At 50.0% G+C, this 230686-nt stretch carries 184 protein-coding genes (1 of these 184 cut by a window edge); 105 read left to right on the top strand and 79 right to left on the bottom strand.

Annotation, left to right across the window (positions count from 1 at the left end; all coding sequences use genetic code 11):
- Window positions 1-118: 118 nt before the first annotated feature.
- The 11 genes from F5I99_RS10350 to hrpB form a co-directional block, all read right to left on the bottom strand.
- On the bottom strand, window positions 119-2110 hold the full coding sequence (locus F5I99_RS10350) for a DUF3732 domain-containing protein (RefSeq protein ID WP_225307653.1): 1992 nt from the start codon (window positions 2108-2110) through the stop codon (window positions 119-121).
- A gap of 5 nt (window positions 2111-2115) precedes the next feature.
- Window positions 2116-2619, bottom strand: a complete 504-nt coding sequence (locus F5I99_RS10345) for a three component ABC system middle component (protein ID WP_151055738.1) — start codon at window positions 2617-2619, stop codon at window positions 2116-2118.
- A 10-nt stretch (window positions 2620-2629) separates the two neighbouring features.
- Complete coding sequence (locus F5I99_RS10340) at window positions 2630-3775, bottom strand: ABC-three component system protein (RefSeq protein ID WP_151055736.1); 1146 nt, start codon at window positions 3773-3775, stop codon at window positions 2630-2632.
- A gap of 216 nt (window positions 3776-3991) precedes the next feature.
- Entirely contained in the window at window positions 3992-4357 is a 366-nt protein-coding gene (locus F5I99_RS10335; protein ID WP_151055734.1) for a hypothetical protein, read from the bottom strand.
- Between the two features lie 80 nt (window positions 4358-4437).
- Window positions 4438-4755: a DNA binding protein gene (locus tag F5I99_RS10330; RefSeq protein WP_151055732.1), complete on the bottom strand. Its 318-nt coding sequence runs from the start codon at window positions 4753-4755 to the stop codon at window positions 4438-4440.
- Window positions 4756-4862: 107 nt separating this feature from the next.
- Entirely contained in the window at window positions 4863-5129 is a 267-nt protein-coding gene (locus F5I99_RS10325) for a hypothetical protein (RefSeq protein WP_191905833.1), read from the bottom strand.
- Between the two features lie 87 nt (window positions 5130-5216).
- The gene (locus F5I99_RS10320) at window positions 5217-5501 is read right to left on the bottom strand and encodes a type II toxin-antitoxin system RelE family toxin (RefSeq protein ID WP_151055728.1); all 285 of its coding nucleotides are present in this window, start codon (window positions 5499-5501) and stop codon (window positions 5217-5219) included.
- Window positions 5491-5742: a type II toxin-antitoxin system Phd/YefM family antitoxin gene (locus F5I99_RS10315; protein WP_151055726.1), complete on the bottom strand. Its 252-nt coding sequence runs from the start codon at window positions 5740-5742 to the stop codon at window positions 5491-5493. Before F5I99_RS10315 ends, F5I99_RS10320 begins: the two co-directional genes overlap by 11 nt.
- 173 nt (window positions 5743-5915) lie before the next feature.
- The gene (locus tag F5I99_RS10310) at window positions 5916-6479 is read right to left on the bottom strand and encodes a hypothetical protein (RefSeq protein WP_151055724.1); all 564 of its coding nucleotides are present in this window, start codon (window positions 6477-6479) and stop codon (window positions 5916-5918) included.
- 85 nt (window positions 6480-6564) lie between these two features.
- A complete protein-coding gene (locus F5I99_RS10305; protein ID WP_151055722.1) occupies window positions 6565-7065 on the bottom strand; it encodes a GNAT family N-acetyltransferase in 501 nt (166 codons plus the stop codon).
- A 331-nt stretch (window positions 7066-7396) separates the two neighbouring features.
- Complete coding sequence (hrpB, locus tag F5I99_RS10300) at window positions 7397-9895, bottom strand: ATP-dependent helicase HrpB (protein ID WP_225307371.1); 2499 nt, start codon at window positions 9893-9895, stop codon at window positions 7397-7399.
- A 156-nt stretch (window positions 9896-10051) separates the two neighbouring features.
- Between hrpB and F5I99_RS10295 the strand changes: the two genes are divergently transcribed.
- The 4 genes from F5I99_RS10295 to F5I99_RS10280 all read left to right on the top strand — a co-directional run bounded on the left by F5I99_RS10295 (window position 10052) and on the right by F5I99_RS10280 (window position 14366).
- Window positions 10052-10957 carry an NAD synthetase gene (locus F5I99_RS10295; RefSeq protein WP_151055720.1) on the top strand — a complete coding sequence of 302 codons (906 nt, stop codon included), beginning with the start codon at window positions 10052-10054 and terminating at the stop codon, window positions 10955-10957.
- Window positions 10957-11439, top strand: coding sequence for a hypothetical protein (locus F5I99_RS10290; protein WP_151055719.1), 483 nt, complete (start codon window positions 10957-10959; stop codon window positions 11437-11439). Before F5I99_RS10295 ends, F5I99_RS10290 begins: the two co-directional genes overlap by 1 nt.
- Window positions 11440-11512: 73 nt before the next feature.
- Window positions 11513-11995 carry a hypothetical protein gene (locus tag F5I99_RS10285; RefSeq protein ID WP_151055717.1) on the top strand — a complete coding sequence of 161 codons (483 nt, stop codon included), beginning with the start codon at window positions 11513-11515 and terminating at the stop codon, window positions 11993-11995.
- A 190-nt stretch (window positions 11996-12185) separates the two neighbouring features.
- The gene (locus tag F5I99_RS10280) at window positions 12186-14366 is read left to right on the top strand and encodes an OsmC domain/YcaO domain-containing protein (RefSeq protein ID WP_151055715.1); all 2181 of its coding nucleotides are present in this window, start codon (window positions 12186-12188) and stop codon (window positions 14364-14366) included.
- 45 nt (window positions 14367-14411) lie between these two features.
- On the opposite strand, the gene F5I99_RS10275 is transcribed toward F5I99_RS10280, so the two are convergent.
- Window positions 14412-15539 carry a DUF418 domain-containing protein gene (locus F5I99_RS10275; RefSeq protein WP_191905832.1) on the bottom strand — a complete coding sequence of 376 codons (1128 nt, stop codon included), beginning with the start codon at window positions 15537-15539 and terminating at the stop codon, window positions 14412-14414.
- Between the two features lie 112 nt (window positions 15540-15651).
- On the opposite strand from F5I99_RS10275, the gene F5I99_RS10270 reads away from it, so the two are divergent.
- Both F5I99_RS10270 and F5I99_RS10265 read left to right on the top strand, forming a co-directional pair.
- The gene (locus F5I99_RS10270; RefSeq protein ID WP_151055711.1) at window positions 15652-16818 is read left to right on the top strand and encodes a sensor histidine kinase; all 1167 of its coding nucleotides are present in this window, start codon (window positions 15652-15654) and stop codon (window positions 16816-16818) included.
- Window positions 16815-17456 (top strand): response regulator, encoded by a 642-nt coding sequence (locus tag F5I99_RS10265; RefSeq protein WP_151055709.1) that lies wholly within the window; start codon window positions 16815-16817, stop codon window positions 17454-17456. The genes F5I99_RS10270 and F5I99_RS10265 overlap by 4 nt, the downstream gene beginning before the upstream one ends.
- Before the next feature lie 51 nt (window positions 17457-17507).
- On the opposite strand, the gene F5I99_RS10260 is transcribed toward F5I99_RS10265, so the two are convergent.
- From F5I99_RS10260 to F5I99_RS10250, 3 genes are all read right to left on the bottom strand, one after another.
- Window positions 17508-17654 (bottom strand): DUF2256 domain-containing protein, encoded by a 147-nt coding sequence (locus F5I99_RS10260; protein WP_151055707.1) that lies wholly within the window; start codon window positions 17652-17654, stop codon window positions 17508-17510.
- Window positions 17647-18150, bottom strand: a complete 504-nt coding sequence (locus tag F5I99_RS10255) for an FAD-binding domain-containing protein (RefSeq protein ID WP_267902998.1) — start codon at window positions 18148-18150, stop codon at window positions 17647-17649. Before F5I99_RS10255 ends, F5I99_RS10260 begins: the two co-directional genes overlap by 8 nt.
- Window positions 18151-18232: 82 nt before the next feature.
- Window positions 18233-18640 carry a DUF3429 domain-containing protein gene (locus tag F5I99_RS10250; RefSeq protein WP_151055702.1) on the bottom strand — a complete coding sequence of 136 codons (408 nt, stop codon included), beginning with the start codon at window positions 18638-18640 and terminating at the stop codon, window positions 18233-18235.
- A gap of 265 nt (window positions 18641-18905) precedes the next feature.
- On the opposite strand from F5I99_RS10250, the gene F5I99_RS10245 reads away from it, so the two are divergent.
- Entirely contained in the window at window positions 18906-21314 is a 2409-nt protein-coding gene (locus tag F5I99_RS10245; RefSeq protein WP_151055700.1) for a sensor domain-containing protein, read from the top strand.
- 48 nt (window positions 21315-21362) lie between these two features.
- Here F5I99_RS10245 and F5I99_RS10240 read toward each other — a convergent pair whose 3' ends face one another.
- The 4 genes from F5I99_RS10240 to F5I99_RS10225 form a co-directional block, all read right to left on the bottom strand.
- Window positions 21363-22175, bottom strand: a complete 813-nt coding sequence (locus F5I99_RS10240; RefSeq protein WP_151055698.1) for an ABC transporter permease — start codon at window positions 22173-22175, stop codon at window positions 21363-21365.
- Window positions 22172-23005: an ABC transporter permease gene (locus tag F5I99_RS10235; RefSeq protein WP_151055696.1), complete on the bottom strand. Its 834-nt coding sequence runs from the start codon at window positions 23003-23005 to the stop codon at window positions 22172-22174. Before F5I99_RS10235 ends, F5I99_RS10240 begins: the two co-directional genes overlap by 4 nt.
- A 70-nt stretch (window positions 23006-23075) precedes the next feature.
- On the bottom strand, window positions 23076-24224 hold the full coding sequence (locus F5I99_RS10230; protein ID WP_151055694.1) for an ABC transporter substrate-binding protein: 1149 nt from the start codon (window positions 24222-24224) through the stop codon (window positions 23076-23078).
- 3 nt (window positions 24225-24227) lie between these two features.
- A complete protein-coding gene (locus F5I99_RS10225; RefSeq protein WP_151055692.1) occupies window positions 24228-25298 on the bottom strand; it encodes an ABC transporter ATP-binding protein in 1071 nt (356 codons plus the stop codon).
- Between the two features lie 167 nt (window positions 25299-25465).
- Between F5I99_RS10225 and F5I99_RS10220 the strand changes: the two genes are divergently transcribed.
- The 3 genes from F5I99_RS10220 to F5I99_RS10210 are packed head-to-tail and all read left to right on the top strand — an operon-like array spanning window position 25466 to window position 28051.
- Entirely contained in the window at window positions 25466-26230 is a 765-nt protein-coding gene (locus F5I99_RS10220; protein WP_151055690.1) for an MBL fold metallo-hydrolase, read from the top strand.
- Between the two features lie 10 nt (window positions 26231-26240).
- The gene (locus F5I99_RS10215) at window positions 26241-27266 is read left to right on the top strand and encodes a LacI family DNA-binding transcriptional regulator (RefSeq protein ID WP_151055688.1); all 1026 of its coding nucleotides are present in this window, start codon (window positions 26241-26243) and stop codon (window positions 27264-27266) included.
- Window positions 27267-27271: 5 nt separating this feature from the next.
- Window positions 27272-28051, top strand: a complete 780-nt coding sequence (locus F5I99_RS10210; RefSeq protein WP_151055686.1) for an inositol monophosphatase family protein — start codon at window positions 27272-27274, stop codon at window positions 28049-28051.
- 51 nt (window positions 28052-28102) lie between these two features.
- On the opposite strand, the gene F5I99_RS10205 is transcribed toward F5I99_RS10210, so the two are convergent.
- The 10 genes from F5I99_RS10205 to F5I99_RS10160 all read right to left on the bottom strand — a co-directional run bounded on the left by F5I99_RS10205 (window position 28103) and on the right by F5I99_RS10160 (window position 36768).
- Complete coding sequence (locus F5I99_RS10205; RefSeq protein ID WP_151055683.1) at window positions 28103-28906, bottom strand: HAD-IIB family hydrolase; 804 nt, start codon at window positions 28904-28906, stop codon at window positions 28103-28105.
- On the bottom strand, window positions 28893-29756 hold the full coding sequence (locus F5I99_RS10200; RefSeq protein WP_151055681.1) for an endonuclease/exonuclease/phosphatase family protein: 864 nt from the start codon (window positions 29754-29756) through the stop codon (window positions 28893-28895). The genes F5I99_RS10205 and F5I99_RS10200 overlap by 14 nt, the downstream gene beginning before the upstream one ends.
- On the bottom strand, window positions 29756-30565 hold the full coding sequence (locus tag F5I99_RS10195; RefSeq protein ID WP_151055679.1) for a carbohydrate ABC transporter permease: 810 nt from the start codon (window positions 30563-30565) through the stop codon (window positions 29756-29758). Before F5I99_RS10195 ends, F5I99_RS10200 begins: the two co-directional genes overlap by 1 nt.
- A gap of 9 nt (window positions 30566-30574) precedes the next feature.
- On the bottom strand, window positions 30575-31447 hold the full coding sequence (locus F5I99_RS10190; RefSeq protein ID WP_151055677.1) for a carbohydrate ABC transporter permease: 873 nt from the start codon (window positions 31445-31447) through the stop codon (window positions 30575-30577).
- 75 nt (window positions 31448-31522) lie between these two features.
- Window positions 31523-32803: an ABC transporter substrate-binding protein gene (locus tag F5I99_RS10185; RefSeq protein WP_151055675.1), complete on the bottom strand. Its 1281-nt coding sequence runs from the start codon at window positions 32801-32803 to the stop codon at window positions 31523-31525.
- Window positions 32787-33863, bottom strand: coding sequence for an ABC transporter ATP-binding protein (locus F5I99_RS10180; protein WP_151055673.1), 1077 nt, complete (start codon window positions 33861-33863; stop codon window positions 32787-32789). The genes F5I99_RS10185 and F5I99_RS10180 overlap by 17 nt, the downstream gene beginning before the upstream one ends.
- 10 nt (window positions 33864-33873) lie before the next feature.
- Window positions 33874-34629: a DeoR/GlpR family DNA-binding transcription regulator gene (locus tag F5I99_RS10175; RefSeq protein ID WP_151055671.1), complete on the bottom strand. Its 756-nt coding sequence runs from the start codon at window positions 34627-34629 to the stop codon at window positions 33874-33876.
- Window positions 34630-34867: 238 nt separating this feature from the next.
- Window positions 34868-35146 carry a helix-turn-helix domain-containing protein gene (locus F5I99_RS10170; protein WP_151055669.1) on the bottom strand — a complete coding sequence of 93 codons (279 nt, stop codon included), beginning with the start codon at window positions 35144-35146 and terminating at the stop codon, window positions 34868-34870.
- Entirely contained in the window at window positions 35143-35463 is a 321-nt protein-coding gene (locus F5I99_RS10165) for a type II toxin-antitoxin system RelE/ParE family toxin (RefSeq protein ID WP_151055667.1), read from the bottom strand. Before F5I99_RS10165 ends, F5I99_RS10170 begins: the two co-directional genes overlap by 4 nt.
- A 225-nt stretch (window positions 35464-35688) precedes the next feature.
- Window positions 35689-36768, bottom strand: coding sequence for a PA0069 family radical SAM protein (locus F5I99_RS10160; protein WP_151055665.1), 1080 nt, complete (start codon window positions 36766-36768; stop codon window positions 35689-35691).
- A gap of 392 nt (window positions 36769-37160) precedes the next feature.
- On the opposite strand from F5I99_RS10160, the gene F5I99_RS10155 reads away from it, so the two are divergent.
- From F5I99_RS10155 to F5I99_RS10080, 16 genes are all read left to right on the top strand, one after another.
- Complete coding sequence (locus F5I99_RS10155; RefSeq protein WP_151055663.1) at window positions 37161-37466, top strand: phenol hydroxylase subunit; 306 nt, start codon at window positions 37161-37163, stop codon at window positions 37464-37466.
- 33 nt (window positions 37467-37499) lie between these two features.
- Complete coding sequence (locus tag F5I99_RS10150) at window positions 37500-38486, top strand: aromatic/alkene monooxygenase hydroxylase subunit beta (protein WP_151055661.1); 987 nt, start codon at window positions 37500-37502, stop codon at window positions 38484-38486.
- A gap of 10 nt (window positions 38487-38496) precedes the next feature.
- Window positions 38497-38766 (top strand): MmoB/DmpM family protein, encoded by a 270-nt coding sequence (locus F5I99_RS10145; RefSeq protein WP_151055659.1) that lies wholly within the window; start codon window positions 38497-38499, stop codon window positions 38764-38766.
- A gap of 57 nt (window positions 38767-38823) precedes the next feature.
- A complete protein-coding gene (locus F5I99_RS10140; protein ID WP_151055657.1) occupies window positions 38824-40326 on the top strand; it encodes an aromatic/alkene/methane monooxygenase hydroxylase/oxygenase subunit alpha in 1503 nt (500 codons plus the stop codon).
- 62 nt (window positions 40327-40388) lie between these two features.
- Window positions 40389-40751, top strand: coding sequence for a phenol hydroxylase subunit P4 (locus tag F5I99_RS10135; protein ID WP_151055655.1), 363 nt, complete (start codon window positions 40389-40391; stop codon window positions 40749-40751).
- A gap of 10 nt (window positions 40752-40761) precedes the next feature.
- Window positions 40762-41823, top strand: a complete 1062-nt coding sequence (locus F5I99_RS10130) for an NADH:ubiquinone reductase (Na(+)-transporting) subunit F (RefSeq protein ID WP_151055653.1) — start codon at window positions 40762-40764, stop codon at window positions 41821-41823.
- Window positions 41824-41838: 15 nt separating this feature from the next.
- The gene (locus tag F5I99_RS10125; protein WP_151055651.1) at window positions 41839-42162 is read left to right on the top strand and encodes a 2Fe-2S iron-sulfur cluster-binding protein; all 324 of its coding nucleotides are present in this window, start codon (window positions 41839-41841) and stop codon (window positions 42160-42162) included.
- Between the two features lie 21 nt (window positions 42163-42183).
- On the top strand, window positions 42184-43107 hold the full coding sequence (locus F5I99_RS10120) for a catechol 2,3-dioxygenase (RefSeq protein ID WP_151055649.1): 924 nt from the start codon (window positions 42184-42186) through the stop codon (window positions 43105-43107).
- A 66-nt stretch (window positions 43108-43173) separates the two neighbouring features.
- Window positions 43174-44634 (top strand): 2-hydroxymuconic semialdehyde dehydrogenase, encoded by a 1461-nt coding sequence (locus F5I99_RS10115; RefSeq protein ID WP_151055647.1) that lies wholly within the window; start codon window positions 43174-43176, stop codon window positions 44632-44634.
- Between the two features lie 43 nt (window positions 44635-44677).
- Window positions 44678-45505, top strand: a complete 828-nt coding sequence (locus tag F5I99_RS10110; protein WP_325062988.1) for an alpha/beta fold hydrolase — start codon at window positions 44678-44680, stop codon at window positions 45503-45505.
- Window positions 45506-45532: 27 nt separating this feature from the next.
- Window positions 45533-46318: a 2-oxopent-4-enoate hydratase gene (gene dmpE, locus F5I99_RS10105; protein ID WP_151055645.1), complete on the top strand. Its 786-nt coding sequence runs from the start codon at window positions 45533-45535 to the stop codon at window positions 46316-46318.
- Window positions 46319-46356: 38 nt separating this feature from the next.
- Entirely contained in the window at window positions 46357-47268 is a 912-nt protein-coding gene (locus F5I99_RS10100; protein WP_151055643.1) for an acetaldehyde dehydrogenase (acetylating), read from the top strand.
- A gap of 13 nt (window positions 47269-47281) precedes the next feature.
- The gene (dmpG, locus tag F5I99_RS10095) at window positions 47282-48310 is read left to right on the top strand and encodes a 4-hydroxy-2-oxovalerate aldolase (protein WP_151055641.1); all 1029 of its coding nucleotides are present in this window, start codon (window positions 47282-47284) and stop codon (window positions 48308-48310) included.
- Window positions 48310-49101, top strand: coding sequence for a 2-oxo-3-hexenedioate decarboxylase (dmpH, locus tag F5I99_RS10090; RefSeq protein WP_151055639.1), 792 nt, complete (start codon window positions 48310-48312; stop codon window positions 49099-49101). Before dmpG ends, dmpH begins: the two co-directional genes overlap by 1 nt.
- Before the next feature lie 84 nt (window positions 49102-49185).
- Window positions 49186-50001 carry a SphA family protein gene (locus F5I99_RS10085; RefSeq protein ID WP_151055637.1) on the top strand — a complete coding sequence of 272 codons (816 nt, stop codon included), beginning with the start codon at window positions 49186-49188 and terminating at the stop codon, window positions 49999-50001.
- A gap of 27 nt (window positions 50002-50028) precedes the next feature.
- Window positions 50029-50220, top strand: coding sequence for a 2-hydroxymuconate tautomerase (locus F5I99_RS10080; RefSeq protein ID WP_151055635.1), 192 nt, complete (start codon window positions 50029-50031; stop codon window positions 50218-50220).
- A 69-nt stretch (window positions 50221-50289) separates the two neighbouring features.
- Here the strand turns inward: F5I99_RS10080 and F5I99_RS10075 are convergent, their stop codons facing one another.
- Complete coding sequence (locus F5I99_RS10075; RefSeq protein WP_151055633.1) at window positions 50290-52014, bottom strand: sigma-54-dependent Fis family transcriptional regulator; 1725 nt, start codon at window positions 52012-52014, stop codon at window positions 50290-50292.
- 144 nt (window positions 52015-52158) lie between these two features.
- Between F5I99_RS10075 and F5I99_RS10070 the strand changes: the two genes are divergently transcribed.
- Window positions 52159-52335, top strand: a complete 177-nt coding sequence (locus F5I99_RS10070; RefSeq protein ID WP_151055631.1) for a DUF6435 family protein — start codon at window positions 52159-52161, stop codon at window positions 52333-52335.
- On the opposite strand, the gene F5I99_RS10065 is transcribed toward F5I99_RS10070, so the two are convergent.
- On the bottom strand, window positions 52332-52763 hold the full coding sequence (locus F5I99_RS10065) for a DUF3617 domain-containing protein (RefSeq protein ID WP_151055629.1): 432 nt from the start codon (window positions 52761-52763) through the stop codon (window positions 52332-52334). The genes F5I99_RS10070 and F5I99_RS10065 overlap by 4 nt on opposite strands.
- 68 nt (window positions 52764-52831) lie before the next feature.
- Here F5I99_RS10065 and F5I99_RS10060 point away from each other — a divergent pair, with 68 nt between their 5' ends.
- A complete protein-coding gene (locus tag F5I99_RS10060; protein ID WP_151055627.1) occupies window positions 52832-56227 on the top strand; it encodes a mechanosensitive ion channel domain-containing protein in 3396 nt (1131 codons plus the stop codon).
- Window positions 56227-57552 carry a DNA recombination protein RmuC gene (gene rmuC, locus F5I99_RS10055; protein ID WP_151055625.1) on the top strand — a complete coding sequence of 442 codons (1326 nt, stop codon included), beginning with the start codon at window positions 56227-56229 and terminating at the stop codon, window positions 57550-57552. Before F5I99_RS10060 ends, rmuC begins: the two co-directional genes overlap by 1 nt.
- Before the next feature lie 103 nt (window positions 57553-57655).
- On the opposite strand, the gene F5I99_RS10050 is transcribed toward rmuC, so the two are convergent.
- Window positions 57656-59887, bottom strand: a complete 2232-nt coding sequence (locus tag F5I99_RS10050; RefSeq protein ID WP_151055623.1) for an NADP-dependent isocitrate dehydrogenase — start codon at window positions 59885-59887, stop codon at window positions 57656-57658.
- Between the two features lie 255 nt (window positions 59888-60142).
- Here F5I99_RS10050 and F5I99_RS10045 point away from each other — a divergent pair, with 255 nt between their 5' ends.
- Window positions 60143-61789: an HD family phosphohydrolase gene (locus F5I99_RS10045; RefSeq protein ID WP_151055621.1), complete on the top strand. Its 1647-nt coding sequence runs from the start codon at window positions 60143-60145 to the stop codon at window positions 61787-61789.
- Window positions 61764-62534 carry a 3',5'-cyclic-nucleotide phosphodiesterase gene (locus tag F5I99_RS10040; protein ID WP_151055619.1) on the top strand — a complete coding sequence of 257 codons (771 nt, stop codon included), beginning with the start codon at window positions 61764-61766 and terminating at the stop codon, window positions 62532-62534. The genes F5I99_RS10045 and F5I99_RS10040 overlap by 26 nt, the downstream gene beginning before the upstream one ends.
- Here the strand turns inward: F5I99_RS10040 and F5I99_RS10035 are convergent.
- Window positions 62496-63740: a DUF3095 family protein gene (locus tag F5I99_RS10035; protein WP_151055617.1), complete on the bottom strand. Its 1245-nt coding sequence runs from the start codon at window positions 63738-63740 to the stop codon at window positions 62496-62498. The two genes, F5I99_RS10040 and F5I99_RS10035, sit on opposite strands and share 39 nt — an antisense overlap.
- 153 nt (window positions 63741-63893) lie before the next feature.
- Between F5I99_RS10035 and F5I99_RS10030 the strand changes: the two genes are divergently transcribed.
- The 3 genes from F5I99_RS10030 to F5I99_RS10020 all read left to right on the top strand — a co-directional run bounded on the left by F5I99_RS10030 (window position 63894) and on the right by F5I99_RS10020 (window position 67694).
- Window positions 63894-64892 carry an iron ABC transporter substrate-binding protein gene (locus F5I99_RS10030; RefSeq protein ID WP_151055615.1) on the top strand — a complete coding sequence of 333 codons (999 nt, stop codon included), beginning with the start codon at window positions 63894-63896 and terminating at the stop codon, window positions 64890-64892.
- A 106-nt stretch (window positions 64893-64998) separates the two neighbouring features.
- Window positions 64999-66615 (top strand): ABC transporter permease, encoded by a 1617-nt coding sequence (locus tag F5I99_RS10025; protein WP_225307370.1) that lies wholly within the window; start codon window positions 64999-65001, stop codon window positions 66613-66615.
- On the top strand, window positions 66612-67694 hold the full coding sequence (locus F5I99_RS10020) for an ABC transporter ATP-binding protein (RefSeq protein ID WP_151055613.1): 1083 nt from the start codon (window positions 66612-66614) through the stop codon (window positions 67692-67694). The genes F5I99_RS10025 and F5I99_RS10020 overlap by 4 nt, the downstream gene beginning before the upstream one ends.
- Window positions 67695-67725: 31 nt before the next feature.
- Here the strand turns inward: F5I99_RS10020 and F5I99_RS10015 are convergent, their stop codons facing one another.
- From F5I99_RS10015 to pilB, 3 genes are read right to left on the bottom strand one after another with little or no spacing between them, the layout of a single operon-like run.
- Window positions 67726-68580: a prepilin peptidase gene (locus F5I99_RS10015; protein ID WP_151055611.1), complete on the bottom strand. Its 855-nt coding sequence runs from the start codon at window positions 68578-68580 to the stop codon at window positions 67726-67728.
- Between the two features lie 15 nt (window positions 68581-68595).
- Window positions 68596-69828 carry a type II secretion system F family protein gene (locus F5I99_RS10010; RefSeq protein ID WP_151055610.1) on the bottom strand — a complete coding sequence of 411 codons (1233 nt, stop codon included), beginning with the start codon at window positions 69826-69828 and terminating at the stop codon, window positions 68596-68598.
- Window positions 69829-69845: 17 nt separating this feature from the next.
- Window positions 69846-71564, bottom strand: coding sequence for a type IV-A pilus assembly ATPase PilB (gene pilB / locus F5I99_RS10005; RefSeq protein ID WP_225307369.1), 1719 nt, complete (start codon window positions 71562-71564; stop codon window positions 69846-69848).
- 163 nt (window positions 71565-71727) lie between these two features.
- Here pilB and F5I99_RS10000 point away from each other — a divergent pair, with 163 nt between their 5' ends.
- Window positions 71728-73329, top strand: a complete 1602-nt coding sequence (locus F5I99_RS10000) for a two-component system sensor histidine kinase NtrB (protein WP_151055608.1) — start codon at window positions 71728-71730, stop codon at window positions 73327-73329.
- The gene (locus F5I99_RS09995; RefSeq protein ID WP_151055606.1) at window positions 73329-74732 is read left to right on the top strand and encodes a sigma-54-dependent transcriptional regulator; all 1404 of its coding nucleotides are present in this window, start codon (window positions 73329-73331) and stop codon (window positions 74730-74732) included. Before F5I99_RS10000 ends, F5I99_RS09995 begins: the two co-directional genes overlap by 1 nt.
- A gap of 9 nt (window positions 74733-74741) precedes the next feature.
- Here the strand turns inward: F5I99_RS09995 and ppsR are convergent, their stop codons facing one another.
- A complete protein-coding gene (gene ppsR, locus F5I99_RS09990) occupies window positions 74742-75560 on the bottom strand; it encodes a posphoenolpyruvate synthetase regulatory kinase/phosphorylase PpsR (RefSeq protein WP_151059086.1) in 819 nt (272 codons plus the stop codon).
- A 209-nt stretch (window positions 75561-75769) separates the two neighbouring features.
- Here ppsR and ppsA point away from each other — a divergent pair, with 209 nt between their 5' ends.
- Genes ppsA through F5I99_RS09970 form a run of 4 tightly spaced genes read left to right on the top strand, consistent with a single transcriptional unit; the run spans window position 75770 to window position 81653 of the window.
- Entirely contained in the window at window positions 75770-78103 is a 2334-nt protein-coding gene (gene ppsA / locus F5I99_RS09985) for a phosphoenolpyruvate synthase (protein WP_407670354.1), read from the top strand.
- A 55-nt stretch (window positions 78104-78158) separates the two neighbouring features.
- Window positions 78159-79493 carry an AmpG family muropeptide MFS transporter gene (locus tag F5I99_RS09980; protein ID WP_225307368.1) on the top strand — a complete coding sequence of 445 codons (1335 nt, stop codon included), beginning with the start codon at window positions 78159-78161 and terminating at the stop codon, window positions 79491-79493.
- 51 nt (window positions 79494-79544) lie between these two features.
- Window positions 79545-81386 carry a Na/Pi cotransporter family protein gene (locus F5I99_RS09975; protein WP_151055602.1) on the top strand — a complete coding sequence of 614 codons (1842 nt, stop codon included), beginning with the start codon at window positions 79545-79547 and terminating at the stop codon, window positions 81384-81386.
- A 6-nt stretch (window positions 81387-81392) separates the two neighbouring features.
- Complete coding sequence (locus F5I99_RS09970) at window positions 81393-81653, top strand: hypothetical protein (RefSeq protein WP_151055600.1); 261 nt, start codon at window positions 81393-81395, stop codon at window positions 81651-81653.
- Between the two features lie 15 nt (window positions 81654-81668).
- On the opposite strand, the gene F5I99_RS09965 is transcribed toward F5I99_RS09970, so the two are convergent.
- The 4 genes from F5I99_RS09965 to F5I99_RS09950 all read right to left on the bottom strand — a co-directional run bounded on the left by F5I99_RS09965 (window position 81669) and on the right by F5I99_RS09950 (window position 84848).
- A complete protein-coding gene (locus tag F5I99_RS09965) occupies window positions 81669-82481 on the bottom strand; it encodes an ABC transporter permease (RefSeq protein WP_151055598.1) in 813 nt (270 codons plus the stop codon).
- On the bottom strand, window positions 82481-83155 hold the full coding sequence (locus F5I99_RS09960) for an ABC transporter permease (protein ID WP_151055596.1): 675 nt from the start codon (window positions 83153-83155) through the stop codon (window positions 82481-82483). The genes F5I99_RS09965 and F5I99_RS09960 overlap by 1 nt, the downstream gene beginning before the upstream one ends.
- An 88-nt stretch (window positions 83156-83243) precedes the next feature.
- A complete protein-coding gene (locus tag F5I99_RS09955; RefSeq protein WP_151055594.1) occupies window positions 83244-84005 on the bottom strand; it encodes an ABC transporter substrate-binding protein in 762 nt (253 codons plus the stop codon).
- A gap of 39 nt (window positions 84006-84044) precedes the next feature.
- On the bottom strand, window positions 84045-84848 hold the full coding sequence (locus F5I99_RS09950; RefSeq protein WP_151055592.1) for an ABC transporter ATP-binding protein: 804 nt from the start codon (window positions 84846-84848) through the stop codon (window positions 84045-84047).
- 158 nt (window positions 84849-85006) lie between these two features.
- On the opposite strand from F5I99_RS09950, the gene F5I99_RS09945 reads away from it, so the two are divergent.
- From F5I99_RS09945 to F5I99_RS09870, 16 genes are all read left to right on the top strand, one after another.
- Window positions 85007-85834, top strand: a complete 828-nt coding sequence (locus tag F5I99_RS09945; protein ID WP_151055590.1) for a CvfB family protein — start codon at window positions 85007-85009, stop codon at window positions 85832-85834.
- A gap of 27 nt (window positions 85835-85861) precedes the next feature.
- On the top strand, window positions 85862-86569 hold the full coding sequence (locus tag F5I99_RS09940; protein ID WP_191905831.1) for a response regulator transcription factor: 708 nt from the start codon (window positions 85862-85864) through the stop codon (window positions 86567-86569).
- Window positions 86570-86581: 12 nt separating this feature from the next.
- Window positions 86582-88678: an ATP-binding protein gene (locus tag F5I99_RS09935; protein WP_151055586.1), complete on the top strand. Its 2097-nt coding sequence runs from the start codon at window positions 86582-86584 to the stop codon at window positions 88676-88678.
- A gap of 162 nt (window positions 88679-88840) precedes the next feature.
- Window positions 88841-91471 (top strand): TolC family outer membrane protein, encoded by a 2631-nt coding sequence (locus F5I99_RS09930; RefSeq protein WP_151055584.1) that lies wholly within the window; start codon window positions 88841-88843, stop codon window positions 91469-91471.
- A gap of 55 nt (window positions 91472-91526) precedes the next feature.
- On the top strand, window positions 91527-110099 hold the full coding sequence (locus F5I99_RS09925) for a VCBS domain-containing protein (RefSeq protein WP_151055582.1): 18573 nt from the start codon (window positions 91527-91529) through the stop codon (window positions 110097-110099).
- Window positions 110096-112207: a ShlB/FhaC/HecB family hemolysin secretion/activation protein gene (locus F5I99_RS09920; protein ID WP_151055580.1), complete on the top strand. Its 2112-nt coding sequence runs from the start codon at window positions 110096-110098 to the stop codon at window positions 112205-112207. Before F5I99_RS09925 ends, F5I99_RS09920 begins: the two co-directional genes overlap by 4 nt.
- Window positions 112208-112221: 14 nt before the next feature.
- Entirely contained in the window at window positions 112222-119637 is a 7416-nt protein-coding gene (locus F5I99_RS09915; protein WP_151055578.1) for a filamentous hemagglutinin N-terminal domain-containing protein, read from the top strand.
- Window positions 119638-119659: 22 nt separating this feature from the next.
- The gene (locus F5I99_RS09910; RefSeq protein WP_151055576.1) at window positions 119660-119962 is read left to right on the top strand and encodes a DUF3467 domain-containing protein; all 303 of its coding nucleotides are present in this window, start codon (window positions 119660-119662) and stop codon (window positions 119960-119962) included.
- Complete coding sequence (locus tag F5I99_RS09905; RefSeq protein ID WP_151055575.1) at window positions 119931-121754, top strand: HlyD family efflux transporter periplasmic adaptor subunit; 1824 nt, start codon at window positions 119931-119933, stop codon at window positions 121752-121754. Before F5I99_RS09910 ends, F5I99_RS09905 begins: the two co-directional genes overlap by 32 nt.
- On the top strand, window positions 121754-123910 hold the full coding sequence (locus F5I99_RS09900; protein ID WP_225307367.1) for a PqqD family peptide modification chaperone: 2157 nt from the start codon (window positions 121754-121756) through the stop codon (window positions 123908-123910). Before F5I99_RS09905 ends, F5I99_RS09900 begins: the two co-directional genes overlap by 1 nt.
- Before the next feature lie 4 nt (window positions 123911-123914).
- Entirely contained in the window at window positions 123915-125894 is a 1980-nt protein-coding gene (locus tag F5I99_RS09895) for a preprotein translocase subunit SecA (RefSeq protein WP_151055574.1), read from the top strand.
- 3 nt (window positions 125895-125897) lie between these two features.
- Window positions 125898-126623 carry an efflux RND transporter periplasmic adaptor subunit gene (locus tag F5I99_RS09890; RefSeq protein ID WP_151055573.1) on the top strand — a complete coding sequence of 242 codons (726 nt, stop codon included), beginning with the start codon at window positions 125898-125900 and terminating at the stop codon, window positions 126621-126623.
- 58 nt (window positions 126624-126681) lie between these two features.
- Window positions 126682-127425, top strand: coding sequence for a SapC family protein (locus tag F5I99_RS09885; protein WP_151055572.1), 744 nt, complete (start codon window positions 126682-126684; stop codon window positions 127423-127425).
- 215 nt (window positions 127426-127640) lie between these two features.
- Entirely contained in the window at window positions 127641-128135 is a 495-nt protein-coding gene (locus F5I99_RS09880; RefSeq protein WP_151055569.1) for an invasion associated locus B family protein, read from the top strand.
- Window positions 128136-128256: 121 nt separating this feature from the next.
- The gene (locus F5I99_RS09875) at window positions 128257-129027 is read left to right on the top strand and encodes an EAL domain-containing protein (RefSeq protein WP_151055567.1); all 771 of its coding nucleotides are present in this window, start codon (window positions 128257-128259) and stop codon (window positions 129025-129027) included.
- 70 nt (window positions 129028-129097) lie between these two features.
- Window positions 129098-129571, top strand: coding sequence for a DUF4442 domain-containing protein (locus F5I99_RS09870; protein ID WP_151055565.1), 474 nt, complete (start codon window positions 129098-129100; stop codon window positions 129569-129571).
- A 2-nt stretch (window positions 129572-129573) separates the two neighbouring features.
- On the opposite strand, the gene F5I99_RS09865 is transcribed toward F5I99_RS09870, so the two are convergent.
- The 5 genes from F5I99_RS09865 to gloB all read right to left on the bottom strand — a co-directional run bounded on the left by F5I99_RS09865 (window position 129574) and on the right by gloB (window position 135544).
- On the bottom strand, window positions 129574-130593 hold the full coding sequence (locus F5I99_RS09865) for an ABC transporter permease (RefSeq protein WP_151055563.1): 1020 nt from the start codon (window positions 130591-130593) through the stop codon (window positions 129574-129576).
- Window positions 130594-130596: 3 nt separating this feature from the next.
- Window positions 130597-131688, bottom strand: coding sequence for a microcin C ABC transporter permease YejB (locus tag F5I99_RS09860; protein WP_151055561.1), 1092 nt, complete (start codon window positions 131686-131688; stop codon window positions 130597-130599).
- Window positions 131688-133487, bottom strand: coding sequence for an extracellular solute-binding protein (locus F5I99_RS09855; protein ID WP_151055559.1), 1800 nt, complete (start codon window positions 133485-133487; stop codon window positions 131688-131690). Before F5I99_RS09855 ends, F5I99_RS09860 begins: the two co-directional genes overlap by 1 nt.
- A gap of 6 nt (window positions 133488-133493) precedes the next feature.
- A complete protein-coding gene (locus F5I99_RS09850; protein WP_151055557.1) occupies window positions 133494-134702 on the bottom strand; it encodes a transglycosylase SLT domain-containing protein in 1209 nt (402 codons plus the stop codon).
- Window positions 134703-134764: 62 nt separating this feature from the next.
- Window positions 134765-135544, bottom strand: a complete 780-nt coding sequence (gene gloB / locus F5I99_RS09845; RefSeq protein WP_151055554.1) for a hydroxyacylglutathione hydrolase — start codon at window positions 135542-135544, stop codon at window positions 134765-134767.
- A 121-nt stretch (window positions 135545-135665) separates the two neighbouring features.
- On the opposite strand from gloB, the gene F5I99_RS09840 reads away from it, so the two are divergent.
- Genes F5I99_RS09840 through nudC form a run of 4 tightly spaced genes read left to right on the top strand, consistent with a single transcriptional unit; the run spans window position 135666 to window position 138212 of the window.
- Window positions 135666-136442: a class I SAM-dependent methyltransferase gene (locus F5I99_RS09840; RefSeq protein ID WP_151055552.1), complete on the top strand. Its 777-nt coding sequence runs from the start codon at window positions 135666-135668 to the stop codon at window positions 136440-136442.
- The gene (rnhA, locus tag F5I99_RS09835) at window positions 136439-136885 is read left to right on the top strand and encodes a ribonuclease HI (RefSeq protein ID WP_151055550.1); all 447 of its coding nucleotides are present in this window, start codon (window positions 136439-136441) and stop codon (window positions 136883-136885) included. Before F5I99_RS09840 ends, rnhA begins: the two co-directional genes overlap by 4 nt.
- Window positions 136885-137601 (top strand): DNA polymerase III subunit epsilon, encoded by a 717-nt coding sequence (dnaQ, locus tag F5I99_RS09830; RefSeq protein WP_151055548.1) that lies wholly within the window; start codon window positions 136885-136887, stop codon window positions 137599-137601. Before rnhA ends, dnaQ begins: the two co-directional genes overlap by 1 nt.
- Window positions 137602-137627: 26 nt before the next feature.
- On the top strand, window positions 137628-138212 hold the full coding sequence (gene nudC, locus F5I99_RS09825; protein WP_151055545.1) for an NAD(+) diphosphatase: 585 nt from the start codon (window positions 137628-137630) through the stop codon (window positions 138210-138212).
- Here nudC and F5I99_RS09820 read toward each other — a convergent pair.
- Entirely contained in the window at window positions 138202-138525 is a 324-nt protein-coding gene (locus tag F5I99_RS09820; RefSeq protein ID WP_191905829.1) for an SCP2 sterol-binding domain-containing protein, read from the bottom strand. The genes nudC and F5I99_RS09820 overlap by 11 nt on opposite strands.
- Window positions 138526-138615: 90 nt before the next feature.
- Here F5I99_RS09820 and sohB point away from each other — a divergent pair, with 90 nt between their 5' ends.
- The 8 genes from sohB (at window position 138616) to F5I99_RS09780 (ending at window position 147875) form a co-directional block, all read left to right on the top strand.
- Window positions 138616-139683, top strand: coding sequence for a protease SohB (gene sohB / locus F5I99_RS09815; RefSeq protein WP_325062987.1), 1068 nt, complete (start codon window positions 138616-138618; stop codon window positions 139681-139683).
- A gap of 95 nt (window positions 139684-139778) precedes the next feature.
- Complete coding sequence (locus F5I99_RS09810) at window positions 139779-140435, top strand: TetR/AcrR family transcriptional regulator (RefSeq protein WP_151055543.1); 657 nt, start codon at window positions 139779-139781, stop codon at window positions 140433-140435.
- Window positions 140435-140923 (top strand): L,D-transpeptidase, encoded by a 489-nt coding sequence (locus tag F5I99_RS09805; RefSeq protein ID WP_151055541.1) that lies wholly within the window; start codon window positions 140435-140437, stop codon window positions 140921-140923. Before F5I99_RS09810 ends, F5I99_RS09805 begins: the two co-directional genes overlap by 1 nt.
- 8 nt (window positions 140924-140931) lie before the next feature.
- The gene (nagZ, locus tag F5I99_RS09800) at window positions 140932-141948 is read left to right on the top strand and encodes a beta-N-acetylhexosaminidase (RefSeq protein WP_225307366.1); all 1017 of its coding nucleotides are present in this window, start codon (window positions 140932-140934) and stop codon (window positions 141946-141948) included.
- Between the two features lie 39 nt (window positions 141949-141987).
- A complete protein-coding gene (cydD, locus tag F5I99_RS09795; protein WP_151055539.1) occupies window positions 141988-143733 on the top strand; it encodes a thiol reductant ABC exporter subunit CydD in 1746 nt (581 codons plus the stop codon).
- Complete coding sequence (cydC, locus tag F5I99_RS09790) at window positions 143733-145391, top strand: heme ABC transporter ATP-binding protein/permease CydC (RefSeq protein WP_151055537.1); 1659 nt, start codon at window positions 143733-143735, stop codon at window positions 145389-145391. Before cydD ends, cydC begins: the two co-directional genes overlap by 1 nt.
- Window positions 145392-145481: 90 nt before the next feature.
- Window positions 145482-147053 carry an HDOD domain-containing protein gene (locus F5I99_RS09785; RefSeq protein ID WP_191905828.1) on the top strand — a complete coding sequence of 524 codons (1572 nt, stop codon included), beginning with the start codon at window positions 145482-145484 and terminating at the stop codon, window positions 147051-147053.
- A gap of 9 nt (window positions 147054-147062) precedes the next feature.
- Window positions 147063-147875: an amidohydrolase gene (locus F5I99_RS09780; protein WP_151055533.1), complete on the top strand. Its 813-nt coding sequence runs from the start codon at window positions 147063-147065 to the stop codon at window positions 147873-147875.
- A 6-nt stretch (window positions 147876-147881) separates the two neighbouring features.
- On the opposite strand, the gene F5I99_RS09775 is transcribed toward F5I99_RS09780, so the two are convergent.
- Complete coding sequence (locus F5I99_RS09775) at window positions 147882-149105, bottom strand: EAL and HDOD domain-containing protein (protein ID WP_151055531.1); 1224 nt, start codon at window positions 149103-149105, stop codon at window positions 147882-147884.
- 119 nt (window positions 149106-149224) lie between these two features.
- Here F5I99_RS09775 and ylqF point away from each other — a divergent pair, with 119 nt between their 5' ends.
- From ylqF to F5I99_RS09760, 3 genes are read left to right on the top strand one after another with little or no spacing between them, the layout of a single operon-like run.
- Window positions 149225-150145, top strand: a complete 921-nt coding sequence (gene ylqF, locus F5I99_RS09770) for a ribosome biogenesis GTPase YlqF (protein WP_151055529.1) — start codon at window positions 149225-149227, stop codon at window positions 150143-150145.
- On the top strand, window positions 150132-150482 hold the full coding sequence (locus tag F5I99_RS09765; protein WP_151055527.1) for a hypothetical protein: 351 nt from the start codon (window positions 150132-150134) through the stop codon (window positions 150480-150482). Before ylqF ends, F5I99_RS09765 begins: the two co-directional genes overlap by 14 nt.
- A gap of 26 nt (window positions 150483-150508) precedes the next feature.
- The gene (locus F5I99_RS09760) at window positions 150509-151567 is read left to right on the top strand and encodes a threonine aldolase family protein (protein WP_151055525.1); all 1059 of its coding nucleotides are present in this window, start codon (window positions 150509-150511) and stop codon (window positions 151565-151567) included.
- Here the strand turns inward: F5I99_RS09760 and F5I99_RS09755 are convergent.
- A complete protein-coding gene (locus F5I99_RS09755) occupies window positions 151553-152533 on the bottom strand; it encodes a DMT family transporter (RefSeq protein ID WP_151055523.1) in 981 nt (326 codons plus the stop codon). The genes F5I99_RS09760 and F5I99_RS09755 overlap by 15 nt on opposite strands.
- Before the next feature lie 137 nt (window positions 152534-152670).
- Between F5I99_RS09755 and F5I99_RS09750 the strand changes: the two genes are divergently transcribed.
- Window positions 152671-153135 (top strand): Lrp/AsnC family transcriptional regulator, encoded by a 465-nt coding sequence (locus F5I99_RS09750; protein ID WP_151055521.1) that lies wholly within the window; start codon window positions 152671-152673, stop codon window positions 153133-153135.
- Between the two features lie 773 nt (window positions 153136-153908).
- Here the strand turns inward: F5I99_RS09750 and F5I99_RS09745 are convergent.
- The 8 genes from F5I99_RS09745 to cspD all read right to left on the bottom strand — a co-directional run bounded on the left by F5I99_RS09745 (window position 153909) and on the right by cspD (window position 162178).
- Window positions 153909-155504 (bottom strand): isocitrate lyase, encoded by a 1596-nt coding sequence (locus F5I99_RS09745; RefSeq protein ID WP_151055519.1) that lies wholly within the window; start codon window positions 155502-155504, stop codon window positions 153909-153911.
- 528 nt (window positions 155505-156032) lie between these two features.
- Window positions 156033-157229 (bottom strand): cupin domain-containing protein, encoded by a 1197-nt coding sequence (locus tag F5I99_RS09740; RefSeq protein WP_225307365.1) that lies wholly within the window; start codon window positions 157227-157229, stop codon window positions 156033-156035.
- Between the two features lie 7 nt (window positions 157230-157236).
- Window positions 157237-157995: an RNA methyltransferase gene (locus tag F5I99_RS09735; RefSeq protein ID WP_151055517.1), complete on the bottom strand. Its 759-nt coding sequence runs from the start codon at window positions 157993-157995 to the stop codon at window positions 157237-157239.
- Between the two features lie 11 nt (window positions 157996-158006).
- Complete coding sequence (gene purB, locus F5I99_RS09730; protein ID WP_151055515.1) at window positions 158007-159371, bottom strand: adenylosuccinate lyase; 1365 nt, start codon at window positions 159369-159371, stop codon at window positions 158007-158009.
- 58 nt (window positions 159372-159429) lie between these two features.
- Complete coding sequence (hflD, locus tag F5I99_RS09725) at window positions 159430-160113, bottom strand: high frequency lysogenization protein HflD (RefSeq protein WP_151055513.1); 684 nt, start codon at window positions 160111-160113, stop codon at window positions 159430-159432.
- A 1-nt stretch (window position 160114) separates the two neighbouring features.
- Window positions 160115-161236, bottom strand: a complete 1122-nt coding sequence (gene mnmA, locus F5I99_RS09720) for a tRNA 2-thiouridine(34) synthase MnmA (RefSeq protein ID WP_151055511.1) — start codon at window positions 161234-161236, stop codon at window positions 160115-160117.
- 44 nt (window positions 161237-161280) lie between these two features.
- Complete coding sequence (locus F5I99_RS09715; RefSeq protein WP_151055509.1) at window positions 161281-161913, bottom strand: pseudouridine synthase; 633 nt, start codon at window positions 161911-161913, stop codon at window positions 161281-161283.
- A 43-nt stretch (window positions 161914-161956) separates the two neighbouring features.
- Entirely contained in the window at window positions 161957-162178 is a 222-nt protein-coding gene (gene cspD, locus F5I99_RS09710; RefSeq protein ID WP_151055507.1) for a cold shock domain-containing protein CspD, read from the bottom strand.
- A gap of 250 nt (window positions 162179-162428) precedes the next feature.
- Between cspD and clpS the strand changes: the two genes are divergently transcribed.
- Window positions 162429-162764 (top strand): ATP-dependent Clp protease adapter ClpS, encoded by a 336-nt coding sequence (clpS, locus tag F5I99_RS09705; protein WP_151059072.1) that lies wholly within the window; start codon window positions 162429-162431, stop codon window positions 162762-162764.
- An 11-nt stretch (window positions 162765-162775) separates the two neighbouring features.
- Entirely contained in the window at window positions 162776-165034 is a 2259-nt protein-coding gene (gene clpA, locus F5I99_RS09700) for an ATP-dependent Clp protease ATP-binding subunit ClpA (protein ID WP_151055505.1), read from the top strand.
- Between the two features lie 58 nt (window positions 165035-165092).
- Here clpA and infA read toward each other — a convergent pair whose 3' ends face one another.
- The 4 genes from infA to trxB form a co-directional block, all read right to left on the bottom strand.
- Window positions 165093-165311 carry a translation initiation factor IF-1 gene (gene infA / locus F5I99_RS09695; RefSeq protein WP_036522914.1) on the bottom strand — a complete coding sequence of 73 codons (219 nt, stop codon included), beginning with the start codon at window positions 165309-165311 and terminating at the stop codon, window positions 165093-165095.
- 95 nt (window positions 165312-165406) lie between these two features.
- Window positions 165407-166129 (bottom strand): arginyltransferase, encoded by a 723-nt coding sequence (locus F5I99_RS09690; RefSeq protein ID WP_151055502.1) that lies wholly within the window; start codon window positions 166127-166129, stop codon window positions 165407-165409.
- Window positions 166126-166842, bottom strand: a complete 717-nt coding sequence (aat, locus tag F5I99_RS09685; protein ID WP_151055500.1) for a leucyl/phenylalanyl-tRNA--protein transferase — start codon at window positions 166840-166842, stop codon at window positions 166126-166128. Before aat ends, F5I99_RS09690 begins: the two co-directional genes overlap by 4 nt.
- An 18-nt stretch (window positions 166843-166860) precedes the next feature.
- Window positions 166861-167817, bottom strand: a complete 957-nt coding sequence (trxB, locus tag F5I99_RS09680; protein WP_151055498.1) for a thioredoxin-disulfide reductase — start codon at window positions 167815-167817, stop codon at window positions 166861-166863.
- Window positions 167818-167969: 152 nt separating this feature from the next.
- On the opposite strand from trxB, the gene F5I99_RS19885 reads away from it, so the two are divergent.
- From F5I99_RS19885 to rluF, 9 genes are all read left to right on the top strand, one after another.
- Window positions 167970-170474, top strand: coding sequence for a DNA translocase FtsK (locus F5I99_RS19885; protein WP_151055496.1), 2505 nt, complete (start codon window positions 167970-167972; stop codon window positions 170472-170474).
- Window positions 170475-170487: 13 nt separating this feature from the next.
- Window positions 170488-171111, top strand: coding sequence for an outer membrane lipoprotein chaperone LolA (lolA, locus tag F5I99_RS09670; protein WP_191905827.1), 624 nt, complete (start codon window positions 170488-170490; stop codon window positions 171109-171111).
- Window positions 171111-172451 carry a replication-associated recombination protein A gene (locus F5I99_RS09665; RefSeq protein ID WP_151055492.1) on the top strand — a complete coding sequence of 447 codons (1341 nt, stop codon included), beginning with the start codon at window positions 171111-171113 and terminating at the stop codon, window positions 172449-172451. Before lolA ends, F5I99_RS09665 begins: the two co-directional genes overlap by 1 nt.
- 13 nt (window positions 172452-172464) lie before the next feature.
- Complete coding sequence (crcB, locus tag F5I99_RS09660) at window positions 172465-172839, top strand: fluoride efflux transporter CrcB (RefSeq protein ID WP_191905826.1); 375 nt, start codon at window positions 172465-172467, stop codon at window positions 172837-172839.
- A gap of 36 nt (window positions 172840-172875) precedes the next feature.
- A complete protein-coding gene (serS, locus tag F5I99_RS09655; RefSeq protein WP_151055490.1) occupies window positions 172876-174150 on the top strand; it encodes a serine--tRNA ligase in 1275 nt (424 codons plus the stop codon).
- A 13-nt stretch (window positions 174151-174163) separates the two neighbouring features.
- Window positions 174164-175381, top strand: coding sequence for a UbiH/UbiF/VisC/COQ6 family ubiquinone biosynthesis hydroxylase (locus tag F5I99_RS09650; protein WP_151055488.1), 1218 nt, complete (start codon window positions 174164-174166; stop codon window positions 175379-175381).
- 40 nt (window positions 175382-175421) lie between these two features.
- The gene (gene msrB, locus F5I99_RS09645) at window positions 175422-175862 is read left to right on the top strand and encodes a peptide-methionine (R)-S-oxide reductase MsrB (protein ID WP_151055486.1); all 441 of its coding nucleotides are present in this window, start codon (window positions 175422-175424) and stop codon (window positions 175860-175862) included.
- Between the two features lie 678 nt (window positions 175863-176540).
- Window positions 176541-176750 carry a cold-shock protein gene (locus F5I99_RS09640; RefSeq protein WP_036520797.1) on the top strand — a complete coding sequence of 70 codons (210 nt, stop codon included), beginning with the start codon at window positions 176541-176543 and terminating at the stop codon, window positions 176748-176750.
- A 208-nt stretch (window positions 176751-176958) separates the two neighbouring features.
- Window positions 176959-177957: a 23S rRNA pseudouridine(2604) synthase RluF gene (gene rluF, locus F5I99_RS09635; protein ID WP_151055484.1), complete on the top strand. Its 999-nt coding sequence runs from the start codon at window positions 176959-176961 to the stop codon at window positions 177955-177957.
- A 66-nt stretch (window positions 177958-178023) separates the two neighbouring features.
- Here the strand turns inward: rluF and F5I99_RS09630 are convergent, their stop codons facing one another.
- From F5I99_RS09630 to F5I99_RS09600, 7 genes are all read right to left on the bottom strand, one after another.
- Window positions 178024-178740 (bottom strand): glycerophosphoryl diester phosphodiesterase, encoded by a 717-nt coding sequence (locus F5I99_RS09630; protein WP_151055481.1) that lies wholly within the window; start codon window positions 178738-178740, stop codon window positions 178024-178026.
- Between the two features lie 38 nt (window positions 178741-178778).
- Entirely contained in the window at window positions 178779-179606 is an 828-nt protein-coding gene (locus tag F5I99_RS09625) for an ABC transporter permease (RefSeq protein WP_151055479.1), read from the bottom strand.
- Window positions 179603-180490, bottom strand: a complete 888-nt coding sequence (locus F5I99_RS09620) for an ABC transporter permease (protein WP_151055477.1) — start codon at window positions 180488-180490, stop codon at window positions 179603-179605. Before F5I99_RS09620 ends, F5I99_RS09625 begins: the two co-directional genes overlap by 4 nt.
- A complete protein-coding gene (locus tag F5I99_RS09615; RefSeq protein ID WP_151055475.1) occupies window positions 180483-181568 on the bottom strand; it encodes an ABC transporter ATP-binding protein in 1086 nt (361 codons plus the stop codon). Before F5I99_RS09615 ends, F5I99_RS09620 begins: the two co-directional genes overlap by 8 nt.
- A 67-nt stretch (window positions 181569-181635) precedes the next feature.
- On the bottom strand, window positions 181636-182751 hold the full coding sequence (locus F5I99_RS09610; RefSeq protein WP_151055473.1) for an extracellular solute-binding protein: 1116 nt from the start codon (window positions 182749-182751) through the stop codon (window positions 181636-181638).
- Between the two features lie 244 nt (window positions 182752-182995).
- The gene (locus tag F5I99_RS09605; RefSeq protein WP_225307624.1) at window positions 182996-183712 is read right to left on the bottom strand and encodes a phasin family protein; all 717 of its coding nucleotides are present in this window, start codon (window positions 183710-183712) and stop codon (window positions 182996-182998) included.
- A gap of 111 nt (window positions 183713-183823) precedes the next feature.
- On the bottom strand, window positions 183824-184186 hold the full coding sequence (locus tag F5I99_RS09600; protein ID WP_151055471.1) for a phasin family protein: 363 nt from the start codon (window positions 184184-184186) through the stop codon (window positions 183824-183826).
- A 227-nt stretch (window positions 184187-184413) separates the two neighbouring features.
- Between F5I99_RS09600 and F5I99_RS09595 the strand changes: the two genes are divergently transcribed.
- Complete coding sequence (locus tag F5I99_RS09595) at window positions 184414-187326, top strand: insulinase family protein (RefSeq protein ID WP_151055469.1); 2913 nt, start codon at window positions 184414-184416, stop codon at window positions 187324-187326.
- A gap of 9 nt (window positions 187327-187335) precedes the next feature.
- Window positions 187336-188184, top strand: coding sequence for a DMT family transporter (locus F5I99_RS09590; RefSeq protein ID WP_225307623.1), 849 nt, complete (start codon window positions 187336-187338; stop codon window positions 188182-188184).
- Window positions 188185-188250: 66 nt separating this feature from the next.
- Here F5I99_RS09590 and F5I99_RS09585 read toward each other — a convergent pair whose 3' ends face one another.
- Together F5I99_RS09585 and metH are read right to left on the bottom strand one after the other, a co-directional pair.
- Window positions 188251-188937, bottom strand: coding sequence for a thiopurine S-methyltransferase (locus F5I99_RS09585; protein WP_151055467.1), 687 nt, complete (start codon window positions 188935-188937; stop codon window positions 188251-188253).
- A gap of 74 nt (window positions 188938-189011) precedes the next feature.
- Complete coding sequence (metH, locus tag F5I99_RS09580) at window positions 189012-192722, bottom strand: methionine synthase (RefSeq protein ID WP_151055465.1); 3711 nt, start codon at window positions 192720-192722, stop codon at window positions 189012-189014.
- Between the two features lie 392 nt (window positions 192723-193114).
- Here metH and F5I99_RS09575 point away from each other — a divergent pair, with 392 nt between their 5' ends.
- From F5I99_RS09575 to F5I99_RS09555, 5 genes are all read left to right on the top strand, one after another.
- Window positions 193115-195010, top strand: a complete 1896-nt coding sequence (locus tag F5I99_RS09575) for a propionyl-CoA synthetase (RefSeq protein ID WP_151055463.1) — start codon at window positions 193115-193117, stop codon at window positions 195008-195010.
- A 144-nt stretch (window positions 195011-195154) separates the two neighbouring features.
- A complete protein-coding gene (locus F5I99_RS09570; RefSeq protein WP_151055461.1) occupies window positions 195155-196915 on the top strand; it encodes an autotransporter assembly complex protein TamA in 1761 nt (586 codons plus the stop codon).
- The gene (locus tag F5I99_RS09565; RefSeq protein ID WP_151055459.1) at window positions 196912-200505 is read left to right on the top strand and encodes a translocation/assembly module TamB domain-containing protein; all 3594 of its coding nucleotides are present in this window, start codon (window positions 196912-196914) and stop codon (window positions 200503-200505) included. Before F5I99_RS09570 ends, F5I99_RS09565 begins: the two co-directional genes overlap by 4 nt.
- Window positions 200444-200827 carry a hypothetical protein gene (locus F5I99_RS09560; RefSeq protein ID WP_151055457.1) on the top strand — a complete coding sequence of 128 codons (384 nt, stop codon included), beginning with the start codon at window positions 200444-200446 and terminating at the stop codon, window positions 200825-200827. The genes F5I99_RS09565 and F5I99_RS09560 overlap by 62 nt, the downstream gene beginning before the upstream one ends.
- Before the next feature lie 18 nt (window positions 200828-200845).
- Window positions 200846-201757, top strand: coding sequence for a serine hydrolase (locus tag F5I99_RS09555; protein WP_151055455.1), 912 nt, complete (start codon window positions 200846-200848; stop codon window positions 201755-201757).
- A 14-nt stretch (window positions 201758-201771) separates the two neighbouring features.
- Here F5I99_RS09555 and F5I99_RS09550 read toward each other — a convergent pair whose 3' ends face one another.
- Window positions 201772-202413, bottom strand: a complete 642-nt coding sequence (locus tag F5I99_RS09550; protein ID WP_151055453.1) for a response regulator — start codon at window positions 202411-202413, stop codon at window positions 201772-201774.
- Between the two features lie 96 nt (window positions 202414-202509).
- Window positions 202510-204051: a L,D-transpeptidase family protein gene (locus F5I99_RS09545; RefSeq protein ID WP_151055451.1), complete on the bottom strand. Its 1542-nt coding sequence runs from the start codon at window positions 204049-204051 to the stop codon at window positions 202510-202512.
- A 121-nt stretch (window positions 204052-204172) separates the two neighbouring features.
- Here F5I99_RS09545 and F5I99_RS09540 point away from each other — a divergent pair, with 121 nt between their 5' ends.
- From F5I99_RS09540 to F5I99_RS09530, 3 genes are all read left to right on the top strand, one after another.
- Window positions 204173-204898, top strand: a complete 726-nt coding sequence (locus tag F5I99_RS09540; RefSeq protein ID WP_151055449.1) for a murein L,D-transpeptidase catalytic domain family protein — start codon at window positions 204173-204175, stop codon at window positions 204896-204898.
- A 142-nt stretch (window positions 204899-205040) separates the two neighbouring features.
- Window positions 205041-205238, top strand: a complete 198-nt coding sequence (locus F5I99_RS09535; RefSeq protein WP_151055447.1) for a hypothetical protein — start codon at window positions 205041-205043, stop codon at window positions 205236-205238.
- Window positions 205225-205974 (top strand): M48 family metallopeptidase, encoded by a 750-nt coding sequence (locus F5I99_RS09530; RefSeq protein WP_151055445.1) that lies wholly within the window; start codon window positions 205225-205227, stop codon window positions 205972-205974. Before F5I99_RS09535 ends, F5I99_RS09530 begins: the two co-directional genes overlap by 14 nt.
- Before the next feature lie 36 nt (window positions 205975-206010).
- Here F5I99_RS09530 and F5I99_RS09525 read toward each other — a convergent pair whose 3' ends face one another.
- The 3 genes from F5I99_RS09525 to F5I99_RS09515 all read right to left on the bottom strand — a co-directional run bounded on the left by F5I99_RS09525 (window position 206011) and on the right by F5I99_RS09515 (window position 210089).
- Complete coding sequence (locus F5I99_RS09525) at window positions 206011-207597, bottom strand: ABC-F family ATPase (protein WP_151055443.1); 1587 nt, start codon at window positions 207595-207597, stop codon at window positions 206011-206013.
- 111 nt (window positions 207598-207708) lie between these two features.
- Complete coding sequence (locus F5I99_RS09520) at window positions 207709-209052, bottom strand: DEAD/DEAH box helicase (RefSeq protein WP_151055441.1); 1344 nt, start codon at window positions 209050-209052, stop codon at window positions 207709-207711.
- Window positions 209053-209153: 101 nt separating this feature from the next.
- The gene (locus tag F5I99_RS09515; protein WP_151055439.1) at window positions 209154-210089 is read right to left on the bottom strand and encodes a GGDEF domain-containing protein; all 936 of its coding nucleotides are present in this window, start codon (window positions 210087-210089) and stop codon (window positions 209154-209156) included.
- A 309-nt stretch (window positions 210090-210398) separates the two neighbouring features.
- Here F5I99_RS09515 and F5I99_RS09510 point away from each other — a divergent pair, with 309 nt between their 5' ends.
- Together F5I99_RS09510 and F5I99_RS09505 are read left to right on the top strand one after the other, a co-directional pair.
- Entirely contained in the window at window positions 210399-210707 is a 309-nt protein-coding gene (locus F5I99_RS09510) for an ArsR/SmtB family transcription factor (RefSeq protein ID WP_151055437.1), read from the top strand.
- 24 nt (window positions 210708-210731) lie between these two features.
- Entirely contained in the window at window positions 210732-211787 is a 1056-nt protein-coding gene (locus F5I99_RS09505) for an alkene reductase (RefSeq protein ID WP_151055435.1), read from the top strand.
- Window positions 211788-211836: 49 nt separating this feature from the next.
- On the opposite strand, the gene F5I99_RS09500 is transcribed toward F5I99_RS09505, so the two are convergent.
- Both F5I99_RS09500 and F5I99_RS09495 read right to left on the bottom strand, forming a co-directional pair.
- Window positions 211837-212457, bottom strand: a complete 621-nt coding sequence (locus tag F5I99_RS09500) for a LysE family translocator (protein WP_151055433.1) — start codon at window positions 212455-212457, stop codon at window positions 211837-211839.
- Between the two features lie 37 nt (window positions 212458-212494).
- Window positions 212495-214249 carry a chloride channel protein gene (locus tag F5I99_RS09495; protein ID WP_225307622.1) on the bottom strand — a complete coding sequence of 585 codons (1755 nt, stop codon included), beginning with the start codon at window positions 214247-214249 and terminating at the stop codon, window positions 212495-212497.
- Window positions 214250-214460: 211 nt separating this feature from the next.
- On the opposite strand from F5I99_RS09495, the gene wrbA (F5I99_RS09485) reads away from it, so the two are divergent.
- The 10 genes from wrbA (F5I99_RS09485) (at window position 214461) to F5I99_RS09440 (ending at window position 227689) form a co-directional block, all read left to right on the top strand.
- Entirely contained in the window at window positions 214461-215063 is a 603-nt protein-coding gene (gene wrbA, locus F5I99_RS09485) for an NAD(P)H:quinone oxidoreductase (RefSeq protein WP_151055429.1), read from the top strand.
- Window positions 215064-215148: 85 nt separating this feature from the next.
- Window positions 215149-215481, top strand: coding sequence for a hypothetical protein (locus tag F5I99_RS09480; protein ID WP_151055427.1), 333 nt, complete (start codon window positions 215149-215151; stop codon window positions 215479-215481).
- 84 nt (window positions 215482-215565) lie between these two features.
- Window positions 215566-216798, top strand: coding sequence for a winged helix-turn-helix domain-containing protein (locus F5I99_RS09475; protein ID WP_151055425.1), 1233 nt, complete (start codon window positions 215566-215568; stop codon window positions 216796-216798).
- Window positions 216783-217802 (top strand): sodium:calcium antiporter, encoded by a 1020-nt coding sequence (locus F5I99_RS09470; RefSeq protein WP_151055423.1) that lies wholly within the window; start codon window positions 216783-216785, stop codon window positions 217800-217802. The genes F5I99_RS09475 and F5I99_RS09470 overlap by 16 nt, the downstream gene beginning before the upstream one ends.
- Before the next feature lie 66 nt (window positions 217803-217868).
- On the top strand, window positions 217869-218471 hold the full coding sequence (wrbA, locus tag F5I99_RS09465) for an NAD(P)H:quinone oxidoreductase (RefSeq protein ID WP_151055421.1): 603 nt from the start codon (window positions 217869-217871) through the stop codon (window positions 218469-218471).
- A 182-nt stretch (window positions 218472-218653) separates the two neighbouring features.
- Window positions 218654-219211: a DUF92 domain-containing protein gene (locus tag F5I99_RS09460; protein WP_151055419.1), complete on the top strand. Its 558-nt coding sequence runs from the start codon at window positions 218654-218656 to the stop codon at window positions 219209-219211.
- 352 nt (window positions 219212-219563) lie between these two features.
- Complete coding sequence (hsdR, locus tag F5I99_RS09455; protein ID WP_151055417.1) at window positions 219564-222005, top strand: EcoAI/FtnUII family type I restriction enzme subunit R; 2442 nt, start codon at window positions 219564-219566, stop codon at window positions 222003-222005.
- Between the two features lie 74 nt (window positions 222006-222079).
- Window positions 222080-223561 carry an N-6 DNA methylase gene (locus tag F5I99_RS09450; protein WP_151055415.1) on the top strand — a complete coding sequence of 494 codons (1482 nt, stop codon included), beginning with the start codon at window positions 222080-222082 and terminating at the stop codon, window positions 223559-223561.
- Window positions 223561-225354: a restriction endonuclease subunit S gene (locus F5I99_RS09445; RefSeq protein ID WP_151055413.1), complete on the top strand. Its 1794-nt coding sequence runs from the start codon at window positions 223561-223563 to the stop codon at window positions 225352-225354. Before F5I99_RS09450 ends, F5I99_RS09445 begins: the two co-directional genes overlap by 1 nt.
- Before the next feature lie 529 nt (window positions 225355-225883).
- Window positions 225884-227689, top strand: a complete 1806-nt coding sequence (locus F5I99_RS09440; protein ID WP_191905997.1) for a sensor domain-containing diguanylate cyclase — start codon at window positions 225884-225886, stop codon at window positions 227687-227689.
- Window positions 227690-228008: 319 nt separating this feature from the next.
- Here the strand turns inward: F5I99_RS09440 and pyk are convergent, their stop codons facing one another.
- Both pyk and tkt read right to left on the bottom strand, forming a co-directional pair.
- Entirely contained in the window at window positions 228009-229442 is a 1434-nt protein-coding gene (gene pyk / locus F5I99_RS09435) for a pyruvate kinase (RefSeq protein WP_225307621.1), read from the bottom strand.
- Window positions 229443-229522: 80 nt separating this feature from the next.
- Window positions 229523-230686: the 3' portion of a transketolase gene (gene tkt / locus F5I99_RS09430; RefSeq protein WP_151055408.1), read on the bottom strand. The gene runs 837 nt beyond the window's last position; the window shows 1164 of its 2001 coding nt (coding positions 838-2001); its start codon lies beyond the right edge, outside the window — the gene reads right to left on this strand; the stop codon is at window positions 229523-229525.

The following is a 230686-nucleotide window of genomic DNA, read 5'->3' as shown; positions in this document are numbered from 1 at the left end:
TCCGTTAGGTACCCTACTATAGCTCTAATTATGAATTTAACATGGCTTCTCTGATAGCATTTAACGATTTATCACAGCTCACTACAAGCCTTATGAGAACAAAAGAACCCAGCATGTTCTATACCTCGGTATACCATTCTGTCGGTATGAGTTTTCTCCCCTCCCGCCATTCATCGACTTCGTGAACATTTTCAATATCTCCGTATATAGCCTTATCCGCATGATCAAGAACTATAAACTGCCAGGAAGCATCTGGTTTTGAGAAGGTTTCTGACAAGGTTTTAAATATCTTCTTAACTGCGTGAAAGTCTTCATCCTCGTAATTCTTGAAGTCTTCTTCCTTCTCACCGCCTTCAACCAGTGTAACTTTGGGAAAGTAAACCTGACTTGGCTGATCGAAGATGACAAAACTAGGGACACTTGAGCCGGGCAAGCTGGCAAAAAACTCCTGAAATGCGCACATAGCTGCTATATGAAAGGAAACCCAATTCGAAGCGCTACCGACTTCAGCAAGGAAGTGCCACTCACCTTCATTCCCCCGTACTTTGATGGCCAGCTCCTTGATGTCAACTTTTGGTCTGGATTGCCTGTATTTTTCTTCGACGTCAAGGTGCTGAAGGTAGGAGAGCATAAGCTCTGCTATTTTATCGGTCGCGGTATCTGCCCTTCTTAAAATAGCTGCTTCATTTACCAGCGGTTTCAATTGATCATACTCGTCCTGTAGCTCCTGAACTTGGTTTTCTAGGTGGCCGCCTTCAATGAGCTTTTCGAACCGCTCCAGCGAGGAACGGAAATGGCCGAGAAAGATATACATCTCTTTGTTTCTATAAAAGCTGTGCCGGGCCTGCTCGTCTTTCTGTATAAGCCAGTCATATCGTTCTTGAAGCGAGTTCCTTTGCTCTAATACGTCCTCCAAGTCTTGCTTAAGCCGCTGTTCTTCCCTGTCAAAAGTGGTGGGAATGACCTGGAATTTACTCGCTTCATTTTCATATTCTTCAAGAACGGCTGAAATTTTGTTGATTTCGTTAAGCGCGTTGGGATGACTGGACTCACCACATACGGGGCAAGTTTCAGTCTGTTGCGCTACATCTGTCAGCCATCTAGAAAGGTGAAGTCGGTCAGCTTTCTTCCTGGCAACGGAACCGTAATCTGTAAAACCGACCTTTAATCTTTTTACCTCCTCAAGACGGTTCTTTATCTGCGCAATATGGGAAGCTAAATCATCGTCATGAGCATCAAGCTTTATGAGTTCTTCATTTGATGCCTGAATCTGACCTTCGCCGATACGTGGTCTGTCCGGGCTCCTCTCAATCAGTTCCTTACCGAGCCCAAGAAGTCTCTCAGGATCGTCAGATTGAGAAAATTGAGCGTTGACCAGCCCGTAATCGACCGCCGTCATGAGATGTCCAAATATATTTGACTTCCACTCTTTTGAAATCGCGCGCTCTTTCTCAAGCTCCCGCCGCAATCTATTTAGCTTCCGCTCAAGCACCTGCATTCGCTGTCGAGCCTTCAAAACCTCCAAGTTCTCCGCGCCAAGAATAAAAGGAAACCAAGTCCGTAATTTTTCGCGATGTTCATGAGCGTGAGTTTTGTAGAACAGAATATTCTGGTTAGCGACAATATCCTGTGTTTGAAATACAAAGCCCATCAGATCACGAATGCTCAGACGAGCTTTAAAACTGTTTTGTGGTGCTTCGTCTGGATCGAGACTGAAATACGGCAGCAGGGCAAGTTCATTCAATGAGTGTTTAACATCCTCAGTCGAAGCATTTTTATCTTCCAGCACCGGCGGAATCGTAACGCTCGTTCCTTTATAGTAGTAAAAGTCATCAGATGGCTTGCTGCCAGTTGGAACTTTCCTCGCGATAAGTATCTGATCCTGACCAAGTTGGAGTATGACACCATACCAGGATACATAGTCTCTAATTGTGTCAATAGGAATACTGCATGAACTGGAACCAAGGCAGTAATCAATGATCGGTATTATTGCCGATTTTCCTGTGCGTGACGCTCCAGTGATAACATTAACCTTGTCAAGCTCAAACTTCACTTCTCTTGGCGGAAAAACAGAATTTTTCGGCCAGATAATCAACTTCCTTATCTTCATATTCACTATAAGACCACCTTTAATAATGTAGATACCTGGCTCACCGAGTAGGCTGAAAACCACTTACCTAATGTTTCTGCTTTATCGCCCAAAGATTTGACACTTGGCTTGGGAGCCATACCCCTACTCGGCTTCTGCAAAAGGTTTTTAGGATAAAGGCAGCCATCCTCAAGATTGAGAAACAGCAGACCATGCTGAATCGCCAGGTCGATCGAACTTAAGGTATAGAATTTCGTATTGTTCACGCGATGATGAATCGAAAGGAAAAGATCGACATCCTTTTTGTCGGTGAAGCTTCGCGCATAGGACGCAAGGTCCTTTCTGCGGTTAGTGACGGGATCGCTGAGACGCTTGTTTGTTAAAATTGCAGATGCAAGAAAATGTAGCAAAAGGACGGGGGAGTGACCTTTGGGGTGATGATCTGTATAGCCTTGTGTAAATCGCCAAAGAACGTAGGATCCGACAACCGGGGTATTCCAGACTCTAATTTCTTCAACGAGATTGCTCATAACTCACCTGCTACCTGTCTTTCAATAAATCGTTCCATGATTCATGCCACCCTATTTCATTTTCATTTGTAAGATTATGATAAGTTCCACGAACAAAATGAGAAAGAACCGGCTGATTTCCTATTGTTGCCTGCCTTACCTTGCAATCGTGGTAAAGAAGCTGCCCGCGTTCTTCAGGCTTTAGTGATTTTTCGGTAATAGAGAGCTTTTTAATCGTGCTGTGCCAATAGCTTTTCAGGCTTTCTTCGAACTCCTGAGCGGAAGCTTCGTCTATCAACTCGCTCTCTATCCATTTATCCGCATTTATTTTCCTACGAAGGAAATCGGATACTGCCGAAACTTGTTCATGGTCTTCAATATCAATTATCTGTAGTTGCTTCAAATATTTTGGATATTCTTTAAACTGTTCCTGAACCTCCTTGTGGTCGGCTGCATACTCCTTCGTGAAGTCGATTAACTCCCTTACCCTAACTCTTTCAAACAGCACCACAAACTTTTTCTGATATTCCTCCCACGATATAATAGCGGGTTTATTGGCGGCAATCCTGTCCATCAAAGAATTTGTTACCCAGCCAAGTAATTCATCATGTAAATAGTCGACATGATGCTGTGATACTAAAATTATTTCTGATAGAACCTGATGAATCTCCTCACTACCCGTTTTACTGCCGACGATAAATTCAAAAGAGCCGACTATCGCTCTAAAAGCATCTTTATGGCCCAGAATATGTGAAAGATACGAATGGATGGGGTGGATCGATTCTAGAGATTCGAATAGGCTTTCTACTTCTCCAATACATTTAGTTATTTCCTCAGGACGTTGAGCATCTGATAATGCATCGACAATTCCTTTGTTACCCTTGTGGTTAGCATATAAAATGAATTTTGTTCTCTCGAAATGTATCGAACCATCATTCAGCGCATTAATCCAGTTATAGAAAGTTTTCCAGAGGTCGGTTGATTTATTAGTAACTGGGTTACTACTCAAGGACGACTTGTCTTCTTCTTCGAGTTTACCCCCGTTGCTGAGCATTACCGCGACGTCACCGGTAACTTCAACGCTTACAGACGATCCTCGCCCAGATTGCAGCAAGTGAACCAGTGCCCGCTGGAGCTGGAGCTGATAACCTAGCAATTGTCCTGCTGCGGTAGGCATATGAAACATCCTTTAGTCTTTTTCACATATTTGTCGACATCTTAAAGCCTATACTTTCGGCTCAAACGCTGGTCAGTCTACTTAATTAACGTGTGCTTTGGGTAGAAAGTAGACTTACTCCGCATCGTATAACGCCGTGGTTTGGGGCCGGAACGAAGCGCTAGCGTAGCGGAGGTCCCAGCCGCGATAGCGGTGAACAACACCACTTTGTTAGGCTTACGCTTTTTTATGCCCATCAATATAGCAAACCACAAGATCGTATAGCTCTTCAGCTGCGAGCTTGGCTTTTTCAATTTCTAAATCCTTGAACCATACTAGATGATCATTACCCCTGTATTCAGAACGCTTATCGGCGTACTTCCTGAATATTTCTAAAGCATCATCCCTAAGCTTTCCTTTGAGGTCATTAAGAATGCCATCTTCATTCGTTGGATAAGTTATATAGTCCCAATGCACGTCGGCCAACTTGGTTCTGCTTTTCAATGTAATGAAAGGGAACTGTTTTTTCTGACATATTGCATACCATTCATTTTCCACCTTGGCTCCAACATCCTTTTTTGGTAACTCGATATACTTCTGCATAGTACGTCTCCATTATGTTGCCTAACGCGGAAATAAACCGCGTGTGCTGCGCAGCAGTGCACGTCGGTTTAATTGATTGGTTAAAGGTTTCTGCGGGGATACAAATGGTATTCATGGTGACCAACCCGCTCAAATATCACCTCATCGCCAGGCTTCAGCTCATGAGCTTCGAAAAAGCGTCGAGTTAAAGGGCCTCGCACTCTAAAAAATTTTTTTGCTCCATCAATGTCAGCTTTAACGGGCTCACAAACACCAATGTAAAGAGTGGCCTCCTCTGCTGACTCTACTTTGTTCGAACCACCGATAAGCTCCGGTGGAAAAAAATCCATAATTTCCGTAAGAAGAATATAGTTGTTCTTAAAACTGTTTTCGTTGAGCTTTACCGACCTGTACTTCAACTTCTTTTTCTCCCTGACCTTTAACGCCGCTCAGCACGCGCGGCTACGGAATGGAGGCGAAGCCGCAATCGAGTAGCCGTCGCCGTGACTGGCCTGGTTATGAGTGTTCACTTCCCGCCACCAAAATTGTAGTGCTGGAACTGTGGAACAACGACCTTCTTACCGCTTGCAAGCTTTTGGCCGCAGTAAGGGCAGAATGCCACCTGAATCTGAACAGTCTCAATGGCCTGCCCCTCGTACTCAAGGCAATGGTTGCTTTCAAGATCTTCCTCTGTCGCCACCCTATTCAGGTTTAGATAAACATCGGATCCATCTTCTTCAAACCATATCTCAGCAAGCGAACAGGAAGAGCAGTTATGAATCAATGCTGGCACCTCGTTGAGCACTCATAACGCCCGTGTTCAACAGCGCAGTAAAACTGCGCCTGTTGCAACCGTTTGTTATGCCTGCTCTGCTTCATGTCAGGTTCGCTTTTTGAGAGACGAGTAAACCTTGCCCTTTTCCCGCTTGCCTACGGCAAGCACATACACGAACAGCTCATCGTCAACAACCTCATAGGCTAACCGGTATCCAGCAGAGCGAAGTTTAATTTTGTACACGGATTCATAGCCACTTAACTTATCAGCAGGCACTCTGGGATTTTCCAATCGCTCCGCCAGCTTTTTCTTGAATTGGCTCCTGATCGGGGCAGCAAGCTTTTCCCATTCCTTAAGCGCAGCTGGAAGAAATCGCAGCTTATAAGTCATCCAGCGACACCGTTATAGCTTGATCTTTGTCGCCACGACGCTCCTCAACAAGCTGCGCCAATTCATAGTCTTCGAGCATATCCATCAGAGCCTCGTAGGTTTCCGCTGGAATCAGGTAGGCTGCAGGTTTGTTGTGATTTAGCACCGCTATAGGTGAACCACTTGCCTGAGTAAGCAAGGCTGAAGGGTTTTTCTTTAATTCTGAAATACTTACAGAAAAGTCCGCTAATACCTGACGCATAAAAAACCTCAATTTAGATCTAAATTATGGTCATATTTTAGCTCATTTTACTGCTAGGCGCTACGAGCTTGTAGGCATAACGCTCCTGTTCTGGCGCGAAAGTATGTTGGCGTGGCTTTTGCGTTCTTTGCAAAAGGCATGACGACATACTTTTGTCGCTCAGGAACGGTTTGTTAGGCGTTGTTTTTCTCATCATCGTCCGAAACCGCATAAAAGAGACTTAGAGCGACCGCATAGGTGACAAAAGGAATCGCCACATACCGATAAAACCAATGTAAATCAGAAGGAACGTAGTAACTCGCAAATCCGAAAAGAAAAGCAAGGAACAAACAGCCAACTAGTCCGTACGCCCAATCCGGATCGCCCTTGAACTTCTCGATAATTCCAACGAAGGACAGGATTATCCAAGGAACACTCATCAAAATTACTAACGCTATCCTATGCTGGTCGGAAGTGAGGCCAAAGCTCTCTCCAGGCTCGTTGAGCAAAATGCTCTTCACGTTTGCCGCCATTTCTTGGGCGGAGGATCTTACGGTCTCATTTCTGGACTCGAGAAGTGGCTCCAATGAGGAAAGCAAATCTGCGGCTTTTTGATACTTATCCAGTCGGAATGTAGAAGTCGTCAATTCGTAGGAAACGATGCCAATAATTCCTACCGCAAGCGCGGCACAAATGACCGCCACTCGTTTTGCAGAGAGCTCGGAAATTGTCTTTTCTAGGAACTCAAGGATTTGCATGTGCTACGTGACCGCCTAACGCGGAGCGCACCGGTGACCTTTACAGAGCGAAGCGGCGTAAAGGCCATCCGAGTGACGCGAATTGTTATATTTCGAACTCAAGTATTACGCTATTTTGTGACCCTACTGTTCTTTTTTCAGGATCGTGAAAAGTATCGATAATGTTAAAGCCTGCCTTTCTCATCATTCCAGCTGAAGCGAGATTTTCTTCATGCCTTTCTATTAAAACAGTATTGACGTTTTTTCTTTGTGCTTCTGCTAAACATTCTTTTAATAGTTGCGTGGCAATACCTTTTCCTGAATGTAGTGATGAAACGACTACATCTCCTATAAACAACATATTATTCAAAGAGCAGTACTTGCTAAGGTATTGGGGGCTTAATGAACCTTCGATTAGAACAGAAAACCCGACAACCTCTGATCCCTCAGTTGCAACAATCGCTTGAGCATACCCTTGTTCTACAAGGGCAAACTCTTCGTTGACGCCTTCTCGGGTCAAATAATTCCACTCATTAGGCCCATATTTCCAAAGAATTTTCTTAAGTTCATCAATTTCTTCGACAATAGCTTTTCTATACTCTAACAATGGTTAGTACTCCAAAAAGTATAACAGTCTGTTAATGAGGTCTTCGACCTCATAATATTTATTAGAGGGTATACCTTTATAACTTGGCCTTAGTCAATGAATTTTCTAGTAACTTGATATAAATAGACTTTTTTATGTAAGCCATTCAGCACATTTCCCTAAAAGGTATCCAGCTCAACACGGGGCACCAGAAAAAGGTAATAATCCCGTGAAGCACTTCAACAGCCTCCTGCCAGCATAAAAAAGAAGAAAATGCATACCCTCAGACACGCTACCGCCCAGCCCGTGCACCATCACAGCAGTAAGTGTTCCCTGATTGTCTGTGTGTGATTTAAACAGGACCGCTGCGGCGTTGCAAGGCTGCTTTGGTCAAACGGGTGGCTTCAGCGCTGAGTGCGTCTTCAGGCCAGGGATGCTTTGGGTAGCGGCCTCGCATTTCTTTGCGGACTTCGGTATAGGCGTTTCGCCAGAAGTGGGGCAGGTCGGCGGTGACTTGCAGCGGGCGGCGTGCGGGGGAGAGCAGGTGGATGAGTAGCGGGACTTTGCCGTTTAGAACGCTGGGTTGGTCCTGGTAGCCGAACATTTCCTGGAGTTTGACTGCCAGTACCGGCGGTTGTTGGGTGTAGTCGATGGCGATGCGTGAGCCGCTGGGTACGCTCAGGTGGGTCGGTAGCTGTTTATCCAGTTGTTGCTGGTGTTCCCAACTGAGCAGGTTACGCAGGGCGCTGTGGGTATCGACTTTGTCCAGGTCGCGTTGGTGTCGGGCGTTGTGCAGGTAGGGCAGTAGCCAGTCGAGTCCATTGTGCAACAGCGCCGTATCGCTGACATCTGGCCAGGGTGCGCCGGTATGCTGGTGCATCAGCGCCATGCGTGCGCGCAGGTTGAGTGCATCGTCTGACCAGGGCAGGCAGTTGAGGCCTTGTTGCTGGATGGTGTCTTGCCAGGCGGCTTGCCATTGTTCGGCAGTTAGCTTTGGCAGGCGTTGGCTGCGCAGGCGTATCTGGCCGAGTTGTTGATGGCGTTGGGCGATGAACTGTCCTGAGTCCTGCCAGCCGATTTCGGTGCGTTCGCTGAAGAGTTGTGGCGCGATCTGCTCCAGTGAGGCTAGGGCGCTGGCGGAGAGTTCGGCGGCCAGGCGTATCACCGTGCGTTGCGGGTGGACGCTCAGGTCGGTGCAGGCGAGCCAGTCGGCCTGGGGGAGATCCGATTCCAGGCTGCATTCGGCGCCTCGGCCATTGCTGAGCAGAAAGCCGTCGCGCTGATCCCGGCGTTTGGCGATGCGATCCGGAAAGGCCAGTGCCAGCAGCAGGGCGGGCAGGTCGTCTGCATTAATTGCCGTGCGGCTGGCTTCTGGCGTAAGGCCTTGCAGGGTGCGCCAGAGGTTCTGTGCCAGGGGTTGAATGCGTTGCTGCCAGATCGCGCGCTGCTGTTTGGCCTGGGACAGCAGTCTGAGCAGATCATCGCTGCCGCGTCGGGTGGCGGGCCATTCCTGTATCAGCGCCACCAGGGTGCAGGCGTGCTGGCCATGTCCCAGTGCATGCGCCGATAACAGCGCGTGTGCCCAGCGCGGCTCGATCCCCAGTCGGGCGCAGGCGTTGCCATGGTCGCTAAGGCCGCTGCCTTCGGCGTTCAGCATGCCCAGTTGCCCGAGCAGATCACCGGCTTGTTGCAGGGCGGCGCTGGGGGGCGGTGTCAGCCAGAAGAGTTCATCGGCCTCGGCGCCCCACTGCAGTAAGGTCAGCCGTAGCGGGGCGAGGTCAGTGTCGAGGATCTCGGCGCGGATATGGGCATCCAGGCGTTCATGCTGTTGCTGCGGCCACAGACGGTAACAGACGCCGGGTGCCTGACGTCCGGCACGGCCACAGCGCTGGGTGGCCGACGCACGGGAGATCTGGCGGGTGGTCAGGGTATTCAGTCCGCTGGACAGATGAAACACACTGCGCCGCTCCAGACCGGAATCTACCACGATCCGCACCCCGTCGACCGTCAGCGAGCTCTCGGCAATATTGGTTGTCAGAATCACTTTACGCTGACCGCTTGGCGCGGGGGTGAGGGCGGCTTTCTGCTCGGCATCATTCAGCTGGCCGTGCAGCGGTAAGATATGAGTCGTTGGCGGCAGATCGCTCAGTGCCTGCTGCACCTGCTTAATCTCGCGGACACCCGGCAGAAACACCAGCATATCACCGTCATGCTGCAGCGCCTGGCGTATCACCCGGGCGGTGTGTTCGATTATGGATTGATTGGCATTCAGCAGCGGCTGATAGTGAATATCGACCGGAAAACTGCGCCCCTCGCTCACCAGTAAGGGAGCATCCAGCGCCTCGGTGAGGGTCTGTTCATCCAGCGTGGCTGACATGATCAGCAGACGCAGATCGGGGCGTAACAGTTGCTGGCATTGATGCGTCAGCGCCAGGGCCAGGTCAGCATGCAGATTGCGCTCGTGGAATTCATCAAAGATCACCAGCCCGATACCGCTAAGCTCCGGATCATCCTGCAACAGCCGCGTCAGCACCCCTTCGGTTACCACTTCAATACGGGTCTGCGCACTCACGCGGGTATCCAGACGAATGCGATAGCCCACGCGCTGTCCGACCGACTCACCCAGTTGCTGCGCCATAAACTGTGCCGCATGACGTGCCGCGATGCGCCGAGGCTCCAACATCACAATCCGCTGCCCATTCAGCCAAGGCTCGTCCAATAGCGCCAGCGGCACCCGCGTGGTTTTACCTGCGCCCGGTGCCGCACTGAGCAACACCGCACCCGGTTGCGCTAGCGACTGGCGCAGGGCAGGTAATACATCGTCGATTGGCAGCGGGTTCAAAGTATTCACTCACAAAACAAATTCATATAAAAGCAGAATCCTAGCATGATAGAGGTTCTGCGCGTGCTTTTACATTTTCAAATAGATGTTCTAATATATTGTCCGGCTAAGCTTTACCCATCAGCCAGTGCGATATTTATAAATTCCAAGGATAAGGAGTCGATCGTGACAACATCTCTGTTTCCAATTCAAACATCATTTGATCAACGCGCATTGCGCAACCGCTTGTCCGTTACTTTAGATGAACAGAAACTTTTCAAAGTTATCGATGAAGATCCAGACCTTATTGGTGCGGGTGTTATCTTTATCGATAATCGTGGAACAGTAGTCATCTTACGAGAGTTCGAACCCATTTGTTCATTTAAGCCCGTCAATGTAGTTCTTCGTGAACCACCAAGACATTACACTGCTGACGCTTATGTTGCTGAAGTAAGAGATAACAATCGAGAAAATCGTTTAGTTTATGAAGCCACTGGTACGACGCTTGCTTGTGGTGCGGCTGTGCTTGGGTGGTTGGTATTAGTTTCATCTGGAGTTGCAGTAACCTTCACCGGTGGTGCGTCTGGCATTTTAACTGCAATGGCCTATGGGGCTGCTTCTGCTAGTACCGCACAATGTCTGATTGGTGCAAGACGTACTTACAATGAACAGATAGAACCTCAGCGAAATGATGATATGGACAGTGAGGAGTGGTATCAAAATACCATGATGGCTCTGGATGTGATTTCATTAGCGGGCGCAACTGCGGCGGGTTTAGTGACTATCAAAGGAATAAAATTGCTTAAAGCTAACGGTATTCCGATTCGAAAAACCTTAGAAGGGCTTAGTCGTCAAGAGCGGAGACGGCTTTCACGAGAAATCGCACGAGCTAATGCGCCAGGTATTTCTAATCGAACGTTGAAAGTAATGGAGCGATCAGGTCAAATTGAGCGCCGATACTCCAATGCTGCACTGCGTAATACAACTCTCTTACAGATCAAAGATGCACTGGGTGCTGGCCTTAGTTTCACCGGTAGTGCAATTGGAGGCAATATCAAATTGTTGGCCATAGCCATTGTTAGGGAGGAGTAATGTTTAAACGTCAGCTTAAACGTCCCTCTAAACCGATGCCAGAGTATAAAATACTCCCAATAGGGACTTGGCATTTTATCGCGGCAGTGATGTTAATGATTTTTTGCGTATTCTGTACAGGCGAAATAATAATATATTTTTTAAAACTGGATGCTCAAACTGAAAATGTGGCATTTATTGAGTTGGGGGTTATCGTAGCTTTGGGGTTTGTTTTGTCTCATCTAAGCTTTATGGTGACAAGGGGGTCAGTCTTTTGCTACGGCCTTCTACTTAAATATAATCGCATATGTATGTCGGTGTTAGTCGTTGGAAATATTGTGGCCTTGATTTTAGGCGATGTTTCTACAGCGGTATTTGCTGCTGTTGGGCTTGCGCTAGGCCTTCTGGCACACCAGATATATTTATCAGAAAAATACCTTGAATTTCTTGATTTTCAAGAGGTTGCTTGGGGGCACTATCGCTGGAATAGAAGAAAAAAGTAAAATTTATAGAGGTGTTTTGTGCGTTCGGGGGAGGCTGCAAACTGTTAACCATAGCCGTTGTCAGGGAGGAATAATGTTTAAACGTGAAATCAAACGTCCTCAGAAACCGATGCCTGAATATCAAGTGTTTCCTCCCGGTTTTTGGCATGCCATAGCTGCGGTTATGCTAATGATTTTTTGCGTATCATTCACAGGCGTATTAATATTTTATTTTATCGATTTAGGCCCTCACACTAAAAATATAGCGTTTATTGAATTAGGCATAACAGTGGCTTTAGTACTTGTTTTGTCCCATTTAACGTTTATGACTTCTAGAGGGTCAATATATAGCAATGCTCTTTTGCTTAAATTCAATCGTTTATGCATATTTATTCTTGTTATAGGTAATATAGTGGCCCTGATTTCTGGTGATTATGAAAATGCTGTCTTGGCTGCAGTTGGGCTTGCCTTGGGGCTTCTGGCACATCATATTTACTTATCTGAACAATACCTTAAGCTTATTGAGTATTATGAGACAATTTGGGCGCATTATCGATGGAATAGAAGAAAAAAATAGCTCTCGTAAAATCTGTAGTAGTGTTCTCGCAATCGATGTTCAGTAGTCTGTTATCGCAAAGCCACAGGTATTCCTGCCACCGACACCTTTCCACCCAATCGCACCCCAATACAAGCCAACTCTGCAAAAAAATGCGATAATGTCGGGCTTCGCCACAAGCCCAGTCTAATCCAAATCCGGTACCCCGTTCATGGAAATCAAAGTTAACTTTCTCGACAATCTCAGACTTGAAGCCAAGTTTGACGACTTCACCGTCATCACCGACCAGCCGATTCGCTACAAGGGTGATGGTTCGGCGCCCAGTCCCTTCGATTATTTTCTGGCATCGTCTGCCTTGTGTGCGGCCTACTTTGTGCGGGTTTACTGTTTAGCGCGCAATATTCCGACGGAAAATATCCGTCTGTCGCAGAACAATATTGTCGATCCGGAAAACCGCTATAACCAGATTTTCAAGATTCAGGTGGAGTTGCCGGAAAGTATCTCGGATAAGGATCGTGAAGGGATTTTGCGTTCGATTGATCGTTGTACCGTGAAAAAAGTGGTGCAGATGGGCCCGGGGTTTGAGATCGAAACGGTTGAGAGTCTGGATGAAGATGCGCAGGCGCTGCTGATGGTGAAGCCGGAAGGCGAGTCCAGCACCTATATAGAGGGTAAGGATCTGCCGCTGGAACAGACCATTGCCAATATGACGGCGATTCTGGCCGACCTGGGCATGAAGATAGAGATCGCGTCCTGGCGCAATCTGGTGCCGCATGTCTGGTCGCTGCATATCCGTGATGCGGCCTCGCCGATGTGTTTCACCAACGGCAAAGGCTCGACCAAGGAAAGTGCACTCTGTTCGGCGCTGGGTGAGTTTATTGAGCGTCTGAGTTGTAACTTCTTCTATAACGATCAGTTCTTTGGTGAAGAGATCGCCAACAGTGAGTTTGTGCATTATCCGAATGAGAAATGGTTTCTGCCGGGACCGGGGGATACGCTGCCAGAGGGGTTGCTGGATGACTATTGCCTGTCGATCTACAACCCGGACGATGAGCTGCGTGGCTCCAATCTGATCGATACCAATTCCGGCAATAAAGCGCGGGGTATCTGTGCCTTGCCGTTTGTGCGCCAGTCGGATGAGGCTGTGGTGTATTTCCCCTCCAATCTGATCGAAAACCTCTACCTTAGCAACGGCATGAGTGCCGGGAACACCCTGTATGAAGCCCAGGTGCAGTGTCTGTCGGAGATTTTTGAGCGCGCGGTGAAGCGTCAGATTATTGAAGAAGAGTTGGCCTTGCCAGATGTGCCACCAGCCGTACTGGCGCAGTATCCAGGTATTCTGGAAGGTATCGAAGCGCTGGAGGCACAGGGCTTTCCGGTGCTGGTGAAAGATGCGTCGCTCGGCGGCCAGTTCCCGGTGGCCTGTGTCACCCTGATGAATCCGCGTACCGGCGGGGTGTTTGCGTCCTTTGGTGCCCATCCGAGTCTGGAAGTGGCGCTGGAGCGCAGTCTGACTGAGCTATTGCAAGGGCGTAGCTTTGAAGGACTCAATGATTTCCAGCCACCGACCTTTAACAGTCTGGCGGTGACCGAGCCGAATAACTTTGTTGAGCATTTTATCGATTCGTCCGGGGTGATCTCCTGGCGCTTTTTCAGTGACAAGGCTGACTATGATTTCTGCGAGTGGGATTTTACCGGCAGCAATCAGCAGGAAGCTGAAACCCTGTTTGGTATTCTCGAAGAAATGGGGCAGGAGGTGTACATGGCCGTGCATGACGACCTTGGCGCACCGGTCTGTCGTATTCTGGTGCCGGGTTATTCCGAGGTGTATCCGGTGGATGATCTGGTCTGGGATAACACCAACAAGGCGCTGGAATTCCGTGAAGACATTCTCAACCTGCATCGCCTGAGCGATCCGCAACTGGCCGATCTGCTGGAGCGCTTAGAAGAAAGCCAGCAGGATGAGTACATGGACATCATCACCCTGATCGGTATTGAGTTTGATGAAAATACCGAGTGGGGTCAGTTAACGATTCTGGAACTGAAGCTGCTGATCCACCTGGCACTGCAACAGCATGAAGAAGCGCTGGAGCGGGTGGAGCATTTCCTGCAATACAACACCAACACGGTCGAACGCGGGCTGTTTTACCGTGCCGTGAATGCGGTGCTGGAAATCATCCTGGATGACAGCTTGTCCCTGGAAGATTTCCTGCCCAACCTGTCGCGTATGTTCGGCGAGCAGACAATGCAAGCCGTGGTGGGCTCGGTCAAAGGCGAAGTACGTTTCCACGGCCTGACACCGACCAATATGCAACTGGAAGGGCTGGACAAGCATTTGCGCCTGATCGACAGCTACAAAAAGCTGCATGCCGCCCGAGCACAGAGGGCGTAAGAAAGGTCAGCAGAAAAGGTACTGACTCATTTTCTGCTGACCTCATTACATCTTTCCGCTGATCCTGCGTAATACAGGCTCCAGGGGGCCTCGACCAAACATTCTGGCATAGCCGCCTACTAGCAGCATGGACAAAACACCGATCACAATCGAAACAGGTATCAGCAGTAGAAGCCCAAACTGGTTGAATAGTTGAAGACCGTACCCGCCGAATACAAAGCCGCATAAGACCCCTTGCAAAATGTAGGTCGACAGGGAGTTCCGACCGGCCAGCACAAAGTATAAAGGCATGCGGAAATGTCGGGCCCCCAGAATGGTTAAGTACAGATACACCGCCGATAGAGCTGGGGCTCCAATACCGATTGCGATGAATCCGAGAAAACTCAACCCATCTAATGAGGCTGGAATTATTCCACTCATAGTGGCGGCATAAAGCAGGTTACAAGGCAGTGCGATTAACAGCAAAAGTGGAAGTGATTGTTGCAGCGCCTTAACACCGCCATTGCCCAGAACGAAAAAATCAGTTCTGGCTGCTGCCAAACCACAGGCAAATGCACCAAGCGCCAGTGGTCCCTGCAGAAATAACAGAAAGGCAAAAGTTAGCGGCCATTCATGCAACCGCCCCTGAGTAGCCTGTAGAAAAGTTCCACCGAGATGATGCCCATCGTTAGCTATAGTGAGCATGTCAGCCTTGAGCACTTCATCAATAACGATGGCCAGCAACGATAAACAGGCAAGGCTAATCGGAATCATACCAAGGGCAAAGTATATAAGATAACGTGGAGTCATCTTCCTTATTAGCCAGAGCAACCCACCCAACAAGGCATACAGCAGCAAAATATCGCCACTGAACACCAGCACGGCATGGCCAATCCCCATGACAGCAAGGCCGGCGAGTCTGCGGAAGTAGCGCTTGAAAAATGCCTGACCTGCTCGCCTAGCGGCTTGTGCCTGAATCTCCATCCCCCAGCCAAAGATAAATGAGAACAGCAGGAAAAATTTAAGCTGAAACAGTCCCTCAACAATAAACGCACCCAATCGGTCCGGTAGACTTTCGGGTGCAATGAACACTGCTTCCACGGGTAGCGCTATGAAAGGTACATTGACAATGCAAATCCCCATCAACGCCACCATGCGTATCACATCTACTTCAACATTTCGTTGACCCGCCATTGATTTATCCTTTACAAATTGATGCAGGGACAGACTAGCTTCTTCACCCAGGCAGCGCCTGTACCAAATGTCACGATAGCAGAGAGAAAAGATAAATGATGACATTTGTCCTATGCGAACAGATCCGGATCTATGGAATACTATCCCGATGACTCGAAACCTGACAGCCAGACACCAAATCATCGATCTGATCCTGGAGCTCATCGCCTGGACATTTGTAGTCTTGCTCACCTTGTATCTTTGGAAGCTGGATTATCCGGAGGTACACAACAGACTCAATTTCACGCCAGTCAACCTGACCTTCGCCATCACTTGTTTCCTGCTGTACATCGCTGGCGCTATCTGGCGTATTTTCGCCAAATCAACTCGTTATAAAGGGCTGATACTTCAATGTATTTGTCTATTTATCCTGATTTATTTGTTTCCGAATGGCATTCTGGTGATTCTTGCAATCAGGCTGGTGGCAAATCTGAATGAGTATCTCCCTACTTATATAGTTCTGCTGATCGCGTTGGGCATACCGCTGATTTACTTTTTACAAATCCCTGGCGAGTTTGCTTGGTTCAATATCATTCTGTTCAGCCTGTTTAACCTCTTCGCCTTGTATGCTTCTAATCGAATGCTGGATGAACGCAAAGCGAAGCAGTTAAACACAGATCTTCTTCGAGAGCTGCGTGCCACCCAAAGCATGCTCTCCACTACAGCACGGCAAGATGAGCGCCTGCGCATTGCGCGGGATCTTCACGATGGGCTTGGCCACCATATTGCGGCCCTCAGTATCCAACTGGAGGTGGCTAAACAGCTGAGTTCTGACAAGGCTCACCCTCATATTTGTAAGGCGCAGAGAGTAGCCCATCAGTTACTTAACGATATACAGACGGCGGTTTCGGATATTCGCCAAAGTCATCCTCTCGAACTGCATGCGGCATTGGTGGCGTTAACACAGAACCTGGACAGGCTGGATGTTCAATTGAACATAGCCGCGGATCTGAGGATTACAAATGCCAGAACGGCCGAGGTTATTTTTCGTGCCGCGCAGGAAGCCATCACTAACGTTTTGAAACACAGTGCTGCAGATACCTGTTTGCTGAGTCTGGAGCAGAAAGAGGGTCAACTTCTGCTGAGCTGCGAGGATAATGGTCCAGTCCTGACACCTATAAAATTCGGCAATGGTTTAATGGGTATGACCGAAAGAGTCCAGGAGTTAAACGGGAACCTGACGTGGGTTGCTGATAATAGAGGTTTCAAACTTCGCATCGAAATACCGGAGTCTATATGATCCCTATCAAAATACTGCTGGTTGATGATCAGAATCTGATTCGTGAAGGGATTAAAAGCCTTATCCATTTAAGGCCAGATATGCTGGTTGTTGCAGAAGCTGATGATGGAACAGAGGTTCTGAATCTGATTACCCGCTGCCAGCCTGATATTCTGTTACTGGATATTCGTATGCCACAAGTTAGTGGTCAAGAGGTACTTAAGCAGCTTCAAACAGCCGGATTAAACATACCCGTACTCATCCTGACCACCTTTGATGATCATGAACTGGTTCTGGATTGCATCAAACTCGGAGCCAAAGGCTATCTGCGAAAAGATGTGAGTTTCGACACACTCACTCAAGCAATTCAGAACCTGACACAGGGTAAAACCTGGATACACCCAGCCACCTCTTACCGAGTGGATAAAGCTAGACATCAACTCCAGCCCACAGAGACACCAATATTTGATGAGTTAACCGATAGTGAGATCCAGGTACTCCGGCTGGTAGCTGCCGGATATTCCAATCATGAGATCGCAGCGGCCCTGTTCAAATCACCGGGCACCATCCGCAACCAGGTTTCTTCTATTTTGAACAAACTCAATGTTCGTGATCGAACCCGTGCCGTGCTTAAGGCCCTGGACCTTGAGCTGATCTGAAATACACGAGAGAAAAGGGGGGAGGTTCATACTGAGCCCTTTTCTGACCCCTTAGAGCCGTTTTCTATTGTTTTTGCTACGACAGGCGTGGCTGCAATACTTGACCTCTTCCCAGTTGGCTTGCCACTTCTTGCGCCAACTGAAGGGGCGCTGGCAAGTGGCGCATATTTTTTCTGGCAAGTAGGGCTTTTTATGCATGCTTTACTACCTGTGTATTTAGTAACCTGGAAACGTTCGCTTTGACGCCTTCACTGTTTCGCCAGCGCCACAAGCGCTCGCGGGCAGCTCGACCGGTTTCCTTTATATCAATGATGGGGTTGGCATAGCCTGGCGTTAGTTCGGCAAACATCAGTGCTTCCATCGGAGTGATAAGCCAGGGTTGGTGTTGTAGAGGCACTGGATAACCACTCAGCTCAGGTACAAACTCGCGAATATAACTGGCATCGGCATCCTGCTTGAGTGATTGCTGGACTGGATTATAAATACGCAGAGTATTGAAGCCGGTGAGCCCGGCTTGCATCTGAATCTGGGGGTAATGAATACCCGGATCAAAATCGAGAAAATGCCGTGCCAGATGCAGGGCAACCGCTTTCCAGTCCAACTGCAGGTGATGACAGGCCATACTGACCAACATGGCACGCATGCGAAAGTTGACAAAACCACTGTTGAGCAGGGCGCGCATACAGGCATCCACTAATGCGTCTAATAGCTTGATCCCGTTTTAGCCAAACTATATCGATAACATCCACTAAGCACCCCTTTTCTAGATCCTTTGACTAGATCAACACAAGGATATGCGCCAGACAAACGATAGCTGTCAGTTGCCAGCGTAAACTGGAATAGCCTGGCGGGTAGCGTTGGTCTATGCCATAGAGTGACTCGGCCAACCGAAGGGTGAGAAACAAGCCGGTTTGGATTATCACGGCCAGATGTGGCAGGAGTGCCAGGCTGATGATGCTGAGAACGGGAAAGCTAACGGCTATAAGCGCGAAATGAGAAGGTTTATCTGTCTGGAACAACACTGGCCAGAGTACACCGGCCATAAAACCAAGAATCAGACAGCTGTAAAGCATAAACAGGCTGCGGCTTACATCGTAAGCTATTAGATCCGGAAAATGTGTGGCGATGGCAAGACCCACGAACGGAAGTACACCCGCATAACCCAATGTTCTAATCAGTGGCATAACGAGCCCTCGGTCAACTCGATGTGTTGTCTATGTTAGTAATTCAGTTTTTTTGATACGTGCAGAGTATTCAGGTGGATCCTGAAAAGGTACCGACCCCATTTTTAGATCCCGCCTCAAGAAATCAATCAATCGTTTTAATTTTGTGAGCAGTGTGTGGTGCTGGATTCTGTGTGGTAGATATAAAACCTTTTTTTGTCTTAGGTTATTGGATAGACTTGGGCGTCCATGCAGACGCAGTATCAGTCACCACTGGAGCTTCTCGTTGTTATTTAAACAGTTATTGCGCGTAACCCTGATTCTTATCTATTCCCTGTTATTGGTGCTGAGCAGTGTGACTTTGGTTATGGCTGATGGACCGAAGTTTGAGCAGGTGTTTAGTGAGTCTGGGGTGGTCATGCTGTTGATCGAACCGGGGAGTGGGCGGATCGTTGAGGCGAACCCAGCGGCCGTCGAGTTTTATGGTTATCCGCTGGATGAGTTACAGCAGATGACCATCCAGCAAATTAATACGTTTACCCCTGAACAAGTGGCTCAAGAGCGTGCAGCAGTAGAAGCAGCACAGCGTAACTACCTGATTTTCAGACACCGGCTGGCAAATGGTGAACTTCGTACTGTTGAAGTCTACTCCCGGCCCTACCACTTCAATGATCAGAATCTGCTGTTCTCAATCGTCAATGACATAACGCCTGGCCGGCATGCGGCTGAGGATCTGTGGCATTATCAGGAACAGCTGGAAGCGATGGTGGATGCTCAGGTTCAGGAAATTGAACGCAACCGCTCATATTTGAACTGGATATTGGTAGGTGCACTGCTGACTCAGGCGTTGGTGATTGTGCTGCTGATTATCAATATTCAGCGTAAACGTCAGCTGCAACGACAGCAGACGCAGACCAACTTGGCATTGACTGCTTTGGCCACCACCTTTGCTCCTCTGTCTGGCGAAGATTTTTATCAGGCCGTTTGTCAATATTTAGCCAATGCTTTGGATGTCGATTATTTTTTTGTAGCAGCGTTGACGTCTGATGGCCAGCGAGCCGAGGTGTTGGCAGGCTGGGCTGATGGTGCACCGATTGTGCCGTTTTCTTATGCTCTTGAGGGAACACCCTGTGAGGATGTGTGTGACAAGAATCGACTGATTCGCGTTGAGGGAATTCAGCAAGCCTATCCGAATGACTTGCTACTTGTTGACCTGCAGGCTCAAGCCTATATTGGCTGTGTGCTGATGGATAAATGTCAGCAACCCTTGGGGTTGTTGGTGGCATTAAGCCGTAAACCCATGAAAAACGCCAAGTCAGTCGATACCCTGATGCAACTTTATGTTGATCGTATCAGTGCCGAAATGCAACGCAGTCGGGTGGAAAAGCAATTGACACAGATGGCACATTTCGATCCGCTGACCAGTCTGTCTAACCGTACACTCTTGGCTGATTATCTGAAGCATGCCATGGCTCAGGCTGTCCGGCATGAACAGATGCTGGCGATTCTGTTCATCGATCTGGATGGCTTTAAAACGGTCAATGACACTTATAGTCATGCCATCGGTGACCAGGTGCTGGTTAGCCTTGCCGTACGCATGAAGAAAATGATCCGTGATGAAGATGCTTTGGCACGACTTGGGGGCGATGAGTTTGTTGCTGTAATGCAACACCTGCACCAATCCAATGACTGTATTCCGTTCCTGAATCGATTGCTGCAGGTGATTTCGGAGCCGGTGATAGTCGAGGGTATTGAGTTCAGTATTACCGCGAGTATCGGGGTGGTGTTCTATCCACAGCATGAATCTATAGAGGCTGATCAGTTATTGCGTCAGGCAGATCAGGCGATGTATCAGGCCAAGCAGGCAGGTAAAAATCGTTACCATCTATTCGACATAGAGCGTGACCGCGCCCAGCGTGATCAGCACGAAGGTCTTCTGCGGGTGCGTCAGGCACTGGAAGCGGGTGAACTGGAGTTGTATTACCAGCCCAAGGTCAATATGCGCAGCCGTGAAGTGGTGGGTGCCGAAGCGCTGATCCGCTGGAACCATCCGGATCGCGGGGTTTTACCACCGGCTGAGTTCCTGTCACTGATCGAAAATCATCCACTGGCAATCGATGTCGGGCACTGGGTACTAGTGACAGCTTTGGATCAGGTTTTGCTGTGGCGTGAACAGGGCATCCATCTGCCGGTCAGCGTTAACATCGATGCTATTCATTTGCAGTGTCCCAGTTTTGTGCCGCAGTTGGAGTTAGCTTTAAACCAACGCCCTGGAATTGAGCCCTATGATCTGCAATTGGAAATTCTTGAAACCACGGCGCTGGATGATGTGACACAGGTCTCCAACATTATGCAGGCCTGTCGGAAGTTGGGTGTTGGCTTTGCGCTGGATGATTTTGGTACGGGTTACTCATCACTCACCTATCTGAAACGCCTGCCTGCTGAATTGCTTAAAATCGACCGCAGTTTTGTACTCGATATGCTAGAAGACCCAGAGGACTTGGCCATTCTGGATGGCGTGATTCGCCTGGCTGGCGCGTTCCAGCGACAGGTGATTGCCGAAGGGGTAGAAACCCAGGCTCATTGCGATGCACTACTGAAGCTTGGTTGTGAACTAGGGCAGGGCTATGCCATCGCACGCCCCATGCCTGCAAGCGAAATACCTGAGTGGATACGCCACTGGCAACAACCCTAAAGGGGTCTAAAAAAGGTACTGATCCCTTTTTCGCCCTTTTTTCTATCGCTACTTGCCGAGTTTTGACAGCATTTCTGGGCGCATGAATTTATTGATTATCAACATAAATCCAATCGATGGGATCAGCAGAATCAGCGCTGTAATCGAGGAAATCTGGTAGTTGCCTTCCATGCTGGCGGTGTAGAGCAATAGTGGTAAGGTTGTTATCTCTGGTGAGCCGACAAAGAAGGTGCCGGTAAACTCATCCAATGATTCCAGGAATACAAAGATGCTGGCTGCAATTAGGCCTGGAGCGGCTTGTGGCATTACCACGTGGATAAAGGTGTAAATCGGTCCAGCCCCCAAATTGCGCGAAGCGCGTGACAGCATCGGATCAATAGACGAAAACGCAGCCACACTGATCCATACGGAAAACATCAGTCCATGTACGCTGTGTACCAGTACAACACCCAGCAGGGTGCCGTTGAGACCCCAGTCATAGAAAATACGGGCAATATTGATATAGACCGTCAAGTTCGGGAAGGCTTGAGGAATCAAAAACAGCAGCATAAACCCTACCCGCCAGGGCATGCTGTGTTTGGATAATGCATAACCCGCCGGTATCGACACCAGCAAACAAACAACAACAGCACACAAGGCGATGAAAATGCTGGTCATCAGTGAGCCAGACACATCACTGTAGGGATTAAACACTTGCTGCCAGTACTTCAGCCCCCACTGATTGGGTAGGGTATGCGGGAAGTACCAGGTTTCCGCCAGGGTCCAAATCAGCAAATTCATGATCGGACCGAAGATCGCTAGCGCCAACAGGGTGATAAAGGCCGTTTGTAGCCAGAAGCCCCAACGTAAAAACCTATTCATGCCGTGGCCCCCTTATCCTTTAAGCTTTGGCGTAAGTAGAACCATGCCAGGCTCGCACAGATCAGGTAAGACACCACGCCCAGTGCATTGGCGACAGGGTAATCACCGTAAGCATTCACGCGAAACGCCATGTCGGCGGTAATCATGGTGGGAGAGCCAGTTCCTATCATCAGGGGAACCGATAGCACCGACATAATTGTCACCGTGGAGAGTACCAATGCTACCCCCATGCTTGGCATCACTTGCGGCAAAATTACATCCACTAAAATACGTAGACGAGAGGCGCCTAAATTTTGCGCGGCTTGAATCTGGTCTCGGTCCAGGGCCGCCATGGCACCACTAATCAGCAGGGTTGAAAAAGCTAACTGTTTCCAAACAAAGGTAATGATGATGCCGCTCCAGCCAAGTAACGACACAGTTTCAAGGGGTGTCATCACACCCATTGCCACCAGGGTATTGTTCATCAAGCCATTTTTCGCCAGAAAGGTGCGCATCATCTGCGCAGCAACGATAAAGGGAATGAACAACGGCAGGCGATAGAGCATGGCCAATACCGCTACCAGTTTGGGAAAAGGTGACAGTGTCAGGGTGGCGGCAATCGCAATAGACAGTATTGCCAGTAGTGCCACTGAACTCAGCACAATAATCACGGTGAACTTTATATCGTTGGAATACAGCTCAAACACCTTTACAAAATGTTCGAGGGTGAAAGACAGATCATCCTGAGTAAACGCCGACACGAGCGAGAAGAACAGCGGATATAAGAACAAAGCCAGCACCATGAATGCTGCTGGCGCAATTAACAGGAGGTTAGACGTCGATGCTCGCATAGTAACCTTGAGACAAAACCCTGAGATAAAAAGAAGCCCCAAGCAAGCTTATCTTGCCTGGGGCTTGTGATTAGTTGGAGACTTTACGCTCGTAACCTTCTTGAATCGCATCAAAGTAAGGGGTGATCGGGAAGCTCTTGCCGAAGTTAGCAAGATCTTCCGGGGTGATCTCAACGAACAGCTTGTCCCAACTTTCAGCGTCCAGTTCTGGTTGAACGAACTCAGCGTCAATACCAGGATACCAATTAAACTGCTTTACTATGCCTTCAGCTTGGACAGCCGGGCTGGTTGCCAGCTCAATAAAGGCTCGTGCCAGTTCAGGATTTTTGGCTTTATCAGGTGTGACATAGTACATCGGCTGACCTGGCATACCTGGAGCAATCAGAGCAAGCTTTAACGAAGGTGGAATCTTTTCATCGGCCTGCCAGCTGTAGAACATATCCACCCATACTGGTCCCATAAAAATTTCACCACGACTGAGCATATCCAGGGTGCCAGCATTACCTGGTGTAAAGGTGACGTTGTTGTTGAACTCCTTTAGCTTGGCAAAGGCATCATCCCACGTCGCTTCCAGGCTCTGGTCATAGGGTGCACTGGACAGGCGTTCGGCGTCAGTGCCATAGGCATAGATCCAGCCTGTTACAAAACTAACACCAGACATGCCATTCTTGATGCCGTTGTAGCCAAAGGCTTTAGGATTTTGTTGCGTCCATTCCACCAGTTCGTCGTAGGAGCTTGGCGGGTTAGTAATAAGATCACTGTTGTAGGCCAGGGCGGTTTGGCTGTGGAACATCGGCATGACATAACCGCCCACATCCGTGCCTAGTGCATTTGTTGCAGTATCCCGAGTGACCAATTCACCTGTGCTGATATCTTCACGGAATGCGGCTAATAAACCCTGTTGAACCATCTCGCCACCAATTTTCTGGTGCACCACAGCGACATCCATATCCCATGCCTCTACACCACTCGCTTGCTGAGCACTCAGCTTCTCCATGATTTTATGTGAGCCGGCATCGCCTGGACCTGTGCCTACCACGTTCACTCTGACATCTGGATACATGGCTTCAAATTTTGGGGCTAAGTAGGTTTTTACATAGTCGACCATATTCTGGCTTCCTGCCGTTGCCACATTAAGCACAGTTTCAGCGTAAGCGGGCGCGCCAAACTGAGTGAAGCAAACCACAGCCAGTAGAGAGATCTTGGTTTTCTTAAACATGATTTATCCTCGTGGGTTTGATTGAAAAGCGGATGGAGTTTCGTGCGTTGCAAGATCAAACACATGCAGCGCATGGGGTGGAACATGTAACGACACGTTTGATTCGATGGGCCAGCAGTGACGGGAATCGGCTTGTAGAGTTTGTTCCCCGCAACGTACACTATGACGATACTGCTGACCTAAAAAAGCGCTTTGCTCAAGCACGCCGGTCAGGGTCAACCCGGCTTCATGTTCGTCTGACAGCGGATGCAACTTGGCTGCTGAACTACGAAAATACAGCGCCAGATCCTGGGTGACAGGCGTATTCGGCAAGTTCAGCTGTAATCCTGGTGGCGGTATCGACGCTTGATACACCACACAGTTATCGGCCCCCATAAAGTCAGCAACGAAAGGGGTTTGCGGTTGCTGATAGATTTGTTCCGGTGTACCCAGTTGTTCGATGCGACCTTGGTTAAGCACCGCAACACGGTCGGCCATGACCAAGGCTTCCTCCTGATCGTGAGTCACGATCAGCGAGGTGAATCCTAGTTTCTTTTGCAAGGCTTTGATTTCGTGACGAACGCTGAGGCGAACTTTGGCGTCCAGGTTTGATAAGGGTTCATCCAGCACCAGCACATCTGGTTCAACAGCCAAGGCGCGGGCCAGGGCAACACGTTGACGCTGGCCGCCAGATAAGTTGGTGACTTTGTCGTTTTCATAGCCTTCCAGGTTAACAATGCCAAGCAACTCCAGGACACGTTGGCGTGCCTGAGCTTTGGGAACTTTGCGCACCTTCAAACCATAACTGATGTTTTGTGCAACGCTCATGTGTGGCCACAAGGCATAACTTTGAAACACCATGGTGATATTGCGACGCTCGGCGGGTAGATGCGTAATCGCTTGTCCGGCAATATGCACTTCGCCCGATTGCGTGGGTACAAAGCCGCATATCGCGTTTAACAGGGTGGTTTTTCCACATCCAGACGGCCCCAACAAGGCAATCATTTCACCTTTTTGCACTTGTAAATCGATGCTGTGCAAAATGGTTTTATCGCCATAACCCGCTTGTAGCTGTGTTATTTCCAGGTGTGTCATTGCATAAATCCACTATCAAATTGCAAAAAATGCGCTAATTTGTAAAAATGAACACGTGTTCACCGAGTTGTAAAAAAAATGCAACTTAGTGTCGACATTATAGGTGTCTACTTTGTCGCGTAGGTGTGACAGTTTCATTAAGCAAAAAAGAAATTTTCTGGGGTGTTATGAAAATCGACGTAATTGGCAGTGGCAGCGCATTATCGATAATACGCAATACCTCTTCTATCCTGGTGACGGATAACCATGAGCAACGCTGGCTAATCGATTGCGGCCCCACGGTGCCACGCGCCTTGTGGCAACGCTGCCTGGATGTGAATGACATCGATGTGCTGTACTTTACCCATATTCACCCAGACCATTGTGCTGGGCTTCCGGTGTTACTCAATCGCTGGAAAAGCTTTGGACGGCATAAGCCACTGATTATTTATTGCCAGCCACAACAGCGTGAAATTCTTCAGCAGTTGGTCTCTATGGCAACCTGGCCGGTGCCTGAAATCTGTTTTGATATTGATTGGCGGGATAGCCAGGCGCAATGGCAATGGCAGCAGTGGCACTTATACACCGCCGCTACCCAGCATGAAATGCCCAACTTATCGCTGCGGATTGAAGTGGATGGACAAGCGCTCTTTTATAGTGGTGATGGCCGCCCAACCGAAGCCAGTAGCGCGTTAATGCAAGGCTGTGATCTGGCGTTTCAGGAATGTGCGGTTTCACAGCCGCTGCCGAAAGAGTCTTCTCATGGCGATGTTGTCAGTTGCTTGGCACTGCAGCAGTCGCTTTCATTGCCTGTATTAGGGCTTTATCACTGTTTCGATGAAGAAATTGCCAATATCGAAGCAATCATCGCCGGGCATCCTCAGGTGTTCTTGTCTTACGATGGTCTGATGCTCGATTTAGACCTGGGCGTTGCCGTAGCAAAGCTGACCTAAGGGGATTGCCATGAGTAAGCCCCACAAAAGCATTACTGCACAAGACGTTGCTGACTATGCCGGAGTGTCGCGAGCCGTGGTATCTCGCGCCTTGAGTGACAATGGCAGTATTGCACCCGAAACCAAAGCAAAAGTGATTGCGGCGGCCAGGGCGCTTGGCTATCAAGTTAACTTCCTCGCACAAGGATTAAATCGTAAGCGAAGCCAGCTCATTGGTGTGGTCGTCGCGCGGATTAAAGACCCGTTTCGCAGCAGTTTGTTGGAAGGACTGATTCACACGATTCAACGACGCGGTTATCAAGCGCTGGTTACAGAAGTTGGCTCAGAAAAAGACTTGGAGTCCACGCTACGTCAGTTTACGCAGTTCCGCGTATCTGGGGTGATAGTTACATCTGGACAACCACCGGCTGCGCTCGTTGATGAATGCGTTCAGTTCAAAATTCCGGTGGTGGGTATTAATCGTCATCTGGATATTCCAGCGGTTGATTTTGTTTGCTCGGATAATCAGCAGGGTGCCGCGTTGGCTACGGCGCAGCTGCTTGAATCGGGTTGCCATAGCTTTGCCTGGTTAAACTGCCAGAGTTCTACCTGGGCCGGAATTCAACGTGGCGTGGCCTTTGAACAAACACTCGCGCGCGCCAGACATGCACCCAAGTCGCTTAAGCGGATCATCGCGGACCAGGATGGTTATGACGGTGGTGAAGCCGCGGCCCTGGCGTTTGATCTAAGCCAAGGCTTACCTGACGGCATCTTCTGCGCTAATGCCCAACTGGCTTGCGGTTTTTTAGATGGGATGCGTCAGCGAGGTTTCGATGCACCCAAGGATTTTCACTTAATTGGTTTTGACAACACACCGCAGACAGCCCAGTACAGCTACCGTTTGACTACGCTCAACCAGGATATTCCAGCCCTATGTTCTGAGGTGCTGAATTGCCTTGAGAGTCGCAATAAATCACCTAATCAAGCGGCACGTTTGATTACTGTTCCCGTTTCTCTGGTATTACGTCATACCAGTCCGGATATTCACCTAGGATAATTGCTATGCATATAGACGCCTCATCATTACAGAAACTCAGTGACACCATCGTTGAAATCGGTCAACAAGCCCAAGTGATGCGTGATAATGGTCTTAGCGTTACCACCAAGGCTGATCAGGATTTTGTCTCCCAGGCGGATGTTTGGGTTGAAAAGGCCTTGCAAGCCTATCTGGCTATGGAGTTCCCAGATTCAGGTTTTTTAGGTGAAGAAGGGGGGTTAAAAGAAGGTAAGGATAGCATTTGGGTTATAGACCCTATTGATGGCACCACCAATTACACCTTGGGCATGGACTACTGGTGCCTCTCTGTCGCCTACGTTGTCAATGATGTTATCCAACTGGGAATTGTTTATGCACCTGATCGAGATGAATTATTTATTGCCCAGAAGGGCCAGGGCGCTACCCTGAATGGCAAGGCCCTAAAGGTCGTGGATCCACTACCTGAGCGCGTGGTATTGGGGCTGGGGCGCTCAAATCGCTACCCACTTAATGATTACTTAACCCTGCTTGAGCACCTGATTGTCGAAGAAAACATTGAATATCGCCGCTTTGGCGCGGGTGCATTAATGCTTTGTCACGTGGCCTCAGGACAAATACATGGCTACTTTGAAGCCCATTTAAACAGCTGGGATGCTTTGGCCGGGCTATTGATTTGCCATGAAGCCGGTGCGTTAAGCAACGACTTTATGGCAAACAATGGACTGTACCAGGGTAATAGCATTTGGGTCGCCACCCGCAGCGTGTGGCACCGACTCGCCCCTTACCTAAGTAAAAAAGGGATCTAAAAAGGGGTCAGTACCCTTTTATTTGTGAATTAAAGGGTACTGACCCCTTTTTTACTTTAGTAGGCGCTGGGCGACTTCGTTGAAGCCGAATCCGCCTTCCTGTTGGGTGATGTATTTCGGCTGGGTAGCTAGTGTGGCCAGGCAATGACGGATATTGGCGACGCCGAAGGTGAGGGTGAACTGATCAAACATGGCGGCGTCATTGGCTGAGTCACCGATGAAGGCGGTTTTGCTTAACCAGTGTTCAGTTGGCTCTCCCTGAGCTTCAAGCCAGGCGAGGGCGGTGGAGGCTTTGTCATAGTCACCGCGCCAGGCGTTGATATGAATTGAACTGATGCGCGCATGCAGACCTGCGGCTTCCAGAGCCTGTCTGAGTTGTTCAACTTCATCGGGGGTGTTGTGATGCTGCTGGCGAATGTCTAGCGCTATATCGGTTTCACGATAGGCCTGATCAGCAGTGGCTCTGGCAAACGGGAAACGCTGGAGTAGCTGTTGCTGGATCTCGCGCAGTTGCTGGTATTGCCGGGTACGCTGGGGTTCTGCCAGGCGATAGTGTGTCTCGATCTGTCCCTGCGCATTTTTCTGCATCCAGAAGGCACCGTTTTCACCAATCACCGCGGTGACCGGCCAGGTGCGCACCATACAATCACACCAACCGGCACAGGCACCCGTCACCGGAACCACCTGAATGCCGGCTGCGGCGAGTTGCTCCAATGCCAGTAATGTCTGGCTGGGTAACTTGCCTTGCCAGGTCAGAGTGTCGTCTACATCGGTAAACAGGTAGCGAACCTCATGCTGCAGTGTATCGGGCAAAGGCAGTATGGATAGAGATTCAGCAAGGTTAAGGTGTGTCATGAACAGGTGGCTCCAAAGTCACTATCAGGGGTTGATGGTCAGAGAGTTGGGTGACGGTATCGACTTCCAGCGAACTGGGTGTCAGCTGCTTTAGCCAGACAAAATCGCGGCAGTGTGGACCTTCTGGCCACTGCACTAAATCATGGACGCCGCAGGTGGGTGTGTGTGGCTGATGCGGATGACACAGTTGAAAGGCATCCTGCCAGCCTTGTTGCACCAGCAAGGCATGCTGGTCACTGCGACTGTCCAGGTTGAGATCACCACAGAGCAGAGTGGCCTGAGTGCCGAACGGTTGACTGTAGATGCCAGGGCCTTGTTTGGGCGGCGCGTTTACCTGCTGCTGCCAGGCGTCACAGCAGGCATTGAGATAGTGCAGCTGCGCCAGGCGTTCGTCAGCATCATGGTAGGCCAGGTGGGTGTTCAGAATACGCATCGGGCCCTGCCAGTCGATCAGGGTTTCAACCGCGCAACGTGGTGTTTGCCAGGCGTCGACTGAATAGCGACTGCCGCGCATCGGCAGGCAATGCACGCGATGATCCAACACCGGCCCTTTGACCAGCGTCAGGTTACCAAACTCGCGCCGTTGACTGGCTGTTGCGCCAGGCCAACTCAGTGCCGCACCCCAGATCGGTGTGTAGTCACTGAAGGCCTCACAGAGTGCTTCTAGTTGGTCCGGCTGAGAGGCACTGACATACTCATCAAAATGACGCGCCACTTCCTGCAGGCAGATCACCTCAAGCGGTCCCATGCTTTTAATCTGCCGAATAATCCGCTCCAGTGCGACCAGGCCATCGCAGCCGCGACCACTTTGAATATTCCAGGTGAGTAAACGTAATGTTGAAGCAGTCATTATTTCAGTCCTGCATGCATAAAGGATTGCAGAAAGCGCCGTTGGAAAATCAGAAAGACGATCAGTAACGGGCCAACCGCAATCAGCGTACCGGCACAAACCACCGGCCAGTCCACTCCGGATTCCGGGGCGCCGAAGATCGCCATGCCGACAGTTAGGGGGCGGCTGTTTTCAGTGTTGGTGACCACCAGTGGCCAGAGGAAGTTGTTCCAGTGGTGGCTGACCGAGACCAGACCATAAGCCAGGTAGGTGGGTTTTGCCAGGGGGACATAGACCTTCCACAATACTCCCAGCCAGGAGCAGCCTTCCAGTCGGGCGGCATCTTCCAGTTCCTGGGGAACTGTTCGGAAGGTCTGGCGTAGCAGGAAAATCCCGAAGGCGCTGGCCATGTAGGGCAAACCGACCCCAATCCAGGTATCAATCAACTCCAGTTTGGCCAGGGTGCGGTAGTTTTCCACGATCAGAATTTCCGGCACGATCATCAGTTGCAGCAGCACCAGCGCAAACACCACGCCACGCCCTTTAAATGCCATCCGTGCCAGGGCATAGCCTGCAAGGGTGCAGAGGATCAACTGAAAGGTCAGAATCAGACCGGTGATGATCAGGGTGTTGAACATATAGCGCATAAACGGCGCCTGCTGCCAGGCGGTGGCAAAGTGCTCCAGTGTCAGCGGTGCGAACAGCTCAAACCGGGTGGCATATTCGGCTGGATGAAACGCCGCCCAGAAGGCATAGAGCAGGGGAAAAATCCATAAGATGCCCAGTGTCCAGGCCAGGGTGAATGACAGGGTTCGAGTCAGCTTTGGCATATATAACTCTCAGCGGTAGTGAACACGACGTTCGATCAATAAAAACTGTATCAGTGCCAACAGAATTAGCAGCATTAACAGCACCAATGTCAGTGCGGCGGCGTAGTTGCTGTCGAAGAAACTGAAAGCGTTTTCATAGATGTAATAGAGCATCAGGTTGGTGGCATTATTCGGTCCACCCTTGGTGAGGATGAACAGATGATCGACCAGTTTGAACGCATTCAGTATCGCATTGACCAGTACGAATAGCGTGGTTGGCATCAGCAGCGGCAGGGTGATACGCCGGAATACATACAAGTGCCCAGCACCCTCAAGCGCTGCCGCTGAGTAAATATCCTTGTTCAGACTTTGCAGGGCTGCCAGGTAAAAAATCATGAAAAATCCGGCTTCCTTCCAGATAGTCATCAGCATCAGACTTGCTAGCGCCCAGTTAGGATCGCCCAGCCAGTTAATGCCAGACATGCCCAGTCCATTAAGCAGTTTATTGAACAGGCCAATTTCAGGGGTGTAAAAGAACAGCCAGATATTGGCAACAGCGATCATCGGTAACATGGTTGGGGTGAAATACGCCAGACGCAGTGCACTACGCCCGCTGATTTTACTGTTCACCCAGAGCGCCATGCCCAGTGCCAGGGCAATCGATGTAGGCACGGTGCCGACGGCATACCAGAGGTTGTTGGATAAGGTTTTCCAGAAGATCGCATCATCCATCAGCATGCGGTAGTTTTCCAGACCGGCAAACTCGGATGAACGCTGCCCCCGAGCTGGAAAAAACAGCGAATGCCACAGGGTTGTCAATGCTGGAATATGGGTGAATGCCAACAGCATCAGCAGAGCAGGCAGTAGCATCAGCCAGGCATAGAGTTGGTTGAGACGATTCATCACATAACCTTGAAAAGACTGCGCAGAAAAAACGGCAGCGTCCTCAAAGAACGCTGCCAGGTTCAGTGGCGTGGATCAGTAGCGACTCAGAATGCGCTGAGCCTGATTCTGGGCTGAATCCAGTGCTTCCTGTGCATCTTGCTGTCCACTCAAGACGGATTGAATCGCATCATCCAACAGTTTGCGCACACGTCCGGATTCATGCGTAGACAGTTCAGCCGTGGCAAAGTCCAGTTGATCACGTGCCACAGCCGCTGGTGGGAAATCCAGCACATACTGTTGCAGCGCGTCGGTTTCATAGGACGCTGGGCTGACACCCATATACCCCGTGGCGATACTCCAGTGAGCGGCCTGTTCAGGCGCTGTCATGAAGCGAACCAGTTCCAGTGCGGCCCGACGCTCTTCGTCCGAAGCCTCTTTGAACAGGTAAAAGTTACCGCCGCCGGTGGGAGAGCCGAAACGTTTGTTGGCTGGCAGCATGGCGACACCGAAATCAAATTCAGCGCTGTCTTTAACGGCTGTCAGATTACCGGTTGAGTGCCACATAATGGCGGTTTTCTGTTCCAGAAAGTTCTGGCGCAGAGTGCCCCACTCAATCATGCCTTGTGGCATCACTGCGTATTTACCACTGAGATCCTGCCAGTAGGTCAGTGCTTCAACGACACCTGGGTTGTTAAAGTAGGTTTCATTACCTTCACTGTTCATCAATACTTCATCGTTTTGCATCGCCAGCGCACCGAACATCCAGTAAGGGTAACCGGTGGATGGAATCATCGCTCCCCAACGTTCGACTTCACCGTTGCTGTCTTTTTTAACCAGTTGCTGGCCCATTTCCACCAGCTCATCCCAGCTTTGGGGTGGCTGTTCCGGATCAAGGCCTGCATCGCGAAAGGCATCTTTGTTGTAGTACATCACAATGGTGGAGCGCTGGAAGGGAATTCCCCAAACCTGATTATCTACCACGCCGTTTTCCATCAATGTGGGGTAGAAGCTCTGCAGCCATTCGCGCTCTTCATCTGTTTCCACAACGGCATCAAAGGGGACGATGGCATCCATTCCCATCAGTTCATGCACATCGATGGAAAAAAGCACCGACAGTTGCGCCGGTTGACCGCTGTTCAAGGCCGCCAGTGCTTTCACGCGGGTATCATTGTAATTACCGGCATAAATCGCATTCACCTTGATATCAGGATGTTGCTGTTCAAAATCACTGATCATGCCATCGACCACATCAGTCAGAGGTCCACCGACTGAAACAGGGTAATACATGGTTAATTCAGTTTGTGCCTGAGCGGCTGTCGCAATAGCCAGCGAGGTTAACCCCATGGCTAGCATACGTTTAGTGCTGCGTAACATGCTGTAACTCCTTATGGTTGGGCGTGGTTGATTGCTGTGTGGGTTGGTGCGTGGAGGGTGTATCCAGACCAGCGTCTTGCCGGCGCTGACCCGTTTTAGAGCAAAAGTTATGTTGGTGTTCCAGGGACCACTGCAGGTGCAAATGTTGCTGAGCAGGCAGTAGTTGATGGCCCGGCAGGCGCAGTTTGATCACTTGCATGGCCATCGAGGGTAAGGCGGCATCGATGATGGTGTCGGCACCGTGATAGTCGCAGCGGATCACCTCAGCGGTGATACCATCGTTAGACAATTGAATATGTTCTGGGCGCACGCCTATCAGTTGGGAACCCTGGTCCAGGAGGTTCATGGGCGGGTTGCCGATAAAGCGAGCGGAAAAGGTGGTTTCCGGGATGTGGTAGAGTTGATTCGGTGTGCCGCACTGAGCGATTTCACCCTGATTCAACAGAATAATACGATCCGCCATGCTCATGGCTTCAACCTGATCATGGGTGACATACAGCACTGTCATACCCAGGCGCTGTTGCAGTGCTCTTAGCTCGGCGCGCATCTCATTACGCAGCTTGGCATCCAGGTTGGAGAGAGGTTCATCCATCAGGCATAAAGGCGCTTCGGCAATGATCGCTCGCGCCAGTGCCACACGCTGACACTGGCCTCCGGATAGCTGTGAGGGTTTCTTGGCCAGTTGATCACCCAGATTCACCAGTTCGGCCACTTTCTTTAAGCGTTGATCACGTTCGTGCGCGCCGACACCTCGCGCTTTCAGGCCAAAGACAATATTTTCAGCCACATTCAGATGAGGAAAAAGCGCATAGGACTGAAACACCATCGCCAGCTTGCGTTTTCCAGGTGGCAGGTGGGTGATATCGACACCATTCAACTTGATGCTACCGGATGAGGGATCCTCAAGACCGGCAATCATTTTTAACATAGTCGATTTTCCGCAACCCGAAGGGCCTAACAGGGCAACAAACTCACCCTGGGCAATTTCAAAACTGATGTCTTTGACCGCAAGGGTTTCTTCCCACTGCTTGCGAAGTTGACAGACTTGCAACTGACTCATCTTTGGCTCCTTAATAAAGTAACTCGACACCCGCCGCTTCACACAGCTCGGCCATCGGGGTGGTGAGTTGATCAGTAACCAGCCTGTCCACATCAGACAGGGTACCGGTTCGTACAGGGGCTTTACGCAGATGCTTGCTGGAGTCAGCCACCAGAATGCGTTGGTCGCTGTTCTCAATAATGGCGCGTGACAGGTAAGACTCCTCGGGTGAAAAATCCATCAGATCGCCTTGTGGGCCCAGGCCACCAATACCAAAAATGCCAAAATTGACTTGAAAACGTCGCAGAAAACGGGTGGCATCTTCGCCCATCAAGTCCTGATCCGATGGACGGATGCGCCCACCGGTTAACAGGGTTTCAATATTCGGGTTGTGGCACAGCGTCATGGCGGCATTGAGGTTATTGGTGATGACCTGCAACCCAGGATGATCAAGTAAAGCCAGGGCCACCTGTTGTGGCGTGGTGCCGATACCAATAAAAATTGTTGCACCTTCCGGCAGCAAATCCGCGACCTTACTGCCGATGGCACGTTTGGCTTCTAGATTGATTACCTGACGACTTTGGAAGGACAGGTTGCGGTTATGAAACGGTAGCCTGATACCACCATGTACCCGCTGCACCAGCCCCTGATCGCTCAGTTCATTCAGATCCTTACGGATCGTCTGTACCGAGACATTGAAGGAATCCGTCAGCTCCTGGCTGGAAAGATGCCCACCCGCCTGCTTCAACCAGGCCAGAATTTTTGTTTGACGCTCAGATAACAGCATTGAATACCTTCGAACGAACTTTAATTAATCTTCGCTTCTATTGAAAAAGTGAATTTAAGTTTCGAACGAGAGTGTATGCCGGAAATGTGTCGTGAAAATGACGGTTATATGATGAGTTTATGAAACGGTGAGAAAGGGTCGAGAAAAGGCAGCGGTAAAGGGGGCAGTAAAAGGCCCAAGCGTTGCGTCGTCACCATTCATAGTGGACGGAGCAGGTCCTATTTTCGAACTGAGTGCATTAAGCTGCATGAAAACTCATGGAGAGCTCAAAGCCGCAGGCATGAGCGTACTTTTTCAAGGTTCCCCAGCTTGGGTTGGTGCCCCCTTTTTCTAAACGACTGATGTTACTTTTTTTGGTACCCATCCGCTCGGCCAACTGCTCTTGAGTTAAGCCTGCAGCTGCACGCATCTTCAGCAGAGAATCAATAAACTCGAACTCTTCAGCAAGTGCCTCGTATTCCTGACATACCTCCGGATTTTGGAGTGCACGCACTTTTAATTGTTGCAATTTGCTCATGGGCTCACCTTTTTCATTCGTGTTTTTGCTAAATTTAGGTCTTTCTTTGGTGTTTTCTGGGACTTCTTTATAAATGCGTGCAGGATATAGACATGCTCGCCATGCATGTAGCAGTATATAGCCCTGCCAATTCCTTCCTTTGCCTTGGCTCGGATCTCAAACAGGCCATCTCCCATGGGTGTAGAATGTGGGGCACCAAGGTTAGCGCCGTGTTTTTCCATTAATTCTAAAAGCCGAAGCATTCTGGCCTGAATATTTGGCGGCATCTCAGTAATTGCTTCCTCAACACCATCATAGAAATCAATTGTCCACGGCATATTTCACCTTTATTAAGTAATCTTATATGATAACTTATGGTTCTTCAAGCTTGTACAGTTATAACCCTCCGACACCTTAAGTCCAACGGAGCAAAGCGTGCACTAACGCCTGATCAATCTGTCGTTTTGATACCGTATTCCAGCATGGATCAGTATAAAAAGCCGCTTTGAATCAATGCAAAAGCTACTTAAATTAGTGACATTCGGTACTGCGGCTTTTCCGCTTTAGAAGAACAAATCACCCTGGAGGGAAGGTGGGCGAAAGTCGCGGGTATTCAGGCCTTGTTCGGTGTTGCCTTGCAGACCCAGGCGGCGGCTGGCTTTGGTGAAGCGTTGCGCTATCAGTTCGGCGAAAACGCCTTCACCACTAAAGCGTTTACCAAATTCGGCATGGTTGGTTTTTCCGCCACGACATTGGCGCATCAGGCTCATGACCTTATTGGCACGATCCGGGTAATGGGCTTCCAGCCAGGACTCAAACAGTGGGGCGACCTCAAGTGGCAGGCGCAAGAGCATCCAGTTGGCGGTTCTTGCACCTGCCTCGCTGACGGCTGCTAAGATCTGCTCGATTTCATGATCGGTTAATCCCGGAATAATCGGTGATACCAGGGTGCCCACGGGAATGCCCGCGGCACTGAGTTCGCGGATCGCTCTCAGGCGTGCCTGCGGTGAGGCCGCGCGCGGTTCCAGGGTGCGCTTTAACTGCATATCCAGGCTGGTAATACTGATAAACACCCTGACCAGTCGATGCTTCGCCATCGCTGTTAACAGATCCAGATCCCTTAAAACCAGCATACTTTTGGTCACCAGTGTCACCGGGTGGCGGGCTTCGAGTAACAGCTCCAGCAACCGGCGCGTGGTTTTGTATTTAGCTTCAATCGGCTGGTAGCAGTCGGTGTTACCGGACAGGTTGATCGGGCGGCATACATAGCCTGGTTTACACAGCTCTTCGCGCAGGGTTTCGACCAGGCCGGTACGCGCAATCAATTTGGTTTCAAAATCCAGTCCCGGTGACATATCCCAATAGGCATGCGAGGGGCGGGCGTAACAATAGACGCAGCCATGTTCGCAACCCCGATAGGGGTTGATGGAGCGGTCAAATGGCAGGTCGGGGGATGTGTTCCACGACAGTGCTGTTTTGCAGGGTTCATCGCGTATTTCGGTCGCCAGGCTTTGCTGCGTACCCTCCTGCCACCAGCCATCATCCACCGTTTCACTGATTCTGGGTGAAAAGCGGTTGTCGGGATTGTAGGTCGCGCCCCGTCCTCTACGCGCAGCAGCAGATGATTTGTCGGAAGAGGCCATGTGTTCGCTCCAGTATAAAGACTGTATGTATATACAGTATAGTTTGCCTGCTGAAGTTTGAACAGAAAAAAGTAAAAAAGGGGTCAGTACCCTTTTATTCAAAATAAAAGGGTACTGACCCCTTTTTTGTCTTTTTTGATGAAATGATGAAGTGAGGGGTTTTGTATGATGATTTGATTAATCTGATCGGCACAACTTTTTGTGCTTGATGTGATTGAGTCTGTTTTGTCTTCTAGCGTTACGAATAAATTGAATGTAATTACTATAATAAAAACAATAATTTAAGTTAATTATCTGGTTTTATGATCTGAATTTTTCTTTCCTGGCACAGCCCTTGCTTTTACCTGACTGACAATGACGCCATAACAACATAAAAAGTCAGAGGTTGTGCAATGCCCGATTTGCAACTCCATACCAATACCACGCCCAAAGCGCGTTCAAGCTTTGAGCGTCTGACCAAGTATATCCGCGTGCGCAGTGATGCCGGAGCACGTTTCGTCGAATTTGACTTTGCGATTGGAGATCCCTCTTTGTTCGTCGAGTTGATTATGCCGCCGGGTGCTTTCGAGGCCTTCTGTAACAATAACCAGGTCATTCATATGACCGATGAACAGATGGCTGACGTCGATGCTGAACTGCAGAAATGGCGCTATGGCGAAGACACCCTGATGTCCAGGAACCATAACAGATCCGCTTAATAACAATAACGTTTAACCTATGGGTACTGTCTGATGACAATAGAAATCAAAACCTCCACCCTGGAGCCAATCCGCAATACCTTTGCGAATATTGAACGCCGCTTTGGTGATAAGCCTGCTTCACGCTATCAGGAAGCGACCTATGACCTGCAGGCTGAAACCAACTTTCATTACCGCCCGCTGTGGCAGCCGGAGTACGAGCTGAATGATAAAAGCCGTACCCGGATCGTCATGGAAGACTGGTACGCCTTGAAAGATCCTCGCCAGTTTTACTATGGCGCTTATGTACAGCAACGCGCCAAATTGCAGGAAGCCGCTGAGAGCAGTTATGCCTTTTTTGAAAAGCGTAATCTGGCCGAGCACCTGCCCGACGCGGTTAAAGATCTCCTGATTACCTACCTGATTCCACTGCGGCATATCGAACACACCGCCAACCTGAACAATATGTATGGCTGCGCGTTTGGGTATGGCACCGCTATCACTCAGGCACTGCTGTACAACGCCATGGATCGCCTGGGGATTGCCCAGTATCTGTCGCGTATCGGTTTGATTCTGGATAGCAATACCGGTGATTCGCTGATCGAGTCCAAGCAACACTGGATGCAGAATCCGCTGTGGCAGGGGATGCGTGCCCTGTGTGAAGAGATGACCACCGTTGAAGACTGGTTTGAGGTAGTGATCGCGCAAAACCTGGTGGTCGATACGCTGGTATTCAATCTCTTTTATGAGCAGTTGGACGAGAAGCTGAGCAGCATCGGTGGGCGTGATGTCGCAATGCTGACTGAGTTCATGCTGGCCTGGAATAAAGATGTTTCCCGCTGGCTCGACAGTGTGCTGAAAACCGTGGTGTCTGAATCAGAGGAAAACCGCGCCTTGTTAGAGACCTGGTGCCGCGACTGGCGTCAGAAAACCCTGGATGCAATGAGCCCCCTGGTCACCACACTTCTGGATGACGCGGCGCTGAGTCGGGCCGATGCATTACTGGAATCTCGTTTGCAAAAAATCGGCATCTGCCACTGAGGAGCTTCGCATGTCAAAAGTATATATCGCCCTGCAGGACAATGATGAGTCCCGCTATATCGTTGAAGCGATTGAGGAAGATAACCCGGACGCCACAGTCAATCACATGCCGGCGATGATCCGCATCGAAAACGAAAACAGCCTGGTGATCAAGCGCGCCACGGTTGAAGAGAAGATGGGACGTGACTGGGATGTGCAGGAACTGCATCTGAATCTGATAACCCTCGGCGGCAATGTTTACGAAGACGATGAGCAACTTGAGCTGAGCTGGAACTCCTGATCTGGAATGAATAGTCCGGGACAAACAGTCCGGAATTAAAATAATAAGGTATTCAAAATGGCTGCTAAAAAACTCAATCTAAAAGATAAGTACCGTTTGCTAACCCGTGATCTGGACTGGGAATACTCCTATGCCGATCGCAAAAAAGCCTTTCCTTACGAAGAGTTTGAAGGGATTAAAATTACTGACTGGTCAAAATGGGAAGATCCGTTTCGTCTGACAATGGATTCTTACTGGAAGTACCAGGCTGAAAAAGAGAAAAAACTCTACGCTATTTTTGATGCATTCTCGCAGAACAATGGCCACCTGAATGTGACCGATGCGCGTTACATCAATGCGATCAAAATCTTCCTGACCGGCGTGTCACCACTGGAATACCAGGCGTTTCAGGGCTATGCCCATGTAGGTCGTCAGTTTGGTGGAGCCGGTGCGCGCGTGGCCTGTCAGATGCAGTCTATCGATGAGCTGCGCCATGTGCAGACCCAGATTCATGCCATGAGTCATTACAACAAGTACTTTGATGGCTTCCAGGACTGGTCACATATGCATGACCGTGTCTGGTACTTGTCTGTGCCTAAATCCTTCTTTGATGATGCGCGTTCAGCCGGGCCGTTTGAGTTCCTGATTGCGATCAGTTTCAGCTTTGAATATGTGCTGACCAATCTGTTGTTTGTGCCCTTTATGTCGGGTGCAGCGCACAACGGTGATATGGCCACTTGTACCTTTGGTTTTTCAGCCCAGTCTGATGAAGCACGGCACATGACACTCGGGTTGGAGATTATCAAATTCCTGCTGGAGCAGCATGAAGACAATGTGCCGATCGTGCAGAAATGGATCGATAAGTGGTTCTGGCGGGGTACGCGTCTGCTGACCATTGTGGCAATGATGATGGATTACATGCTGCCGAATAAAGTCATGTCCTGGAAAGAAGCCTGGGAAGTTTACTTTGAAGAAGCGGGCGGTGCGCTGTTCAAAGACCTGGAGCGCTACGGCATCCGCATCCCCAAGTTTGTCGAAACTACTGAAAAAGAGAAAGAGCATATTTCGCATCAAGCCTGGTGGATCTTCTATACCCACGGCCATGCGGCAGGCTTCCACACCTGGATTCCCAGTGATGAAGAGCTGGACTGGTTGAGCGAAAAATACCCGGATACCTTCGACAAATACTACCGCCCACGCTGGGAGCTGGCGAAGAAAATGGAAGCCGAAGGCAAGCGCTTCTATACCAAGGCTCTGCCTCAGTTGTGCACCACCTGTCAGATCCCGATGGGCTTTACTGAGATGGACGATCCGACGCAGATTGCCTATCGCTCCAGTGATTTTGAAGGTGAGAAATATCACTTCTGCTCGGATGGCTGCAAGCACATATTCGATGATGAACCGGAAAAATATGTGCAGTCCTGGTTGCCTGTGCATCAGATTTATCAGGGCAACTGTGGCGGTGCCAGTGTTGAAGAGGTGCTGCGCGATTACTACCAGCTGAATATGGGTGCCGACAATATGGATATCAAAGGCTCACCGGATGAAAAACGCTGGAAAGAATGGAAAGGCGTTGCCTGAACCTATCTCTGAATAATAACAACAGGAGCCATCCCGCATGGCTCCAGAAGCAGGATACCACTATGTCAGTTACAGCGATTACGCCTGATTACAAAGTTCAGGCACTGGATAGATTTGAAAATTTTCACGGTAATCAGATCGTGTATGTGGGTTGGGACCATCACCTGATGTTCTGTTCCGCCTTTGCTTACGCACTGCCACCGACCACCACTTTTGCAGAACTTCGCGACCAGATTATGCCTGAGGCGTTTGGCGAGCATGCCGAGTTTACCCAGGTGAACTGGAACACCGCGACCTGGCTGCTGGATAACCAGCCGTTTACCCCGGCTCTGGATAAAAGCTTTCAGGAGCAGGGCATCGGTCATAAGTCCTTATTAAGGTTCCAGACCCCGGAACTGACTGGGTTTCAGGGCAAAGGCGTTTGAGGAGGTTGTTATGACATATGCAGTGACCGTAGAACCCACCGGTGATGTGATTGAAGTGGAAGAGGGGCAAACCATTCTGGATGCCGCCCTGCGCCAGGGTGTCTGGTTACCCTTTGCCTGCGGTCACGGCACCTGTGCCACCTGCAAGGTGCAGGTTGTGGAAGGCGATGTCGAGATAGGTAATGCATCCCCCTTTGCGCTGATGGATGTGGAACGGGATGAAGGCAAGGTACTGGCCTGTTGCGCCATCCCTGAATCGGATCTGGTGATTGAAGCCGATGTGGATGTGGACCCGGACTTCGCCGGCCATCCGGTTGAGGATTTCACCGCGACCGTTGTCAGCATAGAAGATCTGTCGCCCAGCATTAAGGAGATACGCCTGGCGCTGGATCGCCCCATGACCTTTCAGGCGGGCCAATATGTGAACCTGAACCTGCCGGGTGTGGAAGGGAGCCGAGCTTTCTCCATCGCCAACCCGCCATCGGATGACCGTCATATTGAGTTGCATGTGCGTCTGGTACCAGGTGGTGCAGGAACCACCTGGTTACACCAATCACTGAAGCCAGGTGATGAGCTGGAGCTGTCCGGTCCTTATGGTCAGTTTTTTGTGCGCAAGTCCGATGCCAAGGATGTGATCTTTATTGCCGGTGGCTCTGGGCTGTCCAGTCCTCAATCGATGATCGTGGATCTGCTCGAACAGGGCGACACCCGACAGATCTATCTGTTCCAGGGCGCGCGCAATCTCAGTGAGCTGTATAACCGGGAACGGCTTGAAGCGCTGACGCAACAACATGCCAATTTTCACTACATCCCGGCGCTCAATGAGCCGACAGCTGTGGATGCCTGGACAGGTTTTATCGGCTTTGTTCACGAAGCAGCTAAAGACTATTTCGACGGGCGATTTAATGGCCATAAAGCATACCTGTGTGGGCCACCGCCCATGATTGATGCGGCCATCAGCGCATTAATGCAAGGGCGGGTATTTGAAGCGGATATCCATATGGAGAAATTCCTGACCGCCGCGGATGGAGCCGCTTCAGAAACACGCTCGGCACTGTTTAAACGCATCTGAAGCGGAGTTGCAAAGATGAACTTTCAAATCCTTGTAACCAATCGGCAGCAGACATTCACAGTGTCAGAAGGCGAGTTGCTGCTGCACGCCATGGAAAAGGCCTGTCAGCAGGCGATTAAGGTGGGCTGTCGCGGCGGTGGCTGCGGCCTGTGCAAAGTTAAAATACTGCAGGGACGTTATCAGAGCAAACGCATGAGTAAAGCTCATATCAGTACAGAGGAACAGGCATCGGGTTTTGCCCTGGCCTGTCGGGTTTTTCCGGAAGGTGATCTGGTAATTGAATCAGATCATTTCGATGAACATGCAAACCAACCTACACAAGTAAGCGTTGTTAAATAAAAAATATAAGAGGAAACCATCATGAAAAAAGGTGTAATGCGTCCAGGTCATGTGCAGATTCGTGTACTGGATCTTGAAGAAGCCCGTAAACACTATGTGGATCTGCTGGGTCTGATCGAAATGGATGCAGATGATCAGGGTCGTATCTATCTTAAAGCCTGGACAGAGGTGGATAAGTACTCGGTTATACTGAAGGAATCCGATGAAGCCGGTATGGATTTTATGGGCTTCAAATGCCTGGATGAATCTGTGCTGGATCGTCTAGCCGAAGAGATTCGTGCCTTTGGTCTGACGGTGACGGAACTGCCCGCGGGTGATTTAAAAGACTGTGGCCGCCGTATGCAGTTTGTCGCCCCGACGGGTCATACCTTTGAACTCTATGCGACCAAAGAGCAAACCGGTAAGTGGGGTGTCTCTAACGTTAATCCCGAAGCCTGGCCGCGTGATCTCAAGGGTATGAAAGCGACCCGTTTTGATCATTGCCTGCTGTACGGCGATGATCTGGAAGGCAATCTCACCCTGTTCAGAGACATTCTTGGCTTTGATCTGGCTGAGCAGGTGGTCGACCCGGACAATAACCGTGTCGCCCTGTTTCTGACCGCATCGATGAAAGCCCATGATGTCGCCTTCATCAAGCATCCGGAAAAGAACAAGTTTCACCATGCCTCTTTTTACCTGGATACCTGGCAGGATGTGCTCAATGCAGCTGACCTGATCTCCATGACCGATACCTCTATTGATATCGGCCCCACTCGTCATGGCCTGACTCACGGTCAGACCATCTATTTCTTTGATCCTTCGGGTAACCGTAATGAAGTCTTTGCCGGTGGTGATTACCACTATCCCGATCATGAACCTGTGACCTGGAAAGCTGAAAATCTTGGCAAAGCCATCTTCTATCATGATCGTCAACTGAATGAACGTTTCCTGAGTGTGCTGACCTGATGTAAACCGGTGCCGGTCATCGGGTTGACCGGCACTTTTTAACCTGCCCGTGAATGAGAGCAAGCTATGAACGAATTTAAACACTTTATCAATGGCGAATTTATCGCTTCCGCCAGTGGTAAAACTTTTGAAAATCGCTGCCCGGTTGATAACAGCCTGATCGGTGCCGTTTATGAAGCGGGTCGGGATGAGGTGGATGCGGCGGTTAAAGCAGCTAAAGCTGCGTTGCAAGGGCCCTGGGGGAAAATGACCCAGGCCGAGCGTATCACGCTGCTGAACCGGGTGGCTGATCGCATAAATGAACGCTCCGATGAGTTTCTGGCGGCTGAGTGCCGCGATACTGGCAAGCCGTATAGCATCGCCAGACATATCGATATACCCCGCGGTGCAGCCAACTTCAAAGCCTTTTCAGAAACCCTGGCAAACCACCCGACTGAAGCCTTCCGCATGGATACACCTGATGGTGAAGGGGCGATCAATCTGGGGCATCGCTCTCCCAAGGGGGTAGTGGCTGTGATCAGCCCCTGGAACCTGCCGCTGTTGCTGATGACCTTTAAGGTTGGGCCAGCGCTGGCGTGCGGTAATACCGTTGTGGTGAAACCCTCTGAAGAAACCCCGGCGACAGCCACATTGCTGGGCGAGGTGATGAATGAGTGTGGTGTACCTGCTGGTGTCTATAACGTCATACATGGACTGGGTCCAAATTCAGCCGGTGAGTTTCTGACCACGCACCCGCTGGTGAATGCCATCACTTTTACCGGTGAAACCCGCACCGGCGAGGCGATCATGAAAGCGGCCGCAGTAGGTCTGCGTAATATTTCCATGGAGTTGGGCGGTAAAAACCCGGCGCTGGTGTTTGCTGATTGTGATCTGGATAAAGCCGTGGAAGGCACCATGCGCTCGGCGTTCGTTAACTGTGGCCAGGTGTGCCTGGGTACCGAGCGTGTGTATGTAGAGCGGCCTATCTATGAGGCGTTTCTGGCGCGTATGAAAGACGCCGTTGCCCAGCTCAAATTAGGCCGCCCCGAAGATCCGGCAGCCAATTTCGGCCCGCTGGTCAGCCTGGCACACCGGGACAAGGTGAAATACTACTACGATTTGGCCGTACAGGAAGGTGCCAGGGTCGAGATTGGCGGTGGCATTCCGGATATGGGCGCGGAGTTGAATGACGGTGCCTGGATTGAACCGACTATCTGGACCGGGCTGGCTGATGATGCGCGAGTGATTCGCGAAGAGATCTTTGGCCCGTGTTGCCATATTCGTCCTTTCGATACCGAAGCAGAAGTCATCGCCCTGGCCAATGACACCGAATATGGTCTCGCAGCCGCCATCTGGACAGAAAATTCCTCCCGCGCCGTGCGTGTCGCCGAACAGGTTGAAGCCGGACTGGTGTGGGTGAATAGCTGGTTCCTGCGTGATTTGCGTACCGCCTTTGGCGGCGCCAAACAATCCGGTATCGGTCGTGAAGGCGGTGTGCATGGCCTGGAGTTTTACACCGAGCTGAAAAACATCTGTATCAAGCTGTGATCTGTACCGGGCCGGTCGGCCTTGGTGTGAAGGGGGGAGTGACGTGAGTAATCCAGAAATAGGTCAGATGGTAAATGTTAAGGGTGTGCAAACCAATCTGCATGACCAGGGTAGTGGTTTTCCTGTCGTGCTGATCCATGGCTCTGGCCCTGGGGTGACCGCTTGGGCTAACTGGCGTTTAGTCCTGCCGGAATTGGCCAAAAGCCGCCGTGTCATAGCCCCGGATATGTTGGGCTTTGGCTATACCGAGCGCCCGGCAGATCAGCAATACAACCTGGACCGTTGGGTGACGCATGTTATCGATCTGCTGGACACCCTGGGCATAGATCAGGTTGATCTAGTGGGTAACTCCTTTGGCGGTGCACTGACTCTGGCTCTGGCGATACGTCATCCGCAACGCTTCCGTCGTTTAGTGTTGATGGGCAGTGTCGGGGTGCCCTTTGATATGACACCGGGGTTAGAGGCTGCCTGGGGTTATGAGCCCTCACTCGCAGCAATGCGGCGTTTGCTGGATATCTTTGCCTATGACCGAACACTGGTCAGCGATGAACTGGCACAAATGCGCTATGAGGCCAGTATTCGACCCGGCTTTCAGGAGTCCTTTGCCGCCATGTTTCCAGCCCCACGTCAGCGCTGGGTGGATGCCATGGCTAGCCCTGAGTCCGAAATTCGTGCCTTACCCCATGAAACACTGATCATTCACGGACGTGAAGATCAGGTGATTCCACTTCAGACCAGCCTGGTGCTGTCACAGTGGATAGATAAAGCCCAGCTTCATGTGTTCGGACATTGTGGGCACTGGACCCAGATTGAGCATACTCAACGTTTCACAAAATTGGTATCTGATTTTCTCGCAGAAGCAGATGTTTGAAGCCTAGTTAAATAAAAAGAGAAGTCTATGAATAAGCAACAGATTCAGGCCTGCGGTGATGCGCTGTTCAAGGCGATGACCAGCCGGACGACACTGCGCCCGTTAACCGAAACCTATACGGACATCAGCATTGATGATGCCTACCACATCTCCTTGCGCATGTTGGAGCAGCGCTTAGCGGCCGGTGAGCGGGTGATCGGTAAAAAGATCGGCGTGACCTCGAAAGCGGTGCAAAACATGCTCAATGTGCATCAGCCGGATTTTGGCTACCTGACGGACAAAATGGCCTATAGCCAGGGCGAAGAAATGCCCATCAGTCAGCTACTGATGCAGCCCAAAGCCGAAGGCGAAATTGCCTTTATCCTCAAAAAAAACCTGATGGGTCCCGGCATTACCAATGCCGATGTACTGGCTGCTACCGAATGCGTGATGCCCTGTTTTGAGGTGGTGGATTCACGCATCGAAAACTGGCAGATCAAAATTCAGGACACCGTGGCAGACAATGCCTCCTGTGGCTTGTTTGTACTGGGAGACAGTGCGGTGGATCCGCGCAAGGTCGATCTGGCTACCTGCGGCATGGTGGTGGAAAAGAACGGATCAATCATTTCGACCGGGGCGGGAGCCGCCGCGTTGGGTAGTCCGGTTAATTGTGTCGCCTGGCTGGCAAACACCCTGGGTGCGTTTGGCATAGGGCTGAAAGCTGGTGAAGTGATTCTGTCCGGATCACTGGTGCCACTTGAGCCGGTGGTGGCGGGCGATTATATGCGCGTCAGTATTGGCGGGATGGGCAGTGCTTCGGTGCGCTTTGTTTAGTCAGCCAGAATAATAAACTCAGGATTGGAACAGTTCTTATGTCAAAAAAATTGAAAGCGGTCATTATCGGCCCCGGCAATATCGGCACCGACTTGCTGATGAAAATGCAGCGCTCTGAATGGATAGAGCCGGTATGGATGGTGGGTATAGACCCGCAATCCGAAGGCCTGATACGGGCCAAAGCGATGGGGATTAAAACCTGTGCTACGGGTGTCGATGGCCTGTTACCTCATGTGCTTGAAGACGATATTCGTGTCGCTTTTGATGCAACTTCAGCCTACGCACATGCCGAAAACAGCCGCAAGCTGAATGAGTTGGGTGTGATCATGATCGACCTGACGCCTGCGGCGATAGGCCCTTACTGCGTGCCGCCGGTTAACCTGGCTGATCATGCCAAGAACTTGGAAATGAACGTCAATATGGTCACCTGTGGTGGTCAAGCCACTATTCCCATGGTAGCTGCGGTTTCCCGTGTACAGCCAGTGGCCTATGGCGAAATTGTGGCCACAGTGTCGTCGCGTTCAGTGGGTCCAGGCACACGTCAGAATATTGATGAATTTACCCGCACAACAGCCGCCGCTGTAGAGAAGGTGGGGGGAGCTAAGCAGGGTAAGGCGATCATCATTATCAATCCGGCCGAACCACCGCTGATGATGCGCGACACCATCCACTGCCTGACTGAAGACACCCCGGATCAAGCAGCTATTACCGAATCCGTTCACGCCATGGTCAAGGAGGTTCAGAAATATGTGCCTGGTTACCGGCTGGTCAACGGTCCGGTGTTTGATGGCAATCGTGTGTCGGTATTTATGGAAGTGGAGGGGCTGGGTGACTTCCTGCCTAAATATGCAGGCAACCTCGACATCATGACAGCTGCTGGTCTGCGCACCGCCGAGATGTTTGCAGAAGAAGCCGCCAACGGCAGCATCACCTTGCCAGCGCGCAGCTAACAGGAGCAAAATCATGAATTTACATAATAAAGCTGTCACGTTACACGATATGAGCCTGCGCGATGGCATGCACGCCAAACGTCATCAAATCAGCCTGGAACAGATGGTAACGATTGCATCGGCGATGGATGTTGCTGGCATGCCGCTGATCGAAGTGACCCATGGTGATGGCCTGGGCGGCTCCTCATTAAACTACGGATTTCCCGCCCACAGTGATGAGGAATACCTCAACGCTGTAGTTCCGAAAATGAAAAACGCCAAAATTTCTGCGCTGCTGCTGCCGGGGATCGGTACCGTTGATCATCTGAAAATGGCCAAAGACTGTGGCGTTAGCACCATTCGTGTCGCCACGCATTGTACGGAAGCGGATGTCTCTGAACAGCATATCGGTATGGCCGCCAAAATGGGTATGGATACCGTCGGCTTCTTGATGATGGCGCATATGATCAGTGCCGAAAAGGTGTTGGAACAGGCGCGGTTAATGGTTGGTTACGGTGCCAACTGTATCTACTGCACCGACTCTGCCGGCTACATGCTACCGGATGAAGTCAGTGAGAAGATCGCTCTGCTGCGGGCTGAGTTGCCCAAGAGCATCGAGATAGGCTTTCACGGCCACCATAACATGGGCATGGCCATCGCCAACTCCCTGGCGGCTATTGAAGCGGGTGCTACACGCATCGATGGTTCGGTCGCCGGGCTGGGTGCTGGCGCCGGAAATACACCCCTGGAAGTGCTGGTTGCGGTATTGAAGCGCATGGGGGCTACAACCGGTATCGATCTTTACCAGATTATGGATGTGGCTGAAGACCTGGTGGTTCCGATGATGGATCAGCCGATCCGGGTCGATCGTGATTCGCTGACACTCGGTTATGCCGGTGTGTACAGCTCATTTCTGCTGTTTGCACAGCGTGCCGAGAAAAAATACGGCATTCAGGCGCGAGATATCCTGGTAGAGCTGGGTCGTCGTGGCACGGTGGGCGGACAGGAAGACATGATTGAAGATCTGGCACTGACCATGGCAAAACAGAAGGGGTTAATTTGATGGGTAATTTAACACGTACAGAAATCGAGCAACTGGCAACCTATTGTGAAGACGCTGAGCTACAGGCTTATGAAATCACCAAGGTCACTGATCAGTACCCGCAGATGACCTACGAAGACGCGTTTGATGTGCAGTGGGAGGTGCGCAAGCGCAAAGAGGCGCGTGGTCACAAGATTGTGGGTATGAAAATGGGCCTGACCTCCTGGGCAAAAATGGCGCAGATGGGGGTAGAGCAACCCTGTTATGGCTATCTGGCCGATTATTTCAGTGTGCCTGAGGGTGGCGAGATCAAAATGGATGAATTGATTCATCCGAAAATTGAAGCCGAAATTGCCTTTGTCACCAAAGCCCCATTGAAAGGCCCAGGCGTGCATATTGGTGATGTGATGCGCGCGACCGACTTCATCATCCCGGCGGTGGAAGTGATTGACTCCCGCTACAAGGATTTCAAGTTCGACCTTAAAAGCGTGATCGCCGATAACTCCAGTTCAACACGTTTTATTACCGGTGGGCGCATGGCGCGTCTGGAAGATGTAGACGTGACAACACTGGGTGTGGTGATGGAGATCAATGGTGAGGTAGTCGCCACGGGAGCCGGTGCCGCGGTGCTGGGTCATCCGGCCGCCTCGGTAGCGATGCTGGCAAATATGCTCGGTGAGCGGGGTGAAGAGATACCGGCTGGTACCTTCATTATGACCGGTGGAATCACTGCGGCCGTCACCGTGAACCGGGGTGATTCCATTACCGTTCGTTATCAGAATCTTGGATCTATATCGGCTAAGTTTATTTAATTATTACAATGTAATTAAGCTTAACTATTAAAGTTAATGATTAATTAGTTTTTAACCAAAATAACTCTAAAAAAGGTAGTACCTATGTCTATGAAAAAAATAGTATCACTGGCTGCGCTGATGTCCCTGACACCACTTTCGCTGCAGGCCGGTCAGTATGTTCCCGGGATTGAAGGGGTTAAATCGGCGGTCGTGCCACCGCCGGGTGTCTATTACCGTGGCTATGCGGTGCATTACGATGCCAATAATTCCGAGGGTCTGCCACCCGATAGCAGCGTCACAGTGGATGCGCTGGCGCATCGTTTGATCTGGGTGACTGAAACTGAAGTGCTGGGGGGTAACCTGGGATTTGAGGCTATATTGCCAATGGTTAGAACCGACCTGGATATCGGTAACGGTATAGTGCGCGACAAACAAACCGGGCTGGGTGATCTGTTTGTCGGCTCACTGATCGGCTGGCATGGAGATCGCTGGGATGCCGTTGCTGCGGCAGGCATCTGGAATGCCACTGCAAACAGCGGTCAACCCGCCGATCCGGGTTTTGGTTACACTGAAGTAATGCTGACATTAGGAGGCAATGTCTACCTTAATGAAGCCAAGGATGTGTCTTTATCCTTGCTGTCCCGTTATGAAATTGCCGATAAAAGCTCAGTGAACGACGAGCTGGTAGTGGAATGGGGCCTGGGTAAGAGCTACGGCCTGATGGACCTGGGGTTGGTAGGATACAGCCGCTGGGATGTGGATGGCGGCGATGCTGAAACTCATGCCGCCGGGGTATCTGCTGGTTATTTCTGGCCACAGATAATGATGGGTGTGGATGCAGGCATCTATAAAGAACATAGTGTTAGAGAAGGTTTTGAAGGCACTAAGTTTCGTATAGCGCTTACCAAAGTCTTTTGATCTGGAGTTCTCACCTGGAGGGCATTTATGCCGATTGCTCAGCTTTATATAATGGAAGGTCGCAGTGATGCGCAAAAAGAGCGCTTAATCGAAGAGGTCACTGCCGCCATGGTGCGTTCACTGGATGCACCACAACAGGCGGTTAGAGTGATGATTACCGAAATGCCAAAGCAGCATTTTGGTATTGCGGGTCAGTCTGCTAAAAAGCTTGGACGCTAACGCTCACTCTCAGGTAAACCTGCTGGCCGTTTGTTCCCCTTACGGTCAGCAGTTTTTACCGCTCTTTTTCTACTTCTTTTCTGCTTCAGTGTTGGTATCTTCGTCCTGGCGTTTTAACCGGTAGGCCAGTGCCGGACGGCTTAAGCCTAATAAGCGTGCCGCCGCTGAAATATTGCCTTCTGCTTTTTCTGTCGCCTTGTTAATCAAGGCCGCTTCCAGATCACTGATACTGATTTCATTGTATAGAATCTGATCCGTCAGAGAGGCCAGCAACAGCTCATTAGGCTTGTGGCTTTCCAACTGACCTGAGCTCTGGTTTAACTTACGTGTTTTGGGATCAACTGAGGGTGTTTGACTCCAGCCGACATTAAACAGATTTTGCTCGGTGATTGAGCAGCTTTCGTCGGTCAAAATAATGCCGCGCTCAATCGCATTTTCCAGTTCGCGGATATTCCCTGGCCAGTCATAGCCATGTAATGCTGCCAGTGCCCGGTCTGTAAACCCTAAGGTGACCTTGCGGTATTGTTTCTCATAGCGTTTGCGAAAATGCTCAGCCAGCAAGCCAATATCATTTTGACGTTCGCGCAACGCCGGAATCACCACCATATAGGCATTGATGCGATAGAAGAGATCGGCACGAAAACGTCCGGTTTTTACCGCCGCTGCAAGATCTTCATTGGTTGCCGCGACAATGCGTACATTGATAGAGCGGGTGTGATCGTCACCTACACGCTCCAGTTCACCTTCCTGAATCACACGCAGCAGAGCCGCCTGGGCTCTGGGTGAGAGTTCAATCACTTCATCAAGAAAAATGGTGCCGCCATCGGCGCGCTCAAAACGGCCTTTACGTGACTGTGTGGCACCGGTATAAGCGCCTTTTTCAACACCGAAGAGTTCTGACTCGATCAGCTCAGGGGGGATGGCTGCACAGTTTACCGCCACGAAGGGGCCGTCTTTGCGCGTACTCATGCTATGGACGCGGCGTGCCAACACTTCCTTGCCGGTGCCGGTTTCACCGATTAACAGCATGGTGACATCGGCATTGGCGCCACGGTCAATCATCTCCAATGCACTGGTAAAGGGCGGTGCTTCACCCAGGGCTTTGGGAATATCATCCGGGTAGCCAAGTGTTTGTTCAAGGTCTGCAATGCGTGATTGCAGCTCATAAAGCTCATCGATTAATGGCGCTTCACGGAAAAAATGGCTAAAGGCTTCATGGTCAGGCCACTCGGTAGCGACTTTGCCCACGATACGACATTGATGGTCTCCTTGGCCGCGACATTCAACTTCCCTGAACTGAATATCCAGTCCGGTAAAATGGCTGGAATAGGCACAGGCATAGCCCAACAACATCCAGCAAGCCGGCTCATTTAACTGGCCCAGACTCATTCTGCAGATTTCCACTTCAAACGAATCGACCCATTCAAATTCGGCATAAAAGTGCTTTTTGTCAGGATCGTATTCGAGTACCAGTGGAATAACTTTGACCATGCCACGCAGGCAGTGCAGCTGCGGGCCAGTGAGAAAAGCCTGATCGGGGGTGGCATCGGGGTTGAGTTTGCGTGCCAGTTCAGCATCACGCATGCCAGAGTAGTAGCCAAGGCGCATAAAAAAGCCCTTGCCACGCTCCATACCCATGGAGGTAATAATCTCTTTCCTGAAGCTGGAAAGTGCACCCAGCCCCATCAACACCGTACGCTGTTCAGCCAGCCAGATTTTGCCTTCCTCAGGCTTAAATTGCAGCTTGTCCAGCAGGTACTTCAGATCCGGAAATTGCAGATGAGCGTCAGACACATTACACCTAAAATTTTGTATTTATTATAACTGTATAGCTTAACCGAACTGACCCCTTTTCTAGAACCCTTTTTCTTTTTGAGGTGACCTTCTTTTTGGTGACCGCCGTACAAGCAAGCATCAGTAATTTCAAAAGGGCGTAATATGTTTGGTTTTTTGAGTGGTGCGAATAAGCAGAAAAAATTGCAAAAGGCTTACGAAGCGAAGCTGGGCGAGGCGATGCAAGCCCAGCGTAATGGCGATATCAGGAGCTACTCCGCTTTGTCAGAACAGGCGGATACGCTACTGAAAGAGATCGAGTTGCTAAAAAAAGGGGCTTAACACTCACCCGTGCGTTCAGCCTTGGTATCAACCTTCATGTTCATGGTTCCCATCGGGCTGTTCATTTCACCGGTCATCTTGCCTTCCATCCGGTCACCCATAAATGTCATCTGACCTTCCATTGTGTAGGTCATGCCTTGCTCTTCACAGGTCATGGCATAGTGCATGTTATCACGGGAAATATCCATGCGGGTGACGCTGCAGCTTTGCGGTGCCTCCAATAAGTCTGCACCTTGGTCAATATCGCCTTGAGTGATACATTCCTGTTGTGTTTCTGTTTGTCCGGGGATCTGGATGGGGCCATCTATAGACATGATGTTGGTATGAGTCCAGAGACCAGGGGTCAGGTTGGGTGTCTCAGCGGATGCTGAAGCTGAAATAATGCATAAGCCTGCCAGAATGGCCGGTATTAGTGGGCGAAACCGCATGATACTGTCTCCATGTGTTAGGGGTGTTTGCTATACTCTGCCCACACTCTATTACCAGGCTCTAAACTATGCAAGACACTCAAAATTTTCATTTTCATACCGTCCTGGTTACGGTTGTTTTGGGGATATGTTTGTTTCTATCGCCAGCATCGTTTGCCAATACCTCTGATGGCAATGCCGCGTTAGGTGTCTCAGAATTTCTGCGAGGCTTGAGTAGCGAGATTGAGCAGATAGAAGCTGAGTTGCAGCGTGTTGATGATGAGGCGGTAACCGCCTGGTTTGATAATTCCCTCAAGGAGGAGGCTGAAGCGGCTGTGGAGGCCGGACCAGCTGTTGCTGACGCGGCTCATGAACGTTGGCTACAGGTGGTTGAAAATGAACGTTTGGCTGCTGAGCGTCTATCGGGGGCACAATTACGTCTGCAAGAGGTTCAAGACTATGCCGAGCGCATAGATAGTATGATCGAGCGCCTGGAGGCCGCCAGGCAGAGCCTGGAGAGCCAGGACACAGAAGAGCTCAGTTTGTCCCAAATAGAAGCTGATATTAGCACTTTGAACAGTCGTCAGCAGCAGTTGCAGCTGGAGTTGGAGCAACAGCGTAGTGCATTGCAGCGTATTCAGGAACAGTCGATTAGTCAGACAGAAACATTGGAAGAGTTGATGCAGCAAACGCCACCTGAGCCGGTTGCGCCACCTGTTGATGCAGAAAATCACCGTTTGAAGCAGGCTATTGATGCCTTGCAAGCGTCCGCTACGCGACGTCATGAAGCCCGGTTGATTGCTGCCCGTTTGGACCAGGCTATTTTGCAGCCGCGTATACGCCTGTTGCGCCTGGAAACTCAGGCCGGAGAACTTGAATTGGCGTTAATAGCAGAAAACCTGCTGTGGCTGGAAGGAGAGTTTAATAATCGATCAACACAAGAGCTCAGGCAACTTAACTCTGATTTATTGCACCTGGTGGAGCGGGAACCTGAGCTGGCTCAGCACTACCAGGAGGAGGTGCAGGAGCTTCGGTCACGCATAGACAGTGTTGCTCAGCACTATGAGGACCTGAAAACTCTGCAACAGCAGCGAGATAAGTATGAGCAGCAGCTTAATGATCTGACGCATTCACTCGGTGCTGTTAAAGAACGTCTGGAAGTCAGTGGGCTGACAGAGGTGGTGGGTACGCAGTTTTTGGATGAGAAAAAGCGCCTGGCTGATTATGGAAATACCCGCATTACGTTACAGTCCCTGGAACATGAGTTGGCTCAATCACGCTTGCGCAGTATCAGTTTACGTGATGATCTACGAAGCCTCCAGCAACTTCCCGAGCTTGCGGCTGTCGGAAACCGCGGCGTTCAAGAACTGGTGCGTATTGGCACCGAGTTGCTGAATCTGCAGGTTCAATCGGAAGAGCAACTGACCGAGCAGTTACGCCAAAACGAATACCGGGTGCGTCAGATTGCAGAGCTGAAAGATTCGCTGGACCAGATTCTGAGTGAGACCCTGCTTTGGTGGCCCAGCCACAGTCCCGCCAGTCTAGCCTGGTTGAAGCGTTCTGATAATGCGTTTGCTGCACTTGTTGATCCCTCGGCCTGGCGCGGTGTTACCCAGGGTGTCTGGCAGGCGACATTTGGGTCACCGCTTACCAGTCTTCTGGTGTTGGTGCTGGTCGGCGGTGTGTACCTAACCGGCCGTAAAACCAACTACCACCTTAAACAGATTGCTGATCAAACGGCGCATAAATATACCGATAATATTGCCTTGACCTACAAAGCTATGGGCTGGAGTCTGATTAGGGTGCTGCCTGTTCCGGTGTTGCTTTATGCCTTCGCATTGCAATTGACGCAGGAGGAGCTCACGCCAGGTACTGAAATCCTTTCCAGTGTGATCTCAACTGCGGCAGGTTGGTGGCTGGCCGGACATCTGTTTGTGATCTTCACTCGCGACTCGGGTGTCGGACCGGTCCATTTCGATTGGAATGCTGTGTTGTTATCACGTGTTCGACGTAATCTGGTCTGGTTTTTGCCAGTGCAACTGATACTGATTATTCTGCTGGCTCTGGCTTATGGGCATCCGGATGAGCGGGTATATGATGTTTTCGGTCGGCTGGGACTGATGTTGGTAACCGCACTGAATGGCTTGATTGCCTGGCGCATACTGGCACCAGCACCTGGAGATCAGGGCGCATTTTTTAAGAGTATCAAACGCCGAATTCTCAGACTGGTTTTTGTGTTTTTATCCCTGGCAACTCTGGTGCTGACTGTTGCTGGTTATCTGCTGACAGTCGGGGAGCTATTGCCACGTTTTGTGGATACGCTGGTGGTATCCAGTCTGGTGTTGATACTTTATTCCCTGGCCGTGCGTGCACTGGTATTGAGCGAAACACGTTTACGTATTCGACGTCTGAGAGAACAACGCGCGCGGGCCGCACTGGAAAATATGTCGGGTGAAGTGGAAGGTGTGACTGAACTGCCGGAACCGCACTTGAGTATTGAGGACATAGGCCAGCAAACGCAGACCCTGTTAAAAACCTCGGTGTTCACTGGTTTGCTGATTGCACTGTTCATTGTCTGGGCCGATGTGCTACCAGCCTTGAACTGGTTGGATAATGTCACACTTTGGTCACGTACTATTGCTGTAGGTGAAGCTGAAGTTATTTCTCGGGTGAGTCTGCAGGACTTTCTGCTTGCCCTGTTGCTTGCTGGCTTTTTCATCATGGCGACACGCAATCTGCCAGGGTTGATCGAGATCCTCTTGTCACGTAGCCGTCTCGTGGATGAAGTGCACAGTTATACTGTGACAACCCTGGTGCGTTATGCCCTTACCGTGGTGGCTGTGGTCACCATTTTCTCATTAATCGGACTGCGTTGGAGTGAGCTGCAGTGGATGGTCGCGGCTTTGACCCTGGGGTTGGGCTTTGGTCTGCAAGAGGTGGTGGCTAACTTTGTCTCTGGTCTGATCATGTTATTCGAGCGTCCGGTCAGAGTAGGGGATACCATAACCATCGGTGAATACAGTGGTACTGTAGCCCGAATTCGTACGCGGGCTACCACCATTATTGATTGGGATAACCGGGAAATCGTGGTGCCCAACAAGAATTTTATCACTGAACGTCTGATCAACTGGACACTATCGGATAACATCACACGTATCGTGATTCCCGTTGGTGTCAGCTACGATTCTGATCCTGAGCAGGTAATGGACATCCTGTATCGCATCGCCGTTGCCCACCCCTTGTCACTGACAGACCCTGAACCGAATGTGTATTTCCTCAGTTTTGCTGACAGTGCTCTGAGTTTTGAACTGCGTGTCTATGTCAGTCAGATGAGTGACCGTTTAGTTACTACGAGTGAGCTCCATACCCAAATATTAAAAGCCTTCCGTAAGGAAGGTATCGAAATTTCTTTCCCGCAAATGGATCTGCATATACGTGATATGCCGGAGCGTGCGCTTGCTAAATTCAATGGAGGATCAGACTGATGGAGGCAATCCACCCATTGATTTGGGCGTCCTGGGGATCGATTTTACTGTTTTCCGTCTTGTTACTGTGGTTGAGCAGGCACAGTAAACAGGTGATGCAGCAACAACTGCAACATCAACTAATACGTGAGCAGGCAGAGAAAGAAGCTGCACAGGAACAACTGGATAAAGCTGATCTGGAACTGGATGGATTGAAGCTGGAGGTATTACGCGTGCGTGAACAGAATGCGCGCTTAACCACCCAGATGGAAGAACGCCAACGTTTTCATGCTGAGCAATTGGCGCTGTTACAGAACAACCGTGAACAGCTTAGACAGGAGTTCGAAACGCTGGCCAATGAGGTGCTGGAGCGTAAAGGCGAGAGCTTCCGCAAACTCAGCCAGCAGGGCATACAGCAATTGCTAAATCCCTTGCATCAGGATATGAAGGGCTTTAGAGAAAAGGTTGAGTCGATCCATACCGAAGACCTGAAGCAACGCAGTGAGCTGAAAACTGAGCTGATCCATTTACAACAACTGAATCAGGCGATTACCGGACAAGCAGAAAAATTGACCAATGCACTGCAAGGGCAGAAAAAAGTACAGGGCAACTGGGGTGAGTTGATTCTGGAAAATGTGCTCGATAGTGCGGGTCTGCGTGCCGGAAAGGATTACCGCCGCGAAGTCAGCTTTGCCACTGAAGAAGGAAGACGTCGACCGGATGTGGTGATCTATCTGCCGGAAGACAAGCACTTGGTTATCGATGCCAAAACCTCACTGGCAGCATATACCCGCTATGTGAATGCCGAAACAGACACCGAGCGTCAGTTAGCTTTGAGCGAGCATGCTGCCGCTGTCAGTGCGCGTATCCGTGAATTGTCGGATAAACGCTATTACCAGTTGCCAGGCTTGAATACACCCGAAATAGTGGTGATGTTTATACCGGTCGAGTCGGCTTATGTTGAGGCATTACGCTTTGATCAGACACTCTATCAGCGCGCGATAGAAAGTAATGTGCTGGTAGCAACACCGACGACCTTACTGACCAGCCTGAATATTGTGCGACAACTCTGGCGCTTCGAAGATCAGAGCCGACATACCGCCGAGCTAGCCCGCCGTGCTGAGCGTTTCTATAACAAGCTGCGTATCTTTCTGGATAGTATGCAGGGTATTGGTGTGCAGCTGGATAAAGCTCGCGAAACCTATGATAAGGCGTTTTCACAACTCTATTCCGGTCGTGGAAACCTGATACGTCAGGCCGCAGAGTTTAAGGAATTAGGTGTGTCGGTGCAGCAGGAGTTGGATGCCGAGTTGGTAGATAAAGCCCGGTTGGAATTGGGCGAGTAGGAGCCCGGTCTCCGGGCGAATGTTTTGTTGATCATTCGCGCGCGGAGCGAGCTCCCACAGGTGGTTCTATATATGTAGGAGCCCGGTCCCCGGGCGATAGGGCTTAGCGGAATTCAGCCAGAATTTCGTTAAGCGTTTTGCTTGGACACATTACCGCAACGGCTTTTGCTGCATCCGGGTGATAGTAACCACCGATATCGGCGGGTTTACCCTGCACTTCGCTCAGTTCCGCCAGAATTTTGTCCTGATTTTCAGTCAGCGCTTTGGCCAGAGAGGCGAAGCGTGCTTTCAGTTCAGGATCTTCATCCTGCGCAGCCAGTTCTTGTGCCCAGTACATCGCCAGGTAGAAGTGGCTGCCGCGGTTATCCAGCTCGCCGGTACGACGTGAAGGCGACTTGTTGTTTTCCAGCAGAGTTTCGGTAGCACGATCCAGCGCATGACCCAGAATACGAGCCTTAGGCAGATTTTCTTTCATGCCCAGCTCATCCAGAGACACGGCGATGGCCAGGAATTCACCCAGAGAATCCCAGCGCAGGTGGTTTTCCTGCAGTACCTGTTGAACATGCTTGGGTGCTGAACCACCTGCACCGGTTTCGTACATGCCACCACCGGCCAACATCGGCACGACAGACAGCATCTTAGCCGAGGTGCCCAGCTCCATAATCGGGAAGAGGTCGGTCAGATAGTCACGCAGTACGTTACCAGTGACAGAAATCGTATCCTGACCACGGATCAGACGCTCCATGGTACGGCGGATCGCTGGAATGTAAGAGTTAATACGAATGTCCAGACCTTCGGTATCATGGTCTTTCAGATAGAGTTCCACTTTTTTGCGTAGTTCAGCATCATGGGCACGTTCTTTATCCAGCCAGAAAATCGCTGGCGTGTCTGACTGACGTGAACGGGTAACCGCCAGTTTGACCCAGTCGCGGATAGCCGCGTCTTTGGTCTGGCAGGCGCGCCAGATATCGCCTTTTTCCACTTCATGCTGCATGATAACGCTGCCATCAGCGGCATTGACGATACGCATGATGCCATCTGCCTGCACTTCGAAGGTCTTGTCATGAGAACCATACTCTTCGGCTTTCATTGCCATCAGGCCGACGTTAGGAACAGTACCCATAGTGGTTGGATCAAATGCACCTTCGGTTTTACAGAAGTTGATCATCTCCTGATAGATACGCGCGTAAGTGCTTTCCGGCATAACCGCTTTAGTATCTTTCGACTTGCCATCCTGACCCCACATCTGACCGGAGTTACGGATCATTGCCGGCATAGAGGCATCGACAATAACATCACTGGGGATGTGCAGGTTAGTAATGCCTTTTACCGAATCAACCATCGCCATTTCAGGGCGACCGGCATAACAGGCATGAATATCTTCTTCGATCTCTTCCTGCTTGGAGTGCGGCAGGTTTTTGATGTTTTCGTAGACGCTGTTCAGACCATTATTGGGATTAACACCCAGTTCTTTGAACAGTTCGCCGTGTTTCTCAAACAGGTCTTTGTAATACACAGTCACCGCGTGGCCGAACACGATCGGGTGGGAAACCTTCATCATGGTGGCTTTGACGTGCAGTGACCACATTACGCCACTATCTTTGCAATCATTCAGTGTCTCTTCAAAGAAATCACGCAGTGCTTTGGCGCTCATGTACATGCCGTCCAGCACTTCGCCTTTTTCAAGGTGCAGCTCTTTCTTAACCTGTACTTGTCCATCCTTGCCAACAAACTCGATGCGCACATCGGTATCATCCGCCATGGTGGTGGACTTTTCACTGGAGTAGAAGTCGCCTTTACGCATGTAGTCAGCGTGAGAGCGAGATGCTTTGCTCCAGGCACCCATGGAGTGTGGGAATTTACGTGCAAAGGCTTTAACGGCTGGGGGAGCGCGACGATCTGAGTTGCCCTGACGCAGTACCGGGTTTACCGCACTGCCGAGGAGTTTACCGTAGCGTTCACGTATCTGTTTTTCTTCATCAGTTTTTGGCTCATCAACAAAGTTAGGAATGTCATAACCCTGCGACTGCAGCTCTTTGATGCAGGCTTTAAGCTGCGGAATAGATGCACTGATGTTAGGTAGTTTGATAATGTTGGCTGAAGGGTCTTTGGTCAGTTCACCCAGCTCAGCCAGGGTATCTGTAACACGTTGCTCTTCGGTGAGATTTTCAGGGAAAGCCGCGAGTACGCGTGCAGCAACAGAGATATCGCTGGTTTCAACACTGATTTCAGCAGCGGCTGTAAAGGTTCTTACAATGGGAAGCAGGGAACAGGTCGCAAGTGCTGGAGCTTCATCGGTGAGCGTATAAATAATTTTTGGACTTTTTTCTGTCATTTTATTCCCCAAATTGCATGGATGTGTCGCTTCAGTCGCTGATTACAGGCGCCTGAATCGCGTAAATTAGCTGTTGATTCTTTATTCTGGTAAAAAAACTACACTATTATTGTATCGAATCGCTACATTTTTTTATACGCTGAATTGTTAGACGATGGGCTAACGCAGCGATAGGACGCAGCTTTTCGAAGGCTGAAATGGCATACTATTTTGTACCTTGCGGTTTTGTGCCGTCAACCAGTTTGAGCTTAGTGTATGACTTTAAATGATACTGAAAAGCAGGGTAAGCCACTGGAACAGCAAGTACGTCGGCTGAATCAGATTGGTATTGCCTTGTCTGCCGAACATGATAAGTTGCAATTACTTGAGCTGATTCTCAGTAGTGCTCGTGAACTGACCAGTGCCGATGCGGGTACTCTTTATCTGCTAGATGAACACGCACAATGCTTGCAGTTTGCACTTGTCCAGAATGACCAGTTAGAGATTTATTTAGGGGGGCATCAACAGCCTGGTGTTGAGCTGTTTAAGCCTATCGCCCTGTATCTGGATAACGGGAAGCCAAATGAGCAGTTGGTTGTGGCTTGGTCGGTTTTACACCAGCAAACAATACGAATTGCCGATGCTTACGACCATAGCAGCTTCGATTTCAGTGGTACACGTACATTTGATCAGCAGAGTGGTTATCGCTCGCGTTCCTTTCTGACGGTGCCTTTGGTAAACCATGAGGGCGAAGTGTTTGCGGCCCTGCAGCTGATTAATAAGCTGTCATCTGGTGAAGTAGTTGCCTTTTCAGAAACGGATCAGGAACTGGCCGAATCCCTGGCCTCTCAGGCTGCTGTGGCCCTGACTAACCAGCGTCTGATTGAAGAAATGAAAATCCTGTTTGATAGTTTTACCCGGGTGTTGGCGACTGCAATAGACAAAAAATCGCCTCACACAGGTAATCATTGCCGACGCGTTCCAGATGCAACGCTGTTTCTGGCTGAAGCCGTATCAGCCTCAAACCATCCGGCTGTTAAAGACTTTGTTATGAGCGATGCCGATTTCTACGAGTTGAAAACAGCGGCCTGGCTACATGACTGCGGTAAAGTCGTTACACCACACCATGTGATGGAAAAATCACGCAAGCTGGAAACGGTGTTTGACCGCATAGAGTTGGTGGCTACACGTATTGAAATTCTGCTGCGTGATTTGGAAATACAGCAACTCAAACACTCCCCGACAGCCGCGGAGGCGGAAAAACTTGAGGCTGAGCAAGTGCAGCTACTCGAGGATCTTGAATTTCTCAGGCGCGTTAATGTCGGTACAGAATACACTACGGATGCTGATCTGATGCGCATACAAAGCCTGGCTGAGAAAAGTTGGGTCGATCATCAGGGAACACGACAATCACTTCTTAGCGATGATGAGCAAATGAACCTGTCGATTCGTCGGGGTACGTTGAATCCAGAAGAACGTCAGACTATGAATGACCATATGGTGGCGACCCTGGATATGCTGGAGCAGCTGCCTTTTCCCAAACACCTGCGACGTGTGCCTGAATATGCTGGCTGTCATCATGAGCGCATGGATGGTAAGGGCTACCCGAGGGGATTGACGCGTGATCAGATGTCAATTCCGGCTCGTGTTATGGGCGTTGCTGATGTGTTTGAAGCGCTTACCGCGAAAGAGCGCCCCTACAAGGAACCGATGAAACTATCGCAAGCACTGATGATTATGGGGCGTATGGTTGAGGATAAACATCTGGACCCTGATCTGTTTGCTGTATTTGTGGAAGCACGGGTATATGAACGTTATGCGGCAATACATTTATCACCGGAGCAGATAGATGATGTTGATATAGCCGCATTGCCTGGATTGAATAAGGACATCATTGATGAAAATCGAAGTCCTAGGTTGTAGTGGGGGTATGGGGAGTGGTGAGTACACTACCTGCATTCGAATTGATGAACATTTGTTGATTGATGCGGGCAGTGGACTGGGGAAGCTCTCACAGAATGATATGTTAGCTATTAAACAGGTGTTTTTGACTCATGCTCACCTGGACCATATTTGTTTTTTGCCGTTGCTGCTTGATAATCTGTTTGAGTTGCTGGAATCGCCGGTTGAGGTGCTGGCACTACCGGAGACTTTGGAGGTGCTGCGCGAGCATATTTTCAATTGGCAGGTTTGGCCTGATTTCAGTGTGTTACCGGATAAGCATCAGCCGGTATTGTGTTATCGGCCTTTAAGTGTATCGACTCCCTTGCAAACAGTCGATTTAACTGTGATTCCTATGCCTGCAAGCCATGCCGTTCCTGCTTGCGGTTATCGCGTTGTATCAACAGAGGGTAAGGTGTTTTGTTTCAGCGGTGACACTAGCTATGATGCTTCTGTACTTCAGACTTTTAATCAGGCCGGCCCTATTAATATGCTGATGCTGGAGTGTGCATTCCCTGAACGCCTGAAAACAGTTGCAGATCAGAGCAAACACTTGACGCCTCAAGGTTTGAAGCAGTTTCTGCTGCAACTGGAGCAGCCGCCAGAAAACGTGTTGATCACGCACTTGAAACCTGCTTTCAGAAAAGAGATCTGTGATGAATTGACTGACCTGAAGCTACCCTCGACGTTACACTTTCTCAGCTCGGGCGAGACGTTTTTCCTTTAATACTACAGATGCTCGCCAAAACCCCAGTGCTTGTCCATCAACAAAGTGGATATGATCATTGGCTTGAAAGTCTCCTACCAGACAAGTGAGTGTAGAAGCCTCGCTGGAGGCTGTGCCGTAAAGGATTTCGCCGCGAGCCTCGGCTGCATCCAGCAGCTTTAATGTTGCCGTGACTTCATCAGGGGTCAGATCCAGTACCATACGAGGGCCACCCGCTTGTTTGCGAAAATCACTGCGATTATGCAAGCTGTTTAGATAGCGCTTGGCATCCACCGGGCCAAGTTTTCCGCCTATCCGCCAAGCCAGCCAAAGGATGAAAGAACCCAAATATACTCGCAATAAGCGTTTCAATGGTGAGCCAATATTAGGGTTTTTTAACTCACGTGAAACCGAGCGCCAGGCAGGAATGGCAGGGGGCGTCAATTGTTCCAGTTTACCAAGCGGTGAGCTTAGCTCGCCGGGAGCAATACGATTCAGTTCGCGAAACAGGCTATCCAGAGCCCGGATACCTTCATCACCGGGGGGCAGGGGATCGATGATGATTGATAAGATACAACCTCGATGTGAGGGAATAGGGTGCCAGCGACAAGACAGGTTTTCCAGTCCCGGGAGTGCGCCCTGCGCGGGTGGTATATGCCACTGAGAGTCTTGTTTTACCCAATCATCTGCTGCCTGAATCCCTTCACCCAGGAACAGGCCAAATGCATGCTTATCACTAACCATCTGCAAGGATGCATAGGTTTTCAGGCCAGACTGGTTTAAAGATTTTACCGGTACCATGCCAATTCGCAGTTCAATGGAAAAGACTTCTTTGGCCCAATAGGCGAGGGCGGCAAGTAAGGTTCTGACCTGTTCAGCCTTGTCACCGGGTACTGCTGCTAAAATTCCGTCACCGCCAAACTGGACGGCTGCCAGTTCATCATTGCTGGTTAGTGCCGGTGTCAATACCGCAACAGCGGCACCAGCAATAAAATTGACATCCTTATCACGACCCGCACTGGCAAGTTGTGTACTGCCTACCACATCGGCAACAGCGATATACCAGTTATCAGGCAGTTGCTGGTAATGGCTCAGATCAAGCGCTTGTTGTTCAAAGTTAATGATTCTGTGAAGCATGGCATTAAATCCCGGAATATCAGCAGATAATATAGCATGAAGCTGAAGTCTGGCAGGAATGCGGCGAGCCGATAAACGCGGTTTATCCATGGAATTGCATTAATAGCGTATTTTTAATGATAACAAATCTTATTTGTGTTGACTAAGTAAGTATAAGTGATAATAATTATCTTTAAGTGTTTTGAGTGATCTCTTTAGGTCACTGCAAAATGTTCTTACTCCAATTACAAAATAGGTTGTCTGATGCAAAAGAAACTTTATACCGGCATGGCGCTCATCGGTGCGCTAGTAGCAGCCCCCTTCGTTGCAGCGACAGAGTTGACCCTCTACTCAGGTCGTGGTGAATCATTAGTGCAACCCATTATTGAACAGTTTGAAAAGAAAAGTGGTATCAATGTAAATGTGCGTTATGGCGATACAGCACAACTGGCCGTACTGATTCAGGAAGAGGGTGATCGCTCTCCTGCGGACCTATATTGGGGGCAGGATGCTGGCGCAATGGGCGCCTTGGCAAATTCGGGTATGCTCGATGAGCTGCCAGATAGCCTATACGCTAATCTACCCGAAATTTTTACCAGCAATACCGGACAGTGGGTGGCAGCGAGTGGTCGTTCACGTGTTGTAGCTTATTCTACTGAACGTGTTTCTGAGGATGAAATTCCTGCTTCTGTTTTTGATGCGACCAACCCTGAATACAAAGGCCGTTTTGGCTTTGCACCAACAAATGGTAGCTTTCAGTCTTTTGTGACGGCTATGCGTGCTGTTCACGGCGATGCGAAAACCCTGGAATGGCTTGAGGGTATGAAAGCCAACGACGCTAAAATCTACCGTAACAACTCCACGCAAGTTCAGGCGATTGGTGACGGCGAGATAGACTTCGGCCTGGTTAATAATTATTATTTACCCCGCTTTGTCGCTGTGGACGCTGACTTTCCTGTGAAGCAGACCTACTTTAAAAAAGATGACATAGGTAATCTGGTAAATGTAGCTGGCGTTGCTGTTCTTAAAACCAGTGACAACAAAGAAGCCGCTGTAGAGTTTATCGAATACATGCTGTCTCCTTCTGCTCAGCAATATTTCACTTCTGTAGTGAATGAGTACCCGGTTGTTGATGGTATAATTCCTAATCCAGTTCTGGGTAGCCTGGAAACTTTGTTAGATGTTGCACCTGTTGTTGATCTGGATCAATTGTCTGATCTGGAAGGTACCCTTAAGCTTCTGCGTGATGCTGAATTGCTGTAACTGAGACAGCTGACCGGTAGCAGTCCTGGCATTGCTACCGGTTATGTGTTTTCAGCAGTTGCGTTACCAGAGTTCTAGCCAGAGATGTTTGTTGAAGTGGGTGGTAATGCATAATCATAGTAAGGTAGAGGCTGGTAAGCACGAATCATTACAAGTCAAAGTTAAACGTCCCCCTCTGTATTTGCTGGTACCTGCTGTTGCTGTATCGGTTTGCATGATTATTCCTCTGCTGTATCTTTTCCTTCGCGCAGGGCAAGCTGAGCCTGATCAATTGATGGAGCTGGTTTTCCGTCCGCGAAACTTTCAACTGCTTCTCAATACCCTGGCCTTAGCCGGTGGCGTGTTATTTATTTGCACTTTTCTGGCATTACCCTTGGCTTGGCTGGTAACTCGCAGTGATATCCGCGCCAAACGTTTACTGACTATTATGGCTGTAGTGCCGCTTGCAGTACCTGGGTATGTCATGGCTTATGCGTTGTTGGGCGTCGGTGGAAACCTGGGTGTATTGTCGCAGGTGTTTGGCATACAAGTGCAGAATATTTCTGGCTACTGGGGCGCTGTGTGGGCTTTGGCGCTTTATACTTTTCCGTATATTTTTCTGAATCTTCGTGCTGCACTGCTTGGGTTGGACACTAGCCTGGAAGAAAGTGCTCAGAGTCTTGGTTATTCCCGAGCTGAAGTATTCCGCAAGATTATGCTGCCGCACCTGATGCCCGCTTTGCTGGCAGGTTATTTAGTGGTAGGGCTTTATGTGCTGGGTGATTTCGGTGCGGTTGCGCTGATGCGTTATGAAGCTTTCAGTTATGCGATTTTTACCCAGTATTCAGGCGCATTTGATCGAATTTATGCGGCCTGGTTGTCCATTATGCTATTGGTGCTTGCCGCCAGCTTTCTGGTTATGGAAGCTTATTTGCTCAAGCGTAAACGGCTTGCCAGTGTGGGTAGTGGTGTTGCGCGTTCTGCGGCTCCCCAGCGTTTAGGTAAGCTGGCCTTGCCTGCATGGATCTATATAGGCTTTGTTTTTGCTGCCTCTATTGGACTGCCCATAGCCATGTTGTCTTATTGGGTGATTGTGGTCCCACCGGATATAAGTGTGTTTCTTCAGGTGCCCTGGACTTTCTTGCGCTCTGCTGCCGCCGCTGCTCCAGCGGCTGTCCTGGCGGCAACTATGGCCTTGCCGGTTTGTTACTTGTCGGTTCGCTATCCTTCACGCCTGACCAGCGCGATAGAGCAATCAACCTATATAGGTTATGCCTTGCCACCACTGACATTGGCACTTGCTATGGTGTTTTTTGCATTGCAGACAGCGTATTTCTTTTATCAGACGCTGGGATTATTGATTTTTGCCTGGACGCTGGCGACACTGGCGTTAGCGATGGGGCCGATTCGCAGTGCAATTATTCAAACCCGGCCGAACACTGAAGAAGCGGCGTATTCATTAGGCTATGGTCCAGTGAGTACATTTTTCTATGTTGTTTTTCCACGCCTGCGCCGTGGTATTCTAGCCTCTTTGGCGCTGGTTTTTCTATTCTGCATGAAAGAGCTGCCGATTACCTTTCTACTGGCGCCGACAGGGTATAGTACACTGGCTGTGACGGTGTTCTCGCGCACTTCCGAAGGGTTAATGGCTGAGGCCGCGCCTTTTGCGGCTGCGATAGTGCTTTTCTCTGGTCTGTCTGTGGGCATGGTCTTGAATCGTGAAAAAATCAAGGGGAGTCAATGAACAGTCAGCAAATGGTTACAGGGGCTATTCAGATTGAAGACCCGGCGATTGATACGCGTGATATTCAGATTCAGGCGCTGCATCTGAATAAGCGTTACCGCCGTGACGATGCTCTGGCGGTGAATGATTTGTCGTTTACTTTGCATAAGGGTGAAATATTAGCCTTGTTAGGGCCCAGTGGCTGTGGCAAAACTACCACACTGCGGATGATTGCCGGTTTTGAGCAGGCTGATAGCGGTCAGATTTTTTTGCAGGGGCGCGAAGTAACCCATCTGACACCGCAGCAGCGTAAAATCGGCATAGTGTTTCAGGATTACGCGTTATTCCCACACATGACCATTGAGCAAAATGTCATGTTTGCCATGCGTGATACTCCTAAGGGCGAGCGTGCCGATAAAGCTACCAGCTGGCTGGAGTTGATGCGCCTGGATACACTACGTCAGCGTTACCCTAATGAGTTATCCGGTGGGCAGCAACAGCGCGTAGCTCTGGCCCGTACACTGGCGGCTGAACCAGAACTGGTACTACTGGATGAGCCTTTTTCTAACCTGGATGCTTCATTACGTGAATCAACCCGTAATGAAATGCGTGCGCTGTTTAAGCGTTCTGGTACAACGGTGATTCTGGTGACACACGATCAGGCAGAAGCGCTCACCTTTGCTGATAAGGTGGGGGTGATGAATCAGGGTTTTCTGGTTCAGACCGATACGCCCCAGCAGGTGTATCAGCATCCTGCCAATGCCTTTGTGGCCCGTTTTCTGGGGCATACCAATCTGCTTTATGGCGATGCGCTGGATGGCTTTGTCAATACACCACTGGGCCAGTTGCAGGTTGAGAAAAGTCTACAGGGGCAGGTGCAGATGTCGGTACGCCCTGAAGACCTGCATTTGAGTCCAGCACCTCGCTGTGATGCAGCGGCTCGGGTGATCTCCCGGGAGTTTCGTGGTCATGATTACTTCTACACGCTGGAACGTGATGGCGTACAGTACTGTGTTATCGCACCGCGTCATCAGAACTTTGAGGTTGGTAGCTGGGTAAACATTAATGTGCTGCGTGGTGGTTCAGTACTGTCAGGCTAATAAGTCGATGACACTGCTGCAGGACTTAGCCTTAACTACTTAGGTACCAGCGCATGATTGGCTCGCCCCAGAGTATTGCAAACCAGCCGGCAATGGCCAGATAAGGGCCAAAAGGCAAAGGGTTTGCGGCCTGATGCTTACGCAGTGCGATCATGCCACCCGCCAGTAGAACGCCAGCTACCGATGAGAACAAAATAATCATGGGTAAGCTGATGGCCCCACCCCAGGCGCCCAGTGCGGCCAGGAGCTTAAAGTCGCCGTAACCCATGCCTTCCTTGCCGGTCAACAGTTTAAACGCCCAATAGACACACCAGAGCGCCAGGTAGCCTAATGCAGCACCCCAGACGGCGTTGCCAAGTGTAGTAAATACTTCAAAGCTGTTAAGTAGTAATCCCAGCCAGAGCAGCGGCAGGGTAATACTGTCGGGCAGGAGTTGGTGGTCTATATCGATAAACGTCAAGGCAATCAATGCCCAGGTCAGCAACATCAGCGCCAGTCCTGTCAGCGTTATACCGTACTGCCAGGCAATGAATGCACATAGAAGACCACTGAGCAGCTCAATCAACGGATAGCGAGGGCTGATCACGCTGCTGCATGAGCTGCACTTGCCCCGTAAGGCCAGCCAACTGATCACAGGAATATTTTCATACCAGCGAATCAAATGCCCACAGTGGTTGCAACGCGAGCGTGGAACTGCCAGGTTGAAGTTGTCTTGCGGTTTCGTCGTAGTTGAGTCTGCGGCAATGGCCGCTTGCCATTCACGCTCCATCATTACCGGTAAACGCAAAATAACTACATTCAGAAAACTGCCTACCAACAAAGCCAGCAGCAGAGCGAAGAAAACGGCCCACCAGGTGTGGGCCGCAAAGAGTTCAAACATTAACATATATGTTGGTAAACCTTAGACAACATTACCCAACTGGAAGATTGGCAGGTACATGGCGATAACCAGACCCCCGACCAGAGTGCCCAGTACGACCATGATTAAAGGTTCAAGCAGGCTGGACAGGTTATCAACGGCATTGTCGACCTCCTCTTCGTAAAAAGAGGCAATTTTGTCCAGCATGGTATCCAGTGAACCCGCTTCCTCGCCTATGGAGATCATTTGCGTCACCATGGCAGGAAAGATGCCCGTCATATTAACCGCATTCTGCAAAGACTGACCGGTGGATACCCCGTTACGTACCTGAATGATCGCTGTTCTGAAAACCACATTGCCTGCCGCCCCGGCGGCTGAATCGAGTGCTGAAACCAGCGGAACACCAGCGGCAAAGGTGGTGGACAGGGTGCGTGAAAAACGCGCAATAGCGGCCTTGTACAGGATGGCACCCAATACCGGAATCTTGAGCACAAAGCGGTCTACGGCATCATGGAATTTTTGTGATTTCTCCATCAGCTTGGTAAACCCAAAACCGAGCAGAACAAAGCCGATCAGGGCGAAAAACCAGTATTTCTGCGCCAGGTCTGACAGACCAATGACAAACAGGGTGAAGGCTGGCAGGTCAGCACCAAAGCTGCTGAAAATGTCCTGGAACTGTGGCACAACCTTAACCAGTAGAATGGCGGAAACGATAATACCCACGGCAACCACCGCCGCCGGGTAGGTCATGGCTTTTTTGATCTTGGCTTTCAGTGATTCAATTTTTTCTTTGTAGGTGGCAATTCGGTCGAGCATGGTTTCCAGTGCACCGGACTGTTCGCCAGCCCTGACCAGAGAACAGGTCAGATCATCAAATTGTTTCGGGTGACGGCTCAGCGCCGTGGAAAAGTCACTGCCGCCATTCACTTCGTTACGTATATCGTACGTGAGTTCTTTGAGCTTTAGCTTTTCTGTACCGTTGGCAACAATCTCAAGACCCTGTAACAGCGGAACACCCGATTTCATCATCGTCGCCATCTGGCGGGTGAAAAATGCGACATCGAGCGGTTTAACCGGCTTGTTTTTATTGCCCAGCAACGACATGTTGCTTTGCTTGGAAACCTTATTGGGGTTGATGCCTTGTTTGCGCAACAATGATTTGGCAATTGCCACATTTTCAGCGTCGATTTTACCCTTACTGCGATTACCACTGCGATCCTTGCCTTCCCATTGGAACGTGGCTTTTTTCTTTTCCTTTTTTGCTGCTGTAGCCATCTGAGTTATTTCCCTTATCAGGTTTTAATAACGCGATTCATTTCTTCAAGACTAGTCAGGCCATTGGCGACTTTAAGTAGTCCGGATTCACGGAGAGTTTTGAATCCCTGTTTGCGTGCAACGCGTAATATATCCAGTGAATTGCCGTTTTCCATAATACATTCGGCAACCTCTTGTGTCATGGCAAGCATCTCATAAATACCGACACGTCCCTTGTAACCACGGTTACATTTTGAGCAACCCTCATGATTTGCTTCGTAAAGGTGCAGGTCAGGGATCTGATCGGGTTTAAACCCTTCCTCAAGCAGTGTGGCCTCCGGCAGGTCAGTCGGGCGTTTACAGGATTCACATAAACGCCGTCCTAATCGCTGGGCTATTATCAGGCTGACTGAGGTGGCTACGTTAAAGGCCGGGACACCCATGTTGCGCAGACGCGTCAGTGTCTCGGGTGCGCTGTTGGTGTGTAGCGTTGATAGAACCATGTGGCCAGTTTGTGCTGCTTTAATGGCAATTTCAGCTGTTTCCAGATCGCGTATCTCACCAACCATGACGACATCCGGGTCCTGTCGCAGGAAAGAGCGCAAGGCTTCAGCAAAGGTCAGGCCCACTTTGATATTCACGTGTACCTGGTTGATGCCGTCCATGTTGATCTCGACCGGGTCTTCAGCAGTTGAGATATTGCGTTCAGCGGTATTGAGAATGTTCAAGCCGGTATAGAGGGTAACGGTTTTACCAGAACCAGTTGGTCCTGTAACCAGAATCATGCCCTGTGGTTGTTCCAGGGTAGTCAGGTAGATTTTTTTCTGATCGGGCTCAAAGCCCAGTGCTTCAACACCTATTTGGGCACTGGTCGGATCGAGTATACGTAATACAATTTTCTCGCCCCAGAGAGTCGGTAACGAGTTAACACGAAAATCAATGGCGCGAGTCTTGGATATTTTCATCTTGATGCGCCCGTCTTGTGGCACGCGCTTTTCGGAAATATCCATTTGTGACATGACTTTGAGTCGGGCTGCCAGACGAGTAGCCAGATTCATCGGTGGGCGATGCACCTCTTGCAATATACCATCGATACGACAGCGTACCCGGTAGCTTTTTTCGTAAGGTTCAAAGTGAATATCTGATGCGCCGGTCTTGATCGCATCCATAAGCACTTTATTGATAAAACGCACGATTGGCGCTTCACTGGCTGCATCTTCAGCCGACTGCTCTTCGTCTTTTTTCTGAGAGCTATCGTCAATATCAAGGTTGTCCAGATCAGCGTCATCAAGGTCACCCAGTGCAGAACTTTGTTGCTGATCGAGGTAGACATCCAGTGCGGCTGACAGTTTATCTTCTTCTACAATGACAACTTCAGTAATGATGCCGGTCTGGAATTTGATTTCATCAATGCCCTGCATATTGGTTGGGTCGGCCACCGCAACAAATAAACGATTGTCACGTTTCATTAAGGGCAAAATGTGGTGCTTGGTGATCAGAGCGTCAGAAACAATCTCTTTGGGGAGTGAATCTCCGGGGATGGCATCCAGATCCAGCAACGGCAGACCAAACTCTTCAGCAGCGGCTGAAGCGGCGCGGTGTGCACTGACCAGGCGTTGTTTAATGATATAGCTGACAAATGGTTGCTTGGCATCGCGTGACTTGTTTATTGCATCTGTTGCAACTTCGGATGAAAAAACACCATCCATGACAAGGCGTCTGGCAAGTCCGCTAAGTGGTTGAGCCCCTTGTGCCACAGTAACTCCCAAGCTAATCTAGTTGTTTATAATATTACAGCATAGCAATCAAATCACAGTTAATCACAGTTATCAATTGCCTAGGCTCTTATGTCGCGGGCAATGCGGCTTTATTTGATCCGGCGCAAGGATTCAGATACGCCATCTATGGGATAAGCAGTTTATGCAAGCAAGTCAAAAAGCATGGCGTATTATGCGTCTGCTGACGGTTTACCGGATTATACTGGCATTGTTGCTGATGGTGTTGATTTCTACTGGCTATCTGCCTGAACCTTTGGGAGAAACGGCACCGCGGCTGTTCCTGGTAGTGGCCTCAGTTTATGTTGTGGTGACGCTCCTGGCGATCTATCCCTTGTTGTTGCGAACCCCTGGCTATATATGGCAGGTGTATTTTTATACCTGTGTCGATATTCTGGTATTTACGCTGATGATGCATGCAAGTGGAGGCGTTGCCAGTGGTGTTGGTATGCTTATGGTCGTTAGTATTGCCAATGCCAGTATGCTGTTGGCAGGGCGTATGTCGGTGTTTTTTGCAGCGCTGGCTTCCCTGGCCGTGCTGGGACAGCAGTTTTATAGTCAGCTGTATGGCACGGCCAGTGCTTACAACTACTCCATGGCAGGTCTATTGGGGTTAACGCTGATTGTGACATCAGTTTTGGCTACTGTTTTAGCACGACAAGCCCGTGAGAGTGCGGATCTGGCTCATTCCAGAGGCGTTGATCTGGCCAATATGTCTGAATTGACCGAGCAGGTGATCAGCCAGATGGCAACTGGAGTGCTTGTGGTGGATGAACAGCATCATGTGCGCCTGGTGAATGGGGCTGCAAGGCGCTTGCTTGATGCGCCTTCGCAGATGTTAGGCACACATTTGCAGCAATTTAGTATAGAGCTGAATTTACAATTGCGGCTTTGGCGTGGGCAAGGGCGACAGAGCTATGAAAAAAGTTCGATTGAAACCCTGCCTGCCAGTCTGCTGGTGCAAATGATCAAAGTGGGGCGTGCCGGCGATGACACCAAGACCGGTGTACTTATATTTCTTGAAGATGCCGCTGCGGTTAATGATCAGTCTCAGCAGTTGCGTCTGGCGGCACTGGGTCGGTTAACCGCCGGTATTGCACATGAAATTCGTAATCCGTTGAGCGCCATACGCCATGCAGGTGAGCTGTTGGCTGAGTCTGATAAGCTGCCCTCTGAAGACTTGCGTCTGACTGATATTATTCAGGAGAATACGGCACGGGTGAATAGGATAGTTGAAGATGTACTGCAATTGGGTAATCGTGATAGAGTTTTTGGTGAAAAAATACAATTAAACAAATACTTAAAGAGTTTTGTTGAAGAAATATATTGTTTGCATTCCGAGGCGCGTTCCGTATTGGTAATCAATGACCAGAGTGTCGAGCCGCTGACAGTGTATTTCGATTCAGGTCATCTGCACCAGATTCTCAGCAATTTATGTCAAAATGCATTGAATTTTGCCAGTCAGTCACTTTCTTCACCCAGAGTGACCCTGCTGCTGGCCGGTGACACCAAACGAGGCTGTTATCTGGAGGTCATTAACAATGGACCACTGGTTCAGCCACAGGAAAAAGAACGTTTGTTCGAGCCCTTTTTTACCACAACAAGTAAGGGTACCGGGCTGGGGCTTTATCTGTCCAAAGAGCTTGCGCAAGCCAATCAATGTCATCTTGCACATCAGCAGCAAAATGAAAACACCTGTTTCAGATTAAGTTTTGGTCAACAAGCGATTATCAGGGAGTCTGATTAATGAAAAGTGTAAGCGCTACTGACCGGTCTCGGGTTGTACAACCCAGAGTGCTGGTAGTGGATGATGAACCGGATATTCGTGAGTTGATCCGACTGACCTTGACGCGAATGCAGGTAGATTGCCTGGAGGCGGCGACGCTGGCCGAAGCGTTACAATTGCTGGATCAGCAGGGACAGGGGAGGATTCAACTCTGTCTGACTGATATGCGTCTGCCCGATGGTAACGGTATGGATCTGATCTATCGCATCCAAAAATACTACTCACACATTCCTGTCGCGATGATTACGGCGCATGGCAATATGAGTAGTGCCATTGAGGCACTCAAAGCCGGTGCTTTTGATTTTCTGAACAAGCCTGTTGAGTTGCAGACGTTACGTAATCTGGTTACGTCTGCTGTTAGATTGGAAAAACAACAGCAAATCGCTCCTGGATGTGACCCAGGACCTGAATTGATGGGGCAGTCACGTGCGATTGAAAAAATACGTGCTCTGGTTGTCCGCCTTTCACGCAGCCTGGCCCCCGTGCATATTTCGGGCGAGTCGGGCACAGGTAAAGAGCTGGTTGCTCGTATGTTGCACCATCGCAGTCACCGTTGTGACAAACCCTTTATTGCTGTGAACTGTGGAGCTATTCCGGCTGATCTGATGGAAAGTGAATTTTTTGGTCATCGTAAAGGTAGCTTTACTGGTGCAACTCAACATAAAGAGGGGCTGTTTCAGGCGGCGGAGGGGGGAACACTTTTCCTTGACGAGGTGGCTGACTTACCTCTGGATATGCAAGTGAAGCTGCTGCGTGCTATTCAGGAAAAATCAGTCAGGCCGGTTGGGGCACAAAAAGAAGAGTTTGTTGATGTGCGTATTGTTAGTGCAACTCATGAAGACTTGGCCGCGAAAGTGGAGTCAGGCGAGTTTCGTGAAGACCTCTACTACCGTATCAATGTGATTGAGCTACGGGTGCCGCCACTGCGGGAGCATGCCGAGGATATCCCTTATCTGGCTGCGTATTTTCTGCAGCAGCTGGCTACAGAGATGGGGCGTTCGGCCCCACGTTTGTCGGCCGAGGCGCAAGAACGCCTGTGTCGGCATCGTTTTCCCGGTAATGTACGCGAGTTGGAAAATGTGCTGGCACGTGCGATTACCCTCAATGAAGGTGATCTGATAGAAATTGAGGATATTCAGCTCGATAATCGCAGCCAGTCAGCCTGTGACGAGGCGACAGCAGGCGCAAATGGATTGCAAAAAGTGTGTAGTATGGGGCTGGAGGCTTATCTGGAGCTGGTCGAAAGACAGATCCTTCAGGAGGCCCTGGAAGCCACTCATTTCAACAAAACAGCCGCTGCCCGAAAGCTGGGTATCACCTTTCGAACCCTGCGCTATCGGCTTAAAAAGCTTGAAATGGACTAGGTCGCCGGGTCAGACGCCACGGCGAGTGAGCCCAGCCTCTGCCATAATGCGGGTGGCAATCTCTTCCACGGAAAAATGTGTGGTGTTGATGCTGCTGATTCCTAACTGCTTCAAGCGTCGTTCTACCTCGCGCACCTCAAATTCACATTGTTCCAGGGAGGCATAGCGGCTATTTGGACGACGTTCATGGCGAATGGCGGTCAGGTGGAAAGGGTCGATGGTCAAACCGAAAAGCTTGTCGCGGTGCTGCATCAAAACCTCCGGTAGTCCGGCCACTTCCAGGTCCTCGATGGTGATAGGGTAGTTAGCTGCGCGTATGCCGAACTGTAACGCCATATACAGACAGGTGGGGGTTTTACCGCAGCGTGACACACCAACCAGTATCAGATCAGCCTTGCTGTATTGCTGTACTCGTCCACCATCATCGTTGTCCAACGCAAAATTGACAGAAGCAATTCGCTCTTTATAACGGCTGGATTCATTGATCGCGTGGGATTTGCCCACTGAATAGGATGAGCGTAACTGCAATTCCTGTTCTAGCGGTTTGAGAAAAGATTCAAACACATCGATCTTGAATCCCTGGCAAGCTGCGATGGTTTCACGTATTTCCGGATTAACAATGGTATCGAAAACGATGGCCTTCTGGCCATCACGTTCGCAGGCGTCATTCACTCTGCCGACGACCGCATGTGCTTTTTCCAGCGTGTCGATATAGGGTAGGGTCACCATCTCGAACTGAACACCTTCAAACTGGGTCAGTAGACTGTTGCCCAGTGTTTCGGCGGTGATACCTGTACCATCGGAAATAAAAAATGCTGTACGTTTAATCAAGAGTGCGCCTACCTTGTCGGAACTGGAATATTTGCCCGTATGCCATGTAGTTTTATTACAATGCGGTCAGGACAAGGATTTTTCATTTTAACTGAAGTATCATCAGTGTTTTAGTGCCGACATAAAAATACTCACGGCAGACTTTCAGACCAACCACAGGAGAGTTTACCTTGCAGGATTACGTCATACGCCTGGACCAGGCGGGAATGGGAGATGTTGATAAGGTCGGCGGTAAAAACGCCTCACTTGGAGAGATGATTCATCAACTGCGTGATGCCGGTGTCAAAGTACCCGGTGGGTTCGCAACCACAGCGCAGGCGTATCGTGACTTTCTCCAGCATAATAATCTGACAGATAAAATCAATGCGTTACTGGCTGAGTTGGACAGCAACGATACCCGGGCGCTAACTGAAACCGGCCGTCAGATTCGCGAATGGATTCTGGCCGCAGAGTTTCAACCATCACTGGAAGCCGCCATTGATGATGGCTACAAAGAAATGGCAGCCGGTCAGAACATCTCCGTGGCTGTGCGTTCTTCGGCCACTGCAGAAGATTTGCCAGATGCCTCCTTTGCCGGTCAGCAGGAAACCTATCTCAATATTCGTGGGCTGGATAATATCAAGCAAGCGATCAAATCTGTATTTGCTTCTCTGTATAATGATCGTGCGATTTCCTACCGGGTACACCGTGGCTTTATTCACAGCGAAGTAGCCTTGTCAGCTGGAATTCAGCGCATGGTTCGTAGTGAAACCGGTGCCTCGGGTGTGATGTTCTCGCTGGACACTGAGTCGGGATTCAAGCAAGTGGTATTTATTACCGCCGCATATGGGCTCGGGGAAACTGTAGTTCAGGGGGCGGTGAATCCAGACGAATTCTATGTTTACAAACCCACGCTGAAACTGGGTGCTCCAGCTATCCTGCGCCGTAATTTGGGCTCTAAAGCGATTAAAATGGTTTATGGTGGTGAGGGTAGTACGGCAGATGCTGTAGACACAGTCGATGTGACTCGTGAAGATAGAGATCGCTTCTGCATTAGTGATTCAGATGTAGAAGCTTTGGCAAAAATTGCTATTACAATTGAGCAGCACTACGGCCGCCCTATGGATATTGAATGGGCCAAAGATGGTGATAATGGTGAGCTCTATATCGTTCAGGCCCGGCCTGAAACAGTACGCAGTCAGAATTCAGCCGCTGTGATGGAGCGTTATTTGCTTAAGGAAAAAGGCAAAGTGTTGATAGAAGGCCGCTCGATAGGTCATCGTATTGGCTCCGGTCCAGTCCGGGTAGTGGACTCACTTGAACAAATGCACGATGTACAACCCGGTGATGTGCTGGTCACTGATATGACCGACCCGGATTGGGAGCCGGTAATGAAGCGTGCTGGCGCAATTATTACCAACCGCGGCGGACGCACCTGTCATGCGGCCATTATTGCACGTGAACTGGGCATTCCGGCGATCGTGGGGTGTGGTGATGCCACTGAGCGGTTGAACAACGACCAACTGGTGACTGTGTCCTGCGCCGAAGGAGATACTGGTCGGGCCTATGAAGGCAAGCTGGCGTTTGAGCACCAGACAAACAGTGTTGAATCCATGCCGGAACTGCCTTTCGAAATTATGATGAACGTGGGTAACCCGGATCGCGCCTTTGATTTTCAGGCACTGCCGAGTGCCGGGGTAGGTCTGGCGCGGCTGGAATTTATTATCAACCGGATGATTGGTGTTCATCCCAAGGCACTGTTGAACTTTGACCAGCAACCCAGAGACATAAAACAGATTATCAATCGGCGTATTGCGGGTTATGCCTCACCGGTGGATTTTTATGTTGATAAACTGGTGGAAGGCATCTCAACACTGGCGGCGGCCTTTTATCCACGCAAAGTGATCGTGCGCATGTCGGATTTCAAGTCCAATGAATACGGCCATCTGATCGGCGGTGATCGTTATGAACCCGCTGAAGAAAATCCGATGTTGGGCTTTCGTGGCGCGGCGCGTTATATCTCGGAAACCTTCCAGGACTGTTTTGAGCTGGAATGTCGTGCATTGAAACGCGTGCGGGATAAAATGAAGCTCACTAATGTGGAAATCATGGTACCGTTTGTACGCACCGTGGGTGAGGCGCGTCAGGTCGTTGATTTATTGTCGCATAATGGTCTGAAACGGGGTGAAAATGGCCTGCGCCTGATTATGATGTGTGAAATTCCCTCCAATGCGCTCCTGGCAACCCAGTTTCTTGAGCATTTCGACGGTTTCTCCATTGGCTCCAATGACCTGACCCAGTTAACACTAGGGCTGGACCGTGATTCAGGTATCATTGCCCATCTGTTTGATGAGCGAAATGAGGCGGTAAAAATGCTGTTGGCTATGGCTATCAAGGCTTGTCGTGATGCTGACAAGTACATAGGTATTTGCGGTCAAGGGCCTTCGGATCACCCGGATCTGGCGCGTTGGTTGATGGAACAGGGTATTTCCAGTGTGTCGCTGAACCCGGACTCAGTGTTGGATACTTGGTTTTTCCTTGCCAATGAGAAGGCTGAATAGTGATATTACGGCTAGCTTCTATTGGATGTGAATCTGGTATGGGAGCTGAATTACCTTGTTAGCTCAGCTAAAAAAGTGGTTCGCTCCCTACCGCGATCGCCGTATGTTAACTCTGTTGGCACTGGGGTTTTCCAGTGGTTTACCCGCGCCGTTAGTGTTTTCCAATCTGTCGATCTGGCTGCGCGATGAAGGTGTCAGCCGTACTGATATAGGGTTGTTTGCATTAGCGGCCACACCCTATGCGATTAACTTTCTTTGGGCTCCTTTGCTTGATCGGGTTAAGCTGCCTTTCTTCAGTGCTCGCTTTGGTCGCCGCCGGGGTTGGGCGCTGATGACACAGTGCCTGCTGATGCTGGCCATTTTTCTGCTATCACTTACTAATCCAGCCGAAAGCCTGTGGCTGATGGCGAGTGCGGTGCTGTTTGTCACCTTTATTTCAGCGACACAGGATATAGTGATTGATGCCTACCGGATTGAGATACTGGACCTGGATCAATATGGCAGTGGTTCTGCGGCTGGGATTTGGGGGTGGCACCTTGGGGGAACCTTGATTGGCGGAGCGGGTGGCTTGTACATGGCCGAGGCCTTTGGGTGGAATTCAGCCTATATGCTGCTGTCTTTTGGAGTCCTCATCGGAATCTTTGCGGTGCTGATGAGCCCGGAACCTAAGGTATCACCGCCTGCAGAAACGCTGGCTGAGGAAGAGCGCGCACTGGCTTTACTGCAGCGCTGGACCTTCCTGCCGGAAATACCGCGTCGAATAATAGGCTGGATCTATCTGACCATTGTAGCGCCGTTGGCGGAGTTCACCCAACGCGGTGGTTGGTTGCTGATTCTGGTATTTATATTTGTTTTCAAACTCGGTGATGCCTTGCTAGGGCGAATGTCAGGCGTGTTTTACCGCGAATTGGGCTTTTCACTCACAGAAATTGCTGAAGTAGCCAAGGTCTATGGGCTTAGTGCCAATCTTATTGGTATTGTTCTGGGCGGTATTCTGGTAGCTCGTATCGGCATTCTAAAGGCGCTGTTTCTATCTGGTTTGGCAACCGCCGCAACCAACTTGACCTATTCGTGGTTAGCCATGTCAGGTCAATCAACACTGGTATTTATTGTTGCTGTGGCTTCGGATAATTTTACTACTGGTTTGGTTACAGTAGCGCTGGTCGCTTACCTGTCATCCCTGTGCAACAGTGCCTACACTGCTACGCAGTATGCCTTGCTGGCATCACTGGCCAATCTGGCACGTATCTGGTTTTCCGCCACCAGTGGCATGATGATTGATGCATTGGATGGCGACTGGGCTTTCTTCTTCCTGCTATGCGCCGTTATTGCGTTGATCGGCTTACCCCTGTTGCTGATTATTATGAAGCGTTACCCTCTGTCTCGCTAAGTCGTAAACTGGGCTAGAATAAAAACTAAAACTCTGTCTGGATCGCTAAATATGTTGAAAAAAATATCGTTGCCCGTGGTGTTGGCTATTTTGGTTTATGCCTTCTGGGTGAGTGCTGATTTTACTGAAATTGCGGCCGGTATAGCACTGTTTATGTTTGGCATGCTGTGTCTGGAAGAGGGTTTTAAAGCTTTTACCGGAGGCATGCTGGAAGGCATTCTGCGCAAATCCACTGATCGCTTATGGAAAAGCCTTGCCTTTGGCATGACCAGTACAACATTGATGCAATCCAGCTCATTGGTGTCATTGATTACCGTGTCATTCGTCAGTGCGGAAATGATCACCCTGATGGGCGGGATAGGCATCATCATGGGAGCTAATATTGGCACAACGACCGGGGCCTGGCTGATTGCCGGTTTAGGCTTGAAAGTCGACATTGCCGCCTATGCCATGCCCGTTCTGGTATTTGGTATGGTGTTTCAGATGCAAAAAAGCAAAAGCCTGAAGGGGGTCGGTTACTTGCTGTTGGGTTTTGCCTTTCTGTTTCTGGGCATTCATTATATGAAAGAGGGGTTTGAGTCGTTTCAACAGAGTTTCGATCTGTCTGCCTTTGCTATGACCGGTATTGCTGGCGTGCTGGTATTTACCCTGATCGGCATGCTGGTCACCGTTATCATGCAGTCAAGCCATGCAACCTTGTTAATCATCATTACCGCCTTGTCAACCGGGCAAGTCAGCTATGAAAATGCACTGGCACTGGCTATCGGTGCCAATCTCGGCAGTACCGTAACCATTGTGTTGGGTAGCATTGCCTCTAACCTGGGGGGTAAGCGTTTGGCTGCTTCCCATGTGTTATTTAATCTGGTGACTGCCAGTGTGGCGATTGTCTTTATAGGGCAGTTGGCCTGGCTAGTGGATCAGGTCGCTGGTTTGATGGGTATTCGTGCCGATGATTTTCTGCTGAAGCTGGCACTATTCCACACTCTGTTCAATGTGCTGGGGGTGGTGTTGTTAACACCGTTTGTGGGCCGATTAGAGTCCTTGCTGTTGCAGCACATACAGTTTAAGCCGCAGGGTATGGAACAGCCACAATATCTCTATCCCGAGGCACTGGAAACACCTGCTACAGTGGTTAATGCGGTGAGAAAGGAGGTGTTGCACTTGTTTGATAATGCCTATGGCTTGCTGGCTCACGGATTAAGCTTGAAACGCCACACTATTGACTCACAGGAATCCTTGACGGATGCGGTCAAATATACCCGGCGGATTTTTCCCATAGATGTCGAAGATGTTTATGAAGAGAAAATAAAAAGCCTGCATAACGAAATTATTGCTTTTATAGCCGAAGCACAAATGCGTGAATCTACCAAGGCGGCCACGGAAAAACTCTATGAATTACGTGAGGCCAGTCGTGCCATTGTCGCCGCAGTCAAAGGGATGAAACACCTGCATAATAATTTGTCACGTCATGGTCTCTCAAATAATCTTGCAGTACGTGAGCGCTATGACCAGATTCGGATTCATCTGGCTAATTTGTTGCGTGAGTTACGTCAATTACTTCGCGAGGAGCCAAACGACGTAACGCCTTTATCTATTGATGCGCTACGGCTTGCCTCACAAAAAGCCAGTCGTAAGATGATGGATGAATTGGACGAAATGATTCGCCACCGCCGCATAGCGGCATCAGTCGCTACATCTATTCTCAATGATGAAGCTTATGTCACAAATATAGGTGATAATCTATTGGATGCTGTGTCTACACTAGTGTCGAGGCAGGAGACAACAAAGCTTGACTCCTTTAGCCTGGATGATAAAGAGATTGCGCAGTTGATGGAAAAAACCAGTCAGGTAGACGTTCCTGAGCCTGAGCAAGTGGCAAGTCGGCCGGAGTGATTATAAATGAAAGCAAAAAAGCTGCTGGAACGAGTCAGACGCTTTCTCGATGCAGATACACACACGCAACTTGAGCAGATCAAGTCTATCCGCACTATACTGAAACAGCTCAAAGAGAAGGAGCGTGAATTGCAGGATAAGCTCAGTCACGAGCATGAATCGGAATCGCAAGAAGCTCTGCAGAATAAGCTGGACGTTATCTATGCCCAACGAAAAAAAGGATTAGACCAGATCAGGCGCCTGAAAGAGGGTGACGATGACGAATGATGATCTATACCCAGGTTAGTTCACATTATCCTCAAGATGCTTGTCACGTAGTTGTGGGTCAAGTTTGTTCACCGGTAACCGTGTGGCATGCTGATGGGCGTTGAAGACATTCTCCAGCAGGCGGAAGAAACCAATCAGTATCGCGGTGAGCAGTAGATAAAGCACACCCGCTAGCAAGAAGAACTCAAGACTCATGTAGGTTCTGGCGATGGCGCCACGGGTAGCACCCATCAGATCCAACAGAGTGATAGTAGAGGCTAGTGCACTGCCCTTCAGCATCAGAATCACTTCATTACCATAAGCTGGCAGGATGATGCCAAAGGCTCTAGGCAGAATAATATGCTGGTACTGCTTACGGCGGCTGACGCCTAGCGATTGTGCCGCTTCGACTTCCCCTCTGGGCACCGCCTGTATGGCTCCGCGGAAGAGCTCGGCAATATAAGCGGCGGTGTGCAGACTGAAGGTGATAATGGCACACCAGTAAGGTTGTGACAGGACATCAGTCCATAGCCAACCACGCTCACGCAGACCTTCAAACTGCGACAGACCGTAGTAGACCAGAAATATTTGCACTAACAGTGGCGTGCCCCGGAAAAAGAAGATGTAGCAATACGGGAAGAGCCATAACCAGGGGCTTTTAGCGATGCGCATCAGTGCCAGCGGAATGGCAATAATAAAGCCGACAATACCGGATAAAACCACCAGTTGCAGGGTAATCCACACCCCCTCCAGTAAACGGGGCAGGTAACGGGCATAAGCATCCCAAGGTTCAGCGCCCTGTGTCAGGGTAAGTAGCCATTGTGAGAAATTGACTATCAATTCACTCATCAGCGAGCTCCCTGCCAAGGACGATTGGCGCGGTTTTCCAGCAGTCGAATAGCTTGCATAAAGATAATAGTCAGCAATAGATAAATAAACGCGGCAGCAAGATAAAAGGTGAAGGGGAGTTTGGTAAACCCGGCGGCGACGTAGGCCTGGCGCATCAAGTCATCCAGTCCAATAACGGATACTAGCGCGGTGTCTTTTAGAAGTACCAGAAACAGATTGCCGAGCCCGGGAATGGCAATACGCCATAGTTGTGGAATCAAAATGCGGCTGAAGGTTTGCCAGCGCGTAAAGCCCATGGCCATAGCGGATTCACGCTGACCCTTGGGAATTTCTTGCAGGGCGCTGCGAAACACTTCGGTAGCATAGGCGCCAAACGCAATAGACAGTGCCGTAACACCAGCGGCAAACGCACTGACTTCAATGTATTTATCAAACAGCCTTAGCAACAATTCAGAGGTGCCGAAATAGATAATTAGCACCAGTAATAATTCAGGTACGCCCCGGATCAAGGTGGTATAGGTTGTAGCGATCCAGCGCAGTGCGCGAATGGGTGACAGTTTGGCTGCCGCCCCCATCAGCCCAAGAAGTAAACCAAAAAACAGGCTGGTAAAAGCCAGTTTCAGGGTAATCCAGGTGCCTGACAGCAAAAGATGACCAAAACCCTGTAGATCCATGAAGCGCTCGCATTTAAGGCAATTAACAATAAAGAGTCGGCAACACAAATGATTGAGTAACCGACCCTTATCGACCCAGCTTCAGCTATTAATAAATAGAGAAGGGGAAGTATTTGGCATTGATTTCAGCATAGGTGCCATCTTCGACGATGGCATCCAGTGCCTGATTGAATCGTTCTTTCAGCTCAGTATCGTCCTGGCGTAGCGCTATGCCGATTTTATCGTTGATATCAACATCGTCGCCTTTAAACTCAAAAGCGCTACCAGCCTCTGTCCGCAGCCAGTCGTAAGCTGGAAATTTGTCCGAAACCATGCCATCCAGTCGACCTGCTGCCAGATCCAGGTAAGCATTGTCCTGGGTGTCATACAAACGGACATTGACACTATCGCCGAGTTCATCTTCAAGGTACTGACCTGCAATAGTGGCACGTTGAGCGCCCAGGGTTTTTCCTTGCAGACTTGCTTCATCGGTTGGCATCTCTCCGTCTTTAGGTCCGATAAAAGCCAACACATTAGAGTAGTAGGGGTTGGTGAAGGCAACTACGCGTTCACGCTCTTCGGTGATCGACATGGAGGCGATAATGGCATCGTAACGGCGTGCACGCAGTCCTGGAATGATGCCGTCCCAATCCTGAGTCAGAATCTCGCAATCTGCTTCCATTTTTTCACACAGTGCATTGGCTATTTCAACGTCAAAACCGCCAGGCTGTCCTGAACTATCGATAAAGTTAAACGGTGCATAAGCCCCTTCAGTGGCAATGCGGATCGTATCAGCCATAGCTAGCGGTGCAATCATCGAAGCAGAAGCCATGAGTAACGCAGATGTAGCGAATTTTTTTGACCATTGCATAGATTAATACCTTTAGTTTGATTGAGTTGTCGTATAACGTTATAAATGACTTGATAAAAATTCTCTACAGCGTTCAGACTTGGGCTGGGTAAATACTTCGCCGGGAGGTCCGAACTCTTCAACTCGTCCTTGGTGTAAAAACATCACCTGACTAGACACGTCTCGCGCAAAGCGCATCTCATGTGTCACAACCAGCATGGTTCTGCCTTCCTCAGCAAGATTTTGCATCACGCCCAGCACTTCATTGACCAGTTCTGGATCCAGTGCCGATGTGGGTTCGTCAAACAGAAGTACTTCCGGATCCATCGCCAGAGTTCTGGCGATGGCAATACGCTGCTGCTGTCCACCGGATAGATTTCCTGGATAGGCTTTGGCTTTATCCGCCAGCCCCACTTTTTCCAGCAGGGCTTGTGCACGCTCACGCGAGGCCTGCTTGCTGCGCCCGTGCACTAATACCGGGGCCAGCATGATATTTTCCAGTACGGTCATGTGTGGCCAGAGGTTAAAATTCTGAAACACAAAGCCAATACGGGCACGCATCAATTCGAGTTGGCGACGTTTTTTGGCCTCTAACTCGCCTTGTTTGTTGGCAACCAGCTGTAAAGCTTCGCCGCGCAATGCAATGCGGCCTTGGGATGGATTTTCCAGCAGATTAAGGCAACGCAGAAAGGTTGATTTTCCTGAGCCACTGGAGCCGATTATAGAGATAACATCCCCATCTTTTGCCGTCAGGGAAATGCCTTTCAGCACTTCAATGTCGCCGTAACGCTTATGCAGGTCGGTGACTTCAAGTGTGGCAGGAGAGGTGTTATCAGTGGTCGTTAATGAAATTTTTGGGTTCATGAAATACAGCGTATAAGAATTGTTAATAAAATAGTAATCTTTTTTATACCTAAGTCGCAAGTCAGATGTTAAATCGCGCGAGTCGCGAGTGCGCGCCTGCTTATTTAAACAACTATCTGTGCTAGTCTATAGCCAAAACAACGGTATGGGGTGTTCGGGTGGAGTTAGGACGAGTTAACCAACTCAAAGTTAAACGCATTGTCGAGCAAGGTGCGTATCTTCAGGCAGCAGAAGGCGAGACGGTCAGATTACCATCGCAGGAAGTCGATCCAAGCTTGCAACCCGGGGATGAACTGTCGGTATTTGTATATTTAGACAGTGATGATCTTCCGGTCGCTACCCTGAAGAAGCCGATGATTCAGCGTGGTGAATTTGCTCAGCTGCGTGTTGCGGATACCAATCAGGTGGGTGCCTTCTTGGATTGGGGATTACCCAAGCAGCTATTTATGCCGTTTGCTGAGCAACCTCAACGAGTGGATATCGGCCAGCAGGTTATGGTGTGTGTGTACCTGGATAATACCGGGCGCCTGGCTGCATCAGCACGGCTGGAGCGTCACCTAAGTGCTGAACCTGCAGATTACCGCATGGGTGAGCTGGTTAGTCTATTGATTTGGCGCCGCACGGAACTGGGCTATCTGACCATTATCAACCATCGTCATGTTGGCATGCTGCACCAGCAGGAGTTGTTCAAGCCGCTACGACCTGGATTGACCCTCCCGGGATACATCAAGCAGGTGCGGGAAGAGGATGGCAAGATTGATGTGATGTTGGATAAGCCTGGCTATGGCCGTGTTGAGCCGTTGGCTGAGCAGGTGTTGGATTATCTGAAGATGCGAGGAGGCGAGTGCCCCTTGAATGATAAAAGCTCTCCGGATGAGATTAAAGCACTTTTTGGTGTCAGCAAAAAAGCCTTCAAGATGGCGGTTGGCAGTCTGCTCAAGCAAGGGGTGATCCTTGTGGATGAGCAGGGTATTAGACTGCGCTGACATTTCATGCAAAAGGGTTGTGCGGGCATGGAAAAATTCAGGGTTTTACTGGTTGAGGATGATGAGTCCCTTTGTCAAGTTGTGACTGATTTTTTTGATATGTTTGGTTATCAAATCACTCAGGTGCAAAGTGGAGATGCTTTTTCTCAGGTAATCGGCAAGCAGGTTTTCGATATCATCTTGCTGGATTTGAATTTACCGGATGCCGATGGACTTGAGTTATTGAAGGCGTTGCGTGAAGAGCAGCAAGTGCTGCTCTATGTGGTTTCTGGTCGGCAGGATGACACCAGTCGCCTGCGAGCCTATGAGTTGGGCGCAGATGATTTTATCGCTAAACCGTTCAGTGCACGTGAATTAGAGCTCAAAGTCCGTAATGCGTTAAAACGCCACCTGTCGACTGTATCATCGGTGCAGTCACGGGCTAACCAGCCGGGTGTATTCAGTTTTCAGGGGTGGCAACTGGAAGAAGCTACCCGGAGTGTTTGTCACCAGCAAGGAGATCAAATCCCATTAACGCGGGGTGAATATGAGTTGCTGGCTTTTCTGGCAGATGCCGGAGGTGCCGTGGTGACTCGCGATAATTTACTCAATCACCTGGAATATGCTGCGGATATTTATAGTGCTGAAACCATTACTGCGCTGGTATATCGTTTGAGACGCAAGTTTGCACAGACCGGGCTGGATTCGCCAATCGTGACCTTGTCCAGAGTCGGGTATCGGCTTGAGGTTTGCTAAAGGGAGCGTGCAATGCTGAGTGGCTCCAGCCTGCGTCTTGTTGGTGTTTTGCTGCTCAGCTATCTGATCATCACAGCGCCTCACGCCTTCGCTCAATCTTACCCTGAGCCGAATCTTAATGAAGTGCAGCCGCTTGTTATTGCACAAGACAGAGCTTGGCCGCCTTTTGCTTTTGTCGGTGAGGATGGCGAGCCGCGCGGCTTACTCATCGAATTATGGCGAGAAATCGCAGCAGCAATGGGGCGACCAGTTGAGTTTCATCTGGTGGACTGGCCAGATTCAATACAGGCGGTTAAAGACGGACGGGCTCATGTACACGGTGGCCTATTTTATTCCGAAGAGCGCGCAACTTTCATGAAATTCAGCGACACAATGTTACCACTCAGTGGTTATCTGTTTGTGCCTAGTGGTGCTCCGCTGACTGGGTTTGATGACCTGCATGACAAAGTGATTGGTGTCACGGAGGGTAGTTATGAAATGGATTATGTTCAGCGCCATCATCCTGATCAGCCGATTCGTGTTTACCGGTCAAATGAACTGGTAGTGATGGCTGCTCTTGCAGGAGAAGTGGCCGCCTATGTGGCCGATTACCCGGTCAGTATGTACCTGCTGGACCGCCATGGACATCCATCCAACTTTCATCCTTTAGTACAGCTGTACACCCAAGGCTTACTTGCCGGAGTGGCTCTTGAGGATGAGGCGTTGCTGCAAGAGATAGATCAAGCGATACAGAAGCTTGATCCGGATTTTCTTAGCCAGCTCAGTTACCGATGGTTGCGCAGTGAACTGGTGGTGGAAGTGGTGCCGCGTTGGTTTATTGCCCTGCTTGTGGTTACGCTGCTATTACTGTTGTTATTAGCTTATACACTGTTCTTGTCGAGGCAACGTCGCCAGATACAGCAACTGGTTTCAATTCAGAGCCAGGCGCTACAGGAAAACGAACATCTGTTTCAAAGTCTGATAGAAAATGCCAACGATATCATCTATATCATATCGGCTGATGCCACTATTGGTTACTTGTCTGCAGAATGGGTCAGTGTTACCGGCTACAGCCTGGAGGAAGCTGTAGGGCAGCCGTTTTCCGACTATGTTCATCCCGATGACATTCCCTTTTTAGTCGAATGTCACGAGCGTACTCTTCAAGGGGGGCGTCTGTCAGGCCTTGTTTTCCGCTTGGTTGATGTTCATGGGCAGGTGCATGACATGATTGCCAATGAGTCCTCAGCGCTTAATGCACAGGGTGAGGTCACCTATTACATGGGTATTGCACGAGATATCACCGAGCGTAAGCGGATCGAAGCCGAGATGGAGCAGCGTCGTGAGATGCTAGAAGACACCAAAGTGAAACTGGAAAAAGAAATCACCGAGCGCTCTCGCATTGCCAAAGACCTGGAAGTGGCTCAGGCACGTGTTGCCCGTGCTCTTGAAGAAGAGCAAAAGGTCACAGTGGCACAAAAACAGTTTCTGCAGATAGTGACACATGAGTTCCGAACCCCGCTGGCAGTGATACAGTCTTTGGGGGATCTGCTGGAACTGGAAGTGAGTAATGATCCTCAGGTTCGGCAAAAGCATATAGCCCGGCTGAAGAGTGCAGTGCAACGTATGGCTAATTTGCTGAATAAGGCGTTGGGTCAGGAGCGGATTGAAACCACTTTCTGGCGAACTAATGCAGCCTGGTTTGATATTAAAGCCTTGTTGCAGGAGTTGGTTAGTGAGGCAGCGCGTTTAAATGGCGATAGTCGTCGTTTTCGAATTAACTCTATGTCCAGGCGGATTCAGGCAGATCGGGAATTACTGATTATTTGCATTAATAACCTATTGGATAATGCGATCAAGTTTTCACCTTCTCAAAGCGAAATTTTCATTAGTGCCTACATTGATGCGCAGGATCGGATTTGTATTAGCGTGATTGATCAGGGTAAGGGTATTGAAGAGCAGGATCGGTGTAAGGTTTTTGGCAAATACTATCGTCAAGATGCACAAACCAATCCTGGTTTAGGTTTGGGACTCTATCTGGTTGATCAGATTATCCGTCTTCACGGTGGTGATGTGATTGTCACCAATGCACCCGGTGCCGGAGCTTGTTTTACCTTAAGAATACCCAACTGACAGCTAAGTCTGTCTATTAGCCAAACTGGCTTTCCTGCCTTTCAAATCAAACAGCTATTTAATTTATGCAGATTTAGTTCATTTGTTGTTCAGGACTTGTCTGTTCGATCAACTCTATAATAAGTGATCAAAAATCTGTTCGGATAGCTGAGGATCTGTTGTATGTTGATGTTTCGGAGGGTGCCGAACCCTCAATCCCGCGTGTGGCGTCTGAGCCGACTATTGCTGGTGGCTGCAGTCTCTATGGCGATTGGCGGGACAGCTGCAGCAACAGAGCCTCTGCCTTCGGATCAACAGGTAAGCATCCAGGAGGATTATCATCGCCTGACCTTGAGCGCCCGAGCCGGTGAAATGGCGGGTGCATATCTTCAGGAAAATGGCCAACGCCTGTTCATCACCCTGACAGATGGAGCTAATCTTGAAGAGTGGCGCTTGACCGGTGAACGTTTGGTGCAGCAATACAGTCTTTACCATGCCTCCAGTTTGCAAACTCTGGGCGAACGCTCGTACCTGATAATCGATCTGGCCCGTCCGGTTTATCTGGTAGATGAAACCCTGAGCTTGTCAGTAGTTGGGTTGGTTAACTGGGAGATGGTGTTTGCTAACCTTGATGACACTATTGTATCAGCGGAACTACTCGATTCTATCCATGCTGAGTCTCGTGGTGGTTTGATTGAGTTAACCTTTACCGGTCATCATGACCTGATCACTGAGTTGATGTTTGAGCAGGATCCAGATCAGTTGGTTATCGAATTACCTGGTGTGGATCCCCGACATTATTTACGACAAGCCAATTTACAAATGCCTGCATTACTGGGATTGCCCGAAGTGCAGGGTACACCCAATGGGCACTCCCGGTTGGTGTTTACTACTCAGGGGCCGATGGATCTGGTGGATGCACATACCAGTATTGATCCGGTGACCAATCGTAGCCGGATTCATCTCTTATTGGTGCCCGATGGTGCTGTGTCTGAGCGTTCACTGCTGAATGCAGAACAACTGAACCGTTTTGAGCTGACACCCGAGGCAGGTGCCGGGCTCAACCTGATTATCGGCAAACTAGCAGAGTCTCGTGTGAACAGCTATTTCCTGGAAGCTCCTGGGCGTTTGATGGTGGACTTTCCCGGTGTCAGTCCCGAAACGGTTGAGCAGGCTGTGTTTGCCTTTGCTCCTGATCCTGACTATGTGAAGCGTATTCGTTATGGTGAAACCCGTCTTGGCTCCGCCAGAATCGAATTAACCTTGCATGAAGGTTATGCTGAACAGCTATCACGACAAACTGTTGCACACCGCGACAACTACGAGTTTGGCACACTGGTCTCTTTGCCAGAAGCCAGTCGGGTATTATCCGAGAGTGACTACCCGGATGACTTGCAGGGCATTGCCTACTTTGAACGCGATACACTACGCCACCTGCCGCGTTTTGATTTTAGTGTGCAGCCGTCGCTGACCATCGGTTCCGTGACGTTGTCAGGCGCAGAATACCGTGATGGCAGTAATTTGACTGCACTGGGGCAAGGTCAACGGTTCTCATTGATGACAGCTTTGGACGAAGCGTTGCTGCGTGATCCAACCTATCATGCTGCCCGAGCTGAGTTTCGTGCCATACAGGAATTGATTCCTCAAGCACGCTCTGAATATCTGCCTCAGGTTAGTTTTTCTTATCAGTTTTCAGCTAAAAACCAGAATGTAATAAGTTCCGGTTCTATCCCGGAAGAGCAAACCAGTCTCGCTGAGCAAAGCGCTTCTTTGACACTAACACAGCCTATCTACCGTCCAGGTAGTCTGATCGGCCTGACTCAGGCGGAAAAAGCGGTGCAGCAAGCCGAGTTGGCATTATTGGCAGCCGAGCAGTCTCTTATTATGCGCATTGCTGAAGCCTATCTGAATGTGCTTTCCGCCCAAGATAGTCTTGAAGTTGCTAAAGCTGAGCATGAGGCTATAGCGACTCAGTTTCGCCAGACTGAAATCAGCTTTCGCAGTGGCTTAGCCAGTCGCAGCGACTTGAGCGAAGCACAGAGTCTGACAGCATTGACCCGTGCTCGGATGATCGAGGCACAAAATCGCCTGGATGATGCACAGTTGGCTGTCAAAGAAATTATCGGCAGTGAAGTGGAAAGTCTGCACAGTTTCAGTGCGGACTTCCGTGCTGCACCACCTTTCCCGGCTCAGGTAGAGCCCTGGATCAGTGCCGCTCTGGATCAGAACCTGTCGTTGCAGTCCCGGCGTATGGCCGAGCAGATTGCTGGTAATCAGATTCGTCGTGAACGCGCGGGTCATTTGCCGACAGTTGACTTGTTTGCATCAACTGGCTTTCAGGATGCTGATAAAACGCTTTACAGCAACAGTCGTCAGACGGTCAACAACTATGAAGTGGGTGTTCGGGTCAATGTACCGATCTTTAGCGGAGGTCGCACTTCATCCTTGGTGCGTGAAGCGACAGCACGCTATGAACAGACTGGCTATGAGGTTGAGCAGGAACATCGATTGACTGAACGTACCGTACGTTCAGCATTCAATGGCGTGACCAGCAGTGCGGAAATGTTGGCTGCACTGCGTGAAGGGGTGTTGGCGCAGGAGGTTCGTTTGGCAACACGTATGCGTGGCTTCCAGGCAGGGCTGGAATCAACCGTCGCGGTACTGGATGCCTACCAGAGTTACTATGCTGCGCGACGTGATTTCTTGCAGTCACGCTATGATTATTTGATGAATCGACTGGTTCTGAAACAGTCTGTCGGCACGCTGAGTCGTCAGGACCTGGCTGAACTGGATCGCCTTCTGGAGCGCCACTAAGTTGTGGAAGGCAAAGTTGAGTATTAAAGCGAGCTAACTCGCTGGAGGATTACACATGGGAAGCGCAGCACGCTATCTGCACAATGCGGCTGGACAGTCCTGGAAGCATCGGGCCTTGCGGCAATGGCATGGCCTGATCAGGCGTTCGCTGGATACTCAGCGGGTCAATAGTCAGCGCCAGGCGACCACTGAGGTGGAACTGCTTGAGCAGCGCTTTATGCTTTCCGGTGATCTGTTGGTGATTCCACCCACTCCTCAGGATACGCAGGAATCTGTGATCAATCTGCAGCACCAGGCAGAAGCCGATATGCTGGCGGATTTTTCACTTGGCGGCGTACAGCAGCAAAGTTTGATTGATGAGCTGATCTTCATCGATACGGCTGTTGAACAGCCTGAATCTCTGATAGAGCAAGCGCTGGCACAGCGTGGTGATGGCCAGGCACGTGTTGAAGTGGTTTATCTGGATGCCGGTGCAGACGGTGTGCAGCAAATCAGCCAGTGGTTGTCGCAATATGCTGATTTACAGGCGATCCATATTATTTCTCATGGTGAAGCCGCCAGTGTGCAGTTGGGCAACACTACACTCGATACGACCTCACTGGATGCTTACGCAAAAGTACTCAATAGCTGGCAAACCGCTTTGGCCGAAGGTGCCGACCTGTTGTTTTATGGCTGCTCTGTGGCCGAGGGAGAGGCAGGTCAGGCTTTCGTTGAGCGTATTGCTGAACTCACTGGTGCGGATGTAGCGGCATCGGATGACATGACTGGTGCGGAGCAGTTGGGTGGTAATTGGATCTTCGAATACACCACCGGGGTAATCGAAACCCAGGCATTATTCAGTGCCGGCCATACGGTTTACGATGCCTTACTGGCTGATCTGACATTTACGGATGAATCAAAATCCGCCATATTGACTTCGCTGGAGAACTTGGACCAACTGGGTAACCAGGCACTCAATGATGCGTTATCTAATGCGGATATACCCGGGCTGAGTAACACCAGTATCCTGAGCCTGCTGGACTTAGGTGGTGCCAATTTTGATTTGCATGCAAATGCCAATAACTATTTTGCCAGTGGCGGCCCACACACCCTCTCTGGGCTGGTCAGCTATCTCAACAATAATAGCGCTTTATTGCTTATTGACGGTATAGAAGCCACGCTGACAGTCGATGCCAGCAATCCAGCTATGCCAATTTATGGCTTGCGTCTGACAGCGGATCTACAGCGTAACTCGACACACACAGTAACACTGAATCCAGCAGGCTATACACTCGATGCTATCACAGCTGATGCGGTCACTCGGCTGAAACTGGCACTCGAAGCCGGTATTCGCTTGAGTACGGACCCGAGTGTTGACCCCGAGGGTTTTATCCGCGCAGATAAGCTGCAACTCAGTACGCAGATGTCCGGTGAAGGTGATTTTAGCCTGAATTTGGGTGCCGCGTTTACCTTGCAGGATCCAGACAATCTGGATAACAGTCGCCAGATCACCAATAGCGAATATGCTGTTAGTCTGATTCAACGTCAGGTGATAGCTGAAGCTCAGGGGCGTTTTGCCTTAAGTGGTGCTACACAGCAGGCTGCATTTGGTGCTCAGGCCTATCTGGCGCTGCAGGGTATACTGAATGGCGACGCGCTGAGTTTCAATTTTTACCGTGATGCCAACCTAAGTGATGCAGCCATTCAGGCGCAACTGCAAACGTTGTTGGCGCACTGGGCGCAGTTGGCGGTACAGCTGGATCAGTTGCAAGCACTTTCTGTCGAGTTACCGCTGGTCGATCAGTCACTCCTGTCGCTGATGGTGACGGAAGATGGCCGCACTCTGGGTGATATTTTCCAGTTTGGTTACTATCTGCCGGGTGGCGGTTTTACCACTGTGTTGCAGCAATACCTCTCTCAGGGTGATGCCACCTACATGGGGTTGATGTTGGAGTTGCAGGATTACCTGCATGGCCGTGGGACTTATAGCAGTTTGCAGTCGCTGATTCCGGCCAATGCCAGTGATTCCCTGTTCAACGTGACGGGAGGGCTTAATACGGCGGGTAACGAACTCGCTTTAGGCCTGGAGTTGGCACTAAACCGTGAGTTTCTGGCACAGCTCAGCTTTGGTGATGCGCTTGCCAAGGTGGGTTTTGCCTGGGGTGATGGACAGGGAATAACCCTGAATGCTCTAATCGATTTCAAGTTTGATCACCGCATTACCACGTCTTCGGCCAGCTTTGACCTCAATGAACTTGCGTTACAGGTTAGTGCGCCTACTGGAACCTTCTATGCACCCGCTCTATTGGGTGCCTTGCCAGTCACTGCCAGTGGTGTGCTGACGTTTGACTCTGGACGAGTCACTGTGACAGCCGTTGATGACGTTGTGTCAGCTGATACCTCCACCGCTGAGGTCAATGCTGCTCTGAGTATGACCCTTTCAGGTGATCTGTTTGGGGTGCCTCTGGAAACCCTGGCCGGTGGTGTTCCTGGGGTTGAGATCAGTTTTAATAATGGTACGGCGACCTCTTGGACAGACATTGCCAACTATAACTCTGAGGCGACGCTGTCCCACTTTACTCAGTTGAGTGCATTGAGCAGTCTGGAACCCCAGCAGTTGATGGATATGCTGTCTGATGTTGTCCTGTACCTGGAGTCTTTGCGTGACTCTGGGGCTTTCGATGGTTTATTACCCTTCACCGGCGTGAACTTGGGGCAGGGGCTGGATTTCAGTCAGGGTCTGGCAGACTTATTTAATGAAGGTCTGCAGGCAACCCGTCAGGAAATACTTGCGGGTCAGGCGATATCACCACGTTTGACAGACAATCTGTCATTTGATTTACAGGTGCAAATGCCTGGGCAGTCAGAGCTGTCGGTATTGACCATTACACTGCTAGCCAGCGAAACCAGCAGCTTTACCCATATCAATCAACTCGCCAGCCTCATTGATCAGAAAATAGCGCAGGCCGCTAACGCTGTATTAGGCTGGCAACTGCTGGATAGTGATGTGCCGGTAACAGCGCTGGTACCGGTCGCAGCAGTCACTGAGCTGATCAAAGGCGGCCTGTTACAAGCAGGTCGCTATAGCAACGCTCAGCAGCAGGTCAGGTTGCACACCAGCGGGGGCGATTTCCGTATCCGTGTTGGGGATGGCAGTTGGTCTGCAGAGGTCTCCAGTTATAGCAGTGCGGCAGAATTGCAGCGTGTATTGGAGAATCTGCCGGAGATTGGCAAGGGTAATGTGCAGGTCACAGGGGAAGCACGTAACTGGCAGGTGACTTTTGTCGGTGCACTGTCGGGTCAGGAGGTTGCACCGCTGGAGGTAGAATTTGCCGCTAATGCGAAGGCTGGTGGCTTGCTGGAAGTGTCAGCACGTGAGCTGGATCGCGTGGATGGGCTCACCTACGGTCGCCTGGTGATCTCTCAAACACAGCCAGGTACGTTTGAGAAATTGAATATTGCACCATCTGTAGGGATTCAATTTAGCGAAGAACAGGCCGCAGCATTTGATGTCGATGAAGATACCCCGGTGCAACCAGCGGTGTATCAGTTGCAGTTGATTCATGCGGCCGGTGGTAGTTTCAGCGTTAATTTCAGTTATGACGGACAGTCATTTGAGACTGAGACGATCAGTCTGGAGGGCGAGGGAACCTGGAGCGATCGGATTGCATTGGCCTTGAATAAGGCGATTAACGATGCCTACCGTGATGATAATGCGGGGCATGTAGATCAGGAATATCTCACCGTAGAACTGGCTCCCTTGGGCACTACCAATGACGGTATCCAGTCATTCTATATTGCAGCGAATATTCTGGAGGTCAGCGCCGGTAAGACCTTGAGCGGCTTCTCGGCTGATATTACTGAGCTCCGCTCTCAACCCGGTGTGCAGGTGTTCGTGACTACCCTACAAGAGGGTCGCGTGGGTACCTCTGCGGAAGGGTGGTTGGATGAAGTTCAGCGTCTGACCTTGGCGAATGTTGCCGGTGGTAGTCTGCAGATGCTATTGAATCTGGCTGATGAAGCACTGGAATCAGATATCCTGAGTCTTACCACATCGGGTGAGTTGAAAACGGCCAATCAATTAGCGGCCGATCTTGCTTCCACGCTCTATCAGATGCTGATTAAGGTCTATGCCGACCTGGATCCCGCTGATATTCAGGTGTCAGTTGTCGCGGGTCAGGGCTATACCTTCGATATCCGTTTTACCGGTCAACTGTCCGGCCAGGATATAAATACCCTGTCAATCAATAAAACCAGCATAGTCTCAGCATCGGATTTTACCACCAGCTATGCCGATCTTACCTTGGCTGGTTTTCAAGCGGCAGGTGAGTCCATGCAGACTCATTCACAGCCGGGATTCACTGATTGGCACGTGTTGATGGACCGCTTCCAGCACGCAACCAACAGCCTGCTGAATAACACCCTGACAACTGAATTTGCCGAGTTCAGTGTCAACCCTCGTTTTGATCTGGCCAGCCAAACACTCTGGCTGGACCTGTTCGTCGGCTCAGGTATCCAGATTGATGCAGTTCAGTTGCTATTGGATGCTGAAGCGGGTGGACTAGAGGGGTTCAATGTCGATGCCTGGATGGATATTACTCACGAAACCTTTTTCAATGGATCATTGGGCTTTGACCTGAGTCAGCCACAGGCTATTTCACTCCTGGCTGTGGGACCTGTGGTGGGCTCTGTGACTGGAACTCAGGCTGATCCTGTGCTTAACAACCAAACGCTGTCGCTAGGATTTAATGTGGATGGACGCCAGTTTAATCTGGCTGACATACTGGCTGCTCAACCCACTGAAAATGGATTCGCCACGGCGGCTGATCAGCAGGTATCGGTAACTTCGCAGACTGATTATATTAACAGCAGCGTCAATGCGTTTATTCGTGTTAATGGCAGCGTGCTGGAAAACAGTGAAATCAGTGCCTTAGGCCGTGCGCCCGGCCTGGCGCTAAAGGTTGGTAGTGATGAGTATGTTAGTGTCATTAATGGGCTGGATGCTGGAGCAACCATTGAGGTCGTTATCCAGATCAATGGTGTTGAGCGGTCGTTATTAGTTGATTCGACTATCACTGCCAATGCTCTCAGAGACAGCATCAATAGTGCCTTTAATAGTGCATTTGGCGCCACCCTGAACGGTGATCGGCTGGTGTCCATTCTGAATGCGGAGTTGGCTGCAATTCCCGGCACTGGACCTCTGGCTGGCTATGATAATCTGGCTGGCGCACTGTATTTCGAGTTGACTGCAGAAGGGCAGTTGCAACTTCGCACCTTTGCCGCGGTTAACCAGATTATTCTGACACAGCCGAATACGGCGGAGGGTGTTGTTGGACTGGAGGCTCTAGGAATCCAAATGGGTGTTGAGAACGCCATCCGACCCGCACCTGATTCTAACTATACACTCCCGTCTGATGGACGACTGACAGAAGATGCTGTATTCCAGCTGCGCCTCGATAATGCCATAGCTATTGATATTACCCTTCCAGCTTCACTGACGGTTGATAACACTTCGTTGGCAGATCTGATGGCGGATATTCAGCAGGTACTGAATTCAATTGATATTTCGTCACATGCTTATCTGGGTACGCTAGACGGCGGGTTGGGCTATACCCACCTGGGTCAGTTGATCCGCGCAAATTTGCTTTCCACTGAAATCGATACCGGGCTGGACCTCAGCTTTGGTAACGAAGCAGATGCTGATCAGGATATAGAACATAGCTATTACCTGGAACTGCAGGTTCTTGGCAATAACATTGCGCGTGCCCAGATTGAGATGGCGGATGAGGGCAATATTGGTAACCGTGAACTCGGTCTGACGGCCAGACAGTCGGTGAAAACAGCCGCTGTTTCGATGCAAATGCAAAATGCCATGATCGGTGGCCAGTTCAGTGCCGCAATGCAGGCCGGTGGTTCGGCTTCGGGTCAGCAAGGGTTGCTGGAGCTGCTTTTTGGCGATATCCAGATTGCCGATGGCGCCTATCAGGGCGCGTTTGAGTATTATCTGGTCGATACACTCAACAGCAACGATACCAGCCTGGATTTTAATGCCGCCCTCGACAGCGTGCTGGTACAGGGGGCTCAGCTGGGTTTGACGGCAGACACCCCGGTTCGTGATCAAGCTACGTTACTTTTTACTCCGTTCAATCAGCAGGGGCAGACGGTCCGTGACGTTGGTCTGACGATCAGTTTCGATGCTTTCACGCTGGATGATCAGGCCTATGAAGCCTTGGATTTAGCTGTTGTACTACGCCAACTGGCAACACAGAATAACACCTCGGTTGCTGATTTGGCGGCCGATCTGAATGACGCTATTCATGTAGCGCTGAGTGCACATTTTGAAGGGGTGACAAACCCTTTTGATGGTCATGTATTTGTGGTCGTTGATGACACGGGTCGCTTTGAAAAATTGCGTTTTGTGACCTTTGCACATGGTGAGGGTGCGACCCGAGTTGAACAACAAAAAGTTCAGATGACACTGCGCAATCGGTTATTGCTGGATGAGTACAGTGCGGAGGGCTTGGTCTGGTCGGAGTCGACGCAGGCGGCAATCACTCTGGACGCAATTCAGGTACGTTTGCCTAACGGGTTTACGGATCAGCTAGGTAATATACTGAGCAGTCCTGATGTTATCGGGTCATTGGTACTGAATTTAGATAACACTGCGGCTGTTTTGAGTCAGCAGGATACTCAGGCCGATATGAGTGGCAGTCTGCCTGATTTTGGACTCTATCAAGGCCTGGCTGTGCAGAATTGGGAAGGGATGCTGGATGATCTGACACAACTGGCCTCCTTGTTGGGTAATCTGGCAAACATGGGCGAATTGAGCTTGTTTGGTCAGAAATTACAGGTACTGAACAAGTCATTGCATGAGTTACTTAATCTTCAGAGTCACTTCAATCAGGTTTATGACGAGCTGAGTCAGATAGATCAGGCCAATTTTCGTTCGTTACAGACTCAGCTGGAGTCAGCCTTTGGCCTGGAAGCCAATACGATTGACTACTACTTGAATACAGACCGCCAAGCGCTGGTAATCAATATCCCCTTTACGCTGGCGTTTGAATCACTGGAGCAGTTCAATCTGCTGCTGGCGGACGCACGTCTCATACAGATGTTTTCGACTGCAGACCAAGCCTTATTAAAAGAGCTGCTCGGTCCGACGTTGAGTATTACCGATGCGAATCAGGAAAGCCTGCTGCGCTTGTTCCGTGAGGTAACCTTCAATCTGGAACTGGGGTTGGATCTGGCGCGGGAAGATGAGGGGCAGCCTAATTCTAATCTTGGGCGCTTGTTCCTGTTTAATGCGCGAGACCAGGGCGGAACGTCGATGCAGTTCCGTCTATTTAATGATACCGAACAGACGTTAAATTTCGCCTCACCCGTTACGTTATATGAATTGCAGGTTGATGGCGGCAAAGTCGAGTTGGACCTGGAGGGTGGCTATCAGCTAAACAGCGATGGTGGTCGTCTCTATCTGGGTGAGTATGCTGCTCATGTCGTCGCATCCATGTTACCCGTGCAGGTACAAGCTTCGGATGAAAATGGTCAGCCCCTGTTTGAAGACGATGGCACGACACCGGTGATGGTAAGTTCAGCCAATACGGATGCTACTAATGCCGTCAATGCGATCAAGCAAGGAGCCTTCGATCTGTCATTGACCGGCGATATTGAAGCCAGTTTACCCCTGAGTATCGTGGTTTCCGATCATTTGGCCGATCTTACCGCTGAAGAGTTACCGATATTTGTCAATCCTATGCCTATAGGCACGGCAGAAATTGCCATTCGGGATTTGAATAAACTGCTGAGTAAAATGTTGGAAGACAGTCTCAATTTAAACACCCAGGTGGCAGAAGCGGCCAGGCCACCACTGGTGAGCAGTGGTAGTGGTGATTTGAACCAAGAGGGTGTGCCAGGAGACAACCAGGACGAGTCCGGCTTACCGGGAGTGGATCTGACTCCGGATAACCCGCTGACCGGAGGGGAAGGTGAATATACCCAGCCCAGTGAGGGTATCCAGGTGCCGGTCTTTTCTGCACCAGAGGTACAGCCAGACAGTAACGGGTTTGATCTGAGTCTGATACTGCCTAACCTCGGTGGATGGCAGGAGACCTTCCTTCAGGTGCTACAGAATGCCGGTCTGGGTGAAGATTTTTGTGATCCAGATGGTGTCAGACTGAAAAGTGCCCCCTTACTTTTCTTGTTGAGTGATCCGGCTTTCGTGGTGGAAACGCTAGATACGGTATTGAGTGCTTTCCAGAGTGTGATCGACACTCTGACATCCGGTGTGGTTGGGCCAATCATCGGTGCTGAAGCCTTGCAGGAAATGACCCAGTTTGTTGCCGGTCTTCGCGAAGGCTTTGTCAGCAGTTTAACTAATGCGTTGAACTCGGTAATTTTCAATTATGGCAGTCTCGATAATGGACTGCGCATGGTGCTCTTTGATCTGCTCTACCATCCTGATAATCCGTATCTGAGCTTCCTGCGCGACTACAATGGCGACGGCATCATTACGCCAGATGATATTGTGCTGGAATACGTAGCTCAGGATGCCGACCAGTACACCTTTGTGAATATCCCTGAGCTGACAACGCTACTTGAAGCTGAGCAGCTTTGGGCAATTCGTAACCTGACTGAGGGTGGACAGCGTACCGGGTGGGTGGCATCAGGTGAGCGATTACAGCAAGCCGATGCTGATGGAAATCTGGTATTCCGCGACGCTACCGGTAACGCTTATATTCGCATGCCTCAGTTGGATGAGATGGACCAGCAGCGCGAGGATGAAGACGGTAATTTGCTGTTTGAATACTATGCCGCTGTACGCGTCAATGTAGCTGCCGAAGGTGAAACACCCGTCTACGAAATACAGCCGGTGGTGGGAGCCGAAGCGGTTGAACTGGATGCTGATAAGCTCAAACCTTGTTATCTGGGAATTGCTGGCCAGGTGATTGTTGATCTGACTTATCAGGATCTGTTTGGCGGATTCTGGTATCGCGAGAATATGTCCGGTGACCCAGACTTCCTTACCGATGATCAGGCCGAAGCGATAGATGCCTTTCTGGCATCAGATACGTTTCTGAGTCAGTTTCCTGGCTGGGACGGTGAGTTGACGGCTGATGTCATTGAGGTGATCCGTGAAGAGTTCATTAATGACTCTGATCTGCGTGAGCTGAAATTTGTCAGCTACTCAGACGAGCAGGTGAACGCCTCCAAACAACTGGTGTTTGCGCAGAGCAGCTCTGTCCAGTTCCGCATGAACTTGGGTCAAACCATCGAGTTACCCGATGCGTCAGTGGCCTTTGATGTCGGCGTGCCTGGCCTGAACCTGGAGATAGACGGCGGATTGGCTGTTAATCTGGACTGGGATTTTTTCCTTGGGTTTGGTCTGGATGTCAATCAGGGTTTTTATCTGGTGGCGAATATGCCTGGCCATGCAGGTATCGGTCAGGTAACTGAATTTGCTGAAGACAGTCAGGCGTTGTATGGCAAAGCCTGGGTTGCTACCGGTTTTGCCGATGCAGGTATTTTGCGTGATTCAGCCGGTTTTCCTGTGGATGCCGATGGTAACCGCATTCTCAACGATGAGGGCTATCCTCTCACGGTTGAGGAGGAGGCCCTCTATGCAGATCAACTCGTGTCGATGGATGAGGCTATCAGCAATCTCTGGTCGTTGGAAGATGGCGTTGAAGTATCTGAGATACAGTTCCAGATTAGTGCTTTTCTGGCGCCTTCACCAAATGAGACCAATTTTTATGAGCAGCGTGTAGTCGAAGAATATTTCAATCTTGAAACCAAGCAAATAGAAAAACGTTTCGTCAAGAATGGTAACCAGTATGTGTATGAAGTGGTCTACACCGACCAGCCCAAACTGGATGCTGAAGGCAATACACTCTATGAGCTGGCCTGGGAATATGAAACCGAGGTGGTGGATGGTCGTGAACAGATAAAATACGAAGCCTTGCTCAGTGCAGCCGGTCATTTTGTCTACCGTCGTCAGACTGGAAATGGGCAATACGAGTATAAAGAAGAAAACAGCCGTCTTACCAATACCGGTGGCTGGGAGCTGATGCTGCAAACGGACCGCTTCGGTGATCCGATTCCGATCTATACACTGGATGGCAATGGCCAGCGAATCGCCGTGATGGTGGATGGCGAACAGGCGCTAATGACCGATCGTTTCGGTCGCTATGTGCCTCAATATAAAGAATTGCGTGCACCGGCGAGCCTGCAAGCCGAATTGCTGTTTATGAATGGTACCATCACGGATAATTACTCAGGCTGGATTAAAGATAATGAAGGTCGAGTCTGGGGTGATCGTGAAGCCTGGCAGGATGACACCTTTGGTACCATCTGGTACGACGATCAGTCCGACTTTGATGCCTGGGGCGTCAGCGATACGCTGTTTGATGGCAAGACCGGCTATGAAGGCTCCAGAACCCAGTTCCTGGCCAGATTTGAGATAGATCTGACCGATAATGCATCGCTTGGTTTCAGCTCAGGAGATACCTTGGGATTGGATGAAGGTGTGGCTGGGGAGGTGGACGACATACTCGATGGTACCTTTGGTGGCAGCGATGGTCGTCTGACATACAATGTGTTGGCCACCAATGACCTGGGTGATCTGTTTGAGACACATTGGGAAGCCTATGCACAGATTAACCTGCAGATGCAGCTTGGTGTGGGCTTTGGTGATGCCATTCAACCGGACCTGTTGCCGGCCATCGAGGGTAACTTCCAGCTTACCTGGTCAGCGGAGAAAGAAGACCCAGACCAGCCGGAATGGCAGCAGTGGATGGACCGTTTTGAGGAATTGACCTCCAGCGACTACTATTCCCTGTTTGCCGATCAGCCGGGTGTCTGGATGACTGATATCGCGTTGGATATGGGGACTTTTTTCTCCAACTTCCTGGAGCCAGTGATCGATGTTATTTCAGTGGTTACAGATCCGTTTGCACCAGTTATTGAGCAATTAACCAAACCGATACCGGGCATTTCCGATCTGATGCGCAAGAACTACTCGCTGGTGGATATGGCGGTAGACTTTTCCAAGATTAGTGGTGGCAATGCCAAAATTGATTTTATCGTCTCTCTGATCAGTCTGTTTGACACCATCAACAGCCTCAAGGCCGTGATCGATGCCGGTGGTTCGACAGTCAAACTGCCGGTGTTTGATGTGCTGTTACTGGCAGGCAATAGTCATTCAGAGTTTGCCCTGGATAATGCCCTCAATTATATCGGTGGTGTAGCGGATTTCAGTGCCGTTGCCAAAGCGATTCCTGGCGAAACCACCATTTCGCTGGATCAAGGCATGAATGACTTCTTTGCTGCGCTGGAAAAACCTGCCAATGCGCTGCAGTTCCCGATTATCGATAATCCGGCTGATGCCGTACTGGGTCTGTTGTTTGGTAAACCGGTTGACTTGGTGACTTATACTCCGGCTAATTTGGAAGTCGGTGTTGGCTTTCGCAAAAGCTTCCCTGTCTATCCGCCGCTGTTTGTCGGTGTAGGGGGGGAGATCAAACTGGAGGCTTTTATTACGCTGGGATTCGATACCTATGGTGTGATCAAGTTCCTTGACAGCAAGAATGTCGTGGATGTCATGGATGGATTCTACATCAGTGACAATATTGACTCCCGAGGGGTAGACCAGCCAGAAGTGATGCTGTCTGCACAACTGGTTGCCTTTGCCGAATTGAATGCAGTAGTCGCACGCGGTGGTGTGGAAGGAGGAATTCGTTTTGAAGGTACGCTGGATCTTTGCGATCCGGACCAGGATGGTAAGGTACGCGGTTCAGAAATCTACGCAATACTGGATAAAAATCCTGCCGCACTGGTTAGCTTAGATATGCGTGCCACCGCCTTTATTCGCGCTTACCTGGACGTTTTAGCACTGATCAAGTACGTCCGTGTGTGGGAATATACCTTCATGGACGTGACACTGTTTGAGTGGTCACTGGATCTTTGTAATCAGGATCCTGTGCTCGCTTCCATGGACGGTAGTGTGCTGGTATTAAATACCGGCTCCGGTTTTGCAGGTGTCGATGGTTATCCGAAAATCAGTTTCGATGCTTCAGACCGCCTGCGTAAGAGCACTGAAGATGGTGATGAACATTACACCTTGAACCTGTCTGGTAGCAATATCGAAATAGTAGCGGTATTGCCTAATGGGCAGGAGTATACCCAGACCTATCGTCGCTCTACGGCGGTGCATGGTTTCAGTGGAGCTGGTACTGACGTGTTTGATGCGCGCGGTCTTGGCAATATCCCAGTCTATTTTGTCGCGGGTAGTGGTGATAACACCTTCTATGCCAGCAACGCCGCCAGCGGTAATGTGCTGATTGGTGGTACCCAGGGTATTGCGCGTCTTTACGGCGGCAGTGGTGAGGATATGCTCATTGCTCGAGGTGGGCAAACCGTCATGGAAGGTAAGGCCGGGGATGATACCTATCGTTTCCTCAACGAGTGGGGCCGCGTCACTATCAGTGACAATCAAGGCCGTAATATTCTTGATTTCAGTGCTCAGAAACGCAGTGTGACCTTTGATGATGCGGCGTTGAATGCTGTGCAAGGGCGCAATGTTGTGCAATGGCAGGCAAACACCCAGATTCATCTGGTTAAAGGTGGTCAGGCCAATGATTGGCTGAACTTCGCCGGTGATGCCCAGAACCTGATGATTACCTTGACCGGATTAAATGCCGGTTGGGTAACCAGCTCTACCAGTGGCATGGGGCAGTTCAATTTACCGGCCAATGGCACTCAGCAAGGTGCTGCTGAAACGTCTGGACAAGGCTTTACCTTTGTCGGTTTCGAAAATGTACTCGGCGGTAAAGGCAGCGACGTATTTCGAGTTCAGGCTGGGGCATCGGTTACCGGCAGTTTACGTGGTGATACCGGCATGGATAACGTCAATGCCCGTAACACGATCGACTTCTCAGAGTTTACCCAAGGCGTTCAAGTTGATCAGACCGGCACCAGCCGTTTTTCTGGCACTGGCAATATCAGTGTACGCGGATTCCACAATATGTTTGGTGGTGCTGGCAATGATGTACTGATCGGCAATAGTTACAACAATCTGATTGTCGGCAAGGGTGGCAGTGATAACCTCAGTGCCATTGGCGGACATAATCTACTGATCGCTGATAGCTTTCGGACTTACCGCAATGGCGATAGCAGCGTGTCAGCTACTCAAGTGGGTGACTATACCAGCCTGCAACAGGCTGGGCTCGCTGGCGGTCATGGTAATGATGGCCGGATGTGGTTGTGGAAAGACAAAACCCTGGAGTCCATCGGTCTGGGCAATGGCAGCCAGGTGCTGCGAGGTGCCGGAGGCAATGACATATTGATGGGGTCCTTGGGAAGTGATCGAATCCTTTCCGGTGAAGGTAACAATACCATTATGGCCGACCTTGGCCTGATGCGGATAGATTTCAATTATAACCTGCCGCTTTATATGGAAAGCTTCGGGGCTGCAGGTGGCGGCAATGACAGTATTGTCCTCGGCGGAGGTAACAATATTGTCATAGCCGGGAATGGCAGCGACAGTATTACTGCAGCCGACCGTGCGGATAGCCTGAATATTATCTTGGGTGATAATGGTCACATTGCTTTCAAAACTGACCAGCGCACCTTTGCTGTGAATGCGCAGGGCTTGCGTATGCTGGACTATATTGAAGCGCCCGTGAATGAGATGGGTGGTGCGGGTGGTAACAATCTGATCCAGATGGATAGTGGCTCGGCGATCATTTTCGGCGGAGCCAGCAATGATGTCATCAGTATGGCGGCATCCAGCTCTACGGCCCAGAATGTGCGTTTTATTGCCGGTGATCATGCCCGCATCGAAACGGATGGCAATGGCGGCGTGGTGCTGTTCAAAACGTTAGATATCGAAAACAGCAGCGGTGGTGATGACTTCATCCGTATTGGTGATGGCGCTGATTCAGCACTGCGTCATCTAGGCAGTAATTTTATCCTCGGCGGCATGGGCTCAGACACGATTCTTATCTCGGCACATTATGATGAAAATGGTCAGCTGATTCGTGGCAAGGCCCAGAGTGAAGATATTATCCTTGGTGATAATGGTGAAATTCGCTGGACAGTGTCCGGTAATGGTAAACCTAATCTATTGCAGAGCGTTCGTACCCTTGAAGATGACAAGGGGGGCGATGATGTCATCATAACTGGCAATGCGGGTAAGGTGATTTTGGGTGGTTTTGGCTCTGATGAGATCGCTGCACTGGACGGTATCAATATTGTCTTCGGTGACAATGCTGAACTGCAATATGACGCGGTTGCTGTCAATGGCGTGCTACGTCTGGCGCAGTCGAAAAATGAAGTGCTGGGCGGTAACGACACCATTGTGCTGGGTGAGGGTTATAAGCTGGTTAGCGGTAGTATCGGTGATGATGTGATTTCAATCGATGTGCAAGGGACCCCAGAAGCCTTTGGTGTGGAATGGGATACCGATGGTGGATTCCTCGCTGGTGTAACGGGGATCTCCGCCGTTATTGCCGGATTTGGCGGGGTGTTGACGGTACCCGCTCAGGAAGCACGGGGCCGAACCGGTCGCTATATCGCCGGTGATAACCTGCGAGCCACCTTTGATCAGCGTGGCGGTTTAACTAACCTGGCGACAACCGACCAGATCGCAGCGACCGGTGGTGATGATCAAATCACCGTCGGTCGACAGAATACCAGTGCTTATTTGGGCTTAAACGTGGTGCTCGGTGGTATGGGCGGAGATCAGATACTGGTGCAGTCAGGCAGTATGGCTGAGAACGTTATCTTTGGTGATAACGGTCAATATGATCGTCAGGCACTCAGCTATCAGATGTTGTCACTTATCAGTAGCGTTCCCAACTCCGGTGGCAGTGACACAATACAGGTAGGATCTGGCGATAACATTCTGATCGGCGGCTTTGGCAATGATACTCTGCGCCTAGACTCTGATGATCAACATGCCTTGGTTGCGGCGCATTTCAACCGCAGCATTGTGCTGGGCGATTCAGGTGAAGTTGTCTATTCCGGTGGTGCACTGCAGCGCATCGAAAGCCTGGGACACAATGCTGGGGGTAGTGATAGCGTTACCATCGGCGATGGTGACGTTACCTTCGTTGGGGGCTTTGGCGGTGATACGCTGAATATTAACTCTAACCGCTCGGCCTTCCGAATCCTGGCAGGCGATAATGCACGAATGATCTTTGCACCAGTTCAGGATATTCGTGAACAGGCCGCCAGCCTGACGCGTATCATCACGCTGGACCAGGTGTCGGCAACCGGTGGTAATGATGTGATGAATATCGGTGTTCCTGGTGCATCTACGGGCGATATGGGTGAGGTCATTGCTCTGGGTGGTGTTGGTTCCGATGCGATCAGCGTATCCGGTGAGCGCGCACGTGTTACTCTGCTAGGTGACAATGGTGAAGTGCAGCGTATGGCTGGACATCAAGGGCATCGATTGCTGGTCAGCAGTCTGGATTCAACCCTCGGAGCGGGCGGTACCCTGCACACAGTGGCCGGTGACTACGTCATTATCGGCGGTTCTGGTGGTGACAATATTCGTGCTGGTAAAGGCACGGGTGTTGTTCTTGGAGACCATGGCCGCATCAACTACTCGTCTGAGGGCTATCTGAGTTCTCTGACCAGCCTGTCGATTGCGCAGGGCGGTAATGACACTATCGAACTCGGCGTGGGCAGTGGTAGCGATGGCAATAAGTATGTCATGGGCGGCGTCGGATCTGACAGTATTTTCCTGAGTTCAAATCGTGGCTCGGCGGCTGAGCCGACTGAACGCGCCGTCGCCGGTGATAATGCCAGTATGGCCTTTGATGCGTTAGGACGGCTGACCAGTTTCACCACGCTTGACAGTGAGTTGGCAACTGGCGGCAATGATCAGATTAACCTGAGTATATCCGGTGATCGCGAAGGCGAGGCCATCACCGACTATAACGTTGTGGCCGGTGGCATGGGTGATGACGATATCAATATACAAGGGTCAACCCGCAGTAATGACGTGATTTCTGGTGATAACCTGGATTACCGCCGTAGCATCGGTGTTAGCGGTGAACGTCAACACCTGTTTGCCGGCGTGCTGGTGCCGACCTCCGGAGGCAATGACACTATCCGTGTCGGTGCCGGTGACAAGATACTGTTCGGGGGGCAGGGAAATGATCGTATGACAGCCAACACAGAAGCTGGCGATCGCACCTTGATGTTCGGTGATGCAGGTAATGCGGTCTTTAACAGCAACGGCAACGGCGAGTTGATCCAGCTACTCTCAACTGCAACACAGATGGGTGGTCAGGATAACCTGTCAGTAACTGGCGGCGAGCTGTTTTTGTTTGCCGGGCTAGGTGGTGACACAGTGACAGTGGCCGGAGATGATGAGGCCACACGTATCATTAGCGGTGCCAGTGCTCAGGTGAATTTCGATCAGGGAACGGCTGTACTACTGCAAAGTGCCGGGCCAGATCAGGTTGATGCGGGCAGCGCCGACACCCATTTCATTCTGCCCAACTCGGGTACCAATTTTGTTATTGGGGGGCCTGGTTTCGATACTCTGACGGGCAGTCAGGGTGATCAGCATCGACTTTTGCCTGGTAGTGGTTCGATCAACCTGCTGACTAAAGTAGTGAGTGTGGTGGTGTTGGGTGATGAAGGTGAGCTAGGTTTTACTTTAGATGATGAGTATGCCACTGGGCTACCTGATGAGAATGGCGTTTATTTGAAACGTCCAGGACGTGATTTTGTCCGCGCTACTCCGGTGGTTGACCCGGATGATCCAGATCCTACTGACCCGGATGACCCTACTGACTTCACCTATTTTGGTGTGGGCAGTGTGACCGAGGATATAGCTAACGAAATTTCCGGACGGATTGCCTATCCTGCACTGGAAGGTGGTTTTGCCACCTTTGACACCCAGCAGAACAGTCAGTCTGGGCTGTATGGCTATCTCACTGTGTTAGAGAACGGTGCATGGCAATACAATCTGGCACATGATGCGCAAGGATTAAATGCTGACTTGAATGCTCGGGTACAGGCGTTGACTGATGGTGATCAGCGTACTGAGTATTTCACCGTAACGACCACCGATGGTAGTACTACCACGGTCATCATCACAGTGAATGGCCGTACAGATACCCCGGCAGATGTGAGTGCCCAGATACAGGAAGATGCTGAGCAGCTGAGTATTTCTGGTCAGGTAGTCGATACAAATGACTCGCAACAGCGCACGCTGTTCCAGCCGTTTGAGTCCGAGGGAACTTTTGGTGTTCTAGTACTTCACGCCGATGGACGCTGGGAGTACCAGTTGGATAATGACAAAGCCCAGTTGCTGCGGGACGGTGATTTGGCTGTGGATCTGTTCCTGGTGCAAACTCTGGATGGAGCCACCAGCCAAATTGCCATCACTGTTGAAGGTGTCAATGATGCGGCTGAAATTCAAGGCAGTTCGACTGCTGCACTGGTAGAAGACGCAACGGATGCGGAGCGGGTATTACGAGTCGAGGGACAGTTACGTGTTGCGGAAGTGGATGCTGGCGAAAATCGCTTTGATCTGCAGCGAATCGAGGCGGCTCAGGGTGTGTTTGGAGAGTTGCAACTCAGTGCCGAGGGTGACTGGGTATACACTGTGCGCAATGGTGATATTCAGTATCTACGTGCAGGTGAAACGCTGATTGAAAGCTTCACTGTCTATTCATTAGATGGTACGGCATCAGAAGAGATACAGATTACCTTGACCGGTGTGAATAACTCCGCTCAGGTTTCCGGTCAGTTGAGTGGCCTGGTAGTTGAAAATCAGCAACTCAGTGCGTCTGGCAGTCTGAATGTTGTGGATGCAGATCTCAATCAGTCGGCTTTCCCGGCAGACATTCATCAAAGTGTTTATGGTCAGTTGCAGATTAATGCTCAAGGTCAGTGGTTCTATCAATTGCAGGCCGATAGTCTGCCGTTGCGCGACTTGAACCGTGATCAGGTGGTTTATGATCGTTTCACTCTCAATACGCTGGATGGCACCGCTTTTATTGTCGAAATACGAATCACTGGTGAAACAGGTGTGCGTGAAGCCGGGCAGGACAGTGATGCGCTGAACTCGCCGAGTGTCATTGACTGGAATAATCAACTTCCTTCTACCTCGGCTATCACATCCTCTAACTACAGCCTTGATACTGACCAGGAAACGAATGACAGTGCGGGTGTGCAAAAGGTTCGGGTCAGTGTACAGACACTAGGGCAACAAGGCTTTATGCAGCTCAGAGCCCCGGCACCGCCGATAACAGGGGTGCAGTTGCGTACCTATCTTTCTAAAGGGCTACTTGAGCAGGGACTGCAGATGAAAACGCAGCCTCCGGCAGATATAAGCTCCGATGAGCCCGCTGATAATGAAGAACAGGATGCTGTCGAGCAAGAAGATCAGAATCAGACCTTCACAGACCCAGGTTTATCCGTCACTGGCGAATCCATCGATAACCCTACCGCAGCAGATGGACCTGATCCAGAAGGGTCAAATGTCGATACGACTGAAGGAACTGAAGAAACTGAAGAAGTAGAAGAGATAAATGAAGACGCGGCCAGCCTGCAGGTGCTTCAGACTCTGGCACAGACTGCCGCGTTAACAACCCGTCCCGGACGTATTCTCTGGGGTTGGAACGGATGAAATCAGACACAATGAACCGAGTATTTTCCATGCAGTTCAGCAAAACACCACGTCAGAACACTACTGGGTATCTGACCCGGGCCATCAGAATGACCCTGATCGGCATGGTATGTGTGCCCACATATACCGCTGTGCAGGCCAGTGATGTCAATAATCAGGTTACCAGTGTGTTCTATGATCCGGATACGGCGGCCGATCAGCTGCAGCCCAATCGTGGGGATATGCGTATTCCCCAGCGCATGCAAGGCCGAGTGGTGGTTCGTGCACCACGTGCGATTCAAATAGATCCGGTGTTAACCGCTCCGGTTGAAAACCTGGAGCAGCGTCGTTTTTCACTGGATGCTGTCCGCATGATTGACTCGCGCTTATTTGATGAGCAGGAGTTGATGGAGGTGATGACTCCCTGGACTGAACGTCAGTTGTCTTTCGCTGAGTTTCAGTTGGCGGCGCTGACGCTGCTGGAGCACTTGCGTGAACATGGCCATCCTGATGCTGTACTGCGTTTCTCTCAGCTGCAATTCCTTGAAAATCAGCAGGTGGCTGTAGCCATTGAAGGCCTGACACCGACAGATAGCTATCAGGATGGCTCCCCGCGTATCCAGGTAGCCGGGTTTGAGGTGCAGGGTGTGACATTGCTCGATGATGCTGTGGTTCAGTCTCACCTTTCACCCTGGACAGGGCGCGCACTTAGCGTTGATGAATTGAGTGAAGCGGTTGAATCGGTTGCTCAATTGCTGCGTGATCAGGGTTATGCGCTGGCACAGGCCTGGTTGCCGCCGCAGGAGATTACTGATGGCCTGGTTAAAATTGAAGTTCTGGAAGGACTCGTAGACGGCGAGTCCGGGAATCAAGGTATAACAGTAGCCGATACCCAGCGTATTAAGTCTGAGGTGATTGCGGGTTATCTGGCGGAAGGTGTTGTTGCGGATCAGCCACTTAATATCAATGCACTTGAGCGTCAGGTACGCCTGCTGAACGAAATGCCAGGTATTCGCAGTGTTCAGACAGACCTGGCTCCAGGATCAGTAGCCGGTACCACGCAGGTCATCGCTGAGGTGGAAGAAGATGCTCTCCTGTCCACTGCTGTCACACTGGATAATTATGGTAGCAAATTCTCCGGTGAAGAGCGCCTGGGCTTAAATCTGAACCTGAACAGTCCGATGGGTTATGGCGAACAGTTTTTTGTCAATTATACCGGCTCTGATGGAACTAACAGCTACAAGATGGGTGTGCATGCCCCTGTAGGTTATTCAGGCCTGCGCATCGGAGCATCCTATGCGGCAATGGATGTTGAACTGAAAGAGGGCAGTATTGCTCCGCTTAATCAGAGCAGTGATTCGGAGTCTTTCTCCGTGTTTGCCAACTATCCACTGGCGCGTGGTGCGGCGCGCAATATCGATCTATTTGCCAGCCTGGATTTCAAAAGCTACCAAAACAACTATCCGGATTTCGGTTTTTTTGATAATCAGCGTGACATCAGCAGTGTGACCGTCGGCGCCAGCGGTAATCAGATAGACCGTTATCAAGGCCGCACCGGTTGGGGTGTTTCGTTGACTCAGGGCGACCTGGCTCTGAAGGGTAGTGGTGATTCAAGCACCGTAGGCAGTTTTACCAAGGGTAATTTCAATGTTTCCAGATTGCAGGCCTTGCCAGCTGAGCAATGGTTTGTCTATGCCAGCCTAAGTGGACAACTTGCCAGTGGCAATCTTGACAGCGCCGAAAAGTTTCAGCTGGGTGGACCGATGGGTGTACGCGCTTGGCCAGTGGGAGAGGCAATTGGTGATCATGGCTGGTTGGCAAATCTGGAGCTGCGCCGCAATTTGGGTAGTCGTGGTGATGCCAATTTTGAAGCTTTTGGCTTTTATGATATCGGTGGGGTAACTCAGTATGCCAGCTCAGATGATGCTCCGGCCTATTCAGGACCCAACACCTATGAGCTTGGCGGCTATGGTGTCGGATTAAGCATGACTTACAGCGAAACAGGCAATGTGCGTCTGGTGTATGCGCAGAAAGACCGTAGCAATCCCAACCCCACAGCCAGTGGCACAGACAGTGATGGCACTGATCAGTCAGGACGTATCTGGCTGATCGGTACCCTGTTATTCTGATAGAGGCACAGACAATGAAAAAGAATAGAAAATACAACGCATCAGTTTGGGCTTTTACCCCCCGACTGTTGCCACTGCTGATTGCCTCGGCCATATCACCGATGACAGTGATCGCTGCACCAGATGCCAATGAATTACCCAATGGGGGGCAAATAGTTAATGGGCAAGGGGCTATTTCCCAGGCGGGTAATGTGATGAATGTTCAACAGAACACGCAGAACATGATTACTAACTGGAACAGCTTCAACGTGGGTAGTCAGGCGACTGTAAACTTCCATCAGCCTGGTGCAAGCTCTACCGTGTTGAACCGGGTCACATCCGGTGATCCCAGCCAGATTCATGGTCAGATCAATGCCAATGGTAATGTGATCATTGCTAACCCGGCTGGCGTCATGTTCGGGCAGTCGGCCCGCGTGGATGTCGGTGGCTTGATGGCAGCGGGTCAGGATATTGCTGATCAGGATTTTGTCGAAGGTAATCTGCAACTGGATAAGATGTCAGCCGGTGGACAGGTGATCAACCAGGGACAGATTCACACCCGAAGTGGTGGATTCGTAATTCTGGCGGCTGATCAGGTCAGTAATAGCGGACGCATCGAAGCCCCGGAAGGCACGGTGGCGTTGCTGGCTGGCGAGCAGGCGCGTGTAGAACTGACGGCAGGCGGGCTGATCGGTATTCGGGTGGATGGCGAAACCGCAACTGCCGCAATTCAAAACACCGGTGTGCTGGTATCTGACGGTGGCAAGGTTCTCATTCAGAGTCGACAGGCCACCGGTGCCTTGGCGGCTGCTGTCAATCAGACGGGTATTATCCGTGCTAATTCAGTGGCTGAAAATGAAGGGCGCATCATTATTGATGGGGGGCAGGGCGATGTGTTGCTGGCGGGCAGGATTGAAGCAAGCGGTCTTGAGTCCGGTCAGAGTGGTGGCTTTATCAGTGCTACGGGGGATCGCGTCCTGATCAGTGGTGAACTGGATGCCAATGGTGCCAATGCTGGTGGCGAGGTCTATCTGGGCGGTGGTTGGCAAGGGCAGGACTCTGCGATTGCTGAAGCTCGTCAGGTACATCTTGATACGGGGTCAACAGTAGCAGCTGATGCTACTGTGAATGGCGAAGGTGGAGAAGTAGTGCTTTGGTCTTCAGAAGTCACTACACATGCAGGTGTGATTTCAGCACGCGGTGCCGGTGAAGGTCAAGGCGGTGCAGTGGAAACCTCCAGTCGCGGTGCGTTGGGTGTGACGGGTGAGGTGGATGTGTCCGCCCCTGAGGGTCAGGGAGGTTTGTGGTTACTTGACCCTGCCAATATTACCGTGGTCAGTCCTGGCGGCGATCCGTGGAATGGTGGTGGCACTGGCGATGTCAGTGTGAGTAACACCTCCATACAGAATTCTCTCAATACCGGTAGTAACGTTACTCTTCAGGCCGATAACAACATCACTATTGCCGCCAATATTTCTAAAACGGCAGGTGGTGATGCCAGCCTGACGTTTGCTGCAGGCGCTGGTATTATCCTGAACACCGGTATCGATATTTCTGCTACCACCGGGCGATTGCACCTGGAGTTTGGTACAACATCACCTAGCACTGGCACAGCCTTTATTAATGGTCGATTGGCGACTAATGGTGGCAGCGTCACTTTCTGGAAAGATGCCCAGTTGGGTACATCCAACCCGGTCAGTACCCAAATCACCGGAACAGTAGGCGGCATAGGGCCTTATACCTCTGGCAATATACTGTTTAAACAGGACCTGCTGCTGGCCGCCGGTGATGCTAATGTCACCCTGGGCGCACAGGGGAAATCTGATGGTGGTTTCACCGGGCTGGGGGGGAATATCCGCATTGACGGAGATATCTACAGCGTGGCAGCTGTTAACCAGTTACTTCGGCCGCAGACACTGACGCTGGATACTCGAGGTACCGCGGCAGGAGCGATAGTACTTGGTAGTGACACCAGTAATTTTGTCGGTGGCAACGGCCAGTCCGCGTTACGGCAGTTGAATTTCCTCGGTCCACAGGCAATCACCCTGAATGCCAGCGTGATCAACTTGTTGTCACCCTCGGGGGCGGTGATCACCGCCGGATCGACACTGGGTACACCCGAATTACAGCTGAATGCAGCACATACTGTGATTAATATTAACGGCGGCACGGTATCCGGTGTCACTGGTTACACCGACTATGTGCAGGATACCTTTGATATTCGTGGAATGAATACGGCGGAATCATTGGTGATCAATTCCGACCGTTCGATCAAAATTCTGAATCAGCAAATAGTTGCAGAAAGAGCCGCTGGGATGGATGTGATCCTGAACCCCTATGTCGATGAGAGTGCATTAGGCGGTGCTGTTATCATGCTGGAAGCCGCGATTCATTCAAATGGAGGCAATATCTATCTGGGTGGCGTAAGTGATCAGGTCAATACGGGTGTTGTCAATAATGCTGATGTCGATCGTTTTGCTGTTGGTTTTGCCGGTGACAGTGACAGCCGCACCGATGGGGTGTACTTACAGAACGTCCAGCTCGATAGTCAAGGTGATACCGCTGATGGCCTGATTAACCTTAGTGGCCGAGCTCCTTTGGTGCAATCGGCCGGTGCCGGGGTGCGTATTGCCGGTGCGGCGACACGGATTGAGTCGGGCCGTAATGATATACAGGTGATTGGGCGTGTTACTACCCAGACCAATGCCGGTAATAAAGATGGTGTTATTATTGGTGAAGGTAGTGCCGCGCGCTCATTGCTGGCGACCAGTAGCGGTAATCTGATTATCGAAGGTGATGCGTCTGCCGTGGTGAATCCAAGCGGTGGTACCCGCTATAACGGCTTGATGCTGTCTTCCGGGGTGCTGTTGCGTACCGAGACAGGTGATATACAGTTAACCGGGCGCGGTGGTGGTGGCAACCAGAACTTTATTCAGGAGAACCATGGTATTCGCATGGAAGACCTGAATACCAGTGTGATTTCCGAGTCTGGTAATATTCTGCTGTTGGGCGCTTCGGGTGGCAAAACCTCTGATCAAGGGGAAAACAGCTATGGCATCTATGCTGCTGGTAATGCCATGTACATTGGTCGGGATCAGAACCGCAGTACCGCCGCAGGAGATATCGTCTTCATCGGTGACTCCATGCAGTTCGTCAACACCTCGGATCAGCGTCTGCAGGTGTCCAGCAGTGGTCACCTGGTGATTCGCCCCGAGCATGACGACACCAATATCCACCTGGGTAGTGCCGGCGTTCGCCCCGAACTAAATGGGGTCAGTACCCTTTATTTAGGCGAGAACTGGTTTAACGGTAGTGCCGTAGGGGTGTTTCTGCCAGGACCGGTGGTCACAGCCAGTAATGTGTCTACCAATGTTCAGCAACTCTCTATACAGGGTAATGCTGGTGGTGCTTTCACTCTGGTTATCGGTGAGCAGGAAACCGCGGCCATTACCTATACCACTGACCTGACAGCTTTACGTGATCAGATTCAGACGGCAATTCAAGGGTTAAGTGGACATGAAGGGGCCACTGTCAGTATTTCTGGCAGTAACTTGCGGATCAACTTTACCGCTGCACCTGCCAGTCTGGTGGTCGCTGGTGGCGATACCCGCGGCTTTGAAGCGATCACCTTGGGCCGCAGTGATCTGACCGGCCAGATTCAGGTTAATGCCCCCACGACTTTCCGTGATGATGTGACGTTTTTGAGTGATGCCCATGGCACTGACTATCAGGCCAATATGGTTATTAATTCGGCGCTGACCGTACAACGTCAACCCAATTCAACCCAGCATGGATTGCTGACACTGGTAGCGAATGCTTTGGATAAACGAGCGTTGGTGGCCAAAGGGTTGATTACAGCCAATCAACTTAATTTGCTGGGCGCAGGTCAGTTTATAGCGACTGCCAGTAACCAGATTGCAGGTTTCTCCGCCGAGGTGGAAGGTGATGTCACACTGCGTAACAACCAGTCACTTCAGATTACAGAAAATGAATCACTCTGGCTGGATGCTATCGATTATGCGGGTAATCCGGTTCTGACCACCCCCACCGCTCAGACAACCACAGGTATTACCCTGACCGGTGGTCGACAGCTTGAAGTGCTGCTGGATACCGGTGATTTACGCCAGTCAGAAAATGTTTTCGTTGAAAGTGGCAAAGTCAGCCTGGTGACCGGTGGTGGACGTATTATTCAGGAAAATAATGCCATTATTCGTGCTGCTAACCTTTGGTTATCAGCTACTACGGGCATTTCAGCGTTACACAGTGATAATGAAGTCGACGCCTTGGCGGGCAATTTTACTGGCAGCGCCGGGCTGGAATTTAGCAATGCTCAGACGCTGTCGATAGACGGAGTGTCGATTGATCAATATCGTGCTGATACCGCTTCAACCAGTCTGGAAGGACAAGTGAATGCCACCGAGTCAGATCGAAATGGTCTGCGTGGCGCCACTGGCGCCAGTGGTGGCACACTGGCAGTTGTTGTCAGACAGGGAGATTTGTTACAGGGTGCGACTGAAGGTAGTTCGCAGTTACGGGCACAGCGAGCGGTGCTGCTGGCTGACCAAGGTAGCCTGTTGCTACAGAATCAAACCAATCAAATCAGTACATTAACTGCCAAAGTGAATGCTGATAATGAGGATATAACCGTGTTCAATGCCCAGGCGATGACGCTTGGTAGTGTCACCGGGCTATCCGAAGCTCTCATTACTGGCGGCACTCAAGTAGGCGCTCAGGCAACTGAGGGTGGCAATATCACCCTGGCGACAGTCAATGGCACCTTGACGGTAGCACGAGATGTGATGACGCTTGGCAGTGGAAATATCGATTTGCGTGCCGGTGGCACAGCGTCAAATCTAGCCATTGTGCCGGAGTCTGGTCAGCTTGCTTCGATCAGCAGTGGCAGCGGACAGATACAGCTGTTGGCCGGGCAAAGTATTACTACGCAATCCACCAGCGATGCTAGCGCTGAGGTGAGCACTACTGGCACTGTAATGCTACAGGCGGGCAGTGCGATAGGTTCTCAACAGAATCGAATCGAACTATCCGGTGTCGATACCCTGGCAGCCACGGCAGGTAATGGCAGCATTTGGCTGCGCAGTCTCGGTACAGATCCAATAATATTGGGTCAAGTGAATGCATTGAATTCGGCTCAGTTAGTCGGTGGTGCGGTCACTGATCTTGCTGGACTGATTACACAGCAGGGTAATGGTAATATCACCCTGACCACTCAGGGCGGTGATATTCGTGTGGTGTCAGCGCTGAATGCCAATGGCAGTGGTTATGTTGATTTGCGCACAGCGGGCACAGGCAATATTGACATCAATGGCGCGACAATTACCTCTGCAACCGGGACGCTGCAGTTGGTTGCGGGTGGGGCTATTGGTACCAATACTCTGACCGGTACTCAGGCAGAGCTGGCGACAGCCGGTCAGGTGTTGCTGAGTAGTGGCGGTCAAATAGGCACAGAAACCCAGCGCATCGAGATCGCCAGTGCCGCTCAGTTGGCCTCTCAGAGTCTTGGCAGTCAGTTTATTGCGCATAGCGGTGATGATCTGGCGATCAGTCAGGTTAATGCTGTTAATAGCAGCAGTGAGCTGGATAGGAGTGTCACCTCACTCAGTGGCATGAACGCAGGTCAGGGCAGTGTAATCGATCTGGATGTCGATCAGGCACTGTCACTGAATGCGGGTATCAGCACAACAACGACTGCTGGCATTGTCCGACTGGCGGCTGCCAGCATCAGCCAACTGCTCGACAGTGGTAGTGAAATTCTGACGCAGGGTCTGCAACTGATTTCCCGTGTGGGCGATCTGCGTCTGGAAAATACCCAGAACAGTGTGACAACACTGGCGGCACGTGCTGCAGCGGGAGCCAGTTATACCAACCTTGGAAACTTGCAGATTGATACGGTTTCTGGGGTGCAGGGCATCACAGCGGCCACAGATATTACCCTTCGCAGTGTCGAAGGTGATTTGACCCTGCTGCAAGCGCTGGATGCTGACCAAACCGCTGGTGTGATTACCCTGCAAGCGTTGCAAGGTGGTGTCCAGTCAGGCAATGCAGCCATCAGCGCCGACGCCTTGAGACTGGTTGCGGCCCAGAGCAGCGATCTGAGTCATGCCGGCAATCAACTAAACCGTGTGGCGGTGCGGTTGTCGCAGACTCATGCCGACTTCGAGTTAGTGAACCAGAGCGGTTTTACCCTTGACAGGGTGATCACCAGTCTTGGACACAGCGAGAGCCAGGGGCAAACGGATGGCATTCTCACCGCCGGTGGGAATATAAACCTGCGGATTAGTGGTAGCGGGGATCTGCAACTCGCACAACAGCTATCCACGGGTTCTCGACAGCAAGGACGTGTCAGTTTAAACGCTGCAGATGGCTCTTTACTGCGCACGGCAACCGCTGGAATGATTACTGCTAATCAGCTGCAATTGCAGGCAAGTGGGGATGCGCTGCTGACGCAGCCGCAGAATGCGCTGAATACAGCTTCTACAACACTCTTCCGTACCGAAAATGCTAATCAGGTGGCAGTTTTGGCGGCGGACCTGGGCGGTGATCTAATGTTTGCGGGTCTGGGGAGTCTGGAAGTTGGCCAGGTGCTGACGGATGGTGTTCAGGCTGATAATGTCTGGATACGTGCTCAGCAGGATCTCAGGCTGACTCAATCGGTAGTTGCTGACGCGACTGGATTGCGTCCAGTGATATTGTCGGCGGGTAATCAATTTTTCAACCAGACGGGTCAGGGTGCTGATGCAATTCAGGCTCAGGGTGGATGGTTGATCTATGAGCAGAGCGTCGATGGCTTTACCCAGCGGCTGGCTGGGTTGGTACCCGATTTCAGCTTTTTCAGCACTAGCTATGATCTACAACGTCCAGGCAATGTTAGCTTGATGGGTAACGGTTATCTGGTGGGTACGCCGATTGCCGATCCAGAACAGTATCTGCGTCTTCCTGGAACAGAGAACAACACCAGTGGTAACCCTTTGACAGAGGGTGCAGCGTCTCAACAGCCTAGTCCTTTACAGGTCTCTCTGGCACCGGTTGTCGAGTCAGATCCTGATACCAGCTATGGTATGACGCTGTCGGTTCTGCCTGCTGAAAGCGGATTTGCCAGTCTGACAACCCACTCAACGGGTGGACGTACCCTGGTGGCGCCTGTCGCTATGCAGGTTAGTGCGGATAAGCCGTTCCAGACCTTGCTGGGTCGAATACTGGGCGATGCAGAGTTGATTGGTGTTTCGCTGGTTGACGGGTCGCCATTACCGGATACACTGCAACTGCTGGGTAAGGGGCCTTCATTGCGACTGGTTGGTAGCCTGCCTCTGAGCAGTTCACCTTTGGTGGTACGACTGAGCATGCAGAATCCTCAGACTGAAGAGGCTCAATGGGTCGATATCTTGATTGAGGTCACTGCAGCTGAAGATAATGCTGAAACAACAACTATATAACCGCTCCGAAGGGGATGAATGAATGAGTGATGAAAACGAATTGAAAACAGCCGCAGAAGCGAGTCCAGCACAGTCCCCCAAAATTCACTGGGATGACAGTGAAATGCAGACCCACTACTCCAATGTCTGCAATGTCATGGGTACGCGTGAGGAGATCATGTTGTTGTTCGGTTCCAATCAGGCTTGGCAAACAGGTCAGACCGAAGTGAGTGTAAAACTATCCAATCGTATTCTGCTGACACCCCATGCAGCGAAGCGCCTCAAAGTACTGCTGGAGATGGGGCTGAAAGAATATGAAGCCAGATTTGGTGAAGTCAAACTCTGACATCGTTGCCACAGAAACGTCCAATGATTGGCTCAGACAGCTGCAACAGGCATCTGAGTCAGACTTTTTTGTGCGTTGGTTGGCATTACTGCGTCAGGAACTGACTGGTCTTGATGAGGCCGTGTTGGTATTAGGGCCCGCAGATCAGGGGCCGTTTAAGCCAGTCGTGACACATCCTCCGCATACGCCTTGTTCATCGGCGTTGATGCGTCTGTGTGAACAGGTGATGCAGTTACGTCGTCCATTAAGCCAGCGCAGTGAATCTGTTATTCATTGGGTGGTACCCATTCAGCAGGGAGATGCATTACTGGGGGTATTTGGTCTGACGGCAAAGAGTCTGTCGGTAGAGCAACGCCAATGGCTGCAGTGGGGCCTGGGTTGGATACTGACACGTACCGAGACTTATCAGCATGCTGGCGACAGTGAGCTGAGCGAGCGCCTGATGGTTCTGCTTGATTTGTTGATGTCCTCTGTTGGGGGGCAGTCATTACAGGATGCCTGCCAGGCTGTGTTGTCGCAGGCCGCCGTGAATCTGGACTGCGATCGGATAGCGCTGGGTTTTGGTTCCGGGCGCAGCGTTCGTATGGTAACGCTTTCCAATAGTGCTGAATTTACCCGGCGAATTGACCTGGTGCAGAGCATTGAAAGCGCCATGAATGAGGCCGTAGACCAGGGGCACAGTCTGTGCTGGCCACTGCAACAGGCTAGCTTGGATACATTCAGTGCACATCAGGCATTGATCCGTGAACAGGGTAATCACACGGTATTGACGGTACCCTTCATGACGGATACTGAAAATTACGGTGCCATCTGTTTCGAATGGGCCGAAGTTCCCGATGAACGACAGCCGGAATTAGCAGAATCCATTGCCAGTGTAGTTGGGCGTGTGCTGTTGGAAAAACGTCAATCTGAACTGTCCTTACTTAGCTATCTAGGCAGGCGTATTAAGCATATTTGGAAACGTTTGGTTGGACCACGTTACTTGGGTACCAAGCTGCTGGTACTGCTATTGATTTTAATGAGTACATTCTTCGTGCTGGCTGAAGGTACTTTTCGTTTATCTGCCGATGCTCGTTTAGAGGGAGCACTGAATCGCTCCCTGTCAGCCCCATTTGACAGTTATGTCATGGCTGCTCACTACCGGGCGGGTCAGACTGTCGAAGAAGGCGAGGTGTTGGCCGAGTTGGATGACCGAGATCTGCGCCTTGAGCAACTGCGCTGGCAAAGCCAGTTGGCACAGTTTGAGCGCCAGATGCGTTTGTCTCAGGCGCAGCGGGATACAGCTCAGGCACGGGTAGCAGCAGCGCAAATCGAACAAGCCGAAGCTCAATTGGCATTGTCCAGCTCACTGCTAAACCGTACTCAGATCCGTGCGCCTTTTACTGCGTTGATCACCCGGGGAGATCTGTCTCAAGATCTGGGACTACCCGTTACTAAAGGACAAGTGCTGTTTGAATTGGCACCATTGGATGAGTATCGTTTGGTGCTGGATTTGTCAGAAACCGATATGGCTCACATACATGAGGGGCAAAAAGGGCAGTTGGTACTGAAAGCTTTTCCTGAGGTCCGAATCGATTTTGAGGTGATTCGAGTGACACCCGTAGCCGAAGCGCGTGATGGTAAAAACCTGTTTCGCGTTGAAGCCGAAATTGCACAGCTGTTACCTGCCATGCGTCCTGGTATGGAAGGTGTGGCTAAGGTAGAGGTTAGTCAGCAACGACTAATCTGGATCTGGACGCGGACTTTGGTGGACTGGTCACGTCTGCAATTGTGGAAGTGGTTGGGTCGCTGATGTCATCTCTTTTTTCGGCATCCTGGTATCGCTTGGCTGATCTGGTTCCGCGGTTACGCACACAAACCCGGATTTTTCGACACGTCTATCGAGGTCAGCGTTGGCATGTTATTCAGGATTTGGCCAGCGGGAAATTTTTGCGACTGAATGCGACAGCCTATTGCATCCTGTCGCTGGTGGATGGGCAAGCCACGCTTGATCAAATATGGAAGCAGGCCGTTGAGCAGCTACAAGATGACGCGCCGAGTCAGGATGAGGTGTTGCAGTTGATGACTCAGTTGAACCAGATCGGAGTGCTGACCAGCAATCGTACGCCTGATATCGAAGAACTCAGTGAACGTTCGATCAAAGCACGACGCAATCGGCTTAAGCAATACATTGCCAATCCATTGGCACTCAGGATGCCGTTGATTGATCCGGATCGTTTTTTGCGATACCTGGTGGGTCATATTCCAGTCTGGGCGCGCCCGTTGTTGCTGGCGGTTTGGTTAATCACCTTGCTATTCGGTATCAGTCTGGCAGCACTGCACTGGCCAGAGCTGACCGGCGACTTGACCCGACTGGTGTTTACCCCGGAGTATATCTTTACCCTGATCCTGGTGTTTCCATTGATTAAGGCAATCCATGAACTGGGTCATGGTATTGCGATCAAACTGTTTGGCGGTCAGTGCCATGAAATGGGACTTATGTTTCTGGTGATGGTCCCGATTCCCTATGTTGATGCCAGTCACGCCATAGCATTTAAGAGCAAATACCAGCGCATGCTGGTGGGTGCGGCTGGAATGATGATTGAGTTATTTGTTGCCAGTATTGCTCTGTGGCTCTGGACCTGGACACAGCCAGGATTGTTGAGAGTATTTTTGCACGATATTGTCATCCTTGCGGGTGTGGTAACCCTATTATTCAACTTGAACCCATTATTAAGATTCGATGGCTACTACATTTTCAGTGACTGGCTGGAAATTCCCAATCTGGGGAACAAAGCGAATCAGTATTTTGGTTATTTACTGAAACGTTACTTGTTACGTATTGATCGAGGCATACAGCCGCCACGGGTAACAGCAGGAGAGCCTGCCTGGCTGATCAGCTTTGCGCTGTTGTCTTTTGTATATCGGATGTTTATTGTCGGGATGATTCTGCTGTTTGTTGCTTCCCAGTTTTTTGTCATTGGGGTGTTACTGGCGGCTTATGCATTCTTTTTGATGATTTTGCTGCCCTTGAGTCGAACTATCAAGGTTGCCTATAGCGATCCACTGATCAGTGAAAAGCGTCCTCGCTTGTATTTGATCAGCTTTACGGTGGTTACCTTGCTGGTATGGCTGGTCGGGGTGTTACCCTTGCCCTCGGCAACCTTTGTCGAGGGAGTGGTGTGGATGTCGGAACAGTCGCAGGTCCGCGCACGGACCGACTGTTTCGGCCAGCAGCTATTACACCAGCCTGGATTTGTTAAAGCCGATGAGCCGTTGCTTTATTGTGATGAGCCTGTTTTGCCTGCTGAACTTCAAGAAACACGGGCACGTATGGCTGAAGTGGATGCCGAGTTGTTACTGGCAAGAGGCACAGACCGAGTCCTGGCGCAGAATCTACTGGAAGAACGCCAGCATGTTGAGCAGCGTATCGTTACACTAGAGCAGCGTATTGATGCGTTCGAAATCCGTAGTCCACATGCAGGTGAGTTTGTTATGTCGTCACCTGATGACTTTATGGGTCGCTGGTACCATCGAGGTGATGTTATTGGTTATCTGTTGGACCCTACACATTTTACCCTGCTAGTCGCTGTTGATCAGGCTGATGTTGACCGTATTCGCAGTGACAGTGTCAATATAGCTATGCGATCAGCTGACTCAGTACATCAGTCACACCCACTTCGAATATTGCGAGCTGTGCCAGCAGCCACGCGTGATCTGCCAAGCCTGGCACTGTCATTGCAAGGAGGAGGACAAATTGGCTTGAGTCCTGACGCTGCTCCGGGAAGTCAGCCCCAAACACTCAATCCAGTATTTCTGTTTGAACTGGAGTTGCTGCACCCTGAAAACTTTGCAGTGCAAGCTTTGGGGGGGCGTGTCTACGTTCGCTTTGCACATACGGATGAGTCAGCGGCACGGCAGATATACCGCCGCCTGCGTGACCTTTTTATTCGTCGTTTCGGAATCTGATCCCATGTATGCATTACAAACACGTACAGTTCAGTATCCGCAACGTACCGACTGGCATGAAGATCCTTGGTTGGTGCGCCTATGGGATCGGGGGGCAACGCTATTCCGACGCCTGATCCTGATGAATGAGGCACGACAGAAGGCTTTTGTGCAGGCTGTAGCTTCGTGTGAAACTCATCTGCAGGGTGCAACGCTTGAAGCCCTGCAACAGGCCCTATGTGATGTGCGCTTACAATTGCGTCGGGAGGGGTTGCAGCAGTCGTCTCTGGCTCAGGCCTTCGCCTTGGTCCGAATGGCATCGCAACAGACGCTGGGATTACGCCATCATGATGTACAGATACGTGGTGGCCACGCCTTAGTGCAGGGTTTTCTGATTGAGATGAACACTGGTGAAGGCAAAACTCTGACTGCTACCCTGGCAGCCGCTGTGGCAGCATTGTCGGGCCGACAAGTTCAAGTGGTGACGGTCAATGATTATCTGGCTCAGCGGGATGCAACCGAAATGCAGCCACTCTATGAATGGTTGGGACTGACCACGGCCTGGGTGCTTGAGGATGCTGGACCTGCTGAACGACGCCAGGCGTATCAGGCTGATATCGTTTACTGCACCGGAAAAACGCTGACCTTTGATTACCTCAAGGATCGCATAGCTCTGGATGATCGCGTGTCACCACTTAAAATGCTCCTGGATGCATACACTGGCCACTGGCAGCAACAAGTACTGTTACCGGGATTGCAGTTTGCTATCGTGGATGAAGTGGACAGTATTCTGATCGATGAAGCGCGCACACCGCTGATTATTTCATCCTCTGGTGGTTCAGTAGAAGAAGAGACGTTTTATGTCAGCGCTATTGAGTTTGCCCGACAGCTACAAGAAGCTGAACACTTTCAATACAGTGAAAACCGCCAGCTAATTGACCTGACGCTATCAGGCCGCCAACTGCTGGAACAACTGACGGCTGATGCCGAAGGGCTATGGTGTAACCGTTTTCGGCGAGAAGAGGCTGTGTTGCAGGCGCTCAGTGCGTTACACCGTTTTCAACGGGATGTTCATTATATTGTTCGCGACGATAAGGTGTTGATTGTTGATGAGCATACCGGTCGGATTATGCCGGATCGTTCCTGGGAAAAAGGGATGCAACAGCTGATCGAGGCAAAAGAGCATGTGTCTCTGACACCGCCTCGAATTACTCTGGCGAAAATTAGCTTTCAGTTATTTTTCCGTCGTTTTCTACAACTTTCCGGAATGTCGGGTACCTGTCGTGAAATTGCCGGGGAGATCAGTCGGGTGTACAACCTGCGGATGATCCGTATCCCCCCGCATAAACCCAGCCAGCGTGTACAAGTCCCCAGTCAGATTTTTGCCGACGCCGAGCAAAAATGGCTGGCAATAGAAACCTGCATAATTGAATGCCAACTCAGGGGACAACCTATACTGGTTGGCACCCGTTCGATTCTGGCGGCTGATACCTTGTCGGCACGTCTGCAATACGGCGGGGTTGAACATCAAGTGCTGCACGCACGTCAGGATGAGACTGAGGCTGAAATTATCGCTGAGGCAGGCCAACGTGGTCGCGTCACCCTTGCAACCAATATGGCCGGACGCGGGACAGATATCAAACTACAGGCAGGTGTAGCCGCATTGGGTGGTTTACATGTACTGATTACTGAATTGCATGACAACCAGCGCATCGATCGACAACTAATTGGGCGTTGTGCCCGGCAGGGTGAACCCGGAAGTTGGCAGGAAATATTGTCCCTGGAAGATGAACTGGTGAGCAACTGGCTACCGCCTCTGAATCGTCTACTGCGTTTGTTGTTGCGTTCTAGTCCTGAAAATCGGCTGATTGGGTGGGTTGCTCGTGCCTATTACCGATCGGCTCAATGGATGCTTGAGCGTTTGCATCGGCGTATCCGTGCCAAGTTACTTAAGGCCGAATTTAATTTACGCCGGTCACTTTCCTTTACCGGTAAAATGGAGTGAAACATGCGTTGGATTAAACCACCGATAGGCGCCTGGCTATGTGCGTTTGCAATCGCGGCACCTGCTCAGGCAATTGAGTTATCGGTACTGAGCTGTTTGCTGGAACCTTCATTGGATGCCGAACTGGGTGTTCCTGTAGAGGGCGTACTAGCCAGGGTTTATGCAGATCGTTCGGTAAGTGTAGAACGCGGGGCTGTATTGGCTGAGCTTGACCTCTCAGTAGAGCAGGCGATGATCGCCATGCAGCGTGCTCGTGAAGATTATGCCAGTCGGCGTCTGGAACGTGTTCAGGAGTTGCAATCAGGTAACCTGATACCTGCTCAGGAAGTCGATGATATCCGCACTGAACAGCAATTGGCGCGTCTTGAGCTAACGGTCCAACAAGAGCAATTGAAGCTACGCCGGGTAGTAAGCCCTTTTTCCGGTATTATTGTTGAACGCTATGCCGATGTTGGCGACTTGATCCAAAAGAGTCATATTTTTCGCTTAGTACAGTTGGATCCTCTGTATGTGGAAGCGGTGATGACACTGGACCAGTTTGGCCAGGTAGTTCCCGGCGACAGGTATCAGGTGTCTTTGCAGCACTTGGATACAGTGCATGATGCTGAAGTGATTGCAGTTGATCCTGTCATTGACGCCGGTAGTGGTACTTTTCGGGTGCGTTTATCATTACCTAATCCTGATTCGCATATTCCTGCAGGCCTAAGTTGCAGCATTGACCCACTTTAACCTTGCGGATTTCAGCCTAACGAATTTCCATCACGATTAATTGATCAGAGACCTACCTATGTTTAAGAAACTGGTTCCACTGAACAAAGAACAACATCAGCCGTTGCGTATCCAGCCTATCAATGGCTTTCAATTTGCAGCCGACGTGCACGTTGCAGCGGTTATGGTGCATGAGTTTGCCCGTGCGTCCGCGATATATCCGATAGTGTTTCTCGAAGACCCGGCCCAGGATAAATTCTATCCGGTTGCCTTGTTAGGACTGGAGCAGAATGAAAATCTGTTCGTAACTGAGGAAGGGCGTTGGCAAGCATCCTATATTCCCGCTGTGATTAGACGTTATCCGTTTGCGTTGGCTCGTCTGGGGGAAGATGAGATGTTTACTGTGTGTATTGATGAAGGTGCTGAACTTATCAGCACTCATGAAGGTAAGCCGTTGTTTTCCGAATCTGGTGAACCCGCTGAGGTGATTGAACAGGTCAAACTCTACCTTGGCGAATTACAACAGATGGAAGTGATTACAGAAACTTTTTGCCGGTTTCTGAAAAGTCACAATTTATTTACACCATTGAACATGCAGGTTCGTGTGGGTAATAAAGTACAAAATGTGACGGGGTGCTATGTTGTCAATGAACAGCGTTTTGCCAATCTCTCTGACGAGCTCTTTTTACAGATACGTCATCAACATTATTTAGCACCCATTTACGCACATCTGACATCACTTTCACGGACTGAAAGCTTGGCGATGCTGAAACAAGGGATTACGTCGGTCAGTCAACCGGCAGATGATGACCAGGTTCATTAATCTCTTAACATAGTGATGGAACGTTCATTTTTTGTTCAGGACATTCAGTTGATTCACAACTAGACTAAATTATAAATTTTGTCTTCCCTTTAAAGACTCGCGTGTGACAGGAGATGGGGCCTGAGCGAACAAGGAGGTTCGTGATAGGTTCTGGCAGAACGGCTCAGTTTCTGTCACTATAAATTTCTCAATTATTACCACGACGGCGAGTTAACATGATTAAAATGAATATCCTTCGTTCATCACTATTGCTGACCCTGTTTCTTTCTTCAGTTACTTTTGCACAAACACCTCAAACAACAGCGTATCAGGACTGGGTCGGTATCTGCGCCGAGGTTCAGGGCCAGGAACGTTGTGAAATACAGCAAGTGTTGAACATGGAAAATGAACAGGGTAATACCCGACTACTAAGAGCGACGGTAAGCAAGCTGGATAATCAACTGATCATGCAACTGCTTATGCCGCTGGGACTGGATGTACGTCCAGGGGTGGTGATGCAGGTTGATGAAGGTGAAGAGTTTAGCGCACCCTTCTTGACCTGTGTTCAGGAAGGGTGTCTGGTAGCAATCCCTTTGGACGAAAGCCGTTTGACAGCACTTCGTTCGGGCAGCGTTGCCAAGGTGGGTTTTCGCCCTTTCAATACCGACCAGACACTGGTACTGGAACTTTCTTTGATGGGCTTTACGCGAGCCAGTCAGACCGTAAAATAACCTCAGACCATTGGATGATGCAAATCAAGGTTAAACACTATTCGGGTTCAGTTTAACTGATTTTTTGCTATGCTAAGGCTAATATATTCAAATTGAATTTTGTTTGAAAAGGAGCCTTGTATTGGCTACTCAGTTTCCTGAATCCTTGATAAAACCCGGTTGTGGCTATTGCTTTGTGCCGCTGGGTTTTGAGTTTACGTTTGCATTTCAGCCCATTGTGGATATGCAAGCGTGTGAGATTTTTGGCTATGAAGCCTTAGTGCGAGGTCCGCAGGCTGAGTCAGCTTATAGTATTCTCAGTCGGATCAATGATGAAAATCGTTATGCTTTTGATCAGGCTTGTCGGGTTAAGGCTATCCATTTGGCCAGTGAATTGGGGTTGGATAAGGTATTAAGTATTAACTTTTTGCCTAATGCCGTTTACGAACCTGCACATTGCATTCGCAGTACGTTGGCTGCGGCTCGGGAAACCGGTTTTCCGATTGAAAAACTCATGTTTGAAATTACCGAGTCCGAATTTGTATATGATCGCGCGCACCTGACTAATATCTTTAAACATTATGAAAAGCAGGGTTTTATTACCGCGCTGGATGATTTTGGTGCCGGTCATGCCGGGTTGAATATGCTTGCCAGTTTCATTCCTAAAATACTCAAAATTGATATGGAACTGGTGCGTGATATTGATACCGATTCGGTCAAACAGATTATTGTTGAGGGCCTGATCGGTATGTGTGCCAAGCTTGGAATCACTGTGCTGGCTGAGGGCATTGAAACTGAAGCTGAAATGCTGTATTTCCGCCAGCAAGGGGTTAAGTTGATGCAGGGTTACTATTTTGCCAAACCGGGCTTTGAATGCCTGCCGGGATATGATTTTTCTGTACAGTCAATCTGACGCTTTTTGTTATACGTAACCTGTGGATCAGATGCTAGCATGCCATTATTTACCCAGTGGTATGCCAAGTATGAAAGCGTTTTTGTTCCGTAATCCTAACCTGTTTCGCCGGGTGATGAACCTCTGGCCACCGCTGTTTTTCAGTGGCATCAAGCTGGTGTCCATCAGTCCTGACTTTCGCTCGGCACGGGTGGATCTAAAGTGGCGCCCCTGGACTAAAAATATTAATGCCAGCCAGTACGGCGGTAGTCTCTTCTCTATGACCGATCCTTATTACGCCCTGTTACTATTCGGTTGCCTGGGCTATGAGCGCTATATTATCTGGGATAAGTCAGCCGATATTGATTTTATTTCACCAGGAATTGGCCGCCTGACAGCTGAATTTCATCTTGAGGAAGCGCAACTGCATCAAATTCGTGAAATGACTGCTGGTGGTGATAAGTGTTTTCCTGAATTTGTAGTCTATATTCGTGACCAGCAGGGCACCCTGGTAGCTAAGGTAACCCGACGTCTTTATGTGCGTTTACATGCGCAGCATCGTTAAGCTCAACTGACTTTGCGTGGGTCAAAGGCATCCCGTACCGCTTCGCCGATAAAAATCAACAAGGTCAGCATTAGCGCCAGGGTAAAGAAGGCGGATAGCCCTAACCAGGGGGCATGCAGGTTTTCTTTGCCCTGAGCGATCAGTTCACCCAGTGAGGGTGAACCGGGTGGCAGGCCAAACCCGAGAAAATCCAGAGCTGTCAGTGTCACAATCGAGCCATTGAAGATAAATGGCATGAAGGTCAAGGTGGCTACCATGGCATTGGGTAGTATATGGCGGAACATGATCGTCGAGTTGCCTAGCCCCAGTGCCCTGGCAGCGCGGACATATTCCAGATTGCGTCCTCGAAGGAATTCTGCACGCACTACATCGACCAACTGCATCCAGGAAAACAGTAACATGATCCCCAGTAGCCACCAGAAGTTGGGCTCAACAAGGCTGGCAAGAATAATCAGCAGAAACAGCACCGGTAAACCTGACCAGATCTCAATAAATCGCTGAAACAATAAGTCGACTTTGCCGCCGTAATAGCCCTGTACGGCCCCGGCGGCGACACCGATAACGGAACTGGCCAGTGTCAGCACCAAGGCAAAGACAATCGAAATACGAAAGCCATAGATCACTCGCGCCATGACATCACGGGCCTGATCGTCGGTACCCAGCCAGTTTTCCCATGAGGGCGGAGAGGGGGCTGGTGAAGGTAAATCGTAGTTGATGGTCTGGTAGTGATAGCGGATGACTGGCCAAAGCATCCAGCCATCCGCGGCTTCAATCTGCGATTGTATATAGGGGTCACGAAAGTCGGCGGGTGCATCAAACTCTCCTCCGAACTCCAATTCAGAATAATTATTTAAAACGGGTGAATAGAGACTGCCCTGATAACTGACCAAAATTGGCTTGCTATTGGCAATCAGCTCAGCACCCAAAGACAAGATAAATAATGCCAGAAAAATCCACAGCGACCAGAAGCCGCGACGGTTACGGCGGAACGCATCAATGCGGCGGCGCATAATTGGTGTCATGGATCAGCCCTCCCTGCTACTGAAATCGATACGCGGGTCGACCAGTGTATAGGTGATGTCACTCACCAGTTTGAGTAACAGACCGACCAGAGTGAAGATATACAGGGTGCCGAAAATTACCGGATAATCGCGTCGGATTACGGCCTCGTAGCCCAGCAGCCCTAGTCCGTCGAGTGAAAAAATCACTTCGATTAGCAGTGAGCCGGTAAAAAATATTCCGATCAGTGCTGCGGGCATTCCGGCGATAATCAGCAGCATGGCGTTGCGGAAGACATGACCATATAGCACACGGTTTTCTTTCAGGCCTTTGGCCTTTGCGGTTAGTACATACTGCTTGTGAATTTCATCCAGAAATGCATTCTTGGTCAGCATGGTTAATGTCGCAAAGCTGGAAATTACAGAAGCCAGTACCGGGAGCGAAAGATGCCAGAAGTAATCGCCGATTTTCTGTAGCAGTGTCATTTCATCAAAATCGGGGGAGGTTAGTCCTCGCAGTGGAAACCAGTCAAAATAGGTGCCTCCGGCGAAAAGCACGATCAACAGAATGGCGAACAAAAAGTTGGGGATTGCATAGCCGATAATGATCGCGCTACTGGTCCACATATCAAATGCAGTACCATCACGGACAGCTTTACGAATGCCCAGGGGTATCGATACCAGGTAAGCGATCAGAGTGGTCCAAAGACCCAGGGATATAGACACTGGCATTTTTTCAATGATCAGCTCCATCACGGTTTTATTGCTGTAGAAGCTACTGCCAAAATCAAATTTAATATAGCTGATCAGCATTTTCACAAAGCGTTCATGTGCAGGCTTGTCGAAACCATACATTTTTTCAATTTCAGCAATTAGCGAAGGATCCAGTCCCTGTGCGCCCCTGTAGCCAGTGCCCTCTGACGACTGTGTCGAGGCCATATCTGAACTCGAACCGCTGCCGATACGCTCTCCTGTAGTGTCCCCAAAGCCTTGCAGGTCCGCAATGGTCTGCTCAACCGGTCCGCCGGGTGCCAACTGTACAATTAGAAAATTTAGTAGCAATATGCCCAGCAGCGTTGGAATAATCAGCAGTAAACGTCGAACAATGTAGGCGACCATCAGGGTTTAATCCACCAGGTATCAAAACCTATTGCATGGTTTGGGCGAATATCGGGTATACCGAACTTGTTCCAGTAGGCAATACGGTATGCGTTTGTGTGGTAATGCGGAATAACATAATGGTTCCATTGCAAAGCGCGGTCAAGTGCTCTGGCTCGGTAGACCAGCTGTTCACGGTCAGGGGCCTGAATCAGTTGGTCCACCAGATAGTCAATGGCTGGATTGCGGATACCAATCAAATTCCGACTTCCCGGACGGTCAGCGCTGGAGGAGTGCCAGTATTCACGCTGCTCATTGCCTGGTGAATTTGACTGAGCAAAGCTGCCGACGATCATATCAAAGTCATAATCACGCAGACGATTAATGTATTGGGAAATATCCACGACACGAATATTGGCCTGAATACCCATGCGCTCCAGGTTGCGGATAAACGGCGAGATCAAACGTTCCAGGTTATTCTGGAATATGAGTATTTCAAAACGGAAGGGTTGGCCTTGTTCATTGCGTAATACGCCCTGATCCAGGGTCCAGCCAGCTTCAGCCAGCAGGTGCAATCCTTTACGTGTTTGGATGCGAATATTGCCGCCTCCATCTGTCTGTGGTGCACGATAAACCTGTGTAAAGACGGCTTCAGGGAGTTGCTCTCTCACTGGCTCAAGTATCGTAAGTTCCTGTTCACTTGGCAATTCATCTGCGGCCATATCCGAGTTGGAAAAATAGCTGTGGCTACGTTTGTAGGCGTCGTAAAAAATAGCCCGATTGGTCCACTCAAAATCGAAGGCGTGCGCCAAGGCATATCGCACCTGGGAATCAGCAAACAGTGAGCGCCGGGTATTCATGACAAAAGCCTGCATGCCGGTGGGGTTTTCATGCTCGATGGTTTCTTTGATCATTCGTCCTTCATTCAGCGCTGAACCGTTATAGCCGGTTGCCCAGTTCTTGGCTGAATATTCGGTGCGGAAGTCATACTGGCCTGCCTTGAAGGCTTCCAGTGCAACGGTACCGTCACGGTAATAATCAAAAACCCATTCATCAAAGTTATAGCGACCGCGCTGTACCGGCAGGTCTTGACCCCAATAATCTGGATTTCGTTTATAGGTAATGGTACGTCCTGGATCATAGCTGGCCAGTAGATAGGGGCCTGAGCCGATAGGTATTTCCAGACCAGACTCTTCAAAATCACGCTGATCCCAGAAGTGTTTAGGCAGTACGGGTACTTCACCGACAATTAGCGCTAATTCGCGGTTTTCTGTTTCAGCAAACTCAAAGCGAACCCGGTGGCTATCGAGTGCTTCGATGAGGGTGATATCAGCATAGTAAGTACGATAAAATGGACTGCCTTTTTCACGTAGTAACTGAAAGGTGTTTACCACATCTTCGGCTGTGACTGGCACACCATCACTGAATACAGCCTCTTTACGTAGTTCAAATTCGATCCAGCTGCGATCATCTGGCAGGGTTATGCTTTTTGCAAGCTGTCCGTATACAGAAAATGGCTCGTCATCAGATTTGGTAGTCAGGCTATCGTACAGTAGACCGATACCTTCAGCGGGTGTGCCTTTGACTATGAACGGGTTAAAGCTGTCAAAGCTGCTGCCGACGGCAGATTGCACAACACGGCCACCTTTTGGGGCATCCGGGTTGACATAATCAAAGTGGGTAAAGTCAGCCGGGTATTTAAGATCACCATGCATGGCGATGCCATGCGTGGTGGATGTGTCTGCAAAACTCCAACTGCCGAGGCTAAATAAAAGAATGATTGCCGTAATGCGCGTAGTGTGTTGCAGGGGTTTTATCATAGCGTCTTAACCTGATTCAGACCTTGTGGTTTCGAATGCTATATTGGTGCTGTCTGACGGAACAAGCAAGGTCTGACCGATGCGAATTCTGGTAGTTTTTAGTTTGTTTGCTTGTTGCAGGGCAGAAACGGTAGTGCTGTATCGCTGCGCAATTTCACCCAATGTATCGCCTGCACTAATTGTATAGTGTTGATAATTTACCCTTTGTTCAGCGGGTAATGAAATTAGTGCGCTCTGGAGTTGATCGGCTTGATCAACCGGAACCAGCAGACGATGAGGGCCTTCCGGTGCTGTCGCCCAGCGGTTAAAGCCTGGATTGAGACGTTTCAATTCATCCAAATCTATTGCAGCCAGTGCGGCTGCTTGAGACAGGTCGAGTTGTCCACCCGTATCGATTTCGGTGAAGTAGGGTTCAGCAGGTATGGCCTCTAACTCAACACCCAGGCTATCTGCATCACGTATCATTATTGCCGTAGCCAGCAATTTTGGAACGTAACGCATGGTTTCACCGGGCAGACGTAATGACCAGTAGTCAATGGGCTGATTGGCTTTGCTGTTACGTTTTATGGCACGCAGCACATTTCCTTCACCTGCATTATATGCAGCAAAGGTCAGCAGCCAGTCTCCTTCAAACATTTTATTGAGCATCGACAGATAGTTCAGGGCGGCATCGGTGGAAGCAACAATGTCACGACGGCCATCGTACCACCAGTTACTTTCCAGACCAAAATTGCGAGCCGTGCCGGGAATGAACTGCCAAGGGCCCGCTGCTCTTGCTGATGAGACGGCAAAGGGGTTGTAACCACTTTCAATAAACGGAATCAGCGCGACTTCAGCAGGCATATCGCGTTCAAGTACCTGTTCAAGAATATAGTGATAGTAGGGTAATGCCCGGCGGCTGACGGTAGTAAGGTGCTCTGGATTTTCGGTAAGCCAGTCCAGTTCCCGCGCCACTCTGATATCTTCTCGATTCGGTTCAAGAACCAGGTGTTCGCGGGTAAGATCCCAGGCAGTCACCGGTTCCAGTGGTTGTGAGGGGGTGCTACGTCGATATAAATTTCCCATACGTATGTTGGAAATCAGTAGACTTTTCTCATCAACGTAATGTTTATCATATATATTACGACTGACGTCCTGTGCGGGTTTGCTGCTGGCACAGCCGCTGACAACGACAGCGGCAAGCAGAGAAAGTAAACCTGTGCGTAATTTAGACATGGCGATCCGAACCTGAATATAAACTTAACCGCACATTCTATCAGTCAAACACACAGACGCAATCAAAAACTGTTTTTCCACTCTCTTAGCAGCGCCAGCGTTTGCGCTGGTGAGTCCGGATGTTCACCGCTATGACCATAAACTGTATGAATGACAGATGTTTCTCGGGTACGCATGAACGGATTAATGGCTTTTTCTAACCCGATTCTTGAGGGCAGGGTGGGAAGGTCTTGTTCGCGCATACTGCGGCATTTCTCGGTCATGACGCGTATATCCTGATTTTCCGGCTCCACCGCATGGGCAAAGGCCAGGTTGGACAGAGTATATTCGTGCGCTGCACAAACCCGGGTATCATCGGGGAGGCTGGCGAAATAATCCATGGCAGCCTGCATCTGCTCAGCAGTGCCTTCAAACAGTCGTCCACAGCCAGCCATGAACAGTGTATCACCGCAAAGCAATAAACCCGCAGACGGCGCATAATAACTGATATGATCAAGGGTATGGCCAGGTACAGCTTTGACTTCAAAAGCCGTATCAAGTAAACAAATCAGATCACCTTCAGTCAAAGGTTGAGTAATACCCTCAAAAGGTGAGTTGGATGGCCCGTACACTGGACAATAGTCATTTTGCTGCTGTAGCTCAGTGACACCGCCAGTATGGTCTTCATGATGATGGGTGATGAGTATGGCAGCGAGTTTTCTGCTGTTTTCCTGAAGCCATTGCTGAACGCAATCTGCACTGCCGGGGTCTACTATAATGACGCCTGAATCAGGTGCTTCAGGGTGACAAATTGCCCATATATAATTGTCGTTGAATGCAGGAATGGGGGTCAGATTAAGCATATTATGCTCCGGTTAATAAAACTTTAGCCTTAATCGATTGTACTGTAATTAAGCATGGCATGTTTAGTCAGTGGGGAAATAATCTGCTGTAACCTGCATTTCATACCACAGAGGACACTGTATGAGTCAAGCACAACACCTTTCTGCCGAGAGCCTGGCCGAAGGCCTGAAAGACTGGTTTGCTTCGCCATTGGGCCAGGAAATAGCGGCCTGTGAACGCCAGATGGCTGATCAGTTGATTCATACAGCCTTTGGATACCACTTGGTACAAATAGGTTATGACGCATCGGTAAAGCTGTATGAGCCGAGTCCGGTTTCACATAAGGTGATGCTTTGTCCGCGCATGGCACTGGGTATGGATGAACATACCATCATAGCTCAGCCTCACGAGTTGCCTTTGACCGATAGCACCATGGATGTTGTGATTTTGCACCATGCTTTGGATTTTGCTGATCAGCCTCATCAGGTGCTAAGAGAAGCCTCAAGAGTACTGCGACCTGGTGGCCATATGTTGATTGTGAGCTTCAATCCCGCCAGTTTTTGGGGGATCTGTCGACGCAGTAAACGTGGTGCCAGGGTGCCGTGGGTGGCTCATGGGTTCAGTCATTGGCGCTTGAATGACTGGGTACGTTTGCTGGATTTGACCGAGCTTAAAAGCGTCAGTGCTTTTCATCGTCCACCGCTGGAAAATGAGCGCTGGCGTAAACGCATGGTTTTTCTTGAAAAGTGGGTGTCGCGCTTCCCTACCTATAGCGGTGTGGTGTTGATGATGCTTATTCGCAAGGATGTTGCAGGGGTTACCCCATTAAAACCTGCGTGGAAAACGCGTAAACTTATCCCTTTTCCGGTGGCAGAGCCATCCGCACGAAATAAAACCGCCAGAGGGAAGTCAGTTTGAGTTTAGTGGAAATATTCACCGATGGAGCTTGTAAGGGGAACCCTGGGCCAGGTGGCTGGGGTGCCTTGTTGCGCTATGAAGGTAAGCAGAAAGAGTTGTATGGTGGTGAGCCAGATACGACTAATAATCGCATGGAAATGACCGCTGCTGTGGAGGCGCTTAAATGCCTGAAACGGCCCTGCCAGATACGTTTAACAACAGATTCACAGTATTTACGCAAAGGGATTACCGAGTGGCTGAAGGGCTGGAAAAAAAATGGTTGGAAGACGGCTGCTAAGCAGCCAGTGAAAAATGCTGATCTATGGAAGGCGCTTGATGAACAGGTCGCTCGGCATCAGGTCGAGTGGTGCTGGGTAAAGGGTCATAGCGGTCATGTGGAAAATGAGATAGCCGATACCTTGGCGAATCGTGGTGTAGATGAATTTGGTAGACGAGAAGCTTGATGAGACAGATTATCCTGGATACGGAAACCACCGGTATCGATCCGGCGCAGGGTCATAATATTATTGAAATTGGCTGTGTTGAGATGCAGTTACGCCGGCTTACGGGTAACACTTATCATCAATATATCCAACCGGATCGTGAGATAGAAGCTGAAGCGATCGCTGTGCACGGGATCACCAATGCCGATCTTGCGGACAAGCCAAAATTTGCCGCCATCAGCCAAGCCTTTATTGAGTTTGTGCGCGGAGCTGAGCTGATCATTCACAATGCGGCCTTTGATATAGGCTTTCTGGATGCGGAGTTAGCGCGCAACGGTTATACCGAGCGGATGGCAGATATTTGCCCGAAGGTAACCGATACGCTGATGTTGGCTCGGAGAAAATTTCCAGGGCAAAAAAATAATCTGGATGCACTGTGCCGTCGCTTTGGTGTCGAGCATTTTGATCGTGAATTACACGGCGCGTTACTCGATTCGAAGATTCTGGCCGAAATTTATCTGCTGCTGACAGGGGGGCAGACGGCGCTTGCGCTGGGTCAGGAAGGTGATAATGAGGATGACGATGGCGTGGTTGGCATACGCCCGGTTAATGCAGAAAATTTTAATCTCAGGGTTATAGAACCTTCTGATGAAGAGTTGCAGGCACATGAGGTATTTTTAACCCTGCTGGATAAAAAATCAGCGGGTAATTGTCTATGGCTTAAGCAGAATGGTTAATACTAAGCCGTAAGTTAGGGCGGATTATGCAAAATTTACGTGAAGCTTTGTCACAAGCGGTCGATGAGGTTGAATTTGCAGCATTATCACGCAAGGCACAGTTAGCCCGCTGGCAACAGCAGGCACAGTTTTGTCATTGTTGTGCTTCTCCTCTGCGACGGCATGCGCAAGAAGAAATAGCCCGGGAGTGCACGGGCTGCGGTCACGTACACTATCCCCCCGTGTCGCCCTGTATTATTGTGCTGATTACTAAGGGTGATCAGTGTTTGCTGGCACATGCGGCCAATTTTGCTCCCGGGCGCTACAGTACCCTGGCGGGTTTTATCGAGCCGGGTGAGACAGCTGAACAGGCTGTTGCCAGAGAAGTACGTGAAGAGGTGGGTATTGAAGTGACTAATATTCGCTATTTTAAAAGTCAGTCCTGGCCCTTTCCGCACTCGCTGATGTTAGGTTTTTTTGCAGAATATGCGGGTGGAGATCTGCAACCTGATGGTGTTGAAATTCTGGCCGCTGACTGGTTCTCTGCCGATAAATTACCCTCTCTGCCACCGGCATTTGCCATATCGGGACAGTTGATTGAGCATTTTCTGTCCGGACGACTCAACGACTGAAGAGTTTACCCAGGCGAGTGGCCAGCATGACGTTACCTTCGGCCCGCAGCTGGCCTTTCATAAAGGCGCTCATGCCATCCTGTTCGCCGCTAATTACCCGAATCAGGGTCGCCTCATCCATCAGTAGGGTAATGTCGGGGTCCGGATGATCGCCATAACAGCTGTTACAGAGACTGTTAGCAATGGTCAGATAAAAACAGGCCGCATCAGCAATCCTGAACTGATAAATGGCTTTCAAACCTTCGGCCTGCTCCGGGTTAAATTTTGCGGGCAGTTTATCGACGATTTTATCAAGTGTAATATTTGTGCTCATGCAGTGGCTTCCGGGCTCATTATTACGTATATATGTTACATTAGCCCGCCGCGAAAGCGAACCTGATGCAATTCCCTGTACTTGGAGAAGATGGTGATCGATTTTCTGACACAATATGGCCTGTTTCTGGCCAAAACACTGACATTGGTATTAGCAATTTTGCTGGTCATAATTGTTGCGGCGAGTCTGGTCAGTCGCCGTCGTCATCAGCAGTCTGAAGGGCATGTTGAAGTAAAAAATCTTAATGACAAGTACAAGGAGATGTACGAAGCGCTGGAAGAAGCGGTGTTGGATGATGAGTTGCTGCGTCAGCGCATCAAGCAAGAGCGCAAACAGGAAAAAGCGGATGCCAAGGCCCGTCGCAAAGCGGCCAAAAAAGGTGAGCTGGAAGAAACTGATAAAAAACGCATTTATGTGCTGGATTTTGATGGCGATATCAGCGCTTCGGCCACTGAGCATCTGCGCGAAGAGATCACCGCTATCCTTGCCATTGCTCGCCCGGAGAAGGATGAGGTCGTGCTGAACCTGGAAAGCCCTGGTGGCATGGTACATGCCTATGGCTTTGCCGCCTCGCAACTGGAGCGCTTACGGCGTAAACAGATTAATCTGACTATTTGTGTCGACAAGGTCGCTGCCAGCGGTGGTTATATGATGGCGTGTATCGGCAACAAAATCCTGGCCGCACCCTTTGCCGTTGTGGGATCGATTGGTGTGGTTGCGCAATTACCCAACTTTCATCGCTTACTCAAGAAAAACGATATCGACTACGAAATACTGACGGCGGGTGAGTATAAGCGCACCTTAACTGTATTTGGCCAGAATACCGATAAGGGGCGGGAAAAGTTTGTTGAAGAACTGGAAGAAACTCATCAATTATTCAAAACTTTTGTAAGCGAGTATCGTCCTCAGTTGGATATTGCCAAAGTGGCAACCGGTGAAATTTGGTATGGTCGCCAGGCCCTTGCGGAGAAGTTGGTGGACCAATTGGCCACCAGTGATGAATATCTGACGCAAGCGGCTGAAGAATCTGACCTGTATAAAGTCAGTTATGAGCATAAAAAGGGCTTGCAGGACAGGTTGGGTGAGTTGGCGGCGGATTCTTCTGACCGTTTGTTGTTGCGTTGGTGGCAGCGAATCAGTCAGCGGCCCTTAATGTAATCATTATCACTGACATTCAGCGTAAATTTTGTATAATAGGCTCTAAATAGTTTCAAACGCAGGTTCGTCTTTAAGGGAGTGTACGGAAGATGGTGATGAAACGTCGAGTGAAAACCGCTACAAGGATTATTCTGGCAGCAGAATCCTTGTTTGCAGAGCAGGGTTTCACTGAAACCACCATGCGACAAATAACCTCAGCCGCTGATGTAAACCTGGCTGCAGTTAATTACCACTTCCGCTCTAAGCAGGGGTTGGTTAATGCTGTCTGTGAGCGCCTGATGGAACCGCTCTGTGATGACATTGAGGCAGCGCTTGAAGATCGACTGCTTGACCCTTCACCTGTTCGCATTGAAGAACTGCTTGAAATTCTGATGCGTGCGCTGCTGAATGTAAGCCAGATAAATACTTTTTCGCTGTCAGTTTTTATGCGTCTGTTAGAGCTGGCGTATATGAAAAATCAGGAAGAGCTGCGTGAATTCTTCATTTCTGAGTATTGGCATCGACTGGAAAAGTTCATGGATTGTCTGCGTAAAGATGCGGCACCCATGGAAGATAATGAGTTTTTCTGGCGTTTGCATTTCTTGCTCGGTTCGATAGTGTTTACGTTGTCTAACTACCATATGCTGCTGACGCTGGAAAAAAGCAGTTTCAAAGACAGTGCCGAAATAGAGCGAATTTTACATCGTATGATTCCGGTACTGGCTGCAGGCATGCAAGCACGTGGTGAAAAAACCTATTTCTGCCGTATCTGATGACCGCTGAAACCCTTCACATCTCGGTTGCCGAACAGCGACTTTTGTTGTTTGTTCAAGGCGAACTGATTCGTAGTTATGCCGTTTCCACGGCGCTAAAGGGTGTTGGAAATACTGAAAATAGTGGTTGTACGCCCGTCGGTCTGCATTATGTTCGTGCTAAAATTGGTGCAGGCTTACCCGCAAATGCGGTGTTTGTCGGTCGTCGATTTACCGGTGAGTATTACACACCGGCCTTAGCCGCACGTTATCCCCAGCGAGACTGGATTTTGACCCGTATTCTCTGGTTGTGCGGCCTGGAACGCGGTATTAACCGGCTAGGCCGGGTCGATAGCATGCGTCGTTTCATCTATATTCACGGCACCCCAGACACTGAACCTATGGGGTTACCTATGTCACATGGCTGTGTACGCATGCGCAATACCGATATAATTGAACTTTTTGAACTGATCCCGGCGGGCTGTCGGGTCAGCATTACAGCTGAGTGAGATAATACATGGCAACAGGCGCTTTGATGCTGGACCTGGTTGGCACATCGCTGACCGCCGAAGAAGCGATCACCCTGCAACAACCGGAAGTCGGCGGGCTGATTTTATTCAGTCGTAACTACACTGATCCGGCTCAGCTTGAGCAACTGATGCAAGCGATTCGGTCGATACGACCCGATTTAATTGTCGCTGTTGATCAGGAAGGTGGGCGGGTACAGCGTTTTCGTGACGGTTTTACCAGACTACCGGCGATGGCTGTTCTGGGGCGCATGTATCAACGGGATCCAGTCGAGGCTTGTGTTTCAGCGCATGAGCTGGGTTGGCTGATGGCAGCCGAGTTGCGGGCCTTTGATATCGATATCAGTTTTGCCCCAGTGTTGGATATCGACTGGCAGCAAAGCTCCATTATCGGCGATCGAGCCTTCGCATCTACCCCTGAAACCCTGGCCAAGTTGGCGCTGGCCTTTATGCAGGGTATGCATGAAGCCGGTATGGCGGCAACCGGTAAACACTTTCCCGGACATGGCTGGGTACAAGCGGATTCGCATCTGGAGTTGCCTGTTGATGAGCGTGACGAAGCCCATCTTGAACAGTCCGATATCCAACCATTTAAGTATTTGATCACACATGGCCTGGATGCAATTATGCCTGCCCATGTGGTGTATAGTCAGGTTGATGTGGAACCTGCGGGCTTTTCGTCTTATTGGCTAAAAGAAAAACTTCGCAAACAACTGGGCTTTTCCGGGGTCATATTCAGTGATGACCTGACTATGGAAGGTGCTAGTATTGCTGGAAGTTATGCGCAACGCTGCCAAAAAGCTTTGGATGCTGGCTGTGATATGGTGCTGGTCTGCAATCAGCCGCGGCAGGCGCTTGAGGTATTGGACTATTTAAGCACTAGGCCGATGGTAAACAATCCACGCATTGCCACGATGCGTGGGAAATCCAGTGACTCACTGCAGAACACCCAGCGACTTGAACAGGCCCGTGGATTGGCGGGCCGTTGTGTGGCGCTGATCCGATAGTGAGTTAACCCGCAGTCCTACGAAAATTTAAGAGCAACGATGCAAGCAACAACACGCGAGTCAACAGGAGACACATCCCGCTGGTTGAAAGGACTGTTGGGAAATGAGAAACGCTGGGTTCGGCTCAGCATTGCCGCCGGTATTTTTGCAGGCTTAATGCTGGTACTGCAGGCGCATTTGTTAGCGCGTGCCGTGAATGAGACCCTGTTTCAGGGCGCTCAGCTCAGTGAACTGAAAGGCCTTTTAGTTATGCTGTTGTTAGCGTTATTGTTCCGTGGCGCCTCGGGTGTGCTCAGAGAGTGGAGCGGTCAGCGTGCCTCTGTTGGTGTGCGCTCCAGGTTGCGCGCTGAACTACTGGCCCGGTTGGCGCAACTGGGGCCAGCTTATAGCAAGAGCCAGCGCAGTGGTGAACTCAGCAGTTTATTAATGGAGCAGGTTGAAGCATTGGATGGCTTTATTGCCCGCTACCTGCCGCAAATGGCACTGGCAGGCATCATTCCACTGGTTATTTTGGCCTTTGTGTTACCGATTAACTGGGCAGCTGTACTGATTTTTCTGGCAACCGCACCCCTGATCCCCTTGTTTATGGCAATGGTTGGCACGCGTGCAGCGGAAGCTAACCGTCGTAACTTTCGCGCGTTGGCGCAACTGAGTGGCTATTTTCTGGATGTAGTGCAGGGTCTAGGCACACTTAAGCTGTTCTCTCGTAGCCAGGAACAGCAGCAGATTATCGCTGATAATGCTGATGAGTTTCGTATCCGCACCATGCAGGTATTACGGCTGGCCTTTTTGTCTTCAGCAGTTCTGGAATTTTTTGCTTCTATATCCATCGCCATTCTGGCTGTTTATCTGGGTTTCAGTTTTTTAGGTTTGCTGGATTTTGGCAGTTGGGGTGGTGAAATTACACTCTATCATGCGCTGTTTCTGTTGATTCTGGCTCCCGAGTTTTATTTGCCCTTGCGGGAGCTGGGCACACACTACCATTCCAAGCAGGAAGCTATAGCGGCAGCTGAGCGCATCATAGATCTTCTTGATGAACAGGAGTATCTGGAATCGGGTGGTCAACAAGTGTTACCCGAATCCCAGCCAGATCTTAAACTGCATCAGATCAGTTTCAGTTATCCGGAACAACCCCAGCCAGTATTACACAACTTTTGTTTACAGGTAGCACCTGGGGAATGTGTTGCGCTTGTAGGTCCTAGCGGAGCAGGAAAATCCACTGTTCTGAATTTGCTGGCAGGCTTTGATTGTCCTCAGCAGGGTGAAATACGGATAAGCACCATTCCCTTGGCTCAGTTATCGCGTTCAGTCTGGATGGAGAAGGTCGCGTTTGTCAGTCAGCACACGACGTTATTTCCTGGCAGTATTCGTGACAATTTATTGATGGCTAATCCGCAAGCGACCGATGATCAAATCAGAGCCGCCTGCGATCAGGCGGCGGCCAGTGAGTTTATTGATTGCCTTGCAGAAGGTCTGGATACACGGGTAGGGGAAGCGGGTGCCAATTTCTCTGGTGGTCAGATTCAGCGCTTATCTTTAGCGCGCGCTTTTTTAAAGAATGCTCCGGTTTTGCTGTTAGATGAGCCGACGGCGAGCCTGGATCTTGCCAGTGAAGAGCTGGTGTTGCAGGCGTTGGCTCGCCTTTGTCGTGGACGTACCACCTTATTGCTGACACACCGTCCTGCGACGATGCGGTTAGCCGATCGCTTGTGTGTGTTACAGCAAGGTGAGTGTGTTGAAGCTGATGCAGCTTTGAGAAAACAGTTACAAGAGATGGTTAGCTAATGACAGTATTAATGCCTTTTATCCGCTTGATGAAACCGCATCTGTGGTGGGTGCTGTTTGGAAGCTTTTTGGGTTTGGTCACGCTGCTGTCAAGTATCGGATTATTGACCCTTTCCGGCTGGTTTATTTCGGCAACTGCTTTAGCTGGGGTTTCAGTGGTATCAGCGCAGGCATTTAACTACATGACCCCGGGTGGGGGGGTCAGAGGTTTTGCTATAGCCAGAACAGCAGGACGGTACTTTGAGCGGGTTACTACACATGAAGCGACCTTTAGATTGCTGGCACAGCTGCGCAGTTGGTTTTACGCCCACCTGGAACCACTGAATCCAGCACGTCTGAGACACTATCGTACAGCTGATCTACTGAATCGTTTGATTACGGATATTAACTCACTGGATAACCTGTATTTACGGGTACTTTCTCCCAGTCTGGTAGCGTTGGTCACGGGTATACTGGTGTCTTTGTTCCTTGGGTGGGTCGCACCTTCGCTGGGGACCTTGTTGTTTGTTGCCCTACTGGTGTCGGGTCTGTTGATTCCCATGTTAGGGCATAAGCTCGGTGCTGTGACTGGACGAGAAATGGTTGGCTATGCCTCTTCGCTGCGTCTGAGAACTTTGTCCTATGTGCAGGGAATGGCAGAACTGCATGTGTATTCAGCCCTGAATCAACAGCAACAGGAATTACAGCAGTCTCAACAGACTTTATTGCAAGCACAGCTGCGAATGAGTCTGGTCAGTGGTGTGACGGCGGCACTGATGACGCTGGCCGCTGGACTGACCACACTGTTGGCATTGATGATTGGGGTCAATCTGGTAACCACAGAGCAGCTGTCACCGGCCTGGCTGGCCCTGGTGGTGTTTTGTGTGCTGGCAAGCTTTGAAGCTGTAGCATCACTGCCGCTGGCTTATCAGTACCTGGGTAAAACGCGCGCTGCTGCCGAGAATCTGCAGGAAATCACCTCTCAACGTTCCGATATGTTGTTTCCCAAAGAGTCCGTGCTGGTCACTAGCCCGGGTGAGATTCAGCTTGATCAGGTAGATTTTGCCTATGACGCCACCCTGGTACTTCAGGGGGTGTCTATACAGGTGAACCCTGGCGAAAAGGTTGCACTGGTGGGTCATACGGGCAGTGGCAAGAGCTCAATCATCAATTTGTTATCACGCTTTTGGCAATACCAGCAAGGGCGTGTGTTAGTGGGCGGTGTGGCTGTTGAGTCCTACCCTGAACAGCAATTGCGTGATCAGATGGCGGTTTTATCTCAACCGGTACAGTTGTTTGCCGGTAGCATCCGTTCTAATCTGCAATTGGCTGATCCTGAAGCCACTGATGAGCAGATGTTGGAGTTACTGGAGCAACTGGGTATGACCGAGATGCTCGGTGACGACGGACTGAATCGTGAAGTGGGTGAGGGTGGCAATCGCTTGTCAGGTGGGCAGCGTAAGCGTCTGGGTATTGCCCGCGCTATGTTAAAGGCTGCTCCGATACTGATTCTGGATGAACCCACGGAGGGCTTGGATATTCACACTGCTACACAGGTTATGAATGCAGTATTCAGTTACCGACCAGGGCAAACTTTGTTGATTATCACACATCATTTACAAGGCCTGGATCGCTATGATCAGGTCATCAGATTGAATCAGGGTCGACGTTTGGATTAGTCAGTTTTGCTTGAGTCGCTCAGAGCTTGAGACTATGCTGAATCTTATAACAACATTAAAACTGTCACTATCGATAAGTGTGGTATCTCCTTGAAGTATCAGGAAACCTTAAATACTATCTACGCTCGCCTTGATCGATTGGGTGACCTGCCAGTATTTAGCGCAACGGTTAATCATATTCGTCAGATCAGCAGCGCTGGCGATACCGATGCCATGGCGCTGGCCATCGCGGTGATGAAAGATGCTAATTTGACTACCAAGTTGCTGCGTCTGGCTAATTCCAATCATTATAACCGTGGCAGTGGCAAAATTACGGCTATCTCACGTGCTGTGGTGCTGATAGGTTTTGAACGTATACGTAACCTCTGCATGACATTAAAGCTGATTGAAAGTTTCGGTGAAAAAGAACCGAACAGCCGAGTGGAAGACCTGCTGGTTACCGCTGTGTTAAATGCATCCACCGCACGTGATCTGGCACTCAGTGCCGGTATCGATGATGTTGAGGAAACCTATATTTGTGGTTTGCTGTTCAGTCTGGGTGAGATTGTTGTCGCTTTTACGCTGCCTGATGTATACCTCTCGATGCTGGAACAGCGTAAACAACGCCGTTTGAGCTGGGTAAATATTCAACAGCAAACTCTGGGTGGTGAATTTTTAACGCTTGGGCGGGATTTGATTCAGAGCTGGGGGTTTTCCAAACGTGTGGTCAGTAGTTTGCGTACGGGTGAACCACAACCGGGAGTATCTGAACAGGAACGCCTCAATCAGCAAATTGTTTCCGGCTGTCATCAGTTATTTGAACAGGTTTACCAGCGTTCCCCGCAACTGGAAGGGGATGAATATACTGAGCAGTTGAAGCTGATGTCAGAACTGACACGCCAACCTGCCGAAAAGCTTGAAGAAACACTGCACCATTCAGTGCGGCAGTTGTGCGATCATATTGATCAGTATGGATTGTCGCACCGTGCGTTAATTCCGCCGGTTTCCGCCAGTGGTAATGAATCACTTGATGAGCTCAGCCGTAAGGTATCATTTTACGTGCATGCACGGCAGGAGCAGCAAAGCACCAGAAAAAATCAGGATGATGCCTATTCTGCTGAGCAACAGAAGCGTCTGGCAGAATACAATCAGCTGCAGTTGAAATACCTGGAAAAAATGAATGAGCTGATGACAGGGCAGGCACCCACAACCCAGGTATTGCTGACCTGCGTTGAAGGCATCGAAGCCAGTTGTTCGTTGGAACGAGTAGTATTTTGTCTCAGTGTAAATGCTGGCCAGCAATTGGTTGCTAAACTCCTTGAAGGTGAGCAATTGGACCCGGTGATGAGTTACTTCCAGCTAAACAGGGCCGACAAAAGCAGTCGCTTGTTCTTTCATATTATGGATCGCGGGGTTGCGTTGCTGGTGCCTGATGCCCGTGATCCCGGCTGGCAGAATCGCTTGCCAGATGATTATCTGCAAAGTATTAGGCCTGGAGGGTTGATTGTGTCACCCTTGACCGTATCTGGTAAAACTCTGGGCTTACTCTATGCCGATAAAACTGAAACGGCTGGTCCGGTTGAAGATCGTGATTTCAGAGTGTTTAACCAATTTTTGGTACAATGCCGGATTGCGCTGGAAATGGGTAAGCATTTCAGCACCGATCTGACCAAAAAAGTCTAGGAGTCATTTATGTCATCCCTGCACTCATCCTTACGAGCGACATTAGTGCAATGTGATCTGCGCTGGGAGAATCCAGTAGAAAATTGTGACCGTATTGATGCGATGCTAGGTGATACAGGATCAGATGTTACCGATTTGATCGTTTTACCAGAAATGTTTGCCACCGGTTTTACTATGAACTCTCGTGAAATGGCACAGCCCTTCGACGAAAGTGATGTGGTTAAATGGATGAGTGCTCAGGCGATTCAGCGGGGCTGTGTCATTACCGGTAGCGTAGCGGTAAAACAAAACGAAGAATATTATAACCGCATGATCTGGGCAACACCGGACGGCGAACTGAAATTTTATGACAAGCGTCACTTGTTTCGTATGGCGGGTGAGCACCAACGCTATGCCATGGGGCAGGACAGAGTCGTAGTTGAGTTAAACGGTTTTCGCATCTTGCTTAGTGTCTGCTATGACTTGCGCTTTCCCGTCTGGTTGCGACAGCAATCATCCTCCGAACAGCCATTTGAATACGATTTGTTAGTTTGTGTGGCTAACTGGCCGGCACCACGTGCGCACCCCTGGCGTATATTGCTTCAGGCACGTGCAGTAGAAAATTTATGCTATGTCATCGGTGTTAATCGAGTGGGGGACGACGCTAAAGGTAATCACTATAGCGGTGACTCAATGCTGGTTGATTTTAAAGGAGAGCCTAAGTGTGATTATCCCAAAGGCGAGGCTTTTATTGAAACCTGTCAGTTACATAAAGCGGCACTGAATAGTTTTAGAGATAGCTTCCCAGCCTGGCAGGATGCTGACAGGCATCAGGTGTTCTGATGTCTGTCAGCTAGCTGTGGTTTCGTACAAGGCTTGCATAGAGTCTTTAGTTAACTTCAAGCCGCCACGGTAGGCGTTTTCATACAGTTCGCCGTCAAAGTCAGCTGGTAACTTATCCCATTCACCACTTTCATAGCTCATCACCTGAGATAATATGTTACCCAGTGGACCGCTGTATTGGCTGATGGCCTCTTTTATGTCGTCGGCCAAGGGGAGCTGTTCTAACAGCTCATCCTGTTGTATGTCCAAGAGTAAGTGAATACCGGACATCATTCCCACCATAAAGTAGGAAGAGGCTGGCTGACGTTTCTGCTGTACGGCAATCAGTTCACACATATGCGCACGCGTCAGCAGGTTGCGTGTCAACTCTTCTGGTTTGCCGGTATGGGCATCCAATGAAATTACGGTTGCCCACTTACGTACTTGTTCAAGTCCAAGCAGTACAACAGCTTGAGCAACTGATTCCACTTCTCTAACCAGTGCATACGCTGCCGAGTTAACAATACGTAACAGTTTATAAGTCAGAACTGGATCTTGCAGAATCAGTTTTTCAATTTTTTCCGGCGTTGCCTTGGGATCGCCAAGGATCTGTAGTAGCTGAATCAAAACCACCTGATTAGCTTTGACCTTTTGTCCCGCCATCGCGCGGGGTTTGCTGAGAAAATTGCCCTGAAACAGACTAAACTTGCTGGATACACACAGTTCCAGGGTTTCATAATCACTGATATGAGTGGCCATCAACGGCCGCTTCCAGGGCGCCAGGTGTTGTCGCAAGGCGTGAATTTCGGTGGGTGTTTTACCATCCACACTGATTTTAATCAGATAGACCAGCTTCAATAGTGAAGAAAAGGCTTGGGGGTCGTCAACGTTACTGACTGAAACCCGATAACCCTCATTTATCAGTGGCAATAGATTGCGCAGTGCCTCTTTGGGTTCAGCGCCTTTAAGGCTGAATTCAAGAATGACCTGCTTTTTTGGCAGACCTGGCAGACCCGTTTGTTTAAGTAAGGCAAAAGACAGTGAAATAAAAGCGGGTACTCTTTTGACTTCACCCTGATCTGAGATACTGGTGTAGGCATCCAGTACAGCCGCTGACGACAGACTATCATCTTCGGCGCTGACCAATTGCTGCATGGATTCACTTTGGCACAGCAATTCGTAGGCAACAACTTTTTGATGGGCATCAAAAATCGGTTGTCGGGTAAGAAGAATTTGCGCCTGTGTGCCCATACTGAAGGAAAACCTTAATTTCTACTGAGGAGTGTTGTCATGAAAGTGTATAATGTTTGCAGTAAGAGCGCACTAGTTTGTAGCACTGAATCCCTTTAAGTTATATAAGTCTGAAAACTATGAGTCAAATCAACTGGTTCCCAGGTCATATGCACAAAGCGCGTAAAGAGATCGCTGAAGTGATGAGTGAAATAGACCTGGTAATCGAAGTACTGGATGCCCGCTTACCGCGATCCAGCGAAAATCCACTGGTGAATCAACTCCGCAAAGGTAAACCGGTGTTGAAAATCCTCAACAAGCAGGACCTGGCAGATCCACAGATTACCGAAGAATGGCTGGCACATTTCAATAGTCAGGAAGGTGTGCGGGCCATTGCCCTGGACGCATCACAACAGAAGTTAGTCAAACGCCTGCCAGAGATCTGCAAGCAAATGATACCGACCAGAGCCAAAGCTGAGCGCCCGGTCAGAGCGATGATTATGGGCATACCCAATGTGGGTAAATCCACGCTGCTGAATGCCATACTGGGGCGTAAACTTGCGAAAGTCGGTAATGAGCCAGCAGTGACGCGCCAACAGAAGCGTTACACCGTTCAGGGTGGGCTGGCGCTGTCTGATACACCGGGTATACTCTGGCCAAAAATTGAAGATCCGGATTCAGGCTATCGCTTGGCAGCAAGTGGTGCGATTAAAGACACGGCCATTGAGCACGAGTTGGTTGCCACCTTTGCCGCACGCTTTATGCTGGATCATTATGCCGATAATCTGAGAGCGCGCTACCGTTTGACAGACCTGCCGGAAATTGCCGATGATCTACTTGATGTCATTGGCCGAAAGCGCGGCTGTTTGCGCCCCGGTGGGGTGGTAGACAGACATAAAGCGTCAGAAATACTGATTAATGAGATGCGAGCCGGTACCTTGGGACGCATCAGTTTTGAAACCCTTACCGAATGGCAGCAAAAAGATGAAGCGGCCCGGCTTGCCGCGCTTGAAGCTGAAAATGCAGCCGCGACCGGAGAAAATAGTAATGACACGCATTAAAAAACAGCGCAAGTCGGTGAAAGTGATCCTGATGGAAACCGCGCCGAAGAAAAAAGAACGGCTATCTGATCCGGACAGTTACGCCAGCCGCAAACAGCAGGCGCAGAAAAAACGCAAAAAGCACCTGTCCGTTTATGAGAAAGCACGTCTGGAAGCTGAGCAGCAAGCACGAAACGAAGCATCGGGACGTCGCGGTTCTCAAACCGTTGGTCCGCTGGCTGATAAGATCCGCAAACTCAATGCCAGGAAAAAACAGCAGGAGGCTCGCGCTTCAAAGTCAGTCGATACTGATGAGTCAAACGACGCAACTGACGCAACTAAAGAGTCATCTGACTAAGTCACTCAAAAGGGGCAAGGTTTTTAATGTATTTTGGTAGTGATAACCAAACTGGGGCTTCGGAGCAGGTGCTTAAAGCCTTAGTTGAAGCTAATACGGGTATCTGTGCATCCTACGGTGAGGATCAATGGACAGCCGCTGCAGTCAAGGCCGTGCAAACTACATTTGAGTGCGACTGTGAGGTGTTTTTTGTCGCCAGTGGTACGGCAGCCAACTGCCTGGCATTGTCTTCGATGGTGCAACCCTGGGAAGTGATTGTCTGTCACTCACAGGCGCATATTCTGGTAGATGAGTCTACAGCACCTGAGTTCTTTACCGGAGGGGCCAGGTTATTGAGCATCGCTGACGGCGAATCCAGGATAACCCCGGAACACTTTTCAGCACTGCTGGCTACTCAGAGCCAACATGTACCACACAATCCCTTATTGGGTGTATTGAGCCTGACTCAAGCCAATGAAGCAGGCCAGGTTTACAGTCCGGAAGAAGTTGCGACCCTGGCGAGTCTGGCGCACCAGCGAGGTATGCGGGTACATATGGATGGTGCGCGTTTTGCCAATGCACTGGCGAGCCTGGGCTGTTCAGCGGCCGAGTTGACCTGGAAGGCCGGGGTTGATGTGCTCTGTCTGGGTGCCAGCAAGAATGGCTGCCTCAGTGCTGAAATGGTTATTTTCTTTGATAAGAGTCTGGCGCAGGGCTTTGTGCATCGGCGTAAGCGCACTGGGCATCTGTTGTCCAAAGGACGCTTGTTCGGTGCTCAGGTCGTCGCCTGGCTCAAAGATTTGCACTGGTTAACTCTGGCCGCACAAGCCAATAAGCATGCACAGGTGCTGGCCAGTGCTTTGCAGAACACACCGGGAGTCAGGCTGGCCTGGAAAGTAGAGGCTAATGAAATATTTGCCTTGCTGCCGAGCCAACTGGCTGAGGAGCTAGAGGCAGCTGGTGCTGTGTTCTATGACTGGGGGCTGAGTGCATTACCCGCCGGACAGCGATGCGGCGCTAATCAACGTTTCGTGCGCCTGGTCACCTCGTTTGCCACCACCGATGAGGATGTGCAGCGCTTTTGCGACCTGTTAGCGAGAGGCTAACAGGTCGGTCTCATCACGCGGGGCCGGAATGATTGCTGCCGTTTTTTGCTTGTGGCGGCTGAAGCCGCTGGCTTTAATAACCCCGCAGCAGATAAACGCCATACCCGCTAGAGCGGCAAGGCTCAAGTGTTCTCCCAGTAGCGGAATGGCCGCGAGACCCACAATAACTGGCGTCAGTGAACCTATAGCGGCGGTGTTTTCCGCCCCCAGACGGTTAATCGCAAAGCCGTAAAAAAAGCCCGCCAACAATCCCGCTCCAAGTGCCTGCATGATCAATTGCAGTAACAGTTCATCCTGGCTAGCTTGAGTTAAACCACTCTCTACCCAGCCAAACAGATAAAGTACCCCCAGTATCAGAGTGGAAACCCAACAAAGCAGGCCTGCCGCTGCCAGTGGCGGTAGACCTGCCACGCGCATGGATACGGTAAACAGTGCCCAGCAAAAGCTGGCACCGAGCAGTAACAGATCGCCCTTCAAAACATCGGCCTGCTGCTGGACCAATGATGAAAACATTAGCAAAGTAACACCTGCCATAATCAGGCTCAATCCAATCAACCTGTGTCGTGTAAGGGTCTCCCGGTAGATCAGGACCGCAATCATCGTCACGAACACGGGAAAAGTGCCAGGTATCAGTAACCCCGCATGGGCGACGGGTGCATAGTCCAGACCGGTGGAGCTCAGGTAGAAGAAGGGTATGCCAGCCCCGGTACTGATGCCGATCAGGTGTAACCAGTGAGTGCGGCGTATCGCGATTCTGGCTTGCCACATAAACGGTAACAACAGCAACGCCGGTAGGCTGTAACGCATCATCGCCAGATCAAATGCTGTGAGGGCTGAGCCACTGGAAAAACGTACCGCGATTAACCAGCCCGACCAGATACAAACAGTCAGTAAGGCCGCAGCAATACCAAGATACATGGCAGTACCTGTGGCGGTGTATCGATAAGCAGGCAAGGTTGTGTTCATCGCTTTTTCCCTTAATGACAGACTGAGGTTACAGCCTATTATGGCGTTGAAAAGACGGGCATGTCCTTGCTAATTTGACTATTAAATCGTGTATAATTGGTATTAAATGCCAATTTAATACAGGTTTTTAATTTTATATGCCTCAATTATCACTAGATGCCACAGATATGCGTATTTTGGTCTGCTTGCAGCGTAATGGACGCCTCACCAACGTTGAACTGGCCGAGCAGGTGAGTCTGTCACCTTCACCCTGCCTAAGGCGGGTGCGCGCATTAGAAGAGGCGGGCATCATTACCGGCTATCACTCCTCACTGAGTCGAGTGAAATTGAATCTGAGTATGACGGTATTTGTCGATCTGCGTTTGAGTCATCATAATGACCAAGCCAGTGATGAGTTTGAACAGGCCGTGCTGAAAATGCCCAATGTGATCAGTTGCTACCTGGTGTCAGGTGCCGCCGATTACCGACTGGAAGTGGTGGTGAGTAATTTGCAGGGTTATGAAAGTTTATTGCGGCAATTGCAGAGCCTGCCGTTCGTAAAGGATATTCACAGTAATTTCGTGATACGTGTGGTAAAAACAGAAACGCCTCTGCCGATTTGAGTGCAATTTGAGCACATTGGAAGGCCAGCGACCCGAAGGTGGCTGGCCTCTGACCTATGCCGCCAGACCCATGGGGTCGGGGCTTTGCGGTCAGAGAAGCAATTGAGCTTCTCTATATTCAGTGTAGTTGGATTAACCTAAATGTAAAGTGAGTGGCCAGTTATAACCAGGCTCGTGGCAGTAGGTTTCATAAGTATTGTTAATACAGGATCTACCATGTCGACGATGGGTGTTGCGTGTCTTATTCATGTAGTTGAATGCAGGTTGTCACTTGTTATCTATAATTTTATTAGGTTTCTTATTGATCAGCACTGCCATCAATACAACAGCAGGGAGCTATGTCTTGAGTGGATAGTTTCTGAAGTTACCCTTAACACTAAAGCAAGCGGAGATGCGGCATGTATCACTACAGAAGTTGTGGCCTGCCCAATGTGTACTTGAAGAATACGAGACTGAGTATGGGCCAGGCGTTGCTATTGACGATGTCGAAGAGCTGCACAGAGTAATTGCCTTGGCTATTATTGATTCGCCTTCAAGAATGACCGCCTTTTCTTTGAAGAATCACCTGAGGGGTGGCGCTGTGCTGCTGCTTAATAGATACCCTAGCCAGGCTGGCATAGCGAGTAAGTTATGTGCCACTGCCACAAATTAAGACAATAAAAAAACCGCGCTATCTTAGAAGAGTAGCGCGGTTCGGTGATATTTCGATAGACAATTAGCACACGAAATATCTTTTTTCATAGCCCCTTGATTAAGGAGCTAGAGAAGCAGATTTAGAACTGGTTCATGGTGTTGTCTTTACCAGACGCTTTCAGCGCTGCATCACCAGAGAAGTACTCTTTGTGATCGTCACCCATGTCGGAACCGGCCATGTTCTGGTGTTTAACACAGGCGATGCTCTGACGGATTTCTTTACGCTGAACACCTTCAACATAACCCAGCATACCCGCGTCACCGAAGTACTCTTTCGCCAGGTTGTCAGTCGACAGGGCGGCGGTGTGGTAAGTCGGCAGGGTGATCAGGTGGTGGAAGATACCTGCTTCACGTGACGCATCAGCCTGGAAGGTACGGATGCGGTTGTCAGCTTCGATCGCCAGTTCGGTTTCATCGTACTTGACGCTCATCAGATCCGCACGATCGTAAGCAGACATATCTTTACCGGCTTCAGCCATGGCATCAAATACCTGTTGACGGAAGTTCAGTGTCCAGTTGAATGAAGGGCTATTGTTGTACACCAGCTTGGCATTCGGAACTGCTTCACGGATACGGTTAACCATGCTGGCAATCTGGCCAACGTGGGGTTTTTCAGTTTCAATCCACAGCAGGTCAGCACCGTTCTGAAGTGAGGTGATGCAATCCAGAACCACGCGGTCTACACCGGAATCTTTCTTGAACTGGAACAAACCAGATGCCAGACGCTTGGGCTTGAGCAGTTTGCCATTGGCTTTAACGACTACATCACCGTTGGCGATATCATCGGCACTGTTGATGTAATCACCGTCCAGGAAGCTGTTGTACTTGTCACCCAGGTCGCCAGGTTCGTTAGTCACAGCGATCTGCTTAGTCAGGCCAGCACCCAGGGAATCGGTACGTGCAACGATGATGCCGTTGTCGATACCCAGTTCCAGGAAGGCGTAGCGAACCGCGCGGATTTTAGCCAGGAAGTCAGAATGCGGTACGGTAACTTTACCATCCTGGTGACCACACTGCTTCTCATCAGATACCTGGTTTTCGATCTGGATGGCGCAAGCACCGGCTTCGATCATGCGCTTAGCCAGCAGGTAAGTGGCTTCTTCGTTACCGAAACCGGCATCGATATCAGCAATAATAGGCACAACGTGAGTTTCAAAATTGTCGATTTTGTCCTGAATCGCTTTCTCTTCAGCGGCATTGCCAGCGGCACGTGCGGCATCCAGCTGACGGAACAAACCACCCATTTCACGAGCATCAGCTTGACGCAGGAAGGTGTAGAGTTCTTCGATCAGTGCAGGTACTGAGGTTTTCTCATGCATGGACTGGTCAGGCAGCGGACCGAACTCAGAGCGCAGTGCGGCGATCATCCAGCCAGACAGATAGAGGTAGCGCTTTTTGGTGGTGCCAAAGTGTTTTTTGATCGCGATCAGTTTCTGCTGACCGATAAAACCATGCCAGCAACCCAGAGACTGCGTGTAAGAAGCGCTGTTGGCGTCGTAGTCAGCCATATCCTGGCGCATGATGTCGGCGGTGTACTGAGCGATTTCCAGACCGGTTTTGAAACGGTTCTGAGCACGCATGCGAGCCGCATATTCAGGATTGATGCCTTTAAAAGCCGGGCCAAACTCTTCTGTTAGTTTTGCAACAGCATCAATGTCTTTATCGAGAGTAGACATGGTTTTTCCTTCTCAAAATTTTCGGTTTAGGAAATTGAACTTAAATTTCGGCCACTGAACGGTCAGCTGTCAGGGCGTTGCTGGTGTGAATGATGCGGTGAAGTCTGGGGAGTGTCAAAGCTATTTTTGTGCATAGCAGCAAAGGTGTAGTCATACTACAGGGTTGGCGGTATCAATAGTGTAATTTTACTACACTGTTAGCTGGTGAATGCTGGCGGCAGCAGTGAGCAATTAAGGCGGTTTCAGCCCATTTGCAACTAGGGATTAGACTTTTGTTCAGTTGGATTTTTATAGTTTTCAACCTTGACTACTGGAATAAAAAATAGTTTTTATATTCTTAATTGGTCTATAAAAAGTTGACTACAAAAATTAAATTTTTAGTAAGAAATAGCTGATTTTAAAGATATTTATACCAAAGTTGTTAGGCTTTAGTATAAACAAAAGCCCGCTGGCTTTTTATGCTGAAGCGGGCTTTGGCTGGCCATGACCTTAACTGTCAGTCATGGTGATGCGTATTGTCAGTAGATGTCAGGCATCGTCGTCTTCCGTTGATTCACTGTAAAGCAATCCGCGCTTTAGCAGTTCACACAGCAGATCCAGAGATTGTGCATCTGTAATATCTACACAGTTGAGATCGACAGGCTGGTAGAGGCACAGATGCCTGGCTAGCGAGATGGCCGATTCACTGCTGAGAGCATAATGCTCACCATCAGCAAATAACAGAATGTCGTGACCGATGGCACTCCAGGCCAGACGGCTGCCTTCATTTTGATACAACTCGCCCTCGTCCTGCAGAAACGTTAACAGATCGTCATGACTGACACTGTCAGCGTCATCAGCGGCCAGTTCAGGGTATTTTGGTTCCGTAACCAGACGGCCAAACCATTGACTGAAAAGTGCCTCGTCCTTAAACAGTGCCAGCAAGCGCTGCCGGGTATTCTCAAGAGCGGTAGCGCTGATTTCACCGGGATCGGTTGGCCGTGTCAGATCAGCATCAGTATAGCGTTCGTCATGACCAATACGTTCACCCATAAAATCTGCAAAGCCACTGAGCATCTCATGAATGGCGGGTGCACGAAAACCTATGGAGCAGGTGAGGCAGTCATCGCCAACTGCAATGCCATTGTGACCAATGCGTGGGGGCAGATAGAGCATATCGCCAGGTTGCAGGTCAAAACTTTCCTCGGCGTGCCATTCTGGCAGAATCATCACTGGGGCATCATCGCGCTTGGGAGAATGCTCATCATACAAGCCGCCAAACTCCCAGCGTCGGGTGCCGCTTGCCTGAATCAGGAAGACGTCATAATTGTCATAGTGTGGGCCGACACCGCCGCCATCGACGGCATAGCTGATCATCAGATCATCAACTCGCCAGTTGGGAACAAAGTTAAAGCGACGCAGCAGGGCATGCGCTTCAGGTACCCAATGGTCTACAGCTTGTACCAGTAGTGTCCAGTTGCGCTCAGGCAGACTACTGAAGCGATCAGCTGCAAACGGGCCTTGCTCCATTTCCCAACTATCTGACGCTGGATCGAATGCAATCAGGCGCGACTCGACATCGGCTTCACACGCCAGTCCGGCCAGTTCGTCTGCCGCTACCGGTGAGGTGAAGTTTGGAAAAGCCTGGCGGATCACCAGTGGTTTTTTCTGCCAGTAATCACGCAGAAAGGTTTCGACAGGCATATCACCTAGCGGAAAGGGCAGGTTCATGGGCATAATATCCATTCAGAGATCAGTGTTTATCGGAGGTATGTTGGCTGGTCGATTGGCCAGACTTGCGCTCAAGGCTTTCTTCAACTGATGTCAGGATGCCGCGCAGGATACCCAGTTCAGTTTTTTCCGGACGGGCGCGATTAAAAAACCGTTTGAGCTTGTCCAGGACACGGCCTTCGTGCTGTGGAATGATAAACTGGGTGGCGCGCAGCACTTTTTCCAGATGCGTATAAAAACGCGTCATTTCGTCCTGGCGCGGATAGGGCGCGGGTTCTGTCGGTGTGTTGAGTACTTTGCGCTGAGTGCGCCAAAGTTCATAGCAAACCAGTTGAACCGCCTGAGCAATATTCAGCACCGGGTAGGCCGGGTTGGCGTCAATATAGAGATGCCGATTACACGCCAGCATTTCCGCATTGGTCAGCCCCATGGTTTCACGCCCGAATAGTATGGCGATATTACCGCCAGGGCTTTCACTTAGCATCTGCTGAGCCGCTGTTTCCAGGTCCATCAGCGGCAGGTCAAAGGTACGTTCGCGGGCACTGGTGGCCACTACCAACTGACAGTCGGCAATGGCTTCATCCAGGCTGCTGACCACCTGCGCCTGCTGCAGCAGGTCTTTGGCACCTGCTGCACGAGAGGTGGCTTCCGGATCGGGAAAAACCCGTGGATTGATCAGGGTTAACTGAGACAATCCCATGTTTTTCATGGCCCGGGCAACTGCACCTATATTGCCTGGATGAAAGGTTTCAACCAGGACGATACGAATATTGTTCAGCATGATGGATGCGCTCAGACGCGTTTGGCCTGAGTGATGGCATTACCGATATAGCTGTGCGGTGTCAGTGCCAACAGATCCTGTTTTGCCTGCTCGGGAATCTCCAGCGTGGTGATAAAGGTCTGCAGTGTCTCACGGGTCATGGCCTGGCCGCGAGTTAGATCCTTGAGCTTTTCATAAGGTTCTTCAATGGCGTAGCGGCGCATGACTGTCTGAATAGGTTCAGCTAAAACTTCCCAGGCGTTGTCAAGATCGTCATTAAGACGGGACGGGTTCACTTCCAGTTTGGAAATGCCTTTCAAGCTTGCCTGGTAAGCGATCAGGCTATGGCTAAAGCCCACACCCAGATTACGCAATACGGTGGAGTCAGTCAGGTCACGCTGCCAGCGTGAAACGGGTAGCTTTTGTGCCAGATGCTGCATAATGGCGTTGGCCAGACCCAAATTACCTTCGGAATTTTCAAAGTCGATCGGGTTGACCTTGTGCGGCATGGTGGATGAGCCCACTTCGCCGGCCACAGTTTTTTGCTTGAAGTACCCCAGTGAGATATAGCCCCATACATCACGGTCAAAATCGATCAGTATGGTGTTAAAGCGGCATACCGCATCAAACAACTCAGCAATATAATCGTGCGGCTCTATCTGCGTGGTGAAAGGGTTCATGGTTAACCCTAGATCTTCTATAAAACGCTTGGCGTTGGCTTCCCAGTCGATTTCTGCATAAGCGCTTAAGTGCGCATTGTAGTTACCGACAGCGCCGTTGATTTTGCCCAGGTATTCAATAGCTTCAATCTGCTTGATCTGACGCTGCAGGCGATAGGCGACATTGGCCAACTCTTTGCCCACCGTGGTAGGCGATGCAGTCTGGCCATGTGTGCGAGACAGCATAGGTTGTTCGGCATGTGTTTGTGCCAGTCCGGACAGGGCGCTAACCAGTTGTTTCATCGGCTGCAGTAATTCGGCGGTGCCATTTTTAAGCATCAGTGCGTGCGACAGGTTGTTGATATCTTCCGAGGTGCAGGCGAAGTGAACAAACTCTGTAATATTAAGTAGTTCAGCGTTGTTGTTAATCTTTTCCTTAATAAAGTACTCGACCGCTTTAACATCGTGATTGGTGCGGCTTTCAATCGCCTTGATCCTTTCGGCATCTGCCAGGCTAAAGTCACTGACAATACTGTTCAGTAGCACATCGGCTTCATGGCTGAGCGCAGGCACTTCGGTAATCTGTGGGTGAGCGGCCAGTTGTTGTAACCAGCGGATCTCCACTTCAACACGGCAGCGGATCAGACCGAACTCACTGAAAAATTCACGCAGTGCAGCTGTTTTGCTGCCATAGCGGCCATCAACGGGGGAAATAGCGGTAAGGGCGGAAAGCTCCATGAGCAACTGTCTCGCTTTTATCTACGGGTTAAAGGAATGGGCAATATTATACCTGATTTTAACGCTGAATACGCTTCAGGGACGGTCGCACCCGGGACTTGAAAAAAATCAGGTGCCAACGTTTGCCTCCTACCTGGCGCCAGAGCATCGCAGCTCGCACCGCGGCCAACAGCAGCGCACGAATCTTGGCTGCATTCTCACTGTTTTGCAGATTGCGCGGATCACCACTGACCTGAATACGGAAACTGAAAGTGCTGAGGGTGTCCTGGTAGAGCCCGCCCAGACCCGCTATTACGTTGGCATGGGTAAAGGCTGAGGGTGTAAAACGGTCTTCTTTAGTGTCATCAGTAACGTCTGAATGGTCACCAAAATACTGGGCCTTACGGTTCAACTCTTCAAGGCGTTTACCTATCTCATTCAGTAGATCGGGGCGAGCACTGAGTTTACGCTCAAGGTGCATGGCGCTGAGGGCGTAGCGCATAACATCGGCATTATTCTCGTTACGTTTTTTTTCCACCACATCCTGTAAGGTGCGCAACCCGGTACTCAGATTGAAGGGCAGGTCTGTTGCGCCACCATAGATATCTTCGGTCAGCTCTGGATTGGTGACAAACAAGCTGGCGATGCTGGTTTCAAAGCTATTTTGCGGCACCATGCCGCGGCGTGCAATCTGATCAACCAGGCTGGCTGCCTGAAAAATACCGGCCAGTGCAATGACCTGTTCATCGTGTTCTCTGGACATACTAGTCTTTCACCTGGTTGGACTTGCAGCGGCTGGTGGTTTCTATAACCCCCCCTCCAAGGCAGATTTCATCCTGATACAGGACAACCGACTGCCCAGGGGTAACAGCACGCTGGGGTTCTGTGAATGTAATTTTATAACCGCCTTGTCCATCTGTATCTATACAGCAAGGCTGATCGCTTTGGCGGTAGCGTACCTTGGCTTTGCAGTGAAAGGGAAGTTGCGGCGGCTGGCCGTTGATCCAAAAAATCTCAGAGGCCGTTAGCCAGTCTGAAAATAGCAGTGGGTGTTGCAGTCCCTGAACGGCGATCAGTACGTTGCGCTGCAGATCTTTTGCAGCGGAAAACCAGGGCGCATCGGGGAAATCTCTAAGGCCACCAATGCCCAATCCCTGACGCTGACCGAGAGTGTAATACATCAAGCCCATATGCTCGCCAATCACCTGACCTTCGGGTGTTTCTATTTTACCTGGCTGAGCGGGTAGGTATTGTTGCAGAAAATCACGAAAGCGGCGTTCCCCGATAAAGCAGATGCCGGTGCTGTCTTTTTTATCATGTGTGACCAAATCGAATTCTTCCGCCAGTGCCCGAACGGCAGGCTTTTCCAGCTCTCCAACTGGAAAGAAAGTCTGCTTCAGTTGCGCTTCGCCGACCTGATGCAAGAAGTAACTTTGATCTTTATTGTTGTCCAGACCCTTAAGCAGGCAAGTATGGCCATCACGCTCTACGCGGCGAACATAGTGTCCCGTGGCGATCATGTCGGCGCCTAAAAACTGTGCGTATTCAAGGAAGGCTTTGAATTTGATTTCCCGATTGCACAGGATGTCAGGATTGGGTGTGCGGCCCGCTTTGTATTCAGCTAAAAAATGTTCGAAGACAAAGTCCCAGTACTCGGCAGCAAAGTTGGCAGTATGCAGTGGGATGCCTAGTTTGTCACATACGGACTGGGCATCGGCCAGGTCAACTTTAGCGGTGCAGTACTCGGTGCCATCATCTTCATCCCAGTTTTTCATAAACAGCCCTTCGACCTGATAGCCTTGCTGCAACAGAAGTAAAGCCGATACGGAGGAGTCTACGCCGCCGGACATGCCGACGATAACTTTGGTTTGGGCGTGATCAGTCATGAGTGTGAGAGCAGATTCTGGTTCTGAATAAAAAACTTAGCATATCATTTTTGTGTTGTTTTCGCTGCTTTTCCATGACGCTTCATGGGTTTTCCTATTCGCTTAATAGGTGGAGCAGGCTTTTTCTGCTCGGGAGCCATTACGTCTTCCTGTCGCGACTCCCCAGGAGCCAGCCCATCCAGTGTCCAGTTACCTATCGCATAGCGTATCAGACGCAAGGTTGGGTAGCCGACAGCCGCTGTCATGCGCCGCACCTGACGGTTACGTCCCTCGCGCAGGGTCAGTTCCAACCATTGTGTCGGAATATTTTTGCGTTCTCTGATCGGTGGAGTGCGCGGGAAAGTAGCCGGTGGATCAATCAGCCGGGCTTTGGCTGGCAGGGTCAAGCCATCTTTGAGCTTTACACCCTGGCGAAGTAGTTCAAGGGCGGAGGCGTCGGGAATGCCTTCCACCTGAACCCGGTAGGTTTTTTCAAGTTTATAGCGAGGGTCGGCAAGGCGTTGCTGAAGCTGCCCATGATTGGTCAGCAGCAGCAATCCTTCGGAGTCATAATCTAACCGCCCAGCCGCATAATAGCCTGGCTGGCTAATATAGTCAGACAAGGTTTTACGGCCTTCGGCATCGGTGAAACAGCTTAAAACCTGAAACGGTTTGTGAAAGAGTATCAGTGTAGCGATGTCTGTTCTCCGAAAGCCTGTGCAGATTCAAGGCGGTTGTAGTTTAGTCCATATGCGGTGTTTCTATGGGTTTGATGTTGATGGCGTGTAGTCCCTTGGGACCGTTCTGGGTCTCAAATTCTACGGTCTGCCCGGCTTTAAGGCTTTTGTAACCGTCTGCCATAATGGCAGAGAAGTGGGCGAATAACTCTTCGTCGAATGCCTCACTTAAAATAAAGCCGTACCCCTTGGCGTTATTGAACCACTTGACTATACCTGTCTGCATTATCTGCTCCCCTGAATTCCAATCATCCGAGCCATTATTGGCCCGATATCCTATGATGACGCCTAGCTGTTACACTTATGTAAACCAGCGTTCCTTTACATCCATGCAGGGACTGCAGATACTTGTACCACTCCTGCGAATGGGAATTATATTACGTTACGGTGATCAAACGAAAGTGCAGATAAAGCGAATGATGCAAAACAATCAGGTCAGGTGTTTAATGAACAATGATAGTCAGTGGTTAGTAACAATGGCGGGTGACGGAGCGGAGGATGAAAATCAGAACCCGGCTGATGGTCAGTTGGCAACTGCCAGCGTCAAGCCGGCATTGAAAAAACCACCTATGTATCGGGTGGTACTGCTAAACGATGACTACACGCCGATGGATTTTGTGGTTGAAGTGTTGATGATTTTTTTCAATTTAAACCAGGAAAAGGCGACACAAGTGATGATATCGGTCCATACTCAGGGGAAAGGCGTATGTGGAGTGTATACCCGTGATGTAGCTGAAACCAAGGCGGCACAGGTTAATCAATATGCAAGAGCCAATAAGCATCCATTATTGTGTGAAGTCGAGCAGGTATAAGAGGTAGCCCTATGTTGAATCGAGAACTTGAAGAAACTCTGAGTGCTGCCTTTCGGGGAGCGCGCGACAAGCGTCATGAGTATATGACCATTGAGCATCTGTTGCTGGCACTGCTGGATAATCGTGATGCGGCGGAGGTGTTGTTGGCTTGTGGAGCTGACTTTAACCGGTTGCGTGATCAGTTGGCGCAGTTTATTGAAGAAACCACACCACTACTACCAGATAATATTCCCAATGTGGAAACCCAGCCGACACTGGGCTTTCAGCGAGTGCTGCAGCGTGCCGTATTTCATGTGCAATCTTCCGGGAAGTCGGATGTCAATGGTGCTAATGTCCTGGTAGCTATTTTCAGCGAGCAGGAAAGTCATGCCGCCTTTGTTTTGCAGCAGCAGGGCATTGAGCGTGTTGATGTAGTGAATTATATCTCTCACGGTATATCCCGTGTGGGTGATTCGCCTCAATCTGAGCAATCGGATGAGGATGCTGCAGAGGTTGATGGAGAAAACCAGAGCAAGAGCGCCTTGTCGCAGTATGCCGTTAACCTTAATCAACAGGCAGCCCAAGGGCGCATAGATCCGTTGGTTGGACGTGATATGGAAATGGAGCGTGTGGTGCAGATACTGTCGCGTCGACGTAAGAATAATCCGCTGTTGGTTGGCGAGGCCGGTGTTGGTAAAACCGCCATAGCCGAAGGATTGGCGAAGCTGATTATCGAAGATTCCGTGCCCGAAATTATCGCTGACAGCGTGGTCTATTCGTTGGACCTTGGTGCTTTACTGGCCGGTACCAAGTATCGCGGCGATTTTGAGAAGCGCCTAAAAAATCTGCTGAATGAAATTCGTCAGAAACCTAAAGCAATTCTTTTTATTGATGAGATACATACCATTATTGGTGCTGGTGCCGCCTCTGGTGGCTCCATGGATGCCTCCAATCTACTCAAGCCACTACTGAGCTCGGGTGAGATACGCTGTATCGGTTCCACCACCTTCCAGGAATTCAGAGGAATATTTGAGAAAGATCGGGCGTTGGCGCGACGTTTCCAGAAAGTGGATGTGCTGGAGCCTAGCGTGGCTGATACCTATCAGATCCTCAAGGGGCTCAAATCCCGTTTTGAGGAGCATCATGATCTGGAATATACCGATGCAGCACTTAAGGCGGCAGCCGAACTTGCGGATCGTTATATCAATGACAAGCATATGCCCGATAAAGCCATTGATGTCATCGATGAAAGTGGTGCGTATCAACGCCTGCAAAAGCCGGAAAATCGTAAAAAAATCATAGATGTCGCCGAAGTTGAAGCCGTTGTCGCGAAAATAGCGCGTATACCGCCGAAAAGCGTGTCTGCCTCTGATAAAGATCTACTCAGAAAGCTGGACTCTAACCTGAAAATGGTAGTGCTGGGACAGGATGAAGCCATTGATACACTGGCGGCTGCGATTAAGCTGTCCCGAGCGGGCCTTAAAGAGCCGAATAAGCCGGTGGGTTCTTTCCTGTTTGCCGGTCCTACCGGTGTGGGTAAAACAGAAGTAACCGCTCAGTTGGCCCGTATTATGGGGATTGAGCTGGTACGCTTTGATATGTCTGAGTATATGGAGCGGCATACGGTATCGCGCCTGATCGGTGCGCCACCTGGGTATGTCGGTTTTGATCAGGGCGGCTTGCTGACGGAGGCGATCACAAAATCACCTCATTGTGTGTTATTGCTGGATGAGATAGAGAAGGCGCATCCGGAAGTGTTCAATATCCTGCTGCAGGTGATGGATAACGGTACGCTGACGGATAACAATGGTCGTAAGGCTGATTTCCGTAATGTGGTCTTGGTGATGACAACCAACGTGGGTGCTGAGGCCATGAGTCGGCCCTCTATTGGCTTTACTCATCAGGATCACAGTACCGATGGTATGGAGGCCTTGAAGCGCCTGTTTACACCTGAATTTCGCAACCGTCTGGACAGTGTTATTCAGTTTAAACCACTGAACCCGGATGTAATTAAGGGCGTTGTAGACAAGTTCCTGACTGAGCTTCAAGCGCAGCTGGATGAAAAGCAGGTGGTCTTGAATGTCACTGAATCAGCCCGTAACTGGTTGGCTGAGCATGGCTACGATGAGAAAATGGGTGCTCGCCCGATGCGCCGATTGATTCAGGAGAAAATCAAGAAGCCCTTGGCGGAAATGATACTCTTCGGAGAACTGGCGGAACGCGGTGGGGATGTGGAGATATCAGCCGATGAGGGTGATATCAAGTTGATCTGCGAGACGGTAGCAGCCTGAGGGCTGCTTATCGTCTGCCAGAATGAAAAGCGGCGGTAGCTAAAAGAACCGCCGTTTTTCAGCGTGCGCGATAAGTGATACGCCCTTTGCTCAGGTCATAAGGTGTGAGTTCAACCTTGACCTTGTCGCCCGTCAGAATACGGATGTAGTGTTTGCGCATTTTGCCGGAAATATGAGCCGTAACAACATGGCCGTTTTCCAGCTCAACACGGAACATAGTGTTTGGGAGGGTGTCTATTACAGTCCCTTCCATTTCAAATGAATCTTCTTTCGCCATTCAGTGATTACCTCTGAGACTGGTTGATTAAAACCGGTTGATTAAAACCTTGTCCGGTTTCAAAGGCGCAGATTCTACCTGAAAAAGTGCCTGATTCAAAATGATTCTTGTCGAAAATGCGTCCAGTGACCATCAATAAGCATTTCCAGCGGCTTAAAAGCGGTTTTATAGCTCATTTTGCGACAATCTCTAACCCAATAGCCTAGATACAGATACTGCATACTCCGGCGGCTTGCTTCCTGTAACTGCCACAGGATGGCATAGGTGCCCAGGCTACGACGAGTTTCATCAGGATTAAAAAAGGTATAGAGCGCCGACATGGACTGATGTAGGTGGTCGGTTACTGCAAGGCAGACCAGCTTGTCATCTGGATCACGAAATTCATAAAACCAACTATCTAGTGCACCATCAATCAGAAATTGGTGAAACTGTTCCGGTGTCGGTGGGTACATATCGCCATCGGAGTGGCGTGCGTCAATATAGGCTTTGTACAGTGCAAAATACTCCCGGGACATGCTGGGTGCCTTGCGCATGACCTTCAGGTCGCTATTCATATTAATTAGTCGTCGCTGGGTTTTGCTGGGCTTGAAAAAGCCGACGGGTATGCGAATTGACTGGCAAGCCTGGCAACCTTCGCAGTGCGGCCGATAGACGTGGCTGCCGCTACGTCGGAACCCTAATTCAGACAGCTGACTGTAGGTATCGGTAGTAATTTCTATCTGCGGATCGACAAACAGGGTTTTCGCCTGTCGATCAGGTAGATAGCTGCAATTGTGAGAAGGGGTTACGTAAAAACGTAACGTATGCATGTCACTCATAAAGTTTTACCTGCTACCTGGCGAGCATTTACGTTGAACTGCCATGTTTGCGGTTCTGGATCGTCCAGGTGGCAGGCAAGCAAGTCGAGAAATTCATCGCGAGGCATGAGTCCGGCACCAAGACTTTCTAAGTGACTATTGTAGACCTGACAGTCAATTAGTTGAAATTGCCACTGCTGTAATTGTACACAAAGATAGCTGAAGGCGATTTTTGAGGCATTATCAGCACGGCTGAACATGGATTCACCAAAAAACAGTGAGCCTATTCCCAGCCCATACAAACCGCCAATCAGACTATCATCCCGCCAGACTTCAACAGAGTGTGCAATACCCAGTTGGTGTAGTCGAAAATAAGCCGCCATTATTTCGGTGCTTATCCAGGTGCCGGGTTGGTTTGAGCGAGTGGCGGCGCAGGCTTTAATGACGTCAATAAAGGCATTATCGAAGGTGACAGAGTAGTCTTCACGCAGTAGTTGCTTGCGCAGGCTGCGTGAAATATGCAGGTCGGATGGTCGGATGGTACAGCGCGGATTAGGACTCCACCAGAGTATCGGCTCACCAGGATTATACCAAGGAAAAATACCTTGGCGGTAAGCACTCAGCAGGCGCTGTGGGGATAAGCCGCCTCCTGCCGCAAGCAAGCCGTCAGGATGCTCCAGAGCCTGCTCGGGGGGAGGAAAGGGGGTATCCGCATTGTCCAGCCAGACAATCATGGCGGTATGGCCTTTTGATTAGTTTTTCAGATCATCGAGGTAGCGTTCTGCATCCAGTGCCGCCATGCAGCCAAAACCTGCTGAGGTGACGGCTTGGCGGTAGATGTGATCCGATACATCACCGGCGGCAAAAACACCCTCAATACTGGTCATGGTGGCATTACCCTCTAGGCCTGAATGAATTTTCAGGTAACCGTTGTGCATGTCTAGTTGGTTGGTAAACAGCTCAGTGTTAGGCTTATGGCCAATCGCTATAAAGACGCCTTGCAAATCGATATCCTGTGTCTCACCATTTTCGGTGCTTTTTACCCGCATGCCGGTTACACCCATCTCATCACCCAGGACTTCGTCCAGTTGATGATTCCAGAGCAGACGAACATTGCCATTTTCGGCGCGTTCAAACAGTTTGTCCTGCAGAATTTTTTCACTACGCAGTGAATCACGACGGTGAACAAGCGTGACTTCGGCGGCGATGTTAGACAGATAGAGTGCCTCTTCAACTGCAGTATTGCCGCCACCGATCACAGCAACTTTCTGACCACGATAAAAGAAGCCATCGCAGGTGGCGCAGGCGCTGACACCCTTGCCTTTGAATGCTTCTTCAGATTCAAGGCCTAAATACTGTGCAGAAGCACCGGTTGCAATGATCAGCGCATCGCAGGTGTATTCACCCATATCGCCGACCAATCTGAAGGGTTTTTGTTGCAACTCTGCGGTATGAATGTGGTCAAAAATTACTTCTGTATTAAAGCGTTCAGCATGACTTTGCATGCGTTGCATTAATTCAGGGCCTTGTACGCCCTCGACGTCACCCGGCCAATTATCAACGTCAGTGGTGGTGGTTAATTGTCCTCCGGCCTGCATGCCGGTAATAACAACCGGGTTAAGATTGGCACGGGCAGCGTAAACTGCGGCAGTGTAGCCGGCAGGGCCGGAGCCGAGGATGATCAATCTGTGGTGTTTGTTAGTGCTCATGGTATTAAAATGTCCTATCAAAAACGGCTCGGTGAAGATTTATCGCTGATGATAAACAAATAGCGTGATAATAGTAACCTATTGCCACTCCTGTCTTGAGGGTGGTTTGTGGCACAATATGGCTCCTGTGATTGAATAATGTTTGGATATAAATGCGTAAGGATAAAAATGTGAGTGAGCGCGGAGTGTCCCGTCCGTTACCCCTGAGCCAACACCTGGCGCGCGTGTTCAAGGAAGCGGGTCTGATCGTGATCCTGGGTGTAGCCTTGTTTTTGTGTCTGGCTGTGTGGAGCTATGAACCTGCCGACCCCGGTTGGTCCCATGCTGGCTATCAGCCGACTGTTTCCAATTGGGCAGGGGTTGCCGGTGCCTGGTTGTCCGATTTGCTGATCTCTTTTACTGGCTTGGCTGCCTGGATTATTCCTTTACTGATACTCTGGCCAACGCTACGTTTTCTGTGGCGCCGAAAAGTAGGCTTATTGGATGCCATTCCCTATCTGATGCTTCGCTTTACCGGTGCCTTGGTATTACTGTTGGGATTAACAATCCTGTTATCGGTTCATATTTCCAATCAGCCCCTTAATTTACCCTTCACAGCAGGTGGATTAGTGGGCCATGCTTTATCTGATCTCAGTATTGCTGTATTCAGCGTGCCGGGAACAACGCTTTTAGCCTGGGTGTTGCTTTTGTCTGGTTTAACCCTGTTTATGGAGGTTTCCTGGCTGGCGTTGGTCGATTTTACCGGTCAACTGCTATTTGCTATACCGAAACTGCTGAGCCGTGCTTCAGCCGTTAGCTTTCCAGCGCTGAAAGTGCCTGCCATCAAGTTGCCGGTTAAGAAAACGACAGAAAGCTCCGCTAAGCAAACAGCTGTTGCTCCTTCAACTGAGGAACGTCGCGAACCACGCCTTGAGTCGATGGTGGCACGTGTACGGGCACCGGAAGCCTCTGCAGTTGAGGCCTCGCCAGCCGTTGCACCCAAAGTCACACCGGCAGCAGTTGATCAACCTTTGGTTGCTGAGACAGCGCAACAGGTTGAACAGCGCCGCCATCTGAAAATTGTGCCGTTATCAGAAACACATAAGCCGCTGGAGGATGCTGATAATGCGGTTGAAACCAGCACAGCGGCGGCGGTTGTAGTTAAAAAACCGATGAAACTGCCTTCTCTGGAGCTGTTGGATGCACCTGAATTACAACAGACCCAGGGTTACAGCGAAGAGCAGCTGGAAAGTATGTCCCGTTTGCTTGAAGACAAACTTAAGGATTTCGGCGTAATTGCTGAAGTGGTTGAGGTAAATCCAGGGCCGGTGATTACACGCTTTGAAATTCAACCGGCGCCTGGTGTTAAAGCCAGTAAAATCAGTAATCTGGCCAAGGATCTGGCCCGTTCCATGACGGTATCCAGTGTGCGTGTCGTGGAGGTGATACCGGGTAAGTCCGTGGTAGGTATTGAAATACCCAATGAGTCACGCCAGATTGTGCACCTCAGTGAGGTACTCAACTCTAAACCCTTCGCTGAAGCGCGTTCAAAGCTGACCCTGGCGCTAGGCAATGATATTGGCGGTAATCCGGTTGTGACCAATCTGGCAAAAATGCCCCATTTATTGGTCGCGGGTACTACCGGGTCGGGTAAATCGGTGGGTGTGAATGCCATGCTGCTGAGTTTGCTGTTTAAAGCTACGCCCGAAGAAGTGCGGCTGATCCTGGTTGATCCGAAAATGCTGGAGCTGTCGATTTACGAAGGTATTCCGCATCTTCTGACACCGGTCATCACCGATATGAAAGAGGCCGCAGGTGGCTTGCGTTGGTGTGTCGGTGAAATGGAACGTCGCTATCGGCTGATGGCGAAAATGGGGGTGAGAAACATCGGTGGCTACAATGACAAGGTGTTGGAAGCCGAAGCCGCCGGGCAGCCGCTAAAAGACCCGTTATGGAAAGCCGAAGACTATGGCTTGCCAGCCGATGAGCCAGCGCCCCCCTTAACCACGCTGCCCTATATCGTTGTGGTGATCGACGAGTTCGCCGATATGATCATGGTGGTGGGTAAAAAAGTTGAGGAGCTGATTGCCCGAATTGCACAAAAAGCGCGTGCGGCGGGTATTCATTTAATTCTGGCGACTCAGCGTCCCTCAGTGGATGTCATTACCGGCCTGATCAAGGCGAACGTACCCACCCGGATAGCTTTTCAGGTGTCGTCAAAAATTGACTCACGCACCATTCTGGATCAGTCAGGTGCTGAGAACCTGCTGGGTTACGGCGATATGTTGTATCTGCCGGCAGGCACCAGTATTCCCAATCGCGTGCATGGCGCGTTTGTCAGCGATGATGAAGTGCATCGTACCGTTGAGGCCTGGAAGCAGATGGGGCCCCCGAACTATCTGGATGAGATTATGTCAGATGGTGGTGATGAAGGCGGTGCGTTCGGCGGAGGTTCAGCTGGCATGTTCGATGATGAGCAGGACGAACTCTATGACGAAGCTGTTGCTTTCGTTACAGACAGTCGTAAGGCTTCAATATCGGCGGTACAGCGCAGACTGAAAATTGGCTACAACCGTGCAGCACGCATGATTGAAACCATGGAGTCAGCCGGTGTTGTTTCAACAGCGGGTAGTAATGGACAGCGTGAAGTGCTGGCCCCACCGCCCCCAAGAGATTAACAAGGAACACTTGATGCGAAAACTGATTGCTCTACTTTGCTTAACACTGACCTTACCTGTTAGTGCACAACCTCTGGATGAGCTGGCCTCGCTGCTGTCAGGATATGATCGGTTTCAGGCAGATTTTGAACAATCCATAATCAATGAACAGGGTGAAGCGGGCGAAAGCTCCAGCGGTTACTTTGCTGTTTCTCGTCCGGATAAATTCATCTGGAAAACACTGACGCCTTTCCCACAGGATATTATTTCTGATGGGGAATATATCTGGATCTATGATCCTGATCTGGAACAGGCCACGCGGAAACCCGCTGAAGCCAATACCGACAGTGCACCGGCATTGATTCTGAATGGGCGTATTCACGAACTGGATACACGCTATGAGGTTAGTTTGACGCAGAGCTATGAGGATGTCCGCGTATTTGAACTGCTGCCTAAAGAGTCTCAAGAGGCGCTATTTTCAAGGGTAAGGTTATTGTTCAAGGATGCAGTACTTTCTGAGCTGATGCTGGATGATACCCTGGGTCAGCGCTCGGTGATTCAGTTGTCATCGCAGCAGCTCAATCCGGAACTGGATGAAGCGCTGTTTCAGTTTGAACCACCCGAAAATGTTGATGTGATTCTGGATGCCGCTTTCTGATGACCGATCTTTTTGCTGACAGTGAGCCTGCCGGTTACCAGCCTCTTGCGGCTCGAATGCGCCCACTGACGCTGGATGAGTATGCCGGGCAGACGCACCTGTTGGCAGCTGGCAAACCCTTGCGTAAAGCAATAGAGCAGGGGTACGTACACTCCATGATCCTGTGGGGGCCGCCCGGAGTAGGAAAAACCACTTTGGCACGCCTGATTGCGCATCAAAGTGATGCCCATTTCATTACCCTGTCAGCGGTGCTGTCAGGGGTAAAGGATATTCGACAAGCGGTAGAGGAAGCCAAACAGATACGTGCCCAGCGTGGACGTAAAACACTGCTGTTTGTTGATGAGGTACACAGATTCAACAAATCTCAGCAAGATGCGTTTCTGCCTTATGTGGAAGACGGTACAGTGGTTTTTATTGGTGCGACCACCGAAAACCCGTCATTTGAGTTGAATAACGCTTTGCTATCGCGAGCTCGGGTGTATTTGTTGCGTGGACTGGAAAACAGCGATATCCAGCAGGTGATAGATCGGGCTTTGTCTGATGAGCCGCGTGGATTGGGTCAGCGGCGTTTCGTTTTTGAAGATGGCGTGATGCAACAGCTAATCCTTGCGGCTGATGGTGATGCCCGGCGAGCCCTGAATTTACTGGAACTGGCTACTGATCTGGCCGAGCCAGCTGGTGATAGCGAACACATCACCGCCGCCGCCCTGGACGAAGTGATGCAGTCGGGGGGGGGCCGCTTTGATAAAGGCGGGGATCTGTTTTACGATATGATCTCAGCGTTTCATAAGTCGGTACGCGGCTCATCTCCGGATGGCGCGCTGTACTGGTATTGTCGTATGCTCGAGGGTGGCTGTGATCCGCTCTATGTAGCCAGACGACTGGTCGCCATAGCCTCTGAAGATATCGGCAATGCCGATCCACGCGCGATGCAAGTGGCGATCGCGGCCTGGGATGCCTTTGAACGTGTCGGACCTGCCGAGGGCGAGCGTGCGATAGCGCAGGCGGCCGTTTATTGTGCCTGTGCGCCTAAAAGTAATGCGCTGTATCAGGCCTTTAATCAATGCCGCGCTGATGTCAGACAGGAAGCCTCACACGAGGTGCCAGTGCATCTGCGCAATGCACCTACCGCGTTGATGAAAGCCCAAGGCTACGGTGATGAATACCGTTACGCGCACAATGAACCTGATGCCTATGCCGCGGGTGAAAATTACCTGCCGGAAGCGATTCAGGATCGGGTGTATTACGACCCGGCGCCGCGAGGGCTGGAAATTAAAATAGCCGAAAAACTGCGTTATCTGAAAGCTCAGGATCAGCAAAGTCCTAAGCAACGTTATTGATAGGAAATCCCTTATGATGCATATGCTTGCGGTAGCTCTGGGGGGTGCTTTAGGCGCCTCGGCTCGTTATTGGCTGTCATCCTGGCTTAATACCAGTGATTCACGCCTGCCATTGGGCACACTGAGTGTTAACCTGTTGGGTTCATTGCTAATGGGCGTGGTGTTTGTGCTGATTATGGAAAAAGCCCGCCTGTCTCCCGAAATGCGCCCTTTGTTGATGACCGGCTTGCTGGGCGGTTTCACTACCTTCTCTACCTTCTCGCTGGAAGCCGTTACGTTACTGAATGAAGGGCACTTTAGCGCAGCGCTGATTTATATCTTATTGAGTGTTATCCTGTGCATAACGGCCCTTTATCTTGGCTTGTGGTTTACCCGTTTATTTTTTTAACCCGACAGATTCATACTGTGACAGGAAGAGTCTTGCATGCTTGATCCGAAAATTGTTCGTGCGAACCCGGAAGAAATTACCCGGCTATTGAAGAAAAAAGGCTTTGAGTTTCCACTTGAGCGTTTCAGTGCGCTGGAAGAGCAGCGCCGTAAACTGCAAGTTGACACCGAAAGCCTGCAAAATGAACGCAATACCCGCTCAAAAAGCATCGGTAAGGCTAAAGCGTCGGGTGAGGATATCGCGCCCTTGCTGGCTGAAGTCGGGCAGTTAGGCGACAAGCTGGATCAAGCTAAAGCCGCCTTGCAGACACTTCAGGCTGAACTGGATGATCTGCTGCTGGGTATTCCCAATCTGCCGGATGACAGCGTGCCTGAAGGTGCCTCCGAAGAGGATAATGTTGAAGTGCGTCTTTGGGGCACGTTACCCAGCTTTGATTTTGAGCCATTGGACCATGTATCCCTGGGTGAGCGTGATACCCAACTGGACTTTGAAACGGCTGCCAAACTGACCGGTTCGCGATTTGCTGTGATGCGGGGTCCACTGGCTCGTCTGCACCGCGCTTTGGCGCAGTTTATGCTGGATACCCACACAGCCAGCCACGGTTATACCGAAGTGAATGTACCCTTTATGGTGAATGCCGATTCACTGACGGGTACCGGTCAGCTACCCAAGTTTGAAGAAGACCTGTTCAAACTGCCCTTTGGTGATCGCTCTTACTACCTGATTCCAACAGCCGAAGTGCCCGTCACCAATCTGGTTCGTGACCAGATTGTTGATGCGGCCGCATTGCCACTGAAATTTGTCGCCCATACCCCTTGCTTCCGCTCCGAAGCAGGCGCCTCCGGACGTGACACCCGTGGCATGATTCGTCAGCATCAGTTCGAGAAAGTTGAACTGGTCAACCTGGTGGAGCCGTCAAGCTCTATGCAAGCGCTTGAGGAACTGACGGCACATGCCGAACGTATTCTGCAATTACTGGTACTGCCATATCGTGTCGTAAATCTCTGCGGCGGGGATATGGGTTTTGGTGCCACTAAAACCTACGATATTGAAGTCTGGCTGCCAGGCCAGCAGAAGTACCGGGAAATTTCCTCTTGCTCCAATATGGGCGATTTTCAGGCGCGTCGCATGTTGGCACGCTGGCGTAATCCTGAAACCGGTAAGCCCGAACTGCTGCACAGCTTGAACGGCTCCGGTCTGGCCGTTGGTCGTACGCTGGTGGCGGTGATGGAAAACTATCAGCAGGCGGATGGCCGGATTCGGGTTCCAGAGGTGCTATTACCCTATATGGGCGGCATCACCCATGTTTAACAGGGATTAACGGATGAATACACACTACGATATCGTCATTGTTGGGGGCGGCATGGTCGGTTCGGCTATTGCCTGTGCGCTGGGCAACAGTCGTTATCAGATCGCGGTGATAGAGCACGAGTATCCAGTGGCGTTTGAGTACTCTCAGCCCCATGATTTGCGGGTGTCGGCGCTGAGTGTGGCTTCAGAAAATCTGTTACGTAATCTAGGTGCCTGGGAAGGCATTACTTCGCGTCGACTCTGCCCTTATCAGCGCATGAAGGTATGGGAATCCAGCGAGTCCATGGCTTCAACTGAATTCAAGTCCGACGAAGTCGGGGAGCCCTGGCTGGGTAATATTGTTGAAAACCGTATCACTCAGTTGGCGCTGCTGGAAACCCTGCAGCGCTTTGATAACATCGACTTGATCTGTCCTGCTAAGGTGCAAGCGATCGATTACTCGCCGGGTTCCAGTCTGGTGCAGCTCGACGGTGGACGTGAGTTGGTCGCCCGTTTGCTGATCGGTGCCGATGGAGGGGAATCCCGGGTGCGTCAGGCGGCCGGCATCGGTATTCATAAATGGGATTACAACCAGCACGCATTGGTTGCCTCGGTGGTGACTGACTACCCGCAGCAGGATATCACCTGGCAGCAGTTTACCCCGACCGGGCCACTGGCTTTCCTGCCGCTGACAGGTAATCAGGGCTCAGTGGTATGGTACAACACACCCGATGAAGTTAAACGCTTGCTTAGTCTGTCCGATACCGATTTTTTACAGGAACTGCATCAAACCTTTCCCGACTGCCTGGGTCAGATTAACCAGGTGCTTGAGCGTGGCTTTTTCCCGCTGCGCCGTCAGCATGCACTGACCTATGTGCAAGAGGGTGTTGCGCTGGCTGGCGATGCAGCCCATATGATCCATCCATTAGCCGGGCAGGGAGTTAATATAGGCTTTATGGATGCTGCTATGCTAGCCGAGGTGCTGCTGGGTGTGCAGGATCAGGGGGATGCGTTCTACAGTCAGACGACTCTGATCCGATATGAACAGGCGCGACGTAAACAGAATTTGTTGATGATGCAATCAATGGATATGTTCTACCGCATGTTCAGCAATGACCTGCTACCCTTAAAGCTGATACGCAATGTTGGCTTGGGTCTGGCGGAACGCCTGCCGTTTGCCAAACCAAGGGTTACCCGCTTTGCCATGGGTCTTGAAGGGCCGGTGCCCGAATTGGCGCGTCGTGCCGTATAAGCCTTTGCATCTGTGTAAATCTACATTATGAGGCCAGGCTATGACTGATAACGAAGATCTTAAAACACGACTGACTCCCTTGCAGTACCAAGTCACCCAGGAAGATGCGACTGAGCGTCCTTTTGATAATGCTTATTGGGATAACAAGGACGTAGGGCTGTATGTGGATGTTGTTTCTGGAGAAGCGTTATTCTCTTCAGCGGATAAATTTGAATCGGGCAGCGGTTGGCCCAGCTTTGTCAGACCGGTTGATAGTGAAGCTGTAGTTGAAAAAGAAGATCAATCCTTGTTTGCAGCACGTACCGAAATCCGCAGTCGCACGGCTGATTCCCACCTGGGGCATGTGTTCAACGATGGTCCCAATCCTACGGGTTTGCGCTACTGTATGAACTCGGCTTCGCTGCGCTTTATTCCGGTGGAGGAGATGGAGGAGGCGGGTTATGCTGAGTACCTGGATAGGGTTGGTAAGCCGTTAAGTTGATTTTTGGTGTCATGCTGGGGTGGTGGTATCACTTTGGTTGGTGCTTAGCTGGGGTGGTAATATCGCTTTGCTGTGACACGCTTTTCGTCATCCCTGACCGCTCGACTGCCGCCGTCCTGGCGGCAGACGGTCACATCAAAGCGATATCACCACCCCGCTCGAAGTCCTCTGCCAGTCCAAAGATAAACTGCGTGTTCATTGCATAGGTCATGGCCACTCAGTTTTTGATTCGACAGTATGGCTGAAAGTTTTACAAGAACTGCTATTAAATGAACCTTACGTTGGCACCCAAGTGGTGGGGGCTGATGGGATCGGATCTGGCTGACCCTGTGCGCCATGGATGGCGCGCTGGAGCCCACAGGGATGTGTTCACGGCGTGTCAGACCGATCTGGCCCATTAGCCCAAGAGTCCTGTAGGTCCTATTTATATAGTGGACGAAAGGTTGTGCGACTATCTTAAGTGGTAGTGAAATAAAGCTTTGACAACAACAAAATAGGGTGTATACTTAACTTGTTTTTAAAGTAGCTTGTATTTATGCACCATTTCGACGTCCTGCATCATAGTATGACCCTCGTTCTGAAAACATAAGTTCCAACATTACTTAAAGCATGACCGAATCCTTCTGGCAATTTTGCTGATTGATTCACAATTTTTATATTTTGATCGAGATTAATATTATGTCAAACGTCACTACTGGTACCGTCAAATGGTTCAACGAAGCTAAAGGTTTCGGTTTTATTGAACAGCAGTCTGGACCGGACGTCTTCGCCCATTTCAGCGCTATCTCTGGTTCAGGTTTCAAAACCCTGACCGAAGGTCAGCAAGTACAGTTTGCTGTGACTCAGGGCCAGAAAGGTCCTCAGGCGGAAAACATCGTAGCGATCTGAACCTCGAGTTCAGCGACGATATAAAAACGGGCCCTAGTGGCCCGTTTTTGGTTATGTACGGTATGCCGCGGGCGCATGTACAGGATGTACGGACAGAAAACTGCTCCTGCATTTTCTGCATAGGCGCCGTCCGTGGCGCAATATGCCGCGGGCGCATGGATGCGCAGGAGCGGCGCATGTGAAGTGATACGCCCATTCGGAAGGTATTATGGTTTTTAAAACATCAACTCGTATCAATAAGTACATCAGTGAAAGTGGCATGTGTTCACGTCGTGAAGCTGATCGCTATATTGAGCAGGGTAATGTGTTTATTGATGGTAAGCGTGCGACAACCGGTGATCAGGTTTTTCCTGGCAGTATTGTCAAGGTGAATGGTCAGACGCTGGAACCCTATGAAGAAGATGACCTGGTGTTTATTGCGCTGAATAAACCCGTGGGTATTGTCAGTACGACCGAAGCATCAGAAAAGGGCAATATCGTTGATTTTGTCAATCATGGCGTACGTATATTTCCGATAGGGCGTCTGGACAAGGATTCACAGGGGCTGATTTTTCTGACCAACAATGGTGATCTGGTCAATAAGATTCTTCGGGCCAGTAATAATCATGAAAAAGAATACCTGGTCACAGTAAACAAGCCGATAACAGATACTTTTTTACAGGGGATGATGGCTGGTGTACCCATCCTGGGTCAGGTAACCAAAAAGTGTAAAATTGAAAAGGTTTCGACCTTTGTTTTTAAAATCATTTTGGTTCAGGGGCTTAATCGACAGATCAGACGCATGTGCGAGCATTTTGGCTATCAGGTTACCCGCCTGGAGCGTGTGCGTATTATGAATGTGTCGTTAAAAGGCCTGGCACTGGGGGACTGGCGTGATTTAACAGCGGCTGAAATTGACACTATCGCTAAACTGACAGCCCAGTCTGATACCCATGCATCACCTGCCGCTAAAAAAACAGCTAAAACAGCAAAATCTTCTAAAAATACGCCCAGTAGGTCACGTAAACCCGCCTCGGCAGGTCAGCCTAAGCCACGAAGCTCTGGCTCCACCGCCGGTGCACGTGGACGAAGTGATTCGCGTGCTAATGCCAAAAAAGCAGCGCGTCCCGGTTTGAAGTCGACCTCTAAAAGGACTGCGGCGACAAAAGGAACTCCTAGGTCTGCTTCCAGACCTCTATCGGCAAAGCCAAAATCTCCAAGACGATAATCCGGTATAAATTATAATCACCTACAGAGTAGGTTTTGATCTGACGTTTGCTGAGTTGATGGTTAACTAAAACAGGGTGGGATCATCTGTAAAAATACCATCAACACCCATGTCAAATAAACGCTTCGCCGTGGTTTTGTCATTCACGGTATAAACATACAAATCCAGACCAGACTGTTTAATCGCTTTGGCTTGCGCGTTAGTTAAAGTCGTGTGATCCAGATGCACACTGACTGCATTGAGCTGTTCCACGGTTGTTTGCCAGTCACTGGGTAGTTCTTCCCATAACTGACCTAGCGGCCAGTCCGGTTTATGCTGGCGAATCAGCGTCAGCACCTCTGTTTCAAAGCAAGAGATAATCAGACGTTCAAATGCGGTCCAGTGACGTTCAAGTAACGCTATAACCGGCAGGACAATCTGTTCGGCAGTGAAACTGGGGTAGCATTTGATTTCCAGATTCAATCCCAGTTGATCCCGGTCGAGCTGCTTGAGCATCTGCTCCAGGGTCGGGATGGTTTCCCCCTGGTAAGCCGCTGAAAAATGGCTACCCGCATCCAGACCGGCTAAATCCTCGACACTCAAGTCCATCAGCATACCCTGCCCATTCGTCAGGCGCTCAAGCCGGTCGTCATGAAACACCACCACTGTACCATCGCCCATGAGGTTAGCATCGAGCTCTACCCAATCTACACCCAGTTTTTTACTGAGTGACATGGCTGCCAGAGTATTTTCAGGTGCCAACAAAGAACAGCCGCGATGAGCAATTAAACGACTAGCAAGCATAGTTATTCCTAATCATAGAGCTTCAGATTCATTTAAGGTCAATCTGACTGTGCAATCTGCGCAGCCGCTTGCTCTGTAACCTTGGCTTCGTGTCGGCGCCTGAGTTCATAAGCCGCAGCGAGCAGAATGGTAACCACAATCAGGACTAATCCTAACGCATTAATCGAAGGAGTTAGACCTGTTCTGACTTTAGAAGCGATATAGACGGTGAGGGTTGTATCATGGCCCTTAACAAACAGTGTTGTGTTGTAATTTTCGAAGGATTGTAAAAAGGCGATGACACCGGCTGAAAGTATGGCGGGCATCAGATAGGGCAGGGTGATGCGCCTGAATACTTGCAGGTGGCTGGCACCCAGGCTGAAAGCCGCATTTTCCAGGGTCCGATCAAAACGCTGCATCCGTGCCAGGATCATCAGCATGACATAAGCAGCGATAAAGGTGGTTTGAGCAATAATGGTGAGAAGAATACCACCATTGACGTTCAGGCTACGCCAGAAAATCAGTGTGGATATACCGATAATGACTCCGGGAGTTAATAGGGGAGACAGCATCAGTCCATAGATAAAATGCTTGCCACTTCCCCGGTAGGTGGATAGAAACAGGGCGCAGGCAACGCCGATAGGTACCGCAATCATCAGCACACCTGCAGCGATCACAGCGCTATTGCTCAAAGCTTGCCACATACTGGTGTCGCTCCAGAGTTCCTCAAACCATTTTAGCGTGGTGCCACGCCAGGGTGAAATGGTCGGAAAACGGCTGTCGTTGAAGGTGGCGGCTGACATGATGATCAGGGGAGTGAACAGGTAAAGAAAAAACAGGGTGATATAGAAGCGAATGCCCCATTTTAGAATAGTGTTGGATGTCATCGTGCGATATCTCCCAAGCCAACCTTGAACAGACGCATCACCAGGACAATAAAGCCGATACACAGCAGTAATAGGATAAAGGCATAAGCGGCTCCCTGGTTCCAGTCACCCCCTTCAAAAAACCAATTGTAGATGATTTGTGTGAACCAGCGGCTTCCGGGTGAGCCTAGTAATGCAGGAACCGCATAGCTTCCAGCAGAAAGCATAAACACCATGATACAGCCAGTGGCGATACCGGGTTTTGCATGTGGAATGATGATGCGGTAATGCGTTCTGATCCAGCCCGATCCCAGGTTTCTGGCGGCTTTAATCTGGTTGCTGTCCAGACTTTCTATGGCATTGTAAAGCGGAAACACCATAAACAGGATGTAGGCGTAGACCATGCCAATAATGACGCCACCGTCTCCGGATAAAAAGCGTATGGGACGATCAATCAAGCCAAGACCTTGCAGCAGGGCATTTAGTGGGCCGCTATAAGACAGAATAATAAACCAGGAGAAGGTACGCAGAATTTCATTAATCCAGAACGGAATAATTAGCAGCAGTACACAGAGTGCCGCTTGTCGGGGAGTGGCAACCTTGGCCAGGTAATAGGCCAGGGGATAGCAGAGCATCAGGGTGCAGGCGGTAACCAACACACTTGACCAGATGGTTTTAAAGAAAATACTCTGATGGATCTGGTTATCAAGCAGGGTCGCATAGTTGCTAAGCGTATAGCTATCATTGACTCCACCCAGTTCACTCGGAGGCAGGTTGGGTCTCAGTGAGTAGTCGATCATCAGAACCTGAGGCAGGATGACCAGCATCACTAGCCACAGCAGCATCAACAGTAGGATACCGATAGTAATCAGGGGGCCGAAACGCTCTGAAAGTTGTTTATACATCGTTTTTTGCCGCCATGATGATGGCATCCTGCGGGTTAAACCCAAAGATAACCTGATTTCCGATGGACAGCTCACCAATATTCACATCACTGAGTAGTTGTGCACGGATGCTGCTTTGACTGTTGAGCAGTGTAGCTTCCATCATCAGATAGGCACCTTCGAAACTAAGTTCCTGCACCTGTGCGCTAAAGCAGTTATCACTGCTGAGGCTGCGACGGTTAAGCAGCTCAGGACGGATAAACAGCAGGGCGTGCTCGCCTACAGTCAATTCATCGACACGGATACCCGATAACCAACCCATCTCACCACAATCCAAGGTGGCCTGATTGCCAGCAAGGCTGACCACCGTGCCTTCTATACGGTTATTCTCACCCACGAAAGAGGCGGTAAAGGGCGTTGTCGGTGCACGATAAAGCGTGACTGGATCAGCGACTTGCTGCAATTTACCTGCGGACATTACCCCGACCCGATCCGACATGGTCAGCGCTTCACCTTGATCATGGGTGATGTAGATAAAGGTGATGCCGGTTTTACGCTGGATCGCTTTTAGCTCAGTGCGCATGTGTTGTCGCAACTTCAGATCCAGTGCAGATAGGGGCTCATCCAGCAACAGAACTCTGGGCTCAACGGCGAGTGCACGCGCAATGGCAATGCGCTGCTTCTGTCCACCGGAAAGATCAGCGATGCGCTTATCTCGGCATTCAGGCAGAGCAACCAGATTGAGCAGACGATCAGAGACATTTTTGCGCTGTGCTTTTTTTATTCCACGGACTTCCAGGCCAAATTCAATGTTCTCTGCTACGGTCATTAACGGAAACAGCGCGAGATTCTGAAAGATCATTGAGGTTGGCCGTTTGTTGGCAGGGACCCGGCGCATATCTTCACCGCCAATGTGGACTCTACCTTCAGTCGGGTCAAGAAAACCGCTGATCATGTTAAGTAGGGTCGTTTTTCCGCAGCCTGATGGACCGAGAAAACTAAAAAACTCACCCGATTCTATTTTCAGGTCAGTGGGTTGAACAGCGACGAAGTCATCGAATTGCATCATGACATTATCAAGATGAACACTACTATCCATAAAGTCTCACAGGTATCAGTGCGCATGACCCGGCAGCGGGTCATGCGTCAGGAAGGTCAGATAGGCATCAGGCGGAAAGATAGCGATCCTGGTATTCATTACGCAGGGCAACGTACCAGGGTTCCTGAATCGGCCACCACCACAGGTTGTTCAGATCCTGTTCTGTGTAAGAATCCAGGAAGAACTGTTTGGTTTCCTCTGGCAGTAAGTCAGACGCTCCTTTGGAGGTTGAATTATATCCAGTGGCTTTAACAAACATGGCGCCAGCTTCGGGTGTGTAATACCAGTTAATGAATTCGTAAACAGCATCGACATTGTTGGCATTTTTCGGAATAACGAAGCCTTCCATCCAGGCCATGGCACCTTCTTTAGGGGCTGCATAACCCATAGGTTCACCAGCTTTGATCAGGTTGAAGGCGGTGCTATCCCAAGTCTGGCCAATGACAGCACCATTGGCCAAGAAGGCACCTTGCGCTTCGTTTTCAGTTGACCAGAATTGCGCAATCATATGCTTGTTTTCTGTGGCCACTTTAAGAATAACATCAAAGTTGGCGCGCATGGCTTCTTCGCTTTTGTAAGAATCCAGCAGCGGGAAGGGCAGTTTTCCTGCTTTCTCCAGCCACAAGCCAATACCAACCAGTGCAGAGTGGCCGCGAACGGTTACGCCAACACCATTCTCAGGCGTCCAAAGATCACCATAGCTCAGGTTGTTGCGGTCAATGTTGGTCAGTTCTTTATTGTAGCAGATGGCTTCAGTGCCCCAATCGGAAGGAGCAAAATAACGTTTTCCATCTACAACACCACCTACTTCAGAGCCAGCAATAGCACTGTCCAATGCGCCATCCCAGTTGATACGGCTGGTGTCGAGAGGTTGTACCAGGTCATATTCAATATACCCCGGAACCCGGTCAACCGTTGGCATGATGATATCAAAACCTGTGCCATCGGTAGCGCGCAGCGAATTCATTAATTCATCGTTAGTGCCATAGGGGGTAAAGGTCGCGTTGATTCCAGTCTTTTGTTTAAAGTCGGCGAGCATCTCGTCGGTAATGTACCCGGCCCAGGCGTAGATACGCAGCTCTTTCGATGCGGCTAGCGCGTTGTTAATAAAAAACGGAGTCGCAGCTGCTAAGGTTCCGGCAGCGGCCGCACCTTTCAAAAATTGGCGTCGTGAGACTGTCATGGCAAGTTCCTGATGTTAATTAAGCGTAGAGTTATCCATCAAGATTAGATGATATTTAATGAAAGTGAAGTTTTTGTTACACAATGAATACAAATTAGAACTGAAAAATCAGTAGGGCAATAGATCAGAAGTGACTATTGGAAGAGATAAGGGCGATGAAGGGGGGTAATAGCAAGGGGCCAGGTCCTCGGCGATATTCGCACGAAGACTACTGGCCCCTCAGGTATCATCTAATCAGATAGGATCAGGCTTTGTCGGCTGGCTTGGCGGCGGGTTTTGCCGCGGCTACTGTTTCTTGCTTGGCTGGAGCAGCCGTAGCTGGTTTTGCTGCCGTTGCTGGTTTTGCTGCCGGAGCGGTAGCCTTGCGTGCTGTTGCCGGTTTAGCGGCAGGCTTGCTGGCAGGTTTAGCTGCAGGGGCTGGCTTGCTGGCCGTGTTAGACTTGGCTGGTGTGTTGCCTGGAATCAGTTTGGATAGATCAAATTTGCTCAAATCAAACTGTTTTAACTCAGACATAAACGGGACATCACCCAACTCTGACATGCTTTTCTCGACAATATCGGTGATCTTGTCTTTAGCATCGGTCAGAGTGGCCAGTTCTTTCTCGGCAACATCGGTAAACTTGGAATCCAGAGTTTTCAGGAATTCCACTTGAAGCTTAACGGCTTCTTTAGGATCTTTGGCATCTACCAGTGATTTGAACTGCGCCAAGCTGGCATTAACAAAGTCAGAAACGTATTCAGCCTGAATTGCCATCAGCTTTTCAGCCGTGGTACGGTTGACTTCAGCCATTTCCAGCGCGGGTGCGAATTTTTCTTTAACTGGCTCAAACTGCTCTTCAGCCTTTTTCATCATATTTTCTGACATTTCAGTCATTGGCTTCATGGCATCTGTGAAGCTGTCAGTAACAGGCTTCATGGCATCTTCAAAGCTTTTTTTCAGGTCTTTCATTGGATCTGTCATAGTTTAATCCTCGAGGCATCAGTTAAATTATTGTGCAGCGCAGCATTCATTCCTTTCTACAGCAAATGAGAGGTGGTGTCAAGAAAACTCACGCGCTGATCAATAATGATATTACTGCTTTTTGTAGGTCTGCATCATTTTCTGTACTTCGGCCAGATAATCACTTTCACCCATTTCTTCCAGCGTTTTTTCCATTAGCAGTGATAATTGGGCTTTAGCTTCACTCAAAGCAGAAATTTCTTGCTGAGCAACATCTGATGCTTTGGCTTCAATTTCTTTCATGTAGCTGATTTGTGCCTCGATGGCCGCTTTAGGGTCTTTAATTTCAGATAAGGATTTCATTTGTGACAGGCTACTGTTTACAAACTCGCTGACATACTGAGATTGCAATGTAATCAGTTTTTCAGCTGTTTTTTTATTAATTTCAGCCATATCCATCATAGGTTTCATAGAGCTTTTCATTTGATCGTACATGGGATCACCTCAATCGATAAGTTTTTTGTGCGTTGCAACAACTAACGCTAATGTAGTTTCGCTTTCTATTTCTGTCAATTATTTTAGATTCGAAGATTTCTTGTCTCCGGCACTTAATTACAGACAGTAGACAGAGAAATTCGCACATTGAACAGGTACAATTGACCCACTAGAGTAGCATACATGTGTTGCTTAAATAATGATCAGCGTCAGGATTTACACCCACTATGCAAGCCCATACCAGTTTTAAGTTTAATCGTCGTCAGTGGATTCAGTCATTGGCTATAGAAGTTAGTGAGTTCGAGCACATTAAAACCGGTGCAAAACATTATCATATTCATGCTGATAGTGATGAGAATGTATTTCTGGTGGCGCTAAGAACCATGCCTGAAGACTCTTCCGGCGTGGCGCATATCCTGGAACATACGGTACTTTGTGGTAGTGAGCGCTATCCGGTACGTGATCCGTTTTTCATGATGACCCGCCGTTCGCTGAATACCTTTATGAATGCGTTTACCAGCAGTGACTGGACGGCCTATCCTTTTGCCAGTCAGAACCGCAAAGACTATTTTAATTTGTTGGATGTCTATCTGGATGCCGTTTTCTTCTCACGTCTGGACCCGCTGGACTTTGCTCAGGAAGGCCATCGGATGGAGTTTGCCGAGGCTGGTAATCCTGCATCTGATCTGACCTATAAAGGGGTTGTGTATAACGAGATGAAAGGAGCGATGAGCTCCACTGTGTCCACCCTTTGGCAGAGCCTGTCCTGTTATCTGTTTCCGCAAACCACCTACCATCATAATAGTGGTGGTGATCCCAGTTGCATTCCCGATCTGAGCTATGAGCAGTTGCTGAGCTTTTATAAAAGTCACTACCATCCCAGTAATGCAGTGTTTATGACGTTCGGTAATCTGCCTCCGGCTGAGTTACAGGAGCGCATGGATACGCTGGCTTTATCCCGTTTTGAACGTAATGAGTTACTGCTCCAGGTAAAAGATGAAAACCGTTATTTCGCACCCTTACGGGTTGAAGAGGCTTATGCGTGTGATCAGCCGACGCTGGAAGGGCACACACACCATGTCATGGGTTGGTTGCTGCCGCGCTCCATTGATACCAGTGCATTAATGGAGGCTCACCTTTTAACTCAGGTACTGCTGGATAATTCCAGTTCACCGTTGCGTTCGGTGTTGGAGTCCAGTGAACTTGGCAGTGGTCCATCACCTTTGTGCGGCCTGGAGGATTCGAATCGTGAAATGAGTTTTTTGTGCGGTATTGAAGGCAGTGAACCGGAGCGGGCTGAGGCCTTTGAGACGTTAGTGTTAACCACTCTGCAACAGATTGCAGAACAGGGTGTGGATCAGCGCATGGTCGAGGCACAGTTACACCAATTAGAATTGTCTCAGCGTGAAATTACCGGTGATGGTATGCCCTTTGGTCTGCAGTTGATTATGTCTGGCTTGTCAGCCGGTATCCATCGTGGCGATCCACTGGAAGCGTTGCATATTGACCCGGCACTGGAAGCCTTGCGCGACAAGATCAAAGATCCCGATTTTATTCCTGAACTGATTCGTCGCTGGTTACTCGACAATCCTCACCGCGTCAGGCTGACACTACGCCCTGATGCCGAGTTGGCTGAGCGTCGTAATGCGGCCGAAGCCGCTAAATTAGCTGCTATCAAATCGACACTATCTGACGCCGATGCTGAGGCTATAGTCAAGCAGGCTCAGGCATTGGAAGCCCGTCAGCTACAAGTGGATGATGACAGCATCCTACCTTGTGTGACCTTGGAGGATGTGCCTTTAGCCTTGAATCTGCCCCAGTCCTCTGCACTGCCATCATTGGCGGGTAAAGGGTGCTGGTATTCTACCGGCACCAATGGCTTGTCCTACCAGCAGGTGATAGTTGATCTGCCTGAGTTGAGCGAAGTGCAGCTTGCGCTATTGCCATTGTATAGTCATTGTTTGACTGAGCTGGGTTGTGGTGAGCGCGATTATAAAGAGAATCAGGCTTATCAAAGCGAAATATCCGGTAGTGTCTCTGCATCCCCAAGCGTTCGTGGTGCCCCGGATGATGAACAGCGGGTGAGTGGGTATCTGGTGTTGTCAGCCAAAGCGTTGGCCGTGAATCAGGAAAAGCTTACGACACTGATGGCAGAAACACTGACCTCGGCGCGTTTTGATGAACTCAAACGTATAAGGGAAATTGTTGCACAGATGCGCTCCCGCCGTGTCAGTGGGATTACTGGCCGAGGTCACGGGCTGGCCATGCAGGCCGCTTGTGCAGCGCTGAGTCCAGCTGGTAACTTAGCGCATATAACCTCAGGGTTGGAAGGTATTCGTCGCCTGAAAGTGCTGGATAAAGCCGTGGAAGATCAAGCGGCGCTACTGGATCTGTCGCAGCAGCTACAAGCCATGCATGCCTTAATTAGAGTCGCCCCACGTCGTTTTCTGTTGGTGGGTGAGTCCGAGTTTGAAGCAACAATGGATAAAGTGTGCCAGCAAGTCTGGGAAGGCGTGCCGGAACAACCTGAAAATTTCAGTGCTCTGCAACTTCCTTCTACACGTGAAGGCGTTAAACAAGCCTGGTTAGTGGATACCCAGGTGAATTTCTGTGCCATGGCATTTCCGACTGTGCCCACTCAGCACCCGGATGCGGCTGCACTGACGGTGTTGGGGGATTACCTCCGTAATGGTTTTCTGCACCGGGCCATCCGTGAACAGGGTGGTGCCTACGGTGCTGGAGCTGGCCAGGATAACGGTAACGCTGTATTCCGTTTTTTCTCCTACCGCGATCCGCGACTGGAAGCCACCTTGCAGGACTTCCTTGCGGCCAAAGACTGGGTGCTGAATACCCTGCCTGAAAAAGTCAAAGTGGAAGAAGCTATTTTGGGTGTGGTCAGTTCAATTGATAAACCTGGCTCGCCAGCTGGTGAAGCAAAAAAAGATTATCACGCTAACCTGTTTGGTCGCACTCAGGAAGAGCGCCTGCGTTTTCGTCAGCGCATTCTGATGGTGACGCCGGAAGATCTGCAGCGTGTGGCCAGAACCTGGCTTGATCCTGATAAGCAAAGCGTAGCGGTTGTTTCCAGCAGCAAGCTATCTACGGGTTTGTCAGAAGATTATCAGCGTATCGAAGTGTAAATAACTCGAGTGAGTCCATTAACACAGGGTGCACTGCTAATTGTATTGTCAGAGATTTGTCTGGTAGGCAGTGGCATGATTATTCGGCAGGTAAGTGCAGACCTGCCAACGGAAGTGATCGTGCTGATGCGCAACTTGCTCAGCCTGGTATGGATGCTGCCGTGGATACTGAAATATGGTCAACGAGACTTGCCTACGCGGCGTATCCATCTGCATTTTACCCGAGCCTTAATCGGTGTGACGGCGATGAGTTGTTTGTTTTACTCCTGGGCAAATCTACCACTAGGACAGGCGGCCATGCTAAAACAAACCGCTCCGTTCTTTGTACCAATCATTGCACTCTGGTGGCTGAAAGAGCCCATTTCTAACCGAGTTAAAGTGGCTATTTTAGTGGGATTTGCAGGTGTGTCGCTGATTCTTCAGCCAGAACAGGGCGTGCTGCATCCCGCTGTATTTGTGGGTTTAGTGGGGGCAATGTTAGGGGCGCTGGCTAAGGTTACCATTCGTTCAATGCGCGGTAGTGAATCACCACAAAAAATAGTGTTTTACTTTGCCTTCTTTGGATCTCTGTTAGCCGCTATTCCGGCCGCGCTGAATTGGGTGATGCCAGGCACCGAGCATTTTGTCTGGTTGTTTGGCTTGGCTGCCACATCAACGCTGGCACAGCTTCTGCTTACTCGCGCCTATGGGCTGGCTCCGGCAGGTCAGCTTGGGCCCTTTACCTATGCGTCGGTGATTTTTGCAACGCTGATGGGCTGGCTGCTCTGGCAGGAGGTGGTGAATCTGTTTACCTTTATCGGTATTGGGATAGTGTGTTTGGCGGCGGTAATTATGCTTCGTGGGAAGCGGGCTATCTGACTTTATTTGATATTGAATTTGCGTTGGGTATTGCGCCGGAGCCTCCATGGATGGGTTCACGGCGTGTCAGACAGGGCCAGACCCATTGGTCCCTTCAGCACTCACTTCTACTGATGCGGAATTTCGGGTTAAGGTATACACCACCTCTGTTGCCGGTTTTTTCTTCGCCCATACCCCTTCAAAGCGTCCTTTTAGCGTCAGATCAAACCATTTAGAGAACAGCTGCTGTACTTCGACCTGGCGCACGCAAAATGGCGGACCTTTTAGTGTTCCATCATCATATTCCAATGAAATTAATAAGATGTGTGCACCTTCGGGAAGTAGACGTGCCATATGACGGGCATAACCGACTCGCATTTCGGGTGGGAGAGCGATTAAAGACGCACGATCGTAGACAGCATCTATGGGAGCTATATCATCAGCTGTTAAGTTAAAAAAATCACCTGCGAGCAAGCGCATTTGTTCAGTTTGAAAACAAACAAAATCACCCTTTTGCTGATAGGTGAAGGGGAGTTGGTTTTCGGAAAAAAACTGTTTTAACGCCATCTCGCTGAGTTCAATTCCCAGTACAGCATGGCCTTGTTCACGTAACCACAGCATATCAAGACTTTTGCCGCACAACGGCACAAACACCGGTGCATTATCGGCCAGACCGAGCTCTTGCCAATGACTTTCAAGGTAGGCATTAATCTCTTCCTGGTGAAAGCCAATCTGATTTAGCTCCCAGCGGTCATTCCAGAATTGATGTTCCATCGTTGATGAATCCTAAGCTCAGGTAAACTATTTATAGAATGTAATTCTGTCATATTTCAGCACAATATCCTCACTTATTTCTGCTCCGGCTCATATCCGAGGTTGGGTGCCAGCCAGCGTTCGGCCTCTTGCATAGACCAGCCCTTACGTTTGGCATAGCTCTCGACCTGGTCTTCACTGACCTTGGCAACACCAAAATATTGTGAGTCCGGGTGGCTGAAATACCAACCACTCACTGCTGCTGTGGGTAGCATGGCGTAACTGTCGGTCAGAGTGATGCCGATGTTCTCTTCAACATTAAGCAGTTGCCATAGCTGACCTTTTTCAGTGTGTTCCGGGCAGGCCGGGTAGCCGGGTGCCGGGCGGATTCCCTGATACTTTTCTTTGATCAGCGCTTCATTATCCAGTTGTTCATCCGTGGCATAGCCCCAGAATTCACGCCTGATGCGTGCATGCAGGTGCTCAGCAAAGGCTTCTGCCAGACGGTCGGCCAAGGCTTTGACCATAATGCTGTTGTAGATGTCCTGCTGTGCTTCATACTGCTCAACCAGTTCATCAACGCCAAAGCCGGTGGAGACCGCAAAGCCGCCAATCCAGTCCTGTTTGCCTGTGGCCTTAGGTGCAACAAAATCAGCCAGGCACATATTGGCCTTACCAGGGATTTTTTGCATCTGCTGTCGCAGGTGGTGGGTGCGCATCAATACTTGTTCACGGGATAAATCTGTGTAGAGTTCAATATCATCATGTCCCACCTGATTTGCCGGAAACAGCCCGATGACAGCGCGGGCGGTCAGGCGTTTATTATCGATCAGGTCAGTTAGCATCGCCTGAGCATCATCAAACAGTTTGCGTGCTTCGACACCAACAATCGCGTCATCGAGAATGCGAGGGAAGCGTCCAGCCAGCTCCCAGGCCTGGAAGAAGGGGGTCCAGTCGATGTAGTCGCGCAGCTGATTCAGATCGTAGTTATCAAACACCTGAATGCCGGGGTGCAAAGGAGCCGGTGGGGTGTAGTCTTGCCAGTCAATCGGAAAGTGATTGGCCCGCGCCGCTTCCAGGGTGATGCGTCGGGTATCGCTTTGTCGTTCAGCATGCCTTTCGCGTACTGCCTGATATTCTTCTTTTATCTCTTTGATAAAATTGTCTTTCTTTTCTTTCGATAGCAGTGAAGAGGCGACACCCACCGAGCGTGAGGCATTGGTAACGTGCACCACTTGATGGTTTTTGTAGTGGGTTTCAATCTTGACCGCGGTATGCGCCTTGGAGGTGGTAGCACCCCCGATCATCAACGGAATATGGAAATCCTGACGCTGCATCTCTTTGGCGACATGGACCATTTCATCCAGTGAGGGCGTAATCAAACCGGACAAACCGATAATATCAGCTTGTTGTTCACGAGCCGTTCTTAGAATGGTTTCACAGGGCACCATGACGCCCAGATCGATCACTTCAAAGTTATTACACTGCAGTACCACGCCAACAATGTTCTTGCCGATATCGTGAACATCGCCCTTAACTGTGGCCATGATCACTTTGCCTGCCGAGCTGCTGGCATTGTCAGCCTTGGCCGCTTCAATATAGGGCATCAGGTAGGCAACGGCTTTTTTCATCACCCGTGCCGACTTGACCACTTGCGGCAGGAACATCTTGCCGGCGCCGAACAGGTCACCAACGATACCCATGCCGTCCATCAGCGGGCCTTCAATGACCTGAATGGGTCGATCAAACTTCTGTCGGCATTCTTCGACGTCTTCATCAATGTAGTCGGTAATGCCTTTAACCAACGCATGTCCCAGACGCTCTTCGACACTCAATTCGCGCCAGGCCATATCCTGAGTGGAGACAGCCACGGAACCATCACCGCGGTATTTTTCTGCCAGCTCCAGCATCCGCTCGGTACCGTCGGCACGGCGGTTAAGCACTATGTCCAGAACATGCTCACGCAGTTCTTCTGGCAGGTCGTCATAGATCGCCAGTTGTCCTGCGTTCACTATGCCCATATCCATACCATTTTTAATGGTGTGATAGAGGAATACGCAGTGAATGGCTTCACGCACCTTGTCGTTGCCGCGGAAAGAGAAAGACACGTTAGAGACACCGCCCGATACCATGGCATAGGGCAGGTGCTGTTTGATCCAGTGAGTTGCCTGGATAAAGTCGACGGCGTAGTTGTCGTGTTCTTCTATGCCGGTGGCGATAGCGAAAATGTTGGGGTCGAAAATAATGTCTTCCGGTGGAAAGCCCACTTCTTCGGTGAGCACCTTGTAGGAGCGCTCACAGATTTCGATTTTGCGCTGATAGGTATCGGCCTGGCCGGTTTCATCAAAGGCCATCACCACTACAGCGGCGCCATAGCGGCGGATTTTGCGCGCCTGTTCGATGAAGTTCGCTTCACCTTCTTTCAGGCTGATGGAGTTGACGATGCCCTTACCCTGAATACGCTTCAGGCCCTGCTCAAGAATTTCCCACTTGGACGAATCAAGCATGATCGGCACCCGAGAGATATCCGGCTCGGAAGCGATCAGATTGAGGAAGCGGATCATTGCCGCTTCGGCATCGAGCATGCCTTCATCCATATTGATGTCGATAATTTGCGCGCCGGATTCTACCTGCTGTCGGGCAACATCCAGTGCGGTTTCGTAATCGCCTTCCTTGATCAGGCGACGAAAGCGTGCCGAGCCGGTGACGTTGGTGCGCTCACCCACGTTGACGAACAGGGTTTCAGCACCAATGTTTAATGGCTCCAGACCTGCCAGGCGACACTCGACGCGAATTTCCGGCAGCGGGCGAGGGGCGCAGTGTTCAATGGCTTCGCGAATGACCCGGATGTGCTCCGGGGTGGTGCCACAGCAGCCACCGACAATGTTAACGAACCCTGACTCGGCCCATTCCTTGATTTCGACAGCCATCTGTTCCGGTGTTTCATCATACTCGCCAAAGGCGTTGGGCAGACCGGCGTTAGGGTGAACCGAGACATAGGTTTCAGAAATGCGCGAGAGTTCTTCTACATACTGACGTAGTTCCTTAGGACCTAACGCACAGTTAAGGCCGATAGTAATCGGGCGGGCATGGCGTACGGAGTTCCAGAAGGCTTCGGTGGTCTGGCCGGACAGGGTGCGCCCGGAGGCATCGGTAATGGTGCCAGACACCATCACTGGCAAACGCAGTTGATGCTCATCAAAGTACAACTCAACCGCGTAAATTGCCGCTTTGGCATTCAGGGTGTCAAAAATGGTTTCGATCAGAATCAGATCGATGCCGCCTTCGATCAGGCCATCTATGGATTCGGTATAGGCCTCCACCAGTTCATCAAAAGAAACGTTACGAAATCCTGGATCATTCACGTCAGGTGAAATAGAAGCGGTACGGTTGGTTGGGCCCAGAACGCCAGCGACATAACGCGGCCGGTCCGGCGTTTCAGCCGTTATCGCATCACAGGCTTCGCGGGCAAGGCGTGCCGCGGCGACATTGATCTCACGACTGAGGGATTGCATATCGTAATCAGCCATGGCGATTACGGTCGCATTAAAGGTGTTGGTTTCGATGATATCGGCACCAGCTTGCAGATATTCTGTGTGCAAGCGGCGGATCATATCCGGTTGAGTCAGTACCAGCAGATCGTTGTTGCCTTTAACGTCGCTGGGCCAGTTAGCAAAGCGTTCTCCGCGGTAATCTTCTTCCTGCAGCTTTTCATTCTGTATCATGGTGCCCATACCACCATCCAGAATCATGATGCGCTGATTGAGGGTCTGTTCCAGAGATGTAAATGCTGCGGATCTGCTCACGGGATATGCCTTAGAAAATTAACCTGACGAGGGATGCCGATTGTACCTGAATTTCAGCCTGTTTTGCCTGAGTCTGTTTCATGTATGAATGAAAAACTTTTGCGTTGTGGTTGCTTCTCGTGCAGTAACTCGGAGTTTACAACCCTTCATTTAAAAAGTGTTTTTTGCAGGATTGTCGACACCATGAAATGTTCTACAATTTATTTTTTGACTGTAAATACGGCTAATCAGGCACTTTTTTGTTATTTAATGGCCTTTATCATCCTTTTGTCTTAGTTAAATTATGGTTTAGTTTCGTTAAAGTGAGCACTCTTGGAAGGGCCAAGTGTCAACAATAATAAGGCCAGCCCCTCAATAACGCGTTTAATAACCCAATATAAAGGACCCGCTCTATGTCCTACCATGCTGAATACACAAAATCTGTTGAAAATCCGGAAAAATTTTGGGCCGAAAAAGCAGCTGACCTGCCCTGGTACAAGCAGCCACAGCAGATTCTGTCAAAAGATGAAAACGGTATCGACCGCTGGTTTGCTGATGGTGAAATGAATACCGCGTACATGGCGCTGGATTACCACGTAGAGCAGGGGCGTGGTGATCAGACCGCACTTGTTTTCGACTCCCCGGTTACAGAAACCCGCAGCAAGCTGAGTTATCGCGAGATGCGTGATCAGGTGGCAAAATTTGCCGGTGTGCTGAAGCAACTGGGTGTTGAAAAAGGCGATCGTGTTGTTCTCTACATGCCCATGGTACCGGAAGCACTGATTGCGATGTTTGCCGTGGCAAGATTGGGTGCCGTCCATTCAGTAGTGTTTGGTGGGTTCGCACCACATGAGCTGGCTGTACGCATTGAAGATGCCGAACCTAAGGTTGTGGTTTCGGCATCCTGTGGCGTAGAGGTTAAAAAAGTTATTGAATATAAGCCAATGCTGGATGAAGCATTACGCCTGTCTGCGCATAAGCCTGAGCGTTGTGTAGTTTTACAGCGTCCCCAGGCTAAAGCGGAAATGATCGAAGGTCAGGATGTTGACTGGCATGACGCCATGGCTACGGCTGAGCCAGCTGATTGCGTACCCGTTAAAGGCACTGACCCACTCTATGTGCTGTATACCTCTGGTACGACCGGTAAGCCTAAAGGGGTGCAGCGTGATAATGGCGGACATGCCGTAGCACTTAAATACTCCATGAAGGCTATCTACGATATGAACCCCGGCGAGGTTTTCTGGGCTGCTTCAGATGTGGGCTGGGTAGTGGGGCACTCCTATATTGTTTATGCACCGCTGCTGGCGGGTTGTACCACCGTAGTATACGAAGGTAAACCTGTGCGCACGCCGGATGCTGGTGCCTTCTGGCGTGTTTGTGCGGACTATGGTGTTAAAGCGCTGTTTGCCGCACCCACCGCTTTCCGTGCTATTAAGAAAGAAGATGCTGATGCGGTTGAATTCGGCAAATACGATACTTCAGCGTTGAAAACCATCTTTATGGCGGGTGAGCGTCTGGATCCACCTACCTATGATTGGACTGTTGAAAAAACCGGTAAGCCGGTTGTCGATCATTGGTGGCAGACCGAAACCGGTTGGGCTATTTGCGGTAATTTGATGGGAATTGAGCCTAAACCCACCAAGCCAGGTTCTTCAACATTGCCGATTCCTGGGTATAACATTCAGATCCTTGATCCAGAGGGCAATCAACTGCCACCGGGTGAGCAGGGCTCTATTGCGATTAAGCTTCCACTACCTCCGAGTTGTCTGGCAACCGTGTGGGGTGACTTTGAACGCTTTCGTACTGGCTATCTTGTTGAAGCACCTGGTTATTACACCACAGGTGATGGCGGTTACATGGATGAAGAAGGTTATGTCTTCATCATGGGTCGTACCGATGATGTCATCAATGTGGCCGGGCATCGCCTATCAACTGGTGAAATGGAAGAGATCGTTGCAGCACATCCGGCTGTTGCCGAGTGCGCTGTAATCGGTGTTAACGATCCGCTCAAGGGACAGGCTCCTATTGGTCTGGTTCTGTTGAAAGATGGGGTGGAAACGGAAGAAGAGGTACTGGAAAAAGAGCTGATCGCGATGGTGCGAAAAGAGATAGGCCCTATCGCCTGTTTCAATCGTGCGATAGTAGTCCAGCGTCTGCCAAAGACCCGCTCCGGAAAGATCCTCCGTAAGTTACTGCGTCAGATAGCTGATGGTAAAGAGTACACTGTACCTTCAACCATTGATGACCCTGCCAGTCTTTCGGAAATTGAAGATATTATGAATCAGCAAGGGTTGGTCACCAAGTCCTGACCCTCTAGCATAATATCTGGATCGATCAAGGCAGCTTCGGCTGCCTTTCTTTTTCTGTTTTTATCTGTCCTTCTCTGGATCGATCAGGGTCTTTTATGCCATTCTTACACTTGGTTACTTAGATAGTAGCCGTTCAATGTAGGTATGGAGATTTTCACCATTCAATCGAATAGATTTTCACGCCGCGTTCGCGGATTGCTTTACGCTGGCTTACTGCTGGGCATGACGCAGGCTTGGAGTGCTGAGTTGTCCTTGCAAATTGAGGGTGTTTCTGATGAGCTTGCCAGCAATGTCAAAGCCTATCTGAGTATCGGATCCCTCGAAAGTCAGTTGATTACCAACGAAAGTCGTTTGCGTTATCTGCACCGTCAAGCTGAAGAAGAAGTACGTCAATCGCTTCAGCCCTTTGGCTATTACAACCCGACAGTGATTTCTGCATTGGAACAACTGCCCAGTGGTGATTGGCTGGCCAGTTATCAAGTCGATGCCGGTGTGCGTACACAGCTGGAACGTGTTGATATTCAGATCACCGGGGAGGGAGCTACCGACCCGTCTTTTCTAGCTTTGGTGGAAAATACACCGCTGCAAACAGGCGCACCTTTGCGGCATCCGGACTACGAAGATTTGAAAGGTCGTCTGCAATCTGTTGCATCTGAACGGGGCTACTATCGCGCTGTATTTGAGCGCTCACGTATTGTCGTTGACAGACTAACCAATAGCGCTGTAGTCGAAATCACTTATGCCACCGGTCCGCGTACTCGAATCAGCGAAATACGCTTTTCGGACTCACCAGTTTCAGAAGATCTGCTAAGACGTTATCTTCGCTTCACAGAAGGCGATCCGGTGAATGTGGCGCGTCTTATTGATTTGCAGGGGGCGCTGATAGACAGTAATTATTTTGCCGAAGTGCAAGTCTTGCCCCTCCTTGATGAGCTTGAAGCCGGCCAAATTCCTATTCAGGTTTCACTGACACCGCGACCGAGAAATCTTTATGAAGCCGGTATAGGTTTTGGTACCGATACAGGAGCCCGATTACAGCTCGGCATAGAGCGACGCTATGTGAATAGTCGTGGTCATAAAATGGATGCGCGTATACGCTTATCCCAGGTTCGTAATGACCTGACCGGGAGTTATATGATCCCTGGTGAAGATCCGCGCTATGATCAGTATGGTCTGCGCAGTCGATATACCGATGAAAATTCTGACACCATAGAGTCCAGAACCTACGCCGTCGGCGGCATCTGGCAGAAACAGGTTGGTGACTGGGAGCGGGTGTTGTCTCTGGATCTTGAGCAAGAGCAATATACCTTTGATCAGGAAACTCTTGATCAGTTATTGCTGATTCCTCGGGCACAGTTCAATAAAACGGTTGCTGATGATCGCTTTAACACGCGCAAAGGGTACAACATAGATTTTGGTGTTGCTGCAGCTTCTGAGGCTCTGCTCTCTGATGTCAGCCTGCTGCAACTGACACTGAGTGGTAAGCGTGTTGATCCGATGGGAGAGAAGTGGCGTTTATTATCTCGGTTCGATTTGGGTGCACTGACCAGTAGTAGTTTTGAGCGGGTGCCGGCCAGCCTGCGTTTTTATGCTGGTGGTGATAACAGTGTACGAGGCTATGATTATCAAGAGCTGGGGCCCGTCAGTGACCAGGGTAGTGTGGTCGGGGGGCAATATCTTATGGTGGGGAGTCTTGAAACAGACTACATGTTTCGTCCTGACTGGCGTTTGGCGGTGTTTGCGGATGCCGGTAACGCCTTTAATGACTTTAACGACTCGATCAAAACCAGCGTAGGTGTCGGTGTACGTTGGCAGTCACCCGTTGGCCCCATCCGTCTTGATCTGGCCAAGCCCATTAGTGACAGCGGCTTTAGGATTCACTTTACCTTAGGACCTGATTTGTGAGATTGAAACGACTGCTGTTGATTCCTCTGCTGGTTGTGGTATTCATTGTTTATCTGCTGCTTGCGATATTGTATGTGCCAGGAGTAGCAGGCCTGGGTTTAAAGGTGGGTAAGGGGTTTCTACCTGAGTCACTTGAAATCGGCTCCGTGTCCGGTGCTCTGACAAACCTGCGGGTTGCGAAGGTGGTTTATGATCAGGATGGTACTCGCCTATCACTTGAACAACTGGCCCTGGACTGGAAGCCTGCTTGTTTGTTACGCATGAAAGTCTGTATTGAAAAGGTACATCTTGATCAGTTGACAGTGCAGTTGCCAGCGTCTCCGGAGCAGGTTGAAGAAACCTCTACCGGCATGCCTGAATTGCCAGAGATCACCTTGCCTCTGGGATTAGAGCTGCAAGCACTGTTGCTGACTGATCTCGAGCTGCATCAGGGTGAGCAGCAGTTCAATCTGGAAAAAATCTCTGCGTCTGCATTCACTCGTGGTCAGACGCTGGTGCTGCAAGACTTGCAAGTGTCACATGGAAATACCCGACTTGAAATGCAGGCCGAACTCCAGCCAATCGCTGATTATGACCTGATGTCTGACATTAGCTGGCACGTTGAACTTGCTGATATTGAATCGATTATCAATCAAAAATTAGATCATCCGCTGACTGAACCCGTAACGGGAAAATTGCAGTTATCGGGAAGCCTTCAAGCATTGCAACTGCTACTGGATACCCGGACAGCGACGGATATGACCGGCGCACTAGCCGTTGAGTTACGCGCTGAAGTGCAGCCGTTCAGAGAAAAGCTGAATCTGGAGCAACTGACGCTCATCTTGCCAGACAGTGAATCCTCGGTGCAGTTGAGTGGACAGGTTGCGCACTGGGCTGATCCGGAATTGGAGCTGAACTTAGGCTGGAGTAATCTACACTACCCGATTTTGCCACAGGAACAACCTGCCCAATTTGCCTCGCTCCAGGGTGAGGTGGCACTTTCTGGTCGTTTGTCAGATTACGTCTTACGGCTGGACACTCTTTTACAGGGTGCTGATCTTCCAGATGTGGATCTGGCCATGAGTGCTACAGGTAATCTTGAGTCAATGCGGGATATTAACGTGCTGGCAAGTCTGCTGGGTGGCGAAGTTAATGTTACGGGGCAGGTTGGCTGGTCTGAGCAACCTGAATGGCAAACCCGAATTGAGGTAGGTAATTTTGATCCTGGATTCTTTAATCCGGAGCTCAGTGGCTTAATCAATCTTGAGTTGCAAAGTCAGGGGAAGGTCACCGAGTCAGGTCCTGAATTTAGTGCTGAGCTGCTGAGTCTTAATGGTGAGTTACGTGATCAGTCCCTAAGCGGCCAGGGTCGGGTGGACTATACGTCGGAGCAGATGCTGGTTGATGAGCTGCAGGTCTCATTAGGTGGTGCACAGGTGTTGGCAAACGGCACGCTAATTAACCAGCAACTCGCTATGCGTGTACAGCTTTCTGCTCCCGATCTCAGTCTGTTGCTGGCCGAAGCGGCGGGCGAATTTCACTTGTCAGGAGAGGTTAATGGACCTTTAAGCCAGCCAGCTATCCGTGCCGATCTTGAGGGTTCTGATCTGCGTTTTCAACAGCATCGAGTGCTGAGCCTTGAGGGGCAGGTGCGTACTGATTTAAGTGGTGCCGAGACGTCCGAGCTGGATTTGAAACTGAATGATCTGCTGCTGGCAGGCCAGTCACTCGATAGTGTGGTGATCAGCGGTAGTGGCCGCCCTGAATCGCATAACGTTCGACTCGATGTAGTAGGTGATCTGCTGGACCTGTCCCTTGCCGTGCGCGGTGCATGGGCGGAGCAGCGTTATCAGGGACGCTTGTCAGAACTCAATATATATCGTGAAGAAGCCGGACGCTGGACGCAGGCTGATACATCTGAAATCAGCTTTCAAGCGCCTGCATTTGGACTGACACAAACCTGTCTTTTACAAGAGGGCCGATCTGCCGAGCTCTGTTTCGGCGTGAATCGTAATACATCCGACAGATTAAGTGCTGAGTTCAGCCTGGCCCAGCTGTCCCTTGATTTGCTTGATCCTTTTCTACAGGGTAACCAGATTGAATCTGAGTTGAACCTGAACGGGAGTTTTTCACAGCAAGGTAGCCAAAACCCAGAAGCTGAGGTGTTTCTGACAACCTCAGCAGGGCGCCTACTAACCCCGGATGATCAGCCGGATTTTGACCTGGACCCGATCGAATTACGGGTGAATTTGACTAATGATCAATTGCGTGCCGATCTGAATGCCAACTTTACTGAAATGGACGGGCGGGTGCTGGCTAATCTGAATATTCAGCAATTATCCTCACGGCAAATACTGGACGGAGAGTTAGATATTTCTCTCAATGATCTGACTCTGGTGAGTGTGTTTGCACCAAATGTGCAGAATGTCGCCGGAAATCTTCAAGGGCGTTTATTTATCAGTGGTAGTCTGCCTGATCCCGCCGTACGCGGCTCGCTGCAATTGAATGATGGATCGGTTGATCTACCCGCACAGGGCATTATCCTGGATCCGCTGCAATTTGAATTATTGGCTGAAGGTGAACAGGCCGAGATACTGACGCTTGAAGGGTTAATTGGATCGGGCGAGGGCGAGATACAACTGCAAGGGCAGTTTAACCTGGTCAGTATGCAGGGAGAGTTGAGCTTGAAAGGAAAAGACTTTCAGGCAATGAATACAGAAATCGAGTTGCTGATTTCACCGGATCTGGCAATTCGTGTCGATGAGGCTATTCACGTAGGCGGCAGTTTAAGCGTACCCTATGCGCTGATTCGTCCACCAAGACAGCAGGCGCAAAGTGCTGTCAGTGCATCCGATGATGTGGTGTTCGCCGATCAGTTGGATGAGCCGCTGACGGAGCAAAATTTGCCGCTATTAACTGATATTGAACTTATTCTGGGCGACTCTGTGCGTGTAGAGGCCTTTGGTTTTAACGGCCGTCTACTGGGGCGTTTACGCATACAAGATGATGCTGTTTCGGCAACGCGGGCTTCAGGCTCGATTCAGGTGGAAAGTGGTGACTACCGACTATTTGGTCAGGATATGACCATCCAGCGTGGTAGTCTGATTTTCAGCGGAGGGCCGATAGACAATCCGGGGCTGGATCTTCGAGTCGCCCGCATTGTTGACACGGTTGAGGCGGGTGCGCGCATAGGTGGAACGATTCGTGTCCCTGAGTTCACACTTTTTTCAACACCCGCAATGCCCGATAGCAGTATCATGTCCTATCTGGTGTTGGGGCGAGGTCCGGGTGATTCGTCCGCTTCTGAGCAGTCCATGATGTTGCAGGCAGCGATGTCATTATCTATGCGAGGTGGCAATACTATCACAGGACAACTTCGTGATGAATTGAGTCTGGATGAGTTAGGTTTTGCCAGTGATGACACCGGTGACTCAGCTTTCTTCATCGGCAAGTATTTAACACCGAGACTTTATATTCGTTATGGTGTCAGTTTGCTTGAATCAGTTGACGTATTAACGTTAAGCTATCGTCTTTCCTCCATGTGGAAAGTTGAAACGCAAAGCAGCAGTATGGGCAGCGGTGCGGATTTTTTCTATACACGGGAAAAATAGTCTTTTCAGCGTACAGGTTTATTGTAAGCCTGGCTGTATTTCTTTGTTTATAGAGGTAAAACTACAGATGACAGATCCCGTTTCAGATTATCTGGGACAGCTGAGCTACGACCAGTTATGTCAGGTCGAGAAAAGGATTGAAAGCATCGCTAAACAAAAACAGTCAAAATACCTGGCCGCTGTAAAGCAGCCGCAACCTGATGTAAACGGCAGTTTTAAGATGCCGCTATCTCCGGGGTATAACAGCACTGAACAACTTGCCGAATCTTTAGGATTAGATATCAGCGGATTATTAAAAGAGGCCAAAGCCTGGTCTCGTTAAAATGCATATAGAGCTTTTATGAGACATATTCACGTTATAACAGCGCGCCGCTTTTATATAGGGGCGCTTCTGTTAGCTGTTTTCGGATTTAGCCCGGTTGCTTTTGCTGATATAAAGCGCACTGTGGAATTACCCTTGGCATCTGTCTATGCTGCTATAGCTCCTCTGGGCTCAGATGAGCCTATCTACAGTCAGCATGCTGATCAAATCGTACCTATCGCCTCGCTGACAAAGTTAATGACAGCCTTGGTTATTCTAGAGTCAGGTCTGCCGCTCGATGAAGGTCTGGAGGTCAGTCGAATCAGTAATACCTTCGGTAAAAATGCTCACTCAAGGCTGAGACCTGGCACGCAGGTCAGTCGTCGGGATTTGTTACAGATGTCATTAATGTCATCTGAAAATATGGCGACTTACACCTTGGCCGCTAATTATCCCGGGGGGGTGGCGGCTTTCGTTAGTGCCATGAATGCTACGGCTGTGTTGTTGGGCATGAGAAATACCCGCTTTACCGATCCCACCGGTTTGTCGCCAGATAATCAGTCAACCGCACGGGATCTGTTGATTCTCAGTGCAGCAGTATATCAATACCCGTTGATTCGGCAGCTGTCTACGCAGGGCAAGATCGATATGCATTTTCGTTCACCTCGTTATTCACTGGCATACACCAACACTAATCCTCTAACACGCAACGCTGAGTGGAAGGTTATGCTGAGTAAGACGGGGTATCTGTCCGAATCCGGGCGCTGCCTGATTATGGTGGCGGATATAGACGGTGAGTTGGTAACTATGGTGCTGTTAGACTCTCAGGGGCTCAGAACCCCTATAGGCGATGTTGGTCGCATTAATCGCTGGTTAAGAAATCAGTCACCGGGAGAGGTGCCAGCTTCGGCTCTAGCCTATGCACAAAGCCGTTTGGCCACCATGCAATAAAAATCACTATTGATTTATTTTTGCAACAAAATATTTTCGACCTGCTCACGAATGCGCAGGAAGGGAATAGGTTTCTGAATTAAGGTGCAGCTTTCAGGCAAAGAGATTCGCTGAGCGATTTCATCATTTTCCAGGCCTGAAATCACCATCAGACACATCTGATCCAGAAGCTTCTGCTGCTGCAAAGCCTCAATGACGGCAAAACCGTCAATGTTAGGCATCTGCAGATCAAGAATCAGCAGATCAGGATTAAAACGACCCACCTCGATCAGTCCCTGATAGCCATCATTGGCCAGAATGACCTCAACAGGCAACCCCCAGCTTGCCAGAGTCAGCTCATAGAGGCGCAGCAGGGTTTTGTCATCATCAACGACCAGCACCCTGGCCGGTTCTACGTTAATGTTTCCGGGAGACTTTGAGTTGGTTTGTGACGTGGTTTGTGTGCGGTATCCATTCAGACCTTCATTAGGCTGATGATGCTGGCCGCTCAGTATATCTGAAGAAAGCTGCTCTACAGCTTGCAGTGAGAAGCGACGATGGCCGCCAGGTGTTTTCCAGCTATCCAGTATGCCAGCATCAGCCCATAACTGTATGGTTCTCGGAGTAACCCCAAGCAGTTCGGCTGCTTTGCGACTGGTACAGACATCTTCCTTCACAGCTCACCAACTCCGCGCAAAAGGCGAATAATAACCGATTCTAACGCTCAGTTAAATGCTTGTTATGCATGAGTTCAGTATCAACCCCACTCAATTTCAGCGATTTAACTCCTGTAATAACTCAGAATCCAGCCTGTATATATCAGTATGATAATTCACATGTCCTTGTATATCAGCTTCAGCTGTCCAATAGCCCAGAATTATCGCGACAGGTGTATTGCTGTTAATGTTTCGGGTTTGTCCGGAATTTATCAAGCGATCAAACTGATTTGCGGCTTCAGTATCGGTCGATTGTAACAGCACGGCCACCAAGTTTGTGGCGTTTTCCACTCTGACACATCCCGAACTGAAATAGCGTTGATTTCGATCAAAAAGATGTTTATTGGGCGTGTCGTGCAGGTAAATAGATTCACGATTGGGGAAGCGGATGACCACCTTTCCAAGCGCATTATAAGGACCAGCTGATTGACGTAACAGAATTTGGCCAGGGTTGTTCCAGTCAATACTCTCCGGGTCAAGCTGATTACCCTGATGATCGATCACACTCAGTTGGCTGGATTCAAAATAGTTTGGATCATTACGTATCGCTGGCAATTTGTCTTTGCGAAAAATGGTGGGCGGAACTGTCCAGGTTGGATTAAAGGTGAAATGGGTTATTTCACTGAGCATCAGTGGAGTGGGTCGATCAGGGCGTCCAACCTGAGTACGTTTATCCAGAATCAATTGTCCGTCTTCATAAAAGCGCAAGGTAGCGCCGGCTATATCAACAATTACTTGCGTATCCTGTTGCGCTCTTTCAAGTCGACGCCAACGCTCCAGGTTGACTCGCAGTTGATCCAATCGCTGTTGTGGCGTGCGATTTAAATAGCGCAGTGTTTGCGGTCCGGCAATACCATCTGCCTGCAAGCCCTCGGCTTGCTGAAAGGCTCTGACTGCTTCTTCAACCTCCGTGTCGTAGAGAGCGGGTTCCAGTTCTGGCAAGGTAAGAGATAAATGTTCACGCAACAACAGCACACGCTCATCGACCATGCCTGGGCGTAGGGATGGGTAATCCGGATAAACAGGGGGTAGGGGTGGCTGTTCATCCACTTGACTACGCAGTTGCTGGTAAGCTTTGCGCAAATTAAGGTAAGCGGGCGTATCAGGACGAGCTTGCTCAAACGCTTGATCAATATCACTCAGCCCCTCAATGGCTAAGTTAATGAGGAAAGCTGATGTGTCATCCGTTTGTTGGCGGTAATTTAAATAGTCTTCAATACCACTTCCATGCGTACGCCCCAACTGCAGATCCATCAATGCATTCACATAGGCGGCAGATATTACGGTTTCATCTGGGATGGCCGGATAAACTCCTTCAGTATCAATGTGATGCAATAATTGCTGCGCTACCAGTGGGATATCATAATCAACGGGTCTCAGACCATCATTTTCGAGAGCCTGTAAATTATCATAAAGTTGTTGTAAGCGCTCCGGGTCTTGCCATAGTGGAATGCCAGCAGTGAGTCGCTGAAATTCAGACAGCAGGGTGTGTCGTTTCAGCGAAGTTGCAGCCAGGGCATCAACGGCCAAAAATACGTGCAGGCTGAAAAAAATTGCCAAATATACTGATGTTTTTTTATACAGATGTTTTCCTGCCATGATATGCCTGCTAAACTCTGCCTATTTGATTTTTCAACATTTATTTGAGTATAGACATATCGCCGCTCAGTAACAGAGATTTCGTGCGTCATGTCCAGGAGTTTTCTATGAGGAACAGTCTATGAAGCGTTCTCCCGCCAGTTTTATCGGCTTGCTTACAGCCGCATTACTAACATTCACATCACCACTTCACGCCCAACTGCTTCCTGCAAACTTATCTGACAAGCTAATAGCCCAGGCTCCTGACCTAAATCCCCAGGTATTGAACAAAGCTCTGGCAGCAATGCAGTGTGCCACCAGCAATGGCCTGGAGGGTGCTGAACGTTTGGCTGTAATTGACTTTTCTCTGCCTTCTTCAGAAAAGCGTTTGTGGATCTTTGATCTTAATGAGCAGCGCTTGTTACTGGAAGATCTGGTGGCTCATGGTAATCGTTCCGGTGACAACTTTGCGACTGATTTTTCAAATATTGTCGGTAGTCACCAGTCCAGCCTGGGATTGTTCCGTACACAAGAGAGTTATGTGGGTCGTCACGGCTATTCGCTGCGTATGGATGGGTTAGAGCCCGGTGTAAACGACAAGGCGCGTGAACGGGCTATTGTCATTCATGGGGCTGACTATGTAGATCCAAGCTGGGTTGATCGCCAGGGGCGCATTGGCCGCAGCCAGGGTTGTCCGGCGGTACGTGAAGGTGTGGTGGAGCTGGTGGTAGATAACCTCAAGGGTGGGCAGCTATTATTTACCTACTATCCAGATCAGGACTGGTTACAGTCATCGGCGTTTCTGAACTGCGAACCTCAGCGGGTTGCGTCTTATATAGCGCCTTTTAGTAACCATAGTGGTAGTTAATTAAAGTCTTTTTTCGCAAGGCCGACTACCTTAATAACAACCGTTAATCATGCTATGATCCTGATTAACGGCATGACTAAAAGCTCTGACCAATTTTCTCAAATGGCTTTTGGTTGATTACGTCAGATTCACAGGAGGCCATGTGAATATAGCAGCAACCGCTACGGCATTGAGTGCGTTAAGTGTTCACACAGAGCATGCCGTAAAAATGAATAAAATTGTGACTGATCAGATAGAAGCGCAGGGTGAGATGATCCTTAGTCTGATTCCCGGCAATCCGTCAGGTGTTAAAGCTGATCCCACCAGTGCGGTAGGGCAGATTATCGATGTTCAGGTCTGATACCTGGAATTACCTGTTTGGTTCTAAAGAAAAGCATCTGTCAGATACAGGTGCTTTTTCAATTGAAAACCTGCTGGTTGAACGTAAAGCAATCAAGCACCTTTACCTGCGAATCGAGCAACCAAGCGGGCGCGTCAGAGTATCGGCGCCCAAGCGTATGAGTGATGCCGATATAGCTCGCTTTCTGCAGAGCAAGCGGCAATGGATTGCCCGTAAACGCTCCCAGCTGCAACAAAAATCCCAGCTAGTTAATCCTGACATCAGCGCAACTGAAGTGTTGCTCTGGGGGCAGCACTATCCGCTGGTGTTGCAGCCATACAGTGGCCGGGCAAAGGTATTGTTTGATCAGGAGAAAATTGTTGTACTTGGCGGAGCCAGCAGCCGTCCTGAGCAACTGCAGACGCTGTTAGATAACTGGTTACGCCAACAGCTACAGCAGCGCCTGCAAGAACGGGTGCCTTACTGGGAGGCGGTGAGTGGTACACGTGCCAATGAAGTGCGTATTAAGCGCATGAAGACTCGCTGGGGCACTTGTAATATTCGAGCGGCGCGCATTTGGGTCAATGCCGAGCTGGTAAAATTACCACCCGCCTGCCTGGACTATATTATTCTGCATGAGTTGGTGCATTTGCTGGAACGTCTGCATAACCGGCGCTTTCATGCACTGGTGGAGCAGTTTATGCCAGATTGGCGCAGTACCGACACCCTGTTAAATCGCTATCTGTTACCGCGTTAACCGGATATCAGTACTTTAATTTTTTAAATGGCTGCCTTAAACAACACCCTGGCTGCGCAGATAGTCGTCATAGCTGCCGCTGAAGTCAGTTATGCCTGTGGCACTTAACTCAACGATACGAGTGGCCAGCGACGATACAAACTCCCGGTCATGGCTGACAAAGATCAGCGTGCCTGGATAGTTTTCCAACGCCAGGTTAAGCGCCTCAATAGACTCCATATCCAGGTGGTTGGTAGGTTCATCCATTAGCATCACATTGGGCTTAAGCAGCGCTAGTTTGCCGAACAGCATACGCCCTTGCTCACCACCGGAAATAACCTTGACCGATTTAGTAATCTCATCGCCTGAAAACAGCATGCGCCCAAGTGCACTGCGAATAACCTGCTCGCCGCCCTGAGTCCACTGAGACATCCACTCCATCAGCGTGGCCGGATTGGCAAAATCATCGGTATGATCCTGAGCAAAGTAGCCGACTTCGGCACTGTCAGTCCATTTCACTTCACCGGAATCGGGGTGAATATTGCCTGACATGCACTGCAGCAGGGTGGTTTTACCTATACCATTGGGACCGATAATAGCGACACGCTCACCGGCTTCAATTTGAAGATTAAGCTTCTTAAACAGCGGGATACCATCGAAACCTTTAGTCAGTTCTTTTAAGGTAACAGCCTGGCGGTGCAGTTTTTTCTGTTGCTCAAAACGAATAAAGGGGCTTACGCGACTCGACGGTTTCACTTCAGCTAACTGAATTTTATCTATCTGTTTTGCCCGTGAGGTAGCCTGTTTGGCTTTAGATGCGTTAGCCGAAAAACGGCTGACGAAGGTTTGCAGTTCAGCGATCTGGGCTTTTTTCTTGGCGTTGTCAGACAGTAGTCGTTCCCGTGCCTGGGTGGCGGCGGTCATGTATTCATCATAATTGCCAGGGAATAGACGCAGCTCGCCATAGTCCAGATCAGCCATGTGGGTACAGACCTGATTGAGGAAATGGCGGTCATGGGAGATGATGATCATGGTGCTGTTACGTGACACCAGAATATTTTCCAACCAGCGAATGGTATTAATATCCAAGTGGTTAGTCGGTTCATCTAAAAGTAATACATCCGGATCAGAAAACAGTGCCTGAGCCAGCAGTACGCGAAGCTTCCAGCCGGGTGCCAGAGCGCTCATCGGACCAAAATGCTGTTCAATCGGAATATCCAGGCCTAGTAACAACTCGCCTGCACGCGCTTCTGCGGTGTAACCATCCAGTTCAGCAAATTGCACTTCCAGATCAGCAACCGCCATGCCATCAGCTTCAGACATGTCGGCCAGGCCGTAAATACGATCGCGCTCAGCCTTGATCTGCCAGAGTTCGGTATGCCCCATGATGACCGTATCAATGACACTGCAATCTTCATAGGCGAACTGGTCCTGACGCAGCTTACCCAGGCGAACATGGGCATCCAGCATTACCTGGCCGCCACTGGGTTCCAGATCACCGCCAAGAATCTTCATAAAGGTGGATTTTCCGCAGCCGTTGGCACCAATCAGACCATAGCGATTGCCCTGAGCAAATTTTACGGAGACGTTTTCAAATAACGGTTTGGCACCAAACTGCATGGTGATATTAGCGGTGGAGATCAAAGGCAGGCCTATCAGACTGAGTGCGAATATGTCGCAGGAACGAAAAGGCGTCTAGTATACAGGCCTGCAAAACCAGCGCACAGTAGTCAGCCAGTTATTTTTTAACCTCGCTTAACGCCCAAACAAAGATCCGCGTCCGGCCTTATCCTTGGCCGAGGGTTCTGCCTTGCTGGAAGATGGGGTAGGGCGTACTGATTTTCCGGCAGGCTGTTTGCTGGGCGAGCTCTTCATTGCTTTTTTTGAGGGTGTTGAGCGCTTATTGCCTGACTTGCCCGGCTTGTGGGTCTGAGCAGTGGCTTTTCGTCCCTGTTGCAGCTTGCCTTGCGATATCATCGGCACAGCTTCCACTAAAATCGGCTTGCCGATCAGACTGGAAATAGCATCCAGATAACGACGCTCATCGGGTGCTACCAGAGAAATGGCAAGGCCGGACTTGCCGGCACGTCCGGTACGCCCAATACGGTGCACATAAGCTTCTGGCTGGTTAGGCAGGTCATAATTAACCACCTGAGGCAGTGAGGCGATATCCAGACCGCGTGCGGCTACATCTGTGGCCACCAGGACGCGCACCTCATTCTGGGTAAATGCAGTCAGGGCGGCATTACGCTCTCGCTGCAGTTTTTCACCGTGAATGGCTACAGCTGATATCTGCTCCTGGTTCAGATAGGCTGCCACCAGGTCGGCGCGTTTGCGGGTGCGGGTAAATACTAGTGTCTGTGACCAGTTGCAGCCAGCAATCAGGTAGCTGAGTACATCGGATTTATCCTGATTATCCACTGCAAAAGCGCGTTGCTGTACAGATTTTGCGGCACTGTTACGCTCAGTCGTGCTGATATGCACTGGTGCTTGCAGTAGTGCTTCACTCAGTGCATCCACGGAGGCATCCAGAGTAGCGGAAAACAGCAGAGTCTGACGCTGCTTGGGCATAAAAGACATGAGTTGGCGGATGGCATCAATAAAGCCCAGATCGAGCATCCGGTCGGCTTCATCCAGCACCAGTATCTCTAGCTGTGCCAGTGATAACTTGCCCTGCTTAAGCATATCCAGTAGTCGACCTGGTGTGGCCACCAGTATGTCGGCACCGCATTTCATTTTGCGCAGTTGATTGTCAAAGCGGACGCCGCCATAAATCGAGATCACCCGCATGCCCAGATGCTGACCATAGGCCAGGGTTTTATCGCCCACCTGGATAGCCAGCTCTCGCGTCGGCGTTAGCACCAGTCCGCGGATGGCATGATAGCCCTCGGTAATCACCGGTTGTTTCAGGCGCTCAATCATGGGTAGGGCGAACGCAGCGGTTTTACCTGTGCCGGTTTGTGCCTCGGCGACCAGGTCCTGCCCGGACAAAATCAGCGGGATAGCCTGCGTCTGAATCGGGGTGGCTGAGGTGTAGCCCATCTGCGTCAGTGTGAATTGCAGTTCAGGGCAAAGGTTAAGCTTTGAAAATTGTGACATGCGATGCTCTAAAACGAAGTTGTTCGTACGTTAGAATACAGTATTCATTGCCAAAAGGTTATGGGTTCGCAGTCCTTTCTGATTGACAATAAGAGGTGCCGTTATCTGACAATACAGTTGCGACCCTGTTGCTTGGATTGATAAAGGCGTCGGTCAACGGCTTCAATAAAAGCACTGGCCTGGTCGTTACGTGCAGGCGTATGGGTGCCAACGCCGATGCTGATCGTCAAAACCGAGCTAACATCTGAAGCAGGGTGGGGGATTTGTTGCTTGAATACTAATTTTCGGCAGCGTTCTGCAACCTTAACGGCTGCATCAATATCTGTCTGGGGTAGTATCAGTACGAATTCCTCACCACCAAAACGAGCAAAGAAATCACCCGAACGCAGCGCTGCTGAGTTCAGCGTTTGAGCAACTATCTTAAGACAGGAATCACCTTTAATATGGCCGTGTATATCATTGTATTGTTTAAAAAAATCTATATCTATCATGATCAATGATAGCGGCTGTTGGTGGCGCTGTGCATGAATCCATTCAGCCTCTAGTCGCTCATCAAACATGCGTCGATTGGCAACACCGGTGAGCGCATCTTTGAACGACAGTTCCTGTAGTTCATGCTGTAACCGCAGCAACTCTTCTTCGTTCTTTTTGCGTTCAGTAATGTCGAACATAAAGCCTATCAGTGATTCCACCTGTCCTTCACTATCACGCACCACATGGACTACATCGCGAATCCAGATGTACTCACCTTCGGGGGTGAGTGCGCGATAATCAGCTTCATGATCAGCACCAGCTTGGGATTGTGCTACACAAAAATTTACCACACGCTCCCGGTCGTCAGAATGCATGCGTTCTGCCCAATCATTAATACCCATCCAGCTCTCGCGCTTCCAGCCCAGCAGCTCTTCAATTTGCGGGCCAATGTAGGCAAAGGTCAATGTTTCCCAGTCAATCTTCCAGGGAATGGCTTTGGTGGATTCCAGCAAGGTTTTGTAAAGGCTGTCATCCTGAGCTAAGTCGTCTGATTGCTTTGGCATTTTTTGGGTCCGTGGGCTTATGCAGAATTAATCATAGACCTGGAAGGGTGGGGCGTAAACCCTTTAATAATCATGACATTCAGCCATTGTCATGTGTCTTGTCAGTCGCTGGTGTCAATGTGTATTTAGTACACAATACGTATTGTGTACTAAATAATCAGATTGCTTGGCTTGGTGTATGTCGCTCAGGTTCAATTAAACTCATGCAAAGCACTCATCAGGATTAAATTATCCTGCTTAGTTACTTGTATATCGCTTAAATACGATATATATTTCGTTATATCGCGATGTATAGAAATGAGAGTGATCATGTCCGAGCAAGTTGATATAGATGCCATCATCAAAGCCCTTAGCCACCCGCAGCGGCGGCAAATACTGGCTTGGTTAAAGGAACCTGAGCGCTGGTTCTCCGATCAGCCCTCATCTCTGGATAGCGGTGTTTGTGCTGGAATGATTGACCGCAAGACCGGTTCTTCCCAGTCAACAACCTCAGCGCATTTGGCCAATCTACAACGCGCTAATTTAGTAACCACCCAGCGCATCGGACAGTGGATTTACTACCGACGTAACGAAGCCGTTATCGATGCATTTGTGCACTACATCAGTCGTTCTCTGTAACGTTTAACCAGCAAGAGGTTATGTATGAGCAATCTTTTCACTCCGCTTAAAGTAGGCGCTTTAACACTAAAAAACCGTATTATCATGGCACCGTTAACACGCTGCCGTGCCGAAGCTGACCGCGTACCCGGGGAGTTAATGCTGGAGTACTATCATCAGCGTGCCAGTGCCGGCATGATTCTGACTGAAGCCACTTCCATTACGCCAATGGGAGTCGGTTATCCAAATACACCGGGTATCTGGTCTGATGCACAAATCCAGGGCTGGAAACGCATTACCGACGTGGTACATGCCGAGGGTGGAAAGATTGTCTTGCAGCTCTGGCATGTTGGCCGCGTATCTGACCCCGTGTATCTGGACGGTAAACTACCTGTTGCCCCCAGTGCTATTGCACCAGCTGGTCATGTCAGCCTGATACGTCCTGAAAAATCTTTCGTGACACCGCGTGCACTTGAAACCGCTGAAATCTCTGGTGTGATCGATGACTATCGTCAGGCCGCACTGAATGCAAAACAAGCTGGATTTGATGGTGTGGAAGTGCATGCCGCCAATGGCTATTTACTTGAGCAGTTCCTGCTGGATGGCGCCAACAAGCGAGATGATGCCTATGGTGGCAGCCTGGAGAATCGCGCACGTTTATTGTTGCAGGTTACTGATGCGGTGGTGGAGGTGTGGGGCGCTGACCGCGTCGGTGTGCATTTATCGCCACGCGCCGATGCTCATGACATGTCTGATAGCAACCTTAAGGAAGCTTTCACTTACGTGGCTAAACAACTGGGTGAGCGTAATATTGCTTTTATATGCGCACGTGAGTCAGAAGGGGATGACAGCCTGGGGCCTTGGTTGAAAAGCTGTTTTGGTGGGGTGTTTATCGCGAACGAAGGTATGACCAGAACCAGTGCCGAGAAGCTGATCACCTCCGGCAAAGCCGATGCTGTAGCCTTTGGTGTGCCGTTTATTGCCAACCCGGATCTTCCGGTACGCTTTGAGCTGGAAGCTGAGCTGAACACACCTGATCCGTCTACCTTCTATGCATCTGGACCTGAGGGTTACATAAGCTATCCTGCTATGTCGTGCTGATTCAGTGTTAGAGCCTGCCCAATAGTCGTAATTAGATGATTATTATTGATTATTGGGCAGCCACCACAACCCGGATCGACAGACCAATTAATACTACCCCCGTCAGTTGTTCAAAGCGTTTCATATGACGGTGTAACCAGCTTAACAAGTGTGCATGAGAGAACAGCATGGCTACCAGTGAATACCAAATTCCATCCACTAGCGTTGCTGTCAGTACCATAATAACTTGATCATGTAATGACTGTTCGGCATTGACAAACTGCGCAAACAACGCGGTAAAAAATACTGCCAGTTTTGGGTTAAGTAATGAGATCAATGCACCGGATCCGGCCGCTTTCCAATAACTTTCCTTAGCACCTGCTTCTGCTACCAGATGGGAGGGTGATGCCGCATAACGTAGTGCGTTATAGCCAAGCCAGGCCAGATATCCTGCACCCAGCCAGCTAACTAACTGATAAGCCAACTGATGTTGACTCACCAGTAAGCCAAGCCCCCAGACAGTTGCAATGGCCCAGATACCAACGCCTAAGGCATGAGCGCAGCCTGCAGCAATGCCATGACCCCGTCCATTACTTACCGTCTGGCGCAATACCACGGCAAGACTGGGTCCGGGCGACATGGCGCCCAGCACGCAGATTAGCAACAACGACAGCCAAAGCATAACAGACATGAATCCAATCCTTTTATAGCATCAAGGGTTGATCGAATTAAGGGGCGGCATATTCTTCTTTACGCATATCTTCCATCAAGTCCAGATAGGCGCGTATCAGGTCTGATTCAAACACAGCACCCACTATATGCTGCTGCGCATCAATGACCGGTACACCTTCACCGATAAAATTACGTAACACAACCATGGCGGTCCAAAGTGATGTATCAGCCTGAATCGCACAATCTTCGGCAATAATATAAGCTTTTGCTGCCGACTCAACATCAATACCGATAAGAGAGGCGAGATGAACCGTGCCTAAATAGCGCTGGTTAGCATCAACAATATAAGCATCAGATGAATCAACTTGTGCCATGGAGCGGCAGGCCTCACCCACAGTAACTTGTTCCGGCAGTGATAAATAACGATCACTGGTCAGATCCTGAATGCTACGCGACATCAACAGGGCTTTGCTGCGCCCTCCGGACAGATCCAGGCCTCGGTCACGTAACTGCCGGTCAAACAGCGACCGATCAAACCACTGAGAAGCAAACAGGTTAGCTAAAGCAACACTGGCCAGGGCCGCGATGGTCAGTTCGTAGTTGCCTGTCAGCTCAAAAATGATTACCACGGTGGATAAGGGAGCGCCAATAACGGGTGCGGTGACTGCGATCATGCCACAGACGGCATAAACGGCAAGACTCGACAGCGCGACCGAATCCCCTAACACCATACCCAGCAAGGTGCCAAACAGTGCACCAAATAAACTACCAATCAGCAAAGCCGGACTGAATACACCCCCGGCAAAACCAAACCCCAGGCACAAGGCGGTAGCGATCAGTTTCAACACCAGTAAAATCAGTAGATCAGCTGCACCAAAAGACCCTTCAACAAAAATCAGCCGCAAAGTTTCACCACCCACGCCGAGAATCTCCGGAACCCAGAGCGCCATCAAGCCAAGCAGGGCACCCGCGAAGGCGGGTTTAAATACATTAGGCAAGGACCAGCGTTGTGCAACACGACTGGCCAGGAGTATCGCTTGCATATAACCCACAGCCAGTAATGCACTGGCAATCCCCAGCAGCAGAAAGAGACCGTACTCCCAGTGATGCAGCACACTGGCCGCTTCAATATATAGCAAGGGAGGTTGGGGTAAAATAACATTAGCAGCCAGATAGCCAACAACAGATGCTACTGCGACAGGAGCGAAAGCGCGAAAGGCATAGTGACGCAGAATTACCTCATGCGCGAATAAAATGCCGGCAATTGGCGCATTAAACACCGTAGAAATAGCGGCCGCCACCCCGCAGGCTATGGCTATATTATCCAGCGTGACATCAGCACGAAAAAGCCGTCCCCAGGCCGATCCCAAAGACCCACCCATGTGCACCAGCGGGCCGTACTGACCCACTGAAGCGCCACTGCCCAGTGATACCAGTGCAGCAAGACCAGACAGAATTGCTGGCCGCAAAGGCAATCGTCCACGGCGGGTTTGCACCGCTGCAATAATATCTGCCGGTGTATGTGCGCGTTGCTCTTTAACTGAACGCAGCAAAATGCCCACCAGTAAGCCACCCAGGGTCGGTACCGCAACCGTCGCTGCAACAATAATAGCCAGACTGTACTCTTCCTTTACCTGATTCAGGAAAGCAACCAGTAGCGCATCGTTTAACCATTGCACGCCCGCAACAAACGCATTCGCCAGAATCGCGCCGGTAATGCCAATAACCAATCCCAGGCCAGCCACTTTGATAATCAGTGAGACCTGTTTCAATGCAGACTGCTTTGTCGTTTTGATGAAACCCCCGGCCATGATGCGCTATCCCGCCGTACTTCTATAGAAGAAGGCAGTGTAAACGCTGGTGGTTATGCAGGTCCAGCGGCAGGGCTGTTCCAAGTCGACTATAATGACCTGGTGTCCTGGTGCCGGTATTTCCGTGCGCTATCACACAGACGCTACTTGTTCGATAAGTCTAGCTTGACCTTCACTTGTCTCGCAAAAAATCAGCAACAGGAGAAACAACATGACAAAAGTTCTCGTTCTTTACTACAGCATGTATGGCCACATAGAAACCATGGCGAAAGCGGTGGCTGAGGGTGCACGTAGCGTCAATGACACCGAGGTCACGATCAAGCGTGTACCCGAAATTATGTCAGAAGAGGCGGCTGAAAAGGCGGGTGCCAAGCTTGATCAGACGGCGCCGTTTGCAACCACGAGTGAACTGGCGGATTACGATGCGATTATCTTTGGCACCCCTACACGCTTTGGCAATATGTGTGCACAAATGCGCAGTTTCCTTGACCAGACTGGCGGGCTGTGGGCTGGAGGCAAACTGATAGGCAAAGTGGGTAGTGTATTTACCTCCACAGGTACTCAACATGGTGGCCAAGAGACCACAATTACCTCGTTTCACACTACTTTACTGCATCACGGCATGATTATTGTGGGCGTTCCTTATTCATGTAAAGAACTCACAGATATGAATGAAATCACTGGTGGATCACCTTATGGGGCCAGTACTCTTGCTGGTGCTGATGGGAGTCGACAGCCGTCTGAGAATGAAATAATTATTGCCCGGTTCCAGGGAGCTCATGTTGCAGAAGTCGCTAAAAAGCAATCAGCTTGAGATCTGAGTAATGCTTGTGCCAAGGCCACCTGAACTGTGGCTTTGGTCTAGTTGCGGGTGAGTATTAAGAAGGAGGAAGGTATCTATGATTCCGGATCAGGAAATGAAACTGGCTGAGCAGGTCATAAGCTTACATGACGGCAAACATTTCAATCTTTTGCAGGAAATGTCTATGCCATCGCCGGACGATGAAAGTGATGGCACCATTACTGAAGAGGGTTATATTGCGAAGTGTGAGGAAATTCGAGAGGAGCTGGGGGAACTGAGTAGCATTGAGTTTATTAATAGCCTCGAAAGATCAGACTCCCGACTGACCCTATGGAAGGCAAAATACGACTCCAGCGAAAATGAAGTATGTTGGGCCATAGGTTTTGATTCCAAAACACATCAGGTTAAAGACGTTATTGTGACCTGGTAACGGTATAATCAGCGAGGAGATCGTGAACACGAACGCCTTGAAGTACCGACGTGTATATACAAGGTAAGCCTAGAAAGATTATCAATGATTGAAATTAAAAGCTCAAAAGATCTGATGCGTTTACGTCGCCTTGCTCTGGTTGCACAAGGTTTGACGCAAGCTCAACCCTTTGGGCGTGGTTTGTCAGGGGCTCGTAAAGCGATTAATCATATAGGCTATGTACAGGTCGATACAATATCGGTCGTCCAGCGAGCGCACCATCATGTTTTGCATAGCCGTGTGCCTGGTTTCGAGTTGGGTATGACAAACCAGATGCTGCGTGATGGCGATATTTTTGAGTATTGGGCACATGCGGCTGCTTTTTTACCCATCGCTGATTTTCGTTATTCCTTACCCTACAAACACGCCATCAAAAATGGCCAGACCCACTGGTTCAGACACCCTGACCAGAAACTTATGACCGAACTTTTGGCTCGCATTGAATCAGATGGCCCGCTACGATCCCGGGATCTGGAAACCTCGACCACGCAGCGTGCAGGCTGGTGGGACTGGAAGCCCGCCAAAAAAGCACTTGAGCAGTTGTATATGCAGGGCGACCTCATGGTCAGCGACCGAGAAGGTTTCCAAAAAACCTATGACCTGACCGAGCGGGTGCTTCCAGCCCACGTCAATACACAAATGCCCAGTATGGAAGCGTTTGCGACGCATATTGTCGACCAACAATTACGCTGTCATGGGCTTGTTTCACTCAAAGGGCTGACCTACCAACGTCGCAACGCTGGATTACGTCAAGCTGTAAAAGGTTTGGTAGACGAAAGGCTGTCGCAGGGCGATCTGGAAAGAGTAAAGGTGGGTAGTGGGGAGGTATTCATATTGGAAACGGGGGCGCTCGAGCGCTCACGCCCCCGGCTGAGCAACCGCCTATTGATTCTGTCTCCCTTCGATAACAGCGTTATTCAGCGGGAGCGGCTCAGAGCACTGTTTCAATACGACTATCAATTGGAGTGCTATGTACCCGAAGCCAAACGTCAGTATGGCTACTTCAGTCTACCGCTGCTTTACCGTGATGAGTTTATTGGGCGGATGGATTGTAAAGCGCATCGAAAAACCAGCCATTTAGAGATTAAATCACTGCATTTAGAGCAGTACAGCTTTGATGACGATTCCGTTATTTCAGCATTTGTGGATGCCATTAAACAGTTCTGTTATTTTCAACAATGTGATTCAGTGTCTTTAAGTTCGGCGCCTGATCATTGGCTGTGTGCCGTTAATAGACAATCCATACAGCCAGAGGGCTCCGCGTGTATTCATCCCTGATCTTCAGTATCATCGCCTTTGGCATAGCAGCTCTGGGCATCATAACCGCCGGTAGCCGATTGGCACGGTTGGCCGATGAGTTGGCTGATCGCACAGGCATGGGTGAGGCATTGTTCGGCGTGTTGCTGCTGGCGGGAGTAACTTCGCTACCGGATTTCGCCGCGACCCTGAGTGCAGCAATGGATAATCGGCCCGACCTGGCGATGAGTAACGTCATGGGTAGCATGGCGGTAAACCTGGTTTTTCTGGGGATCGCAGATATAGTCTATCGCAAAGCCAACCTCGAACATGCCGCTGCGTCCTCTGTTAATCTGATGCTGGCAGGGTTACTGATCGTGTTACTGACGTTGCCGCTACTTGCTATCGTCTCGCCAACAATAGCGGAGTGGGGCGTACATCCGGTTACACCCGTGATCGTGGTCGCCTATCTGTTCGGGCTTCATCTGGTTTTACGTACAGAGGCCAAGCCTATGTGGTTTCCACGTCTGACTAGCGAGACCGTACCGGATAAACCTTCACCTCAACTTCACGGTAGTCTTGTAAAGGCCTGGATTAGTTTCATTGTTCTGGCTGTTCTGACGGGTATCGCTGGCTGGATTTTAATGGAAGCCGCCAAGGGTATCGCTGACGAAACCGGGCTTTCCGACACGCTGGTCGGTGGTCTGCTGACGGCTCTCGCCACATCCACCCCCGAACTGGTGACCACAATCGCCGCGATACGCTTAGGTGCACTGACCCTGGCCGTGAGCAATATCTTCGGCACCAATTGTTTTAATATGCTGGTCGTGGCTGCTGCTGATCTGGGCTATCCTCACGGCTCTATCTACCATGATATGGCTCCGGTTCAGATGACCTGGGGGCTGGTCAGCATTCTGATGACTGCCATCCTATTGTTGGGTTTGGTGCGCCGCGAGACCTATGGCATCGGTCGAATAGGCTTTGAAAGTGCCTTGATCCTGACGGTTTATGCTGTCGCACTAAGTATCATTGTGGTAAACGGCTGAATTTTACCCACCGCTGCATTGAGTGCTAGGCTGACTATACGATCCTCAATATTAAGGAGACGCAGCATGATAAAAGTACTCGTTCTTTATTACAGTATGTATGGTCATATTGAAACGTTAGCGAATGAAGTGGCTGAGGGTGCACGTAGCGTCAATGACACTGAGGTTACCATCAAACGTGTTCCTGAAATCATGACAGAAGAAATGGCCGAAAAGGCAGGGGCCAAGCTTGATCAAATGGCGCCATTTGCAACAACAAGCGAATTGGCTGATTACGATGCCATTATATTCGGTACGCCGACACGCTTTGGCAATATGTGTGCACAGATGCGCAACTTCCTTGATCAGACCGGCGGCCTGTGGGCCGGAGGGAAATTGATAGGGAAGGTGGGAAGCGTATTTACCTCTACCGGTACTCAACATGGGGGCCAGGAGACCACCATCACATCGTTTCACACCACATTACTGCATCATGGCATGATTATCGTGGGCGTACCCTATTCTTGCGAGGAGCTTACGAACATGAATGAAATCACCGGCGGCACGCCTTATGGCGCAAGCACACTTGCTGGCGGTAATGGTAGTCGTCAACCCTCAGAAAACGAAATAAAAATTGCCCGCTTCCAGGGTGCTCACGTTGCTGAAATAGCAAAAAAACAATCAGCCTGATTCCAGAATAACGCTGTTGCCAAAGCCACTATGGGTGGCTTTGGCACTGGCATGGACTATAGCAAGGCTTTAAAAAGCTGAGTAATTTTTCCGTGTTCCAGCGCACAGACATGTAAGCTCCATTAGATTAGCCTAATTTGAGCTTTATATATCTTGCAAACATCTTTTTCAGGAGAAACACCATGAGTGACTATCGTCATCACGTAACTGGATTTTTTCCGCAACAGGTTAATGCTGAAAACGCCGTTTTAAAACTGGTCGATAAAGGCTTGTCACGTGAACAAATGCATATCTATTCAGCTGACTCCAATTCACCTTCACCCGCACCAGAAGGGAAGAGTGACCGTACGCTCAAAAACATATTGGTCGATGGTGCAGTGGGCACCGCTGTTGGCACAGGTGCCGGCGCCCTTGGTAGTGTGGCACTGGCAGCGACCAGCGTGACCCTGTTCGTCGCCAGTCCTGTGGTTGCACCACTGGTGCTGATCGGCTGGGGTGCAAGCCTGGGTGGTTTGCTCGGAACTGCAGTCGGAACAGCAGAGGACTCCGGAAAGAAAAAAGAAGGCACGCTTTCAGACCTGATCGGAGATGCAATCGCAAACGGTCATGTCGCCCTGGTAGTTGAAACCCGGACTGAACAGGAAACCGCAATGGCAAGCGAAGTGATCAAGGATTCAGTTGGGGAATGTGAAGATACCGATGATAAATTACACAATGAGCCAATAAGTCAGCAGCAGTAAACAGCCTTCATATATAAACAGACCTCTAGTGCACAAGGTGTCCGCTCACCAGCGTACTAGAGGTCTGTTTATATCCATCATCAGAACAACCTATCGTGCTTCACACAGAGAGCATGTTAGTACCAAAACAATCATGCCACTAGAACAGCAATAAATTCAGTCCGCACTCGAAGAAGCCAGCACAAATCAAAACATAGAACCTTTCGCGAGCTTTTTAGGAGCACTAGTACAAGCCGCCCTAGACGGCAAGGTAGAACCGCCGCTGTATGTTAAGAAAGTCTTTAAACGCTTTTTAATCAAAACAGTTCTATGCGAGAATCAAAGCTTATAAACAAGCACGGAAGCCAAGGGCATGGCAGGTATTAACAAAGCTAAACTTACCGAAACCGATATCATCAGCAAGTTCATCCTTCCGGCGGTCATAGATGCAGGCTGGGACGATATGAGTCAGATTCGCCAGGAAGTAAAGCTGCGCGACGGTAAGGTGGTTGTGCGTGGTCAGGCCGCTGCACGTAAGAAGGTTAAATCTGCCGATATCGTTCTTTACCACAAACCCGGTATGCCACTGGCGGTGATCGAAGCCAAAGCTAACAAACATGAGATCGGTAAGGGGATGCAGCAAGGCTTGGATTATGCCGGTCTGCTGGAAGTGCCCTTTGTGTTTGCGACCAACGGTGATGGCTTTGTCTTTCACGACAAAACCAATCCCGATGCACTGGAAACCGAGATCAGCCTGTCCGATTTCCCCACGCCCGTTCAACTCTGGCAGAAATTTTGCGCCTGGCGGGGGTTCACCGAAGCCCAACTACCTATTATTACCCAGGATTATCACGACGACGGCAGCGGCAAGTCGCCCCGTTATTACCAGCTACAAGCGGTTAATAAAACTCTGGAAGCGATATCCCTGGGGCAAAACCGCGTGTTGCTGGTGATGGCCACCGGCACCGGTAAAACCTACACCGCATTTCAGATCATCTGGCGCTTGTGGAAAGCACGTCACAAGAAACGCATCCTGTTTCTGGCGGATCGTAATATTCTGGTCGATCAGACCCGCATCAATGATTTCCAGCCTTTCGGGCAGGCGATGACCAAAATCACCGGTCGCAGCGTAGATCCGGCCTATGAAATTCATCTCGCTCTGTATCAGGCGCTCACCGGGCCAGAAGAATCGCAGAAAGCCTACAAGCAGGTCGATCCTGACTTCTTTGATCTGATCATCATCGACGAGTGCCATCGTGGCAGTGCGGCTGATGACAGTGCTTGGCGTGAGATTCTGGAATACTTCAGCAGTGCGACTCAGGTTGGACTCACCGCCACGCCGAAAGAAACCGAAGAGGTGTCTAACACCGATTACTTTGGCGATCCGGTGTACAGCTATTCCCTTAAACAGGGCATTGAAGACGGTTTTCTGGCCCCTTACAAAGTGGTGCGGGTGGATATTGATATCGACCTGCAAGGCTGGCGTCCAACCAAAGGACAGCTGGATAAAAAAGGTGAGACACTACAAGACCGCATCTACAATCAGAAAGATTTTGATCGTACTTTGGTCATTGATGAACGCACCGAACTGGTAGCGCAGACTATCACCAGTTATCTTCAGCGCACTGACTCGATGGCCAAAACCATCGTTTTCTGCAATGACATCGACCATGCTGAACGTATGCGCCGTGCGCTGGTGAATCTGAACTCAGAGCAGGTCGCCAAAAATGAAAAGTATGTTATGAAGATCACCGGCGATGATGAGATAGGTAAAGCGCAGTTGGATAACTTCATTAACCCCAAAAAGCCCTATCCGGTCATTGCCACCACCTCAGAACTGATGAGCACCGGCGTAGACGCCAAAACCTGCAAACTCGTGGTGCTTGATCAAACTATTCAGTCGATGACCAAATTCAAGCAGATCATCGGACGCGGCACCCGTATCGATGATCGCTATAACAAACTCTGGTTTACCATTCTCGACTTCAAGAAAGCCACCGAGTTGTTTGCTGATGAACGTTTTGATGGTATCCCCGAACGGATAATGACCGCCAAACCGGGTGACATCATCGAGGGAAGTGATGAACTGGATGACATCATTAACGGAATAGACCCCGAGCATTCAGATAATACCGTTGATGACGTTGAGGGTGCAGCTGAGCTACCCGGTGTTTATGACTCGTCTACCTATGATAACAGTGGCAACGATAGCGAGTGGGATGATAACGGGTCCAGGGTGACAAAGTTCTACGTCAATGGGGTCAAGGTAAAAACCCTTGCCGAACGGGTGCAGTATTACGATACCGACGGCAAACTGGTGACCGAGTCATTCAAAGACTACACCCGTAAAGCGATGGCCAAGCACTTCACCTCACTTGATGAGTTTACTAAACGCTGGAATGAAGCTGAGCGTAAACAGGTGATCATCGACGAGTTGGAAGGTGAGGGCATTCTCTGGGAAGTGCTGACGCAGGAGGTCGGCAAAGATCTCGATCCATTCGACCTGATCTGCCATGTGGTTTATGATCAGCCACCGCTGACTCGCCAAGAGCGGGCCGACAACGTTAAGAAGCGTAACTATTTCACTAAATACAGTGAAACGGCACAGACGGTACTTAGTACCCTGCTGGATAAATACGCCGATGAAGGTGTGCAGGAGATAGAAAACATCCATGTCCTTAAAGTGAAGCCCTTCGATCAGATGGGACGGCCTGTCGAGATCGTTAAGAAAGGCTTTGGTGGCAAACAAGCCTACCTCGATGCCGTGAGCGAATTAGAGGCGGAGATCTACAGCACCGAGCCTCAAACCGCTTAATACTGTTACCTATTTTTATCCCTGCGCGGCAGCCATCAGGCTGTGCGGGGCTTATGATTATCTAAGAGAAAACTATGTCGATCAGTTCTGTTATTAAATCTATTCAAGACATTATGCGTAAAGATGCCGGCGTCGATGGCGATGCCCAGCGTTTGGGGCAACTCTCATGGCTGTTGTTTCTGAAAGTGTTTGACGCCCAGGAAGAAGAACTGGAGATGGAGCTGGATAACTACCGCGCACCCATTCCGGAAAAATATCTGTGGCGCAGCTGGGCCGCAGACAATCAGGGTATCACCGGCGATGAACTGCTCGACTTCGTCAATGATGAACTGTTCGGTGATCTGAAAAACCTGACCGCACCGGTCGATCTCAACCCGCGTGGCTTTGTGGTTAAAGAAGCATTCAGCGATGCCTTCAACTACATGAAAAACGGCACGCTGCTACGCCAGGTGATTAATAAGCTTAACGAGATCGATTTCACCGATTCCAACGAACGACATATGTTCGGCGATATCTATGAACAGATCCTGCGTGATCTGCAGAGCGCCGGTAACGCCGGTGAATTCTATACTCCACGAGCCGTTACCCGCTTTATGGTCAACCGCATCGACCCGAAACTGGGCGAGAGTATTATGGACCCGGCCTGCGGAACCGGCGGCTTTCTAGCCTGCGCCTTCGATCATATTAAAGCCAACTACGTAAAAACTGCTGCCGACCACCAAATCCTGCAGCAGCAGATTCACGGTGTCGAAAAGAAACAGCTACCGCACTTGCTCTGTACCACCAACATGTTGCTACACGGCATCGAGGTGCCGGTGCAGGTGAGACACGGTAATACGCTCAATAAACCGCTCTCCAGCTGGGATGAAGCTATCGATGTCATCGTCACCAACCCACCTTTTGGGGGCACCGAAGAAGACGGCATCGAGAAGAACTTTCCCGCCGAGCTGCAAACCCGCGAAACCGCTGATCTGTTTCTACAGTTAATTATCGAGGTGCTGGCGGATGCTAATAATGGCAAAGGCGGACGCGCGGCGGTGGTGCTGCCCGACGGCACGCTGTTTGGCGAAGGCGTCAAAACCAAGATCAAAAAAATGCTGACCGAAGAATGCAACCTGCATACCATCGTCCGTCTGCCCAACGGTGTGTTTAACCCCTATACCGGCATCAAGACCAATATTCTGTTCTTTACCAAGGGCCAGCCCACCCAGGATATCTGGTTCTATGAGCACCCCTATCCCGAGGGCGTGAAAAACTACAACAAAACCAAACCGATGCGCTTTGAAGAGTTTCAGGCCGAGATCGACTGGTGGGGCGATGAAGCCGATGGTTTTGCTGCCCGGGTAGAAAACGAACAGGCGTGGAAGGTGAGTATCGACGAGGTCATCGCCCGCAACTTTAACCTGGATATCAAGAACCCCCATGTCGGCGAACAGATTAGCCATGACCCTGATCAGCTGCTGATCGACTTTGCCAACCAGCAACAACAGATCGGCGAGTTGCGTAACCAGCTCAAGAGCATTCTGTCTGAAGCCCTGAGTAAGGGAGCCCTGTGATGGAGAGATTGAAGTCACAATTTACGGCATCCGATAATCCGGCTGAACTAATTACCGATAATATCGACATCTGGACCTCTGCAATTAAAACACGCTCGTCGGCGGGGCGGGGCAGCAGTAAGAAGCTCGATCTCTATGGCATTAAGAAGCTGCGGGAGCTGATTCTGGAGTTGGCAGTGCGTGGGCAGTTGGTGCCACAAGACCCTAATGATGAACCGGCATCGGTGTTACTGGAGCGGATTGCGGCTGAAAGAACGCAGTTGGTTAAAGAAAAGAAAGTTAAGAAAACAAAACCGCTTCCAGTAATAACTGATGATGAAGTGCCATATGAATTACCGTTCAACTGGAGATGGACCCGTTTAGGTGAAATAGGTAATGTTTTTAATGGCAACAGCGTTAACGCACGTGTAAAAGAACAAAAGTACACAAATGTTGATGGTATACCATTCATAGCAACCAAGGATGTTGGGTATGGATTTGAAAGCCTCAATTACAATAATGGGACTAGAATTCCAATCGGCGAGCCAAAATTCAAAATCGCCCACAAGAACTCCGTATTAATGTGCGCAGAAGGAGGTAGTGCTGGCAAAAAATGTGGCATAACAGAGAATGATATTTGCTTTGGAAATAAGCTGTTTGCGAACGAGTTATACTCTGTAGTATCACCTCGTTATATTCTTGCGGTTTACCTCACACCATCATTTTTTGAGCAGTTCTCGAGCGCGATGACTGGAATCATCGGTGGAATATCTGCATCAAAATTCGTAAATCTTCTTATCCCACTTCCTGCGGAGTTTGAGCAGCGCCGCATCGTCGCCAAAGTCGATGAGCTGATGACCCTGTGCGACCAGTTGGAACAGCAAACCGAAGCGAGCATCGATGCCCACGCCACACTGGTCGAAACCCTGTTAACGACCCTGACCAACAGCGCCGATGCCGCCGAGCTGGAACAAAACTGGAACCGTCTCGCCGACCATTTCGACACCCTGTTCACCACCGACCACAGCATCGATCAGCTCAAACAAACCATCCTGCAACTGGCTGTGATGGGCAAACTCGTCCCCCAGAACCCCAACGACGAACCCGCCGCAGTACTGCTGGAAAAAATCGCCGCCGAAAAAGCGCAGATGGTTAAAGAGAAGAAGATCAAAAAACAGAAGCCACTGCCGCCAATTGGTGAAGATGAGAAACCGTTTGCACTGCCGGAGGGATGGGCTTGCTGTCGGTTTGGCAGTATAGGAGAAATTGTGGGAGGAGGAACTCCATCGAAGAGTAATCCGGACTATTGGAACGGCGATATTCCGTGGGTATCACCTAAAGATATGAAAAAAGACTTTATTTCAAATACGCAAATATCGGTTTCAGAAAAGGCGATTGAAGAAACATCTGTGAAATTGATACCTGAGAATAGTCTGCTAATTGTTGTACGAGGAATGATTTTGGCACATTCTTTCCCTGCAGCTATTACCGTGGCTCCAGTCACGATTAATCAAGATATGAAGGCTGTCGTGTTCAAGGGTTTTCACCCGGATTACCTGCTTCAACTGATGAAAGGGATGAAATCAGACGTTGTTGGCATGGTTGATCGTTCATCACATGGAACTTGTAAACTAGTATCTGAGAAACTTTGGAATATGCCACTGGCTGTACCTCCACTAAATGAACAACACCGCATCGTCGCCAAAGTCGACCAACTCATGTCCCTCTGCGACCAGCTAAAAGCCAGCCTGCAACAAGCCCAGCAAACCCAGCTGAATCTGGCCGATGCCCTGGTGGTACAAGCCGTCGGATAAACTGAGTCGAACAAGATTGAAGGGCTTTGGGTGGCGACAGATTGAATTCAGCGGCAAGGTTAATCAAAAGGAATTGATAACTATTTTCTTCGATTAAATGAACAAATTTCTGACAAGCAAGGTCCCTCGAAAATAGGGCAAAGCTGACAAAGTAGGGGAGAACGAGAAGGTCATGCACCAGATCAGAAACAACACAGATGGTTTGCTGAGAGAGGTTGAAAATGGTTGATGAACGTTTAGGAAAAATGCACGCAATGGCTAAGCGTTTTAATGATAACGGTACTATCGATCAATTAACGATACGTAAAATTGACCATTAGCATGAGCGCAAAAAATGAAGAGATGACAGCCGCTCGAATCAAATCGATAAGACAGCGAGAGCACGTAAACCAAGGCGTATTAGCGACCGTTCTCAACATGAGCAGTGAAAGTGTTTAAAACTGTCCAAACCATTGGGGTACAATGTAATCACGAAACTTAACCTGACCAGATGACCACCAGTACAGAGGCGCGGCGTATCGTGACAATAATGCGATTATGTTTAATTTTTGGATTATTTATCTGCGCTCTCTCGGTATCCCTGACATCGGCGGCTAAGCCAGATGCGGTCAGTATTACCGGCTCGGAAAGCGGGGTTTCTGTTTTCCCGCAAATATCTTATTTTGAAGATCCCGAATACCGGCTAACCGTGGATGAAGCCGCCGCATTGGAAGAAGAGGGGCGCTTTAAGGTTGTTGCATCCGGCTATTCCGGTATTGGTTACCCCACCAGTTCGATTTGGATGGCGTTTAAGCTGCATAACTCCACCGATGAAGAACAGACCCTGTATCTGGAATATCTCAACCATATCCCCGAAGATATTTGGCTTTTCCAGCGGGATATATCGTCTCCAGCTGGGTTTGATGAAGATTTTTCTTCGATCCGGGAGGCGGGGGCCAGGCGGCCGGTTAATCAGCTGCGACCGGTTTTTAAAACAACCTTACAGCCTGGTGAAACCCGGCAATATTTCGCTAAAACCGCTGATAAAACCGGTCAGGCGGTTTATGTGGATTTTCTGATATGGAGCCCAGGAGAGCTTGAAACCACAAAGACCCTTGAGCTTGTCTTCTATGGCGCGGCGTTTGGTATACTCCTGATTATCATGCTGCTGTCTTTCATTCTGTTTATCAGTCTGCGTCGTTCAAGTTTCCTGTATTACAGCGGTTATGTTTTCTTCTCTATTCTGGTGTGGGGGAAAACCTCCGGCCTGATTCCCAACCTTACGACCAGCACGAGTTTGATACAGTATTTCTGGATCTATTCTGGCTTGATGGTCGCGTTTGCCATGATGTTTGGACGGGCGTTTTTGCACACCAGAAAGTACCTGCCAAAACTCGATATTCTGTTAAGGCTGAATGTTCTGGTGGGGTTCTCGCAAATCCCACTGTTTTATCTTGGGATGCACAGTCTGAGCATCGACTTTTTGAAAATCAGTATGCTGGGCTTCCCGTTGCTGATTTTTGCCGGACTATTAAGGTGGCGACAGGGTAACCCGCTGGCGCTTATTTTTAGTGGTGCATGGTTGTTGTATACCTATGCGGTTTCCAGCTATCCGTTTCGGGATAATGGCTTCCTGGTGCAGGATATTACCGCGCTGCATATCCCGATTATCGCAGCCATTATTGAAACAATGCTGCTGTTTATAACGCTGACCTTACAGGCTCGGCAGATACAAAGAGCTAATGAAAAAACAGAGCAGGATTATTTGTTACTGGTAAAAAACCATGCGGCAGAGCTGGAACAACAGGTTGAAGAGAAAACACGGCAACTGGTAGCAGAGAAGCAGCGTGCAGAAAAAGAAGCTCGCACCGATGCCCTGACGAATATCGCAAACAGACGATCTTTTATCCGTAGCGGGCAGCAGATTATTGCGCAGTCAAAGCAGGCTAATACTCCTTGCGGCATGATTCAACTGGATGCTGATTTTTTCAAAAGCGTGAACGACCGTTACGGGCATGCAGGCGGTGATGAGGCGTTACGAACCATAGCCCAGGCTATTTCTGAAAGCCTACGGTCAAATGATTTTGCCGCCCGTATGGGTGGTGAGGAGTTTGCCATTATCACTCCCTGTACTGACTTGAAAACCCTGATCTTAGTCGCTGAGCGCATCAGAAAGAACATCGAAGCCAGTACGATCACCCATGACGAGCAAACCTTTCAGATCACCTGTAGTTTTGGCTGTGCCCTTTATCAGCCCAATGATGATCTGGATAGTCTGCTACAACGCGCCGATAAGGCGCTTTATGCTGCCAAAAAAGCGGGCCGGAATTGTGTGAAAACAGAAGAATATGAGTGATCATACGTGTGTAATTTCCGACAGGATTGAATTAATTCAGTCCTGTCGGAAATTACACACGCAGGAGAGTTCACGCAGCAGCAGGATTACCCGCAAAACTAAATTCTTCGACGCTCTCCGCACGAAAATAGCCGTACCCATAACTCTAATTACGTTAAATAGCTCAGGGCAGGCCTGAAGCAACCAGGGACCGTTCTGTATCATCTCTATCAATAGTCTATTTAACATAATATACATTATACGAAGTTATATAATGCGTCATATAAGGCGCTCAAACGAAGTTAAAGCCTACTAACTTCGCTTGGGTACCTTCAGGTTTTCAAGGAATTGTAACGATTTCCAGCCGACTGGTGCCGCCCAGTTTGCCCAGATTGATGCCGCGTGTGAGTAATACTTTATCGCCGGATGCAGCAAGCCCTTGCTGGGTTAGCTGAGCAATCATTTCTATGCGAATATCTTCGTCCGTCAAACCTGTGTAACTGATGTATGACGGATAGACACCTCGGTAGATACACACCTTTCTGCAGGTGTTTTTGTGTGCCGTTAAGGCAAAAATAGGAATAGCTGAGCTGATACGCGACATTAACAGCGGCGTGTTACCTGATTCGGTCAGGCAAGCAATACCTTTGATATCAAAATGATTGGCTGCATACATGCTGGCCATAGCGATGGTTTCATCAACAGCTACAAAGGTTTCATCGATACGGTGCATGGATTCACGTGTCGTGCGTGATTTCTCGGCTTCCTGGCATATACGTGCCATGGCTTCGATAACCTTTTCCGGAAAACGCCCTGTGGCGGTTTCTCCTGATAACATCACCGCATCGGTGCCATCCATAACGGCGTTGGCAACATCAAATACTTCCGCACGTGTGGGTATCGGGTTATCAATCATGGTTTCCATCATTTGGGTTGCGGTGATGGATACTCGGTTTAATTGACGTGCACGTTTAATGATTTTTTTCTGCAGTTCAGGAAGCCTCGCATCCCCTACTTCGACCCCCAGATCGCCACGCGCGATCATGACGACATCAGAGGCCTGGATAATGGCGTCCAGGGTTTGATCATCACTCACGGCTTCTGCACGTTCAATTTTGGATACGATCGCGGCGTGTAAACCGGCGGCTTCAGCCAGTTTGCGGCACAATTGAATATCTTCAGCGCTACGCGGGAAGGATATTGCCAGGTAATCAGCCTGCATGGTGGCTGCCAACAGGATATCCTGCTTGTCCTTATCAGTGAGTGCATCAGCTGATAAACCACCCCCTAACAGGTTGATTCCTTTGTTGTTAGACAGGGTTCCACCGACGCTAACCTGACAGATTACCTTGGGGCCTGATACAGCGTCGACCACTAACACGATGCGTCCATCATCGAGCAATAGCGTATCACCTGCCGTGACTTCACCAGGCAGGGTTTTGTAGGTTAATCCCACTTCTGATGCGTTACCGGCATTGAGATCAAGCTGATTATCCAGTGTGAAGGTATCGCCCACTTGCAGTTGTACTGATCCCTCTTTAAACCGGCCTATGCGAATTTTTGGCCCCTGAAGATCAACCAGTATGGCAACTTCACGTCCCGCTTGTTCTGCGGCCTGGCGTGTTTGTGCAGCGCGGCGCTGATGATCTTCCGGATCGCCGTGTGACATATTGATGCGCACCACATCGACGCCAGCTTTAATCATGCGTTCCAGCTCGCCAGGTGTATCGGTTGCCGGGCCCAGGGTGGCGATTATCTTGGTGCGTCTTTTCATTCGATTATTCATCCAGTTAGTTGAATATACTGATGTATTTCTATCTAAACCAAGGCTAGCATCGGTTGATGTCGTATGCGTTACGACGCCAGTAGTTTCTCTGCTGCCGCCATGACTTTTTCAAGGGTAAAACCAAACATGGCAAACAGCTGATCGGCTGGTGCGGATTCACCGAAGCGATCCATACCGATGACCTGCCCCTGTAATCCTACATACTTATACCACCAGTCTTTGTGCGATGCCTCTATAGCCAGACGTTTGCTGATATGAGGTGGCATAACTGAATCACGGTAGTGCCTGGGTTGTAGTTCAAACAGGTCCGGGCAAGGCAGGCTGACAACCTGTACGGCGCTGCCCTGCTGTTCCAGTAATTTAGCGGCTTGCATCGCCAAGTCCAGTTCAGATCCCGTTGCAATGATTAACAGCTCTGCAGCGGCCTGGCTTTTATATAGAACATAACCACCATAGGCGATCTGGCTTAGCTGATCATCCGTTCGGGGCTGATGTGCCAGGGTTTGTCGGGACAGAATCAGCGCTGTGGGTCCATGTGTACGCTCGAGTGCCATTTTCCAAGCCACGGCTGTTTCGACCGCATCCGCCGGACGCCAGACACTCATATTGGGTGTTGTTCTGAGTGAGGTCAGTTGTTCTATGGGTTGGTGTGTCGGCCCATCTTCACCCAGGCCAATGGAATCATGGGTATACACCTGAATATTACGCAGTTTCATTAGCGCCGCCATGCGCATGGCATTGCGTGCATACTCCATAAAAATCAAAAATGTGGCACCATAAGCTATAAAGCCGCCATGCAGGCTGATGCCATTAATGATGGCTGTCATGCCAAACTCTCTAACGCCATAGTGCACATAGTTACCTTGCGCATCATCCGGGGTTAGCGCTTTGGCCTCTTGCCAAAAGGTCAGGTTTGAGGGGGCCAGATCGGCAGAGCCACCCAAAAGTTCCGGTACCAGCGGCGCCATGGCATTGAGGAAGTCCTGACTAGCTTTACGTGATGCGATCGAGTCACCATTGCTCTGCTGCTGGCGTATATACTCATCGGCTTTTTTAGCAAAGCTTTCAGGCAGCTCACCCAGATTTCTTCGTTTAAATTCAACGGCTAATTCAGGATACTTTGCGCTGTATCGAGTCAGTTTTCGTTTCCATTCCATCTCGGCCTGGCGCCCTTTTTGGCGCGCATTCCAGGCACGGCTGATCTCGTCAGGTATCTCGAAAGGAGCATACGG

Origin of the sequence: Nitrincola iocasae, from assembly GCF_008727795.1 — a bacterium.
GTDB classification, from domain to species: Bacteria; Pseudomonadota; Gammaproteobacteria; order Pseudomonadales; family Balneatricaceae; genus Nitrincola; species Nitrincola iocasae.
The sequence above is the reverse complement of the archived record's forward strand: the minus strand, read 5'-3'. Positions and strand labels throughout refer to the sequence as shown.

What these genes read in the sequence shown, in the direction of transcription:
- F5I99_RS10350 (WP_225307653.1), bottom strand. Translation starts at nt 2,110, where the DNA reads ATGAAGATAAGGAAGTTGATTATCTGGCCGAAAAATTCTGTTTTTCCG.
- F5I99_RS10345 (WP_151055738.1), bottom strand. Translation starts at nt 2,619, where the DNA reads ATGAGCAATCTCGTTGAAGAAATTAGAGTCTGGAATACCCCGGTTGTC.
- F5I99_RS10340 (WP_151055736.1), bottom strand. Translation starts at nt 3,775, where the DNA reads ATGCCTACCGCAGCAGGACAATTGCTAGGTTATCAGCTCCAGCTCCAG.
- F5I99_RS10335 (WP_151055734.1), bottom strand. Translation starts at nt 4,357, where the DNA reads ATGCAGAAGTATATCGAGTTACCAAAAAAGGATGTTGGAGCCAAGGTG.
- F5I99_RS10320 (WP_151055728.1), bottom strand. Translation starts at nt 5,501, where the DNA reads ATGACTTATAAGCTGCGATTTCTTCCAGCTGCGCTTAAGGAATGGGAA.
- F5I99_RS10315 (WP_151055726.1), bottom strand. Translation starts at nt 5,742, where the DNA reads ATGCGTCAGGTATTAGCGGACTTTTCTGTAAGTATTTCAGAATTAAAG.
- F5I99_RS10310 (WP_151055724.1), bottom strand. Translation starts at nt 6,479, where the DNA reads ATGCAAATCCTTGAGTTCCTAGAAAAGACAATTTCCGAGCTCTCTGCA.
- F5I99_RS10290 (WP_151055719.1), top strand. Translation starts at nt 10,957, where the DNA reads ATGTTTAAACGTCAGCTTAAACGTCCCTCTAAACCGATGCCAGAGTAT.
- F5I99_RS10285 (WP_151055717.1), top strand. Translation starts at nt 11,513, where the DNA reads ATGTTTAAACGTGAAATCAAACGTCCTCAGAAACCGATGCCTGAATAT.
- F5I99_RS10280 (WP_151055715.1), top strand. Translation starts at nt 12,186, where the DNA reads ATGGAAATCAAAGTTAACTTTCTCGACAATCTCAGACTTGAAGCCAAG.
- F5I99_RS10275 (WP_191905832.1), bottom strand. Translation starts at nt 15,539, where the DNA reads ATGGCGGGTCAACGAAATGTTGAAGTAGATGTGATACGCATGGTGGCG.
- F5I99_RS10270 (WP_151055711.1), top strand. Translation starts at nt 15,652, where the DNA reads ATGCGAACAGATCCGGATCTATGGAATACTATCCCGATGACTCGAAAC.
- F5I99_RS10265 (WP_151055709.1), top strand. Translation starts at nt 16,815, where the DNA reads ATGATCCCTATCAAAATACTGCTGGTTGATGATCAGAATCTGATTCGT.
- F5I99_RS10260 (WP_151055707.1), bottom strand. Translation starts at nt 17,654, where the DNA reads ATGCATAAAAAGCCCTACTTGCCAGAAAAAATATGCGCCACTTGCCAG.
- F5I99_RS10250 (WP_151055702.1), bottom strand. Translation starts at nt 18,640, where the DNA reads ATGCCACTGATTAGAACATTGGGTTATGCGGGTGTACTTCCGTTCGTG.
- F5I99_RS10240 (WP_151055698.1), bottom strand. Translation starts at nt 22,175, where the DNA reads ATGAATAGGTTTTTACGTTGGGGCTTCTGGCTACAAACGGCCTTTATC.
- F5I99_RS10235 (WP_151055696.1), bottom strand. Translation starts at nt 23,005, where the DNA reads ATGCGAGCATCGACGTCTAACCTCCTGTTAATTGCGCCAGCAGCATTC.
- F5I99_RS10230 (WP_151055694.1), bottom strand. Translation starts at nt 24,224, where the DNA reads ATGTTTAAGAAAACCAAGATCTCTCTACTGGCTGTGGTTTGCTTCACT.
- F5I99_RS10225 (WP_151055692.1), bottom strand. Translation starts at nt 25,298, where the DNA reads ATGACACACCTGGAAATAACACAGCTACAAGCGGGTTATGGCGATAAA.
- F5I99_RS10220 (WP_151055690.1), top strand. Translation starts at nt 25,466, where the DNA reads ATGAAAATCGACGTAATTGGCAGTGGCAGCGCATTATCGATAATACGC.
- F5I99_RS10215 (WP_151055688.1), top strand. Translation starts at nt 26,241, where the DNA reads ATGAGTAAGCCCCACAAAAGCATTACTGCACAAGACGTTGCTGACTAT.
- F5I99_RS10210 (WP_151055686.1), top strand. Translation starts at nt 27,272, where the DNA reads ATGCATATAGACGCCTCATCATTACAGAAACTCAGTGACACCATCGTT.
- F5I99_RS10205 (WP_151055683.1), bottom strand. Translation starts at nt 28,906, where the DNA reads ATGACACACCTTAACCTTGCTGAATCTCTATCCATACTGCCTTTGCCC.
- F5I99_RS10200 (WP_151055681.1), bottom strand. Translation starts at nt 29,756, where the DNA reads ATGACTGCTTCAACATTACGTTTACTCACCTGGAATATTCAAAGTGGT.
- F5I99_RS10195 (WP_151055679.1), bottom strand. Translation starts at nt 30,565, where the DNA reads ATGCCAAAGCTGACTCGAACCCTGTCATTCACCCTGGCCTGGACACTG.
- F5I99_RS10190 (WP_151055677.1), bottom strand. Translation starts at nt 31,447, where the DNA reads ATGAATCGTCTCAACCAACTCTATGCCTGGCTGATGCTACTGCCTGCT.
- F5I99_RS10185 (WP_151055675.1), bottom strand. Translation starts at nt 32,803, where the DNA reads ATGTTACGCAGCACTAAACGTATGCTAGCCATGGGGTTAACCTCGCTG.
- F5I99_RS10180 (WP_151055673.1), bottom strand. Translation starts at nt 33,863, where the DNA reads ATGAGTCAGTTGCAAGTCTGTCAACTTCGCAAGCAGTGGGAAGAAACC.
- F5I99_RS10175 (WP_151055671.1), bottom strand. Translation starts at nt 34,629, where the DNA reads ATGCTGTTATCTGAGCGTCAAACAAAAATTCTGGCCTGGTTGAAGCAG.
- F5I99_RS10170 (WP_151055669.1), bottom strand. Translation starts at nt 35,146, where the DNA reads ATGAGCAAATTGCAACAATTAAAAGTGCGTGCACTCCAAAATCCGGAG.
- F5I99_RS10165 (WP_151055667.1), bottom strand. Translation starts at nt 35,463, where the DNA reads ATGCCGTGGACAATTGATTTCTATGATGGTGTTGAGGAAGCAATTACT.
- F5I99_RS10160 (WP_151055665.1), bottom strand. Translation starts at nt 36,768, where the DNA reads ATGGCCTCTTCCGACAAATCATCTGCTGCTGCGCGTAGAGGACGGGGC.
- F5I99_RS10155 (WP_151055663.1), top strand. Translation starts at nt 37,161, where the DNA reads ATGCCCGATTTGCAACTCCATACCAATACCACGCCCAAAGCGCGTTCA.
- F5I99_RS10150 (WP_151055661.1), top strand. Translation starts at nt 37,500, where the DNA reads ATGACAATAGAAATCAAAACCTCCACCCTGGAGCCAATCCGCAATACC.
- F5I99_RS10145 (WP_151055659.1), top strand. Translation starts at nt 38,497, where the DNA reads ATGTCAAAAGTATATATCGCCCTGCAGGACAATGATGAGTCCCGCTAT.
- F5I99_RS10140 (WP_151055657.1), top strand. Translation starts at nt 38,824, where the DNA reads ATGGCTGCTAAAAAACTCAATCTAAAAGATAAGTACCGTTTGCTAACC.
- F5I99_RS10135 (WP_151055655.1), top strand. Translation starts at nt 40,389, where the DNA reads ATGTCAGTTACAGCGATTACGCCTGATTACAAAGTTCAGGCACTGGAT.
- F5I99_RS10130 (WP_151055653.1), top strand. Translation starts at nt 40,762, where the DNA reads ATGACATATGCAGTGACCGTAGAACCCACCGGTGATGTGATTGAAGTG.
- F5I99_RS10125 (WP_151055651.1), top strand. Translation starts at nt 41,839, where the DNA reads ATGAACTTTCAAATCCTTGTAACCAATCGGCAGCAGACATTCACAGTG.
- F5I99_RS10120 (WP_151055649.1), top strand. Translation starts at nt 42,184, where the DNA reads ATGAAAAAAGGTGTAATGCGTCCAGGTCATGTGCAGATTCGTGTACTG.
- F5I99_RS10115 (WP_151055647.1), top strand. Translation starts at nt 43,174, where the DNA reads ATGAACGAATTTAAACACTTTATCAATGGCGAATTTATCGCTTCCGCC.
- dmpE (WP_151055645.1), top strand. Translation starts at nt 45,533, where the DNA reads ATGAATAAGCAACAGATTCAGGCCTGCGGTGATGCGCTGTTCAAGGCG.
- F5I99_RS10100 (WP_151055643.1), top strand. Translation starts at nt 46,357, where the DNA reads ATGTCAAAAAAATTGAAAGCGGTCATTATCGGCCCCGGCAATATCGGC.
- dmpG (WP_151055641.1), top strand. Translation starts at nt 47,282, where the DNA reads ATGAATTTACATAATAAAGCTGTCACGTTACACGATATGAGCCTGCGC.
- dmpH (WP_151055639.1), top strand. Translation starts at nt 48,310, where the DNA reads ATGGGTAATTTAACACGTACAGAAATCGAGCAACTGGCAACCTATTGT.
- F5I99_RS10085 (WP_151055637.1), top strand. Translation starts at nt 49,186, where the DNA reads ATGTCTATGAAAAAAATAGTATCACTGGCTGCGCTGATGTCCCTGACA.
- F5I99_RS10080 (WP_151055635.1), top strand. Translation starts at nt 50,029, where the DNA reads ATGCCGATTGCTCAGCTTTATATAATGGAAGGTCGCAGTGATGCGCAA.
- F5I99_RS10070 (WP_151055631.1), top strand. Translation starts at nt 52,159, where the DNA reads ATGTTTGGTTTTTTGAGTGGTGCGAATAAGCAGAAAAAATTGCAAAAG.
- F5I99_RS10065 (WP_151055629.1), bottom strand. Translation starts at nt 52,763, where the DNA reads ATGCGGTTTCGCCCACTAATACCGGCCATTCTGGCAGGCTTATGCATT.
- F5I99_RS10060 (WP_151055627.1), top strand. Translation starts at nt 52,832, where the DNA reads ATGCAAGACACTCAAAATTTTCATTTTCATACCGTCCTGGTTACGGTT.
- rmuC (WP_151055625.1), top strand. Translation starts at nt 56,227, where the DNA reads ATGGAGGCAATCCACCCATTGATTTGGGCGTCCTGGGGATCGATTTTA.
- F5I99_RS10050 (WP_151055623.1), bottom strand. Translation starts at nt 59,887, where the DNA reads ATGACAGAAAAAAGTCCAAAAATTATTTATACGCTCACCGATGAAGCT.
- F5I99_RS10045 (WP_151055621.1), top strand. Translation starts at nt 60,143, where the DNA reads ATGACTTTAAATGATACTGAAAAGCAGGGTAAGCCACTGGAACAGCAA.
- F5I99_RS10040 (WP_151055619.1), top strand. Translation starts at nt 61,764, where the DNA reads ATGAAAATCGAAGTCCTAGGTTGTAGTGGGGGTATGGGGAGTGGTGAG.
- F5I99_RS10035 (WP_151055617.1), bottom strand. Translation starts at nt 63,740, where the DNA reads ATGGATAAACCGCGTTTATCGGCTCGCCGCATTCCTGCCAGACTTCAG.
- F5I99_RS10030 (WP_151055615.1), top strand. Translation starts at nt 63,894, where the DNA reads ATGCAAAAGAAACTTTATACCGGCATGGCGCTCATCGGTGCGCTAGTA.
- F5I99_RS10025 (WP_225307370.1), top strand. Translation starts at nt 64,999, where the DNA reads ATGCATAATCATAGTAAGGTAGAGGCTGGTAAGCACGAATCATTACAA.
- F5I99_RS10020 (WP_151055613.1), top strand. Translation starts at nt 66,612, where the DNA reads ATGAACAGTCAGCAAATGGTTACAGGGGCTATTCAGATTGAAGACCCG.
- F5I99_RS10015 (WP_151055611.1), bottom strand. Translation starts at nt 68,580, where the DNA reads ATGTTAATGTTTGAACTCTTTGCGGCCCACACCTGGTGGGCCGTTTTC.
- F5I99_RS10010 (WP_151055610.1), bottom strand. Translation starts at nt 69,828, where the DNA reads ATGGCTACAGCAGCAAAAAAGGAAAAGAAAAAAGCCACGTTCCAATGG.
- F5I99_RS10000 (WP_151055608.1), top strand. Translation starts at nt 71,728, where the DNA reads ATGCAAGCAAGTCAAAAAGCATGGCGTATTATGCGTCTGCTGACGGTT.
- F5I99_RS09995 (WP_151055606.1), top strand. Translation starts at nt 73,329, where the DNA reads ATGAAAAGTGTAAGCGCTACTGACCGGTCTCGGGTTGTACAACCCAGA.
- ppsA (WP_407670354.1), top strand. Translation starts at nt 75,770, where the DNA reads ATGGGAGATGTTGATAAGGTCGGCGGTAAAAACGCCTCACTTGGAGAG.
- F5I99_RS09975 (WP_151055602.1), top strand. Translation starts at nt 79,545, where the DNA reads ATGTTGAAAAAAATATCGTTGCCCGTGGTGTTGGCTATTTTGGTTTAT.
- F5I99_RS09970 (WP_151055600.1), top strand. Translation starts at nt 81,393, where the DNA reads ATGAAAGCAAAAAAGCTGCTGGAACGAGTCAGACGCTTTCTCGATGCA.
- F5I99_RS09965 (WP_151055598.1), bottom strand. Translation starts at nt 82,481, where the DNA reads ATGAGTGAATTGATAGTCAATTTCTCACAATGGCTACTTACCCTGACA.
- F5I99_RS09960 (WP_151055596.1), bottom strand. Translation starts at nt 83,155, where the DNA reads ATGGATCTACAGGGTTTTGGTCATCTTTTGCTGTCAGGCACCTGGATT.
- F5I99_RS09955 (WP_151055594.1), bottom strand. Translation starts at nt 84,005, where the DNA reads ATGCAATGGTCAAAAAAATTCGCTACATCTGCGTTACTCATGGCTTCT.
- F5I99_RS09950 (WP_151055592.1), bottom strand. Translation starts at nt 84,848, where the DNA reads ATGAACCCAAAAATTTCATTAACGACCACTGATAACACCTCTCCTGCC.
- F5I99_RS09940 (WP_191905831.1), top strand. Translation starts at nt 85,862, where the DNA reads ATGGAAAAATTCAGGGTTTTACTGGTTGAGGATGATGAGTCCCTTTGT.
- F5I99_RS09935 (WP_151055586.1), top strand. Translation starts at nt 86,582, where the DNA reads ATGCTGAGTGGCTCCAGCCTGCGTCTTGTTGGTGTTTTGCTGCTCAGC.
- F5I99_RS09930 (WP_151055584.1), top strand. Translation starts at nt 88,841, where the DNA reads ATGTTGATGTTTCGGAGGGTGCCGAACCCTCAATCCCGCGTGTGGCGT.
- F5I99_RS09925 (WP_151055582.1), top strand. Translation starts at nt 91,527, where the DNA reads ATGGGAAGCGCAGCACGCTATCTGCACAATGCGGCTGGACAGTCCTGG.
- F5I99_RS09920 (WP_151055580.1), top strand. Translation starts at nt 110,096, where the DNA reads ATGAAATCAGACACAATGAACCGAGTATTTTCCATGCAGTTCAGCAAA.
- F5I99_RS09915 (WP_151055578.1), top strand. Translation starts at nt 112,222, where the DNA reads ATGAAAAAGAATAGAAAATACAACGCATCAGTTTGGGCTTTTACCCCC.
- F5I99_RS09910 (WP_151055576.1), top strand. Translation starts at nt 119,660, where the DNA reads ATGAGTGATGAAAACGAATTGAAAACAGCCGCAGAAGCGAGTCCAGCA.
- F5I99_RS09905 (WP_151055575.1), top strand. Translation starts at nt 119,931, where the DNA reads ATGAAGCCAGATTTGGTGAAGTCAAACTCTGACATCGTTGCCACAGAA.
- F5I99_RS09900 (WP_225307367.1), top strand. Translation starts at nt 121,754, where the DNA reads ATGTCATCTCTTTTTTCGGCATCCTGGTATCGCTTGGCTGATCTGGTT.
- F5I99_RS09895 (WP_151055574.1), top strand. Translation starts at nt 123,915, where the DNA reads ATGTATGCATTACAAACACGTACAGTTCAGTATCCGCAACGTACCGAC.
- F5I99_RS09890 (WP_151055573.1), top strand. Translation starts at nt 125,898, where the DNA reads ATGCGTTGGATTAAACCACCGATAGGCGCCTGGCTATGTGCGTTTGCA.
- F5I99_RS09885 (WP_151055572.1), top strand. Translation starts at nt 126,682, where the DNA reads ATGTTTAAGAAACTGGTTCCACTGAACAAAGAACAACATCAGCCGTTG.
- F5I99_RS09880 (WP_151055569.1), top strand. Translation starts at nt 127,641, where the DNA reads ATGATTAAAATGAATATCCTTCGTTCATCACTATTGCTGACCCTGTTT.
- F5I99_RS09870 (WP_151055565.1), top strand. Translation starts at nt 129,098, where the DNA reads ATGAAAGCGTTTTTGTTCCGTAATCCTAACCTGTTTCGCCGGGTGATG.
- F5I99_RS09865 (WP_151055563.1), bottom strand. Translation starts at nt 130,593, where the DNA reads ATGACACCAATTATGCGCCGCCGCATTGATGCGTTCCGCCGTAACCGT.
- F5I99_RS09860 (WP_151055561.1), bottom strand. Translation starts at nt 131,688, where the DNA reads ATGGTCGCCTACATTGTTCGACGTTTACTGCTGATTATTCCAACGCTG.
- F5I99_RS09855 (WP_151055559.1), bottom strand. Translation starts at nt 133,487, where the DNA reads ATGATAAAACCCCTGCAACACACTACGCGCATTACGGCAATCATTCTT.
- F5I99_RS09850 (WP_151055557.1), bottom strand. Translation starts at nt 134,702, where the DNA reads ATGTCTAAATTACGCACAGGTTTACTTTCTCTGCTTGCCGCTGTCGTT.
- gloB (WP_151055554.1), bottom strand. Translation starts at nt 135,544, where the DNA reads ATGCTTAATCTGACCCCCATTCCTGCATTCAACGACAATTATATATGG.
- F5I99_RS09840 (WP_151055552.1), top strand. Translation starts at nt 135,666, where the DNA reads ATGAGTCAAGCACAACACCTTTCTGCCGAGAGCCTGGCCGAAGGCCTG.
- dnaQ (WP_151055548.1), top strand. Translation starts at nt 136,885, where the DNA reads ATGAGACAGATTATCCTGGATACGGAAACCACCGGTATCGATCCGGCG.
- nudC (WP_151055545.1), top strand. Translation starts at nt 137,628, where the DNA reads ATGCAAAATTTACGTGAAGCTTTGTCACAAGCGGTCGATGAGGTTGAA.
- F5I99_RS09820 (WP_191905829.1), bottom strand. Translation starts at nt 138,525, where the DNA reads ATGAGCACAAATATTACACTTGATAAAATCGTCGATAAACTGCCCGCA.
- sohB (WP_325062987.1), top strand. Translation starts at nt 138,616, where the DNA reads ATGGTGATCGATTTTCTGACACAATATGGCCTGTTTCTGGCCAAAACA.
- F5I99_RS09810 (WP_151055543.1), top strand. Translation starts at nt 139,779, where the DNA reads ATGAAACGTCGAGTGAAAACCGCTACAAGGATTATTCTGGCAGCAGAA.
- F5I99_RS09805 (WP_151055541.1), top strand. Translation starts at nt 140,435, where the DNA reads ATGACCGCTGAAACCCTTCACATCTCGGTTGCCGAACAGCGACTTTTG.
- nagZ (WP_225307366.1), top strand. Translation starts at nt 140,932, where the DNA reads ATGGCAACAGGCGCTTTGATGCTGGACCTGGTTGGCACATCGCTGACC.
- cydD (WP_151055539.1), top strand. Translation starts at nt 141,988, where the DNA reads ATGCAAGCAACAACACGCGAGTCAACAGGAGACACATCCCGCTGGTTG.
- cydC (WP_151055537.1), top strand. Translation starts at nt 143,733, where the DNA reads ATGACAGTATTAATGCCTTTTATCCGCTTGATGAAACCGCATCTGTGG.
- F5I99_RS09780 (WP_151055533.1), top strand. Translation starts at nt 147,063, where the DNA reads ATGTCATCCCTGCACTCATCCTTACGAGCGACATTAGTGCAATGTGAT.
- F5I99_RS09775 (WP_151055531.1), bottom strand. Translation starts at nt 149,105, where the DNA reads ATGGGCACACAGGCGCAAATTCTTCTTACCCGACAACCGATTTTTGAT.
- ylqF (WP_151055529.1), top strand. Translation starts at nt 149,225, where the DNA reads ATGAGTCAAATCAACTGGTTCCCAGGTCATATGCACAAAGCGCGTAAA.
- F5I99_RS09765 (WP_151055527.1), top strand. Translation starts at nt 150,132, where the DNA reads ATGACACGCATTAAAAAACAGCGCAAGTCGGTGAAAGTGATCCTGATG.
- F5I99_RS09760 (WP_151055525.1), top strand. Translation starts at nt 150,509, where the DNA reads ATGTATTTTGGTAGTGATAACCAAACTGGGGCTTCGGAGCAGGTGCTT.
- F5I99_RS09755 (WP_151055523.1), bottom strand. Translation starts at nt 152,533, where the DNA reads ATGAACACAACCTTGCCTGCTTATCGATACACCGCCACAGGTACTGCC.
- F5I99_RS09750 (WP_151055521.1), top strand. Translation starts at nt 152,671, where the DNA reads ATGCCTCAATTATCACTAGATGCCACAGATATGCGTATTTTGGTCTGC.
- F5I99_RS09745 (WP_151055519.1), bottom strand. Translation starts at nt 155,504, where the DNA reads ATGTCTACTCTCGATAAAGACATTGATGCTGTTGCAAAACTAACAGAA.
- F5I99_RS09740 (WP_225307365.1), bottom strand. Translation starts at nt 157,229, where the DNA reads ATGGATATTATGCCCATGAACCTGCCCTTTCCGCTAGGTGATATGCCT.
- F5I99_RS09735 (WP_151055517.1), bottom strand. Translation starts at nt 157,995, where the DNA reads ATGCTGAACAATATTCGTATCGTCCTGGTTGAAACCTTTCATCCAGGC.
- purB (WP_151055515.1), bottom strand. Translation starts at nt 159,371, where the DNA reads ATGGAGCTTTCCGCCCTTACCGCTATTTCCCCCGTTGATGGCCGCTAT.
- hflD (WP_151055513.1), bottom strand. Translation starts at nt 160,113, where the DNA reads ATGTCCAGAGAACACGATGAACAGGTCATTGCACTGGCCGGTATTTTT.
- mnmA (WP_151055511.1), bottom strand. Translation starts at nt 161,236, where the DNA reads ATGACTGATCACGCCCAAACCAAAGTTATCGTCGGCATGTCCGGCGGC.
- cspD (WP_151055507.1), bottom strand. Translation starts at nt 162,178, where the DNA reads ATGCAGACAGGTATAGTCAAGTGGTTCAATAACGCCAAGGGGTACGGC.
- clpS (WP_151059072.1), top strand. Translation starts at nt 162,429, where the DNA reads ATGGCGGGTGACGGAGCGGAGGATGAAAATCAGAACCCGGCTGATGGT.
- clpA (WP_151055505.1), top strand. Translation starts at nt 162,776, where the DNA reads ATGTTGAATCGAGAACTTGAAGAAACTCTGAGTGCTGCCTTTCGGGGA.
- infA (WP_036522914.1), bottom strand. Translation starts at nt 165,311, where the DNA reads ATGGCGAAAGAAGATTCATTTGAAATGGAAGGGACTGTAATAGACACC.
- F5I99_RS09690 (WP_151055502.1), bottom strand. Translation starts at nt 166,129, where the DNA reads ATGAGTGACATGCATACGTTACGTTTTTACGTAACCCCTTCTCACAAT.
- aat (WP_151055500.1), bottom strand. Translation starts at nt 166,842, where the DNA reads ATGATTGTCTGGCTGGACAATGCGGATACCCCCTTTCCTCCCCCCGAG.
- trxB (WP_151055498.1), bottom strand. Translation starts at nt 167,817, where the DNA reads ATGAGCACTAACAAACACCACAGATTGATCATCCTCGGCTCCGGCCCT.
- F5I99_RS19885 (WP_151055496.1), top strand. Translation starts at nt 167,970, where the DNA reads ATGCGTAAGGATAAAAATGTGAGTGAGCGCGGAGTGTCCCGTCCGTTA.
- lolA (WP_191905827.1), top strand. Translation starts at nt 170,488, where the DNA reads ATGCGAAAACTGATTGCTCTACTTTGCTTAACACTGACCTTACCTGTT.
- F5I99_RS09665 (WP_151055492.1), top strand. Translation starts at nt 171,111, where the DNA reads ATGACCGATCTTTTTGCTGACAGTGAGCCTGCCGGTTACCAGCCTCTT.
- crcB (WP_191905826.1), top strand. Translation starts at nt 172,465, where the DNA reads ATGATGCATATGCTTGCGGTAGCTCTGGGGGGTGCTTTAGGCGCCTCG.
- serS (WP_151055490.1), top strand. Translation starts at nt 172,876, where the DNA reads ATGCTTGATCCGAAAATTGTTCGTGCGAACCCGGAAGAAATTACCCGG.
- F5I99_RS09650 (WP_151055488.1), top strand. Translation starts at nt 174,164, where the DNA reads ATGAATACACACTACGATATCGTCATTGTTGGGGGCGGCATGGTCGGT.
- msrB (WP_151055486.1), top strand. Translation starts at nt 175,422, where the DNA reads ATGACTGATAACGAAGATCTTAAAACACGACTGACTCCCTTGCAGTAC.
- F5I99_RS09640 (WP_036520797.1), top strand. Translation starts at nt 176,541, where the DNA reads ATGTCAAACGTCACTACTGGTACCGTCAAATGGTTCAACGAAGCTAAA.
- rluF (WP_151055484.1), top strand. Translation starts at nt 176,959, where the DNA reads ATGGTTTTTAAAACATCAACTCGTATCAATAAGTACATCAGTGAAAGT.
- F5I99_RS09630 (WP_151055481.1), bottom strand. Translation starts at nt 178,740, where the DNA reads ATGCTTGCTAGTCGTTTAATTGCTCATCGCGGCTGTTCTTTGTTGGCA.
- F5I99_RS09625 (WP_151055479.1), bottom strand. Translation starts at nt 179,606, where the DNA reads ATGACATCCAACACTATTCTAAAATGGGGCATTCGCTTCTATATCACC.
- F5I99_RS09620 (WP_151055477.1), bottom strand. Translation starts at nt 180,490, where the DNA reads ATGTATAAACAACTTTCAGAGCGTTTCGGCCCCCTGATTACTATCGGT.
- F5I99_RS09615 (WP_151055475.1), bottom strand. Translation starts at nt 181,568, where the DNA reads ATGGATAGTAGTGTTCATCTTGATAATGTCATGATGCAATTCGATGAC.
- F5I99_RS09610 (WP_151055473.1), bottom strand. Translation starts at nt 182,751, where the DNA reads ATGACAGTCTCACGACGCCAATTTTTGAAAGGTGCGGCCGCTGCCGGA.
- F5I99_RS09605 (WP_225307624.1), bottom strand. Translation starts at nt 183,712, where the DNA reads ATGACAGATCCAATGAAAGACCTGAAAAAAAGCTTTGAAGATGCCATG.
- F5I99_RS09600 (WP_151055471.1), bottom strand. Translation starts at nt 184,186, where the DNA reads ATGTACGATCAAATGAAAAGCTCTATGAAACCTATGATGGATATGGCT.
- F5I99_RS09595 (WP_151055469.1), top strand. Translation starts at nt 184,414, where the DNA reads ATGCAAGCCCATACCAGTTTTAAGTTTAATCGTCGTCAGTGGATTCAG.
- F5I99_RS09585 (WP_151055467.1), bottom strand. Translation starts at nt 188,937, where the DNA reads ATGGAACATCAATTCTGGAATGACCGCTGGGAGCTAAATCAGATTGGC.
- F5I99_RS09575 (WP_151055463.1), top strand. Translation starts at nt 193,115, where the DNA reads ATGTCCTACCATGCTGAATACACAAAATCTGTTGAAAATCCGGAAAAA.
- F5I99_RS09570 (WP_151055461.1), top strand. Translation starts at nt 195,155, where the DNA reads ATGGAGATTTTCACCATTCAATCGAATAGATTTTCACGCCGCGTTCGC.
- F5I99_RS09555 (WP_151055455.1), top strand. Translation starts at nt 200,846, where the DNA reads ATGAGACATATTCACGTTATAACAGCGCGCCGCTTTTATATAGGGGCG.
- F5I99_RS09545 (WP_151055451.1), bottom strand. Translation starts at nt 204,051, where the DNA reads ATGGCAGGAAAACATCTGTATAAAAAAACATCAGTATATTTGGCAATT.
- F5I99_RS09540 (WP_151055449.1), top strand. Translation starts at nt 204,173, where the DNA reads ATGAAGCGTTCTCCCGCCAGTTTTATCGGCTTGCTTACAGCCGCATTA.
- F5I99_RS09530 (WP_151055445.1), top strand. Translation starts at nt 205,225, where the DNA reads ATGTTCAGGTCTGATACCTGGAATTACCTGTTTGGTTCTAAAGAAAAG.
- F5I99_RS09520 (WP_151055441.1), bottom strand. Translation starts at nt 209,052, where the DNA reads ATGTCACAATTTTCAAAGCTTAACCTTTGCCCTGAACTGCAATTCACA.
- F5I99_RS09515 (WP_151055439.1), bottom strand. Translation starts at nt 210,089, where the DNA reads ATGCCAAAGCAATCAGACGACTTAGCTCAGGATGACAGCCTTTACAAA.
- F5I99_RS09510 (WP_151055437.1), top strand. Translation starts at nt 210,399, where the DNA reads ATGTCCGAGCAAGTTGATATAGATGCCATCATCAAAGCCCTTAGCCAC.
- F5I99_RS09505 (WP_151055435.1), top strand. Translation starts at nt 210,732, where the DNA reads ATGAGCAATCTTTTCACTCCGCTTAAAGTAGGCGCTTTAACACTAAAA.
- F5I99_RS09500 (WP_151055433.1), bottom strand. Translation starts at nt 212,457, where the DNA reads ATGTCTGTTATGCTTTGGCTGTCGTTGTTGCTAATCTGCGTGCTGGGC.
- F5I99_RS09495 (WP_225307622.1), bottom strand. Translation starts at nt 214,249, where the DNA reads ATGGCCGGGGGTTTCATCAAAACGACAAAGCAGTCTGCATTGAAACAG.
- wrbA (WP_151055429.1), top strand. Translation starts at nt 214,461, where the DNA reads ATGACAAAAGTTCTCGTTCTTTACTACAGCATGTATGGCCACATAGAA.
- F5I99_RS09480 (WP_151055427.1), top strand. Translation starts at nt 215,149, where the DNA reads ATGATTCCGGATCAGGAAATGAAACTGGCTGAGCAGGTCATAAGCTTA.
- F5I99_RS09475 (WP_151055425.1), top strand. Translation starts at nt 215,566, where the DNA reads ATGATTGAAATTAAAAGCTCAAAAGATCTGATGCGTTTACGTCGCCTT.
- wrbA (WP_151055421.1), top strand. Translation starts at nt 217,869, where the DNA reads ATGATAAAAGTACTCGTTCTTTATTACAGTATGTATGGTCATATTGAA.
- F5I99_RS09460 (WP_151055419.1), top strand. Translation starts at nt 218,654, where the DNA reads ATGAGTGACTATCGTCATCACGTAACTGGATTTTTTCCGCAACAGGTT.
- hsdR (WP_151055417.1), top strand. Translation starts at nt 219,564, where the DNA reads ATGGCAGGTATTAACAAAGCTAAACTTACCGAAACCGATATCATCAGC.
- F5I99_RS09450 (WP_151055415.1), top strand. Translation starts at nt 222,080, where the DNA reads ATGTCGATCAGTTCTGTTATTAAATCTATTCAAGACATTATGCGTAAA.
- F5I99_RS09445 (WP_151055413.1), top strand. Translation starts at nt 223,561, where the DNA reads ATGGAGAGATTGAAGTCACAATTTACGGCATCCGATAATCCGGCTGAA.
- F5I99_RS09440 (WP_191905997.1), top strand. Translation starts at nt 225,884, where the DNA reads ATGCGATTATGTTTAATTTTTGGATTATTTATCTGCGCTCTCTCGGTA.
- pyk (WP_225307621.1), bottom strand. Translation starts at nt 229,442, where the DNA reads ATGAAAAGACGCACCAAGATAATCGCCACCCTGGGCCCGGCAACCGAT.